At 66.8% G+C, this 224,530-nt stretch carries 210 protein-coding genes, 2 tRNA genes, 2 pseudogenes and 1 riboswitch (1 of these 215 cut by a window edge); of the genes and pseudogenes, 107 read left to right on the top strand and 107 right to left on the bottom strand.

What is annotated here, in order from left to right; translation table 11 throughout:
- From DES47_RS12385 to DES47_RS12325, 12 genes are all read left to right on the top strand, one after another.
- On the top strand, positions 1–414 hold the end of the coding sequence (locus DES47_RS12385) for a NosR/NirI family protein (RefSeq protein ID WP_133701022.1). It extends 2,208 nt beyond the left edge of the window; the window shows 414 of its 2,622 coding nt (coding positions 2,209–2,622); the start codon falls outside the window, past its left edge; its stop codon occupies positions 412–414.
- Entirely contained in the window at positions 411–1,688 is a 1,278-nt protein-coding gene (locus DES47_RS12380; RefSeq protein WP_133701021.1) for a nitrous oxide reductase family maturation protein NosD, read from the top strand. Before DES47_RS12385 ends, DES47_RS12380 begins: the two co-directional genes overlap by 4 nt.
- The gene (locus DES47_RS12375; protein WP_133701020.1) at positions 1,663–2,616 is read left to right on the top strand and encodes an ABC transporter ATP-binding protein; all 954 of its coding nucleotides are present in this window, start codon (positions 1,663–1,665) and stop codon (positions 2,614–2,616) included. The genes DES47_RS12380 and DES47_RS12375 overlap by 26 nt, the downstream gene beginning before the upstream one ends.
- Complete coding sequence (locus DES47_RS12370) at positions 2,609–3,433, top strand: ABC transporter permease (RefSeq protein ID WP_208114980.1); 825 nt, start codon at positions 2,609–2,611, stop codon at positions 3,431–3,433. Before DES47_RS12375 ends, DES47_RS12370 begins: the two co-directional genes overlap by 8 nt.
- Entirely contained in the window at positions 3,430–3,954 is a 525-nt protein-coding gene (locus tag DES47_RS12365) for a nitrous oxide reductase accessory protein NosL (protein ID WP_133701019.1), read from the top strand. The genes DES47_RS12370 and DES47_RS12365 overlap by 4 nt, the downstream gene beginning before the upstream one ends.
- Positions 3,955–4,247: 293 nt before the next feature.
- The gene (locus tag DES47_RS12355; RefSeq protein WP_133701017.1) at positions 4,248–4,673 is read left to right on the top strand and encodes a c-type cytochrome; all 426 of its coding nucleotides are present in this window, start codon (positions 4,248–4,250) and stop codon (positions 4,671–4,673) included.
- A 12-nt stretch (positions 4,674–4,685) separates the two neighbouring features.
- Positions 4,686–6,110, top strand: coding sequence for a cbb3-type cytochrome c oxidase subunit I (locus DES47_RS12350; protein ID WP_133701016.1), 1,425 nt, complete (start codon positions 4,686–4,688; stop codon positions 6,108–6,110).
- Positions 6,110–6,919 carry a CbbQ/NirQ/NorQ/GpvN family protein gene (locus DES47_RS12345; protein WP_208114979.1) on the top strand — a complete coding sequence of 270 codons (810 nt, stop codon included), beginning with the start codon at positions 6,110–6,112 and terminating at the stop codon, positions 6,917–6,919. The genes DES47_RS12350 and DES47_RS12345 overlap by 1 nt, the downstream gene beginning before the upstream one ends.
- 251 nt (positions 6,920–7,170) lie before the next feature.
- Positions 7,171–8,181: a 4Fe-4S binding protein gene (locus tag DES47_RS12340; RefSeq protein ID WP_243748285.1), complete on the top strand. Its 1,011-nt coding sequence runs from the start codon at positions 7,171–7,173 to the stop codon at positions 8,179–8,181.
- Positions 8,182–8,482: 301 nt separating this feature from the next.
- Positions 8,483–10,321 (top strand): nitric oxide reductase activation protein NorD, encoded by a 1,839-nt coding sequence (locus tag DES47_RS12335; RefSeq protein ID WP_133701015.1) that lies wholly within the window; start codon positions 8,483–8,485, stop codon positions 10,319–10,321.
- A gap of 62 nt (positions 10,322–10,383) precedes the next feature.
- On the top strand, positions 10,384–11,088 hold the full coding sequence (locus tag DES47_RS12330) for a Crp/Fnr family transcriptional regulator (RefSeq protein ID WP_133701014.1): 705 nt from the start codon (positions 10,384–10,386) through the stop codon (positions 11,086–11,088).
- A gap of 121 nt (positions 11,089–11,209) precedes the next feature.
- Positions 11,210–11,953 (top strand): Crp/Fnr family transcriptional regulator, encoded by a 744-nt coding sequence (locus DES47_RS12325; protein ID WP_243748284.1) that lies wholly within the window; start codon positions 11,210–11,212, stop codon positions 11,951–11,953.
- Here the strand turns inward: DES47_RS12325 and DES47_RS12320 are convergent.
- From DES47_RS12320 to DES47_RS12310, 3 genes are read right to left on the bottom strand one after another with little or no spacing between them, the layout of a single operon-like run.
- A complete protein-coding gene (locus DES47_RS12320; RefSeq protein ID WP_133701013.1) occupies positions 11,947–12,567 on the bottom strand; it encodes a hypothetical protein in 621 nt (206 codons plus the stop codon). The two genes, DES47_RS12325 and DES47_RS12320, sit on opposite strands and share 7 nt — an antisense overlap.
- A gap of 4 nt (positions 12,568–12,571) precedes the next feature.
- Positions 12,572–12,886 carry a c-type cytochrome gene (locus tag DES47_RS12315; protein WP_133701012.1) on the bottom strand — a complete coding sequence of 105 codons (315 nt, stop codon included), beginning with the start codon at positions 12,884–12,886 and terminating at the stop codon, positions 12,572–12,574.
- Positions 12,887–12,899: 13 nt separating this feature from the next.
- Complete coding sequence (locus DES47_RS12310) at positions 12,900–14,618, bottom strand: nitrite reductase (protein ID WP_133701011.1); 1,719 nt, start codon at positions 14,616–14,618, stop codon at positions 12,900–12,902.
- Positions 14,619–14,825: 207 nt separating this feature from the next.
- Here DES47_RS12310 and DES47_RS12305 point away from each other — a divergent pair, with 207 nt between their 5' ends.
- Positions 14,826–16,763: a TonB-dependent receptor plug domain-containing protein gene (locus DES47_RS12305; protein WP_133701010.1), complete on the top strand. Its 1,938-nt coding sequence runs from the start codon at positions 14,826–14,828 to the stop codon at positions 16,761–16,763.
- Here DES47_RS12305 and DES47_RS12300 read toward each other — a convergent pair.
- Positions 16,698–17,654, bottom strand: coding sequence for a LysR substrate-binding domain-containing protein (locus DES47_RS12300; RefSeq protein ID WP_133701009.1), 957 nt, complete (start codon positions 17,652–17,654; stop codon positions 16,698–16,700). The genes DES47_RS12305 and DES47_RS12300 overlap by 66 nt on opposite strands.
- A 195-nt stretch (positions 17,655–17,849) precedes the next feature.
- Between DES47_RS12300 and DES47_RS12295 the strand changes: the two genes are divergently transcribed.
- Genes DES47_RS12295 through DES47_RS12285 form a run of 4 tightly spaced genes read left to right on the top strand, consistent with a single transcriptional unit; the run spans position 17,850 to position 20,435 of the window.
- The gene (locus DES47_RS12295; protein ID WP_133701548.1) at positions 17,850–19,010 is read left to right on the top strand and encodes an MFS transporter; all 1,161 of its coding nucleotides are present in this window, start codon (positions 17,850–17,852) and stop codon (positions 19,008–19,010) included.
- Positions 19,007–19,129 (top strand): hypothetical protein, encoded by a 123-nt coding sequence (locus DES47_RS29580; RefSeq protein WP_279537332.1) that lies wholly within the window; start codon positions 19,007–19,009, stop codon positions 19,127–19,129. Before DES47_RS12295 ends, DES47_RS29580 begins: the two co-directional genes overlap by 4 nt.
- A 22-nt stretch (positions 19,130–19,151) precedes the next feature.
- The gene (locus tag DES47_RS12290) at positions 19,152–19,574 is read left to right on the top strand and encodes a GFA family protein (protein WP_133701008.1); all 423 of its coding nucleotides are present in this window, start codon (positions 19,152–19,154) and stop codon (positions 19,572–19,574) included.
- 30 nt (positions 19,575–19,604) lie between these two features.
- On the top strand, positions 19,605–20,435 hold the full coding sequence (locus DES47_RS12285; protein WP_133701007.1) for a dienelactone hydrolase family protein: 831 nt from the start codon (positions 19,605–19,607) through the stop codon (positions 20,433–20,435).
- Positions 20,436–20,533: 98 nt separating this feature from the next.
- On the opposite strand, the gene DES47_RS12280 is transcribed toward DES47_RS12285, so the two are convergent.
- Positions 20,534–20,610 (bottom strand) — tRNA-Ile (locus DES47_RS12280).
- Between the two features lie 71 nt (positions 20,611–20,681).
- Complete coding sequence (hrcA, locus tag DES47_RS12275; RefSeq protein WP_133701547.1) at positions 20,682–21,701, bottom strand: heat-inducible transcriptional repressor HrcA; 1,020 nt, start codon at positions 21,699–21,701, stop codon at positions 20,682–20,684.
- Positions 21,702–21,772: 71 nt separating this feature from the next.
- Here hrcA and DES47_RS12270 point away from each other — a divergent pair, with 71 nt between their 5' ends.
- From DES47_RS12270 to DES47_RS12255, 4 genes are all read left to right on the top strand, one after another.
- Complete coding sequence (locus DES47_RS12270) at positions 21,773–22,648, top strand: NAD kinase (RefSeq protein WP_133701006.1); 876 nt, start codon at positions 21,773–21,775, stop codon at positions 22,646–22,648.
- Positions 22,649–22,772: 124 nt separating this feature from the next.
- Complete coding sequence (gene recN / locus DES47_RS12265; RefSeq protein ID WP_133701005.1) at positions 22,773–24,491, top strand: DNA repair protein RecN; 1,719 nt, start codon at positions 22,773–22,775, stop codon at positions 24,489–24,491.
- Positions 24,488–25,414 carry an RNase adapter RapZ gene (rapZ, locus tag DES47_RS12260; protein WP_133701004.1) on the top strand — a complete coding sequence of 309 codons (927 nt, stop codon included), beginning with the start codon at positions 24,488–24,490 and terminating at the stop codon, positions 25,412–25,414. The genes recN and rapZ overlap by 4 nt, the downstream gene beginning before the upstream one ends.
- A 19-nt stretch (positions 25,415–25,433) precedes the next feature.
- Entirely contained in the window at positions 25,434–26,042 is a 609-nt protein-coding gene (locus tag DES47_RS12255) for an LON peptidase substrate-binding domain-containing protein (RefSeq protein WP_243748283.1), read from the top strand.
- A 1-nt stretch (position 26,043) separates the two neighbouring features.
- Here the strand turns inward: DES47_RS12255 and DES47_RS12250 are convergent, their stop codons facing one another.
- The 4 genes from DES47_RS12250 to mutM all read right to left on the bottom strand — a co-directional run bounded on the left by DES47_RS12250 (position 26,044) and on the right by mutM (position 30,477).
- Positions 26,044–26,358: a hypothetical protein gene (locus DES47_RS12250; RefSeq protein ID WP_133701002.1), complete on the bottom strand. Its 315-nt coding sequence runs from the start codon at positions 26,356–26,358 to the stop codon at positions 26,044–26,046.
- 70 nt (positions 26,359–26,428) lie between these two features.
- Complete coding sequence (mutY, locus tag DES47_RS12245; protein WP_243748282.1) at positions 26,429–27,484, bottom strand: A/G-specific adenine glycosylase; 1,056 nt, start codon at positions 27,482–27,484, stop codon at positions 26,429–26,431.
- Between the two features lie 16 nt (positions 27,485–27,500).
- Positions 27,501–29,540, bottom strand: a complete 2,040-nt coding sequence (locus DES47_RS12240) for a dynamin family protein (protein WP_133701000.1) — start codon at positions 29,538–29,540, stop codon at positions 27,501–27,503.
- Between the two features lie 121 nt (positions 29,541–29,661).
- Complete coding sequence (mutM, locus tag DES47_RS12235) at positions 29,662–30,477, bottom strand: bifunctional DNA-formamidopyrimidine glycosylase/DNA-(apurinic or apyrimidinic site) lyase (RefSeq protein WP_133700999.1); 816 nt, start codon at positions 30,475–30,477, stop codon at positions 29,662–29,664.
- Positions 30,478–30,535: 58 nt separating this feature from the next.
- Here mutM and DES47_RS12230 point away from each other — a divergent pair, with 58 nt between their 5' ends.
- From DES47_RS12230 to DES47_RS12205, 6 genes are all read left to right on the top strand, one after another.
- A complete protein-coding gene (locus DES47_RS12230) occupies positions 30,536–32,332 on the top strand; it encodes a tetratricopeptide repeat protein (protein WP_133700998.1) in 1,797 nt (598 codons plus the stop codon).
- Positions 32,333–32,334: 2 nt separating this feature from the next.
- On the top strand, positions 32,335–32,883 hold the full coding sequence (locus tag DES47_RS12225) for an outer membrane lipoprotein LolB (RefSeq protein ID WP_133700997.1): 549 nt from the start codon (positions 32,335–32,337) through the stop codon (positions 32,881–32,883).
- A complete protein-coding gene (gene ispE, locus DES47_RS12220; protein ID WP_133700996.1) occupies positions 32,883–33,797 on the top strand; it encodes a 4-(cytidine 5'-diphospho)-2-C-methyl-D-erythritol kinase in 915 nt (304 codons plus the stop codon). The genes DES47_RS12225 and ispE overlap by 1 nt, the downstream gene beginning before the upstream one ends.
- A gap of 36 nt (positions 33,798–33,833) precedes the next feature.
- A tRNA-Gln gene (locus DES47_RS12215) sits at positions 33,834–33,910 on the top strand.
- 78 nt (positions 33,911–33,988) lie between these two features.
- A complete protein-coding gene (locus DES47_RS12210) occupies positions 33,989–34,951 on the top strand; it encodes a ribose-phosphate pyrophosphokinase (protein WP_133700995.1) in 963 nt (320 codons plus the stop codon).
- A gap of 106 nt (positions 34,952–35,057) precedes the next feature.
- Positions 35,058–35,678, top strand: coding sequence for a 50S ribosomal protein L25/general stress protein Ctc (locus DES47_RS12205; RefSeq protein WP_133700994.1), 621 nt, complete (start codon positions 35,058–35,060; stop codon positions 35,676–35,678).
- 75 nt (positions 35,679–35,753) lie between these two features.
- On the opposite strand, the gene DES47_RS12200 is transcribed toward DES47_RS12205, so the two are convergent.
- On the bottom strand, positions 35,754–37,139 hold the full coding sequence (locus DES47_RS12200; RefSeq protein WP_133700993.1) for a M20 family metallopeptidase: 1,386 nt from the start codon (positions 37,137–37,139) through the stop codon (positions 35,754–35,756).
- Between the two features lie 69 nt (positions 37,140–37,208).
- Here DES47_RS12200 and pth point away from each other — a divergent pair, with 69 nt between their 5' ends.
- From pth to DES47_RS12120, 16 genes are all read left to right on the top strand, one after another.
- Complete coding sequence (pth, locus tag DES47_RS12195) at positions 37,209–37,835, top strand: aminoacyl-tRNA hydrolase (RefSeq protein ID WP_133700992.1); 627 nt, start codon at positions 37,209–37,211, stop codon at positions 37,833–37,835.
- Positions 37,832–38,272 (top strand): hypothetical protein, encoded by a 441-nt coding sequence (locus tag DES47_RS12190; RefSeq protein ID WP_133700991.1) that lies wholly within the window; start codon positions 37,832–37,834, stop codon positions 38,270–38,272. The genes pth and DES47_RS12190 overlap by 4 nt, the downstream gene beginning before the upstream one ends.
- A 29-nt stretch (positions 38,273–38,301) precedes the next feature.
- Positions 38,302–38,544: riboswitch (cobalamin riboswitch) on the top strand.
- Between the two features lie 68 nt (positions 38,545–38,612).
- The gene (locus DES47_RS12185; protein ID WP_133700990.1) at positions 38,613–40,520 is read left to right on the top strand and encodes a TonB-dependent receptor domain-containing protein; all 1,908 of its coding nucleotides are present in this window, start codon (positions 38,613–38,615) and stop codon (positions 40,518–40,520) included.
- Positions 40,521–40,533: 13 nt separating this feature from the next.
- Positions 40,534–41,097, top strand: a complete 564-nt coding sequence (gene cobU / locus DES47_RS12180; RefSeq protein WP_133700989.1) for a bifunctional adenosylcobinamide kinase/adenosylcobinamide-phosphate guanylyltransferase — start codon at positions 40,534–40,536, stop codon at positions 41,095–41,097.
- Positions 41,094–41,963, top strand: coding sequence for an ABC transporter substrate-binding protein (locus tag DES47_RS12175; protein WP_133700988.1), 870 nt, complete (start codon positions 41,094–41,096; stop codon positions 41,961–41,963). The genes cobU and DES47_RS12175 overlap by 4 nt, the downstream gene beginning before the upstream one ends.
- Positions 41,960–42,955, top strand: coding sequence for a FecCD family ABC transporter permease (locus tag DES47_RS12170; protein ID WP_133700987.1), 996 nt, complete (start codon positions 41,960–41,962; stop codon positions 42,953–42,955). The genes DES47_RS12175 and DES47_RS12170 overlap by 4 nt, the downstream gene beginning before the upstream one ends.
- A gap of 70 nt (positions 42,956–43,025) precedes the next feature.
- On the top strand, positions 43,026–43,793 hold the full coding sequence (locus DES47_RS12165) for an ABC transporter ATP-binding protein (RefSeq protein WP_133700986.1): 768 nt from the start codon (positions 43,026–43,028) through the stop codon (positions 43,791–43,793).
- Entirely contained in the window at positions 43,790–45,115 is a 1,326-nt protein-coding gene (locus DES47_RS12160) for a cobyrinic acid a,c-diamide synthase CobB (protein ID WP_133700985.1), read from the top strand. The genes DES47_RS12165 and DES47_RS12160 overlap by 4 nt, the downstream gene beginning before the upstream one ends.
- Positions 45,105–45,674, top strand: a complete 570-nt coding sequence (cobO, locus tag DES47_RS12155) for a cob(I)yrinic acid a,c-diamide adenosyltransferase (RefSeq protein WP_133700984.1) — start codon at positions 45,105–45,107, stop codon at positions 45,672–45,674. Before DES47_RS12160 ends, cobO begins: the two co-directional genes overlap by 11 nt.
- Positions 45,675–45,682: 8 nt before the next feature.
- Complete coding sequence (gene cbiB / locus DES47_RS12150; protein WP_133700983.1) at positions 45,683–46,618, top strand: adenosylcobinamide-phosphate synthase CbiB; 936 nt, start codon at positions 45,683–45,685, stop codon at positions 46,616–46,618.
- Complete coding sequence (locus tag DES47_RS12145) at positions 46,615–47,586, top strand: aminotransferase class I/II-fold pyridoxal phosphate-dependent enzyme (RefSeq protein WP_133700982.1); 972 nt, start codon at positions 46,615–46,617, stop codon at positions 47,584–47,586. The genes cbiB and DES47_RS12145 overlap by 4 nt, the downstream gene beginning before the upstream one ends.
- Positions 47,583–49,079: a cobyric acid synthase gene (locus DES47_RS12140; protein ID WP_133700981.1), complete on the top strand. Its 1,497-nt coding sequence runs from the start codon at positions 47,583–47,585 to the stop codon at positions 49,077–49,079. Before DES47_RS12145 ends, DES47_RS12140 begins: the two co-directional genes overlap by 4 nt.
- Before the next feature lie 9 nt (positions 49,080–49,088).
- On the top strand, positions 49,089–50,129 hold the full coding sequence (cobT, locus tag DES47_RS12135; protein ID WP_133700980.1) for a nicotinate-nucleotide--dimethylbenzimidazole phosphoribosyltransferase: 1,041 nt from the start codon (positions 49,089–49,091) through the stop codon (positions 50,127–50,129).
- Positions 50,130–50,143: 14 nt separating this feature from the next.
- Positions 50,144–50,929 (top strand): adenosylcobinamide-GDP ribazoletransferase, encoded by a 786-nt coding sequence (locus DES47_RS12130; RefSeq protein WP_133700979.1) that lies wholly within the window; start codon positions 50,144–50,146, stop codon positions 50,927–50,929.
- Positions 50,922–51,461 (top strand): histidine phosphatase family protein, encoded by a 540-nt coding sequence (locus tag DES47_RS12125; RefSeq protein ID WP_133700978.1) that lies wholly within the window; start codon positions 50,922–50,924, stop codon positions 51,459–51,461. The genes DES47_RS12130 and DES47_RS12125 overlap by 8 nt, the downstream gene beginning before the upstream one ends.
- 135 nt (positions 51,462–51,596) lie before the next feature.
- The gene (locus DES47_RS12120; protein WP_133700977.1) at positions 51,597–52,403 is read left to right on the top strand and encodes a beta/gamma crystallin-related protein; all 807 of its coding nucleotides are present in this window, start codon (positions 51,597–51,599) and stop codon (positions 52,401–52,403) included.
- 31 nt (positions 52,404–52,434) lie between these two features.
- Here the strand turns inward: DES47_RS12120 and DES47_RS12115 are convergent, their stop codons facing one another.
- The 17 genes from DES47_RS12115 to DES47_RS12035 form a co-directional block, all read right to left on the bottom strand.
- Entirely contained in the window at positions 52,435–53,451 is a 1,017-nt protein-coding gene (locus tag DES47_RS12115; RefSeq protein ID WP_133700976.1) for a Gfo/Idh/MocA family protein, read from the bottom strand.
- A gap of 1 nt (position 53,452) precedes the next feature.
- On the bottom strand, positions 53,453–53,707 hold the full coding sequence (locus tag DES47_RS12110) for a YfhL family 4Fe-4S dicluster ferredoxin (RefSeq protein ID WP_133700975.1): 255 nt from the start codon (positions 53,705–53,707) through the stop codon (positions 53,453–53,455).
- Positions 53,708–53,733: 26 nt separating this feature from the next.
- Positions 53,734–54,231: a pantetheine-phosphate adenylyltransferase gene (coaD, locus tag DES47_RS12105; RefSeq protein WP_243748281.1), complete on the bottom strand. Its 498-nt coding sequence runs from the start codon at positions 54,229–54,231 to the stop codon at positions 53,734–53,736.
- A gap of 34 nt (positions 54,232–54,265) precedes the next feature.
- Positions 54,266–54,826 (bottom strand): 16S rRNA (guanine(966)-N(2))-methyltransferase RsmD, encoded by a 561-nt coding sequence (rsmD, locus tag DES47_RS12100; RefSeq protein ID WP_133700973.1) that lies wholly within the window; start codon positions 54,824–54,826, stop codon positions 54,266–54,268.
- Positions 54,823–55,602, bottom strand: a complete 780-nt coding sequence (gene hisF, locus DES47_RS12095; protein WP_133700972.1) for an imidazole glycerol phosphate synthase subunit HisF — start codon at positions 55,600–55,602, stop codon at positions 54,823–54,825. Before hisF ends, rsmD begins: the two co-directional genes overlap by 4 nt.
- Positions 55,603–55,687: 85 nt before the next feature.
- Positions 55,688–57,931, bottom strand: a complete 2,244-nt coding sequence (locus tag DES47_RS12090) for a two-component system response regulator (protein ID WP_133700971.1) — start codon at positions 57,929–57,931, stop codon at positions 55,688–55,690.
- Between the two features lie 120 nt (positions 57,932–58,051).
- Positions 58,052–58,792 carry a 1-(5-phosphoribosyl)-5-[(5-phosphoribosylamino)methylideneamino]imidazole-4-carboxamide isomerase gene (hisA, locus tag DES47_RS12085; RefSeq protein WP_133700970.1) on the bottom strand — a complete coding sequence of 247 codons (741 nt, stop codon included), beginning with the start codon at positions 58,790–58,792 and terminating at the stop codon, positions 58,052–58,054.
- A gap of 75 nt (positions 58,793–58,867) precedes the next feature.
- Positions 58,868–59,542 (bottom strand): imidazole glycerol phosphate synthase subunit HisH, encoded by a 675-nt coding sequence (gene hisH, locus DES47_RS12080; protein ID WP_133700969.1) that lies wholly within the window; start codon positions 59,540–59,542, stop codon positions 58,868–58,870.
- Positions 59,542–60,144 carry an imidazoleglycerol-phosphate dehydratase HisB gene (hisB, locus tag DES47_RS12075; RefSeq protein WP_133700968.1) on the bottom strand — a complete coding sequence of 201 codons (603 nt, stop codon included), beginning with the start codon at positions 60,142–60,144 and terminating at the stop codon, positions 59,542–59,544. The genes hisH and hisB overlap by 1 nt, the downstream gene beginning before the upstream one ends.
- Entirely contained in the window at positions 60,144–61,229 is a 1,086-nt protein-coding gene (gene hisC, locus DES47_RS12070) for a histidinol-phosphate transaminase (RefSeq protein WP_133700967.1), read from the bottom strand. Before hisC ends, hisB begins: the two co-directional genes overlap by 1 nt.
- Positions 61,226–61,672: a PIN domain-containing protein gene (locus DES47_RS12065; protein WP_133700966.1), complete on the bottom strand. Its 447-nt coding sequence runs from the start codon at positions 61,670–61,672 to the stop codon at positions 61,226–61,228. The genes hisC and DES47_RS12065 overlap by 4 nt, the downstream gene beginning before the upstream one ends.
- Positions 61,672–61,905, bottom strand: coding sequence for a CopG family transcriptional regulator (locus DES47_RS12060; RefSeq protein WP_133700965.1), 234 nt, complete (start codon positions 61,903–61,905; stop codon positions 61,672–61,674). The genes DES47_RS12065 and DES47_RS12060 overlap by 1 nt, the downstream gene beginning before the upstream one ends.
- Before the next feature lie 54 nt (positions 61,906–61,959).
- Complete coding sequence (gene hisD, locus DES47_RS12055) at positions 61,960–63,267, bottom strand: histidinol dehydrogenase (RefSeq protein WP_133700964.1); 1,308 nt, start codon at positions 63,265–63,267, stop codon at positions 61,960–61,962.
- Positions 63,268–63,285: 18 nt separating this feature from the next.
- Positions 63,286–63,924 (bottom strand): ATP phosphoribosyltransferase, encoded by a 639-nt coding sequence (gene hisG / locus DES47_RS12050; RefSeq protein WP_133700963.1) that lies wholly within the window; start codon positions 63,922–63,924, stop codon positions 63,286–63,288.
- Between the two features lie 48 nt (positions 63,925–63,972).
- Positions 63,973–64,233 (bottom strand): BolA family protein, encoded by a 261-nt coding sequence (locus tag DES47_RS12045; protein WP_133700962.1) that lies wholly within the window; start codon positions 64,231–64,233, stop codon positions 63,973–63,975.
- Positions 64,234–64,258: 25 nt separating this feature from the next.
- On the bottom strand, positions 64,259–65,053 hold the full coding sequence (locus DES47_RS12040) for an ABC transporter permease (RefSeq protein ID WP_133700961.1): 795 nt from the start codon (positions 65,051–65,053) through the stop codon (positions 64,259–64,261).
- The gene (locus DES47_RS12035; protein ID WP_133700960.1) at positions 65,050–65,997 is read right to left on the bottom strand and encodes an ABC transporter ATP-binding protein; all 948 of its coding nucleotides are present in this window, start codon (positions 65,995–65,997) and stop codon (positions 65,050–65,052) included. The genes DES47_RS12040 and DES47_RS12035 overlap by 4 nt, the downstream gene beginning before the upstream one ends.
- Before the next feature lie 138 nt (positions 65,998–66,135).
- Here DES47_RS12035 and DES47_RS29290 point away from each other — a divergent pair, with 138 nt between their 5' ends.
- The 3 genes from DES47_RS29290 to DES47_RS12020 all read left to right on the top strand — a co-directional run bounded on the left by DES47_RS29290 (position 66,136) and on the right by DES47_RS12020 (position 68,283).
- Positions 66,136–66,678 (top strand): PEP-CTERM sorting domain-containing protein, encoded by a 543-nt coding sequence (locus DES47_RS29290; RefSeq protein ID WP_133700959.1) that lies wholly within the window; start codon positions 66,136–66,138, stop codon positions 66,676–66,678.
- Between the two features lie 108 nt (positions 66,679–66,786).
- Complete coding sequence (locus DES47_RS12025; protein ID WP_133700958.1) at positions 66,787–67,488, top strand: TetR/AcrR family transcriptional regulator; 702 nt, start codon at positions 66,787–66,789, stop codon at positions 67,486–67,488.
- A 21-nt stretch (positions 67,489–67,509) separates the two neighbouring features.
- Entirely contained in the window at positions 67,510–68,283 is a 774-nt protein-coding gene (locus DES47_RS12020) for a hypothetical protein (RefSeq protein ID WP_133700957.1), read from the top strand.
- A gap of 45 nt (positions 68,284–68,328) precedes the next feature.
- Here DES47_RS12020 and DES47_RS12015 read toward each other — a convergent pair whose 3' ends face one another.
- On the bottom strand, positions 68,329–69,744 hold the full coding sequence (locus tag DES47_RS12015) for a wax ester/triacylglycerol synthase family O-acyltransferase (RefSeq protein ID WP_425057433.1): 1,416 nt from the start codon (positions 69,742–69,744) through the stop codon (positions 68,329–68,331).
- 106 nt (positions 69,745–69,850) lie between these two features.
- On the opposite strand from DES47_RS12015, the gene DES47_RS12010 reads away from it, so the two are divergent.
- On the top strand, positions 69,851–70,102 hold the full coding sequence (locus DES47_RS12010; RefSeq protein ID WP_133700956.1) for an acyl-CoA-binding protein: 252 nt from the start codon (positions 69,851–69,853) through the stop codon (positions 70,100–70,102).
- Between the two features lie 48 nt (positions 70,103–70,150).
- On the opposite strand, the gene DES47_RS12005 is transcribed toward DES47_RS12010, so the two are convergent.
- Genes DES47_RS12005 through DES47_RS11995 form a run of 3 tightly spaced genes read right to left on the bottom strand, consistent with a single transcriptional unit; the run spans position 70,151 to position 73,670 of the window.
- The gene (locus DES47_RS12005) at positions 70,151–70,483 is read right to left on the bottom strand and encodes a polyhydroxyalkanoic acid system family protein (RefSeq protein ID WP_133700955.1); all 333 of its coding nucleotides are present in this window, start codon (positions 70,481–70,483) and stop codon (positions 70,151–70,153) included.
- Positions 70,483–71,535 carry an aminopeptidase gene (locus tag DES47_RS12000; RefSeq protein WP_243748280.1) on the bottom strand — a complete coding sequence of 351 codons (1,053 nt, stop codon included), beginning with the start codon at positions 71,533–71,535 and terminating at the stop codon, positions 70,483–70,485. Before DES47_RS12000 ends, DES47_RS12005 begins: the two co-directional genes overlap by 1 nt.
- A 41-nt stretch (positions 71,536–71,576) precedes the next feature.
- Positions 71,577–73,670, bottom strand: coding sequence for a molybdopterin-containing oxidoreductase family protein (locus DES47_RS11995; RefSeq protein ID WP_133700953.1), 2,094 nt, complete (start codon positions 73,668–73,670; stop codon positions 71,577–71,579).
- A 128-nt stretch (positions 73,671–73,798) separates the two neighbouring features.
- On the opposite strand from DES47_RS11995, the gene DES47_RS11990 reads away from it, so the two are divergent.
- The 11 genes and pseudogenes from DES47_RS11990 to DES47_RS11950 all read left to right on the top strand — a co-directional run bounded on the left by DES47_RS11990 (position 73,799) and on the right by DES47_RS11950 (position 82,172).
- Positions 73,799–74,935, top strand: coding sequence for an ABC transporter substrate-binding protein (locus DES47_RS11990; RefSeq protein WP_243748278.1), 1,137 nt, complete (start codon positions 73,799–73,801; stop codon positions 74,933–74,935).
- Positions 74,936–75,074: 139 nt separating this feature from the next.
- A complete protein-coding gene (locus DES47_RS11985) occupies positions 75,075–76,271 on the top strand; it encodes a M20 aminoacylase family protein (RefSeq protein WP_133700951.1) in 1,197 nt (398 codons plus the stop codon).
- A gap of 4 nt (positions 76,272–76,275) precedes the next feature.
- Complete coding sequence (locus DES47_RS11980) at positions 76,276–77,361, top strand: M14 family metallopeptidase (RefSeq protein ID WP_133700950.1); 1,086 nt, start codon at positions 76,276–76,278, stop codon at positions 77,359–77,361.
- A gap of 109 nt (positions 77,362–77,470) precedes the next feature.
- The gene (locus DES47_RS28720) at positions 77,471–77,629 is read left to right on the top strand and encodes a hypothetical protein (protein ID WP_166651970.1); all 159 of its coding nucleotides are present in this window, start codon (positions 77,471–77,473) and stop codon (positions 77,627–77,629) included.
- A gap of 23 nt (positions 77,630–77,652) precedes the next feature.
- The gene (locus DES47_RS11975) at positions 77,653–78,591 is read left to right on the top strand and encodes a diacylglycerol/lipid kinase family protein (RefSeq protein ID WP_133700949.1); all 939 of its coding nucleotides are present in this window, start codon (positions 77,653–77,655) and stop codon (positions 78,589–78,591) included.
- Positions 78,588–79,415, top strand: coding sequence for a metallophosphoesterase family protein (locus tag DES47_RS11970; protein ID WP_133700948.1), 828 nt, complete (start codon positions 78,588–78,590; stop codon positions 79,413–79,415). Before DES47_RS11975 ends, DES47_RS11970 begins: the two co-directional genes overlap by 4 nt.
- Positions 79,348–80,037 (top strand): annotated as a pseudogene (locus tag DES47_RS29675) (phosphatase PAP2 family protein); the annotation flags it as partial. The gene DES47_RS11970 and the pseudogene DES47_RS29675, both read left to right, overlap by 68 nt.
- Before the next feature lie 45 nt (positions 80,038–80,082).
- Positions 80,083–81,009: a YihY/virulence factor BrkB family protein gene (locus DES47_RS28965; protein WP_208115015.1), complete on the top strand. Its 927-nt coding sequence runs from the start codon at positions 80,083–80,085 to the stop codon at positions 81,007–81,009.
- A 33-nt stretch (positions 81,010–81,042) separates the two neighbouring features.
- Complete coding sequence (locus tag DES47_RS11960) at positions 81,043–81,591, top strand: DUF1415 domain-containing protein (RefSeq protein ID WP_133700946.1); 549 nt, start codon at positions 81,043–81,045, stop codon at positions 81,589–81,591.
- A 50-nt stretch (positions 81,592–81,641) separates the two neighbouring features.
- Positions 81,642–81,875: an addiction module protein gene (locus DES47_RS11955; protein ID WP_133700945.1), complete on the top strand. Its 234-nt coding sequence runs from the start codon at positions 81,642–81,644 to the stop codon at positions 81,873–81,875.
- 3 nt (positions 81,876–81,878) lie between these two features.
- Entirely contained in the window at positions 81,879–82,172 is a 294-nt protein-coding gene (locus tag DES47_RS11950) for a type II toxin-antitoxin system RelE/ParE family toxin (RefSeq protein WP_133700944.1), read from the top strand.
- A 21-nt stretch (positions 82,173–82,193) separates the two neighbouring features.
- Here the strand turns inward: DES47_RS11950 and DES47_RS11945 are convergent, their stop codons facing one another.
- The 13 genes and pseudogenes from DES47_RS11945 to DES47_RS11890 all read right to left on the bottom strand — a co-directional run bounded on the left by DES47_RS11945 (position 82,194) and on the right by DES47_RS11890 (position 95,144).
- Positions 82,194–83,273: an HNH endonuclease signature motif containing protein gene (locus DES47_RS11945; protein ID WP_133700943.1), complete on the bottom strand. Its 1,080-nt coding sequence runs from the start codon at positions 83,271–83,273 to the stop codon at positions 82,194–82,196.
- Positions 83,274–83,281: 8 nt separating this feature from the next.
- On the bottom strand, positions 83,282–85,774 hold the full coding sequence (locus DES47_RS11940; protein WP_133700942.1) for an N-6 DNA methylase: 2,493 nt from the start codon (positions 85,772–85,774) through the stop codon (positions 83,282–83,284).
- 70 nt (positions 85,775–85,844) lie between these two features.
- Complete coding sequence (locus DES47_RS11935; RefSeq protein ID WP_481884208.1) at positions 85,845–87,989, bottom strand: DEAD/DEAH box helicase family protein; 2,145 nt, start codon at positions 87,987–87,989, stop codon at positions 85,845–85,847.
- A gap of 111 nt (positions 87,990–88,100) precedes the next feature.
- A pseudogene (locus DES47_RS29755) lies at positions 88,101–88,298 on the bottom strand (type I restriction enzyme HsdR N-terminal domain-containing protein); the annotation flags it as partial.
- A 164-nt stretch (positions 88,299–88,462) separates the two neighbouring features.
- Entirely contained in the window at positions 88,463–89,029 is a 567-nt protein-coding gene (locus DES47_RS11930) for a TVP38/TMEM64 family protein (RefSeq protein ID WP_133700940.1), read from the bottom strand.
- A 27-nt stretch (positions 89,030–89,056) separates the two neighbouring features.
- Positions 89,057–89,311 carry a hypothetical protein gene (locus tag DES47_RS11925; RefSeq protein ID WP_133700939.1) on the bottom strand — a complete coding sequence of 85 codons (255 nt, stop codon included), beginning with the start codon at positions 89,309–89,311 and terminating at the stop codon, positions 89,057–89,059.
- Positions 89,312–89,713: 402 nt separating this feature from the next.
- Entirely contained in the window at positions 89,714–91,603 is a 1,890-nt protein-coding gene (feoB, locus tag DES47_RS11920) for a ferrous iron transporter B (protein WP_133700938.1), read from the bottom strand.
- Entirely contained in the window at positions 91,600–91,857 is a 258-nt protein-coding gene (locus tag DES47_RS11915) for a FeoA family protein (RefSeq protein ID WP_133700937.1), read from the bottom strand. The genes feoB and DES47_RS11915 overlap by 4 nt, the downstream gene beginning before the upstream one ends.
- Positions 91,858–91,976: 119 nt before the next feature.
- Complete coding sequence (locus DES47_RS11910; protein WP_133700936.1) at positions 91,977–92,585, bottom strand: DUF1134 domain-containing protein; 609 nt, start codon at positions 92,583–92,585, stop codon at positions 91,977–91,979.
- A 35-nt stretch (positions 92,586–92,620) separates the two neighbouring features.
- Positions 92,621–93,040, bottom strand: a complete 420-nt coding sequence (locus DES47_RS11905; protein ID WP_133700935.1) for a hypothetical protein — start codon at positions 93,038–93,040, stop codon at positions 92,621–92,623.
- Between the two features lie 24 nt (positions 93,041–93,064).
- Positions 93,065–93,379 carry a BON domain-containing protein gene (locus DES47_RS11900; protein WP_133700934.1) on the bottom strand — a complete coding sequence of 105 codons (315 nt, stop codon included), beginning with the start codon at positions 93,377–93,379 and terminating at the stop codon, positions 93,065–93,067.
- Between the two features lie 55 nt (positions 93,380–93,434).
- On the bottom strand, positions 93,435–93,599 hold the full coding sequence (locus tag DES47_RS11895; RefSeq protein WP_133700933.1) for a DUF1328 domain-containing protein: 165 nt from the start codon (positions 93,597–93,599) through the stop codon (positions 93,435–93,437).
- A gap of 183 nt (positions 93,600–93,782) precedes the next feature.
- On the bottom strand, positions 93,783–95,144 hold the full coding sequence (locus DES47_RS11890; RefSeq protein WP_133700932.1) for a CHASE3 domain-containing protein: 1,362 nt from the start codon (positions 95,142–95,144) through the stop codon (positions 93,783–93,785).
- A 70-nt stretch (positions 95,145–95,214) separates the two neighbouring features.
- Between DES47_RS11890 and DES47_RS11885 the strand changes: the two genes are divergently transcribed.
- Complete coding sequence (locus DES47_RS11885) at positions 95,215–95,847, top strand: response regulator (RefSeq protein WP_133700931.1); 633 nt, start codon at positions 95,215–95,217, stop codon at positions 95,845–95,847.
- 1 nt (position 95,848) lies between these two features.
- On the opposite strand, the gene DES47_RS11880 is transcribed toward DES47_RS11885, so the two are convergent.
- A complete protein-coding gene (locus DES47_RS11880) occupies positions 95,849–96,331 on the bottom strand; it encodes a response regulator transcription factor (RefSeq protein WP_341800598.1) in 483 nt (160 codons plus the stop codon).
- A gap of 63 nt (positions 96,332–96,394) precedes the next feature.
- Positions 96,395–96,553, bottom strand: a complete 159-nt coding sequence (locus DES47_RS28715) for a hypothetical protein (RefSeq protein ID WP_166651968.1) — start codon at positions 96,551–96,553, stop codon at positions 96,395–96,397.
- Between the two features lie 168 nt (positions 96,554–96,721).
- Here DES47_RS28715 and DES47_RS11875 point away from each other — a divergent pair, with 168 nt between their 5' ends.
- From DES47_RS11875 to DES47_RS11855, 5 genes are all read left to right on the top strand, one after another.
- Complete coding sequence (locus tag DES47_RS11875; RefSeq protein WP_133700930.1) at positions 96,722–97,135, top strand: PaaI family thioesterase; 414 nt, start codon at positions 96,722–96,724, stop codon at positions 97,133–97,135.
- A gap of 62 nt (positions 97,136–97,197) precedes the next feature.
- Entirely contained in the window at positions 97,198–97,887 is a 690-nt protein-coding gene (aqpZ, locus tag DES47_RS11870) for an aquaporin Z (RefSeq protein WP_133700929.1), read from the top strand.
- Positions 97,888–97,894: 7 nt separating this feature from the next.
- Positions 97,895–98,371, top strand: coding sequence for an FKBP-type peptidyl-prolyl cis-trans isomerase (locus DES47_RS11865; RefSeq protein ID WP_133700928.1), 477 nt, complete (start codon positions 97,895–97,897; stop codon positions 98,369–98,371).
- A gap of 105 nt (positions 98,372–98,476) precedes the next feature.
- A complete protein-coding gene (locus tag DES47_RS11860) occupies positions 98,477–99,034 on the top strand; it encodes a cysteine hydrolase family protein (protein WP_133700927.1) in 558 nt (185 codons plus the stop codon).
- Positions 99,035–99,062: 28 nt separating this feature from the next.
- A complete protein-coding gene (locus tag DES47_RS11855) occupies positions 99,063–100,025 on the top strand; it encodes a GlxA family transcriptional regulator (protein ID WP_133700926.1) in 963 nt (320 codons plus the stop codon).
- On the opposite strand, the gene ypfJ is transcribed toward DES47_RS11855, so the two are convergent.
- Together ypfJ and DES47_RS11845 are read right to left on the bottom strand one after the other, a co-directional pair.
- The gene (gene ypfJ, locus DES47_RS11850) at positions 100,022–100,915 is read right to left on the bottom strand and encodes a KPN_02809 family neutral zinc metallopeptidase (protein ID WP_133700925.1); all 894 of its coding nucleotides are present in this window, start codon (positions 100,913–100,915) and stop codon (positions 100,022–100,024) included. The two genes, DES47_RS11855 and ypfJ, sit on opposite strands and share 4 nt — an antisense overlap.
- A 30-nt stretch (positions 100,916–100,945) precedes the next feature.
- Positions 100,946–102,133 carry a PQQ-dependent sugar dehydrogenase gene (locus DES47_RS11845; RefSeq protein WP_133700924.1) on the bottom strand — a complete coding sequence of 396 codons (1,188 nt, stop codon included), beginning with the start codon at positions 102,131–102,133 and terminating at the stop codon, positions 100,946–100,948.
- Between the two features lie 151 nt (positions 102,134–102,284).
- On the opposite strand from DES47_RS11845, the gene DES47_RS11840 reads away from it, so the two are divergent.
- Together DES47_RS11840 and DES47_RS11835 are read left to right on the top strand one after the other, a co-directional pair.
- Positions 102,285–103,496, top strand: coding sequence for a GGDEF domain-containing protein (locus DES47_RS11840; protein ID WP_166651967.1), 1,212 nt, complete (start codon positions 102,285–102,287; stop codon positions 103,494–103,496).
- 10 nt (positions 103,497–103,506) lie between these two features.
- A complete protein-coding gene (locus DES47_RS11835) occupies positions 103,507–104,019 on the top strand; it encodes a DUF1569 domain-containing protein (protein ID WP_243748277.1) in 513 nt (170 codons plus the stop codon).
- Positions 104,020–104,026: 7 nt separating this feature from the next.
- On the opposite strand, the gene DES47_RS11830 is transcribed toward DES47_RS11835, so the two are convergent.
- Positions 104,027–106,906, bottom strand: a complete 2,880-nt coding sequence (locus DES47_RS11830) for a peroxidase family protein (RefSeq protein ID WP_133700922.1) — start codon at positions 106,904–106,906, stop codon at positions 104,027–104,029.
- Between the two features lie 158 nt (positions 106,907–107,064).
- Between DES47_RS11830 and DES47_RS11825 the strand changes: the two genes are divergently transcribed.
- Both DES47_RS11825 and DES47_RS11820 read left to right on the top strand, forming a co-directional pair.
- The gene (locus DES47_RS11825) at positions 107,065–107,268 is read left to right on the top strand and encodes a hypothetical protein (RefSeq protein WP_133700921.1); all 204 of its coding nucleotides are present in this window, start codon (positions 107,065–107,067) and stop codon (positions 107,266–107,268) included.
- A complete protein-coding gene (locus DES47_RS11820) occupies positions 107,268–108,014 on the top strand; it encodes a sulfite exporter TauE/SafE family protein (RefSeq protein ID WP_133700920.1) in 747 nt (248 codons plus the stop codon). Before DES47_RS11825 ends, DES47_RS11820 begins: the two co-directional genes overlap by 1 nt.
- Positions 108,015–108,016: 2 nt before the next feature.
- On the opposite strand, the gene DES47_RS11815 is transcribed toward DES47_RS11820, so the two are convergent.
- The 10 genes from DES47_RS11815 to DES47_RS29280 form a co-directional block, all read right to left on the bottom strand.
- Positions 108,017–108,922: a c-type cytochrome gene (locus tag DES47_RS11815; RefSeq protein WP_133700919.1), complete on the bottom strand. Its 906-nt coding sequence runs from the start codon at positions 108,920–108,922 to the stop codon at positions 108,017–108,019.
- Between the two features lie 11 nt (positions 108,923–108,933).
- Positions 108,934–109,647, bottom strand: coding sequence for a hemerythrin domain-containing protein (locus tag DES47_RS11810; protein WP_133700918.1), 714 nt, complete (start codon positions 109,645–109,647; stop codon positions 108,934–108,936).
- Positions 109,648–109,751: 104 nt separating this feature from the next.
- A complete protein-coding gene (locus DES47_RS11805) occupies positions 109,752–110,723 on the bottom strand; it encodes a hypothetical protein (RefSeq protein WP_133700917.1) in 972 nt (323 codons plus the stop codon).
- Positions 110,720–111,709, bottom strand: a complete 990-nt coding sequence (locus DES47_RS11800; protein WP_133700916.1) for a hypothetical protein — start codon at positions 111,707–111,709, stop codon at positions 110,720–110,722. The genes DES47_RS11805 and DES47_RS11800 overlap by 4 nt, the downstream gene beginning before the upstream one ends.
- Positions 111,706–112,695 carry a hypothetical protein gene (locus DES47_RS11795; protein ID WP_133700915.1) on the bottom strand — a complete coding sequence of 330 codons (990 nt, stop codon included), beginning with the start codon at positions 112,693–112,695 and terminating at the stop codon, positions 111,706–111,708. The genes DES47_RS11800 and DES47_RS11795 overlap by 4 nt, the downstream gene beginning before the upstream one ends.
- Positions 112,695–113,672 (bottom strand): hypothetical protein, encoded by a 978-nt coding sequence (locus tag DES47_RS11790; protein ID WP_133700914.1) that lies wholly within the window; start codon positions 113,670–113,672, stop codon positions 112,695–112,697. Before DES47_RS11790 ends, DES47_RS11795 begins: the two co-directional genes overlap by 1 nt.
- A gap of 6 nt (positions 113,673–113,678) precedes the next feature.
- The gene (locus tag DES47_RS11785; RefSeq protein ID WP_133700913.1) at positions 113,679–114,659 is read right to left on the bottom strand and encodes a hypothetical protein; all 981 of its coding nucleotides are present in this window, start codon (positions 114,657–114,659) and stop codon (positions 113,679–113,681) included.
- A 16-nt stretch (positions 114,660–114,675) separates the two neighbouring features.
- Positions 114,676–115,662 carry a hypothetical protein gene (locus DES47_RS11780; RefSeq protein ID WP_133700912.1) on the bottom strand — a complete coding sequence of 329 codons (987 nt, stop codon included), beginning with the start codon at positions 115,660–115,662 and terminating at the stop codon, positions 114,676–114,678.
- A gap of 126 nt (positions 115,663–115,788) precedes the next feature.
- A complete protein-coding gene (locus DES47_RS11775; RefSeq protein WP_133700911.1) occupies positions 115,789–116,784 on the bottom strand; it encodes a methyltransferase in 996 nt (331 codons plus the stop codon).
- 5 nt (positions 116,785–116,789) lie between these two features.
- Positions 116,790–117,341 carry a response regulator transcription factor gene (locus DES47_RS29280; protein WP_243748276.1) on the bottom strand — a complete coding sequence of 184 codons (552 nt, stop codon included), beginning with the start codon at positions 117,339–117,341 and terminating at the stop codon, positions 116,790–116,792.
- A 455-nt stretch (positions 117,342–117,796) separates the two neighbouring features.
- On the opposite strand from DES47_RS29280, the gene DES47_RS11765 reads away from it, so the two are divergent.
- The 4 genes from DES47_RS11765 (at position 117,797) to DES47_RS11750 (ending at position 123,684) form a co-directional block, all read left to right on the top strand.
- Positions 117,797–120,058 carry a bifunctional diguanylate cyclase/phosphodiesterase gene (locus tag DES47_RS11765; RefSeq protein ID WP_133700910.1) on the top strand — a complete coding sequence of 754 codons (2,262 nt, stop codon included), beginning with the start codon at positions 117,797–117,799 and terminating at the stop codon, positions 120,056–120,058.
- Between the two features lie 95 nt (positions 120,059–120,153).
- A complete protein-coding gene (locus tag DES47_RS11760) occupies positions 120,154–120,558 on the top strand; it encodes a hypothetical protein (protein WP_133700909.1) in 405 nt (134 codons plus the stop codon).
- 76 nt (positions 120,559–120,634) lie between these two features.
- Positions 120,635–121,438 carry a hypothetical protein gene (locus DES47_RS11755; RefSeq protein ID WP_133700908.1) on the top strand — a complete coding sequence of 268 codons (804 nt, stop codon included), beginning with the start codon at positions 120,635–120,637 and terminating at the stop codon, positions 121,436–121,438.
- Positions 121,435–123,684, top strand: coding sequence for an ATP-dependent DNA helicase (locus DES47_RS11750; protein WP_133700907.1), 2,250 nt, complete (start codon positions 121,435–121,437; stop codon positions 123,682–123,684). The genes DES47_RS11755 and DES47_RS11750 overlap by 4 nt, the downstream gene beginning before the upstream one ends.
- Here DES47_RS11750 and DES47_RS11745 read toward each other — a convergent pair.
- On the bottom strand, positions 123,681–125,357 hold the full coding sequence (locus DES47_RS11745) for a sensor domain-containing diguanylate cyclase (protein ID WP_133700906.1): 1,677 nt from the start codon (positions 125,355–125,357) through the stop codon (positions 123,681–123,683). The genes DES47_RS11750 and DES47_RS11745 overlap by 4 nt on opposite strands.
- Positions 125,358–125,464: 107 nt before the next feature.
- Here DES47_RS11745 and DES47_RS11740 point away from each other — a divergent pair, with 107 nt between their 5' ends.
- Positions 125,465–126,025 (top strand): NADPH-dependent FMN reductase, encoded by a 561-nt coding sequence (locus tag DES47_RS11740; RefSeq protein WP_133700905.1) that lies wholly within the window; start codon positions 125,465–125,467, stop codon positions 126,023–126,025.
- Positions 126,026–126,081: 56 nt separating this feature from the next.
- Here the strand turns inward: DES47_RS11740 and DES47_RS11735 are convergent, their stop codons facing one another.
- From DES47_RS11735 to DES47_RS11725, 3 genes are all read right to left on the bottom strand, one after another.
- Entirely contained in the window at positions 126,082–126,987 is a 906-nt protein-coding gene (locus DES47_RS11735) for an OmpA family protein (protein ID WP_133700904.1), read from the bottom strand.
- Positions 126,988–127,046: 59 nt separating this feature from the next.
- A complete protein-coding gene (locus tag DES47_RS11730; protein WP_133700903.1) occupies positions 127,047–127,445 on the bottom strand; it encodes a DUF4398 domain-containing protein in 399 nt (132 codons plus the stop codon).
- Between the two features lie 88 nt (positions 127,446–127,533).
- Entirely contained in the window at positions 127,534–128,250 is a 717-nt protein-coding gene (locus tag DES47_RS11725) for a Crp/Fnr family transcriptional regulator (protein ID WP_243748275.1), read from the bottom strand.
- A gap of 324 nt (positions 128,251–128,574) precedes the next feature.
- On the opposite strand from DES47_RS11725, the gene DES47_RS11720 reads away from it, so the two are divergent.
- Together DES47_RS11720 and DES47_RS11715 are read left to right on the top strand one after the other, a co-directional pair.
- Complete coding sequence (locus DES47_RS11720) at positions 128,575–128,760, top strand: CsbD family protein (protein ID WP_133700901.1); 186 nt, start codon at positions 128,575–128,577, stop codon at positions 128,758–128,760.
- An 85-nt stretch (positions 128,761–128,845) separates the two neighbouring features.
- Positions 128,846–129,103 carry a DUF1488 family protein gene (locus tag DES47_RS11715; RefSeq protein WP_133700900.1) on the top strand — a complete coding sequence of 86 codons (258 nt, stop codon included), beginning with the start codon at positions 128,846–128,848 and terminating at the stop codon, positions 129,101–129,103.
- Here the strand turns inward: DES47_RS11715 and arcC are convergent.
- The 8 genes from arcC to DES47_RS11675 form a co-directional block, all read right to left on the bottom strand.
- Positions 129,100–130,023, bottom strand: a complete 924-nt coding sequence (gene arcC / locus DES47_RS11710) for a carbamate kinase (RefSeq protein WP_133700899.1) — start codon at positions 130,021–130,023, stop codon at positions 129,100–129,102. The two genes, DES47_RS11715 and arcC, sit on opposite strands and share 4 nt — an antisense overlap.
- The gene (argF, locus tag DES47_RS11705; RefSeq protein WP_133700898.1) at positions 130,020–131,018 is read right to left on the bottom strand and encodes an ornithine carbamoyltransferase; all 999 of its coding nucleotides are present in this window, start codon (positions 131,016–131,018) and stop codon (positions 130,020–130,022) included. Before argF ends, arcC begins: the two co-directional genes overlap by 4 nt.
- 21 nt (positions 131,019–131,039) lie before the next feature.
- On the bottom strand, positions 131,040–132,257 hold the full coding sequence (gene arcA, locus DES47_RS11700) for an arginine deiminase (protein WP_133700897.1): 1,218 nt from the start codon (positions 132,255–132,257) through the stop codon (positions 131,040–131,042).
- Between the two features lie 17 nt (positions 132,258–132,274).
- Positions 132,275–133,747, bottom strand: coding sequence for an arginine-ornithine antiporter (gene arcD, locus DES47_RS11695; protein WP_133700896.1), 1,473 nt, complete (start codon positions 133,745–133,747; stop codon positions 132,275–132,277).
- 461 nt (positions 133,748–134,208) lie between these two features.
- Positions 134,209–135,414, bottom strand: a complete 1,206-nt coding sequence (locus DES47_RS11690; RefSeq protein ID WP_133700895.1) for an ABC transporter permease — start codon at positions 135,412–135,414, stop codon at positions 134,209–134,211.
- 10 nt (positions 135,415–135,424) lie between these two features.
- A complete protein-coding gene (locus DES47_RS11685; RefSeq protein WP_243748274.1) occupies positions 135,425–136,177 on the bottom strand; it encodes an ABC transporter ATP-binding protein in 753 nt (250 codons plus the stop codon).
- Positions 136,174–137,514: an efflux RND transporter periplasmic adaptor subunit gene (locus tag DES47_RS11680; protein ID WP_133700894.1), complete on the bottom strand. Its 1,341-nt coding sequence runs from the start codon at positions 137,512–137,514 to the stop codon at positions 136,174–136,176. Before DES47_RS11680 ends, DES47_RS11685 begins: the two co-directional genes overlap by 4 nt.
- A gap of 2 nt (positions 137,515–137,516) precedes the next feature.
- Positions 137,517–138,935, bottom strand: a complete 1,419-nt coding sequence (locus tag DES47_RS11675; protein ID WP_133700893.1) for an efflux transporter outer membrane subunit — start codon at positions 138,933–138,935, stop codon at positions 137,517–137,519.
- A 287-nt stretch (positions 138,936–139,222) separates the two neighbouring features.
- Here DES47_RS11675 and DES47_RS11670 point away from each other — a divergent pair, with 287 nt between their 5' ends.
- From DES47_RS11670 to DES47_RS11655, 4 genes are all read left to right on the top strand, one after another.
- A complete protein-coding gene (locus DES47_RS11670) occupies positions 139,223–139,954 on the top strand; it encodes a Crp/Fnr family transcriptional regulator (RefSeq protein WP_133700892.1) in 732 nt (243 codons plus the stop codon).
- Positions 139,955–140,040: 86 nt separating this feature from the next.
- The gene (locus tag DES47_RS11665) at positions 140,041–142,104 is read left to right on the top strand and encodes a PAS domain-containing hybrid sensor histidine kinase/response regulator (protein WP_133701542.1); all 2,064 of its coding nucleotides are present in this window, start codon (positions 140,041–140,043) and stop codon (positions 142,102–142,104) included.
- An 8-nt stretch (positions 142,105–142,112) separates the two neighbouring features.
- The gene (locus DES47_RS11660) at positions 142,113–142,958 is read left to right on the top strand and encodes a response regulator (RefSeq protein ID WP_133700891.1); all 846 of its coding nucleotides are present in this window, start codon (positions 142,113–142,115) and stop codon (positions 142,956–142,958) included.
- A gap of 19 nt (positions 142,959–142,977) precedes the next feature.
- A complete protein-coding gene (locus DES47_RS11655) occupies positions 142,978–143,475 on the top strand; it encodes a hypothetical protein (protein ID WP_133700890.1) in 498 nt (165 codons plus the stop codon).
- A 14-nt stretch (positions 143,476–143,489) separates the two neighbouring features.
- On the opposite strand, the gene ppk2 is transcribed toward DES47_RS11655, so the two are convergent.
- The 7 genes from ppk2 to DES47_RS11620 form a co-directional block, all read right to left on the bottom strand.
- Positions 143,490–144,311 carry a polyphosphate kinase 2 gene (gene ppk2 / locus DES47_RS11650; RefSeq protein ID WP_133700889.1) on the bottom strand — a complete coding sequence of 274 codons (822 nt, stop codon included), beginning with the start codon at positions 144,309–144,311 and terminating at the stop codon, positions 143,490–143,492.
- Between the two features lie 58 nt (positions 144,312–144,369).
- Complete coding sequence (locus tag DES47_RS11645; protein WP_133701541.1) at positions 144,370–145,056, bottom strand: ABC transporter ATP-binding protein; 687 nt, start codon at positions 145,054–145,056, stop codon at positions 144,370–144,372.
- 58 nt (positions 145,057–145,114) lie between these two features.
- Positions 145,115–146,410, bottom strand: a complete 1,296-nt coding sequence (locus tag DES47_RS11640) for an ABC transporter permease (protein ID WP_208114976.1) — start codon at positions 146,408–146,410, stop codon at positions 145,115–145,117.
- Positions 146,407–147,648 carry an efflux RND transporter periplasmic adaptor subunit gene (locus DES47_RS11635; protein WP_243748273.1) on the bottom strand — a complete coding sequence of 414 codons (1,242 nt, stop codon included), beginning with the start codon at positions 147,646–147,648 and terminating at the stop codon, positions 146,407–146,409. The genes DES47_RS11640 and DES47_RS11635 overlap by 4 nt, the downstream gene beginning before the upstream one ends.
- A 106-nt stretch (positions 147,649–147,754) precedes the next feature.
- Positions 147,755–148,312 carry a sterol desaturase family protein gene (locus tag DES47_RS11630; protein ID WP_208114975.1) on the bottom strand — a complete coding sequence of 186 codons (558 nt, stop codon included), beginning with the start codon at positions 148,310–148,312 and terminating at the stop codon, positions 147,755–147,757.
- A gap of 45 nt (positions 148,313–148,357) precedes the next feature.
- On the bottom strand, positions 148,358–148,516 hold the full coding sequence (locus DES47_RS11625) for a DUF3309 family protein (protein ID WP_133700886.1): 159 nt from the start codon (positions 148,514–148,516) through the stop codon (positions 148,358–148,360).
- A 19-nt stretch (positions 148,517–148,535) separates the two neighbouring features.
- Positions 148,536–148,841 (bottom strand): hypothetical protein, encoded by a 306-nt coding sequence (locus DES47_RS11620; protein ID WP_133700885.1) that lies wholly within the window; start codon positions 148,839–148,841, stop codon positions 148,536–148,538.
- A 104-nt stretch (positions 148,842–148,945) separates the two neighbouring features.
- On the opposite strand from DES47_RS11620, the gene DES47_RS11615 reads away from it, so the two are divergent.
- From DES47_RS11615 to DES47_RS11605, 3 genes are all read left to right on the top strand, one after another.
- On the top strand, positions 148,946–149,248 hold the full coding sequence (locus tag DES47_RS11615; RefSeq protein ID WP_133700884.1) for a c-type cytochrome: 303 nt from the start codon (positions 148,946–148,948) through the stop codon (positions 149,246–149,248).
- Positions 149,249–149,334: 86 nt separating this feature from the next.
- Positions 149,335–149,853: a hypothetical protein gene (locus tag DES47_RS11610; RefSeq protein WP_133700883.1), complete on the top strand. Its 519-nt coding sequence runs from the start codon at positions 149,335–149,337 to the stop codon at positions 149,851–149,853.
- Complete coding sequence (locus DES47_RS11605) at positions 149,850–150,713, top strand: hypothetical protein (protein WP_133700882.1); 864 nt, start codon at positions 149,850–149,852, stop codon at positions 150,711–150,713. The genes DES47_RS11610 and DES47_RS11605 overlap by 4 nt, the downstream gene beginning before the upstream one ends.
- A gap of 11 nt (positions 150,714–150,724) precedes the next feature.
- Here the strand turns inward: DES47_RS11605 and DES47_RS11600 are convergent, their stop codons facing one another.
- Positions 150,725–151,564, bottom strand: a complete 840-nt coding sequence (locus DES47_RS11600) for a hypothetical protein (RefSeq protein ID WP_208114974.1) — start codon at positions 151,562–151,564, stop codon at positions 150,725–150,727.
- Between the two features lie 144 nt (positions 151,565–151,708).
- On the opposite strand from DES47_RS11600, the gene DES47_RS11595 reads away from it, so the two are divergent.
- The 5 genes from DES47_RS11595 (at position 151,709) to DES47_RS11575 (ending at position 155,724) form a co-directional block, all read left to right on the top strand.
- The gene (locus DES47_RS11595; RefSeq protein ID WP_133700881.1) at positions 151,709–151,942 is read left to right on the top strand and encodes a DUF2630 family protein; all 234 of its coding nucleotides are present in this window, start codon (positions 151,709–151,711) and stop codon (positions 151,940–151,942) included.
- Positions 151,942–153,036 carry an ABC transporter permease gene (locus tag DES47_RS11590; RefSeq protein ID WP_133700880.1) on the top strand — a complete coding sequence of 365 codons (1,095 nt, stop codon included), beginning with the start codon at positions 151,942–151,944 and terminating at the stop codon, positions 153,034–153,036. Before DES47_RS11595 ends, DES47_RS11590 begins: the two co-directional genes overlap by 1 nt.
- A 344-nt stretch (positions 153,037–153,380) precedes the next feature.
- Positions 153,381–154,175 carry an ABC transporter ATP-binding protein gene (locus DES47_RS11585; protein WP_133700879.1) on the top strand — a complete coding sequence of 265 codons (795 nt, stop codon included), beginning with the start codon at positions 153,381–153,383 and terminating at the stop codon, positions 154,173–154,175.
- Positions 154,160–155,098, top strand: coding sequence for an MlaD family protein (locus DES47_RS11580; RefSeq protein ID WP_133700878.1), 939 nt, complete (start codon positions 154,160–154,162; stop codon positions 155,096–155,098). Before DES47_RS11585 ends, DES47_RS11580 begins: the two co-directional genes overlap by 16 nt.
- The gene (locus DES47_RS11575; RefSeq protein ID WP_133700877.1) at positions 155,095–155,724 is read left to right on the top strand and encodes an ABC-type transport auxiliary lipoprotein family protein; all 630 of its coding nucleotides are present in this window, start codon (positions 155,095–155,097) and stop codon (positions 155,722–155,724) included. Before DES47_RS11580 ends, DES47_RS11575 begins: the two co-directional genes overlap by 4 nt.
- Before the next feature lie 11 nt (positions 155,725–155,735).
- Here DES47_RS11575 and DES47_RS11570 read toward each other — a convergent pair whose 3' ends face one another.
- The 6 genes from DES47_RS11570 to DES47_RS11545 form a co-directional block, all read right to left on the bottom strand.
- Positions 155,736–156,110 (bottom strand): hypothetical protein, encoded by a 375-nt coding sequence (locus DES47_RS11570; protein WP_133700876.1) that lies wholly within the window; start codon positions 156,108–156,110, stop codon positions 155,736–155,738.
- Between the two features lie 110 nt (positions 156,111–156,220).
- On the bottom strand, positions 156,221–157,234 hold the full coding sequence (locus DES47_RS11565; RefSeq protein WP_133700875.1) for a transglutaminase family protein: 1,014 nt from the start codon (positions 157,232–157,234) through the stop codon (positions 156,221–156,223).
- Complete coding sequence (locus DES47_RS11560; protein WP_133700874.1) at positions 157,231–159,852, bottom strand: circularly permuted type 2 ATP-grasp protein; 2,622 nt, start codon at positions 159,850–159,852, stop codon at positions 157,231–157,233. The genes DES47_RS11565 and DES47_RS11560 overlap by 4 nt, the downstream gene beginning before the upstream one ends.
- A 723-nt stretch (positions 159,853–160,575) precedes the next feature.
- On the bottom strand, positions 160,576–164,061 hold the full coding sequence (locus DES47_RS11555; protein WP_133700873.1) for a transglutaminase family protein: 3,486 nt from the start codon (positions 164,059–164,061) through the stop codon (positions 160,576–160,578).
- A 42-nt stretch (positions 164,062–164,103) separates the two neighbouring features.
- Complete coding sequence (locus DES47_RS11550) at positions 164,104–165,054, bottom strand: alpha-E domain-containing protein (RefSeq protein WP_133700872.1); 951 nt, start codon at positions 165,052–165,054, stop codon at positions 164,104–164,106.
- Positions 165,055–165,074: 20 nt separating this feature from the next.
- On the bottom strand, positions 165,075–166,508 hold the full coding sequence (locus DES47_RS11545; protein ID WP_133700871.1) for a circularly permuted type 2 ATP-grasp protein: 1,434 nt from the start codon (positions 166,506–166,508) through the stop codon (positions 165,075–165,077).
- A 228-nt stretch (positions 166,509–166,736) separates the two neighbouring features.
- Between DES47_RS11545 and DES47_RS11540 the strand changes: the two genes are divergently transcribed.
- Positions 166,737–169,943: an EAL domain-containing protein gene (locus tag DES47_RS11540; RefSeq protein WP_133700870.1), complete on the top strand. Its 3,207-nt coding sequence runs from the start codon at positions 166,737–166,739 to the stop codon at positions 169,941–169,943.
- Positions 169,944–169,946: 3 nt separating this feature from the next.
- Here DES47_RS11540 and DES47_RS11535 read toward each other — a convergent pair whose 3' ends face one another.
- Together DES47_RS11535 and DES47_RS11530 are read right to left on the bottom strand one after the other, a co-directional pair.
- The gene (locus DES47_RS11535; RefSeq protein WP_133700869.1) at positions 169,947–170,405 is read right to left on the bottom strand and encodes a hypothetical protein; all 459 of its coding nucleotides are present in this window, start codon (positions 170,403–170,405) and stop codon (positions 169,947–169,949) included.
- Between the two features lie 11 nt (positions 170,406–170,416).
- On the bottom strand, positions 170,417–186,247 hold the full coding sequence (locus DES47_RS11530; RefSeq protein WP_133700868.1) for a LysM peptidoglycan-binding domain-containing protein: 15,831 nt from the start codon (positions 186,245–186,247) through the stop codon (positions 170,417–170,419).
- Positions 186,248–186,447: 200 nt separating this feature from the next.
- Here DES47_RS11530 and DES47_RS11525 point away from each other — a divergent pair, with 200 nt between their 5' ends.
- The 6 genes from DES47_RS11525 (at position 186,448) to DES47_RS11500 (ending at position 192,871) form a co-directional block, all read left to right on the top strand.
- Positions 186,448–187,020 (top strand): tetratricopeptide repeat protein, encoded by a 573-nt coding sequence (locus tag DES47_RS11525; protein WP_133700867.1) that lies wholly within the window; start codon positions 186,448–186,450, stop codon positions 187,018–187,020.
- A gap of 25 nt (positions 187,021–187,045) precedes the next feature.
- Positions 187,046–187,429, top strand: a complete 384-nt coding sequence (locus DES47_RS11520; protein WP_133700866.1) for a hypothetical protein — start codon at positions 187,046–187,048, stop codon at positions 187,427–187,429.
- A 187-nt stretch (positions 187,430–187,616) separates the two neighbouring features.
- Positions 187,617–187,907: a co-chaperone GroES gene (groES, locus tag DES47_RS11515; RefSeq protein ID WP_133700865.1), complete on the top strand. Its 291-nt coding sequence runs from the start codon at positions 187,617–187,619 to the stop codon at positions 187,905–187,907.
- A gap of 183 nt (positions 187,908–188,090) precedes the next feature.
- Entirely contained in the window at positions 188,091–189,740 is a 1,650-nt protein-coding gene (groL, locus tag DES47_RS11510; protein WP_133700864.1) for a chaperonin GroEL, read from the top strand.
- 156 nt (positions 189,741–189,896) lie between these two features.
- A complete protein-coding gene (locus tag DES47_RS11505) occupies positions 189,897–192,020 on the top strand; it encodes a DUF1631 family protein (protein ID WP_133700863.1) in 2,124 nt (707 codons plus the stop codon).
- Complete coding sequence (locus DES47_RS11500; protein ID WP_133701538.1) at positions 192,020–192,871, top strand: urease accessory protein UreD; 852 nt, start codon at positions 192,020–192,022, stop codon at positions 192,869–192,871. Before DES47_RS11505 ends, DES47_RS11500 begins: the two co-directional genes overlap by 1 nt.
- 7 nt (positions 192,872–192,878) lie before the next feature.
- Here the strand turns inward: DES47_RS11500 and DES47_RS29275 are convergent, their stop codons facing one another.
- From DES47_RS29275 to DES47_RS11445, 11 genes are all read right to left on the bottom strand, one after another.
- Entirely contained in the window at positions 192,879–193,604 is a 726-nt protein-coding gene (locus tag DES47_RS29275) for a PEP-CTERM sorting domain-containing protein (protein ID WP_243748271.1), read from the bottom strand.
- Positions 193,605–193,684: 80 nt separating this feature from the next.
- Positions 193,685–194,377 carry an urea ABC transporter ATP-binding subunit UrtE gene (urtE, locus tag DES47_RS11490; protein ID WP_133700862.1) on the bottom strand — a complete coding sequence of 231 codons (693 nt, stop codon included), beginning with the start codon at positions 194,375–194,377 and terminating at the stop codon, positions 193,685–193,687.
- Between the two features lie 14 nt (positions 194,378–194,391).
- Entirely contained in the window at positions 194,392–195,258 is an 867-nt protein-coding gene (gene urtD / locus DES47_RS11485; RefSeq protein WP_133700861.1) for an urea ABC transporter ATP-binding protein UrtD, read from the bottom strand.
- Complete coding sequence (gene urtC / locus DES47_RS11480; protein WP_133700860.1) at positions 195,255–196,370, bottom strand: urea ABC transporter permease subunit UrtC; 1,116 nt, start codon at positions 196,368–196,370, stop codon at positions 195,255–195,257. Before urtC ends, urtD begins: the two co-directional genes overlap by 4 nt.
- Positions 196,371–196,443: 73 nt before the next feature.
- On the bottom strand, positions 196,444–198,021 hold the full coding sequence (gene urtB, locus DES47_RS11475; protein ID WP_133700859.1) for an urea ABC transporter permease subunit UrtB: 1,578 nt from the start codon (positions 198,019–198,021) through the stop codon (positions 196,444–196,446).
- A 115-nt stretch (positions 198,022–198,136) separates the two neighbouring features.
- Positions 198,137–199,414 carry an urea ABC transporter substrate-binding protein gene (gene urtA / locus DES47_RS11470; protein WP_133700858.1) on the bottom strand — a complete coding sequence of 426 codons (1,278 nt, stop codon included), beginning with the start codon at positions 199,412–199,414 and terminating at the stop codon, positions 198,137–198,139.
- A 135-nt stretch (positions 199,415–199,549) separates the two neighbouring features.
- Positions 199,550–200,176, bottom strand: coding sequence for a protein-methionine-sulfoxide reductase heme-binding subunit MsrQ (locus tag DES47_RS11465; RefSeq protein ID WP_133700857.1), 627 nt, complete (start codon positions 200,174–200,176; stop codon positions 199,550–199,552).
- 19 nt (positions 200,177–200,195) lie between these two features.
- Positions 200,196–201,191 (bottom strand): protein-methionine-sulfoxide reductase catalytic subunit MsrP, encoded by a 996-nt coding sequence (msrP, locus tag DES47_RS11460; RefSeq protein WP_133700856.1) that lies wholly within the window; start codon positions 201,189–201,191, stop codon positions 200,196–200,198.
- 53 nt (positions 201,192–201,244) lie between these two features.
- Entirely contained in the window at positions 201,245–202,603 is a 1,359-nt protein-coding gene (gene ccsB, locus DES47_RS11455) for a c-type cytochrome biogenesis protein CcsB (RefSeq protein WP_133700855.1), read from the bottom strand.
- Positions 202,600–204,705 (bottom strand): cytochrome c biogenesis protein ResB, encoded by a 2,106-nt coding sequence (locus DES47_RS11450; RefSeq protein WP_133700854.1) that lies wholly within the window; start codon positions 204,703–204,705, stop codon positions 202,600–202,602. The genes ccsB and DES47_RS11450 overlap by 4 nt, the downstream gene beginning before the upstream one ends.
- Positions 204,706–204,799: 94 nt before the next feature.
- The gene (locus DES47_RS11445) at positions 204,800–205,426 is read right to left on the bottom strand and encodes a c-type cytochrome (RefSeq protein ID WP_133700853.1); all 627 of its coding nucleotides are present in this window, start codon (positions 205,424–205,426) and stop codon (positions 204,800–204,802) included.
- Between the two features lie 71 nt (positions 205,427–205,497).
- On the opposite strand from DES47_RS11445, the gene yihA reads away from it, so the two are divergent.
- Genes yihA through DES47_RS11430 form a run of 3 tightly spaced genes read left to right on the top strand, consistent with a single transcriptional unit; the run spans position 205,498 to position 208,005 of the window.
- Positions 205,498–206,238: a ribosome biogenesis GTP-binding protein YihA/YsxC gene (gene yihA / locus DES47_RS11440; RefSeq protein WP_133700852.1), complete on the top strand. Its 741-nt coding sequence runs from the start codon at positions 205,498–205,500 to the stop codon at positions 206,236–206,238.
- A 54-nt stretch (positions 206,239–206,292) separates the two neighbouring features.
- Positions 206,293–207,183, top strand: coding sequence for an alpha/beta fold hydrolase (locus DES47_RS11435; protein WP_133700851.1), 891 nt, complete (start codon positions 206,293–206,295; stop codon positions 207,181–207,183).
- A gap of 60 nt (positions 207,184–207,243) precedes the next feature.
- Positions 207,244–208,005, top strand: a complete 762-nt coding sequence (locus tag DES47_RS11430) for a hypothetical protein (protein WP_133700850.1) — start codon at positions 207,244–207,246, stop codon at positions 208,003–208,005.
- Here the strand turns inward: DES47_RS11430 and DES47_RS11425 are convergent.
- Positions 208,002–210,245, bottom strand: a complete 2,244-nt coding sequence (locus DES47_RS11425) for a patatin-like phospholipase family protein (protein ID WP_133700849.1) — start codon at positions 210,243–210,245, stop codon at positions 208,002–208,004. The two genes, DES47_RS11430 and DES47_RS11425, sit on opposite strands and share 4 nt — an antisense overlap.
- A 65-nt stretch (positions 210,246–210,310) precedes the next feature.
- Here DES47_RS11425 and DES47_RS11420 point away from each other — a divergent pair, with 65 nt between their 5' ends.
- The 4 genes from DES47_RS11420 to DES47_RS11405 are packed head-to-tail and all read left to right on the top strand — an operon-like array spanning position 210,311 to position 213,813.
- The gene (locus DES47_RS11420; RefSeq protein ID WP_133700848.1) at positions 210,311–211,093 is read left to right on the top strand and encodes an ABC transporter ATP-binding protein; all 783 of its coding nucleotides are present in this window, start codon (positions 210,311–210,313) and stop codon (positions 211,091–211,093) included.
- Positions 211,090–211,866, top strand: a complete 777-nt coding sequence (locus DES47_RS11415) for an ABC transporter permease (protein ID WP_133700847.1) — start codon at positions 211,090–211,092, stop codon at positions 211,864–211,866. The genes DES47_RS11420 and DES47_RS11415 overlap by 4 nt, the downstream gene beginning before the upstream one ends.
- A gap of 22 nt (positions 211,867–211,888) precedes the next feature.
- Entirely contained in the window at positions 211,889–212,899 is a 1,011-nt protein-coding gene (locus tag DES47_RS11410) for an ABC transporter substrate-binding protein (protein ID WP_133700846.1), read from the top strand.
- Between the two features lie 2 nt (positions 212,900–212,901).
- Positions 212,902–213,813 carry an SDR family oxidoreductase gene (locus tag DES47_RS11405; protein ID WP_133700845.1) on the top strand — a complete coding sequence of 304 codons (912 nt, stop codon included), beginning with the start codon at positions 212,902–212,904 and terminating at the stop codon, positions 213,811–213,813.
- On the opposite strand, the gene ureG is transcribed toward DES47_RS11405, so the two are convergent.
- Genes ureG through DES47_RS11370 form a run of 7 tightly spaced genes read right to left on the bottom strand, consistent with a single transcriptional unit; the run spans position 213,810 to position 218,615 of the window.
- Positions 213,810–214,457, bottom strand: a complete 648-nt coding sequence (ureG, locus tag DES47_RS11400; protein WP_133700844.1) for an urease accessory protein UreG — start codon at positions 214,455–214,457, stop codon at positions 213,810–213,812. The two genes, DES47_RS11405 and ureG, sit on opposite strands and share 4 nt — an antisense overlap.
- An 11-nt stretch (positions 214,458–214,468) precedes the next feature.
- Positions 214,469–215,167: an urease accessory protein UreF gene (locus DES47_RS11395; protein WP_133700843.1), complete on the bottom strand. Its 699-nt coding sequence runs from the start codon at positions 215,165–215,167 to the stop codon at positions 214,469–214,471.
- A gap of 6 nt (positions 215,168–215,173) precedes the next feature.
- Positions 215,174–215,677, bottom strand: a complete 504-nt coding sequence (ureE, locus tag DES47_RS11390; RefSeq protein WP_243748270.1) for an urease accessory protein UreE — start codon at positions 215,675–215,677, stop codon at positions 215,174–215,176.
- Between the two features lie 11 nt (positions 215,678–215,688).
- On the bottom strand, positions 215,689–217,416 hold the full coding sequence (ureC, locus tag DES47_RS11385; protein WP_133700842.1) for an urease subunit alpha: 1,728 nt from the start codon (positions 217,414–217,416) through the stop codon (positions 215,689–215,691).
- Positions 217,416–217,721 (bottom strand): urease subunit beta, encoded by a 306-nt coding sequence (locus tag DES47_RS11380; RefSeq protein ID WP_133701535.1) that lies wholly within the window; start codon positions 217,719–217,721, stop codon positions 217,416–217,418. The genes ureC and DES47_RS11380 overlap by 1 nt, the downstream gene beginning before the upstream one ends.
- A 5-nt stretch (positions 217,722–217,726) precedes the next feature.
- A complete protein-coding gene (locus DES47_RS11375) occupies positions 217,727–218,296 on the bottom strand; it encodes a HupE/UreJ family protein (protein ID WP_133700841.1) in 570 nt (189 codons plus the stop codon).
- Positions 218,297–218,312: 16 nt separating this feature from the next.
- Positions 218,313–218,615 carry an urease subunit gamma gene (locus tag DES47_RS11370; protein ID WP_133700840.1) on the bottom strand — a complete coding sequence of 101 codons (303 nt, stop codon included), beginning with the start codon at positions 218,613–218,615 and terminating at the stop codon, positions 218,313–218,315.
- A gap of 128 nt (positions 218,616–218,743) precedes the next feature.
- Between DES47_RS11370 and DES47_RS11365 the strand changes: the two genes are divergently transcribed.
- The 6 genes from DES47_RS11365 to glmU all read left to right on the top strand — a co-directional run bounded on the left by DES47_RS11365 (position 218,744) and on the right by glmU (position 224,415).
- A complete protein-coding gene (locus DES47_RS11365; protein WP_133700839.1) occupies positions 218,744–219,748 on the top strand; it encodes a response regulator transcription factor in 1,005 nt (334 codons plus the stop codon).
- Positions 219,749–219,819: 71 nt separating this feature from the next.
- Positions 219,820–220,605 carry an SDR family oxidoreductase gene (locus tag DES47_RS11360; protein WP_243748269.1) on the top strand — a complete coding sequence of 262 codons (786 nt, stop codon included), beginning with the start codon at positions 219,820–219,822 and terminating at the stop codon, positions 220,603–220,605.
- Between the two features lie 381 nt (positions 220,606–220,986).
- Positions 220,987–221,379, top strand: a complete 393-nt coding sequence (locus tag DES47_RS11355) for a dihydroneopterin aldolase (protein WP_133700837.1) — start codon at positions 220,987–220,989, stop codon at positions 221,377–221,379.
- A complete protein-coding gene (gene ttcA, locus DES47_RS11350; RefSeq protein ID WP_133700836.1) occupies positions 221,376–222,308 on the top strand; it encodes a tRNA 2-thiocytidine(32) synthetase TtcA in 933 nt (310 codons plus the stop codon). The genes DES47_RS11355 and ttcA overlap by 4 nt, the downstream gene beginning before the upstream one ends.
- 34 nt (positions 222,309–222,342) lie before the next feature.
- Positions 222,343–222,948, top strand: coding sequence for a DUF4136 domain-containing protein (locus DES47_RS11345; protein ID WP_243748268.1), 606 nt, complete (start codon positions 222,343–222,345; stop codon positions 222,946–222,948).
- An 84-nt stretch (positions 222,949–223,032) separates the two neighbouring features.
- On the top strand, positions 223,033–224,415 hold the full coding sequence (gene glmU, locus DES47_RS11340; protein ID WP_133700835.1) for a bifunctional UDP-N-acetylglucosamine diphosphorylase/glucosamine-1-phosphate N-acetyltransferase GlmU: 1,383 nt from the start codon (positions 223,033–223,035) through the stop codon (positions 224,413–224,415).
- Positions 224,416–224,530: the final 115 nt, after the last annotated feature.

Below are 224,530 nucleotides of genomic sequence, written 5' to 3'. Positions count from 1 at the left end.
ATGCCCACCGATCCGGCAACGCCGCCGCACAAGGCCGATGCCACCGGCATCAGGTGGCTGTGGCTGGAACTGGTCGACCACCTCTGGCCCTGGAGTGCCGAAGGCTGGAAGACGCAGCGCGGCCTGCAGATCGCCGGCTTCTCGCTGGCCATCGCGGCCAGCCTGGCCTGGGTGCTGGCCGGCACCGGCAGGCTGTCCGCCAGCGCCATCATCGGCTGGTGGTTCGGCTGGAGCGTCTATGAGGTGCTGATACGCCTGGCCGGCAAGCGCTACGTCAAGGACGGCCCCTGGTGGCAAGGCAACTACCGCCGCGCCAGCGTGATGGACATGCTCAGCTATGTCGGCTTCAAGAACCTGCTGATCGGCGCGGCGCTGTTCCTGACGCTGAAGGCCCTGGGGCTGGTGCCGGCATGAGGCAAGTCCTGGCCCTCGTTGCGCTGTGCATGACCCTGCTGGGTGCGCAGGCGGCGACGTTGCGCGTCAAGCCCGGCGAGGCCCTGCAGCCGGTGCTGGACGCGGCCAAGGCCGGCGATGTGGTCGAGGTCGAGCGCGGCTTCTATACCGGCAACTTCCTGATCACCAAGCCGCTGACCCTGCGCGGCCTCCAGCGCCCCACGCTCAGCGGCGGCCAGCGCGGCGACACGATACGGGTGACGGCGCCCGATGTGGTGATCGAGGGCCTGATCGTGCGCGACTCGGGCGACAGCCTGAAGGACCAGAACGCCGGCATCTACATCCGCCCCGGCGCCCACCGCGCCGTGGTGCAGCGCTGCGACCTGACCTACAACCTGTTCGGCCTGTGGATAGAGAAGGCCAACGACGTGCGCATTGAGGGCAATCTGATCACCGGCAAGCGCGAGTACAACTCCTCGCAGCGCGGCAACGGCGTGCAGCTCTACAACACCACCGGTGCACGCATCATCGGCAACAACATCGGCTTCGTGCGCGATGCGCTGTATGTCGATGTGTCGCACCAGGCGATCTTCCGCGGCAACAAGCTGCACCACAGCCGCTACGGCAGCCACTATATGAACTCCTACTACAACCTGTGGGAGGACAACGACAGCTACTACAACCGCGGCGGCCTGGCCCTGATGGAGGTGCGCAACCAGGTGGTGCGCAACAACCGCACCTGGGGCAACTCCGACCACGGCATCATGCTGCGCACCTTGCAGGACTCGGTGGTCGAGAACAATGTGGTCGCCGGCAACAACCGCGGCCTGTTCATCTACGACGTCGAGTACGCCACCCTGCGCGGCAACCTGGTCGTCGACAACCATGTCGGCGTGCATCTGTCGGCCGGCTCGACGCGCAACGTCGTCCAGGGCAACGACTTCATCGCCAACCGCGAGCAGGTGCGCTATGTCGGCGCGCGAGACGAACCCTGGGGTGCCAAACCAGGCGCTATCGCAGGCGGAAACCATTGGAGCAACTACCTCGGCTGGGACCGCAACGGCGACGGCGTCGGCGACCTGCCCTATGAGGCCAATGACATGGTGGACCGGCTGAGCTTCCGGCACCCGAGCATGAAGCTGCTGCTGGCCAGCCCGGCCGTGCAGGCGCTGCGCCTGGTCGGTCAGCAATTCCCTGTGCTGCGCGTGCCCAGCGTCGTTGACGCCCACCCGCAAATGCAGCCGACCCACAAGAACTGGAGCCTCTGGCGTGACAAGCACTACCCCGGTCAATGAGGTGCCCGCGGCCATCGCGCTGCGTGACGTGACCAAGCATTTCGGCGCCGTGCACGCGGTCGACGGCGTCTCTTTGAGCGTGCGTCGCGGCGAGCTGTTCGGCCTGATCGGCCATAACGGCGCCGGCAAGAGCACCCTGTTCAAGATGATGCTGGGCCTGCTGCCGGTCAGCAGCGGCGAGATCGCGATCGCTGGCGCCTCGGTGCGCGGCCGCGACTTCCGCGCCGCCCGCCGGCAGATCGGCTACCTGCCAGAGCACCTGGCGCTGTACGACAACCTCAGCGGCATCGAGACGCTGCGCTTCTTCGCCAGGCTCAAGGGCGCCGACCTCGCGGGCTGCGCGCCACTGCTGGAGCGCCTGGGCCTGGCCGCCGCGGCCAGGCGTCCGGTGCGCGAATACTCCAAGGGCATGCGCCAGCGCCTGGGCTTTGCCCAGGCCCTGCTCGGCGCGCCGCAGGTGCTGTTCCTGGACGAACCCAGCAACGGCCTGGACCCAGCGGCGATACGCGAGTTCTACGCCATCCTGCACGAGCTGCGCGACCAGGGCGTGACGGTGCTGATCACCTCGCACATCCTGGCCGAGCTGCAGGAGCGGGTGGACCGGCTGGCCATCATGGTGAGCGGCCGGGTGCAGGCGCTCGGCAGCGTGCCGGAGCTGCGCGAGCAGCAGGACATGCCGCTGCACATCGTGCTGCGCCTGCCGCCGTCGGCGCTGGAGCTGCTGCGCAGCTGCCTGGGCGTAGTGCCCGGACTGAGCCTGAGCGCCGTGGCGGGCCAACCGGGGCAGCAGCTGATCAGCTGCCCGCGCACGGCCAAGATGTCCGTGCTGGCCGCACTCGCACCGCTGGGCGACCTGCTGCTCGATCTGCAGATTCAGGAGCCCTCGCTGGAGGACGTATTTTTCGGACTGAGGGGCCCACATGCCTGACATCGAATGGCGCCAGCTCGCCACCCTGGCGGGCAAGGAGTTCCGCGACCGCATGCGCAACCGCTGGGTGCTGGCCGTCGCGCTGGTGTTCACCGTGTTCTCGCTGGTCATCACCTATTTCGGCGCGGCCCAGCAGGGGCAGCTCGGGCCGCGCTCGATCGAATTCACCATCGCCAGCCTGGTCAGCCTGGTGATCTATCTGATCCCGCTGATCGCCCTGCTCTTGGGCTTCGACGCCATCGTCGGCGAACGTGAGCGCGGCTCGCTGGACCTGCTGCTGGCCCTGCCCATCACCCGGCTGGAACTGCTATTGGGCAAGTACCTGGGCCTGGCTGCGGCGCTGACGCTGTCCACCGTGATCGGCTTTGCGCTGGACGGCCTGCTCTTGTTCCGCCAGTTCGGCTGGCCCGGTCTCTACCACTACCTCGGCTTCGTGTTCAGCTCGGTGCTGCTGGGCCTGGCCTTCCTGAGCCTGGCCCTCTTGATCTCGGTGCTGACGCGCGAGCGCACCAAGGCCTCGGGCCTGGCGATCGCGCTGTGGTTCGGCCTGGTGCTGGTGTTCGATCTGCTGATGCTGGGCCTGCTGGTGGCCAGCGGCGGTGAATTTGGCGGCCAGGCCCTGGCCTATCTGCTGCTGCTCAACCCGACCGACATCTTCCGCATCCTCAATGTCTTTTCACTGGACCAGGTGCGCAGCCTCTACGGCCTGGCCAGCATCGTGCCCCCCGCCCTCGCCAATCCCTGGCTGATGGGCTGCGCCATGCTGGCCTGGATCGGTGCGCCCCTGGCCCTCGCCACCTGGAGATTCCGCTCATGAACATCCTCACCCGTCGTCAGTGGCTGTTCGCCGCCCTGGCCGGCAGCGCTGTGCTTGCCGCCTGCGGCGACAAGACCAGCACCCAGCTCGCCGCCGTCGAGATAGACCCGAGCAGCACCTGCGACCTGGACGGCATGCTGCTGGCCGACTACCCCGGCCCCAAGGCGCAGATCCACTTCAGCGGCGCGCCAAAGCCGACCTGGTACTGCGACACGGTCGAGATGTTCAACACCCTGCTCAGACCCGAGCAGGTCAGGCCCATCCTGGCCGTCTTTGTGCAGGACATGGGCCAGGCCGACTGGGAGCAGCCGCGCGGCCACTGGTTCGACGCCAAGACCGGCTTCTACGTGCTGGGCAGCAAGCGCCATGGCTCGATGGGTCCCACCGTGGCCAGCTTCAAGCAGGAGGCCGATGCGCAGAAGTTCATCGCCCGCTACGGCGGGCGAATGCTGCGCTATGCCGAGGTCAAGCCCGAGATGGTGGACCTCAGCGGTGGCGCACTGCACGACAGCCGCATGTAGCCAGCGCTCATGTTCAAGGCACTACCGATGGCGGCGCTGCTGGCGCTGGCCTGCGCCGCCGCCAGCCCGCTGCTGTTCAGCGCCCGTGCCAGCTCGCCGGTGGTGGACCTGCCGCCCAGCGAGATCTGCCGCGTCGCCCGAAGCCAACCGGACCAGGACGAGCAGGCCGTTCAGCACAGGCGCGGACACCGACCCGCGGCGGACCCAAGCTCCCGCTTCCTTGTTCCTGTTCAAGGAAATTCCCTAGCAAATCACTAGGCTACTGACATCTCATCCCACATCGGAGCAAAACCATGAGCCGAGGCTTCACCAGCCAGATGGCACGGAACATCTTCTATGGCGGCACCCTGTTCTTCGTGCTGCTGTTCGCCGTGCTGATCTTTGATACCGAGCAACGCATACCCGAGCGATCGAACGCCGCCGCCATCACCCCGGCCGTGGTGCGCGGCAAGCACATCTGGGAAACGCGCAACTGCATCGGCTGCCACACCTTGCTGGGCGAGGGCGCCTATTTCGCGCCCGAGCTGGGCAATGTCTACAAGCGCCGGGGGCCCGAGTTCATCAAGGCCTGGATCAAGTCCCAGCCCACCGGTGCGCCGGGCCGCCGCCAGATGCCCAACTTCAATCTGACCGACGCGCAGCTCGACGACATGGTCGAGTTCCTCAAATGGACCAATGGCGTGAACACTGAGAAGTGGCCGCCGAACATTGAAGGTTGAGGAGAGAACAACATGAAAACCGCCACCCTCAAATTCCAGTCGCAGTCCGTCTCCAAGCTCTACTTCATCGGCGCGCTCGCACTCTTCGTCGGCCAGATCGTCTTCGGCCTGACCCTGGGCCTGCAGTATGTGATCGGGGACCTGATGTTCCCGGCCATACCGTTCAACATCGCCCGCATGGTGCACACGAATCTGCTGATCGTGTGGCTACTGATGGGTTTCATGGGCTCGGCCTACTACCTGGTGCCCGAAGAGGCCGAGACCGAGCTCTTCAGCCCGCTGCTGGCCAAGATCCTGTTCTGGGTCTTCCTGGCCGCCGGTGCCGCCACCATACTGGGCTATCTGCTGGTGCCTTACGCCACCCTGGCCCAGATGACCGGCAATGACTTCCTGGCCACCATGGGCCGCGAGTTCCTGGAGCAGCCGCTGCCGACCAAGGTCGGCATCGTCATCGTCGCGCTGGCCTTTCTGTTCAACATCAGCATGACGGTGCTGAAGGGCCGCAAGACCGCCATCACCCTGGTGCTGCTGATGGGCCTGTGGGGCCTGGCGCTGATGTTCCTGTTCAGCTTCGTCAACCCCAGCAATCTGGTGCGCGACAAGATGTACTGGTGGTTCGTCGTCCACCTCTGGGTGGAGGGCACCTGGGAGCTGATACTGGGCGCGCTGCTGGCCTTTGTGCTGATCAAGACCACCGGCGTGGACCGCGAGGTGATCGACAAGTGGCTGTACCTGATCGTCACCATGGCCCTGGTCACCGGCATCCTGGGCACCGGCCACCACTTCTTCTTCATCGGCCTGCCGGGCTACTGGCACTGGGTGGGCAGCGTGTTCAGTGCACTGGAGCCCGTGCCCTTCTTCATGATGACCCTGTTCGCCTTCAATATGGTGCAGCGTCGCAAGCGCGAGCATCCGAACCAGGCCGCCGTGCTGTGGGCCGTCGGCTGCTCGGTGATGGGCTTCCTGGGTGCCGGCCTGTGGGGCTTTCTGCACACGCTCAGCCCGGTGAACTACTACACCCACGGCAGCCAGATCACCGCGGCCCACGGCCACCTGGCCTTCTATGGCGCCTACGTGCTGGTGGTGATCGCGATGATCAGCTACGCGATGCCGATACTGCGCGGCCGCGAGGCCAACTCGCGCCGTGCCCAGGGCTACGAGATGTGGAGCTTCTGGATCATGACCATAGGCATGGCGGTGATGGTGCTGGCCCTGACCGGCGCCGGCGTGCTGCAGATCTGGTTGCAACGCATGCCCACCGAGGGCGCGATGAGCTTCATGGCCACGCAGGACCAGCTGCGCTTCTTCTACTGGATACGCGTTGGCGGCGGGGTGATGTTCCTGGCCGGCCTGCTGGTCTACCTGGCAAGCTTCTTCGTCGGCCCCGGAGTCGAAGAGGATGAAGTGCCGGCCAATGCCCGGCTGAGGACCGCGTGATGGAAATGAGCAGCGCGCGGCTCCTGAGCGAACTGCCCTACTATGCAGAACAGGCCGGTGAGTGCCGGCTGTTCGAGCGGACCCATGCGAGCCGCCTGCCCCTGCTGATCAAGGGCCCCACCGGCTGCGGCAAGACGCGGCTGGTCGAGCACATGGCGGCACGGCTGGGCCGTCCGCTGGTGACGGTCAGCTGCCACGACGACCTCAGCGCCGCCGACCTGGTGGGCCGCCATCTGATCGAAGGTGGCGACACCCGCTGGTGCGACGGCCCGTTGACAAGGGCGGTGCGATCGGGCGCGATTCTCTACCTCGACGAGGTGGTCGAGGCGCGCAAGGACACCACCGTGGTCCTGCACCCGCTGGCCGACGACCGGCGCCAGCTGCCGATCGAGCGCACCGGCGAGCTGCTCGACGCCGCACCTGGCTTCATGCTGGTGATCAGCTACAACCCCGGCTACCAGAACCTGCTCAAGGGGCTCAAGCCCAGCACCCGCCAGCGCTTCGTCGCGCTGGGCCTGGGCTATCCCAAGCCGGAGGTGGAGCAGTCCATCGTCCAGGCCGAGAGCGGCTGCACGGCCGAGCAGGCAAGCCGGCTGGTGCGCCTGGCGCAGGCACTGCGGCGGCTGACCGAACACGATCTGGAAGAAACCGCCAGCACACGCCTGCTGGTGATGGCTGCACGGCTGACCGTTGCCGGCCTGAGCGTGGAGCAGGCCTGCCAGGCAGCCATCGTCGATGCGCTGACCGATGATGCCGAAACTGCCGTCGCGCTCGCCGAGGTGGTGGCAGCGGTGGTTGGTGGTGCCTGAAGTGCACGGGATCGATTCGCCGCCACTTGCCGGTCCATGGCGCCTCGCTTTGTTGGTGCGGCAGAGGGGGCGGGGGGCCGGCCACTGCGGGCTGAAGCTTGGGCCGGTCCCTTCGGCCCGACCTCCAGCTTCTTTATGCCCGCAGTGGCCGGTCCCCCGCCCCCTCTGCGGATACGATGGTGGCCGCCGCCCCCGCGTGCTTTGCGGATTGGCGCGCCCTCGTCCCTGCCGCCTCAAAATTCGAACGCGTCATGTGTAGCGCCAAGCGCCGCGAAGCTGCGGAGATGGTGTTGGCCGCGCCGCCTTTGACGCAGGTGGGCCGCATGGCGCGCCTGCAGCGCCTGCGCCGCGCCACCCAGCTGGGTTTTTTCGCGCTGTTCCTGCTCGCTCCGGCGCTGAACCTGCTGCGCTTCGACCTGGGCGAGACCCAGCTCTGGTTCCTGGGCTTTCGCTGGTCGCTTGGCATTGATGCCTTTGTGCGCGGCGAAATCAGCGCCAATGAGGCGGCGGCCTCGATACTGTTGCGCGGCATCCTGCCGGCCCTGCTGTTCGTGGCCGGCTTCATGACGGTGGCATGGCGCCATGGCCGCATCTACTGCGGCTGGCTGTGCCCGCACTTCTCGCTGGTCGAGACGCTCAACGACCTGCTGCACCGCGCCACCGGCAGGTTCAGCCTCTGGGACAGACAGGCCACGGCCAAGACCGGCCGCAGCCCGCAGCGCCGCTGGTGGCCCCTGTTCCTGATCAGCTGCCTGTTCTTCGGCTTTCTGTGGTCCATCACGCTGCTGACCTATCTGCTGCCGCCGGCACTGATCTGGGGCAACCTTTTCGGCGGCACCTTGACGCCCAACCAGGCTCGCTTCATCGTCATCGCCGGAGCGGTGTTCAGCGCCGAGCTGCTGCTGGCCCGTCATCTGTTCTGCCGCTTCGGCTGCGCCGTCGGTCTGTTCCAGAGCCTGGCCTGGATGGCCAATCCGCGCGCCCTGGTGGTGGCCTTCGCCCGCGAACGCGCCCGCGACTGCCGCGACTGCAGCACCGCAAAGTCTCCCGAGGGCGCAGCCTGCGACACGGCCTGCCCGATGCGGCTCAAGCCGCGCAATGTCAAGCGCCTGATGTTCTCCTGCGTGCAGTGCGGCCAGTGCGTGACCGAGTGCGAGACCTCGCATGCCCCACGCGGCGCCAACCCCAATCTTGAGTGGACGGTGGGCGTCGATGCGCTGCGCGAGACGCTGCGCCAGCGCCGCGCCGACAACGGACGCTGAAGTGAAACTGATCGGATCGCTACTGGGTGTCGGTGCTTGCCACCTCGCGTTGTTGGCGCGGCAGAGGGGGCGGGTGGCCGCCGACTCCGCGTGGTGCGCGTGCTTTGCGGATTGGCGAGCCTGCACACCCGTTGCAGCAGGGGCGAGGGCGTGCCGGTCGCAGCGGGCATAAAGAAGCCGGAGTTCGACCCGTTCAGGGACAGACAAGGCTTCAGCCCGCAGCGGCCGGCGCGCCCTCGTCCCTGCCGCCTGGCATTTCAAATGTGTCGTGTGTGGCGCCAAGCGCTGTGGAGTAGCTGAGATGGAAGAGTGGGTCGGCGAGCGGTGGCACCGCTTCATCAACCGGGCGGCGCAGAGCGGCTTTCCGGACCAAGCCGTGCGCCTGCCCGAGGTGCAGCGCGCAGCCGCCCTGCTCTACCGGGCCGCCGGTGGCGCCAGCGCGGTGCGCGTCGTGCCGGCCAGCCAGGAGCGCATTGCCGGGCCACGCGGCTGGTTGCAGCGCCTGGCCGGCTCCGGCCAACGCGCCGCACGACCGCGCCTGGACGCCGAAACGCTCGCCCTGCCGCCACAGATCGATGTCTTCAATGACACCGGCCTGAACCGCGATCTCTATCTGTGGCTGGCCGCGCTGGCCGCCTCGTTCGAGCCGGGCCTCGGCTGGGCCGGCGCCAACCTCGCCGCCAGCGCCCGTGCACTGCAGCGCTGCCCGGGCCTGCGTCCGCGCTACGAACGCCTGCTCGCCGCCCACCTGCAGCATCGCCCGGACCCGGCCGGCCTGGGCGCGGAAGCGGCGCAGGCCGAGCGGCAGCTGCAGGCCCTCTTGCGTGGCGAAACAGGTGGCGAAAGCCTCGATGAACCGCTAGCCGGCGCGCAGCTGGCCCCCGTCTGGCTCTGGCTGGAGCCCTGGACGGATGCGCCCGCCGCCGCCGCCCGCAGCCAGCCCGACGACGCCACGGCCCATGACGCGGCCAAGCCCCGCCTCGGCAACAGCACCCGCCGCCGCACGCGCACCCAGGCCCAGCCGCAGGGCCGCGCGCCGCTGCTGCTGCCCTCCAAGGTCGAGTCCATACTGACCTGGAGCGAGCATGTGCCGCTGGACCGCGGCACCGACGACGAGGACGATGGCCAGGCCGAGGCCGCCGCCGACGACATGGACAGGCTGACCTTGAGCCGCGATGGCAAGGCCTCGGCCTCGCGAGTCAAATTCGACCTCGACCTGCCCAGCGCCAGTGCCGACGACCAGCCGCTGGGCCCCGGCGAGGCCCTGCCCGAGTGGGACTGGAAGCAGCAACGGCTGCTGGCCGATCATTGCCGCGTCCAGACGCTGGCGGCCTGCCCGGCCCAGGGCTTTGTGCCGCCGCCGAGCCTGCGTGCCACGGCGCGCCGCGTACGCCGCGGCCTGGAGCTGCTGCGCGCCGCACCGCACTGGCAGCGCGGCTGCAGCGACGGCGAGGCCATCGATCTGGACGCCTGGGTGCGCCATGCCACCTCGGCCGGTGCCGGCCCGCAGTGGGGCGAGCCGGCCGTCTATGCCCGCCGACAGCGCGGGGAGCGCAGCCTGGCCACTCTGCTGCTGGCCGATCTGTCGCTGTCCACCGACGCCCACATCAGCAACGAGGCGCGCGTGATCGACGTGATACGCGACAGCCTCTATGTCTTTGGCGAGGCACTGCAAGGCCTGGGCGACGCCTATGCGATGCTGGGCTTCAGCTCGGTGCGCCGCAACCATGTGCGCATCCAGCATCTGAAGGGCTTCGACGAGACCTGGAACACCGGCGTGCAGGCCCGCGTGGGCGCCATCAAGCCCGGCTACTACACCCGCATGGGCGCGGCCATACGGCTGGCCACGCGCCGCCTGGCCGAGCGCCCCGAGCGCCAGCGCCTGCTGCTGATACTGACCGACGGCAAACCCAATGACCTTGACGTCTACGAGGGCCGCTGGGGCATCGAGGACACCCGCCATGCCGTGCAGCAGGCGCGCGACGCCGGTCTGCTGCCCTTCTGCCTGAGCATCGACGAGGAGGCCCATGACTACCTGCCCCATCTGTTCGGCCAACAGGGCTGGGCCCATGTGCGCCAGCCGTCCGAACTGCCGCTGCGCCTGGCAGCGGTCTATGCCCGGCTGACGCGCGCCGTTTGACGAAGGTCAAGCCAATCCGCCGGCCCCGGTGACCAAAATGCGCTGCCTTGTGGAGACCTGCCATGGACATGCGCGCCTTCGATCTGCCGCGTTATCTTTCAAACCTGCCGCTGTTCTCCGATCTCAGCCCGCCCGAGTTGCTGCGCCTGGCCGGCGGTTGCCAGCTGCGGCGCTATCTGCGCGGCGAATCGATCTTCCATGTGGGCCAGCCCTGCGAGGAATTTCATGTCACGGTGACCGGCCAGGTCAAGCTGTTTGCCCTCTCGCCCGCGGGCCAGGAGAAGGTGATCGAGCTGGTCGCCCCCGGCCACAGCTTTGCCGAGGCGCTGATGTTCACCGGCAAGCCCTACATCATCAACGCCCAGGCGCTGACCGACTGCCTGCTGCTCAGCGTCGCCAAGGCGGCGGTGATCAAGGAGATCGAGCAGGACTCGCGCTTTGCCCTGCGCATGCTGGCCGGCATCTCGCGCCGCCTGCACGGCCTGGTGCATGACGTCGAGGCCTATGCGCTGCACAGCGGCGTGCAGCGCGTGATCGGCTATCTGCTGCGCGACCATGAGGCCGAGGACTGCGTCAGCGGCGACATCATCACCGTCTCGCTGCCGGTCAGCAAGGCCACCGTGGCCTCGCGCCTGAGCCTGACGCCGGAGTACTTCTCGCGCGTGCTGCACGAGCTGGAGTCGGCCCGGCTGATCGAGGTGGACAAGCGCGACATCCGCATCCTCGACGCGCGTCGCCTGGCCTGCTATCCGGCCGTGGCGGCCTGAAGGTAGCCCTACTCCTTTGGAACTAGGCGCCCTCGTTCTGTGGACCTAGCGGCGAGCCGCGCTTGACCTTGATCAACTGCCGGACAGCGAGGCTGAACAAAATCGCCCCGCAGAGCAGGCAATGCTGCTCATCAGCGAGGTAACACCCATGTTCGTCAGCAAGCACCCGGCCAGCTTCGATCTGCCACGCTATCTGTCCCTGCAGCCGCTGTTCAGCGGCCTGGGCGAGGCCGATCTGCAGCGCATCGCCGCCGATGGCTGCGCCCTGCTGCGCCTGGTGCGCGGCGAGCCGCTGCCGCAGGGCTGCCCGCAGGGCAGCGAATGCTTCCACATCGTTGTCACCGGTCAGCTCAAGCTGTTTGCGCTGGCCAGCAACGGCGGCGAGAAGGTGATGGAGCTGGTGGGGCCCGGGCAGAGCGTGGGCGAGACCCTGATGTTCAACGAGCAGGCCCATCAGGTGAACGGCCAGGCATTGACCGATGTGCTGCTGCTGCGCATACCCAAGGCCGCGATCACGGCGCAGATCAGCCGCGACCCGGCTTTTGCGCTGCGCCTGCTGGACCACGCCTCGCAGCGCATCCAGAGCCTGCAGCGAGATGTCGAGTCCTACTGCCTGCACAGCGGCGTGCAGCGCGTGGCCGGCTTCCTGCTGGGCCGGCATGCGCCGCCGCAGCCCGGTGCTGGCCTGCCGCACACGGTGTCGCTGCCGGTCAGCAAGGCGACCATCGCCTCGCGCCTGTCTTTGACGCCGGAGTACTTCTCGCGCGTGCTGCGCGAGCTGGAGGACGAGGGACTGATCGCGATCTCGCGCCGCGACATCCGCATCCTGCGCCCGCAAAGCCTGGCCAGCTACACGCTTCAGTAGGCAGGCGCGGCCTGCACCGGCCGCCAGCGCCGGGTGTCGAACATGACCTGGCCCTCGCCATGGTCCAGGCTCAGCAGCCATTGCCCCTCACGCTGCAGCAGCCTGGCACTGCCAATATCGGCCGACCCCAGGCTGGCGATGCGACGCCGCACATCGAGATGCAGCACCACCAGTTGGCCGCCCTGCTCGGCCAGCAGCCAGGGCATGCGCGGGTCGAAGAAGATGGCGCCGATGGGCGCATCCAGCGGCATGCGCCGTGGCGTCAGATAGCCCGGGCTGGCAATGCCCTCGCCCATCCGGTAGTCATGCACCAGGCCCTCGTAGACCGGTGCGGCGGCGGGGTCGTAGGCAATCTCCCAGAGTTCGGCCAGACCGCTGAGCACGACGATGAAGCTGCGCCGCGCACTGGCGTCTCGCAGCGCCTGCACGGTGCCGCGGCGGCCGCGCGCATCGGCCGCCTGCCAGCGGCGCAGCTCGGTGCCATCGGCTCCGCTCAAGATCAGCTGCTGGCCCTGCGCGAAAAGGCGCAGGCCCTCGGCATTGCTGACGAGGGCCTGTGCGCGGGCCAGTGCCGGGGCGGCCAGGAACAGGGCCAGCGCCAGACGCCTGTTCACCTTCTCACTGCCTCAGTATCCAGCCCACCGAGGCCTGCAGATCGGCGTCGCTGATCTTGTCGGCACCGCTGGGCGGCATCGGGATCGGGCCGAACACGCCCTTGCCACCGGCCCGCACCTTGGCCACCAGGCTCGCCGAAGCGTCCTGGCCCTTGTACTTGGCCGCGATGTCCTTGAACGCAGGCCCCACCAGCTTCTTGTCCTTGGTGTGGCAGGCCATGCAGCCGCCCTTGGTGAGCAGGGCCTCATCGGCCCGGGCGGCGGGGACTGCGGCCAGCAGGGCCGCCGCGACGGCGCATAGGAGTTTGCTTGTCGTCATCGTGCAGCCCTTCTTAATACACGTCGTGTTGGGTGTTGTAGACATTGAACTTGCCCGTGGGCGTGATCAGGCGCGGGTCCTTGATCACGGCCTTGAGCTTGAGAGTCTTGTCGTCCACCACGACGATGGCGCTCTGCTTGTCCTTGGCCGACCAGACCGAGAACCAGACCTCGTCACCGGCCTTGTTGAACTCGGGCTGCACAACGCGCTTGGCACCGTCGTCCTTCAGGCCGGCCCATTCGGCGATCGGCAGCACCTTGAAGCCCTTGTCCAGCGCGTTGATGTCGAACACGGCCACCGACTGCGAGATCGCGGCATCCGGGTTCAGCGGCGTGTCCGAGTACAGGTGCTTGGACTTCGGATGGGTCTTGATGAACAGCGCGCCGCCGCCCTGGCCCTTGATCTGCGCCACTTCGGTGAACGCATATTGCTTGTGCTTGATCGGGTCGGTGGCGATCAGCGAGATCGCCTCGTCACCGAGGTGGCCGGTGCTCCAGACCGGGCCGAACTTCGGATGGATGAAGTTGGCGCCGCGGCCCGGGTGCGGGATCTTGCTGACCTCGACCAGCTTGACCAGCTTGTCTTCCTTGGCATCGACCACGGCAATCTTGTTGCTCTGGTTGGCCGCCACCATGAAGTAGCGCTTGGTGCTGTCCCAGCCGCCGTCATGCAGGAAGCGGGCGGTGCCAATGCTGGTGATCTTGAGCGCGTCGAGGTTGGTGTAGTCCACCATCAGCGTCTGGCCGGTCTCCTTGACGTTGACCACGAACTCGGGCCGGAAGTGGCTGGCGACGATGCTGGCCACGCGCGGCTCGGGGTGGTACTCCTGCTTGTCCACGGTGTTGCCGCGGGTGGAGACGATCTTCAGCGGCTCCAGCGTGTCTCCCTTCATGATGACGAACTGCGGCGGCCAGTAGGCGCCGGCGATGACCAGCTTGTCCTCGAAGCCCTTGTACTTGCTGGCGTCCACCGAGCGCGCCTCCAGGCCCATGCGGATCTCGGCCACGTTGTCGGGCTTCTCCATCCACAGATCGATCATATTGATCTTGGCGTCGCGGCCGATCACGAACAGATAGCGCCCCGAGGCCGAGGTGCGCGAGATGTGCACCGCGTAGCCGGTCTTGACGATGTTGATGATCTGCTTGGTGTCACCGTCGATCAGGGCCACCTCGCCGGTGTCGCGCAGGGTCGTCGAGAAGATGTTCTCGATGTTGTACTTGTTCATCTTCTTCTTCGGCCGCTGGTCCGGCGGCACGATCACCTTCCAGGTCGCCTTCATGTCGGCCATGCCGAACTCGGGCGGCACCGGCGCGTCATGCTGGATGTAGCGGGCCATGATGTCCACTTCTTTCTCGGACATCTCGCCCGAGGTCTGCCAGTTGGGCATGCCGGCCGGCGAGCCGTAGGCAATGAAGACCTTCAGATAGTCGGTGCCCTTGCCCAGCGTGATGTCGGGTGTCAGCGGCTTGCCGGTGGCGCCCTTGCGCAGCACGCCGTGGCAGCCGGCGCAGCGCTCGAAATAGATCTTGCGCGCGACGTCGAACTCGGCCTGCGTCATCGCCGGGGCCTTGGGGTTGGTGCTCTGCACCATCGGTACGTCGCTCAGGGCGGACGGTGCGGCGTGGTACTTCACATCGCCGGGGCTGACGTCCTTCTTCTCCTGTGCCTGGGCCGGCAATACGGCAAAGGCCGCGGCGAGCATCAGCAGCTTGGCGGTGGGCAGCTTCTTCATGGTGACTCCTAGGGGTTTGGTATCCAGTTTGTGAGGACATCGTCCCGCGCACGGCGCCCTGCGTCCTTGAACTGGTTCAAGTCCTGCTCGCTTGTTGCTCGCCTGTTGCTGGCTTGCTGCGTACCGCGGGGCAAACCCGAACTGGGTCAAGGCGCGGCAAGACCTTTGTCTGCATGCTGGCGCCAACACTGGTCAACGGACACCGCCATGAGATCCCCGAAGTACACCCACAGCCTGCTGGCCCTCGCCGCACTCGCCTGCCTCGGCACGGCCAGGGCCGAGCCAGAGCAACTGCCCATCGTGCTGGTCTCGGCCACGCGCCATGCGATGGCGCTGGTCGACGCGCCGGCCGCAGTGACCGTGATCACCGCCGAGCAGATTGCGCAGCGCGGCGCCGACAATGTGCTGGAGGCGGTGCGCGGCGAGACCGGCATCAGCGTCTTCGGCCGCACGATCAGCGGCCGCAAGACCGTGAGCCTGCGCGGCATGGATGCGCGCCACACGCTGTTCCTCGTCAATGGCAAACGCATAGGCGCCAGCGACGGCGTGATCGGCCACTCCGACTTCCAGCTCGACTGGGTGGCCGCCGACGAGATCGAACGCATCGAGATCGTGCGTGGCCCGCTGTCGGTGCTCTACGGCGCCGAGGCCATGGGCGGCGTGGTCAACATCATCACCCGCCAGCCCGGCGAGCAGTGGCAGGGCAGCGCAAGGCTGGAAGGCTCATGGGCCGATGGCGGCCGCGGTGGCGACGGGCATCGCGTTTCCGCCCGCCTGGCCGGCCCGCTGGCCGCGGGCCTCGCCGCCTCGCTGACCGTTGCCGACAGCCGGCGCGATGCAGTGTCATCGAGCCTGGACCCGCGCATCTCCGACATCGAGGGCCGCCACAAGCAGGATGCCGGCCTGGCACTGCAATGGACGCTCAGCCCCGGCCAGCAGCTGGAGCTGGAAGGCCGCGGCGGCCGCGAGGAGCGCGATGCGCTGGCCGTCGAGCGCAGCGGCAAGAAGCGCGTGTATGCAAGCGACACCCTGCTGGAACGCAGCCATGCGATGCTGGGCTGGACGGCGAACTGGGGCGCCGCCCGCGAATGGAACAGCGTGCTGCGCGCCTACGCCAGCCGTGTCGCGATGAGCAATCTGCGCAGCAACGGCGTGGCCTCGCTGCGCCCCAACACGCTGAACGACCATGTGCTGGAGGCGAACCTGAACGGCCGCCTCAGCGCCGCCCACTGGCTCACCACCGGCCTGGAGCTGCGCGAGGAGAAGTTGCGCAACGAGGGCCTGGTCGGCGGCGAGGCCGGTGCCTCGCACCGCTCGGTGTTCGTGCAGGATGAATGGACGCTGAGCCCCGCGCTCACCGTCACCGCCGGCCTGCGCCGCGATCACCATGAGCGCTTCGGCGGCGAATGGAGCCCGCGCCTCTACGCCGTCTGGCATCTGGCCCCGCACTGGACGCTCAAGGGCGGCACCAGCCATGGCTACAAGCCGCCGACGCTCAAGCAGATCAGCCCTGGCTATCAGGAGGACGAGGGCCCCTACACCTACCAGTCAGAGCCGACCCTGCGCCCCGAGAGCAACCGCGCCGTCGAGCTTGGCATGGGTTGGGACACGCAGGACGCGGGGGCCCAGCTGATGGTGTTCAACAACCGCGTGCGCGACCTGATCGTGCCGGTGCTGGTCAGCACCACCGGCCCGCGCAGCCTGTTCCGCTTCGCCAATGTCGACCGCGCCCGCCTGCGCGGCCTCGAGGCCTCCGCCCGCTGGCGCCTCGCCAGCGGCTTCAGCCTGGCCGCCAACTACCAGTACCTCGACGCGCTGGACGGCCAAGGCGCCCGCCTCGAAAAGCGCCCCCGCCACACCCTCGGCGCTGGCCTCGACTGGGCCGTTGGCCCCTGGCGCGCCAGCCTGCGCGCCGAGCACAGCGCCGGCCAGCTTCTGGCCTCCACCGTGGTCGGCCAGCCGCCCCAGCCGGTGCCCGCGCTGACGCTGTGCAATGCCAGCCTGGGCTGGAACTTCAGCCCGCGGCTGGCGCTGGACCTGGGCGTCACCAATCTGGGCAATACCCAGCTGGCCGAGCGCTCAAGCCTGTTCACCTGGGCCGAGGCGCCACGGACCTGGCGGCTGAGCCTGCGCGGCAACTGGTAGCGCCGCCTCGCTCTCGATCCACGCGGCCACGCGCTGCACATCGGGGCGTGGCGGCTCGCTGGCGCGAATCAGCCAGTAGGCATGGCTCGTTGCGATGCTCAGCTCCGGCGGCGTGAGCCGTTGCAGGCGGCCGGCATCGAGCAGCGGCTGTATCAGCTCCAGCCGCCCCAGGGCCACGCCCTGCCCGTCCAGGGCCGCCTGTATCACCTGGTCGTACTGATTGAATCGCAGAAAGCCCCTGGGCCGTGCCTCGCCCAGGCCCTGGGCCTGCAGCCAATCGCCCCATTGCAGGAAGGGATGCAGCGGGTTGTCGAACTCCAGCAGCGACACCTGCCCCAGCGCCTCGGCCATGGACCGCAGGCCCAGCGCGGGATGGACCACCGGCGCCAGCGACTCGCCGAACAAGCGGCTGGCACCCGCCGGCGCCAGCGCAGGCGTCGTGTAGCGAATGGCCAGGTCGATGCCGTCGTGGCGGAGATCGACGATGCGGTTGTTGGCGGAGACGCGCAGGTCCACACCCGGATGCAGGGTCTGCAGCCGGCTCAGGCGCGGCAGCAGCCACAGGCCGGTGAAGCCTATGCTGGCGCTGAGCATCACCGGGCGCTGCACGCCGTCTGCTCGCAGCTCGCCCAGCACATCCTGCAACTGCTGCACGGCACCATCGGCACTGCGGAACAGCCGCTCGCCCTCGGCCGTGAATGCGATGGAGCGATGGCCACGCATCAGCAGCTTGAGGCCCAGCTGCTCCTCCAACGCATGGATCTGCCGGCTCACCGCAGACTGGGTCAGGCACAGATCCTGGGCCGCGAGCGTGATGCTCATGCGACGCCCGACCGCGACAAAGCCTCGAATCAGATCGAGAGACGACAGGCGAACCAGCGGAAGTGACATTACCGTTGCTCATGTGAAGCGGCCGAAGAATCGATTGAAGCACAGCGCCTGAAAGCCTCAAATCGACACTTAGCCAGCCAAGGACGAGACACCGTGACAACAGCCCCCTTACCCCGACCCGACGGCGCCGCCTCCGACCCGTCCACCGCCTGGTGGCAGCAGGCCTGGGTACTCGTCCTGGCCGGCGGCATCGTCATGGGCCTGGCCCTGGGCGTGCGCCACGTGCAGGGCCTGTTCTTTCTGCCCATCACGATGGACCGGGGCTGGTCCCGCGAGACCTTCGGCCTGGCCATGGCCATACAGAACCTGACCTGGGGCATTGCGCAACCGTTCACCGGCATGCTGGCCGACCGCTACGGGTCGGCCAAGGTGGTGGCGGCAGGCCTTGCCTGCTATGCCGCTGGCCTGTACCTCATGATCCAGGCCGACACCACCACCAGCTTCATGCTCAGCGCCGGCGTGTGCATAGGCATAGGCCTGTCGGGCACCACCTTCGGGGCGGTGTACGGCGCACTCAGCCGGCTGGTCGCGCCGGAGCGGCGCAGCTGGGCCCTGGGCCTGGCGGGCGCGATCGGCGGGCTCGCGCAATTCGTGATGGTGCCGGCGACGCAGGAACTTCTTGGCCGGTGGGCCTGGAGCGGCGCCCTGATGACACTGGCCCTCGTGATGCTGATGGCGCTGCCGCTGGCGCGGGCACTACAGGAAAAACCGCAGGCCGCCACGCGCAGCGATGCCGACCTGCCCCTGGCAACTGCCCTGCGCGAGGCCTTCGCCCATCGCGGCTTCTGGCTGTTGAACCTGGGCTTCCTGGCCTGCGGGTTCCAGCTTGCCTTCATCGCCACGCATCTGCCGGCCTATCTGCTGGACAGGGGTATGCGGCCGTCCGAGGGCGTCACCGCCCTGGCCATCATTGCCCTGACCAATATCTTCGGCACCTACTACAGCGGCCAGCTCGGTGCGCGCTATCGCCGCAAGCATCTGCTGGCCGGCATCTATCTGGTGCGCACGGCGGCCATGGCGCTGTTTCTGCTGCTGCCGCCAAGCCCGCTGGGCCTCTACGCCTTTGCTGCGGTGATGGGTTTTGTCTGGCTCGGTACGGCGCCGCTGACCAATGGCCTGGTATCGCAGGTATTCGGGGTGCGCTACATCACCACCCTGTTCGGCTTTGTATTCCTGGGCCACCAGCTGGGCGCATTTCTGGGCGTCTGGCTGGGCAGCCGGCTGTTCGAGATCACCAAATCCTACGACCTGATCTGGCTGTGCGCGCTGGGCCTGGGCCTGCTGGCGGCACTGCTGCACTGGCCGATCGACGACCGCGAGTTGGTGCGTCTGCCCAAGGCCGGGGCGGTGGCATGAGCTGGCGCACCACCGCCGGCTGGGCACTGCTGACCGCGCTGTGTCTGCTGGTGTTCTGTGCGTGGCTGAATCCCGCCAACGTCGCATCCTGGCTGCTGCTCGCTGCGTTCTGCACCTGAATCCACCCTCACAGGAGAACCCATGACCGAAGTCCATACCGGCGGCTGCGTTTGCGGCGCCGTCCGCTACCGCGTCAGCGGCCGCCCCACGGCCGGAGGCGTTTGCCATTGCACCTTCTGCCAGCGGCGGTTGGCGAGCGCCTTTGCCATCTTCGCGACCTTTCCCGAAGCCGCCGTCGAGCTCACCCAGGGCCAGCCACTCGAGTACGAGCATCGCTCCGACGAGAGCGGCCGGTGGCTGAGAATGAGTTTCTGCGGCAGCTGCGGCACCACCGTCTCTCACTGCAGCGAGCTGCGGGCCGGCATGCGCACCATCGCCGCCGGCACCTTCGACGAGCCGGGCTGGTTCAACATTGACAGGCATGTCTGGGTGCGGTCCAAATGCGCCTGGGTCACCATCCCCGACGGCGTGGCCGTCTTTCAGCAGGGCTTTGTTGCTAGCTGAACCCGCAGACCGGCCCAGGAGCGCCCGCACATGACCCATCGCAATATGAACGAGCACGATGCGCTCGAAGACTTCGAGGCTCGCGAGATCAGTCTGGACGGTGCATCGAAAGTCGTGCACGTGGCCGGCACCGGCCCAGCCGTGATCGTGATGACCGAGATGCCCGGCATCAGCCCCCAGGTCGCCCGCTTCAGCCGCTGGGTCCGGGATGCCGGCTTCACGGTCTATATGCCCTCGCTGTTCGGTCGCGACGGCGCGGTGCCGGCTGCCGCCGAGGGCATGGCCATCATGCAAAAGGCCTGCGTCAGTGCCGAGTTCCGCGCCTTTGCCAACAAGAAAGGGGCCAACAAGGCCAGCCCGGTGACGCTGTGGCTGCGCGCACTGGCGAGGCTGGCACACGCCGAGTGCGGAGGCCCCGGCGTGGGGGCAATCGGCATGTGCTTCACCGGCAACTTTGCGCTGACGATGATGCTGGAGCCCGCCCTGCTGGCACCGGTGCTGTGCCAGCCCTCGCTGCCGTTCGACGACCCGGCCGGGCTGGAAATAGCACCCGAGGAACTCGCCGCCGTGCGAAGCCGCCTGGAGCGGGACGATCTGACCGCCCTGGCCTATCGCTTCGACGGCGACCACTACTGCAAGGCCGAGCGCTTTGCCGCCTATGCCGAGGCCCTCGGCGACCGATTCGTCGCGCGGATACTGCCCGACAGCGCGGCGAATCGCACAAACCTGCCGCCCTTCTTCGAGCAGGTGGTGGCCAGCCCGCACAGCGTTGTGACGACCCATCTGATCGATGAAGCGGGCCAGCCCACATTGGCGGCCCGAGACGAGATTCTGTCGTTCTTCAGGATGAGACTGCAATGACGGAAGCTTAGTCCCAACACCCTGTCCCAGCGGCAGACTCGGAACCGAAAAATCAAGGGCCTGCGAACGCAAGCCCTTGATTTTTCTCACATAAATTTTGGTAGGCCGTGTAGGACTTGAACCTACGACCAAAGGATTATGAGTCCTCTGCTCTAACCAACTGAGCTAACGGCCCCCCGGGAACTGCGGTCCGGCTGTGCGCCGAAGGCGTGGATTGTAGGGGCAAGTGGCGGGGTTCTCCGGGCGCTACTTCTGCGACAAGGCATTCGTCACCAGCCGCGAGGTGATGTCGACGATCTGGATCATGCGGTCATAGGCCATCCGCGTGGGGCCGATCACGCCCAGGGTGCCGACGATCTGGCCGTCGACTTCATAGGGGGCGGAGACGATGGACAGCTCTTCGTAGGGCACGACCTGGCTTTCGCCGCCGATATAGATGCGCACGCCCTCGGCGCGGCTGGAGACATCGAGCAGGCGCATCAGTTGCGTCTTCTGCTCGAACAGGTCGAACAGGCGGCGCAGGCTGCCCATATCGTGGCTGAAGTCCTGCACGGTGAGCAGATTGCGCTCGCCGGAGATGACCATCTGCTCCTGGTTGCCCTCCATCACCTCGGTGCCGGCCTGCACCGCCGCCTGCATCAGCATGGCGATCTCGCCGCGCAGGGCATCGACCTCATGCTTGAGCCGTTCGCGCACCGCCTCTATGGTCAGACCGGCGTAATGGGCGTTGATGTAGTTGCTGGCCTCCAGCAACTGGCCCTGGTTGATGTCCTGCGCGGTGAAGATGACGCGGTTCTGCACATCGCCGTCGGGTGCCACCAAGATCACCAGCACACGCCGCTCGCCCAGGCGCAGGAATTCGATGTGGTGGAAGACGGAAGCCTTGCGCGGCGTGGTAACCACGCCGACAAAGCTGGACAGATTGGACAGGATTTGCGCCGCATTGGCAATCACGCGCTGCGGCTGGTCGGGCTGCAGATGGGGCTCCAGCGCGCCGCCGCCCATGCCAGAGCCGGCGGGCTTGGCGGTGAGCATGGTGTCGACGAACAGGCGGTAGCCCTTCGGCGTGGGTATGCGCCCGGCGCTGGTGTGCGGGCTGGCGATCAGGCCCAGTTCTTCCAGATCGGCCATCACATTGCGTATCGTGGCCGGCGACAGCTCCAGGCCCGAGGCCTTGGACAGCGTGCGCGAGCCCACCGGCTGACCGTCCGCGATATAGCGTTCAACCAGGGTTTTCAGCAGTGATTTGGAGCGCTCGTCGAGCATGGTCTTCATTGTACGGAGTGTGAGGCTTTTACGGCCCGGTTTGGCCCCGGCGCTGTGGTGTAATCCCGCCCATGGCGAAGCGCTTCCGTCATGCGGCGATTGTGGGCAAGTTCCAGGCCCGGGGCATTCGCCCCGTGCTGGAGGACATCGCCCATTTTCTGGCGCAGCAAGGTCTTGATGTTTCCCTGGAGCGTGAGACGGCGCTCAACACGGGCATCACCGAATTCCCAAGCCTCTCGACCGACGAGCTGGGCGCGCAATGCGACCTGGCCGTGGTGGTGGGTGGCGACGGCACGATGCTGGGCTTTGCCCGCGAAATGGCACGCTTCGGTGTGCCGCTGGTGGGCATCAACCAGGGCCGCCTGGGCTTTGTGACCGACATCGCCATCGACCAGTACCGCGAGACGCTGATGCCGATGCTGGCCGGCGACTTCGAGCGCGAGCACCGCTCGATGCTGGAGGGCTGCGTCTGGCGCGACGAGCACTGCATCTTCGAGGCGCTGGCCATGAACGATGTGGTCGTCAGCCGCGGCGGTACCTCGGGCATGGTGGAGCTGAAGGTCGACGTGGGCGACGAGTTCGTCGCCAACTTCCGCGCCGACGGCTTGATCATCGGCTCGCCGACCGGCTCCACCGCCTATGCACTGTCGGCCGGCGGGCCCATCCTGCACCCCAGCATCGCCGGCTGGGTGGTCGTGCCGATTGCCTCGCACACGCTCAGCAATCGGCCCATCGTGCTGCCGGACACCGGCACGGTCAGCGTCGAGATCGTGGCCGGGCGGGACGTGAGCGTCAATTTCGATATGCAAAGCCTGGCCAGCCTGCTGCACGGCGACCGCATCACCGTGCGTCGCTCGGAGCATCAAGTGTGCTTTCTGCACCCGCGCGGCTGGAGCTACTACGCCACGCTGCGCCGCAAGCTGCGCTGGAACGAAGGGGTCAGTTGATGCCCCTGGTGTCTGAAAGTATGAAGATGAACCCGGAGATTTGGATGACGCCCCCACGCTCGCTTCGCTCACTGCCCCCCAAGGGGGCGCTCATTGCCCTTCGGGCGGCCGGGCGGGCAATGCCATGTTGAGGCGCTTGTCGCTGCGCGATTTTGTGATCGTCACCGCGCTGGAGGTCGATTTCGACGGCGGCTTCTCGGTGCTCACCGGCGAGACCGGTGCCGGCAAGTCCATCCTGATCGATGCCTTGCAGCTGGCCCTCGGAAGCCGGGGCGATGCCGGCGTCGTGCGCGAGGGCGCGGCAAGGGCCGAGATCAGCGCCGAGTTCGATGCACCGGCGGCGATCTCGCCCTGGCTGGAGGAGGCCGGCTTCGACGTGCAGGAGAGCCTGCTGCTCAAGCGCGTGATCGACGCCCAGGGCAAGAGCCGCGCCTGGATCAATGGCAGCGCCGCCACCGTGGCCCAGTTGCGCGAGCTGGCCGACCACCTGGTGGACATCCACGGCCAGCATGCCTGGCAAGGCCTGACCCGCGCCCCCTCGGTGCGCGCCCTGCTCGATGCCTATGCCCAGCTCGACGCCAGCGCCGTGGCCAGCGCCTGGCAGCACTGGAAGGCCGCCAGCGAGCAGCTGGCCGAAGCCAGCAAGAGCCAGGACAAGTTGGCGACCGAACGCGAACGCCTGGCCTGGCAGATTGCCGAGATCGACCGCCTGGCGCCCGGCGCCGACGAGTGGGAAACGCTCAGCGCCGAACACCAGCGCCTGGCCCATGCGCAAAGCCTGATGGATGCCGCCCGAGTGGCGCTGGGCGCCGCCAGCGAAGCTGATACCAGCGCCGAGAGCCTGACCGGCCAGGCGATCGACGCCTTGAATTCGGTGTCCGACTACGACCCGCGCCTTGGCCCCGTGATCGAGGCGCTGGCCGGCGCCCAGTCGCAGCTGCAGGACGCCGCCCACACCCTGGCCAGCTATCTGTCGGATGCCGATCTGGAGCCCGAGCGGCTGCAGGAGCTGGACGAACGGATGTCGGCCTGGATGGGCCTGGCCCGACGCTACCGCCGCACGCCGGCCGACCTGCCGGCCCTGCATGCGCAATGGCGCGCCGAGCTGGCCGCGCTTGATGCGGCCAGCGATCTGGAGGGCCTGGAGCGCGCGCTGAAGGCCGCGCTGAGCGCCTACACGGCCGAGGCCAGAAAGATCAGCCAGGCCCGCGCCAAGGCCGCCCCGAAGCTGTCGGATGCCGTATCGATTGCGATGCAGCAGTTGGGCATGGCCGGCGGCCGCTTCGAGGTGGCCCTGCTGCCTCAAGCCGAGCCGCAGAGTTTCGGCCTGGAGTCGGCCGAGTTCCTGGTCGCCGGCCACGCCGGCAGCACACCGCGGCCGCTGGGCAAGGTGGCCTCGGGCGGCGAGCTGTCGCGCATCGCGCTGGCGATTGCCGTTACCACCTGCCAGCTTGAGGGCAAGGACGGGGGCGAGGCCGGTGCCGGCACCTTGATCTTCGACGAGATCGATTCCGGCGTCGGTGGCGCGGTGGCAGAGACCGTGGGCCGACTGATGAAGCAGCTGGGCCGCGACCGCCAGGTGCTGGCCGTCACCCACCTGCCCCAGGTGGCGGCCTGTGCCGACCATCATTTCGTCGTCGCCAAGAAGGCCTCGGGCGGCAGCACCTCCAGCGACGTACAGGCGGTGGCCGGCGAGGCCCGCGTGGCGGAAATCGCGCGTATGCTGGGTGGCGAGCGCCTGTCGTCCACCAGCCTTGCCCATGCGCAGGAGATGCTGGACCTGTCCAAGCAGGCTGCCGTGAGTCCCGCAAAACCTGTCCCCGCAAAGAAGGCCAAATCATGACCGGCGCCGTTGAATCCGACACCGCTTTTGGCGGCCTGGCCGAGGCACTGGCGCCACGCGACGTGGTGCTGGTCACCGGCATCTCGGGCTCGGGCAAGTCGGTGGCCATGCATGCGCTGGAGGACGCCGGCTATTTCTGTGTGGACAATCTGCCGCCCGAGTTGCTGACCTCCTTCCTGAAGCTGGAATCACAACGCGAGCAGCGCCATGTGGCGATTGCGATGGACGCCCGCAGCGCCGGCTCCCTGCCCCATCTGCTGCCTACCCTGAAGAAGCTGCGAGCGCGCGGTGTGCGGGTGCGGTCGATCTTTCTCGACGCCAGTACCGACGCGCTGGTGCGCCGATTCTCCGAGACGCGCCGCGCCCACCCGCTGAGCAAGAGCGAACAGGAGTCGGGCGATGCACGGCGCATCCTGATCGATGCGATCGAGCTGGAGCGCGAGCTGCTGGCCAGCATGCGCGTCGAGTCCACTGTGCTGGACACCAGCGCGCTGCGCCCGGCCCAGCTGCGCTCCTGGGTGCGTGACCTGGTGCAGGTCAGCGGCACCTCGCTGACCCTGGTGTTCGAGTCTTTCGCCTTCAAGCACGGCGTGCCGCTGGACGCCGACTTCGTATTCGACGTGCGTGTGCTGCCCAACCCCTATTACATCCGCGAGCTGCGCCCGCAGAATGGCCGCGATGCACCAGTGGCCGCCTATCTGGAGGCCCAGCCCGAGGTAGCGATCATGATGTCGCAGATCAGCGCCTTCTTCACCCAGTGGCTGCCGGCCTTCGAGGCCGACCACCGCAGCTATCTGACGGTGGCCATAGGCTGCACCGGCGGCCAGCACCGGTCGGTCTATATGGTCGAGACGCTGGCCCGCCAGTTCGCCCATCATGGCGCCACCTTGATACGCCACCGCGAGCTCGATGCCCGGGATTGAAACCGCACAGGGAGCCACGGTGCCAACGCAAGCCCTGCCCCTGTTCCCGTTGCAGACGGTGCTGTTCCCCGGCGGCCAGCTGCGGCTGAAGATCTTCGAGGCCCGCTATCTCGATCTGATGGCCGACTGCCTGCGCCAGCAGTCCGCCTTTGGCGTGATCGCGCTGCGTCAGGGCAGCGAGGTGGGCCGCGACGAGGCCGGCGTGAAATTCGAACCGGTGGGCGTGGCGGCCGAGCTGCTGGAGGTCGATGGCGAGCAGGCCGGCATCCTCCATGTGCGCTGCAGCGGCAGGCGGCGCTTCGAGTTGCAGTCCTGTGCTCAGGCGGCCGATGGGCTGTGGATGGGCCAGGTGCAGTGGCTGGACGACGACGCGCCGCAGGCCATTCCGCCCGAACTCAAGCCAGCGGCCGAGGGCCTGGCCAAGGCCATACACAGCCTGGCCGAGCAGGGCAACAAACCATTCCTGGAGCCCTATGGCCTTGACGACGCGGCGTGGGTGGCGAACCGCTGGTGCGAGATCCTGCCAATACCGCTGGCGGCCAAGCAAAAGCTGATGGAGCTGGACAGCCCGCTGATGCGGCTGCAGATCGTCGATGAATTCCTGCGCGGCAAGGGCGTGCTGGAGTAGATCAGGTCAGCGAACGCTCGCGCTCGGCCGACAGCCAGCCGATCAGCACCATCGTGATGATGGACCCCACCGGACACAGCAGGATGGACAGGGCCATCCAGCCAGCCAGGGGCCGGCCGTCGCGCTGCACGGCCAGGCCGACGAAGATCAGATGCAGGATCAACGAGGCTGCCAAGGTGATGGCCACCAACGTGATCTTGGCCGCGGTGTGCTCGACCTCGGACTCGTTCATCGAGATCAGGAACCACAGGCTGCAGGCGGCCACCAGCAGGGCCAGGGCGGCGGATTCGATGGCGCTTTTGACGGCTGGCTTCATTGATTTGGTCTTGTTCTGGGTCACGGTGCGAGGCCAGCAAGCCTAGCAGGCCTGGGGCCGCCCTGTCCAATCAAGTGAGCAGCTTTTTCAGCGGCGCCGGCACGGCATAGCTGGCCAAGGCCTCCCGGGCCACCCAGACGCCGGGGCCGGGCAGCGCCTCGCCGGGTGCCTGGCTCAGGCTGGCCTGGCGGGGATGCAGCACCCAGTCGAAGTGCGTCAAGCTGTGTTCTATCGTCGGCAGACGGGAGAGCTTGGCATCGAGCGCATCCGCCTGGGCCTGCAGCGCGGCCTCGTCGTCGAAAAGCGGCAGGGTCCAGAGACCCGCCCAGACACCGGTGTCGGGCCGCTGGGTCAGCCAGACTCGGCCCTCGTGCTCCAGCCACAGCCACCAGTTCTCGCGCCGGCTGCGCTTGAGCTTGCGGATGCGCACCGGGTAGTCCTCAGGCTGGCCGGTCTTGCGGCCCAGGCACAGCTCGGCCACGGGGCACAGCAGGCATTGCGGCGAACTGCGGCTGCACAGCGTGGCGCCCAGATCCATCAGGCCCTGGGTGTAGGACGGCATGTCCTGGTCGGGCAAGAGCTCGGTGGCCAGTGCCCACAGCTGGCGTTCGTTGGCCTGCTTGGCCAGATCGGCATCGAAGGCCAGCACGCGACCCAGCACGCGCTTGACATTGCCGTCCAGTATCGCCACCCGTTCGCCAAAGCAGAACGAGGCGATCGCGGCGGCCGTCGAGCGGCCTATGCCTGGCAGTGTCGTCAGCTGCTCGGCCGTGGGCGGGAAGCGGCCGCCAAACTGCGCCACCACGGCCTGGGCACAGCGGTGCAGATTGCGTGCGCGGCTGTAGTAACCCAGGCCCGCCCACAGCGCCAGCACCTCGTCCAGATGGGCTGCGGCCAGCGCCGTCACATCGGGAAAGCGCTCAAGAAAGCGCTCGTAATAGCCCAGCACCGTGCTGACCTGGGTCTGCTGCAGCATGATCTCTGACAGCCAGACGCGATAGGGGTCGTCCGTGTTCTGCCAGGGCAGCTGGTGGCGGCCATGGACCTTCTGCCAGGCGATCAGCGCCGGGGCAAAACCCTGGATCAAAGAAGGAGCAAGCGGCGCGGGCCGCAAAACGTCGGTCACAACGGGAACCGGCGGCTTACTCGGCCGCGACCTGGGCCCAGCTGGCGTCGAACTCGCCAGCGGCCACCGTTGGCAACTCGAACTCGCCATCATCACCGCGGGTGGGCATGGACTGCGCAGCGGCCAGCACCATATTGACCACCGGCTGTATGCGCACCTGGGCCAGGCTCAGGCGCTGCTCCAGCGCCACCAGCTGGGCCAGGCGGGCTTCGAGCTCGCCGGCCTCGGCCTCGATGCGAGTCAAAGCCTCGCGGCGGCGCACAAAGGTGTCGCGGCGCTCGCGCAGCTGCGCATCGATCTGCACCGTGGCCGTCTTGCTCCAGCGCTCGACCTCGACGCGGGCGGCATCGAAAACCGCGCGCAGCTTGGCCAGCAACATGCGGCGGAACTGCTCCATGAAATCGGGCTGCAGCAGGCGCAGCGCCGAGCGTATGCCCAGGTACTGGCTGTAGCTGCGCTCCAGCATCTCCAGCTCTCGCGAGCAGCGCGAGAAGTCCGGCGCCTGCTGCACCGCCAGCGCAAAGCCATAGTCGGTGTTGAGCATCTGGATGCTGGAGACCAGCATGCCCTGCATCTCGTCGACCCGCACCTGGGCCTGGTTCAACAGCTGGTGCAGCTCGCGGCACATGGCCACAAAGACCTTGCGCGCGCCGACATGGAAGAACGAGGCGTCCATGCCAAGCTGCATCTGACGCACCTGCTCGCGCACCCGCTCGCCGGCCAGGCCGTCGAGCAGCTCCTTGAGCGAGCGGCTATGGATGGCCTTCAGCGCCTGCATGCGCTGCGAGCACAGCTCAAAGCGCTGGCCCTCGAGATCGACGCGATCGCGCATCGCGCGCAGGCTGGTCGCGTTCTTGCCGCGGGCACCGCGCAGCTCCAGCGCCTGCTCGGTGTTGTGGCGGCGACGCAGGGTCAGCTGACGCTGCACATGGTTCTGGACGCCCTGCACCGTCTCCTGCACGGCCTTGGCCAGCAACTCGCCGCGCTGCGGCAATAGAGCCTTGGCCAGCATCGTCTCCAGTGCAGGCAGACGGCTGGCCTCCAGGCCCTTGGTATCGCCGCGCAGGCGGGCGGTCAGTGCCTGGCGTGCCGACAGCGGGAACACGCGGTCCGGCTCCACACCCAGGGTGCGGGCGGTATTGGCACATTGCTTGCGGATCTGCGCCTGCACCACATCGACCGGCAGCAGCGGATCGTTCAGCGTGTCAATCTTGTTCAGCACGACAAAGCGCGCCATCGCCCCCTCGTTCAGGTGCTCGCGCCAGACGTTCATGTCCGAGCGGGTCACGCCGGTGTCGGCGCCGAGGATATAGACCACGGCATGGGCGGCCGGAATCACGCTCAGGGTCAGCTCGGGCTCGGCACCGACCGCGTTGAGACCCGGCGTGTCCAGCACGACCAGGCCCTGGGCCAGCAGCGGGTGCGGGTATTTGATCAGCGCATGGCGCCAGGCCGGCACATCGACCAGACCATCCTCGCGCAGCGGCGGGTTGTCGGGCGACGGCGAGGTCTTGTCATTGGCGTCGGGCTCGTCGCTCCACAGACCCAGCTTGCGCGCCTCCTCGACGCTGACCGCGCGGGTTCGCGTCACCTCCATCAAGGTCAGCGCCAGCTCTTCATGGCTCAGGTCGTCCAAAGGCACATGGGTCCAGATGCTGCGGCGCAGACGCAGATCGGACAGCGAACGGCCTTCGATGCGGGTCTCGATGGGCAGCAGCGACAGCATCGCCGGCTCGCCCTGGTCATAGGACATCTCCACCGGGCACATCGTGGTGCGCCCCGGCGTGGCCGGCAGCACGCGCCGGCCGGTGTCGCTGAAGAACATGGCATTGATCAGCTCGGACTTGCCGCGCGAGAACTCGGCGACAAAGGCTACGACCAGCTTGTCGCCCCCGACGCGCAGGCGCAGACGGTCGAGCTGCTCGCTGGCGGTCTCGTCCAGCAGGCCTTGGCCAGCCAAGTGCTGGACAAGCTCTGCCAGCGCCGCATCCAGGGATGCGCGCCAGGCATTCAAGCCATCCAAGCGTTGCGCCAGTGAGCGTGGGCTGCCATTCATGTGCGCGCATGCTAGCGCAATCCCATGACGATTCTGTGCGGGGTTCACCTTAGGGATAGACCAATCAGCGGGTTTGTGCGGGGCCACGGCGGCGTGTTTGAGGTTCGACAGGGGTGTTAAATCAGCGAATCTGGCATTTTGGGCAAAAGTACGTAGATCGCTGGGCCTGAACAATACGCCGTATGGCGGTGCCGCAATGACTGCAGGGCTCACCCTCCCGGCCGTAGACCTGGGCCTGCATCTGGAAGCTGCCGGCCACGCCGTGCGAGTCCTTGAAGTCGCGCAGGGTCGTGCCGCCGGCCGCCAGTGCCTCGCCCAGCACCTGACGCACCGCCCTGGCCAGACGCTCGCTGCGCGGCTTGCTGAGCTTGTGTGCCGCCAGGCGCGGATCGATGCCGGCCATGAACAGGGCCTCGCAAGCGTAGATATTGCCGGCGCCAACGACGATATCCCCCGCCAGCAGCGCCTGCTTGATGGCAACACGGCGGCCGCGCAACGCCGAATACAGGTAGGCACCGCCAAAAAGCGGGTCAAAAGGCTCGAAACCAAGCTTAGATAACAGCTTGACAGCCGGCTCCTGGTCCAGCCCTGCGGACCAGACCACCGCGCCAAATCGCCTGGGGTCGGTCAATCTGAGGGTGCCCTGGGTCGTCACCAGATCGAAGTGATCATGCGCAGCGGGTGCCCCCATGCCATCACCAAAGGCCAGCGAGCCGGACATGCCCAGGTGCAAGAGCAGGCCGCCGGGCGCCAAGGGCAGCCACAGGTATTTGCCCCGGCGCGTCACCTCACCCACCGTCAACCCGACCAGATCGCAAGGTGAGCGGCCCATAGGCCAGCGCAGCGGCTTGCCCAGCCGGACGGCGGTGACGCGCGCGCCAGCGATGCGCTGGGCAAAGCTGCGGCGGGTGACTTCAACTTCGGGGAGTTCGGGCATGGCGGAATTATCCCGTGATGGCCAACTCCTAGAATGAGCCATTCGCTCAGGAGCATGCATGCCCGACTTTCTTCGCCGTACAACCCTTGCCCGTTTGCTGTCCCAAGGGTTGACCGTCGCCGTGATGTGCTCGGCACTTGCCGCTGCCAGCAGCCATGCCCAGGAGCAGCCCGCGGCCGAAACGCCGGCCGCGGCAGCGCCGATCTACAACTCGGAACTGGACGCACCGCTGTTCTATCAGCTGCTGATCGGCGAAATGGAGCTGCGCGCGGGCGAGCCCGGCAATGCCTTCCAGGTCTTGCTGGACGCCGCCCGGCGCACCGGAGACGAGGCGCTGTTCCGCCGCGTCATCGGCATCGCACTGCAGGCACGCGCCGGTGATCAGGCCCTGATCGCGGCCCGGGCCTGGCGCCAGATCGCGCCCGAATCCACCGAGGCGCTGCAGACCACGGTGCAACTGCTGCTGGGCCTGAATCGGCTGCCCGAGCTCAGCGAGCCGCTGGGCGCGCTGCTCAAGCTCACCGCCCCCGACCAGCGCGCCGGCGCGATTGCCGCGCTGCCGCGCCTGCTGCAGCGCCTGCCAGAGCCAAAGCGTGTGCTGTCGGCTCTCGAACCGGTGCTACAGCCCTATCTGCTCCAGCCCGAAACCTCGACGGCCGCCCATGTCAGCCTGGCCCGGCTGAACCTGGTGGCCGGCGAGGCCACGGCCGCGCTGGGCCTGCTCAAGGCCGCGTCAAGCCAGGAGCCAGGTGCCGAGGGGCCGGCGCTGGTTGCGCTGGAGATGCTGTCCAGCGAACCCGAGGCCGAGGCGCTGGTGCAGGCACACCTGAAAGCCAAGCCGGCCAGCGACTTCGTTCGGCTGGCCTATGGCCGCGCGCTGGCGCGGGCGCAGCGGCATGGCGACGCGATACGCGAACTGAGCGCGGTGACCCAATCAGACCCCGACATGCTGGGCGCCTGGATGAGCCTTGGTGCCTTGCAGCTGGACCTGCGTCACCCCAAGGAGGCCGAAACCGCCCTCAACGCCTACCTCGAACGCGCCGAGGCCGCTACCCGGGACGGCAAGACCAATCCCGAGGCCGGTCCCGAGGCACGCCAGCAGGCCTATCTGCTGCTGGCCCAGGTGGCGGAGCAAAAGGGTGACCTGAAGGCCGCCGAGGCCTGGCTGGCCAAGGTCGGCGACACCAAGGAGCTGCTGCAGGTGCAATACCGCCGGGCCTCGGTGCTGGCGCGTCAGGGAAAGCTGGAGCAGGGCCGCAAGCTGCTGCAGAGCCTGCCCGAGCAGAACGACGACGACATCAAATCCAAGCTCACCGCCGAGGCACAGCTGCTGCGCGACGCCAAGCAGTGGCGAGCGGCCTACGAGGTGCTGGGGGCGGCGAACAAGCGCTTCGAGAACGACGCCAACCTGCTCTACGAGCAATCGATGCTGGCCGAGAAGCTCGACCGCATGGACGAGATGGAGCGCCTGCTGCGCAAGGTCATCGCGCTCAAGCCCGATTACCACCATGCCTACAACGCGCTGGGCTACTCGCTGGCCGAGCGCAACACGCGCCTGGACGAAGCCAAGCGCCTGATACAGAAGGCGCTGGAGCTGGCGCCCAACGAACCCTTCCTGCTCGACAGCCTGGGCTGGGTCGAGTACCGGATGGGCCAGAAGGATGAAGCGCTGCGTCTGCTCCAGCAGGCCTACAAGTCAAGACCCGACACCGAGATCGCCGCCCACCTGGGCGAGGTGCTGTGGGTGATGGGCAAGCAGGAAGAGGCCAAGCGCGTCTGGCGCGAGGGCGCCGGCCGCGACCGCACGAACGAGGTGCTCAAAGAGACGCTGGCGCGCCTGCGTGTGTCGCTGTGAGCATGACCTCGCTCACCCGGCCACTGAGTCTGCTGCTGCTCTGCACCTCGCTCTGGGGCTGCGCCACTGCGCCCAAGCCCGCCGCCTTTGCCGGCGATCGCCTGAGCGGCCGGCTGTCGGTGCAGGTGGCGCACAACAGCGCGGGCACCGCCCAGGGCGGCGCCGCTGCATTCGAGCTGCAGGGCACACCGGAGGCCGGCCAGCTGGAGCTGAGCACGCCACTGGGCACGCTCGCCGCGCGGGCCAGCTGGCAGCCTGGACAGGCGCTGCTGCAGCGCTCGGACACCGAGACACGCTATGCGGACCTAGATGCCCTTACCCGCGACCTGCTTGGAGAGTCGGTACCGGTTGCCGCCCTGTTCGACTGGCTCAAGGGCCGGCCCTGGGCGGGCGCTGTCAGCCGCCCGCGACTGGACGGCAAGCCGGGCTTCCGGCAACTGGGCTGGACGGTGGACCTCGAACGCCATGACGAGGGCCTGATCAATGCCCATCGCAAGGAGCCGACCGAGGTGCAGTTGCGGGCGCGACTGGATCCACCGGAAGCCCGTTGATGCTGGCCCTCTATGACGTGGCCGCGCCGGCCAAGCTGAATCTGTTCCTGCACGTCATCGGCCGCCGTGCCGACGGCTACCACCTGCTGCAATCGGTGTTCGTGCTGATCGACTGGTGCGACACCCTGCACTTTGAGCGCCGTGGCGATGGCCGCTTGGCCCGCCACGACCTGACCGAGGCCCTGCCTGCCGACGATCTGTGCCTGCGCGCCGCACATGCCTTGCAAGCGGCCAGCGGCTGCAGCTTCGGCGCCGACATCCACATTGCCAAGCAGGTGCCCTCTGGGGCCGGCATGGGCGGAGGCTCGTCCGATGCGGCCAGCACGCTGTTGGCGCTGAACCGCCTGTGGGGTCTGCACTGGCCGCTGTCGCGCTTGCTGCCCATAGGCCTGAGCCTCGGCGCCGACGTGCCTTTTTTTCTCGGCGGCCGACCCGCTTTCGTCGAAGGCATTGGCGAAATCCTCACGCCCCTGCAACTGCCCCCGCAGCGGTTCGCAGTGCTCAAACCCCAGGCCTCGCTGCCCACTGCTCAAATTTTTTCTAGTCCCCTCTTGGCACGTGACACACCTGCTGTTATAGTAGCGGGCTTTCCTGCAGACACTTCTTCGAACCAGTTGAAGAAAATCACCGCGGAGATGATCGCCGAAGGCTTTGGTCACAACGACCTTCAGCCGCCGGCAGAGAGTCGATGTGTTGAGGTGGCTCAAGCGCTGGAACTGCTGAAGGCCCGGTTTGGCAATAGCCGAATGACGGGCTCGGGCAGTGCAGTGTTTGCCAGAGTGGGTGCTGGAATTGATAGGATTCAGGGCATGTCTGAATCGCCTAAAATGCCGGAGGAACTTCCTCCAGGATGGGCGGGCCGGATGTGCCAAAGTCTGGAGCTTCACCCGCTGGTCGGTTGGGCTGCAGACTGAAAGTTACGGGGTTTCGCAACAGCGGAATTCCAGTGTAGGGGCGTCGCCAAGCTGGTTAAGGCATCGGATTTTGATTCCGACATGCGCAGGTTCGAATCCTTCCGCCCCTGCCAAATTTTTTCTCTGATCCCGGCCCAGTCGGTTTCACGCCATGTGAAGCCAGCGGCCCTTAGCCTAAAGCCGGAGGGCGCGTGCTGTTCAACACCGTTCTGTTCACCGGGAACGCCAATCCAGTTCTCTCCCAGGAAATTGCCACCCACCTCGGTGTGGAACTCGGCAAGGCCGTGGTCGGCCGTTTCTCCGATGGTGAAGTCACCGTCGAGATCCAGCAAAACGTGCGGGCTCGCGATGTCTTCGTGATCCAGCCGACCTGCGCGCCGACCAACGAAAACCTGATGGAACTGCTGATCATGGTCGATGCCCTGAAGCGCGCCAGCGCTCGCCGCATCACCGCCGTGATCCCCTACTACGGCTATGCCCGCCAGGACCGCCGCCCGCGCTCGACGCGCGTGCCGATCTCGGCCAAGGTGGTCGCCAACCTGCTGGAAACCGTCGGCGTCGAACGCGTGCTGACGATGGACCTCCATGCCGACCAGATCCAGGGCTTCTTCGACATTCCCGTCGACAATATCTACGCCTCGCCGGTGCTGCTGTCCGACCTGAAGAGCCGCAACTACCAGGACCTGGTGGTGGTGAGCCCCGACGTCGGCGGCGTGGTCCGCGCCCGGGCCCTTGCCAAGCAGCTGGGCTGCGACCTGGCCATCATCGACAAGCGCCGTCCGGCCGCCAATGTGTCCGAAGTGATGCACGTGATCGGCGAGATCGACGGCCGCAACTGCGTGATCATGGACGACATGATCGACACAGCCGGCACCCTGGTGAAGGCCGCCGAGGTGCTGAAGGACCGTGGCGCCAAGAGCGTGTTTGCCTATTGCACCCACCCCATCTTGTCGGGTCCGGCGATCGAGCGCATCCAGGGTTCGCAGCTGGACGAGGTGGTGATCAGCAACACCATTCCGCTGAATGATGCGGCCAAGGCCTGCGGCAAGATCCGCCAGCTGTCGGTGGCCTTCCTGTTTGCCGAGACGATTCGCCGTATTTCCGATGGCGAGTCGGTGACCTCGCTGTTCTCTGACCAGAACAACAATTTCTGATTCTTGACCGCCCTGCGCAAGTGGGGCGGTTGATAAAGCCGCGGCCGCAAGGCCGTTTTTTCTGGGCGACCTGGTCGCGGGCGCCCTTCCATACTTGGAGTCAATCATGAAATTTGCCGCTTTTGAGCGCACATTGCAGGGGACCGGAGCGAGCCGCCGCCTGCGCATCGCAGGCAAGGTGCCTGGTATCGTTTTTGGTGCCGGCGAGCCCGCGATGATCGAACTCGATCACAACGCGCTGTACCACGCCATCAAGAAGGAAGCCTTCCACAGCACCATCCTGGAAATGGAACTGGCCGGCAAGACGGAACAAGTGCTGCTGCGCGACTTCCAGATGCACCCGTACCGCCAGCTGATCCTGCACGTGGACTTCCAGCGCGTCGACGCGACGACCAAGATCACCAAGAAGATCCCGCTGCACTTCATCAACGAAGAGACCTCGCCGGCCGTCAAGACCGAGAACTGCCTGGTCAACCACGTCGTCACCGAACTGCTGATCACCTGCCTGGCCAAGGAACTGCCCGAGTTCCTGACCGTGGACCTGGGTCAACTGACCAAGGGTACGACCCTGCACGTCAACGACATCCAGCTGCCCGCCGGCACCAAGGTCGTGACCCACGGCAAGCCCAACCCGGTGATCGTCTCCGTGACCGCCAAGGTCGAGGAAGAAGTGATCGTGGCTGCCGCTCCGGCACCAGCTCCTGCCAAGGGCAAGGGCAAGAAGTAATACCGAAGCGTTCCAGTTCGACGGGACTGGAACTGCTTAAAGCCCCACCTCGGTGGGGCTTTTTCGTTTCCGGGCCTAGGCCCTGGTTCCTGCCGGCCAGCCCTCGCCCAGATCGGCCAGCAGGCCCACCATGATGGCCAGGCCCTGCTCGCCGGAGTAGGCGGGCAGATGCTCGTCGGGCGCATGTTGCGAGCAGGTCGGCGCCGAATGGGGCACCCAGATCGTCGGCAGGCCCAGGGTGCCGGCAAAGCAGTCATTGGGCAGCGAGCCGCCCAGATTGGGCAGCAGCACCGGCGCCTGGCCCGTGGTCTCGGTCAGCGAGCGCACGGCAAAGCGCACCCAGGCGCTGTCGGGATCGGTCCGCGTGGCCAGCATGATCTCGGAGCCCTCCTGCGACAGTTCAATCTGGCCGAAGCCCTTGGCATCCAGATGCGCGCGCAAGGCCGGGATGAAGCCCTGCGGGTCCCTGCCGACGACGAAACGTATCTGCATGAAGGCCACGGCACGCGGCGGTATCGCATTGACCGGCCGGTCCGGATTGCCGGCGCGGAAGGCCAGCACCTCGACCGAGTTCCAGCCGAACACCCGCTCGGCCGGACTCAGGCCCGGCTCGCCCCATTGCGTGTCAATCACCGGCCCGCCGGGCTCGCCGGGCTGCACCGTGCTCAGCGCCTTGCGCACCGAGTCGGGAAGAGGCGGCGGGCGCAGGCCTTCGACCTGGATCACGCCATGGGCGTCGACGATGCTGGCAATCGCGCTGGCGAGAATCACGCCCGGATTGGCCAGCAGGCCGCCCCAGTTGCCCGAGTGATGGGCGCCCTCACGGGCGATCAGCTCCAGCTTGAAATTCATCACCCCGCGCGAACCGAGAAACAGGGTCGGCGCCTCGGTGCGCAGGCGGGGGCCATCGGAGGCGATGAAGACATCGGCCGCCAGCGCCGGCTTGCGCTGCTCGCAGATCTGCTGCAGACCCGGCGAGCCGACCTCCTCGCCCATCTCCAGCAGCCATTTGACGTTGAAGCCCAGGCGGCCCTGATGCTTGAGCAGATGGCCAATGGCGGCCAGATTGATGCTGTGCTGGCCCTTGTTGTCGGCGCTGCCGCGGCCATACCAGCGGCCGTCCTTGACCTCCAGCGTCCAGGGCGAGGCGGCCTTGCGCCAGCGGGCCTCGTCGCCGGGCACGACGTCGCCGTGGCCATACATCAGCACCGTCGGCAGCGCCGCATCCTCATGCCGGCTGGCGAACATGAAGGGCGGGCCGCCGGCCACCGGGTTCTCCCAGATCTCGGTCTGGAAACCCAGGGCGGCGAAGCTGGGCGCCATCTCCTCGGTGAGATAGCGACGCAGCTCCGGCGCCGACTCGGGCAGCTGGCTCTCGGTGCGGTAGGCAATGCGCCGGGCCAGCGCCGCTTGCAGGCCGGCGAAGTCCAGGCTTTCGATCAGGGCAGCGTGTTTACTCATCAATCCATACTAGCGCCGGCACGCCGGGCGCCCATACGGGGAACCCGCAGCAGCGCCGATAATCGCCCCATGATTCGACTCTTTGTTGGCCTGGGCAACCCCGGCCCTGAATACGAGGACACCCGCCACAACGCCGGTTTCTGGTGGGTGGACGAGGTGGCGCGCAAGCTCGGCGGCCATCTCGTGCCCGAGCGCAACTACTTCGGCCGCGTTGCGCGCATCAATCTGCCCGCCGGCCCGATCTGGCTGCTGCAGCCGATGACCTATATGAACCTGTCGGGCAAGGCGGTGGCACCGCTGGCGCGCTTCTTCAAGATCGCACCCGAGGAGATACTGGCCGTGCACGACGAGCTGGACATCGAGCCGGGCCAGATGAAGTTCAAGCAGGGCGGCGGCAACGGCGGCCACAACGGCCTGAAGGACATGCAGGCCCAGCTGGGCTCGCCCAACTTCTGGCGCCTGCGCCTGGGCATCGGCCACCCCGGCGACAAGGCCGAAGTCGCCAGCTATGTGCTGCGCAAGCCGCCGGCGGCCGAGCGCGAGGCCATCCACGACTGCATCAACAAATCGATCGCCGATGCGCTGGACCTGCTGATCGCCGGTGACATGGATCGTGCCTTGATGAAGATACACGCCAAGCCGCCGCGCCCCAAGCCGCCCCGCCCCGAGCCGCCACCAACACCCGTCATGCCATGAACACCCTGCCCGCCCTGCTTGTTGCCTGCACGCTGATCGTGTTGTCCGGCTCAGGGCTGGCCCAGAACACCAAGGTCTATCGCTGCGGCCCCGAGGGCCGCGAGCTGAGCCAGAAGCCCTGCGACGATGGGGGCCAGGCCTTGACGCCCAAGATAGATCAACCGGATGCCGAGCAGCGCCGCCAGGCCGCAGAGACGGCCAAGCGTGATGCGCAGCTGGCCAAGCAGTTGGAGCGCGACCGGCGTCAGCGCGAGGCCGAGAACGCTCGCCAGGCACAGGGCGCCGCCGGCATCCATGGCCGAGGCAATGCGGCCGCCGAGGAACCCGAAAAGAAACCCGCCAAGAAGGCCAAGGCCCCGGCCAAGCCCGAGGGTTTCACGGTCACTACACCCAAGCCGAGCAAGGAACGCAAGGCCGCGCCCGCAACCAAACCTTGAGGCCGGTCAGTTCGGCTTATGCGACAACGCATAGAATGCGCGCTGTTGGTGCTCGCACAGGCATTGCGCCTGAGCAGTTAAACGGGAATCAGAATGGATCGCGGCAAGCCTGCTGCAACCTAACCTGAGCTGTCCCCGCAACGGTAAGCGGACGAAGGCCTGATAAAAGCCTTCCGCTCGTGTGCACAGTCCACTGGAGGCCCCAAGGCCGCTGGGAAGGATGCACGGGTCGTTCCGCCAGCCCGGATACCGGCCAACAAGCGATGGCGCCTCACCGCGCCCTCACACCACGGAAGCCTGCGGGAGAGCTGGCGACCGTACTCACTTGTTGCGGTATCTCATGACTTCGAAGTTCCACACCACTGGCCTGCGCTGCTGCATGGCCCTGTCCACAATCGCCCTGGCCACCTCCGCGCTGGCGGCCCCCAAAGACAACTCCTTGCCCACCGTGATGGTCACGGCCACGCGCAGTGCCATGAGCCTGAGCCAGGTGCTGGCCGACGTGACGGTGCTGACCCGCGCCGACATCGAACGCCAGGCGCTCGGCGGCCTGGCCGATCTGTTGCGCACCCAGGCCTGCTTCGAGATGGTGCGCAATGGCGGCCCCGGCGCCAACACGTCGATGTTCGTGCGCGGAGCCGACACCCGCCACACCCTGGTGCTGGTGGATGGCGTGCGGGTGGACTCGCAGGCCACCGGCGGCGCCAGCTGGCAGTCGATTCCGCTGGCCCAGATCGAGCGCGTGGAGATCGTGCGCGGCGCAGCCAGCGCCATCTACGGCTCGGACGCCATCGGCGGCGTGGTGCAGATCTTCACCCGCAAGGGCGACGGCGCGCCGCAGTTCGAGTTCGGCGCCGGCATCGGCAATCTGGGCCTGGCCAAGCTGGATGCTTCGCTGACCGGCAAGAGCGGCCTGTTCGACTATGCCCTGTCGTTGGCCAGCGAGCGCGGCACCGGCTTCAACTCGCGCCCGGTGCTCAATGACCCGGCCTATACGCCCGACATCGACGGCCATCGCAGCCACAGCGCCACCGCCCGCCTGGGTGCCCAGGTGACGGCCGAGCACCGCTTCGAGGTGGTGGCGATGAAGAGTTTCATCTGGTCGCAGTACGACGGTGCCGCCAAGCCCAAGGTGGATGACCAGAATTTCAACGAGATGCAGGCGCTGCGCGGCAGCTGGTCGGCCCAGTTCACGCCCGGCTGGCAGAGCGAGCTCAGCGCCGGTGAGTCGCGCGACCGCTATGAAACATCGCCCTCGGTCTATCTGACCGAGACCCGCATCCGCAACTTTGCCTGGAACAACTCGTTCAAGATCGGCCCCGGCCAGCTGAACACGCTGCTGGAGCGCCGCGAAGACCGGCTGCTCAACACCGGACTGACGCAGACGCCGACGGCCGGTGAGGCGGACCGACATCAGAACGCCGTCGCTGCCGGCTACATCCTGGAGGCGGGGCAGAACAAGGAATGGGGCCTGCAAGCCCATCTGCGCCATGACCGTGACAGCCAGTTCGGCGGCGCCACGACCGGCACCGTGGCGGCCGGCTACACCCTGTCGCCGGCCTGGCGGGTGATAGCCTCGGCCGGCACCGCCTTCCGGGCGCCCACGTTGTACCAGAGCTTCAGCCCCTACGGCCCCGACGCCACCAAGGGCGGCAAGCCGCTGCTGGCCGAGCGAGGCCGCAACACCGAGCTTGGCCTGCAGTACAAGGCTGGCAGCAATGAATTCGGCCTGACGGCCTACCGCAACCTGATCAACAACCTGATCATCTTCGGCTCGGCCGGCACTTGCAACAGCCAGTTCGGCTGCTACCAGAACGTCGGCCAGGCCCGCCTGCAAGGCCTGACCCTCAGGGCCGGCACCCGCGTGGCCGAGGTACGCCTTTCGGGCACCCTGGACCTGCAAGCGCCCAAGGACGTGACCGACACGCCCAACTATGCCAGCTACGGCAAGCTCCTGGCGCGGCGCAGCAACAAGCACGCCTCGCTGCGCGCCGACACCGAGCTGTGGGGTTGGAGCCTGGGTGCGCAGACCCTGATCAGCGGCCGGCGCTTCGACAACGCGGCCAACACGGTCAAGCTCGGCGGCTACGCGCTGCTGAACCTCGACGCGCAGTACAACCTGACGCCGACCTTGCGCCTGCAACTGCAGCTGGACAATGTGTTCGACCGCGCCTACCAGACGGCCAACACCTATGCCAGCTCGCCGCGCGCGGTGTTCGCCGGCCTGCGCTACACACCCAAGCTCTAAGCAGGGTCTCACCATGGCGGACCACCACCTGATCGTCGGCGGGCAGCGCAGCGGCAAGTCACGCCAGGCCGAGCGCCTGGCCCTGGCCTGGCAGCGCGCGGATGCCGCTCACCGCGTGACGGTGGTGGCCACCGCCATGGCTCATGACGAGGAGATGCGGGAGCGCATCGCCAGGCACCGGCAGGACAGGCCCGCAGGCTTTGACACCCTCGAAGCCCCGCTGGACCTGGCCGCTGCGCTGGCGCAAGCCGCCGCACCGGAGCGCCTGCTGATCGTCGATTGCCTGACCCTGTGGCTGACCAACTGGCTGATGCCGATCAGCGGCCAGGCTGACGAGGCCGGCTGGAATCAGGCCCGGCAGGCGCTGCTGGACACGCTGCCGGCGCTGGCCTCGACGGTGATCTTTGTCTCCAACGAAGTGGGCTGGGGCATCAGCCCGATGTCGCGCGAGGTGCGCGAATTCGTCGACGAGCTGGGCCGGCTGAATCAACAGCTGGCAGCGCGCTGCGCGAAGCTGACCCTGATGGTGGCCGGTCAGGCCTGGACCCGCGAAGTCGAAACAAAGGAATTGCCATGAAGCCACTGTTCGTGCTGCTCGCCGCGCTGCTGTCGCAGGGCGGCGCGGTGGCCGCCGATGTCGTCATCAAAGACGATGTGGGTCAGACCACACGCTGGGCCGCCCCGCCGCAGCGCATCGTCAGCCTGCTGCCATCGCTGACGGAGACCGTCTGCGAACTGGGCGCCTGCGCCCGGCTGATCGGCGTCGATCGCTATTCCAACCACCCGGCCTCTGTGAACGCCCTGCCCAAGCTCGGCGGACTGGATGACACCAATGTCGAGATGATCGTGGCGCTCAAGCCCGACGTGGTGCTCGTCGCGCCGTCGTCGCGCGTCACCGAGCGGCTGCAGGGGCTGGGGCTCAAGGTGGTGACGCTCGAAGCCAAGTCCTATGCCGATGTGCAGCGTGTGCTCGGCAAGGTCGGCGAGCTGCTGGCCGTGCCCGATGCGCCGCGCCTGTGGCGCCAGATCGAAGCCGGCGTCGCAGCCGCCGCACAGGCCATGCCGCCCGCGGCCAAGGGCACCCTGGTCTATTACGAGGTCGCCAGCGGGCCCTACGCGGCCGGCGAGACCTCCTTCATGGGCGAGACCCTGATCAAGCTGGGGGCACGCAACATCATCCCGGCCAGCCTGGGGCCCTTTCCCAAGATCAACCCCGAGTTCGTCGTGCGCGCCAATCCGCAGCTGATCATGATGGGCCAGCGCGATGCCGGCGGCATCTATCAGCGTCCCGGCTGGGACAGGATCGCCGCGATCCGCGACAAAAAGGTCTGCATCTTCACCCGCGAGCAGAGCGATATGCTGGGCCGGCCCGGCCCACGCATTGCCGAGGCGGCGCAGATCATGGCCCGCTGTCTGCGCGAAATGAGTGAGAAGAAGCCGTGATCAGCAGACCTGGCCCCCTGCTTGCCCTGTTGTTGCTGCTGACTGCAAGTCTGGCCGTGCTCGGTGTGGCCGTGGGCAGCACCGGCTTTGCCTTCAACTGGATCCATGACGACCAGGGTATGGCGCGGCAGATCCTCTGGCAGATCCGCCTGCCTCGCTCGCTGGGCGCCTGGACGGCCGGTGCGCTGCTGGGCTTGGCCGGGGCCATCGCACAAGGGCTGTTCCGCAATCCGCTGGCCGATCCCTATCTGCTGGGCAGTGCCTCGGGTGCGGGCCTGGGCGTGGCCCTGGCACTGGCCTTCATCGGCATGTCGCCGGCCAGCAGCCTGTGGCTGGACCGCCTGGGCCTGACCGGCGTGGCCTTCGTGGGCACCGTCGCTGGCGTGCTGGCCACCCTGCTGCTGGCACGTGGCGTCGAGCACACGCTGCGCCTGCTGCTGGCCGGCGTCGTGGTCGGCGTGGTGCTCACCGCCGCCACCAATCTGATCATGCTCAACTCGCCCGAGATCATGCGTTCGATGCAGGCCTTCATGCTGGGCACGACCGGCCTGCTGGGCTGGAACAGCGTCATCCTGATGGCCATTGCGCTGGCCTTGTGCCTGCTGGTCGCGCTGGGCGGCAGCCGCGCGCTCGATGCGCTGACCCTGGGCGAGGCCACCGCACACTCGCTGGGCGTGCGTCTGGGCCTGGTGCGCGTGGTGATGATTGGCGCCTTCGCGCTGGGCACCGGCACCGCCGTGGCCCAGGCCGGCATGATTGCCTTCGTCGGCCTGGTCGCGCCCCATCTGGTGCGCAACCACTGCCCCACCACCCACGGCAAGCTGCTGCTGTTGTCGGCCTGCGCCGGCGGCGTGCTGCTCTTGGCCGCCGACATCCTGGCGCGCTGGATGTTCGCGCCGCAGGAGTTGCCGGTGGGCATCATCACCGCCATCCTGGGCGGCAGCTATCTGTTGTGGCTGATGCACCGGCGCACCGGTCGGAGGCCCGCATGAGCGCCGCACGGCCGCCCGAAGGCGCGAATTCCCGCTTGGCGGGACAGCGCGCAGCGCGAAAGGTGCACCAATGAGCGCCGCAATTTCGGGCAGGCTGCAAAGCGTGCGCCTGCAGGGCCATGAGGTGCTGGGCCCGATCGCGCTCGAGCTGCCGCTGGGCCGCTGGACGGCCATCGTCGGCCCCAACGGCGCCGGCAAATCGACGCTGCTGCGGGCGCTGACCGGCTTGATACCGTCCAGCGGCGAAATCCGCCTGCTGGACCGGCCACTGCAGGGCTGGCCGGCCAAGGAGCGCGCGCGCACGCTGTCCTGGTTGGGTCAGAACGAGGCCAGCGCCGATGACCTGACCGCCCACGATGTCGTGATGCTGGGCCGCCTGCCCCACCAGGCCTGGCTGGCACCGCCCAGTGAGGCCGACCGCGAGGCCGTCAGGGCCGCGATGCTGCAGACACAGAGCTGGGACTGGCGCGAGCGGGCCCTGGGCACCCTCTCCGGCGGTGAGCGCCAACGCGTGCTGCTGGCCCGCGCACTGGCCGTGCAGGCACCCGTCCTGATGATGGACGAACCGCTGGCCCATCTGGACCCACCGCACCAGGCCGACTGGATGAATATCGTGCGCCAACTGGTCGCCCGCGGCCAGACGGTGATCAGCGTGCTGCACGAGCTGAACATGGCGCTGCAGGCCGATGCGCTGGTGGTGATGGCCAAGGGTCGTATCGCGCACCAGGGCCTGCCGGCTGACGTCGCTACGCATGCGGCGCTGCAGGACGTGTTCGACCGGCGACTGAAGCTCTTGCAAGTCGAAGGGCAGTGGTTGGCGCTGCCGCATACCCCATGAGCCAAGCCTTGATGATCAGTGCCCCGGCCTCGGGTCAGGGCAAGACCAGCATCACCGCGGCGATCGCCCGCTGGCATGCCCGCCAGGGCCAGCGTGTGCGGGTGTTCAAGACCGGTCCCGACTTCATAGACCCGATGATTCTGGCCCGCGCCAGCGGCCAGGCCGTCTATCAGCTGGACCTGTTCATGGGTGGGCTGGAGCACTGCCGCCGGCTGCTGCATCAGGCCTCGCTGGAGGCCGATCTGATCCTGGTCGAGGGCGTGATGGGCCTGTTCGACGGCGTACCCAGCAGCGCCGACCTGGCCGCCGCCTTTGGCCTGCCGGTGCTGACGGTGATAGATGCCAGCGCGATGGCGCAGACCTTCGCCGCGCTGGCCACCGGGCTGGCGCGCTTCCGGCCCGATGTGCGGGTCTGCGGTGTGGTCGCCAACCGCGTCGGCAGCGACGGGCATGCACGGATGGTCGGCGAAGCCTTGCCCGCCGATCTGCCCCTGGTCGCCGCGCTGAAGCGCCAGCCGGAGCTGAGCCTGCCCGAGCGCCATCTGGGCCTGGTGCAGGCGATGGAGCTGCCCGGACTCGACGCCCAGCTCGATGCCTGGGCCGACATCTGGGGTCAGGCCTTGAGTACGGGGGCCAACCCAGGTTTCGAGTTCGAAACGGTGGCGCTGCAGGCGGTGGACATGCCGCCGCCGAAGCCGCTGCTGCAGGGCCGGCGCATCGCCATCGCGCAAGACGCCGCCTTCTCCTTCATCTACCCGGCCAATCTGGACTGCCTGCGCGCGCTGGGGGCCGAGTTGCTCTTCTTCTCGCCGCTGGCGGGCGAGGCCCTTCCCGACTGCGACGCCGTCTGGCTGCCCGGCGGCTACCCCGAGCTGCATGCGGCCACGCTGGCCGCCAACGACGGCTTGAAGGCCGCACTGCGCACGCACCACAGCCAGGGCCGCCCGCTGCTGGCCGAGTGCGGCGGCCTCCTGAGCCTGCTCGACGGCCTGCAGGACGTGCAGGGCCGGCGCCATGCGATGTGGGCGCTGCTGCCCGGCGAAGCGCAGATGCAAAAACGCGTTGCCGCGCTGGGCCTGCAGGCCGTGAGCTACCCCGACGGCGAGCTGCGCGGCCACAGTTTCCACTATTCGACCCTGCAGACCCCGCTGGCGCCCATCGCCCGCGGCAGCAACCCGAATGGCGGCAGCACGCAGGAGGCCGTCTATCGCGTCGGCTCGCTGACGGCCAGCTACATCCACCACTACTTTCCGTCCCAACCAGAGGCCGCTGCGGCCTTGTTTTCTTCGCCTCAGTCTGGAGCGTCCACTCATGGAAATTGAAGCCCCCCCGGTCGATCGCGTGCGCGTCGAGCCCACGGCCGAACGCCGCGGCCTGATACTGGTCAACACTGGTGACGGCAAGGGCAAGTCCACCTCGGCCTTCGGCCTCGCCCTGCGCGCCCATGGCCGCGGCAAAAAGGTCAAGATCTACCAGTTCATGAAGGTGCCCAGCGCCCGCTTCGGCGAACACCGCATGTTCGAGCAGCTGGGCGTGCCCATCGAGGGCCTGGGCGACGGCTTCAGCTGGAAGAGCAAGGATCTCGAGCACTCGGGCCAGCTGGCCCGCGACGGCTGGGTGCGGGCTGAGGGCGCGATTCGCAGCGGAGAGTTCTTCCTGGTCGTGCTGGACGAGATCATGTACCCGCTGCGCTATGGCTGGCTGCCCCTGGACCCGGTGCTGCAGGCGCTGCGCGAAAGGCCCAGCCATGTGCATGTGATGCTGACCGGCCGCAACTGCCCGCAGGAGCTGATCGACCTGGCCGATACCGTGACCGAGATGGCCCTGGTCAAGCACCACTACCGCGCGGGCGTGCCGGCGCAGCGGGGCATAGAGGATTGAGTTCGCTGATGCCATGGCTGTTGCCCGCCGCGATGGGGGTGGCCTTGGCCGTGGACAGGCTGCTGGGTGAGCCGCCGACCTGGGCGCATCCGGTTGTCGCCATGGGCCGCTGGCTGAGCCTGTTCGGCGAGCGCCTGTGCGCCTGGCCACCGCGGCAGGCCTTCATCGGCGGTGCGCTGGCCTGGTGTGCCGGCGCGCTCCTCAGCGCAGGACTGGCCCTGGGCTTGGAAGCGCTGCTGTTCCAGTGGCTGCAGCCCTGGCAGTCCGGTGGCCGGGCCCTGGTGATGGCGCTCGCGCTGGGCCTGCTGCTCAAGCCGCTGCTGGCCTGGCGAATGCTCGGCGACGAGGTCAACGCGGTCGAGGCCGCGCAGGCCCAGGGTATCGCGGTCGCACGGCTGCAGCTGGCCCGCCTGGTCAGCCGCGACACTTCGGCGCTCGACGCGACCGCCGTGCGCGAGGCTGCGATCGAGACGCTGGCCGAGAACCTCAACGACTCGGTCGTCGCACCGCTGTTCTGGTTCGCCATCGCGGGCCTGCCCGGTGCGGCGCTGTATCGCTTCGCCAACACCGCCGATGCGATGTGGGGCTACCGCGATCACCGCGAATGGTCGGGCAAGGTCGCGGCGCGGGCCGATGATGTGCTGTCATGGATTCCCGCACGCATCACCGCGCTGGCGCTGCTAGGCCTGCGTCCGGCATTATTGATGAAGCTGCAGGCCGAGGCGATCCGCACTCCCTCGCCCAATAGCGGCTGGCCGATGGCCGCCATGGCGCTGCGCCTGGGCCTGCGTCTGGCCAAGCCGGGGGTCTACAGCCTCAACGACGGCGGCCGCCCGCCCGGCAGTGCCGATCTGCCGCAGGCCCTGCGCCTGGCCCGGCGCGCCATGCTCGGCTGCGCGCTGCTGCTGGCCTTCATGGCGCTGATCGCGAGGTTGCCCACATGAACATCCATGGCGGCAACGACAGCGGCCCGCCCCCGCTGCATGACTTCTCGACCAACGCGAATCCGCGGCTGCCGCCCGCATCGCTGAGCCTGGCACTGCAGCAGGCCGACCGGCGCCACTATCCCGATCCTCAATACTTGAGCCTGCGCCAGCACCTGGGCGCGGCCCATGGTGTGGCGCCCGAGCTGATACTGCCGGCCTCTGGCGGCGCCGAAGCAATCCGCCGCCTCAGCCTGGCCGCCCTGCTGCAGGGTCTGCGCGAGGCCTGGGTGCCAGCACCCGGCTTTGGCGACTATGCTGCCGCCGCCTCGGCCCTGGGGCTGCGCCTGCGTCCCTATGCCGACAGCGCCCAGCTGCTGCGCGAACTGACTGCCGAGGCCCTGGTGTGGATCTGCGAGCCCTGCAATCCGACCGGCACGAGTCTTTCCAGTGCCGAGATTGCCGCCATTGCGGCGCGTGCCGGCCTGTGCGTGATCGACCGCGCCTACGAGCCGCTGCGCCTGCACGGCGAGGCACCCGCCATCCCCGGCAACTGCTGGCAGCTGCTCTGCCCCAACAAGGCGCTGGGCCACACCGGGGTGCGCGCAGCGTACCTGATCGCACCTGACGGCGGCGCACTGACCCGGCGCGTCCAACTGCTGGCCGCCAGCTGGGTGCTGTCGGCCGAGGGCCAGGCCTTGCTGATGCAGCTGCACCGGCCCGAGATCCAGACCTGGCTGGCGGAATCGCGTGCCCAGCTGCGCGTATGGACGGCCGAGCAACGCGCGCTGTTGGCGGCCTTGAACTGGCTGCAGCGCGACAGCTGCACGCCGTTCTGGCTGGCCAGACCCAACCACCCCCTGCCCGATCTGCGCCGCGCTGGCATCAAGCTGCGCGATGCCTCATCCTTCGGTCTGCCGGGCTGGGTGCGCATCGCCACCCTGCCCCCACCCTCCCAACAAGCCTTGCTGAAAGAACTTCAACAATGACCGCCAAAGCCGTGATGGTGCTGGGCACCACCAGCAATGCCGGCAAGAGCTGGCTGGCCACCGCCCTGTGCCGCTGGTATGCACGCCAAGGGCTGAAGGTCGCGCCGTTCAAGGCGCAGAACATGAGCAATAACGCCCGCGTGGTGCCGGGCCTGAACGGTCGCATGGGCGAGATCGGCAGCGCCCAGTACTTCCAGGCCCTGGCCGCGCGCTGCACGCCCGAGGTGCGGCAGAACCCGGTGCTCTTGAAACCCGAGCGCGACACGGCCAGCCAGGTCGTCGTGCTGGGCGAGGTCAACGCGGCCTACACGGCCATGCCCTGGCGCGAGCGCAGCGAGCTGCTGTGGCCCCACGCGCAGGCGGCGCTGCATGAGTTGATGGCCGAGAACGATGTGGTCGTGATCGAGGGGGCGGGTTCGCCGGCCGAGATCAATCTGCACAGCAGCGACTATGTGAATATGCGCACCGCCTTGGCCGCCGATGCCGCCTGCCTGCTAGTCGCCGACATCGACCGCGGCGGCGCCTTCGCCCATCTCTTTGGCACCCACCAGCTGCTGCCGGCGAACGAGCGCGCGCTGCTGCGCGGCTTTGTGCTGAATCGCTTTCGTGGCGATGCCTCGCTGCTCGCCCCAGGCCCCGAGCAGCTGCAGGCGCTGACCGGCGTGCCGACGCTGGCCGTGCTGCCGATGTGGCGCGGCCATGGCCTGCCCGAGGAGGACGGGGTCTATGACGATGCGCCGACCGGCGCCAGCACCGGCCTGAAGATTGCCGTGGTCGCCTACCCTCGCATCAGCAATCTGGACGAGTTCCAGCCCTTGCGCAGCCTGCCCCAGGTTCGGCTGACCTGGGCACGCGACGTGGCCGCGCTGGAGGCCGCCGACTGGATCATCCTGCCCGGTTCCAAGCACACCAGCAGCGACCTGGCCTGGCTGCGCGAGCACCGACTCGATGCCGCGATCTCCCGCCATGCGGCTTTGGCGAAGCCGGTGCTGGGCCTGTGCGGCGGCCTGCAGATGCTGGGCGAGGCACTGACCGATCCCGAGGGCGTCGAGGCCACCGACATGAGCCTGGGCGCCAACGCGCCGGGCCTGGGGCTGTTGCCGCTGGTAACTCAGTTCGATCGCCACAAGCTGCTGCGCCCCAGCCGCAGCCGCTTTGCCGCGCTGCAAGGGCCCTGGCAGGCGCTCAGCGGCGTGGCCTGGAGCGGCTACGAGATCCACCACGGCCGCACGGTCCAGCATCCGGCGCTGCCACCCGCCGCCGAGGCCTTGGTCAGCGACAGCGGCGAGGTCACCGGCTGGGCCCAGGGTTCGGTGCTGGGCGTCTATGCCCACGGCCTGTTCGAGTCACCCGAGGTGATGCGCGCATTGTTCGGCGCCGGCGTGCCGACCCTGGACAGCGTGTTCGACGGCCTGGCCGATTTCGCTGACCGCCACTTCGCGCCCGGCGCCCTGATGGCGTTGCTGCGGCCCCACCACCAGCACTCCTTCTGAACCCAGACCATGCACGATCTGATTCCGACGATTCCCCCTCTTGACCAGCCCGGCCTCGGCGAAGCGCTGCAGCGGCGCATAGACAACAAGACCAAGCCTTTGGGCTCACTGGGCCGGCTGGAGGCGCTGATGCTGCGTCTGGGTCTGATACTGGGCAGCGAGACGCCCGAGCTGCAGGCGCCACAGATGATGGTCTTCGCCGGCGACCATGGCCTGGCGGCGCGCGGCGTGTCGGCCTATCCCAGCGATGTGACCTGGCAGATGGTCGAGAACTTCCTGGCCGGCGGCGCGGCCGTCAGCGTGCTGGCCCGCCAGCATGGCCTGACCCTGACGGTGGTGGATGCCGGCGTGCGCCATGACTTCGCCCCGCGCGAGGGCCTGGCCCTGTGCAAGATAGCCCCCGGCACGGCCGACAGCCTGGAGCAGCCGGCGATGAGCGAGGCGCAATGCGCGCAGGCGATTTCCGTCGGCCGCCAGCTGCTGGCAAAGACCCCCGGCAATGCGCTGCTGCTCGGCGAGATGGGCATTGGCAACACCTCCAGCGCGGCCCTGCTCCTGGCCCGGCTGACGCGCGCGCCGATCGAGCAGTGCACCGGCCGCGGCACCGGGCTCGATGACGCCGGCGTGCAGCGCAAGACCGCCCTCTTGCGCCAGGTGCTGGCCGCCCATCCACAGGCTAAAGAACCGCTGCAGGCGCTGGCCGCCTTCGGTGGCTTCGAGATCGCGATGATGCTGGGCGCGATGCTGCAGGCGGCACTCGAAGGCAGGGTCATCGTCGTCGATGGCTTCATCGCCAGCAGCGCCGTGCTGGTGGCCGCCCAGCTGCAGCCGGCCGTGCTGGAGCGCTGCGTGTTCGGCCACCAGTCCGACGAATCGGGCCATGCCTTGATGCTGCAGGCGATGAACGCCGAGCCGCTGCTGCAGCTGGGCCTGCGCCTCGGTGAGGGCTCGGGCGCCGCGCTGGCCTGGCCGCTGCTGGAGTCGGCCTGCCGCATCCTGCGCGAGATGGCCAGCTTCGAGTCGGCCGGCGTCAGCTCCTCTTCTTCCTGACGTCGTTCTTCCCAATGATTCACGAACTGCGCCTGTTCTTCACTGCCCTGCAGTTCTTCACCCGCGTGCCCATCCCGGCCTGGGTGGGTTACGAGCCGGCCTGGTTGCAGGACTGCGCCCGCCACTACCCGCTGGTCGGTGCCTGCGTCGGCGCCTTCGGCGCGCTGGTGCTGTGGCTGGCGCTGCTGGTGTTTCCGCCATCTGTGGCCGTGGGCCTGAGCATGGCGGCCACCGTCTGGATGACCGGCGGCTTTCACGAGGATGGCTGGGCCGACAGCTGCGACGCTTTAGGCGGCGCGGTCAGCCGCGAGCGCGCGCTGCAGATCATGAAGGACTCGCGCATCGGCGCCTATGGCGCGATCGGCCTGGTGCTGATGCTGGGGCTGAAGGCCGCCACCTTGACGGCCCTGGTGCAGGCCCAGCCGCTGGCGGCCCTGCTGTGCCTGGTCTGGGCTCACGCCGCCTCGCGCGCCGCGCCGGTGTGGCTGCTGCACGCGCTGGCCTATGCCGGCGATGCGGAACACGCCAAGGCCAAGCCGCTGGCGATGCAGATCGGCGGCACGGGGCTGGGCGTGGCCCTGCTGTGGGTTTTGTCGATCGGCGCGCTGTTTGTCTGGCTTGAAGCGGCGCTGCTGCTGCCCTTGGCCCTGGCATCGGTCGCGGCCCTGCTGGCCACCTGGCAGATGCGGCGCTGGCTGAATCAACGGCTGGGCGGTTTCACCGGCGACACGCTGGGCGCAACGCAGCAACTGGTCGAACTGGTCTGCCTGCTTGCGCTGCTGGCCCTGCTGCATGGCTGAGGCCATTCTGGCCTGGCGCCATCCGCGCCCCGAGTGCGCCACCGGCCGCTGCATCGGCGCAGGCACTGATCTGCCGGTGCACCGGCGCCGCGCCAAACGGCTGGCGCGGCGCATCCAGCAGCAGGCCCGCCGCGAGCGCCTGCCGCACTGCGTCCACACCTCGCCGCTGCGGCGCTGCGCCGACGTGGGCCGCTGGCTGCGCCGCTGGGGCTGGCGGCATGTGCTGGACGCCGCGCTGCTGGAGCTGGACTTCGGGGCATGGGATGGCCTGCCCTGGAGCGACATTGCCAAGGCCGAGGTCGATGCCTGGGTGGCTGACTTTGCCGCCCACCGGCCGGGCGGCGGCGAGAGTCTGCAGCAACTGCTGCAGCGCGCCGCCGACTGGCTGCCCCAGCGGTCAACCGGTGTGATCGTCGTCACCCATGGCGGCTGGATGCTGGCACGGCGCTGGGGCATCAACCGGCCCGTGCCGGTGGCGGCCGAATGGCCCAAGCCACCGGCCTACGGCGAACGGTGGCGGCTTCCCGCGTAGGACAGTTACTACGCGATCAAGCGGTCACGTCTGCTGTGCGGCAGGCCGGGAATTTTCCATAGTTGAGGCATCGGCTGAAGACCTGCGCGCCTGACAAGGCACCGCAGCTTCGGACGCTCAAGCAAAGGAAAAATCATGCACGCGAACTTGAAGACATTGCTGGCCGCGGCCGGCCTGGCACTGGCCACCCAGACCATGGCCCAGGTCACCTTCTACGAGCACGAACGCTTCGAGGGGCAGTCCTACACCGCCCAGAGGCAGACACGCAACTTCGAGCGCGCCGGCTTCAACGACAACGCCTCGTCGGCGATCGTGCGCAGCGGCCGTTGGGAGGTCTGCGAACACCAGAATTTCGAAGGCCGCTGCGTCGTGCTGCGCCCGGGCCGCTACATCTCGCTGGCCGCCATGGGCATGGATGACGCCGTGTCCTCGGTGCGCATGGTGGGCACCGCAACCAATGTCAGTGACGATCGCTACGCCCCGGCTGCGCCGCCCTATGTCGACTACAGCCGCCGCAAGAACGAGCGCCTCTACCAGGCCCAGGTGACCTCGGTACGCGCCGTGGTCGGCTCGCCCGAGCAGCGCTGCTGGACCGAGCGTGAACAGGTCACCCAGGAGCGCAGCAAGCCCAATGTTGGCGGCGCACTGGCCGGTGCCTTGATCGGCGGCATCCTGGGCCACCAGGTCGGCGGTGGCACGGGCAAGGACATTGCCACCGTCGGCGGCGTCGTCGCCGGTGCGGCCATCGGCTCCAATGTCGGCCGCGACCGCGACCAGCAGGTCAGCCAGAACGTGCAGCGGTGCACCAGCGTGCCCAGCCAGGCCAAACCCGAGTTCTGGGACGTGACCTACAACCACCGCGGCCAGGAACACCGGGTGCAGATGACCTCGGCACCGGGCGCCACCATCACCGTCAACAAGGACGGCGTACCGCGCGGCTGATTCTCCATCCAGCCATGCAGGTCAGCCCGCGCTAAACGCGCTGGCTGACCTGCCGTCTGAATGAGCTGAGCATCTGGTCCATCACCCAGGAGGCCTGCAGCGCATCGCGGCCGAGGGACGGGTGCACGATCTCGCCGTTCAGATGGCGCACCATGTTCTGGATGTGGAAGAACTGGATGTTCTCCGGGTGCGCGATCTCCAGGCGTTGCACGCCCTCGGTCCTGCGCAACACCAGCGGATGGGCATCGAACACCGAGCATTCGATGCGACCCATGCTGCCGTGAATCACCAGCTGGTCTTCACGTACCTGGCAACCGAAGTTCCAGAAGCCCGAACCGGTCACGCCGCTGGCGAACTGCCAGCTACCGGTGACCGCATCCTCGGCCGCATAAAGCCCCTGCTGATTCGCCGCCATGCCCGCCACGCGGCTGATGCTGCCCAGCAGATGGATCATCAGGTCCAGCCCATGGCAGGCCAGATCGACGAAATGCCCGCCTCCCGAGACCGCCGGGTCGGTGTGCCAGTTGTAGTCACCGGCCAGGTCCTGCGCCAGCGGCGCTCGGCTGAATGTCCAGTGCACATGGCGCACTTGGCCGATCGCACCCTCGTCCAGCCATTGGCGGATCTGATTGAAGCGCGGCAGCGAGCGGCGGTAGTAGGCAACGAAGAGCTCACGGCCGGCCGATTCGAAGGCCTGGATCATCGCCATGCACTGCGGTGCATTCAGCGCCATCGGCTTCTCGACACAGCAGTGCTTGCCAGCCCGGGCCACGCGTAGCGCGTAGTCGAGGTGGCTGCCCGGCGGGGTGGCCACATAGACAGCGTCCACCTCCGGGTCATTGATCAGTGCATCGGCATCCCCATACCAGCGCGGCACGCCATGGCGCCGCGCATAGTCTTCGGCCTTGGCCGCATCGCGGCGCATCACCGCCACCAGGCGCGAGCCCTCGGCCTTGTTGAAGGCTGGCCCGCTCTTCAGCTCGGTGACATTGCCGCAGCCGATGATGCCCCAGCGCAGCGGGCGCTCGGCCGAGTAGGTTTGAGTCACCTCAGGCCTTCAGGGCCTGCAAGCGGTTGAATTTGGCCATTAACATCTCGCGGCTTTCCACATGCTGCGGATGGATGGGGATGCAGGCCACCGGGCACAGTTGCACACATTGCGGCTCATCGAAATGGCCCACGCACTCGGTGCACTTGTTCGTATCAATCTGGTAGAACTCGTCGCCCATCGAAATCGCATCGTTCGGGCACTCGGGCTCGCATACATCGCAGTTGATGCATTCGTCGGTGATCATCAGGGCCATGGCTAGCTACCTACTTCATCGCAAACTCAGGACTGCTTGATGCGCTCTTGCAGGCGTTCGCGCACCGAGGGTGACACGAACTTGGAAACATCACCGCCCAAGGTGGCAATCTCGCGCACAAAGGTGCCGGAGATGAACTGGTACTGGTCCGAGGGCGTCAGAAAAACGGTCTCGACATCGGGCATCAGCTGGCGGTTCATGCCGGCCATCTGGAACTCGTATTCGAAGTCGCTGACCGCGCGCAGGCCGCGCACCACCACCTTGGCGCCATGGGCGACGACGAAGTCGCGCAGCAGGCCGCGAAACGGTATCACCTCGACATTCGGATACTTCTGCGACAGCTCGGAAGCAATCTCCAGCCGCTCCTCGATCGTGAACATGGTGCGCTTGTGGTGGCCGGCGGCCACGGCAACGATCAGCCGCTCGAACAATCGGCTGGCACGGCGCATCAGATCCTCATGGCCCAAGGTCATCGGGTCGAAGGTGCCGGGATAGACGGCGGTCAGTACGGTCACGGAGGTCAAGCGGCGCTCCTTGCGGTGGTGAGGCAGTACCGGATCATTCCGGGCGACGGAACAGATGGTAGTGCACCGCCCCGGCCTTGTCCTGACGCCACAGCTCCAGGCTGCCGTCCTCGGGCGCGGCAACCGCCTCGGGGCCTTCGACATACAGGTAGCCACCGGGCACCAGCAGCCGTGTCGCGGCCTTGATCGCCGGATGGCCCAGGCCGGCATCGAACGGGGGGTCGATGAAGACCAGTTCATAGCGCGCCGCGGCACTGCGACCCATGAAGGACAGGCCGTCGCCGAATTCGACGCGCACGCCCTCGGCCTTCAGCCGCTCCTTGGAGGCCTGCAGCGCCCGGGCCTGATGGCTGTCGCGTTCGACCAGTTGCACCTCGGCGGCGCCGCGCGAGGCGGCCTCGAAGCCCAGGGCACCGCTGCCGGCAAAGGCGTCCAGCACGCGCCAGCCGCTCAGGTCCTGGCCCAGCCAGTTGAACAGGGTTTCGCGCACCCGGTCCGGCGTCGGGCGCAGGCCTGGGCGGTCGGCCACCGGCAGCTTGCTGCGCTTCCAGATGCCGCCAATGATGCGGACTTCATTCGGTTTGGGCTGTTTCATGTTCTGACCGTGATGCCACGCGACGCCATCAGCGCCTTGGCCTCGCCAACCGTGTGCTGGCCGTAGTGGAAGATGCTGGCGGCCAGCACCGCGTCGGCGCCGCCCAGCTGTATGCCCTCGACCAGATGCTCGAGCGAGCCGACGCCGCCGGAGGCGATCACCGGCACCGGAATGGCATCGCTGACGGCGCGGGTCAGTTCCAGGTCGAAACCGATCTTGGTGCCGTCGCGGTCCATGCTGGTGAGCAGGATCTCGCCGGCACCCTGGGCGGCCATCTGCGTCGCCCAGGCCACGGCATCCATGCCGGTGTTCTTGCGCCCGCCATGGGTGTAGACATCCCAGCCGGGGCCGCGGACGGCCAGATCGTCGCCCTGGCGCCGCTTGGCGTCGATGGCGACGACGATGCACTGGGCGCCGTACTTGTCGGACGCGTCGCGTATCACCTGCGGGTTGGCCACGGCCGCCGAGTTGAAGCTGACCTTGTCGGCGCCGGCGTTGAGCAGGCGGCGCACGTCCTCGACCACGCGCACGCCGCCCCCGACGGTCAGAGGAATGAAGACCTGCGAGGCCACCGCCTCGATGATGTGCAGTATCAGGTCGCGCCCGTCGCTGGTGGCGGTGATGTCCAGGAAGGTCAGCTCGTCGGCGCCCTGGTCGTTGTAGCGGGCGGCAATCTCGACCGGATCGCCGGCATCGCGCAGCTCCAGGAAATTGACGCCCTTGACGACGCGGCCGCCGGTCACGTCCAGGCAGGGAATGATGCGTTTGGCGAGCATGCGGATCAGCTTTCGGCGCAGGGCGTGCAGGAGTGCGCGGCGAGTATAGCCCCGGGTAAACCAGGGGCGCCTGGCCCGGGACTCGTCAGCCCCTGTGTTCGGCCAGCCAGGTGACCAGTTGCGCCGGCTCCATCGGCCGGGCGAACAGATAGCCCTGTCCCTCGTGGCAGCCGAGCTCACGCAGCACAGCGGCCTGCTGCTCGGTCTCTATGCCCTCGGCCAGCACCTCCAGATGCAGGCTGCGCGCCAGCTCGACCACCATGCGGGCGATGTCGCAGCCCTTGTCGATGGCGACAATCTCGTTGACGAAGGCGCGGTCTATCTTCAGCCGGTCAACCCGCAGATGGCGCAGCTGGCTGAGTGACGAGAAACCGGTGCCGAAGTCATCGATGGCAATCGTCACCCCGGTCTGCTTGATCTGATCGACGATCTGGACGATGAAGTTGACATCCTCCATGGCCATCGATTCGGTGATCTCCAGCTCCACCTGGGCCGGGTTGACGCCGGTGTCGGCCAGCGCGCTCTGCAGCATGGCGATGAAGTCGGGGTGGCGCAACTGGGCCACCGAAACATTGACCGCCATGCGGAAATCCGGGTAGCCCAGATCAATCAGGCGGTTCAGCTCGCGGCAGGCGGTGCGCAGCACCCATTCGCCAATGGCGACAATCAGCCCGGAATACTCGGCCACCGGTATGAAGCGGTCGGGCGGCACGAACTTGCCGTCCTCGGTCTTCCAGCGTATCAAGGCCTCGGCACCCAGCACCCGGTTGCCCATCAGCTGCAGCTGCGGCTGGTACATCACGAACAGTCGCTCGCTCTCGAAGGCCGAGCGCAGGCCGCGCAGCAGCTTGACGCGCTCGCGGATGTCGGCGCCCATGTCCTGGGTGTAGTAGCCATGGCCGCCGCGCTGGCGGGTCTTGGAGCGCTTCAGCGCAATATTGGCGTCCTTCAGCACCTCGGTGCCCTTGCCGGACGAATCGGCCAGGCGCACAAAGCCGATCGTGGCGGTGATCTGCAGAGATTCCTGCTGGCTGTCTTTCTGATTGCCCTGCTGGCACTCGAACGGCAGCAGGAACTGCGCCGCCAGCAGTGCCGGCGTGACATGGCCATCGGGACCGAGCACGCCGAACACATCGCCCGAGACCCGGGCCACCACCACCGGCGCCTTCAGTGCACGGGTCAGGCGGTCGGCAACGGCCTGCAGCAGGCTGTCGCCCAGTTCATGGCCCAGCGCGTCGTTGATGTCGGCAAAGTCGTCGATGTCCACCAGGGCCAGCGTCGTGCTGGCGGCCGCGTTCTGGCAGCGCTCGTCAAGCAGGGCGATCAGCCGGTTGCGGTTGGGCAGGCGGGTCAGCGAGTCAACGAAGACCGATTCGTTGAGCCTTGCAAACAGCTGCACATTGTCCAGACCGACGGCCACATTGGCGCAAAACACCTCCAGCAGCTGGTGGTCGATGTCGCTGAGCACATGCTCGGTGTCGATATAGGCCGCCAGCGCCTTGCCGCTGGAGCCCTTGATATAGAGGGCCGTGCCCTGATCGAAGAAGCTGCGCTGCGTTGAAAGGCAGCGGGTCAAGGCACTGCGCACCACGTCCTGGTCGATATTGTCCAGGGTCGAATTGATCAGCCCCCGGTAGCGCCCGGCGGCGGCGACGATGCGCGGCGCCTGGGCTTCATTGGTGGACTGCACGCAGACCAGGCCGTCGGGCGGCAGCTCCAGCAGGGCGCAGATCTGCGTCACGACGCCAGCCGAGAAGCGGTGCAGGCCCTGCACTGCCATCAGCTCGGTGCTGGCGCGGACAATCATCTCCAGGCCGCGCCGGCTGCTGGCCAGCGCGCGGATCTGCTTGTAGGAGCGTATCGCCGAGGTCAGCGCCGTATAGAGCTTGGTCTGCGTCAGCTCGGACTTGGTCTTGTAGTCGTTGATGTCATAGAGCCGAATCACGTCCAGCTCGGGCGCATAACCCGGCTGGCCGGTGCGCAGGATGATGCGGGGCTCGCTCAGGCCCAACTCGTCGCGAATCACCTTGACCAGGGACAGGCCGGCGTCCTCGCGCTCCATCACCACATCGAGCAGGACGACGGCGACATCGTCCTCGCGGGTCAGCAGCTCGCGGGCTTCCTTGGCCGAGTGTGCATGCAGCAATTCGAGCGGACGCCCAAGTATCTGCACGCCACGCAGCGAGAACTCGGTCGTGCTGTGCACGCCGGGATCGTCGTCAACCACGAGCACACGCCAGACCTTGCTGCTGGGTGCCGGCAGCTCGAGGTCTGTTTCGTCCAGCAGGCTGACCAGGTCGTCAGCGGGGTCGCCCGAGGCGTATTCCATTTTTCCGTTTGTGATGCGGTGATTGCAAATGGATTACACCATGTCACTTACACCACCATGGCCGGAGATGGTCGCCCGGTCGTGTGTAAATCACAGGCGGCGGGCGGAAAATGCAAAAACCTAGCCATTCAGCTCGTCCGCCCTGGCCTGGGCGGCGCTGAAGTCCAGATCGCCGGTGTAGATGGCCCGGCCACAGATCACGCCCTCTATGCCTTCGCTCTCGACCTCGCACAGGCGCTCGATGTCGGCCATATCGGACAGGCCGCCCGAGGCAATGACCGGAATCTTCAGTGCCTGGGCCAGCTTCACCGTAGCCTCGATATTGATGCCGGAGAGCATGCCGTCGCGGCCGATATCGGTGTAGATCACACCCTCGACGCCATAGCCCTCGAACTTCTTGGCCAAGTCTATGACCTCGTGGCCGGTCAGCTTGCTCCAGCCGTCGGTGGCCACCTTGCCGTCCTTGGCGTCCAGGCCGACGATGATGTGGCCGCCGAAGGCGCTGCAGGCGTCGAGCAGGAAACCGGGGTTCTTCACCGCGGCCGTGCCGACGATGATGTAGCTCAGGCCGCCGTCCAGATAGCGCTCGATCGTGTCCAGGTCGCGGATACCGCCGCCCAGCTGCACCGGCACCTCATTGCCGACCTCGCGAAGAATCGCCCGTATCGCCGCCTCGTTGACCGGCTTGCCGGCGAACGCGCCGTTCAGGTCCACCAGATGCAGGCGTCGGGCGCCGGCATCGACCCAGCGTCTGGCCATTTCGGCCGGATCCTCACCAAAGGTGGTGGAGTCATTCATGTCGCCCTGCTTGAGGCGCACGCACTTGCCATCTTTCAGGTCTATCGCAGGAATCAGCAGCATGGCCGATGGAGTCGTAGTGAGGAAAGGGGGCCCGCCTGGCGGGAGGGGCATTCGGTCGAGCGTTGGGGCATGGCCTCAGGGTGTCCAGTGCAGGAAATTGCGGTACAGGGCAAGCCCATGGGCGGCGCTCTTTTCGGGGTGAAACTGGGTGGCGAAAATATTATCCCTAGCCACGGCAGAGGTAAAGCGTTGGCCATAAACGGTCTCGCCCGCGCTGTGGCGCGGGTCAGACGGAAGGGCGTAGAAGCTGTGCACGAAGTAGAACCATGCCTGATCGGGCACATCCTGCCACAGTGGGTGCCGCTGCGCCTGACCTTCTGCTTGCGCATTTGTCTGGAAGACCTGGTTCCAGCCCATCTGCGGCACCTTGTAACGGCTGCCGTCGGGTTGCAATTGGCCGTCCAGCTGGAAGCGGTGCACCCGGCCCGGTATCAGCCCCAGGCCCGGCGTGTCCTGCTCCTCGCTGCTGTCCAGCAGCATCTGCATGCCCACGCAGACACCCATCAGCGGCTTGTTGGCGGCGGCATGCAGCACCGCCTCCTGCAGGCCCGACTCGCGCAGCTCGCGCATGCACTCGCGCATCGCGCCCTGGCCGGGCAGCACGATGCGCTCGGCGGCAAACACCTCGTCGGGCCTGGACGTGACGATGACCTCGACACCTTCGCCGGCCGCCACGTGCATCACCGCCTGCGATACCGAGCGCAGATTGCCCATGCCGTAATCCACCACGGCGACAGTGCGCTGACCCATCACAGGCTTCCCTTCGTGGACGGGATCACATCCAAGGAACGCTGGTCCAAGGTCATCGCCATGCGCAGCGCGCGACCGAAGGCCTTGAACACGGTCTCGGCCTGGTGGTGAGCGTTCTCGCCCTTCAGGTTGTCGATATGCAGGCTGACCAGCGCGTGGTTGACAAAGCCCTGGAAGAACTCATAGGTCAGCTGGGTGTCGAAGGCGCCGACCATGCCGCTCTTGAACGGCACATGCATGTGCAGGCCCGGCCGGCCGGAGAAATCGACCACCACCCGCGACAGCGCCTCGTCCAGCGGCACATAGGCATGGCCGTAACGGGTCAGGCCCTTCTTGTCGCCAATCGCCTGGGCCACGGCCAGGCCCAGCGTGATGCCGACGTCTTCCACCGTGTGGTGGCCGTCGATATGCAGGTCGCCCTTGGCATCGATGTCCAGATCGATCAGGCCGTGGCGGGCGATCTGGTCCAGCATATGGTCGAAGAAGCCGATGCCGGTGTGCAGCCTGGCCTCACCGGTGCCGTCCAGATTGACGCGCACACGTATCTGCGTTTCCTTGGTATTGCGCTCGACTTCGGCAACGCGTTGCACAACGCTACTCATCACAGACTCGCTTTCAGGGCAGACAGCATCATGGCATTTTCCTGGGCATTGCTGACCGTGATGCGCAGGCAGTTGGCCAGCAGCGGGTGCATGGCCGAGACGTTCTTGATCAGCACACCGCGCGCCTTCATGCCCTCGAAGGTGGCGGCCGCGTCGGGCACCCGGGCCAGAATCATATTGCCCTGGCTGGGGAACGGGTGCACGCCGGGCAGGGCCTGCAGCTCGGCAAACAGCAGCTCGCGCTGCGCGCGCAGGATGGCCGCCTGGCGCGAATACTCGCCCACATGCTCCAGCGCGAACAGCGCCGCCTCGGTGTTCAGCACGCCCACATTGAAGGGCGGGCGCAGCTTGTCGATCTCGGTGATCAGCGCCTTGCGGGCGATCAGGTAGCCGATGCGCACGCCGGCCAGGCCGAACTTGCTCATCGTGCGCATGATCAGCACATGCTCGTGGCGTATCAGGCGCGGCATCGAGTCGCGCTCGGCAAAGGGCTGGTAGGCCTCGTCCATCACGACCAGGGCGCCGATCTCGCCGGCGGCGGCGATGATCTGCTCGATGACCGCGTCATCCCACAGGCTGCCGGTCGGGTTGTTCGGGTAGGCCAGGTAGATCAGATTGGGCTTCTCGGCCGCAATGGCCGCCAGCATCGCCGGGCCGTCCAGCTCGAAATCGGCCGTCAGCGGCACGCCGACGAACCTCGCGCCCTGCAGCTGGGCGGACATGGCGTACATCACGAAGCTGGGCAGCGGCGACAGATAGACCGCGCCGGGCACATTGCAGGCCATGCTGAGCATGGTGATGATCTCGTCCGAGCCATTGCCCAGGGTGATGTCGCAGCCCTCGGGCATCTGGGCATGGGCGGCCAGCGCGGCGCGCAAATCGTTCAGGCGCTCGGCCGGATAGCGGTTCAGCGCGACCTTGCCGAGGCGCTCGCCCAGCGCCTGCTGCAGGGCCTCAGGCAGGCGGAACGGGTTTTCCATCGTGTCCAGCTTGACCAGGCCGGCCGAGGACTGGATCGGATAGGCCTTCATCGTCTGCACATCGGCGCGGAGGCTGCGCGCCATCAGCTGCTTGAGGTTTGTCATGCGGGGCTTTGATCGAGCCGTTCGGGCCCGACGGTGAATGGGTTGATGACCTGCACGCTTTCATAGCGCTGCTCGTGGGGCAGGGCCTCGCTCAGCAGCAGCTCGCAGCCCTGTTGCTGCGCGGCGGCGACGATCAGCGCGTCCCAGTAGTTGACGCCGTAGCGGCTCTCCACCGCCCAGGCCGTCTCGACGGTCGGATGGTCGATGGACCAGGGCTTCCAGTGCTGGTAGCGGCGCACCTCGGCACGGGCATCGCCGGCCGTGATGGCCTGCGGAAAGTGGCGCCGCGCGCTGCTGTAGAACTCGTTCAGCACCTGGGTGCTGAGCCGGCCGCAGCGGCGCTGCCAGCACTGGCCGACCCAGTCGCGTGCGCGGTCGCGGCGTGCCGTGTCTTCGTCATCGAAGCAGCTCAGGAGCAGGCCGGTATCCACGAAAACCAGCATCAGCGCGGCCTCGGCGTGTAGCTGTCGGCCCGCTGCTCGGGCTTGACGCCGGAGGAACCCCAGCTCTTGAACTCCAGCGCCTCGCGCATTGCGCGCTCGTAGGCGTCGTCGTGGCGCATCTTTTCGGCCAGCAGCTCGCCGACCAGGCGCGACACGCTGGTGTTGCGGCGCGCCGCTTCCATGCGGGCCCAGTCGGCCACGCCATCTTCCATCGTGACGGTGACGTTCTTCATGGCGCAAAGAGTAACACGAACTTCGTGCAACACGAAGTTCGTGTGATTTACATCCTAACGTTTCAAACGCATTTCCGCGGCACGTGCATGGCCCTGCAGGCCCTCGCCATAGGCGAGCTCGGCGGCAATCGGACCCAGCTTCTGTGCGCCGGCCTCGCTGACCTCGATCAGGCTTGAGCGCTTCTGGAAGTCGTAGACGCCCAGCGGCGACGAAAAGCGCGCCGTGCCCGAGGTGGGCAGCACATGGTTCGGGCCGGCGCAGTAGTCACCCAGGCTCTCGCTGGTGTAGGCGCCCAAGAAGATGGCGCCCGCATGGCGCAAGAGGGGCTCCCAGCGGTGTGGGTCGGAACTCGACACCTCCAGATGCTCCGGCGCGATGCGGTTGCTGATCTCGCAGGCCTCTTCCATCGAGCGGGTGTGTATCAAGGCGCCGCGGCCTTCCAGCGAAGCGCGGATCACGGCCTGGCGCGGCATCGTCGGCAGCAGTCGCTCAATCGCCTCGCGCACCTGGGCGATATAGGCCGCATCGGGGCTCAGCAGAATGCTTTGCGCCAGCTCGTCATGCTCGGCCTGGCTGAACAGGTCCATGGCCACCCAGTCGGGCGGGGTCGTGCCGTCCGCCAGCACCAGGATCTCGCTGGGGCCGGCAATCATGTCGATGCCGACCAGGCCGAACACATGCTTCTTGGCGCTGGCCACATAGGCGTTGCCCGGACCTGTGATCTTGTCGACTTTCGGAACTGTGGCCGTGCCATGGGCCAGCGCACCGACGGCCTGGGCACCGCCCAGGGTGAAGGCGCGGTGCACGCCGGCCACATAGGCCGCCGCCAGCACCAGTGCGTTCTTCTCTCCGCGCGGCGTGGGCACCACCATGATGATCTCGGGCACACCGGCCACCTGGGCCGGAATGGCGTTCATCAGCACACTGCTCGGATAGGCCGCCTTGCCACCGGGCACATAGATGCCGACGCGGTCCAGCGGCGTGACCTTCTGGCCGAGCAGGGTGCCATCTTCGTCGCGATAGCTCCAGCTCAGGCCGCAGGCCTGCTTCTGGCGCTCGTGATAGCTGCGCACCCGCTCGGCGGCGGCCTGCAGGGCATGGCGCTGTGCCGGGGTGATGGCCTCGAAGGCGGCCTTCAATTCTTCACGGGTCAGCTCCAGCGCGGCCACGCTATCGGCCTGCACCAGATCGAAGCGGGCCGTGTACTCCAGCACCGCCGCGTCGCCGCGCGCCTTCACATCGGCCAGTATCTCGGCCACACGCTGCTCGATCGCGTCATCGGTCTCGGCCGACCAATGCAGCACCCGCTGAAACTCGGCTTCGAAATCGGCTTGGGCGGTGCTGAGTTGACGCAGGTTCATGGCGGCGGGGTCGGAGATTCAGGTGGGTATGGCGGAGGCGAAGGCGTCGATCAGCCGGCGCAACGGCTCGCGCTTCAATTTGAGCGCGGCCTGATTGACGACCAGGCGCGACGAGATGTCCATGATCTGTTCGACCTCGACCAGATGGTTGGCACGCAGCGTGTTGCCGGTGGAGACCAGGTCAACGATGGCGTCGGCCAGGCCGGTCAACGGCGCCAGCTCCATCGAGCCGTAGAGCTTGATCAGGTCGATGTGCACGCCCTTGTCGGCGAAATGGTCGCGAGCGATGGTCGTGAACTTGGTGGCCACACGCAGGCGCGAACCCTGCTTGACGGCCGCCTGGTAGTCGAAGTCGGCGCGCACCGCCACGCTCATGCGGCAGGCGGCGATCTTCAGGTCCAGCGGCTGGTACAGGCCCTCGCCGCCGTGCTCGATCAGCACGTCCTTGCCGGCAACACCCAGATCGGCGCCGCCGTACTGCACGTAGGTGGGCACATCGGTGGCCCGCACCAGCACGACGCGCACATCGGGCTGGTTGGTGTCGAGAATCAGCTTGCGAGAGGTCTCGGGGTCGTCCAGCACCTCGATGCCGGCCGCGCGCAGCAGCGGCAAGGTGTCATCGAAGATGCGGCCTTTGGAAAGTGCCAGGGTGATCATGTGGTGATCCTGTTGGTGGCCGTCAAGCCGAAGCGCCCGCAGGCGCTGTCAGTGCTGCTGCGTGGCAGGTGCGGCGGCCCATTCGGCCGGCGTCAGCGTTTTCATCGACAGCGCATGGATCTGCTCGCGCATGCGGTCACCGAGGGCGGTATAGACGCGCTGATGTCGCTTGATGCGGCTCAGGCCCTCGAATTCGGGCGAGACGATGGTGGCAAAGAAATGCCGGCCGTCACCCTCGACCTGCAGGGTGTCGCAGGCAAGGCCTTGGGAGATGTAGTGCTGAACTTCAGCTGCGGTGGGATCGGCCATGATGGGGAGATTCTAGTGGCTGACCTCAGCTACGGATCTTGTAGCCCGACTTCAGCAGCTGCAACGCAATCCCTGCAACAAGCGCAAAGCTGACTCCGACCACGGAAAGACTCAACCAAGGCGACACGTCGCTGACGCCAAAGAAGCCGCGGCGAAAACCGTCGATCATGTAGAAAAACGGGTTCAGATGGCTGACGCCCTGCCAGAACGGGGGGAGCGAATGCACGGAATAGAACACGCCGGAGAGGAAGGTCATCGGCATGATGATGAAGTTCTGGAAGGCGGCCAGCTGGTCGAACTTCTCGGCCCACAGGCCGGCGATCAGGCCCAGCGTGCCCATCATCGCCGCGCCCAGCACGGCGAACACCAGCACCCACAGCGGCTGGGCCATGCCCGGCGGCGCGAACCAGACGGTGACCACCATCACGCCCAGGCCCACAGCCACGCCGCGAACGATGGAGGCGCCGACATAGGCGCTGTACCAGGCCCAGTGCGACAGCGGCGTGAGCAGCAGAAACACCAGATTGCCGGTGATCTTGCTCTGTATCAGGCTGGACGATGAATTGGCAAAGCTGTTCTGCAGCACGCTCATCATCACCAGGCCGGGAATCAGAAAGCTGGTGTAGCCGACCGAGTCATAGACCTTGACGTGGTCCTCCAGCACATGGCCGAAGATCAGCAGATACATCACGGCGGTGAGCACCGGCGCGGCGACGGTCTGGAAGGCGACCTTCCAGAAGCGCAGCACCTCCTTGTAGAACAGCGTGCGGGCGCCGGCCAGCGGGTGGCGGCTCTGGCTGACGATATGGGTATTGCTCATGAGCGGGCCTCCGCGGCCGCAGGCTCGCTTTGCATGATTTCCAGAAACACATCCTCGAGGTCGGCGCGGCCTATCTCCAGGTCTTCGATCTGGCAGCCGGCGGCACGCAAGGCCGCCAGGATCTGCTCGACCTCGGCCGCGTCATGGGCCTTGACCTGGACGATGCGGCCTGTCACCCGGGCGCGCTCGGCCAGGCCGGCCGGCAGCGCTTGGTCCAGCTTGAAGCGCAGCATCGTGCTGGCGGTGCCGGCGAGCAGCGCCGAGGTGCGGTCCAGTGCCACGATGCGGCCCTGTTTGAGCATTGCAATGCGACCGCACAGCGCCTCGGCCTCTTCCAGATAGTGGGTGGTCAGCAGCACCGTGTGGCCTTCCTTGTTCAGGCGGGCGACAAATTGCCACAGCGTCTGGCGCAGCTCGACGTCAACCCCGGCGGTCGGTTCATCCAGCACGATCACCGGCGGGCGGTGCACCAGGGCCTGGGCCACCAGCACGCGGCGCTTCATGCCGCCGGACAGCTGGCGCATATTGGCGTTGGCCTTGTCGGCGAGGCCCAGGTTTTCCAGCAACTCGTCGATCCAGGCCTCGTTATTGCGCACACCGAAGTAGCCGCTCTGGATGCGCAGCGTCTCGCGCACGCTGAAAAAGGGGTCGAACACCAGCTCCTGCGGCACCACGCCCAGGGCGCGGCGGGCGGCGGCATAGTCGCCCACGACATCATGGCCGTGGACGGACACGGAGCCGCTCGTCGCCTTGGCCAGACCGGCCAGGATGCTGATCAGCGTCGTTTTGCCCGCGCCATTGGGCCCCAGCAGACCAAAGAACTCGCCCTGTGCAATCTCGAAGCTGACGCCGCCCAAGGCCCGGACCTGACCGCCGCGGTAGGTTTTGGTGACATTGTCAAAGCGCAGGGCGGGAAGGGATACAGCCGGGGGGGATGAACTCATGGTGCGAGCGATTGTAGGCAGGGCAAGCCCTTGGCGCTGGCGTGCGGTCTTCGCCCCCCAATACAAGGGGTTGCGGGCGGCATGGCACCCGGTCAATATCAGCGAGCAAAGTGATAGAACCCGGCACCGAGGTCCACCATGAATGTTTGCAAGCTTTCCGGCATTGCTGCCGCCTTGACCTTGTTGGTCAGCGGCGCCCAGGCCAATCAGGTCTGGAACTGGTCGTTCGGCTCGGAGGCAGGGCAATTCGTCACCGACGGCAGCAGCCCGGTGGCGGGCCAGTACCAGGTGCTGGACTTCTCGGTCACCGCGAGCGCCTTTGCGGCGCTGGGCAGCCTGTCCGGCGGCCAGTACACGATGGGGGCCTTCGCCAACTCCGTGGCAGCACCCTACTTCCTGACCTGGGACGGCTCGGCCGTCACCGACTGGCAGCACTCCGGCTTGAACAGCTTTCACTGGCTGGTCTATTCACAGAAGAACTCAAACAACAAATACTTCTTCGGCTGGAACACCGGCAACGTCAACCAGATCGACGCCGCCGGGCTGTGGAACGGCAGCAATGCCAATCCGCTGGCCGCCGGGGCACTCAACGTCAGCGCCGTGCCCGAACCCGCCAGCTATGCGCTCTTGTTGGCCGGCCTGCTGGCCGTGGGCCGCATCGCCCGCCGCCGCAGCGCCTGAGCGCTGTCACGCATCACACCAAGGCCGGCATTGCCGGCCTTTTTTCTTGTCGCGGGCAGGTCTCAGCAGCCTTGATGCCAGAATGCAGGCGCACAGGAGACAAGCTGAATGCAAGCCAAGAAGCCGCGCCGCACGGCCGAACGCATCCTTGAGGTCACATTGGACCTCTTCAACCGCTTTGGCGAGCCCAATGTCTCCACCACGCTGATTTCTGCCGAGCTGAAGATCAGCCCCGGCAATCTCTACTACCACTACCCGGCCAAGGACGAGCTGATCAACGCGCTGTTCGATCGCTACGAGATGGCGCTGAACGAGTTGCTGCGGGCCGCCGACAGCGTGCGCAATGTCGAGGACGCGTGGCTGTTCTTCCACATGCTGTTCGAGCTGATCTGGCAATACCGCTTTCTGTACCGCGACCTCAACGACCTCTTGAGCAAGAACCGCCGCCTGGAAACCCATTTTCAGACCGTGCTGAAAGACAAGTCGCTGGCCGTGCGCGCCGTGCTGCAGGGCATGCAGCGGGCCGGAGCCATACGGCTGAGCGATCAGGAGGCCGAACCGGTGGCCACCGCGATGGTCGTGCTGCTCAGCTACTGGCTGAGTTTCGAGTATGTGCGCGACCCGCGCCATGCGCTGGAGCCCAGCCGCGCCGGTGCAGCCCTGATGCGTGGCGCCTACCACTTGCTGAGCCTGCTCACGCCCTATCTGGACAGCGCCTCCCGCGCCCATTTGCTGACGCTCGCGGCCAACTACACCGAGCATGCCAACGAGGCCGCCAAGACCTCGCAATCGTCACTTTCATCCCCCTGACCACCGCCCACGGAGACACCCATGGCCAAATGGACCGCCTTCCCCCACGACAACGCCGACTATGTCTATGACGCCGCCGCGCTGAAGAAGAAATGGGCCCGGCTGCATGCCGGCGATACCGAGCCCTTCCCCAAGGACGAGAAGGTGCTGGCGGCCTGGGCACTGTTCCATGCCGGCGAATTCCAGAAGGCCTGCGAGGCCGGCCTGAAGGCGGGCGGCGCCGGCATCACGGTGGCCAACAAGGCCCAGGCGATCTACGCCAACTACCTGGAAAAGAGCGAGAAGACCAAGCTGGAGATGTTCCTGGAGGTCGCCCAGCGGGCCGAGGCCCAGCAAGCCGCCGAACCGAAGAATGCCAATGCCTACTACTGGCAGGCCTATGCGATCGGCCGTTACGGGCAGGGCATCAGCGTCGCCAAGGCGCTGGCCCAGGGCCTTGGCTCCAAGTGCAAGAACGCGCTCGAAACAGCCATCTCGCTGGCCCCCAAGCATGCCGACGCGCACATCGCGCTGGGCGCCTTCCACGCCGAGGTGATAGACAAGGTCGGCAAGCTCCTGGCCCGCACCCAGGGCGCCGACACCGCCACCGGCCTGAAGATGTTCAAGGAGGCCTTGAAGCTGAACCCCACCTCGGCCATCGCGATGATCGAATACGCCAACGGCCTGGTGATGCTCGAAGGCGACAAGCGGATGAAGGAGGCCGAGCAGCTCTATGCCGACGCGGCCGCCAGCGACCCGCTGGACGCAATGGAGCGGTTGGATGTGGAGATGGCGCGGGAGGAATTGGAGGAGTAGCCCGAGTGGAATCCGGGGCCCCGGATTGCATCCGGGCTACAAGACCTAAGCTTCCCAAGGCAGCATCAGCGCCAGCACCAGCAGCTTGTTGAACTCCGGCTGGAAGCGGTCGATGATCAGCTGCGGGTGGGGACACAGGGCGTCGTCGGTGATCAGGCCGAACTGCACATTGCCGGCATAGGTCAGGATGCTGACGCCTATGCCGACGTCGCCGGACTGCGGCACCCAGAACATCAGGCGCTCGACCGAGGCGCCGCAGAACTTCAGCGCGTTTGACGGCCCCGGCACATTGGTCATCACCGCCGTGGTCTTCTTGGCGAACAGGTTCAGCATCGCGTTCTGCACCGGCTTGATGAACAGGCCGGCCAGTGACAGCAGCCCGAAGGCCAGCAGTGGCTGGTAGCTGCCCTTCAACTCGCTCATGCGCTTGCGCACCTCGTACAGGCGCTCGATCGGGTTGGCGATGCCCACCGGCAGCACCAGGGGCACCAGGCCGAAGCGATTGCCCAGCTGGTAGGCCTTCTCCAGCGGCCGCAGATTGACCGGCACCATGGCGCGGATTTCCTTGCCCGCCGGGTCGTCGCCCTGGGCCTGCAGATAGCTGCCGATGGCGCCGGCGGCGCAGCTCAGAAGCACATCGTTGATCGAGCAACCCAGCGCCTTGCCGGCGGCCTTGACGGCGTCCAGTGGCAGCGGCTCGCCCCAGGCCACATGCTTCCTGCCATTGGGCTTGCCCTTCAGGCTGGTGCGCGAGTCGTCGGGCATCATGGCAAAGGCGGTCACGTCGCTGAGCGCCTGGTAGCCCATGCGCAGCACGTCGGCCGAGGCCTGGGCCGGTGCGGCCGGGCGGGCCAGGGTCTCCATCGACTTGGCGGCGGCCGTGCCGGTCATGCCTATGGCCTTGACCATCAGGTCGGTCAGGGGCTTGAGCAGCGCATCGGACAGGAAGTCGTGCTCGGCCTCCGGGCGCTGCGCCTTTTCCGGCGGCGCCTTGCCGCCATCGGTGATCGAAAACAGCACCGACATCAGCGCGATGCCGTCGGCGATGCAGTGGTGGATGCGGGCGATCAGCACGCTCTGGCCATCCATCTCCTCGACCACGCGGAACTGCCACAGCGGGCGGTCCGGGTCCAGCGGCTCGGCGGCGAGCTCGCCGACGCGCTGCTTGAGCGCCTCCTCGGCCGGCTGACCGCGGCGGGGCTTGAGCACCTCCTTGACCACATGGCGGGAGATGTCGAAGTCCTCGTCCTCCACCCAGCTGGCACCCATCGTGTCGTGCACCACCTTCTGGCGAAAGCGTGTGTACTGCAGCAAGCGCTCCTGCACGCGGGCCGAGACCTGCTCTACCGTCAGCCGCGGGCGCAGCAGCCAGATGCCGACGATCATCATCAGGTTGGCGTCGCAATCCATGCGCAGCCAGGCGGTGTCCACACGCGACATGCGTTCAGGCGTTGGGCTCAATTCCGTCTCCTTGTTTTTCTGGAGCAACAATGCTGGTTAATATCCGAGTCGTCCATAGCGATAGATACCAAGCTTTGCACCGACCCAACGTCCTGAAGGAGACACGATGAGCCTGAAAGAACAATTCGAAGCCGCCGTTGCCGGCTCCAAGTCGCTCCCGGAGCGCCCCGACAATATGACGCTGCTGAAGCTGTATGCGCTGTACAAGCAGGGCAGCAGTGGCGACGTCGAGGGCTCGCGCCCCGGTTTCACCGACATGGTGGGCCGTGCCAAGTACGACGCCTGGAAGGAGCTGAAGGGCAAGTCCAGCGAAGAAGCGATGCAGGAGTACATTGACCTGATTGAATCGCTGAAGTGACGGGCCGAGCCGGGCAGCGCGCCCGGCCTGATGCCCGAAACCGGCCGCTCAGGCCGGTTTTTTCTTGGCCGCCGCCTTCTTGGGCTTCACCTCGGCGGCCAGCAGGGCGTCCAGCTCCTTCTGGATCTCCTGCTCTATCGTGCCCTTGAATGCACCCAGCAAGAGGCCCAGCTTGGCGCTGAGATCGAAGTGATCGGCGGCAACGATCATCTGGCCTTTGACGCCCGATCGGGTGAACTGCACGGTGTCGCTGGTCTCGCCCTCGAGCACGGTGCAGTCCATGTCGAACTTGCGCTCGACCTCCTCGGCCCAGGCCCAGGCCACCTCACGGGCGCGTACCAGCCCCAGATTGTGGTCGCGGTGTATGCGTATATCGGACATCAGTGCGTCTCCGGTGGCAGGTTTTGTTTCAGTGTGGCGCGGCGCTCGTCGCGCGGCAAGCTGGCCATTGCGCGCACGGCCGCATAGAAGCGCTCGAAGTCACGGCCCTCGCGCTCGAACAGTGCCTCGAACTGCGGCGTCAGCTCGTTGTAGGCCGCCAGCACGCCAAAGGAGGCATTGTTGGCGCGGGCAAACCAGCCGTCGTAACCGGCATAGCCGCCCCAGGTGCCGGCCTTGAGCGCGGCGTAGTCGGCCCGCAGCTCGGCCATCAGGGCGGCCTTTCCGGCGCGTTTGGCCTCTGCACTGGCATCGCTGCGGTAGAGCCGGTCCAGGCGCTGGCGGTAGCGCATCGTCAGCGCGCGAAAATCCTCGCGGCGTCGTTCCAGCGCCACAAACTCGTCGCGGGCCGCGGCCGAGCCCTGGGTGGCCAGCCAGCGCTGCGCACCGAGGCGCTCCACCGCGGTGGCAAAGGACTCGTTGAACATGGTGTCGTCCTTCACATAGACGACCTGATGCGTCAGCTCGTGGAAGATCAGCCGGGCCAGCTCGCCCTCCGGGTAGCGGATGAAGGTGTTGAGCAGCGGGTCGCCGCCCAGCCAGTTGGTCAGACCCAAGGTCGAGTAGGCGGGCACGCCGTAGACAGAGACCTCGAGGCCCGGCTCCTGCTGCAGGCCCTGAGCAAAGGCGTCGGCCCGCTCGCGCTGGAAGTAGCCGCGGTAGCCGACGCAGCCCATCACCGGGAAGCACCAGGTTTTCAGGCTCAGGCTCAGCTCCGGTGCGGCGACCACATTCCAGACGGCCGCCGGGCGCTTCAGATCGGCATAGGCGCGATAGCTGCGGTTGTCGGGCAGCTTCAGTTCCTGAACAGCGAAGTCACGCATGCGCTGGCTCAGGGCCAGGCGCTGACGCAACTCAGCCGGCTGGGATGGGTCATCCAGCCACTGCTGCACCGGCTTGGCCGCGCTGACCAGCTGCATATGGCCGGACACCGACTGGGCCAGATAGCTGACATTGGCGCAGCCTGTACTCAGCAGCACGGCGCCGACGGCCATCAGACTTGCCAACCCTGCCCAAGCCATCCAGCGCTTCCGCTTCACGCCGCCCGGAGACTGTCGGCCTGCACCTCGACCAGGCAGTCGTAGAAGCTGGGCGCCTCGCCCATATCGGTCAGGCGCTGATGCGTCAGCTCATTGACATTCGTGCCGTCCAGCCCCAGCTTGCGCCACCAGACGCCCAGGCCGTTGACGACGCCGGGCCGCGCGCGCGGGTTCAGCGCCACGCGGCAGCGGTAGGTGCCGCGTTCGTTGAACACCCGCACCACCTGCCCGTCCTGGATGCCCCGGGCGGCGGCATCATCGCCATGCATCTCCAGCAGGGGCTCGCCCTCGATGTCGCGCAGGCTCTTCACATTGACGAAGCTGGAGTTCAGGAAGTTGCGCGCCGGCGGCGAGATCATCGCCAGCGGATAGCGCCGCGCCAGCTCGGGCGAGGACTGCCGGCTTTCGTAATTCGGCACGTAGTCCGGCAGGCCCAGGCCCGGCGCATCGGCCTGCACCTTGCCGTTGGGCGTAGGGAAGCCACCATGGGCGAAAGGCGCGTCGGCGATCGGCAGCTGCAGCCAGCCGGTGGCACGCAGCTCGTCGAAGCTGAGGCCGTCCACCAGGGCCTGGCGAGCCAGGGTCTCGTCGCTGTCGGCAAAGCAGGGTTCGGTGAAGCCCATGCGTGCGGCCAGTTCGCGGAATATCTGCGTATTGGGCAAGGCCTGGCCCTGCGGGCAAATAGCCGGCTCGTTGATCAGGACCGTGGTGTGGCCGTAGCTGGTGTGCACATCCAGATGCTCCAGCTGAGTGGTCGCCGGCAGCACATAGTCGGCCTGGTCGGCGGTGTCGGTCAGGAAGTGCTCCAGCACGACGGTGAACAGATCCTCCCGCTGGAAGCCGGCCACCACCTTGCCCGACTCGGGCGCCACGGCCACCGGGTTGCTGTTGTAGACGATCACCGCTTCGATCTTGGGACCGAACTCGGGTGAGGCCTCGCGCAGCAGATCGTCGCCAATGGTGCTCATATTGATGGTGCGCGGCGTGCGGCCGGCCAGCAGATCGGGCCGTTCCAGCTGGGCCGTGTTCTTGTACGGCGCGAAAAAGCCCGAGCTGGACAGCAGCATGCCGCCGGCCGCCTGACGCCAGGCACCAGTCAGGCAGGGCAGCAGGGCCACCAGCCTCACTGCATTGCCGCCGCCGCGCACACGCTGCATGCCGTAGTTCAGGCGGATGGCCGCCGGCTTCGTCGTGCCGTAGTCGCGCGCCAGCTGGCGCACCTCATCGGCGCTGATGCCGCAGACCTCGGCCACGCGCTCGGGCGGCCATTGCAGCGCGCGTTCGCGCAGGCCGTCCCAGCCATCGACATGGCGATCGATGTAGTCCTGGTCCAGCCAGTGGTTGACGATCAGCTCATGCATCAGGCCCAGGGCCAGCGCACCGTCGGTGCCGGGCAGCAGGGCGATGTGCTGGTGGCATTTGTCGGCCGTCTCGGTCTTGCGCGGGTCTATGCAGATCAGCTTGGCGCCCTGGCGCTTGGCCTGATTGGCCAGGGTCCAGAAATGCAGGTTCGAGGCAATCGAATTGCTGCCCCAGATGATGATCAGCCGGCTGAAGGCAAACTGCTCGACCCGCATGCCCACCTTGTGGCCATAGGTCGCCGCCAGCGCCGCACCACCGGCCGAGGCGCAGATCGTGCGCAGCAGCTGCGAGGCACCCAGCTTGTTGAAGAAGCGTGCGGCGATCGACTCGCCCTGCAGCAGGCCCATCGTGCCGGCATAGCTGTAGGGCAGGATGGCCTCGGGGTCGCGGGCCGCGATTGCCTTCAGGCGGCCGGCGATATCGCTCAGCGCCTCGTCCCAACTCACCGGCACGAACTGACCCCGGCCCTTGGGGCCAACGCGCTTGAGCGGCGTCAACACCCGCTCCGGGTGGTAGCTGCGCTCGGCATAGCGCGACACCTTGGTGCACAGGGCGCCCTGGGTGGTGGCGTGATCGGGGTCGCCCTGGATCTTGATCACCCGGCCGTCCTGCACCGTGATGCGCATCGCGCAGGTGTCGGGGCAATCGTGCGGACAGGCCCCGTGGACCGTTTTGGGCGTGCTATTCGACACAGAAGCGTCGGCGGAAGGCGTAACTGCGGAATTCATGCGCGCACTATTGCACACAGCGGCCGGCCTTGCCGCGCCGCCGCCGTCAAAGCCGCATCCCCGCGAGGAAAATGCCGCTGAACTGGGCTTCGCCGACGCAAGCCCTTGAGCCACGACAGGGAGTCAGCTTGCAACGAAGACATTGCCTGAAACGCTTGGCGGGCCTTGGTGGCTTGGCGGCAGGAGCCCTGCCTCTGTGGGCCCAGGCCCAGGAGCGCCGGCGCATCGTGCTGGGTCAATCTGTACCATTGACCGGCCCGGCCGCCCAGCTGGGCCTGCAGATGCAGGCCGGCGCCAAGCTGTACTTCGATACGGTCAATGCCGCCGGCGGCGTCAATGGATTGCCTATCGAGCTGAAGACGCTGGACGATGGCTACGAGCCCGAGCGCTGCAAGGCCAATACCGAGAAATTCATCGAGGACGATGTATTCGCCCTGTTCGGCTATGTGGGCACGCCCACCTCGCTGGCCGCCCTGCCCCTGGTGAACCAGCACAAGATCCCCTTCTTCGCCCCGTTCACCGGCGCCGAGGCGCTGCGCGAGCCATTCAGCCGCTGGGTCTTCCACCTGCGCGCATCCTATTTCGACGAAACGGCGCTGATCGTGCGCCAGCTGACCCAGCTGGGCCTGAACAAGATTTCGGTCTTCCATCAGAACGACGCCTATGGCCGCGCCGGGCTGGACGGTGTGCAGCGCGCGTTGAAGGCGCTGAGCCTGACGCCGCTGGCCACGTCCACCGTCGAGCGCAACAGCGTCGATGTGGCCAAGGCGGTCAAGGATCTGGTACCCGGCCTGCCCGAGGCCATCGTGCTGATCAGCGCCTACAAGAGCTGCGCGGCCTTCATCCGCGAGGCGCGCAAGGCCGGCTACGGCGGCCTGTTCTACAACGTGTCCTTTGTCGGCACCCAGGCGCTGTCGGACGAGCTGGGCAAGGAGGCGCGCGGCGTCGTCGTCAGCCAGGTCATGCCCTACCCCTTTGGCGTGGCCACCGGCGTGGTCGCCGAGTACCAGATGGCGCTGCAAAAGACCGGCGGCGACCAGCGGCCCAACTACACCGCCACCGAGGGCTATCTGGCCGCCAAGGTCATGACCGAGGGCCTGCGCCGCATGGGCAAGGTCAGCCGCGACAGCCTTGTGGCCGCGCTGGAGACGCTGAGCAACTACAACGCCGGCGGCTTCCAGGTGAAGTTCAGCCCGCAAAAGCATGTGGCCTCGAATTTCGTCGAGCTGTCGCTGCTGACCGGCGACGGACGGGTGAAGCGCTGAAGCCGGCTGTCAAAGCGCGCTGACCGCACAAGCCCCGCCAGCCCCGGTGCCGCCCCTAAACGGCCGGAGTACACTCATTTTCACCAGGCGCGCGCTGCCCAGGTGAGCCCGCGCGCCGTCAAACTTTGGAGTGCGCGCGATGAAGCTGATTGACTCGATTCTTGCGGATGCGGCCAGCATCCAGGCCCTGCGACGGGACATCCATGCCCACCCCGAGCTGTGCTTCCAGGAGGAACGCACCGCCGACGTGATTGCCAAGGCGCTGACCGACTGGGGCATTCCGGTGCACCGCGGCCTAGGCAAGACCGGCGTCGTCGGCATCGTCAAGAATGGCACGAGCAACCGCGCCGTCGGCCTGCGCGCCGACATCGACGCGCTGCCGATGACCGAGCACAACACCTTCGAGCACGCCAGCAAGCATGCGGGCAAGATGCACGCCTGCGGCCATGACGGCCACACGGCCATGCTGCTGGCGGCGGCCAAGCATCTGTCCAAGCACCGCAATTTCGACGGCACCATCTATCTGGTGTTCCAGCCCGCCGAAGAAGGCGGCGGCGGCGCCCGCGAGATGATCAAGGACGGCCTGTTCGAGAAATTCCCGATGGAGGCGATGTTCGGCGCCCACAACTGGCCCGGCATGGCAGCCGGCGAGTTCGCGCTGCGCTCGGGTCCCGTGTTTGCGTCGAGCAACGAATTCAAGGTCGTGATACGCGGCAAGGGCGCCCATGCGGCGATGCCGCATAACGGCATCGACCCGGTGCCGGTGGCCTGCCAGATGGTGCAGGCCTTCCAGACCATCATCACCCGGAACAAGCGGCCGATCGACGCCGGCGTGATCTCGGTGACGATGATCCACACCGGCGAGGCGACGAACGTGGTGCCGGACAGCTGCGTGATCGAAGGCACGGTGCGCACCTTCACCCTGGAGGTGCTGGACCTGATCGAGCGCCGCATGAAGTCAATAGCCGAGAACACCTGCGCTGCCTTCGAGACCACCTGCGAGTTCAGCTTCAAGCGCAACTACCCGCCGACGATCAACCATGCCAACGAGACCGAGTTCGTGCGCAAGCAGCTCGGCGCGATGGTCGGCGCCGACAAGGTGCAGGAGTTCGAGCCGACGATGGGCGCCGAGGACTTCAGCTTCTTCCTGCTGGAGAAGCCCGGCTGCTACTTCCTGATCGGCAATGGCGACGGCTCGCACCGCATTGGCGGCCACGGCATGGGCCCCTGCATGCTGCACAACCCCAGCTACGACTTCAACGACGACCTGATACCGCTGGGCGGCTCGATGTGGGTGCGCCTGGCCGAAGCCTGGTTGGCCGAACCGCAGAAGTGACACCATGAGCGCAATCGAACAGGCTTTCTCCCAGCGCTACGCAGAGGCGCGCGGCAAGTTCCTGGCCGCCGCCGAGGCGGCCGGTCTGGACGTGCACAGCCATATCCACCCGCTGCTGGGCCAGGACGGTGAGCAACTGGCCATGGACGTGGTGCGCGACGGCCCGGCCGATGCCGGCAGGCTGCTGATCATCAGCAGCGCCTGCCATGGCGTCGAGGGCTTTTGCGGCTCGGGCGTGCAGGTCAGCCTGCTGCAGGATGCGCAATGGCGCGCCGCGGCCCATGCAGCCGGCGTGGCAGTGCTCTATATCCATGCGTTGAACCCTTACGGCTTCTCCTGGTGGCGCCGCGTCACCCAGGAGAACGTCGACCTGAACCGCAACTTCCACGACTTCCACCAGGAACTGCCACACAACGCCGGCTATGCCGAGCTGGCCGGGGCCCTGGTGCCCAGCCAGTGGCCGCCCTCGGCCGAGAACGAGGCGGTGCTGGCCGCCTATGCCGCGAAGCACGGTGCGTTCGCGCTGCAGGGCGCCATCTCCGGCGGGCAGTACGAATTCCCGGAAGGCCTGTTCTATGGCGGGCGCAACCCGACCTGGAGCCATATCACCCTGCGCCATGTGCTGCAGGAACATGGCCGCCAGGCCGCCAAGCTCGCCTGGATAGACCTGCACACGGGCCTGGGCCCCAGCGGCCATGGCGAGAAGATCTTTGCCGGCAGAAACGATCCGGTGGCGGTGACCCGCTCGCGCGCCTGGTGGGGCCCCGAGGTGACGTCCACCTACGACGGCAGCTCCAGCTCCGCCCCGCTCAGCGGCCTGATGTGGAACGTGATCTACGACGAATGTGCCCAGGCCGAGTTCACCGGCATCGCGCTGGAGTACGGCACCCTGCCCATCGATCAGATGATTGGTGCGCTGCGCTGCGACCAGTGGGTGGAGAACCATCCCGAGCTGGACGAGGCCACGCGCACACGACTGAAGCGCCAGGTGCGGGACGCGTTCTACACCGATACGCCGGAGTGGAAACGGCAGATTGTCGAGCAGGCAGTCGCTGCCGCCCACCAGGCGGTGCTTGGATTGAAGGGCTGACAGGGCGGAGTTGCATGTCAGCGTTGGCTGACAACAGGACGCGCCCCAGTCCGAGCGACGCCACGTTCACGCCCGCCGATGATGGACTCCCTTACCGGAGTTCATCATCATGAGCAGCCAGACCCCGCACAAGCGCCACAGCGACACTATCGAAACCCCCGAGGAAGACGAGCCGGACACGCTGCCGGTGGAGCCCGACGAGGGCCTCGTGCCTGATCACATTCCGGCCGACGAGGAACACGACCGCATGGTCGATCCCGAGGAGTGACCGGGCGCGGCAACAATGGCGACGTGAAGCCGCTGTTCATCGTTTTCAATATCGGATCGGGTCATGGCGACGCGGCTCTTGCGCGTGCAACCATCGAGAACGCCTGCGCGGAGGCCGGCCGTCGGTGCTTTGTGATGCTGGTCGACGCGCCCGGGCGCCTGGCCCAGGTGGCCCATCAGGCCGTGCGCGGTGCACAGCAGGCCGGCGGCATCGTCGTTGCGGCCGGCGGCGATGGCACGATCAGCGCCGTGGCGCAGGTTGTGCTCGGCAGCGGTGTGCCCTTTGGCGTGCTGCCACAGGGCACCTTCAACTACTTCAGCCGCACGCACGGCATTCCCGCCGACATTGCACAGGCGATGCAGGTCCTGCTGCACGAATCGCCGCAGGCGGTTCAGGTCGGTCTGGTCAACCAGCGGGTGTTTCTGGTCAACGCCAGCCTGGGCCTGTATCCGAAACTGCTGGAAGACCGCGAAACCTGGAAGAAGCAGTTCGGTCGCCACCGGCTGGTGGCCTTCGGCGCCGGGCTGCTGACCCTGCTGCGCGGCCATCGCAATCTGCGCCTTCGCGTCGAGCTCGACAACAGCACGCGGGAGTTGCGCACCCCGACGTTGTTCATCGGTAACAACGCCTTGCAAATGGAGCAACTGGGCTTCCCGGAAGCGCAGGCCATAGACTCCGGCCGGCTGGCGGGGGTGATGCTGCATCCGGTGGGCCGGCTGGCCATGCTGTGGTTGCTGTTGCGCGGTGCGCTCGGTCAGCTGGGCGATGCCGACAAGGTGCGCAACTTCTCGTTCAAGCAGCTGACGGTGAGCCGGTCGCGGGCCTGGGGCATGCAACACATCAAGGTCGGCATCGACGGTGAAGTCTCGCGGCTGAGGCTGCCGCTGCGCTTCAGCGTGTCGCCGCAGCCGCTGCTGCTGATACGGCCCGCCGCGCCGGCGCCGGAACGGGCCGAAACATGACCGTGCTGCTGCAGGTCTCCGACCCGCACTTCGGCACCGAACGCGCCGAGGTCGTCGAGGCGTTGGTGGCGCTGGCGCTGGCCCAGCGGCCCGATGTGCTGCTGCTGTCCGGTGACATCACCCAGCGCGCCACGCACGCCCAGTTCAAAGCCGCGCGGGCCTTTGTCGACCGTCTGCAAGTGCCCGTGGTGCTGGCGATTCCGGGCAATCACGACATCCCGCTGTTCAATCCGCTGGCGCGCCTGCTGGCGCCCTACGCGCACTACGCGCGCGCCTTTGGCGACGGGCTGGAGCCGCAGTTCGAGAACGACGAGGTACTGGTGCTGGCCCTGAACACGACCCGCCGCTACCGGCACACCGATGGCGAAGTTTCGGCCGCGCAGATTGAATCGGTTGCGCAGCGCCTGATGGCGGCGCGGCCAGGCCAGTGGCGCATTGTCATGACCCACCAGCCGGTGGCCGTGACGCGTGAGCAGGACCGCCACAATCTGCTGCACGGCCATGAGGCCGCCCTGCGCCGCTGGGCCGAGGCCGGTGCCGATATGGTCGTCGGCGGGCATATCCACCTGCCGTTCGTGCTGCCTCTGCGGGAGCGGTGGCCCGGCCTGGCCCACCCGATGTGGGCCGTGCAGGCGGGCACGGCGCTGAGCACCCGCATTCGCGCCGATGCGGGCAACTCGGTCAACATCCTGCGCATCGACGCCGCCCATCTCGACGACGGCACCCGGCGCGGCTGCAGCGTCGAGCGCTGGGACCATGACGACACCCGACGCTGCTTCGAGCTCGTGCGCGCGCACCCGATGTCGCGGTCGCATGACGACTGATACCCAGGGTGCGGCCAAACCGCTGGCGCGCGCCGGTGCGCTCGCAGCCGCCGGCTTCGCGATCGTGATCATCGCCGCGGCCCTGTTCGCCGAGATCAGTGCGCAGCTCGCGCCCGGGCGCCCGCTGTCTGCGGTCGACGCGGCGCTGAGCGCGTTTGTCACCGAGCATATTGGTGCCGGCACGCGCCAGGTGTTCGCGGCGCTGACCCATCTCGGCGACCCGATCACGCTGACGCTGCTGGGCATCGTGGTGGCCTGGCGCTTGTGGCTTGCAGCTCAGACCATGCTGCTGCTCGGCTGGGGGCTCGCGCTGAGCGGCAATGCGCTGCTGAATCCGCTGCTGAAAGACATCTTCGCCCGCACCAGGCCCTTGCTGGCGCCGGAGCACGGCATCGAGCCAGGATGGAGCTTCCCGAGCGGCCACACGTCCGGCGCCATCGTGGCCTACGGCATGCTGGCCTATGTGCTGGTGCGTACCCTGCCCGCCCGCTGGCATCTGCCGGCGGTGCTGGGCGCGGCTGCGACGGCGCTGACCGTGGGCGCCAGCCGGGTCGTCCTGCAGGTACATTTCGCCAGCGACGTGGCCGCCGGCCTGGCCTCGGGCATTGCCTGGCTGACGGTGTGCATCGTCAGCGTCGAGCTCGGCCGTTTCGTGCAAACTGCGCCGATGGCACTGCACTCGCACAAGCAAAAATCCGCCCGCGTCCTGAGGCATCCCTGGGCCTTCGCGCTGCGCGTGCTCAAGGCCTTTCGCGCCAACCAGGGCCTGCTGCTGGCCGGGGCGGTGGCCTATTACGCGCTGCTGTCCATCGTGCCGCTGCTGATACTGACGGTGATCGCCCTGTCGCATTTCGTCGATCAGGCCGAGCTGCTGATGACGCTGGGCCGCTACCTCGAGTGGCTGGTGCCCGGGCAGTCGGCCGCCATCATTGCCGAGCTGGCCCACTTCCTGCTGCACCGCGATGTGATGGGCTGGGTGCTGCTGGTCAGCATGCTGTTCTTCAGCTCGCTGGCCTTCACCGTGCTCGAGAACGCGATGTCGGTGGTCTTCCACCACCGCGTGGCGATACGGCGGCGTCACTTCCTGGTGTCGGCGGTGATTCCCTATGCCTACATCCTCTGCCTGGGTGCCGGGCTGCTGCTCGTCACCCTGGTGGCGGGCAGCCTGCAGGCGATGGGCGAGCATCAGGTCACTTTTCTGTGGCGGGACTGGTCGCTGACCGGCGTGTCCGGCCTGCTGCTCTACCTGCTGGGCTTTGCCGGCGAGGTGTTCGTGCTGACCTCGATCTATCTGGTGATGCCGGTGGGCCGGCCCTCGCTGGCCCATGCCTTGGTCGGCGCCCTTGTCGCGGCGCTGCTGTGGGAGCTGTCGCGGCGGCTGCTGGTCTGGTACTTCTCGACGCTGTCGCAGATCGGCACCGTCTATGGCTCACTGACCACGGCGATTGCCGTGTTGCTGAGTCTCGAGCTGGCGGCCACGCTGCTGCTGCTCGGCGCCCAGGTGATCAGCGAGTACGAACGGCTCGAGGTTGGCGGCGCCAACAAGCCGCCGCAGGAGTTCAGCACCGAACCGGTGCCCGGTGCCCGTCGATAATGGCAGCCCCGCCAAGCCAACCGCCAGACCCCCATGGACATCAACGCCGATCAAGTCATAGCCGACACCCGCCTGTGGATGGAGCGCGCCGTGATCGGCCTGAACCTCTGCCCCTTCGCCAAGAGCGTGCATGTCAACAACCGGGTGCGCTATGTCGTCAGCGAGGCCACCGACGAGGACGCCCTGCTGCAGCAACTCGCCAATGAGCTGCTGTTCCTGCAGGCCGCGCCGCCCGACAAGGTGGAGACCACGCTGCTGATACACCCGCTGGTGCTGACCGATTTCCTGGACTTCAACGACTTCCTGGAAGCCGCCGACGGCACCATAGAGGCGCTGGAGATGCAGGGCGATCTGCAGGTGGCGAGCTTTCACCCCCAATACCAGTTCGACGGCGTGCCCCCCGACGACATCACCAACTACAGCAACCGCTCGCCCTACCCCACGCTGCATCTGCTGCGCGAGTCCAGCATCGAGAACGCCGTGGCGACGATGAAGGACACCGACGCGATCTACGAGGCGAATATGGAGACCTTGGAGAAGCTGGGGCTGGAGGGCTGGCGGGCGTTGGGGCTGAAGGGCTGAACGCGCAGCTGCCAGCGGCGATAAACTCAGCCAATTGCAAGGAGCCGGTCATGCCCAACCCTGTTGATCTCGTCGAAGCCCAGGCCATGAAGCTCACACCTGACGAGCGCGCCGAGTTGGCCGAACGGCTGTGGCTCAGCGTCCAGGCCGACACGGATGCCGCTCCGCTGGACCCGGCCTGGGAGGCCGAGATCGCACGCCGCATGCAGCAGATCGACAGCGGCGAAGTGGTCTGCCGGCCCTGGGCCGAGGTAATGACAGAGCTACGCGCCAAGCATGGCTGAGCGATGGAATTGCGCATCCACCCAGCCGCCGAGCACGAGCTGGATGAGGCGCTGAACTGGTGCAAAGCGCACTACGGCCAGCGTGCGAGTACCCGGCTGCGGCTTCAGTTTGAACGCGCGGGCGAGTTGCTGATGACTCATCCCGAGCTCGGCAGCCCTGCGCCGACACAGGCTAGGCAGCTGCCGCTGCGACGCTACCCGTTCACCCTGATCTATCGCATCGACGGCGCTGTCATTCACGTACTGGCCGTGATGCACCAGCGTCGAAAACCCGGGTACTGGGACGAGCGCAAATAGCCAACAGCCCGCCGCAAGTTTTCAGCCCATTGCCGAATCACTGCTGCCTGTCGCAGGCATCAAGCCGCTGTGCCGTGCCCTGAGTTGGTCCAATGCCTCCTCCACTGCTGGATAGTGCTGAACCAGCAGCGCTTGCAGCTGCGTCTGAATGGCGTCGCGGTTTTCATCGAAATGGGCGCGGCGGTGGTCGTTTGGGCAAACGGCCACCACGTTCCAGACCTCGTCGGGGCCCTCGTCCGACAAGGCAACGACGTGATGTGTCTCAAGAAAGATGGCCCCCGACGCTGTGACAAAGCCGGGCTCATTGCACAGCTCGCATGCGCCCTGCGCTCGCTCCAAGACTTCGCGGCGTACTTTCGCAGATCGATCAAAGGCCGTGCCGACAGTCGCATGGCGCTGGGGCAGTGAAAACTGATCCACAAACACAGGCGGCTGAGGTGGTGTAGTCGCCGGCTCAAAGGGCTCCGCAGCTTCCGGCGCGGGAGTAGGCGTCGGCACGATGGCCGGATGAGCCAATGCTGGCTCTGCCTCTCCGCCAACCGAAGCACCCCCACGCACCAATGACAGGTCACCTGTGGAGTCGCTGTATTCCTCCACCTTCCAAGTCTCACCGTCGAGTTCGCGAAACCGGACTTCCGATCGTTCCCAGCCGAGTTCTTCGCTGGCTCGCGCATTGCCGTCCAACAGCACTACATGCACGCGGGCCCCAGTCCGATAGGCTCGCTGCAACAGCATGTCAAAGCTCCGTGCGCGTCGTGCCTGGTCGCGTGCCCTCGACTTCACATGCGGCGGGCTGCGCGTCTCGGTGGCAATACGGTCAAGCTGCAGCGCGTGACTGCGCAGGTTGTCTTCATAGACGATCTCCTCGCCGCGCACCGAGAGAGACCGGTGCCACACGCAGACCACCGCTGGCTGGCCTCCGCCGCCGAATGCCCATTCGTAGCAATAGCGCGGATTGGCAGCCGCGTTATTGACCGCAGTGCCATCCTGGCGCACACCCCAAGGTTTGATATCAACGCCGGCGGCACCCACCAAATCCATGATCTTCTGCTCGCGCCGCGGCTTCAGTGCATCCAGCTGGCTTTGCAACGATGGATTCATTCTTCTGCTCACTGGGCATTGCCCCAAACACGATCGATCACGGCCTTGATCTTGGCTTCCATGCGGCGGATCAACTCTCCGTTGGTGTTGACCAGGGCTTGCTCGGCTTTGATCTCGGCGACGATGGCGCGCTGCGTATCGATGTTGGGATGCGGGACTTTGATCTCTTTGAGCATGCCCTGCGATAAGTTGCGAATACTCGCACCTCGTCCGGCATCTTTCAAAAGACCGCGATGTAACGCAGACTTGAAGAGGCAGGCATAAAAATACGGATCGACTTCGGCAGTGAAACGGCAGCGAATCGTGAATCCAGAGAAAGTGATCGACTCGTCAGTCGCGGGAACAAGGACGCTGCGACCCACCAGGGCCGGATTGCCGTTTGAGCGAACGAATAGGATGTCGCCCTGCTTGAGCAGATAGGATTCATCCACCATGTCACTGACTTGCGTTTCCGGTAGCTCAGCTAGCGGCGCAAGCAAGTGGTCTTGGAAGTGACTCACGCCGAAGATCTTGATCCTCGGTCCAGCGCCATCGGCCTCGTAGTTCAGTCCGTTCTTGAATTCTGCCAGTGCAGATAGCTCAGTGACAGGCCACGCTGGGTCGATGGGAAAGCCTGGCTGGTAGTTGTCCAGCACCAGCCGCGCACCGTCGATTACCTTTTGGTAGCCCTCGATTTCGGCCACGAGTTGCTGTTGGACTTCGAGAGGCGGGAGAGGAACTTTTACCCTCTTGACCAGACCGATATTGAGATTATTGACAACCCCTCCAGTTGCAGATCGAACGAACTGCTCGTAGACCTTTGCTGACCCCAAAACTAGGTACAAGTAGTCCTTCAAGAGATTGTCATTGCGCGCGCGAAGCAGCAGCCATCCGTCGTGTATGCAACCTTCTACTGCCAAGATGTATGGACGGCCAAAGCTCATCGAATTCGAGAGAATGAAGTCGCCCGGCTGGACGTATCTCGACTTCTTGGCACCGGCCTGTGTGATCCGTTCTTTCGTTGAGGTGATGTACTTTGCGTCGATGGGCGCGTCACCGATCTTTATCCAATTGACGCCGGCTGGGTCATCGGTCATGTAGTCTTGAATCGGTCGTGGTGAACCTCCACGCTCAATCCAGCAGACATCATCCAATGTCACAAGCGGAAAGACCGAGTCCGTAGCCTCTACGGCTATATAGCGTTCACCGCTCAGATTGAAGTCGCCACTCTCGCCGATCTTCTCCCGCCCGACGGCCTGCGCCATCGAGCCATCACCCTCGAACCGCTGCGGCGCCGTCATCCAAGCACGCAGCAGCCGGGTCGCCTCGGGCAGGTCGCTGTTCACCACCGCCCGTCGCTGGGCGCCGAGGTTGAAGCCGTCGTTGGCAATCTTGACGAACAGCACGCTGTCGAGCTGCTTGTGCAGGCGTTTGTCCAGAATCAGGATGCTGGTTTTCACACCGCTGTAGGGGTTGAACACACCGGCCGGCAGGCTCACCACGGCTACCAGCGAGCTCTCGACCAGCATCTTGCGCAGCGCCTTGTAGGCGGTGCCGCTCTGGAAGATCACGCCCTCGGGCACGACGATGGCCGCGCGGCCGGTGGCCGTCAGGTGCTCGGCCATGTAGTCCACGAACAGCACTTCGCTGCGCGTGGCTTGCACGCTGAAGCGTTTGTGGGGCTTGATGCCGCCCTTGGGCGACATGAACGGCGGGTTGGCGAGTATCACGTCGGCCACCTCGCCCCACTTTTCGTCGCTGGTGAGGGTGTCGTATTCCTCGACACGCGGGTTGGTGAAGCCGTGCAGATAGAGGTTGACCAGGCTCAGCCGCACCATGTCGGGCGAGATATCGTAGCCGTGGATGTTGGCGGCCAGGCGGGCACGCTCATCGGGTGTCAGTTTGCTGCTGCCGTTGGCGCGGGTGTTGGCCTTGAGGATGTGCTTCCAGGCCGAGATCAAAAAGCCGGCCGTGCCGCAGGCCGGGTCCAGAATGGTTTCGTTCTTCTGCGGGTCCAGCACCTCGACCATGAAGTCAATGATGTGGCGCGGCGTGCGAAATTGCCCGGCGTCACCCTGGCTGCCCAGCACCGAGAGCAGGTACTCGAAGGCGTCACCCAGGCGCTCGGAATGGTCATAGCTGAAGTAGTTGATTTCCTTCAGAAAGCTCTTCAGCGTTTCAGGGTCGCGGTAAGGCAGGTAGGCGTTCTTGAAGATGTCACGGAACAGCGGCGGAACGCCGGGGTTCTGGTTCATCTGCTGCAGCGCTTCGCTGTACAGCGCCAGCGTCTCGTAGCCACCGAGGCTGGGCGCCATCAGCTTGGCCCAGCCGAAGCGGGCGTGCTCGCCGGCAAAGAAGCTGCGCGCACCGCCGAGTTCCTCGGCCTCGGCGTCCATGTCGTCCATGAACTTGTAGATCAGGGCGATGGTGATTTGCTCGACCTGCGATTTGGGGTCGGGCACCTTGCCGACCAGGATGTCTCTGCAGGAGTCGATACGGCGCTTGGTTTCAGCGTCGAGCATGGGAAGGATCTCTCTCGGAACAAAACGGGGGCCGGCCGCGGAGTGCGGCCGGCGCAATGAAAAGTCGTGCTTACATGAACTGGTTCAGCGGCACATAGTCTTTCACATACTCGGGAATACGTTCGCGCCAAGCCGGCGGCACGGCCTTGAAGTCACTCATGCCGAAGGCCGGATAGACGTTCAGCTCGGTGAGGCGCTTGGCCTCGATGATGTCGCGCAGGCGGCTGTCGGTGGCATAGGCCTTGAAGTAGTACTTCATGGCCACGATGGCCGTGGCGGCCGAATCGGCGCTGAAGCCGGTGGCGTTTTGCTGGTCGAGCAGGAACTTGTCGAACTCCTCCTCCAGCAAATCGTCCTTGCTCTTGAAGCCGGTGATGAAGCCAAAGGCCTTTTCCAGGATTTCGCGCAGGCCCAGGCGGCGGTCCACCCCGGCGGCGCGGCGCAGTTTATCGAGGTTGAAGTACTCGCTGGGTTTGTCGAACAGCTCGGTGGTGATGTAGTCGATGGCCTGGTCCCATTGGGCATTGCTGACCTGGGCGGCGACTGTCGGATCGGCCTTGACCTTGTCCTCGAATTTCTCGAAGAACATGCGGTCGATCTTCATGCCCTGGAAGCCGACTTGCTGCTCAACATGGCTGGCAATGGCGTCGGGGGCTGTATGGACGTAATGGCCGTCTTGCAGCGTGCCGCCGGATTCACCCTCTCCAGCTTCGCCTGTTGAACCAGCGTCACCGCTATTGCGGGGACTCGATCCTCGGGCGGGAAGCTTCAACACCTCGTCGTACTTGAAAGTCTGCTCGAAATACTCGCAGGTGGCGAAGAAGTCGAACAGCTTGTAGGCGACCTTCTCGGGAGCGGTAACTTCGGCCTTGAGGCCTTCGTCCTGCAACTGCTCGCGAAAGTCATGCTTGCGTGTGCCGCGGCCCTTGATCTGCACGAATTCCGACGGTGAGAACACGGGGCGCATCAGGGCCAGATTCAGCAAATCCGGGCAGTCATAGCCGGTGGTCATCATGCCCACGGTCACGCAGACGCGGGCTTTGGCGCTCTTGTAGGCCGGCAGGACATTGGCCGAACCCAGCAGATTGTTATTGGTGAAGTTGATGGTGAACTGCTGCGCGTCGGCCACCTGCGATGTCACCTGAACGGCAAAGTCGGACTGGTATAGGCCGGGGAACAGCTTGTCGGCCTGCTCGTTGAGGATTTGCGTCAGCTTGGCGGCATGGTGCTGGCTGACGGCAAAGACGATGGCCTTGCCAAATTCGCCGCTGATGGGGTCGCGCAAGCCATGCTTGAGCAAGGTGTCGCAGAACAACTCGTTGGTGGGCTTGGAAAAGAAGCTCTTCTCGAAGCTGCGCTGCTTGAAGTGCTGCTGGCTGGCCTTTTCACCATCGGGCTTCTCGTCAATGACCATCGCCGTGTAGCCCTGCTCGGAGAGCAACTGGGTCGTGACCTCGGTGCGCGCATCCACCACCACCGGGTTGATCAGGAAGCCATCGCGCACGCCGTCCAGCAGCGAGTAGCGATAGGTGGGCTCGCCGGTCTCGCAACCAAAGGTGCGATAGGTATCCAGCAGCAGGCGGCGCTCTTGCTCGCGCGGGTCCCGGGTGGTCGGCTTGGTGGCGTCGTACTTCTTCAGGTAGTCCTTGGGCGTGGCGGTGAGGCCCAGCTTGTAGCCGACGAAATACTCGAACACGGCGCGGGCATTACCCCCGATGGAGCGATGCGCTTCGTCGGAGATCACCAAATCGAAATCGGTTGGCGCGAACAGTTGCTGGTACTTGTTGTTGTGCAGCAGCGATTGCACCGTGGTGACCACGACTTCGGCCTTGCGCCAGTCGTCGCGATTCTCTTTGTAGACCGATGAGCGGTAGTCGTTCTTGAGCAGGAAGGTGAAGGCCTTGTTGGCCTGGTCTTCCAGTTCGAGTCGGTCCACCAGGAACAGCACGCGCCGGGCATTGCCGGTGCGCAGAAACAGCTTGATGACCGCCGCTGCGGTGAGCGTCTTGCCAGTCCCGGTGGCCATTTCGAACAGGAATCGGGTCTTGCCCTCCTTCACCGCCAGCTGGATGGCTTTCGCCGCACGCTGCTGGTACAGGCGCATGAAGCGCAACCGGTTCTTTGCGATGAAGGCGTCGCGCTCAGTGGGGTTCTTCCAACCGGCCTCGGCGTCGTAGTTGGGCAGCTGGGTGCGGGCGATGTAGTCCAGCGACACATCTTCGGCCACCAGGCGCGCAGGATCGGGCTGGAACGAGGCATAGCCCTTGATGGCCTGCGGCGCGGGCAAACGCGTAATGACATGCGGGTTGCCAAGGCTCAGATCCCAGAAGTAGTGCAGATTGCCGTTGGACAGGATCACAAAGCGGCAGTTCTGTGCCCGGGCGTACTTGCGCGCTTGCTCCTTGCCAACAAGGGGGTTCTTGCTCTCGGCCTTGGCTTCCAGCACCAGCAGCGGGAAGCCCTTGTCGTCGGTCAGCAGGAAGTCAACAAAGCCGTTGCTGGTGGTTTCGAAGTCCTTGCCCATCGCGTCCACCTGCGCCTGGGTGAGCTTGACTTTGGGTTCCAGCACGATGTTGGCCGGACCGTGCTCATCATCAAAAAAGCGCCATCCGGCGCTTTCCAGAAGTTTGTTGAGCTTGATCCGAGCGGTGGCTTCTTTGGGCATGGGCTGCATTGTGGCCGATGCTTCTAGGACAGAGGCAAATGCAACCAATGCGCCAGATAGTCGAAGAACACCGTGTACAGCAAGATAGGCAGGGGCAGCCCGATCAAAGTGCCCAGCAGATAGCTGCGAAAGCGCACCCCCGACAGCGCGAGCGCGTAGTTCAGCGCCGGCACGGTCTGGAACAGCAGGCGCAGCAGGGCCACGCTCTGGACCGGGTGGGCATCCAGCCGGGCGAACAGCCGGGTCGCGATGCGGCCGCCGAGCTGGCGCAGCGAGTCGCCGCCCAGCAGCCGTATCAGCCAGAAGGTGAACAGGCAGGAAATGCAGGCCGCGACATAGGTGGCCAGGCCACCCCACCACTGGCCCAGGGCCAGCACAGCGGCGGCGAGAAAGACCCAGCCCGGGATCTGTATCAGATTGCCCAGCGCGAACAGCACGGTGAAGAGCAGCAGGCCTCCGAGCTTGTGCTGCTCGAAGCTGTCATGCAGGAACTGCAGATTGAAGTGGGCGCGCAGGCCATTGAACTGGAACAGCGCCCATAGCAGGGCGAGGAACAGGACGACGGCAATCAGGCGCTGGTAGCGGAGCATGGGCGCATTCTCGCGCCTGGCGGTCGCTCAGCGCTTGGCGCGCGGATGGAAGTGCAGCGTCTGCGCTTGGGCCTTGGGCGGCGCACGGTCGCAGCCGCTGCAACCGCAGGCCGAGCCCGGCATGGCTGCCTTGCGCAGCGCCGCAGATCCGACGCCATCGGGCTTGATGCGCAACAGCAGCAGGGCCAGCGCTCGGCGTGCGGCGGCCGGCATCAGGGTCCAGGCTGCGTAGAGGCCGCAAGCCGGCACCAACAAGGCCACCACCATCCACTGAACGCTCATCTCAGCTCTCCACCGCGCTGGGCGCCTCCGATACATGAAACATGAGGCGGCAGGCCCGAGGGCGCGCCGGCCGCTGCGGGCTGAAGCCTTGTCCGGCCTTGAACAGGCCGAACTCCGGCTTCTTTATGCCCACTGCGACCGGCACGCCCTCGTCCCTGCTGCAACGGGTGCGCAGGCTCGCCAATCCGCAAAGCACGCGCACCACGCGGGGTCGGCGGCCACCAGCGCATCCGCAGAGGGGGTGGGGGGCTGGCCACGGCGGGCATAAAGAAGCTGGAGGTCGGGCCGAAGGGACCGGCCCAAGCTTCAGCCCGCAGTGGCCGGCCCCCCCGCCCCCTCTGCCACCCCGAAGCAGCGAGGCGCCAAGCACCGACACCCCGTGGCGACGCTATCCGTTTCACTTCAGCCCCCCAGCCACAGCGTCACCCGGTAGGTGACAAAAGCCGCCGCATAGGCCAGCACGAACAGATAGGCGGCCATCAGCAGCGGATAGCGCCAGGAGTTGGTCTCGCGCTTGACCACGGCCAGGGTCGAGATGCATTGCGGCGCGAACACATACCAGGCCAGCAGCGAGTAGGCGGTGGCCAGCGACCAGCCCTGGGCAATCACCGGCGTCAGACTGTCGGCCAGGCCCTCGCCGGCGGCCGACAGGGCGTAGACCGTGCCCAGGGCGCCCACCGCCACCTCGCGTGCAGCAAGACCCGGCACCAGGGCAATCGAGATCTGCCAGTTGAAGCCTATGGGCGCAAACACATGCTGCAGCGCCTGGCCCAGCCAGCCGGCAATGCTGTACTGGATCGCCGGGCCGGTGGCGCCCTCGGGCGGCGCCGGATAGCTGGACAGGAACCACAGCACCACCATCAGCGCGAAGATGATGCCGCCCACGCGGCGCAGAAAGATGCGCGCCCGCTCGGCCAGACCCAGCACCAGATTGCGCAGGCCCGGCACGCGGTAGGGCGGCAGCTCCAGCATCAGCGGCTGGTAGCGGCTCTTCATCCAGAGGCGCTTGAACAGCCAGGCCACGGCCATCGCCGAGACCACGCCAGCGACATAAAGGCCGAACAGGGTCAGCCCGCGCAGATTGAACCAGCCGACGCTGCGCTCCGGCACGAAGGCGCCGATCAGCAGCGCATAGACCGGCAGGCGCGCCGAGCAGGTCATCAGCGGCGCCACCATGATGGTGGCCAGACGGTCGCGCCAGTTGGCGATGGTGCGCGTGGCCATGATGCCGGGAATCGCGCAGGCAAAGCTGGACAGCAGCGGGATGAAGGCGCGGCCCGACAGGCCCACCGTGCCCATCAGCCTGTCGAGCAGGAAGGCGGCGCGAGGCAGATAGCCCGAGTCCTCGAGCAAGAGGATGAAGAAGAACAGGATCAGGATCTGCGGCAGGAACACCAGCACGCCGCCGGCTCCGGCCAGCACGCCATCGACCAGCAGACTGCGTAGCGGCCCTTCGGCCATGTGCGCGGTGACCCACTCGCCCAGGCCCGCCATGCCGGCCTTGATCGCATCCATCGGCAGATTGGCCCAGGAGAACACCGCCTGGAAGATCAGGAACAGCACCGCCGCCAGTATCGCCAGGCCCCAGACCGGGTGCATCACCCAGGTGTCGATGCGGTGGTGAAAGCGCTGAAAGCGAGCCGGCTGCACGACGGCGGCGGCCAGGATGCGCCGTACCTCCTGCTGCAGCTGGGCCGGCGCGGCCGACACCGCATGCAACTCGGCCGCGGGCGTCGATGAAGCGGTGGCCAGCTGCGTCTCCAGCTGTGCCAGCAGGCGCAGATGGCCATCGTGCTTGACGGCCACCGTCTCGACCACCGCGCAGCCCAGTTCAGCGGAGAGTTTGGCCACGTCGATGACCAGGCCCTGCTCGCGGGCCACGTCGGCCATGTTCAGCGCCACCAGCATCGGTCGGCCCAGGCGCTTGAGTTCCAGCACCAGGCGCAGATTCATGCGCAGATTGGTGGCGTCGACGACGGCAACGATGGCGTCCGGTGCGGCCTCGCCGGCGCGGCGGCCTTCGATGAACTCCAGCGTGACCTGTTCGTCCGGCGTGGCCGGCGTCAGGCTGTAGGCGCCCGGCAGATCGATCACAGAGACCAGCCGGCCGTCGCGCAGCCGCGCCTGGCCGGCCTTGCGCTCGACCGTCACGCCGGCGTAGTTGGCCACCTTCTGGCGCGCACCGGTGAGCAGATTGAACAGGGCCGTCTTGCCGCAGTTCGGGTTGCCGACCAGGGCCACACTCCACAACGGGGGGGCATAGGACTTCAGGTTTTGCTCAGCGCTGCTCATGATGGCTGCGCACAGATCGGCAGCACATGGATGCACTGCGCTTCGAGCAGGCGCAAGGCGAACAGGGTGTCGCCGATCAGCACCGCCAGCGGCTCGCGGCCACCGGGGCCGCGGCGCAGCAGTTGCAGCGGTTCGCCAGGAATGAAACCCAGCTCGCCCAGACGCCTCAAGCCGGCCTCGCCGAGTTCAGGTGAGGCGGCGCTCAGGTGATCGACGGTGGCATGGGCACCGTTGGCCAGTTCGTTCAGCATCATGGGGAAGAATGGCGGAGGCCGGAGTCGCAATCTAATTGCGAATGAGAGTCTATCTCATCAAGCCTCGCAAATCCCTGACCACGATCAAGCGGCGGCGTGCGAACGCCGCGACACCTGGCTCAGAAGGGGTTGTAGCTCTTCTCGCGCCGGTAGTGGACATAGCCCACGCTGGCGCCTGTGCGGAGCCCTACACCGAGGCGTATCGGCGCCAGCGTGATGCCGTTCAGGCGCTGGTAGTTGATGCCCGCACCACCGATGTAATACAGGCTGCCTTCGACGCCGGGGAAGCGCTGGTAGATGGCCGAAACCTTGGGCAGCTTGTAGACCAGGGTGAAGACCTTGGAGGCATTGGCGCCCACGTCCAGCCCGATGGACGGCCCGGCCCAGTAGACGCGTGCCGTGCTGCCGCCCTTCATGGTCAGTTGCCCGTCGCCATAGCGCACACCGACGGTCAGGGCGGCCGAGGCCTCCTCGCCCTTGATGTAGCCATTGGGCCGGCCCTGTTCCTTGAAGGCCTTCTCGATCACCTTGGCCAGGCCTTCGGTGGTATTGCCGAAGAAATCGGTGGCGGCGGTGAGGATGGAGTCCTGGTCATAGGTGTTGTCGTCGGCCGCGAGGGCCGGCAACCAGGGACTGGCCAGCACCAGGCCTGCGCCCCATTGACCGAGGCGCAGCAAGGCGTCACGCCGGGACTGCGCACCGGCGGCTGGCTGATCAAACTCTTGCATGCTGATACCTCTTGATGACCAGCCTCTAGACTAGCTCAATCCCGGCCCCTGTGGCCACGGCCGCGATTGTCATCATCGCCATGGCCCCGACCCCTGTCACCACGGCCGTGGCCGCGTCCACGGTCGTCGCGAGCCTGGCGGGCGTGCTCCTGCACCCAGCGCTCCTGCACGAAGTAGACCGGCTGGCCGCAGGCCGAGTAGCGGCCGCAGTAGCGACCCCATTCACGCTGATGGCCTGAAGGAACATAGAGGTAGATCGGGCGCTGATGCACGGCCACCGGCGTCGGCGCGTAGATCACCGGCTGCGGATAAACCACCATCGGCGGCGGTGCATCACCGAAGTTGATGCGACCATAGACACCGGGCTGGTTGATCTGCACGGAGACCCCGACCTGAGCCAGCACGGGGGTGGCCATCGCCGAGACGGCGAGAAAGAGGGCAATGCTGCGCTTCATGTGGAGGTCTCCTGCTTCAATGGATCAAGGACGAACGACGACCTGGTTCTTCACCGCCATCACGCCCTTGACACCGCGGGTGATGTTCTCGGCAATGACGCGCTCCTTCTCGCTCTTGGCGAAGCCGGACAGCATGACGGTGCCCTTCATCGTCTCGACGCTGATGGCCGAGGCGTCAACGTCCTTGTTGTCGACAAAACGGGCCTTGACCGCGGTGGTCAGGGCCGAGTCGTCGATGTAGGCGCCGACCGTTTCCTGGCCGCGCGTCACGGCGCAACCGGAGAAGGCAGCCAGAGCGGCAACGGTGAACAGGACGGTCAAAGTGGAACGAGCATTCATGATGAAAATCTCCTGGTGATGGATGAAAAGGAACTGAGGCCCCGGCGAGGCAAGGTCAGCCGCGCCGGAACAGGCTGGCCACGAAGCTGAGCACGGCCAGCACGACGAACACGAAGAACAGAATCTTGGCAATGCCCACGGCGCTGGCGGCAATGCCACCGAAGCCGAACACGGCGGCGATCAAGGCGATGACAAAGAAGACGATGGCGTAATGCAGCATGACGAAACTCCTGGGCAAGAGGCGCCTGGGCGCCCGGTATTCACGGCTCGCATCCGGTGTCTTCGACGAGGCCGAAGAAGGTAGATGCGATGGAGTGACTTTGCGCCGAGGGCCGGGAGCAAGCCATCGTCCGAGGGCGCGAGGCCCTGTCGGCCAGCGCAGACGATGCTTGTAGGACGAGAACTACGCCTGCGACTGCGGCAGCAGGGCACTGATGCAGGTGCCTTCGCCCTGCACCGAAGTCACCGTCAGCCGCCCGCCGTCGGCCACGACGCGAAAGCGCATGCCCAGCAGACCGTGGGCGGAGCGCGTCGCCTGGGCGGTGTCAAAGCCGACGCCGTCGTCGCGCACCTCGACCAGCACCTCCTGCTGCTGCGGCGCCAGGCGGATATGCACCTGAGCGGCCTGCGCGTACTTGGCGATATTGGTCAGTGCCTCCTGCACGAGGCGGAATACCGTCAGCTCGGCAGAGGCGTTCAGGGCCACCGCCTGCAGCTCGCAATGCAGATCCAGGCCCGAGCTCTGGGCAAACTCCTGCGCCAGTATCTCCAGCGCCGCCACCAGTCCCAGATTGCTCAACGACGAGGGCCGCAGGTCTTCGGTAATGCGTCGCTTCAGTGCGATGCCCAGGTTCAGCGTCTCGTTGAGGTGCTGCAGCCGTTCGCTGGCCTCCGGGCTGCCCTGGCCCAGCCGCGCCTTGATGCGCGCGGCGTCGAGCTTGGCGGTGGTCAGCAGGGCGCCGAGTTCGTCATGCAGCTCGCGCGCCAGGCGGCTGCGCTCATCCTCGCGGGCGGTGAACAGATGGCGTGTCAACTCGGTCAGCTCGCCGGTGCGGCGGCCGACCTCGATCTCGAGCTGGTCGCGTTCGGCCTGCACCGCGCGCTGCAGGGCCGCGCGCTGGGCCTGCAGGGCAGCACTCTGGCGCAGATACAGAAACAGCGCCAGCAGGCTGATCAGGGTCGTCAGGGCCACCCCGATGCGGTTGAACAGCAGGGTGTCATAGACGTCCTTGCGGCCGGCCTCGACCTTCACCGTCTCCAGCGCCAGCAGCTCCTGTGCGGCGTCGCGCAGCGCCTGCATCTGCTCCTTGCCGATATCGGTCAGCAGGATGTTGCGCCAGGCCTCTTCCTTGCCCTGGTCGAACAGCTCGATGATCAGGTCCAGCTCGGACAGGCGGCGCTGCGCCATCGTCTCCAGCTGCAGCATGGGCGCGGCCGCCGGCTTGTTGCCCTCGTAGTAGTGCTTGAGCGCCGCCAAGGCGCGCTGCACATCCTGCGAGGCCTCGCGATAGGGCTCCAGATAGGCCTTGCGCGCACTGAGCAAATAGCCCCGCTGGCCGGTCTCGGCGTCTATCATGCGGCGCAGGACCTGCTGGATGTCCAGGCGCGCCACGGCCATCGTGCCCAGTTTGTCCATCGAACCGGTGGAGCGCCAGAACGCCAGTTCGCTGATAAGTATCAAGGCCACCGCCATCACCAGGGCAAGCGGAAACACCAGCGCGCGGCGCCGGTGCGGTGACAGCAGATCCAGGGCGGGTGCTTGCATCTAAACTCCTAGCTCAATCAGTTGGGGACCGCGCACAGCGAGGTCCTTCCCCAAAGCAAAAAGGCAGCTCATGATTCGCGTCGCCATCGTTGACGATCACGCCATTGTGCGGGCCGGACTGCGCCAGTACTTCTCCGAGCAGGTGGATCTGCGCGTCACCGGCGAGGCGGCCTCGGGCCGGGAGGCCATGGAGCTGGTGCGCCAGGGCGACCTGGACGTGATGGTGATGGACCTGTCCATGCCCGACCAGAGCGGTGTCGATGCGCTGCTGGCCATCAAGGCCCGTGCGCCTGAGCTGCCGGTGCTGATACTCAGCGGCTTTTCGGAGGCGCATTACGCGGTGACCCTGCTTCGCCAGGGCGCCAGCGGCTATCTGAACAAGGAGTGCGACCCGGAGGAGATCGTCAAGGCGATTCGCACGGTGGCCCGCGGGCGCAAGTACATCAGCCCCACGGTGGCCGAGCTGCTGGCCGACGGTCTTGGCGCCGACAGCGAGCAACTGCCCCATGAGCAGTTGTCCGAGCGTGAGTTCCAGGTGTTTCTGCGCCTGGCCAAGGGCGAAACCATAGGCCATATGGCCGAAGGCATGTCGCTGAGCGTGAAGACCGTCAGTACCTACCGCTCGCGGGTGATGGAGAAGATGAAGCTCGCCTCGAACAGCGATCTGACCTACTACGCGCTGAAGAACGGGCTGATTCAATGAGTCAGCGCGCGGCAGAGGCCAAGCCGCTGCAGTAGTCCAGCAATGCGTCGATCTCGTGCGACTTGTCGAACACGCGGTCGGCTCCCAGGGCCAGGCAGCGTGATCGCATATCGGGCGTGGCGTAGTTGGTCAGCACGACCAGGCTGGCCTCGGGGCGCAGGGGGCGCAGCTGCTTGAGCACGCCCAGGCCGGAGCCCTGTCGCAGGAAGATGTCAATGATGACGAGGTCATAGGCCGCCTCGCCGGGGCACAGCCAGGCCAGCGCCGAGGCCTCGTCCACGGCGCTGCCGACCACGGTGACGGGAGCCATTTCCTCCAGGGTCGCGATCAGATTGTCTCGGATCACCACACTGTCTTCGACGATATAGATCTTCAGCAGCGGCATCGTGGGCTTGGAGCGGTTCAAGGGCTGGGCCAGCACAGGGGCGTCGACCGCCGGCGCCGTACGGCCCGGCATCACCAGGCTCGCATTTTGGGCCTTCACCGCGCTCCGCCACGAAGAAAATTCATCATCGTGTCGCCATCGGGAAAGGTTGACTCATTGTCTTCACCGGCCAGCCTCGTTCGCGGTGCCCTTGGCCTGCTGGGCATTCTGACCAAGGTCGGGGACCGTCTGCTCGTCCAAGTCCGCCATCGGCTGGCAGGCGGCAATGGCCAGGACGTTCATCAGGACGAACAGCAGCAGGGTGGTTTTGATTGCGTTCATGGCGATATCGCAGCAACAGGGTGGCGGCCTTGGGTTTATCGATCGACTGCTGTGCACGATATGCCCATCGACGCGCCTTGCACATCGGCGGCGGGCGCTAGGCCTTGTACGCCTTGTCCTACACGGTGGCCTGACAATGCCGACACCTCAGTCACATCGGAGCCCACCATGTCCACCCCCGAGCATTTCAACCAACGCGGCGCCCAGGCCCTGCCCGGTCATCTGGGCATCGTCGTCACCGATGTGAAGCCTGGCCGTGTCAGTGCCACGCTGGACGTCAAGCAGCACCTGATGGCACCCAATGGCTATCTGCACGCCGGCAGCGTCGTCACCCTGGCCGACACCGCCTCGGGCTATGGCTGCCTGGCCAGCCTGCCCGAGGGCGCCAGCGGCTTCACCACCATCGAGCTGAAGTCCAACCATCTGGGCACGGCACTCGACGGCCAAATCGAATGCCTGGCCACCCTGGCACATGGGGGCCGGACCACCCAGGTCTGGGACGCCGTCGTCAGCCACAGGGGCAAGACGATCGCGCTGTTCCGCTGCACTCAGATGATTCTCTATCCCAGGGCCGGCGCTTGATCGGTGACACAGGCCTTGGTTAGACTCCCCCACTTCAAATCCACGTTATGGTTGAGGGGCACATGAAACAATACGGCGCAGAGTTCCTGGGCACTTTCTGGTTGGTGCTGGGCGGCTGCGGCAGCGCCGTGCTGGCCGCCGCCTTTCCCGGCGTAGGCATAGGCCTGCATGGGGTATCTCTGGCCTTTGGCCTGACCGTGCTGACGATGGCCTTTGCCATCGGCCATATCTCCGGCTGCCACCTGAACCCGGCCGTGTCCATCGGTCTGTGGGCCGGTGGCCGTTTCCCGGGAGCCAAGCTGCTGCCCTATATCGTCGCCCAGGTGGCGGGGGCAGTTGTTGCCGGCGCCGTGCTGTACACCATCGCCAGCGGCAAGGCCGGCTTTGACGTCTCGGCCGGCTTCGCCTCCAACGGTTTCGGCGAGCATTCGCCCGGCGGCTATTCGATGGTCGCGGCCCTGGTCTGCGAAATCGTGATGACGGCCTTCTTCCTGATCATCATCATGGGCGCCACCGACAAGCGCGCACCGGCCGGCTTTGCACCGATCGCCATCGGCCTGGCCCTGACCCTGATCCACCTGATCAGCATCCCGGTCACCAACACCTCGGTCAACCCGGCGCGCAGCACCGGCGTGGCGGTGTTCGTCGGCGGCTGGGCGGTCGAGCAGCTGTGGCTGTTCTGGGTCGCGCCCATCGTCGGCGCGGTGCTGGGCGCTACCATCTACCGCTCCATTGCCAGCGAAGAAAGCTGATCACTCGATGAACCAACTCTGCATCGCCACCCTGCTGGCCGCCGTTTTGTCATTTGCCAGCGCCGGCAGCCGCGCCCAGGCCAGCGCGCCTGCGGCCACCACACCTGCGCCGTCCGCGGCCGCCCTGGCGGCGGCCAAGGAGCCCGGCGCCCTGGTCAGCGAGACCGGCATGGTCTACCGCTCGCTGCGCGAGGGCACGGGCGCCAGCCCGCTGGCCACCGACAACGTCAAGGTGCACTACCGGGGCACCCTGCCCGACGGCACCGAGTTCGACAGTTCCTACAAGCGTGGCGAACCTGCCAGCTTTCCGCTGAACCGCGTCATCAAGTGCTGGACCGAAGGCGTGCAGCGCATCAAGGTCGGCGGCAAGGCCAAGCTGACCTGCCCGCCGCACATCGCCTATGGCGAACGCGCCAGGGGCAATGTGATCCCGGCCAATGCGACACTGTTGTTCGAGGTCGAACTGCTGGAAATACAGCGCTAGGAGGCTGTCTGGCATGTCCGGATTTGCCTGCAAGCTGTCCCTGACCGAGGCGACCGGGGCGGCCTGATTGCCCATGATCGAGGCTTCTCTCAACAGGAGTCCGATATGCGTACCGCCCTAGTCCTGATCGACGTTCAGCAATCCTTCGCCCAGCGCCCCTACTGGTCGCCCACCGACGTGCCGGCGTTTCTGGAGCGCAGCAATGCGCTGGTGAAGGGCTTCGAGGCCCGCGGCCTGCCCATCGTCCGCGTGATGCATGTGGACCCGCTGCCGGCCGGCAATGCCTTCTCGCTGGAGTCTGGTTTCGTGCGTCCCCTGGACGGCCTGGTCGATTTCACCCCGGCCCTGGAGATCGAAAAGCACCGCCACAGCGCCCTGGTCGGCTCGGGCCTGAGCATCTGGCTGCACCAGCAGGGCATCACCCGCCTGGTGGTCGCCGGCATACGCACCGAGCAGTGCTGCGAAACCACCACGCGGCACGCCAGCGACGAAGGCTGGGAGGTGGACTATGTGACCGAGGCCACACTGACCTTCGACATGGTGCAGCCCGATGGCCAGCCGCTGACGGCGGCGCAGATCAAGGCCCGCACCGAGACGGTGTTGGCGGGCAGGTTTGCGACGATCTGCACCGTCGAGCAGGCACTGGAGCGGGCCACGGCTTGAATCTGGCCTGAAGCACAATGCCGACACCATGATCGATCTGCTGTTCCTCGTGCTGCCCGGCAGCCTGCTGCTGGACCTGGCAGGCCCGGCCGAGGCCTTTCGCCTGGCCAATCGGCACCTGGAGCAGCGCGGCAAGCCGGCCGCCTTCAGGCTGCGCTATCTGAGCCCTGCGCCGGAGGCCATCTCGTCGGTGGGCTTGATGCTCAGCGGCCTGGAGCCGCTGCCCGAGCAGTTGCCCAAGGCAAGCTGGACGGTGCTGCTGGGCCAGCGGGGCCAGTTGCTGCAGGATCGGCAGATGCTGCGCAGCCCGGCCTGGCAGGCGGTGCGCCTGTGGCTGGGCCGCCTGATCGCGCCCCGGTTGCTGGAGGCCGACTCGCCGCACCGCCTGCTCAGCGTCTGCGCCGGCGCCCTGCTCGCCGCCGATGCCGGCCTGCTGGCGCGGCGCCACTGCACCACCCACCATGAGATGCTGGCCACCCTGCAAGACCTGGCCCCGACGGCCGAGGTGGTCAACAACCGTGTGTTCGTGATCGACGGTCCGGTGGCCAGCAGCGCCGGCGTCACCGCAGGCATAGATCTGGCCCTGCACCTGATCGCCGGGGAATGCGGCGAGGACATCACCGCCGCGGTGGCCCAGGACATGGTGGTCTACCTGCGCCGCGGCCCGCGCGACCCCGAGCTGTCGCCGCTGCTGCAGCACCGCAACCATCTGCACCCGGCGGTACACAGGGTGCAGGACGCCATCACCCGCCAGCCGGCCGAGGACTGGTCACTGCAGCGCATGGCCGCGCAGGGGGCGGTCACACCCCGCCATCTGAGCCGCTTGTTCGCCACCCATGCCCAGGTCACGCCACTGCACTATCTGCAGAACATCCGGCTGGAGCATGCGCGCCAGGCGCTGGCCCGAGGCGCCTCGGTCACCCAGGCGGCACTGGACGCCGGCTTCAGCTCGGACCAGCAGATGCGGCGGGCTGCCGCGCGACTCAGCTAGAGCTGCTTCGCTTCAAACGTATTGCACTGCGCGATCGCCCCGGTCTGCAGCCCGCGCTTGAACCAGGTCACACGCTGGGCGCTGCTGCCGTGGGTGAAACTCTCCGGCACCACCGTGCCCTGTGACTTGCGCTGCAGGGTGTCGTCGCCGATCTGGCTGGCGGCGTTCAGCGCCTCCTCGACATCGCCCTGCTCCAGGATCTGCCGCGCCGCCTGGGCGTGGTGGGCCCAGACGCCGGCAAAGCAGTCGGCCTGCAGCTCCAGCCTCACGCTCAGCGCGTTCTGCTTGGCCTCGCTGATGCGGCCACGCATCGCGTCCACCTTGCCCGAGATGCCCATCAGGTTTTGCACATGGTGGCCCACCTCGTGGGCGATCACATAGGCCTGGGCGAAATCGCCGGGCGCGCCCATACGGGTCTTCATGACCTCATAGAAGCCCAGATCGATATAGACCTTCTGGTCGCCCGGACAGTAGAACGGCCCCATCGCCGACTGGCCCTGGCCGCAGGCGGTGGGCACGCTGCCGCGGAACAGGGTCAGCTTGGGATCCTTGTACGTGCCGCCGGCTCGGGCGAACTGCTCGCGCCAGACGTCCTCGGTGTCTGCCAGCACGGTGCGCACAAACTGGGTCATCGTGTCATTGGCCGTGACCCGCGGCGCCGGCCGCTCCACCTCGGTCGAGACCCCGCCCTCTGCGCCGCCTTCCACGCCACCGAGAATGTTCAGCAGCGTCATCGGGTTGATGCCGAACATCCAGCTGCCCAGCAGGGCGATGACGATGGTGCCCACGCCCAGACCGCGCCCGCCGATGCTGATGCCCCGGCCGGTGGAGCCTCCGCCCTCACGCACATCCTCGACGTTGTCGCTCTGGCGATTGCCTTCCCATTTCATGCTGTGCTCCCGGGGGTGTATCGCCGCATGTTAGCGCGCCAGGCGCAGCAGCTTGCCGCTGTCGGTGAGCAGGAGCAGTGCGCCGTCCGGCGCCTGGCGCACATCGCGGAAACGCTCGCCCATGCTGCCGAACATCGCCTCGCGGCCCACCACGGTGTTGCCACTCAGCTGCAGACGCCACAGCGCCTGGCCGGCCAGCGCACCCATGAACAGCTGGCCCTGCCACTCCGGGAACATGCTGCCGGTGTAGAAGGCCAGGTTGCTGGGCGCGATCGAGGTCGGCACCCAGAAGCTCAGCGGCTCGACATAGGCCGGGGCATGGACGCCACCGCCAATGCGGCAGGCCTCTCCGACAGGGCTTCCGTAGTCGCAGCCATAGCTGCGCAGCGGCCAGCCATGGTTGGCACCGGCGCGGGCGATATTGATCTCGTCGCCCCCCTGCGGGCCATGCTCGCTGACCCACAGCTCGCCGGTCATCGGATGCAGGGCCGCGCCCTGCGGGTTGCGGTGGCCATAGCTCCACAGGCCAGGCGCGGCGGCTGCGCCGAGCTGAGGGTTGTCGGTCGGCACAGAGCCATCGCGCTGGATGCGCACCACCTTGCCGAGGTGCGAGGCCAGGTCTTGCGCCGGGCTGCCCTGCTGGCGCTCGCCCAGGGTCACGAACAGGCTCTTGTCGCGGCCGAACACCAGGCGCGAACCATAGTGGCCGCCGCCCGACACCTTGGGCGATTGCCGGAAGATCACCGTCAGCTCGCTCAGGCCGGCGCCGGTCCAGCGGCCGCGGGCCACCGCCGTACCCGAGCGGCCGGCCTGGGCGCCACTGCCGGGCTCGGCATAGGAAAGATAGACCCAGGGCGTGCTGGCAAAGTCCGGGTCCAGCGCAATGTCCAGCAGGCCACCCTGGCCGCTGGCATCAACAACGGGCAGGCCGCTGCTCAAGGTGGCCTGGGTCTTGCCATCGGCGCCCAGCAGCGCCAGCCGGCCTGCCTTCAATGTCACCAGCATGCGCCCGTCCGGCAGCAGGGCCAGCGCCCAGGGGCTGGCAAGGCTTGAGTTCAGGCTGCTGAGCTGAGGAGCGGGAGCGGGCGATGCTGCTTGTGAATCGCCACCGCCGCAGGCCGCCATCGCCAGACCGGCCACGATCAGGGCCAGGCCTCGACAGGCCGCCGCCACACTCGACCTCCCCTGACGGGCAATCGCTGGGGCTGGACAGTTCATGACGGTTCCTCCACGGATGGCCGAATGCCAAGTGTCCAAAATGATAGTCTTGGCAAGATCCGGCAGGCCGGCAGCATGCAAGTAGATGTATGCATGCGAAGATAGACGCCGACCTGCTCCTTGCCATCAAGGATGGGCGGACCGACCACTCATGCAATCGATCACCAACACCCTCGCCTTCGTCATGGTGCAGCAGGGCATTTTTGCGCTGGGGTGGTTTGCTGCGGGCATGGGGCTGAACCTGGCGCGCAAGGCCAGTCTGTACTGGTCGGTCGCGACCCTGATCACGGCCGCTGGCCTGGGGCTGATCTCGATGCGGGGTCAGGTGCCGGACTGGCTGAGCTACCCGCTCGCCGACTGGTTGACCGTGCTGGGCATGGCCCTGATACAGCGGGGTGTGCAGATCTTCAACCGCACACGCTCGGCCCCCTGGGAGATGCTGACCCTGCTGCTGGTCACCGCCCTGGCGATGGCCTGGATCGCCGCCACCGACGGCCACCATGCCACCGGCCTGGTGCTGGCCACCTCCGCCGCCGTGGCCTGGGCGCTGCTGCGCACTGCACAGACGCTGTTCTTCTCGCTGCGCCTGGAGTTCGGCGTCGGTCGCGCCACCGGCATGAGCCTGCCCTTCGCGCTGATGGGTCTGGCCTTCCTCACCCGCTTCATCGGCGGCATGCTGCGGCCCGACGTCGTGGGCCAACCGGTCAATGTGGCCGGTGCCTTCAACGAGGCCCTGGTGCTGGGCTTCCTGATGATGGGCCTGGTGACGAATCTGAGCCTGTCCTACCTGGTCGTGTCGCGCATCCTCAGCCAGTTGCAGCGCCTGTCCCTGCATGACAGCCTGACCGGACTGCTGAACCGGCGTGCGCTGCAGCAGCGGCTGGAGCTGGAGTCGCGCCGCATGATGCGCACTCAAGCGGGCTTTGCCGTGATCATGCTGGACATCGACTACTTCAAGCAGCTCAACGACAGCCATGGCCATGCCGCCGGGGACTTTGCGCTGGCCGGCCTGGCCGAGGAGCTTCGCGCCGTGTCGCGTGAGATCGACCATGCCGCGCGCATGGGTGGTGAGGAATTCTGCCTGGTGCTGCCGCAGTGCGATCTGGACGGCGCGCTGCTGGTGGCCGAACGGCTGCGCGCACGCATTGCCGCGATGAGCCTGCCCTGGGAGGGCGAGCAGCTGCGGCTGACAGTGAGTCTGGGGGTGGCGGCCGCTTCGCCGGCCGAGGCCAGGCCGGGCGTCGATGCCGCCGAGGCGGTGCTGCGCCAGGCCGACCGGGCGCTCTACCGCGCCAAGGCTGCCGGCCGCAACCGGGTCGAAGCCCAGGCACAGGCCGACATGAAACCCAGCCGCGTCGCCTGAAGGAGGACCCGTGAAACGCCGCACCCTGTTGATGACATCGCTGGCCCTGCTGCCCGCCTGGACCCTGGCCGACAGCCCCAAGGTGCAGAGCCTGGATCAGGCCCTGGCCTGGCTGGACGGTCTGGACAAGGCCGACAGCGCCAAGACCACCGGTGCCTGGCCGCTGGGCGCCGTGCTGGACCACCTGGCCCAGAGCATAGAAATGAGTCTGACTGGCTATCCCCAGCCGAACAGCGCGCTGTTCCAGCACACCGCCGGCGCGGCGGCCTTTGCCGTCTTCAAGTGGCGCGGCAAGATGAGCCACAAACTCGACGAACCTATCCCCGGCGCGGCACCGCTGCACATGCAGGGCGACTGGAAGATCGGCGCCCGGCGCCTGCGCCAGGCGATTCAGCGCTTCCAGGCCCACAACGGCGCGCTGAAGCCGCACTTTGCCTATGGCGCCTTGAGCAAGAGCGACTTCGCCGCCGCCCACAGCATGCACATCGCCAATCACCAGGACGAAGTCGTCGTGCAGGCCTAGCGGGCCGCTAAGGCTTGAAAGCGGGGTCGGCCTCGGCGCCGGGCCGCGGTTTCCACTCCAGCGAGTAATAGGCGCCGCGATCGCGCGCCCAGGGGTCGAAGGCATTGATCACAGGCTCCAGTTCGGCCTGCAGCTCGGGCATCGCACGCAACAGCACCCGTTTCAGCGGCGATACCGGCACCTCGTGGCCGTTCGACTTCACCTTCTCGATCTGCGGGCCGGTCGGGCCGTTGTCGGTGACCCAGCGCACACCGAGGCTGGTATAGAACTCGGGTCGGAAGCTGGAGGTAAAGAAGCGGTCGCTGAACAGCCGCCGCGAGGCATTCAGGATGAAGACCTGGAACTGCGTCTCCGAGATCGCAAAGCCATGGGGCCGGGTGTACTCCGACAGCCAGCCGACCACGTTGTCGACGTCTTCGATATTGTCCACCAGGCTACCGTCCGGATGGCCCAGGCAGTCGTTGATGGCCGAACCGTCGGCATTGCGCTGGGCCGTGGTGATGATCTTGGACGCGTCGCAGCGATGCTGGCCATAGACGTCGCGCAGCAGCGCCACCGAGCGCTCCTGCTGCTGCCGTGCCGGCGAACCTGCGGCCAGGCGCTGATCGATGAAGTCGTCAAAGCGGGTCAGCTGGCGCAGGCCGTACTGGCGGCGGAACTCGTTGAAGCGGGGCACGCCGCGCTCGCGGTCGCGTATCAGGTCCAGCGCCGCGACATCAATCTTGTTGGTAGCGCTTTGCAGCCGTGGCAGGTCCAGGTTCTGCAGAAACTGCGGCAGGTTGTTCAGGGTCAGCAGGCCCAGGCGCTGACGGCCCATTGACAGCGCCCAGTTGGCCACGCCCTTGCCCTGCATGGCCTGGGTGGCCTTGCCACGGAAGGTACTGACCACCGGCACCTTGGCGCGCACCCGGTTCGGGTTGGCGTCCCACTCGCGGTACTCGATCAGGTCCGGCACCAGCGCATGCAGGCGATAGACGCTGACGAACTCCTCCGGAAAATTGAACGGCGAGCCGAAGTGGTTGATGCCGCCGTTGACATGCTGCGGATTGGCCAGGCTCCACATATCGCCGGGATTGGGCGCCGTCCTGGCCATCTCGGCGTTGTCGGGTGCGATACGGTTGCCCAGGCCGAAGATGCCCGGCCCCGAGGCGAACACCGAGTACCACTGGGTGGCCTTCTTGGCGTCATCAGAGGTGCCGAAGTTGTTGACGACGATGCGCTCCAGCGCTGCCGATACCAGCTTGGCATCGGCGAACAGGCCGTTCCAGTTCGAGTTCATGCCCAGGTACAGCGGTTCGTCGTAGAGCAGCTGCGGCGTCCATTCGATGGTGTGTATCTTGGCAATCATGGCCGCCACCACCAGCCGCGCGGCCTCGAACAGTTCGTCCGGCGCGACGTCGGCATAGGCAATGGGCTGCGTCGGCTGCGCCGGGTTGCGCAGGCCCGAGTCGGCACGCGGAGTCAGCGCCGCCTGGGCGCGGAAGGCGTTCACAAAGCTGTTGTGCTCGCGCGCAAACAGGTTGTGATAGAAGCTCATGCCAATGGTCCAGTTGTCCGGGAAGGCAGTGGCCTCCTGGCCGGCCCATTGCGGCGCGATCGGGTCACCGGGCGCGAAGGCGGGCAGATAGCCTTGCTGCTCGCCGGCCCCGGCCCGCGAGCCGGGCGCCAGCAGCAGCCTGGCTGCGTCGCGCGGGTCGCGCTTGACGCGCTGGCGCGAGCGGGCGTCGTAGCCGTAGAGCTGAGAGGCGTCCCACCAGGCGGTGTTGTTATTGGCCATGGTCTTGTAGGCGCGCGTCAGCTGCGGGCCGCTGTTCGTCATCACGGTGGCCGGCTCGCCATCCTGTGCGACCAGGGTCCTGTCGATGCGGTCATCCGGCCGGCAGCCCAGGCGCGCGATCTCGGCCGCGCTCAGTGGCTGGCCCTGGCTGTCGATCGCACAGCCCACCGGCATCTGCGCGGCGGCGTTGTGACCCTCGTCCAGATGGGTGAACCAGTCATGGGTCATGAACTGGATCCAGAACGCGGCCAGCACATTGAAGAACGGCGCCTTCTGGTAGTCGCACTGCGCGTCGGCGTCGTCGCCGGGCAAGCCCTGGCCCTCGCGGCATTTGTCGGGCGCGGTCTGCGCACGGGTGAATAGCTTGCGGCTGATGACCTGAGGGTCGGGCTTGAGCAGGCCCAGCCGGTCGCCATGGCGGTTGAGCGCCAGCTGGTTCCTGCCCAGATCGGGAAAGGTGGCCTCGAATGGCACATTGCGTGCGAACGGTGTGCCGCTGGAACCCATCAGCGGATTGCGCAGGTCATTGCAGATGCCGCTGACCGTGCGCCCGCGTATCAGCTCGCCCTGGCACAGCTGCTCGCCAGCACCGCCGACCGCGGCATAGTCCGGCGAGGTGGCGGGCAGGCGCATCACCGGCCAGACCTTCAACGCCGGGCCGGCCACGCCGTCGCGGCCCAGCACGTAGTCGGCATAGCTGCCGGCGTTGTCGAACAGATTGAACTTGACCAGCTCGATGCGCTGGTACTCCAGGTCCATCAGCGCGCCATCGATGCCGCGACCGTTGCGTGACAGGTGCAAACCCACGGAAGTGGTGCCCGGTGCCAGCGTGGAGGTGTCGCCGGCGGCCCAGTAATTGGCCCAGTCCACATAGGGCGTGCTGCGGAAGGCCAGCGGCTTGTCACCGCCCCGGCAGCGGGCCACGTCCTCGCCGACCTTGCCCTGGAAGCGCTGGTCGCGCTCGGCCGCCACCGGCCTGAAACCGCCAGCCACCATGTCCACACAGCTGGCGAAGTCGCTCTTGCCGCCATCGCTGCTGGCACAGCCGCCCAGCAGGGCGACCGAGATGCACAGCAGACAGGTCCAGATACGGGCCGGAATTCGATTCATCGCGGTTCTCCCTGTCCGTGCCCTGGCCGGACACGCCCGCGAGTATCGGAGCGGTCCGAGGTCGCTGCAACACCTAAGACTAGGCACCGGGACGTCAAGCATTGGTCGAAGCAGGACCGTGGGTGCAACAATCAACAGTCTCTTCCTGAGGGTCTGCCATGAGTTCGCTGTTCACCCTGGTCTTCTGGTGCCTGCTGTTCGTGCTGTGCTGGCCGCTGGCCCTGCTGGCGCTGGTGCTGTGGCCGCTGTTCTGGCTGCTGTCGCTGCCCTTCCGACTGATCGGCATCACCTTCGACGCCCTGTTCGCACTGCTGCGCGCGATGCTGTTCCTGCCGGCGAGGCTCTTGGGTCACAAAGGCTGATGGATCAGCTGCTGGTGATTCTGGCCGTCGGTGCGGCCTTGGCCGGCTTCGTCCAGGGCTTGTCGGGCTTTGCCTTCGGCATGGTGTCGATGTCGATCTGGGCCTGGACCGTCGATCCGCGCCTGGCCGCCGTGATGGCGGTGTTCGGCGGCCTGACCGGCCAGCTGCTGGCCGCGCTGACGGTGCGCCGCGGCTTCGACTGGCGGCGCCTGCTGCCCTTCCTGCTCGGGGGCCTGGTCGGCGTGCCGCTGGGCACGGCACTGCTGCCCCAGGTCAATGCCCAGGTCTTCAAGGCGGGCCTTGGCGCGCTGCTGGTGATCTGGTGCCCGCTGATGCTGATGGCCAGGCAGCTGCCGCGCATCAGCATCGGAGGCCGCGTGGCCGACGCGGTGGTCGGCACCATCGGCGGCGTGATGGGCGGCCTGGGCGGCTTCACCGGCGCGATACCGACGCTGTGGTGCACGCTGCGCGGCATGGACAAGGACGCCCAGCGCGCCATCATCCAGAACTTCAACCTTGGCGCCCTGGCGCTGACCATGGTCACCTACGTGGCCCAGGGCATGGTCACGCGCGAGATGCTGCCGCTGTTCGGCGTGGTCGCCCCCGCCATGCTGGTGCCCACCCTGATCGGCACCCGCGTCTACATCGGCATCAGCGAGGCCCGCTTTCGCCAGATCGTGCTGAGCCTGCTGACCGCCTCGGGGGCGGCACTGCTGGCTTCATCGGTACCCAGGCTCTTGGCCTGAACTCAGCGCCCGCCAGCAGGCAGCGGCGCCAGGCTCTGCAAATACAGATGCAGCGCCGCCGCGTCCGTATCGTTCAACTCCTTCAGCGCACCGAATGGCATCACCGGGCTGACGGCCGAGCCATCAGGGCGCTTGCCATCGCGCAGCATCTGCGTGAACTGCTGGGCGGTGGCGTAGCGGGTCATGCCACTGCCGGCACCAGGGGTCAGATTGGCTGCTTCGGGCCAGTCGGGCGGGCCGCCGGGGATCTTGCCGCCCGACAGCCTGGCGCCGTGGCAGCCTATGCACATGCTGGCCACATAGGCGCCATGGGCCAGCGTCACCGACTCGGGCACCGGCTGCGGGGGTGGCAGGCTGTGGTCTATCTTCTCGTAGGCATCGGGAATCAGGCCGGCCGCATACAGGGCCTTGGGCACCAGGGGCAGCTTGACGACGGCGGCCTCGCCGGCCACCGGCGGCAGCTGGCGCACATAGGCGACCAGGGCGGCCAGATCGGTATCGGTGAAGCGGGCATAGTCCTCGCTGGGCATGATCAGGGCCGGCCGACCATCGGGCTTGACGCCATGGCGCAGCGTGCGCACCCAGTCCTCGGGCTTGTAGCCGGCCACCACATTGCCCGGGCCGGGGCTGATGTTGGGCCCCTTCAGCTTCAGGCCGTCCGGCGCCTCGACGAAGACCCTGCCGGCACCGTCGGCGCCATGGCATTCGGCGCAGCCGCGCGAGTTGTAGAGATAGCGGCCCCGCTCGACTGCAGGCAAGTCATCGCGGTAGGCCAGCGGCTGCACCTTGACGTCCAGCACGCGCTGCATGCGCCGCTCGGCCAAGGGCTGGGCCGCCAGCAGGGCCAGGGCGATCGTGCCCACCACACCGGCCAAGGTCAAGGCGCCGCGCTTCACCCATTTGTTCATGCTGGCGCTCCTCAGACACAGTGCGCGGCGCGCTGCTGCGCCGGCAGACCCAGGGCGCCGGCCAGCTTGCGCCAGGCACCATCGTTCAAGCGCGGGCGCAGCATGTCCAGCACGGCGCGGAAGGCCTCGGGCGGCATGCCCTGCTGCATATCGCCGAGCATGCCGGCGCGCTCCTGCGGGCTCAGCGCGGGCAGCATCCAGCGCAGCGTCTGCATCATTTCGGTCGGCGGGATGCTGGAGACCAGCGCGTGGTGGATCTGCATCAACTCAGCATCGCTGTAGTGCTGCCACAGCGCCGTATTGTTGGCCGTTTCCTCGATATGCATGTGCTGGAAATTCTCGGCCACGAACAGCGCCAGGTGGCGGTACAGGCGCAGCGCCAGCGCGCCGCGGCGCTCGGGCGCGGCCTCGCGCAGGGCCTGCGTTTCGGCCTGCAGGGCGGCGATGCTCTGCTCATGCTCCAGATGTTCGCCGGCGGTGCGGTGGGCGCCGCCGGGCTGGCGCGCATTGATGGCGGCGTGGACGAAATCGTTCTCGTGCTTCAGATGGCTCAGACAGGCCGTCAGCAGCTCGTCAAGCTGGGCCAGTCCGGCTTGAAGGTCGGCGGCGTCATGCACATCCATCTCGCCGACACGGCACATCGTGTGGCACATCTGGCTGCGCAGGGCCTTGTGGATGGGGGCGTAGAGATCGGCGCGGACGGCGCTGGGGCTGGCTTGGTGCATGGCGGGCTCGCAAAGGGTGTTGGTAGAGCAGTCCAGTGTCCCAACTCATCCGTCTCGAGGCATCCGCCAAAGGAGCCACCGCAGCCGCCCATGGCGGGCCATGCTCAGGCCCAGGGCCGCAGTTCCTCGGGCCGCTGCCGCACATAGGCCAGCACCTGGCGGCGTTTCTCGGGGCCGCGGCGGCCTTCGTTGTCGCCGGCCGCATCGCCGAAGAACTCGGGCGCTGCGTCCTCGATGCGCTCGTAGAGACCGCGCCAGAGCTTCTTCAACCCATGGACGGAGACGTCCAGGCGTTGCATCAGCAACTCATCGGGCGCATCGAACAGCGACAGCCACAGCAGCTGGCGCTGCGTGGCCGAGAAGCCGAACAGGGGCGCATGGTGGTCGAAGATGTCGCGCACGGTGCTGCCGGGTGCCGCACCCAGGGCCTCGGCGCGGGTCAGCCGGTAGAAGGCCAGCGGCTCGCCGCCCGGGGCTTGCTGCCCGCCCGGCTGGTAGGGCCGGCGCAGAAACCCGTTCATCTGCATCCAGCCCGCGCTGGCCACCGTGTTCTCGAAATACATGGCCTGGCTGCGATAGCCCGAGAAGCCGGCGCGGAAGGTCTCGGCGCCCATGATCATCAGGCTGCGTGCCATCGGGTCGTCGAGGTCGCGCACGCGCATGTCGAAGTGCAGGGTCAGCAGATGCAGCTCGCCGCGGGCATTGGCGCGGCCGATGTCCTTGTCACCGAGCGGCTGCCAGCGGCCCGCGAGCAGTCCGGTATAGAGGCGGCGGGCAATGCCGGGCTCGGGCTCGGCGTCCAGCCGCAACTCGCGCACCAGCGCCTGCGGCAGCACCATGCCCACCCCCAGGGCCTGCGCGCGCTCGCCGGCAGGCCGGCTCAGGTCCTCGGTCAGGCCTGCGATCAGGGCGGGCTCGTCGACCAGTCGCTCCCACAGTGCCGGCAAGGCCTGACGGGTGGCCGGGTCCAGGCCCAGCCAGGCGGGCAGCAGCGACATCAGCTCCGCAACGTCGTCGCGGCCGGGCGGGCGATGGCGCAGCCGCGGCAGCTGCATTCGGGCAGGGCCGAGACTCACCGCGCGTCGTCCCAGGGCCGCAGTTCCTCAAGACGCTGGCGCACATAGGCCAGGACCTGGCGGCGTTTCTCGGGGCCGCGCTTGCCGTCGTCCGCGCCGCCACCGTCGCCGAAGAAGTCGGGCATCTGGTCCTCGATGCGTTCGTAGATGCCGCGCCACAGCTTCTTCAGGCCGTGGATGGAGACCTGCAGGCGCTGCATCAAGGTCTCGTCATGGTCGTCGAACAGCGACAGCCAGAGCAGGCGGCGCTGCGTCGGCGACAGCCGGAACAGCGGCGGATGGTGGTCGAAGATCTGGCGCAGGGTGCTGGTCGCGGCGCTGTGCCGTGACTCCTCGCGGGTCAGCCGGAAGTAGAGCAGCGGCTCGCCACCGGGCCAGCCGTTCTCACCCTCGCCCGCCCCCGGCGCATAGGGCCGGCGCAGATAGCCGGTGTTGAGCATCCAGGGCTCCGCGCCCGGGTGGTTCTCGAAGTACATGGCACGCAGGTTGTAGCCCGACAGGCCGGCGCGATAGCTCTCCACACCCATGACGAGCAGGCTCTGCACATAGGGACTGGCGAGATCGCGCTCGCGCATGTCGTAATGCATAGACAGCATGCGCAGCTCGCCGCGCGCGTTGTCTCGCCCGATCTCGCGCTCGGCCATCGGCCGCCAGCTCCCGTCCAGCAGGGCGGCGTAGGCGCGCTTGACGAGGCCGGGCCGCGGCTCGCCATCCAGCCCCCACGCTTCAGCCTGCGCGGCCGGCACGATCATCGCCACGCCCCAGGATTGCAGACGCTCCCCGGCCGGACGGGTCAGATCCTCGGTGATGCTGGACAGCACCGAGGGCTCGTCGCAGAGCCGCTCCCACAGCGCCGGCAGCGCGGCCCGCGTCGCGGCATCCAGGCCGGCCCAGGCAGGCAGCAGCGGCATGCATTCGGCAATGTCCTCGCGCAGCGAGGGCCGATGGCGCAGGCGCGGTATCGGTGGGCGCAGCGTTGAGTTCATGTCCCCTGCTCCACCCAGGGCCGCAACTCCTCGGGCCGCTGGCGCACATAGGCCAGCACCTGGCGGCGCTTCTCGGGACCGCGCCGGCCCTCGTTGTCACCGGCGGCTTCGCCGAAGAAGTCGGGCGCCACATCCTCGATGCGCTCGTAGACGCCGCGCCACAGCTTCTTCAGGCCGTGGATGGAAACGTCCAGCGCCTGCATCAGGTGTTCGTCACTGTCATCGAACAGGCTCAGCCACAGCAGGCGCCGCTGCGAGGCCGAGAAGCGGAACATCGGCGGCTGGTGCTCGAAGGTGTTGCGCGCCGGCGAGCCGGGCAGGCGTGAGCGGGCTTCCTCGCGCGTCAGCCCCATCAGGCTCGGGCGCAGCGCGGGCGGTAGGGCCTGCAGCGCCGTCTGATCGGCATAGCGGCGTGGCAGGAAACCCGAGGCGGCAGCGATCGGCTCGACCTCGGCGCTGGTCTCGTAGAAGAAAGCGCGCAGCTGGTAGCCGTCATGAAAGGCGCGGAAGGTGTCATTGGCAATGGCAATGACGCTGCTCACATAGGGATCGCTGAGATCCGTGTGCCGCTGCGAGAAGTGCAGAATCATCAGCACCAGCTCGCCGCGCGCGTTGAGCAGCCCGATCTCGCGGTCGCTCATCGGCGGCTGGCTGCCATCGAGCAGGCTGGCGTAGATGCGCCGCGTGACATGGGCATGCGGGCCCGAGTCCAGCGCCAGGGCCTGCACCTGGGCCGGCCGCAAGGCCATCGTCACGCCCCAGGCCTGGATGCGCTGGCCCGGCGGCAGGGCCATGTCCTCCATCACCCCGGTGAGCACTGCCGGCTGATCGACCAGGCTGTCCCAGAGGCGGCGCAGCTCATGGCTGAGCGCTGCGTCCAGTCCCAGCCAGGCGGGCATCAGCTCGAAACATTCGTCCAGATCCTGCAGCGCCGTCGGGCGGTAGCGCAGGCGTGGCACGCGGCGGGCGACGGGTGGAGTCATCATCAGCCCTCGATCCAGGGCCGCAGCTCTTCGGAACGCTGGCGCACATGAGCCAGCACCTGGCGGCGCTTTTCGGGGCCGCGCTTGCCCTCATCCTCGCCGACCGACGCACCGAAGAAGTCAGGCATCCGGCTCTCGACGCGCTCATAGATGCCGCGCCAGAGCTTCTTCAGGCCATGCACCGACACCTCGAGACGCTGCAGCAGGTGTTCGTCGCTGTCATCGAACAACGCCAGCCACAGCAGGCGCCGTTGCGAGGTCGAGAAGCGGAACAACGGTGGCTGGTGCTCAAAGATATGGCGCGCCGTGCTGCCCGGCAGGCTGGCACGCGCCTCCTCGCGCGTGAGGCCGAAGAACAGGGTGCGGTGCTCCGGCGGCAGACCGTCCTGCGCGGCGGGATCGGCGTAGGGGCGGACCGGAAAGCCGGCCGCCGTCACATAGGGTTCGTCACGCACGCCCCCTTCGTAGTACATCGCCCTCAGGTTGAAGCCGCGATGGCCGAAGCGGAACACCTCGTGCGCCATGTTCAACACGCCCAGCACGTAGGCGTCACTCAGATCGTCGTTGCGCATCGAGAAGTGCAGGTTGAACAGCACCAGCTCGCCGCGCGCATTCGCCACACCAAGTTCGCGGTCCGTCATGACCGGCAGGCGCCCGTCCAGCATGGCGCGATAGATGCGCCGGCTCAGGTGCGGATCGGGGCGGCCGTCGAGCCGGAACGCCTCCACGGTGGCCGTGGCGACGGGCATGCTGATGCCCCAGGCCTGGATGCGCTGATGCGCGGGCAGTGCCGCGTCCTCCATGCTCATCATCGACAGGTTGCCGGCCTGTATCAGGCGCTCCCAGAGCATGGGCAGCGCGGCCCGCAGATCGGGCTCCAGGTCCAGCCAGGCCGGCAGCAGTTCCAGGCCCTGGGCCAGGTCGGCCACCGTGGTGGGGCGGTAGCGAAAGCGCGGCAAATGCGTGGGCGGTCTTTGCATGGCCGCTCAGCTGCTCGCCCAGGGCCGCAGCTCTTCGGGCCGCTGGCGCACATAGGCCAGCACCTGACGCCGCTTCTCGGGGCCGCGCTTGCCCTCGTCCTCGGCTGCGGCGTCGCCGAAGAAGCCGGGCATACGGTCTTCGATGCGCTCGTAGATGCCGCGCCAGAGCTTCTTCAGACCATGCACCGAGACCTCCAGCAAGGGCATCAGGTGCTCGTCGCTGTCATCGAACAGGGCCAGCCAGAGCAGTCGGCGCTGGGTGGCCGAGAAGTGGAACAGCGGCGGATGGTGCTCGAACACATGGCGCACCGAGGTGCCCGGCAGGCTCGCGCGGGCATCGGACCGGCTCATCGCGAACAGCATCGGGCAGCGCTCGGGCGGCAGGCCGGCGAGACTGGAGGCATCGGCAAAGGGCCGCGCTCGAAAGCCCGCTGCCAGCATCACCGGCCCACCCTGCACGCTGGTCTCGAAATACATCGCCTGGGTGTTGTAGCCACCGGCCGCGGCGCGGAAGGCCTCGTTGGCGATATTGATCACGCTGTGCACATAGGGATCGTCCAGGTCGTTGTGCCGCTGCGAATAGTGCATATTGAAGAAGCAGAATTCTCCCCGGGCATTGGCCTGTCCCAGCTCGCGGTCAGTCATCGGTGCCCAGTCGACGCGCTGCAGCCGGGCATAGATCTGGCGCGCCATGAAGGCCCTGGGCGCCGTGTCGAGCTCAAGCTCGCGCGCCCTGGCGCTGGACAGTGCGATGCCACATCCCCAGCCCTGGATGCGTTGGCCCGGCGGCAGGGCCAGGTCTTCCATCACCGTCGAGGTGATGCCCGGCTCGCCGAGCAATCGCCACCACAGGCCCCGGAATGCGCTCGACAGCGCCTCGTCGAGCCCCAGCCAGGGCGGCAGCAAGGGCCCCAGACATTCGTCGAGGTCGTGGCGTGTGGTGGGCCGGTAGCGCAGGCGGGGAATATGGGTCGGGGCCGGACACATGGCGAATGCAGCTGCCTCAGGCCTCATGCCAGGGGCGCAGCTCCTCCGGACGCTGGCGCACATAGCCGAGCACCTGGCGACGCTTCTCGGGGCCGCGCTTGCCGTCGTCGCTGGCGCCGGTGTCGCCAAAGAACTCGGGGGCCACATCCTCGATGCGCTCGTAGATGCCGCGCCACAGCTTCTTCAGGCCGTGCACCGACACGTCCAGCGCCTGCATCAGATAGTCGTCGCTGTCGTCGAACAGGCTCAACCACAGCAGGCGGCGCTGCGAGGCCGAGAAGCGGAACAGCGGCGGCTGGTACTCGAACACATGGCGGGCCGAGGTACCGGGCAGCTGCTGCAGGGCGTCCTCGCGGCGCATGCAGAACAGCACCGGGCGCAGATGCTCGGGCAGATGCTCCAGCGGCGGGGCATCGTCGGCATAGCGCGTCGACGGGAAGCCCGCGGCCGCCACGCCGGGCGCCAGCGCCGCGCTGGTCTCGAAATAGATGGCCTTCAGGTTGTAGCCGCCGTGATGCCCCCGGAACGCCTCATTGGCCGAGTTCAGCACGGCACCCAGATAGGACTCGCCGAAGCTGTTGGGCCGGATCGAGTGGTGCAACACCATCATCGTCAGGCCGGCACCGGCATTGGCCAGGCCGATCTCGCGGTCGCTCATGGGCTGCAGGCTGCCCTCCGCCAAGGCGGCATAGAGCCGGCGTGACAGATAGGGCTGCGGCGCAGTCTCCAGCTGGATACGCTCGACCCACTGCGGCTGCAGGATCAGGGTGACACCCCAGCTCTGGATGCGTCGGCCCGCCGGCAGCGCCATGTCCTCGTTGACACCGGTGACCATGGCCGGCGATTCGACCAGACGTTCCCACAGCGCCGGCAGGGCCTGGCGCAGACCGGTGTCAAGCGCCAGCCAGTCGGGCAGCAGCTCCATGCATTCGACCAGATCGTGCCGACTCAGCGTGCGCACTCGCATACGCGGAATGTGTCGGCTGGCTGGAGCAACAGGCATGGCTCTCCTCAACGCATCGGCCAAGTTCGTGACCGGCCGGACGGCCGATTTGGACGCCGATTATAGGGAGGGCCAGGGCCCGCAAACAGCTGCCGAAGACCCTGCCACCGGCCCTGCGGACCGGCCCTACTTGCGGGCCAGAACGGCGCCGAGACCGGCGCCCCAGGCTGCGGCGGGCAGCAGGGTTTCGGCGCTGGCGAAGCCGGCGTCCAGGCACCACCGCTTGCAATCGGCGGCACTGAAGGCCTGCGCCTCGCCGAACTCGACCAGCATGTTCAGCGAGGCCAGCAGGCCGGCGGCATTGCGCCGCCGTTCGTCGTCGATCAGATGATCCAGCACCAGCAGGCTGCCCCCCGCCGGCAGCAGCTCGTGCAGATGGGCCAGCAGTGCCTGCTTCTCGCTGCAGGCATGCAGCAGGCTGACGATGAGCAGATCGGCCGCGGGCCAGCCCTGGGAGGCCAGCTGCAGCGGCAGCTGCAGCGGCAGCACGCTGACCCGCCCGCCCAGACCGGCCGCCGCGATCTGCTCACGGGCGGCCTCGCAGGGGCCCGGCAGGTCCAGGCTGCAGCAATGCAGCTGCGGATGCAGCGCCGCCAGCTGCAGGCACAGGCCCGCCTTGCCACCGCCCAAGTGGGCGAGGCGGCGCGGCGCGGAAAAGTCCACCCGTTCGCTCAAGGCTTGCGCCAGCTGCGCCGGATCATCCCAGCAGGGGGCCAGGGCGAGCTCGGCCGCGACTTCGGGCTCGCCCTGGGCGCGGCCGGTGCGCAGCGCGTCACCGAGGCGGCCCCACAGCATCTGCGCGCGGGCATGGGCAAGGCTCAGGTCCTGCCCGATATAGGCGGCGCTGCGGCGGTCAAGGAAATGGCTGCTCTCCCGGGTGTTGATATAGACCGCGTCGGCGTCGTCGCCCTCGCGCTCCAGCAGGCCCAGGGCCACCAGGGTGTCGGGAAGATCGGGCATGGCGCGTTCGCTCAGGCCCAGGGCCCGGCGCAGCTGGCGCGCCGAGCGCGGCCCCTTGCCCAGCTCGGTGAACAGGCCCAGGTCGATGGCCGATACCAGGGCCTGGGCCGCACAGAAGCCCTGCTCCAGCTGAAGAATGCGCTCGGGGGATAGCGTGTACATCGGATTCAAGGCAGGGCCCGCAGCCAGGCGGCGGCCTGGCCACGCGAAGTCGCGCCCAGCTTGTTGAGGATGTTGGCGACATGGCGCTTGACCGTATGCGGGCTCAGGTCAAACGCGCGTGCAATCAGCTTGTTGCTCTCGCCGGCGGCCAGGCGCTGCAGCACCTCGAGCTCGCGCGGGCTCAAGGAATCCAGCGGATTGCAGGGCGGTGGCGGGGCCGCAACCGTTTGCGGTTGGCTGGACAACGGGCTTGCGGTGGGCAGCTGCCCCCCCTGCTGCGCCGCCTGGTTGCGCAGGGTCTGGGCCAGCATGGCGTCCAGCGTCTCGGGCTGGGCCACACGGGCCAGGGTTTCGGAGAACACCTGGAGCAGCGCGCGCTGGATCTCCTCGTACAGATCTGCCTGCTGGAGGAAGGTCGTGGCCGACACGCCCACCTTGGCGACGCTCATCTGCGGCGTCTGCAGACCATGCTGGTACTGGGCCCAGCTGATGCGGTGGCGCGCGGGAGCGCCCTGGCCGGGGGACAGCTCTAGCACCGGATCGAGTAGTTCGTTCATGGCATCACTCCTGAAAGCGGCGGATGGGCAGCTCTACCGATGTGCGATGACTCGCTCGCCTGCTGTCCACTTCAACCTGGGGCGCATCGTAAAAACCCGTAGAAGATCTGGAAATACTCAAAAAGATACCCCCCCTGAAAATGCAGCCCCCGCCGTGCGACGAACTGTCTTGCCTGCCACGCGTCCGCCGCGCCAATGGCAGGCGCTCTTCATAGGGAGAAACAGTCGGGCGCAGCCATCGGGCCGGAGCGCCGCCACGCGACAAACGGGGGTTTCTACCGAGGGTCATGACATTTCGTTCATCGGCCATAACCAAGATTTTTGCTTGACGATTCGGAGCGTCCATGCGCCCAGGGGGTGTCAAGCAGGCATCACATGGCCTATGCTGGGCTGGCTCCTGACGTGTACCAGCGTCGCGGAGGAGGAGCGCCGAACCCTCGATCGAAGGTGGCTCCATGTCCGCTGTGCAATCCCGGCGCCTGCGTCGCAGCTTCTTGTGGCTGGGTTGGATATCGCCGGTACTGGGTCTGCTGGTGGTGCTGGTCGGTTGGGCCTTGCTGCTCAGTGCGCTGCAGACCGAGCGCAAGCTGGTGGAGTCCGAGGCCTTCACGCGGGTGCGCGGCCTGACCCAGGCATTCGAAGAGCAGATCCTGGGCACCCTGCAGCAGGTCGACCAGATCACCCGATTCGTGGCGCATGGGGTGGCCGCCGGCAACGACCGCAGCGAGCTCGTTGCCCTGATGCGTCTGGCACTGGAGGGTCAGCCCCAACTGACCGGTATCGCGGTCACCGACGCCCAGGGCCGGGTGATCGCGTCCAGCGGCACGATGGCCCGTCAGGAGTGGCAGCAGCACGAGGCCTTTCGAGTCCATGCCCAGCGGGTGGCGTCGGGTCTCTTCATCGCAAAACCCAACCCCGGGCCGACCGCCAACGGCTGGACCCTGCAGATGAGCCGCCGCTTGGGCGATGAACGCTTCGATGGCGTGGTACTGGTGGCCACCGACCCGAGCTACTTCACCAGTTTCTACAACCGCGACCAGCTCGGCGAGCAGGGCCTGGTCACCTTTGTCGGCCTGGACTGGGTGGTCCGCGCGCGCCGCTCCGGCGACCGCGTCTGGCACGGCAGTCCGGCCGGAGCGGCCAGCCTGGCCAATCAGATCGCCAGAGCCCCCTCGGGCACCTACCAGGGCAGCAGCAACGTCGATGGGGTGCAGCGCCTGCTGGCCTACAAGACCGTGACCGGCCACCCGTTTGCCGTTGTCACCGGCCTGGCGGAGGCCGAAGTATTCGCCGCCCATGACAGAAGGCGCACCCGCCTGATGCAGGTGTTCGGCCTGGCCAGCCTGGCCCTGGTGCTGGCCTTTGCCGGCCTGCATCTGATGACGCGCCATGTGCGCCAGAGTCAGCTGGCCGCGCAACGCGCCCGCGTGCAGTTCGAGGCCGCCTCCGATGCCAGCCTCGACGCCTTCTGGATCATGGATGCGGTGCGCGATGACCAGGGCCGTGTCAGTGACTTCCGCTTCGCCCATTGCAATGAGCGGGGCGCCCGGCTGCTGCGCCGTCCGAAGAGCCGCATCGTCGGGCGCCTGCGCAGCGAGGTGCTGGGCAGCTTCGTCGAGCCCGGCTTCTTCGAGTTGTTCTGCCGGGTGATGGACAGCCGTGAACCGGCCGAGACCGAGTCGCGGATCACTACCCCCGAGGGCCCACAGCTTGAGCTGATGCACCAGATAGTGCCGGTCGGCGATGGCGTGGCCCTGACCACCCGTGACATCAGCGCCGCGCGGGCCCGCGAGCGCGAGATGCTGGCCTCGCAGCAGGCCCTGCGCGAGGCCGATCAGCGCGTACGCCTGCTGACCGACAACATCCCGGCGCTGATCAGCCAGTTCGACGCCGAGGGGCGCATCATCTTCGCCAACCGCCAGTGCGCCGAGCGCTACGGACGCAGCCAGGCCGAGCTGATCGGCAAGACCGTGCTGGAGGTTCGCGGCGAGGAGGGCTGGGCTCAGCTGCGGCCCCAGGTCCAGCGGGTGCTGGCCGGCGAGGCGGTCAGCTTCGAGAGCCATGCCTGGCTGGACGGCGAGCTGCAGTTCTTCCAGCAGCACTATGTGCCCGACCTGTCGGCACAGGGCCAGGTGCAGGGCTTCTACTCGGTGTCGATGGATGTCAGCGCCCTGAAAAGGGTCGAGCGCCAACTGCTCGCCCTGGCCCGCACCGACACCCTGACCGGCCTGGCGAATCGCCGCCTGTTCGATGAGAGGCTCGCCGAAGCGCTGCTGCGCCAGCATCGCAACCGCCAGGCGCTGGCCCTGCTGTTCCTGGACATCGACCGCTTCAAGGGCATCAACGACCGGCTGGGCCATGCCAGCGGCGACGCCGTGCTGGTCGAGTTCGCCCAGCGCCTGAAGCAGGCGGTGCGGGCCTGCGACACGGTGGCACGGCTGGCCGGGGACGAGTTCGTGGTCCTGCTCGAGGGGCTGCACGGCGAGGGCGAGGCCCAGGTCATCGCGGCCAAGATCGTGGCGGCGATGCAGCGCCCGTTCGAGCTGCCGACCTGCACCCTGGAGGTCACGACCAGCATCGGCGTCGGCTTCCATGGCGGGGCCGATCTGGCCCCGGCGGCACTGCTGCAGCTGGCCGACCAGGCGCTGTACGAGGCCAAGCATGCCGGCCGCAACACCTTCAGGGTCGCCAGCGCACCGGCGCCACTCGCGGAGTAGGCCTTGTCCGACCCGCGATGGCGTGGACGTCCGATGGTGCGCTGCCGCGTTCAGGCATGCAATGAAAGGGTCCCCACATCACTGGAGCGCCCCTCATGAATCACTCACGTACCGCCTTTGCCCTGCCCCTGTGCGCAGCCCTGCTCACCACCCTGCTGGCATTCGATGCCCAGGCGGCGACCGCCCAGGAGCGCTACCGCGCCGAACGTGCGGCCTGCCTGAACGGCAGCTCCAGCCAGGACCGCGCCACCTGCCTGAAGGAGGCCGGGGCTGCGCTGGCCGAGGCTCGCAAGCCGGGCCATCAGCCGCAGACCGAACCCGACTACCGTGCCAACGCGCTGCTGCGTTGTGATCGCCAGCCCGAGGCCGACCGGCCCGACTGCCGACGCCTGGTGACGGGCGCCGGCAGCAGCAGCGGCAGCGTGGCCGAAGGCGCGATCGTGCGCGAGATGGTGACCCGCACGGTGGGCAAGCCAGGCAGCGCCGCCTCAGCCCCGTAAGTGGGGCGGGCGGGCCGCGCCCGCGGCGGAATACTGTATTTATAATCAGGCCCCGTCGCGCATCCGCAGGCCTGCCATGGCTGAGCCCCCAGCAACAAAACTGCCCCGCACCCACCGCACCCGCCTGATGCAGATCTGGCGCTCGGCGGGCTGGCCCTGCAAGGACGCGGTCGAGATCGATCTGCTGGCCGCGGGCATGATCACCCTGCACGGCTCGGCCGAGGGCCGCGAAACGCTGAAGCTCAGCGAGGCCGGCATCCAGTGGCTGGCGGCCGAGCGCCAGCGCAATCAGCGCGCGCTGAGCGCCCATGACCGCCTGGCACTGAAGATGGCCGAGCAGCTGATGGGCGCGGGCCGCATCGTCTGGCGCGAGCTGTCGCTGCGGGCGCAGATCGAGCCCACGGCAGCGCTGCAGGTCGAGGAGGCCTCGCCGCTATGGCCCGAGGCCGGCGCGGCCGAAGCCCGCACCAAGGCGCCCTGGCGCATCGCCCGGCCCGACCTGTTCTCGGTGCGCAACACCAGCGTCGAGGCCTATCTGCAGCCGCTGGTGCACGAGATCAAGGTCAGCCGAGCCGACCTGCTGTCCGACCTGCGCCACGATGCCAAGCGCCAGTCCTACCAATGGCTGAGCTGTGAGTGCCACTACGTGTTCCCGGCCGGCATCGCCGAGCCCGAAGAGATACCGGAGGCCTTCGGCATCTGGCTGCTGCATGGCGACATCGACGGCGGCCGGCTGGAGCCGCTGCGCCCGGCCCGCCACGCCAGCTGCACCCTGCCCTTTGCCGTCTGGCTGGCGCTGGCCAAGGCCACGCCGCTGCAGGCCGAGGGCCTGGGCGCGCAGGCCCAGCTGGGCGCCGGCGACGGCGCGGAGCCGCCTTGAGCTACGTCGTCGCGGTGCGCGCGCTGTGCGAGTTCACCGCCAAGCAGGGTGATCTGGACCTGCGCTTCACACCCGCGCCCTCGTCCCAGGAAGGTATCGAGGGCCATCAGCTGGTGGCGGCAAGACGTGGCCCCGGCTATGAGGCGGAGCTGAGCCTGCAGGGCGCGCACAAAGGCCTGTCCGTGCGCGGCCGCGCCGATGGCTATGACCCGGTCACCAAGCGCCTGGAGGAGGTCAAGACCTTCAAGGGCCGGCTGGACACGCAGCCCGATTCGCATCGCCAGCTGCACTGGGCGCAGCTGAAGGTCTATGGCGCGCTGCTGTGCCAGCGCAGCGGTCTGGCCGAGCTCGAGTTGGCCCTGGTGTACTTCAATGTCGGCAGTCAGCAGGAGACGGTACTGACCCAGCGCTGCGGCGCTGTCGAGCTGCAGCAGCATTTCGAGCTGCTGTGCGAGCGCTTCCTGGCCTGGGCCGGGCAGGAGCTGGAGCACCGCGCGGCGCGGGACGCAGCGCTGACCGCGCTTCAGTTCCCGTTCGACGGCTTTCGGGAGGGCCAGCGGGTGCTGGCCGAGGCGGTGTACCGCGCCGCCGCCAGCGGCCAGTGCCTGCTGGCCCAGGCGCCCACCGGCATCGGCAAGACGGTGGGCACGTTGTTCCCGCTGCTGAAGGCCGCGCCGGCGCAGCAGCTGGACAAGATCTTCTTCCTCGCCGCCAAGACCTCGGGCCGGCAGCTGGCGCTGGATGCGCTGCAACGCATCGCTGCGCGGCCGCTGCGCGTGCTGGAGCTGGTGGCCCGCGACAAGGCCTGCGAGCACCCGGACAAGGCCTGCCACGGTCAATCCTGCCCCCTGGCTGCGGGCTTCTACGACCGCCTGCCGGCCGCACGCCGGGCCGCCGTCGCGCAGGCCGCTCCCTTGAACCAGGCCCGGCTGCGAGAGCTGGCGCTTGAACATCAGGTCTGCCCCTACTACCTGAGCCAGGAGATGGTGCGCTGGAGCGATGTGGTGGTGGGCGACTACAACTACTACTTCGACGTCACCGCCCTGCTGCACGGCTTCACCAGCGTCAACCAGTGGAAGGTCGGCCTGCTGGTCGACGAGGCCCACAACCTGGTCGAGCGCGGCCGCAAGATGTACTCCGCCGAACTGCAGCCGGCCGGTCTGGCAGCGGCGCGCAAGAGCCCGGCCGCCGGCACCAGCACGGCCTTGAAGAAGGCGCTGGACAAGGTGCACCGAGCCTGGAACGCCCTGAACAAGGCCCAGCAGCCCGACTACCAGGTCTATGACAGCTTCCCCGACAAGCTGCTGCTGGCCCTGCAGCAATGCTGCAGCGCCATCACCGAGCATCTGGCCGAGCACCCGACGCAGGTCGATGCCGCACTGCAGGGCTTCTACTTCGAGGCCCTGCACCTGGTGCGCATGGCCGAACTGCTGGACCGCCATTCGATGGTGGACATGGGCCGCCAGCCGGGCATCAAGGGCGCGGTGCTGAGCGTGCGCAATCTGGTGCCTGCGCCCTTTCTGCGGCCCCGCTTCGAGGCCTGCGGCACCAGCACGCTGTTCTCGGCCACCTTGCAGCCGCCCCACTACTTCAGCGATCTGCTGGGCCTGCCCGCATCGCACCGGGGCCTCGAAGTGGCCTCGCCCTTCAGCGCCGAGCAGCTGCGCGTGCGCGTGGCCGGCCATATCTCGACCCGCTACCAGCGCCGCGCGGCCTCGTTGGCACCCATCACCGCCCTGATGGCCGAACAATTCAAGCAGCAGCCGGGCAACTACCTGGCCTTCTTCAGCAGCTACGACTATCTGCAGCAGGTGGCCCTGCAGTTCATGCAGGACCACCCCGAGATCCCGCTGTGGCAGCAGTCACGCCGCATGGCCGAGGCCGAACAGCAGCAGTTCCTGGCCCGCTTCACCGACCACAGCCGAGGCATAGGCTTTGCCGTGCTCGGGGGCTCGTTTGCCGAGGGCATAGACCTGCCCGGGCGGCGGTTGATCGGCGCCTTCGTGGCCACGCTGGGCCTGCCGCAGATCAACCCGGTCAACGAGCAGATCCGGCTGCGCATGCAGGCACTGTTCGGCGCCGGCTACGACTACACCTACCTCTACCCCGGCCTGCAGAAGGTGGTGCAGGCCGCCGGCAGGGTGATACGGGGGAGCAGCGACCGGGGCGTGGTGCACCTGATCGACGACCGCTTCGCACGAGCCGAGGTACAGGCGCTGCTGCCGGGCTGGTGGAAACTGTCCTAACCGGCACAGACCCGGTTGCGCCCCTGGGCCTTGGCCCGGTACAGCGCCTGGTCGGCGCGCCTCAGCGCCGAGACCATATCGTCATGGGCCGGATCGAGCAGCGTGAAGCCGCAGCTGATGGTGATCTGGCCCACCTCGGCGATAGGCGTGCCGGCCACCAGCTCGCGCAGCTCATTGGCCAAGGCGAGTGCGTGCTCGGCGTCGGTGTCGGGCAGCAGGGCCATGAACTCCTCGCCGCCCAGGCGGCCCAGCACATCGGAGGCTCGCAGGCGTCGGCGCATGGTGTCCGCAATCACCTTCAGCGCCTGATCGCCGGCCTCATGGCCGAAGCTGTCGTTGACGCGCTTGAAGTGATCGACATCGATGGTGACCAGGCTCAGCGGCTGCTGGCTGCGGCGCGCGTGGGCGATCAGCAGACGCGACTGCTCGTCGAAGCCGCGGCGATTCAGCAGCAGGGTCAGCGGATCGACCAGCGCCAGCCGCGACAGCTCCTCATTGGCACGTTCCAGCTCGGCGGTGCGTTGCTGCACGCGCTCCTCCAGCTGATGGTTCAGATCCAGCAGGCGCCGCGTCATGCCCGACAGCGCCCCCGACAGCTGGGCCACCTCGGCACTGCCTCTCAGCACCGGCATGGCTGCCCCTGGCGCCCCCTGCTCCAGTGCACGCGCGGCCCCGGCAATGCTGGACAGCGGCCGCGTCAGCCGTCCGGCCAACCACCAGACCAGCAGGGCCGCCAGGGCCGCCGCCAGCAGGCCCATGCCGAACACCGTCCAGGCCTGGGCGCGGGCCCGGGCAAAGGCGGTGAGCACGGGCTCGCGGGACACCACGGTCCAGCCCAGGTCGCTGGCCGCGCTGCGCGGCAGCACCGCCACCACCGAGGTCAGATACTGCTGCCCATCGTTCCAGCGCGTCACGCCGGCCGGCTCGGCCCTGCCGTCGGCCGCGACCAGCGGCAGCGTCTGTTGCCGGGCCAGCTGCTGCGCCAAGGTGCCCGCCGGGGCATAGATCATCTTGCCCAGGCGATCGAAGATGAAGGTCTCCAGCCGGCGCTCGGCGGCGTTGCCGGGTGCCAGGCTCTCCACCACCTGATCGGCCCACTGCCAGCTCCCGTGGGTGACCAGCACCCCCAGCCATTTGCCATCGACCCGGATCGGCGCGGCAAAGTCGACAAAGCGCAGCGGCTCGCCGCTGGGCAGCGGCGGGAACGAGGCGGCCAGCATCTTCGCCGGGTGCACGTCACCGACATAGATGCCCCTGCTGCCGGGCTCGAACCAGGGTCGCTCGCTGGCATTGCGGCCCACCATCAGACCGCCGGTGGCGGCGAGAATTTGGCCGCTGCCATCGGCAACGCCGATCCAGGTGTTCCAGGGATTGCTGGCCTGGCTGCGCGCCAGGGCGGCTTTCGCGATCTCGGAATCCAGCCCCTGCAGCCATAGCTCCCGGGCATCAGCGATGACCTGCACCTCACGGCTGCGCCGGGACAGCTCCTCGGCCAGCACGTGGGCGGCGCTTTGCGCCACCACCTGCAAGGCCTGGCCCTCGTCGCGCCGGATCTGCTGTGTCAGCATCGCCGACAGGCCCCATGACAGAGACACCGACAGAGCCACCACCAGCAGGCCGAACACGCCGGCGGTCTGGGTTCTGAGGCTGAGCGTGGGCGAGGTGCGGATCATGGGGCCGAGATTACGTCCAAATCCCAGGGGCGACAGCGCAACAAACCCCAGGGCGACGCCGGAGGGAGTACAAGAGGGGTCCGTCAGCCACATTGCAAGGAGCACCCATGAGCACACCCTATCGCGTTGCCGTCGTCGTCGGCAGCCTGCGCAAGGATTCGATCAACCGCAAGCTGGCCCTGGCACTGGCGGCCATGGCACCGCCCGGCCTGAAGCTGGAGATGGCCGAGATCGGCGCGCTGCCGCTGTACAACCAGGATGACGACGCCAGCCCGCCACCACCCTCGGTGGCCTTCAAGCAGCAGATCCAGGCCGCCGACGCTGTGCTCTTCGTCACCCCCGAGTACAACCGCTCGGTACCGGGCGTGCTGAAGAACGCCATCGACATCGCCTCCCGCCCCTATGGCCAAAGCGCCTGGAGCGGCAAGCCCGCCGCGGTGGTGAGCCTGTCGCCCGGCGCCATCGGCGGTTTCGGCGCCAATCACCATCTGCGCCAATCGCTGGTGTTCCTGGACATGCCGACCCTGCAGCAGCCCGAGGCCTATCTCGGTGGCGGTGGCGATCTGTTCGATGACGCCGGCGCGATCAAGAAGCCCGACACCCAGGCCTTCCTGGAGAAGTTCATGGCGGCGTTCGAGCAGTGGGTGGAACAGAACAAGACCGCCTGAATGAAAGAAGCCGCGCCGGGCGTTAGCCCAGGCGCGGCCGCTGGCAAACGGGGGCTTTACTTCACGGCCACATCGTCAGCCGTCTGTGCGAACACGATCTCGACGCGGCGGTTCATCTGGCGGCCCGAGGCGGTGTCATTGCTGGCCACCGGCATGGCCTCGCCATGGGCCTGGGTGGTCAGGCGATCGGATGACACACCCAGGCTCACCAGGGCCATCTTCACCGCACCGGCGCGGCGCTCCGACAGGGCCTGGTTGGCGGCATCACCGCCCATGCTGTCGGTATAGCCCTCGATCGAGGCCGAGCGCTGCGGATTGCGCTTGAAGAAGTCGGCCAGCTTGCCCAGATTGCCGCTGCTGGCAGGCAGCAGCTGCGACTTGCCGCTGTCGAACAGCACATCGCCCAGGGTCACGACCATGCCCTTGTCGGTCTTCTTGGCATTCAGCGCCTGCAGCTGCATTTCCAGATCGCTGACGCGGGCGTCACGCCGGGCCACGCGGGCCTGGTCGCGCTGCGCGGCGGCATCGGCGGCGGCCAGCTCGGCGGTCTTCTGCACATTTGCCTGCTGCGCCGTGGCCAGCTTCTGCTGCGCGGCATCCACCTCATTGGTGCGCGCCTCGAGGCGCAGCTTGTCGCGCTCGGCGGCGGCACCGGCGGTGACGGCCTGGGCGGCCTTGGACATCGCGGTCTGCTGCGCAATCACGGCACGCTGGTTCGCCAGATAGGCCAGGTGATCGACGCGGTAGCTCTTGTCGCCCGCGGTCCAGGCCTGGTCGGCCATGCGCAGGGAGTCGTTGGCACGCTTCAGTTCGTCGGGGGCCAGGGCCGTCACCTGCGGGTTACTGCCGGCCGCGGTGACGCGGCTGCGCGCCGACTCCAGTTCGCCGTTGCGAGCAGGCACGGAACTGCAGGCAGCCAGGGCGGCGGCCAAGGTGGAAAGTACGATCAAGCGGGTCTTCATGGGGAACTCCTGATTCGCCGCACGCAGGGGCGCGGCGAACAATGTGGATGGTGGATGGATCAGCGCGGGGTCTTGCGGCTGATTTCCTCGCGCAGCACGCGGGCGGCGTCTTGCGACTCCTGCGCGGCCTTGCGCGAGCGTGTCGACTGAGCATGCAGCTCGGCCACCTGGGCATCGACCTGGGCCTGCTCGGCCAGCCGGGTGGCACGGTCGTAGTCCTTGGCGGCGACCGCCTCGCGGGCGCTGGCCAGCTTGGCAATCGCCACCTGCAACTCGCCCGGTGCGCCCTCGGCGGTGCTGCTGCTATTGGCCTGCTGCACGGCGGCCTCGGCCACTGCCATCTGGGCCGTGGGCATGGGGGCGTTGCTGGCGCAACCGCCCAGCATCAGCACGGCGGACGCGGCGAGCGTCAGACCCAGCGCGGTGGCACGGGCGGGAATCAGGTGATGGAGTGTCATGTCGGTTCCTTGGACTTTGGTTCAAGTCCAAGTCTTGCCGGTTTGCATCGGCCCGTCTGTCTGGCAGCGCACACTGGCGCCAACAAACTCAGCTCGCCACGGTGGCCGGCAGCAGCCGGTCGTATTCCTTTTTGACCACCGCATAGCACTCGCAGGCACGGCGCTCCAGGCCGGGACGGTCCAGGGCGGTGATGTGGCCGCGCCGGTAGCTGATCAGCCCGGCCTCCTGCAGACGGCCGGCCGCCTCGGTCACGCCCTCACGGCGCACACCCAGCATATTGGCGATCAGCTCCTGCGTCATCACCAGCTCATTGGTCGGCAGGCGGTCCAGGCTCAGCAGCAGCCAGCGGCACAGCTGCTGGTCCAGCGAATGGTGGCGGTTGCACACCGCCGTCTGCGACATCTGGGTGATCAGCGCCTGGGTGTAGCGCAGCAGCAGGTGCAGCACCGGGCCGGCACGGTTGAACTCCTGCAGCATCAGGTGGGCCTTGAGCCGGAAGCCCTGGCCCGCGCTCTGCACCACCGCGCGGCTGGGCGTTGACTCGCCGCCCATGAACAGCGACACGCCGACCAGCCCCTCGTGGCCCACCACGGCAATCTCGGCCGAGGCACCGTCTTCCATCACATAGAGCAGCGAGACGATGGCGGTGGTCGGGAAATAGACATGGCTCAGATGGCCGCCCGACTCGTACAGCACCTGACCCAGAGGCATCTCCACCGCTTCGAGCTGCGGCAACCAGCGCGCCCATTCCTCCGGCGGCAGCGCGGCGAGCAGCTGGTTGCGGCGGGGATTCGGCACATTCACCAGAGTGAGCCTCCGTGGACGGGAACCGGAAGAAGCGTCGTCGCGATTGTCGTTGACCAAGGCCATAGTGATCTCTCGATGAGTGGGCTGGCGCACAGACGCCCGACCTCGCCCAGACGCACGATCCTGGCAGCTGTGCATGTCCCCACCCTAACACCATCACCAAGACGCAGGCCTCAGCGGCGCGGAGTTGACGGGGTAGGACAACACCGACATTGACTTGCGGCGCGTGCCGATGTCAGCCGATCGATGCCGGCCCTAATCTTGACTCCACGGGGCGCAACAGCGCGCTCCGCCTTGCAACATCAACCGAAAGGAAACACCATGAACAAAGACCAAGTGAAGGGCACCGCCAAAGAGACCCTGGGCAAGGTGCAGGAAAAGCTCGGTGAAGTCATAGGCAACACCGATCAGCAAGTCAAGGGCATTGCCAAGCAGGTCGAGGGCAAGACCCAGAAAGTTGTGGGCGACGCCAAAGAAATGCTGAAAGACGCCAAGCACAAGGCCTGAGCGTGTTCTGATCCGGGAGCCCTGCGGGGCTTTCATGGGCCGCGACCAGCGTCGCGGCCTTTTCCATTGCCGCCAAGGGAGCGCCATGTCACACCCCCCTCACTACCACGCTGACTCCGGAGCGATACGCTTCTGGGTCATGGTCGATGAACAACTGGTGGGCGCCAGCATCAGCAGCGCCACACTGCACTACCGCTACCGCCCCACCGAGCAGGGCGACGACCCGCTGGAAACCTATCACAAGCATGAGCAGGACCTCGCCGCCGCCGTGCGCCGCCGCGTGGCCGGTGGCTCGATCGAGCCGGTGATGCTGCGCGAGTACGACCTGCGCAGCCCGGCCTAAATCAGCGTACGGGCGCCTGTGGGGCTGACCTGCGTGCCGGCCTCGCCGCGCAGCATCGCCTCGATACGGTCCAGCGAGCCGATTACCGCGCGTTGGCCGGTGGCGCGCACAAAGTCACAGGCGGCTTCCACCTTGGGGCCCATCGATCCCGCCGGGAAGCGCACTGAAGCCAAGGCCTCGGGAGCCACATGGCCCACGGCCCGCTGCGTGGGCAATCCGAAGTCCAGATAGACGGTGTCGACATCGGTGGCGATGACCAGGCAGTCGGCGCCCAGATCGCGGGCCAGCAAGCTGGAGCAGGCGTCCTTGTCAATCACCGCCTCGACGCCCTGCAGCCTGCCCTGCGCATCGGCCGCCACCGGAATGCCACCCCCGCCGGCCGCCACCACCAGCGCGCCCTGCGCCAGCAACCAGCGGATCGGCTGCAGGCCCAGCACGGACTTTGGCGCCGGTGAGGGCACGACGCGGCGGAAGGCCTTGCCGTCGGGCGCCATCGTCCAGCCCTGCTCGGCCGCGATGCGCTCCGACTCGGCCTGCGTGTAGACCGGGCCGATCGGCTTGGTCGGCGAGGCAAAGGCCGGGTCGGACAGATCAACGGCGATGCGCGTCATCAAGGTTGCCACCACCCGTTCGGGCAGCAGATTGCTCAGCTCCTGCTCCAGCAAATAGCCAATCATGCCGTCGGTCTGCGCGCCCAGCACGTCGAGCGGATAGGTCTGAACCGTCGCATAGGCGGCCGACTGCAGGGCCAGCAGGCCGACCTGAGGGCCATTGCCGTGGGTCAGCACGAGGTCGTTGCCCGGTGCCACCAGAGCAATCTGCGCTGCGGCGCGACGAATATTGGCCAGCTGGTTGCCGGCACTCAAGTCCTGGCCCCGGCGCAGCAGCGCATTGCCGCCCAACGCAATGACCAGCTTCATGCCAGCGTGGCGACCAGCACCGCCTTGATCGTGTGCACGCGGTTCTCGGCCTGGGTGAAGACGATGGAGGCCTCTGACTCGAACACCTCGTCGGTGACCTCCAGCGCCGTCAGGCCGAACTGCTCGTGCAGCTGGCGGCCCAGCTCGGTGTCGAGGTTGTGCAGCGCCGGCAGGCAGTGCATGAACTTGGTGCGCGGCTTGCCGGTGGCGAGCATCAGTGCGGGCGTCACCTGGTAGGGCAGCAGCTGTTCGATGCGCTGTGCCCAAACCTCCTTGGGTTCGCCCATGGACACCCAGACATCGGTGTAGATGAAATCGGCACCTGCCACGGCCTTCAGCGGGTCGGCCACGATGGTGATCCTGGCGCCGGTGCGCTCGGCCAAGACGTGCATGGACGCCACCAGCTCGGCCGGCGGCTGCAGGCCGGGCGGCGCGGCAATGCGCACATCCATGCCCATCTGCACACCGCCGATCAGCAGCGAGCAACCCATATTGAAGCGCGCGTCGCCGATGTAGCAGAACGACATCTCGTGCAGCGGCTTCTCGCCGAACTCCTCCATCGTCAGCAGGTCGGCCAGGATCTGGGTCGGGTGCGACTCGTCGGTCAGCCCGTTCCAGACCGGCACATGCGAGAAGCGCGCCAGCTCCTCGACCACGCTCTGGTGGAAGCCCCGGTACTCGATGCCGTCATACATGCGGCCCAGCACGCGGGCAGTGTCCTTCAGCGACTCCTTGTGGCCGATCTGCGAGCTGGCCGGGTCGATATAGGTGACATGGGCGCCCTGGTCGTGGGCCGCCACTTCGAAGGCGCAGCGCGTGCGTGTCGAGGCCTTCTCGAACACCAGGGCGATATTCTTGCGCTGCAGGCGCTGCATCTCGTTGCCAGCATATTTGGAGCGCTTCAGCTCGGCCGCCAGGTCAAGCAGATAGCGGATGTCGCGCGGCTCGAAATCGGCCAGGTCCAGCAGCGAACGGTTGCGCAGATTGAAGCTCATGGTGTGGCCTTGGTGAGGGTGTCAGAGAGGATCGCGCTGCACCGGGCAGCTCATGCAGTGGCTGCCACCGCGACCGCGGCCCAGTTCGCTGCTGGGTATCGTGATGACCTCGACGCCGGCCTTGCGCAGCAGCGTGTTGGTGTAGACATTGCGGTTGTAGGCCATCACCACGCCCGGGGCCAGGGCCAGCAGATTGTTGCCGTCGTCCCACTGCTCGCGTTCGGCCTCGAAGCCGTCGCCGCCGGTCTGCACGACGCGCAGGGCCTTCAGGCCCATGGCCTCGGCGACCACATCGAGGAAGGGCTGGGTTTCGGCGCGCACATCCAGCGCGCCGCTCGCCTCGCCCGGCCGCAGACTGAACGCGCGTATCTCGGCCACGACCTCGGGGAAGACGGTGACCAGATCGCGGTCGCAGAAGGTGAACACCGTGTCCAGGTGCATCGCCCCACGCGATTTTGGCAGCTGCGCGGCAATCACCCGGCTGGCAGCTCCTTGCGCGAACAGTCGTCGCGCCAGCTGGCTGACCGCCTGCGGCGAGCTGCGCTCGCCCATGCCTATCAGCACCAGGCCATTGCCCAGCGGCATCACATCGCCGCCCTCGATCGAGGCCTGGCCGTGGCCACGGTCGGGGTCGCCCCACCATTCGGTGATCTGGCCCTTGAAGGCCGGGTGGAAGCGATAGACGGCCGTCATCAAGAGCGTCTCGTGGCGGCGTGCCGGCCAGTACATCGCGCCCAGCACCGCGCCATCGCCTATCCAGCAGCTGGAGTCGCGGGTGAACAGGGTGTTGGGCAGTGGCGGCAATAGAAAGTCCGCCGCGCCCAGGCATTGGGCGCTCAGGCCCGGCACCGCGAACGGCAGCTCGCCGCGCAGCAGGCCGCCGATCAGATGCTCGGCCAGCTTTTGCGGTGTCAGCGCCTCCAGCCAGGGGCGCAGCTCGGCCGCGGCCTCGGGATCGATGAAGTCAGGGCCGAGCTTGCGGTCCAGCAGCCAGGCGCGGGGCTCGGGCAGTGCCACGACCTCGGCCAGCAGCTGGTGCAACTCCAGCACCTCGACGCCGCGCTCGCCCATCGCATTGGTGAACACATGGTGGTCGTTGCGCGCCTGCGAGACCCATAGCACATCGTCGAACAGCAGTTCCTTGCAATTGGCCGGCGTCAGCCGCGCCTGGGCCAGGCCCGGCCGGCAGACCAGCACCTTGCGCAGAACGCCGACTTCGGAATGCACGCCATAGCTCATCTTTTCTCTCCCAGGAATCAAAGGGCCAGCTTGCCGGCACTCAACCAGTAGCCCGACAGCAGCGCCAACGCCACCAGCGCCGCAAACAGCGCCCACTCGAATGAACGGAACAGCGGCCTGCCCTGCTCACGCTTGGCCAGCATGAAGACCAGTGCGCCCGGTGCGTAGAGCAAGGCGCTGAGCAGCAGGTACTTCGGGCCCGCGGCATACAGCAGCCAGACGCAGTAGACGGTGGCAAGCCCGGTGATCGGCAGATCGATGCCGCGCAGCGTGCCGGCTTCGCCTTCACGGCGCAGTGCCAGCACCAACCCATAGACGGCGCTGAACAGATAGGGCAGCAGGATCATCGCGGTGGACAGCGAGATCAGCGCCAGGTACGAGGCCTTGGAGAACAGGGTCACGAGCAGGAACAGCTGCACCATGCCGCTGGTCAACCACATCGCGTTGGCGGGCACGCCCTGCCCGTTCTGCTTCGCCAGCGCCTTGGGCATCACGCCATCGCCGGCCGGGGTGAACAGCGACTCGGCCGCCAGCAGCGTCCAGGCCAGAAAGCCGCCACCGACCGAGACGATCACACCGATATAGATCAGCACCGCGCCCCAGGTGCCGACCGCCTTTTCGAGCACGCCGGCCATCGAAGGGTTCTTCAGCCCGGCCAGGTCCGGCTGGCTCAGGATGCCCAGCGACAGCAGCGATACCGCCATCAGCAGCGCCAGCGTGATCAGGAAACCGGCGATCGTCGCCTTGCCCACATCGGCACGGTTGCGCGCCCGGGCCGAATAGACGCTGGCGCCCTCGATGCCGATGAACACCCAGACCGTGACGAGCATCGTGCTCTTGACCTGGTCCAGCACCGAACCGAGCTTGGCGTCGCCCCACAGACTGAGCGTGAACACATCGACCTGAAAGGCCAGCGCCACCAGCACGATGAACAGCAGCAGCGGCAGCACCTTGGCCACGGTGACCACGGCATTCAGCACCGCCGCGCCCTTGATGCCCTTGAGCACCAGCCCGTGCACGACCCACAGCACGACCGAGGCACCGATCACGGCGGCGGTCGTATTGCCCTCGCCGAAGGCCGGGAAGAAGTAGCCCAGGGCGCCAAAGGCCGCGACCAGATAGCCGACGTTGCCCAGCCAGGCGCTGACCCAGTAGCCCCAGGCCGAGTTGAAGCCGACATAGTCGCCGGCAATCGCCCGGGCATAGGCATAGACGCCGTTGTTCAGCGCCGGCTTGCGCAGCGCAATCATCTGGTACAGCAGGGCCAGGCTCAGCATGCCAGCGCCGGTGATCAACCAGCCAATCAGCACCGCCCCGGCCCCCGCGCCGGCCGCCATGTTCTGCGGCAGACCGAAGATGCCGCTGCCGATGATGGAACCCACGACAAGGGCGGTCAGCAGGCCCAGCGAGAGCCTGGCCGGAGCGGCGGCGACCGCCGCGGACTTTTCCGGTAATGCCTTGGGTGTGGCTTGGGATGTCAGCGTACTCATCGTGATCCTTTCATGGCCTCGGGCGCTGATGATCGCGACGCACGCAGCGACTTGCATTGATCTACATCATTCGACGCAATCCACGATCAATAGTGATAAAAGTGGCGGCGAATGTCTGTCTGCCAGCGCACGGCTCTAGCCATGCCTTCGCTGCCGGTGGCGCATTGCGAGCCGGCGTCGCCCAGCTTTTGCCACGCCACGGTGCATCAGCGCAGGCGCAGCCCCGCCGGTCGACGGGCGCCTGTGCGGGGCTGAGGAGCGCAGCGGCTTGGGCCAGCACGCGCCAGCGTGCGGATCAATAAACTGACTGGGCGCGTTTGTCCGAGCTTAGTGAGCGAAGCGAACGGGGCGAGTTGCGCGACCGGCCCAAGGTACGAGCACCGCAAGGTAGTCGAAGACCCCCGCACTGAAGCCCGGCGGCTGGCGGGGCTGCGGCTGCGCCGCCACCCAACGCCGACCTATCACTCATGCCGCAACGCCTCAATCGGATTCAGCTGCGCCGCCCGCCGCGCCGGCACAAAGCCGAAGACCACGCCAATCGCCGCCGAGAAAGCGAACGACAGCAGGTTGATCGCCGGATCGAAGAGGTAGGGCAGCCCCATCAGTTGGGCCAGCGCAATCGAGGCCACGGTGGCCAGCGCGATACCCATCAGCCCGCCCAGCGCGGCCAGCACCACCGCCTCGATCAGGAACTGCAGCAGCACCTCACGCTCCAGCGCACCTATGGCCAGGCGCACGCCGATCTCGCGGGTACGTTCGCTGACGCTGACCAGCATGATGTTCATGATGCCGATGCCGCCCACCAGCAGGCTCACCGCCGCCACGGCACCCAGCAGCGTGGTCATGATCTGCGTCGTGCCCGACAGCGTGTCGGCGATCTGCTTGGTGTCGAGGATGTTGAAGTTGCTCTCATCGCCGGCGCTGAGCTTGCGGCGCTCGCGCAGCAGATCCGTCAGGCTGGCCTTCAGGCGCTCGCTGTCGGTGTCGTCCTGCATTGAGACCAGCAGGGTCGAGATGCGCTGGTTGCCGGTGACGCGGCGTTGCAAGGTGTGCAGCGGCACCAGCACCATATCGTCCTGGTCATTGCCCATCGCGCCCTGGCCCTTGGAGGCCAGCACACCGATGATCTCGCAGCTGAACTGCTTGACGCGCAGCTGCGCACCCAGGGACGGCAGGCTGCCGAACAGCTCGCGGCGCGGCGTCTCGCCGATCAGGCAGACGGCGGCGCCGGCGCGCAGCTCGGCCTCGCTGAAGATGCGGCCGCTGGCCAGCTTCCAGTTGCTGGTGTCGAAATAGGCATTGCTGCTGCCGGTCACGCTGCTGGCCCAGTTGCGGCCGTTGGCCACCACCGTCACACCGGTGCGCACCTCGGGTGCCACCGCCCTGACGCCGCCGATCTGCGTGGCGATGGCGTCGATGTCGGTCTCCTTGAAGCTGGGCGCGCCGCCGCCGCCGCCGGGGCCCTGGCGCTGGCCCGGCCGCACCATCAGCAGATTGCTGCCCAGGCCGGCGATCTGGTCCTGCACCGACTGGGTCGCGCCCTTGCCCAGTGTGACCATGGTGATCACGGCGCTGACGCCGATGACGATGCCCAGGATGGTCAGAAACGAGCGCAGCAGGTTGCGGCGGATCTCGCGCAGGGCCAGCAGCAGTGAATTGAGCAGCATCGTGGGTTCCTCAGGCCGGCAGGGCCACGCTCGTGTCGGCGCCTTCGCCGACCGGATGCGGGTTGGGCTCGTCGCTGGCGATCTCGCCATCGACGAAGCGCACCAGGCGGCGCGCATAGGCCGCCATATCGGGCTCGTGGGTGACCATCACCACGGTGATGCCGCGTTGCACATTGAGCATCCGTATCAGGTCCATGATCTCGCGGCTGCGCGCCGTGTCCAGATTGCCGGTCGGCTCGTCGGCCAGCAACACGGCGGGCTGGGTGACGATGGCGCGCGCGATCGCCACGCGCTGCTGCTGCCCCCCGGACAGCTCGGCCGGCGTGTGCGTCTCCCAGCCGGCCAGGCCGACCGAAGCCAGCGCCTCCTGGGCCGCCTGTCGGCGCATCGCCGCGCTCTCGCCGCGGTAGAGCAGCGGCAGCTCGACGTTCTCCTGCGCCGAGGTGCGGGCCAGCAGGTTATAGCCCTGGAACACGAAGCCCAGGAAGCGCCGCCGCAGCCGCGCCCGCTGGTCGCGCGACAGCCGCTCGACATGCACGCCCTGGAACAGATACTCGCCCGCGCTCGGCGTATCCAGGCAGCCGAGGGTGTTCATCGCCGTCGACTTGCCCGAGCCGCTGGGGCCCATCACGGCAATGAACTCGCCGGCGTGGATGTCCAGATCAATGCCCTTCAGCGCCATCAGCTGCGCCTGGCCCTCGCCATAGACCTTGGTGATGCCGCGCAGGCGTATCAGCGGCAGCTTGTCGACCGCCTCGCTCACCTCAAAGCCCCACTGCGCTGGTCGGTGATCACCGCCATGCCGACCTTCAACTCCGGGCTCGTGACCTCGGTCAGGCGGCCGTCGCTGATGCCGGCAGTGACGGCGACCGCCACCGCCTGGCCGTCGCGCAAGACCCAGACCTGGCGCTTGGCCGAGCCGCCCTGCCCTCCACCATTGCCACCGGCGCGGCGCTGGCCCTGGCCACCGGGCCGTTGCGGCATCAGCTTGGAAACCAGGCTGCCGCTGTTGCTGGCGGCCGCCGCCTGCTTGGCCGCCGCAGCAGCCGGGTTGAAGCGCAGGGCGCTGCTGGGCACCAGCAGCACATCGCTGGCCTGCCGGGCGGCAATCGTGGCGGTGGCCGTCATGCCCGGGCGCAAGCTGAGGTCGGTGTTGTCGACCTCCAGATAGGTGATGTAGGTCACCACGTTGTCGGTGGTGGTGGACCCGAAGGCGACGCGCGTCACCTTGGCCGGGTATTGGCGGCTGGGGTAGGCGCTGACGGTGAAGCTGGCCTTCTGGCCGACCTGCACCGAGCCGACATCGGCCTCGTCCACATTCACCTGCAGCCTGAGCTTGGCCAGGTCCTCGGCGATAGCGAACAGGGTCACGGCCTGCAGCGAAGCGGCCACCGCGTTGCCCGGTTCCACCGAGCGGGTCAGCACCACGCCGTCGATCGGCGACTGGATCGAGGCCTTGGACAGATTGATCTCGTCGGTGCCCAGTGCCGCCTGCGCGTCGGCGACACCGGCGCGGGCACTGGTTTCATCGGCGACGGCCCGGTCCAGGCCGGCGCGGCCGCTGTCCAGCTCGGCCTTGGACGGCACCTTGCCGCCCGACAGGCGCGCCACCTCCTCCAGCCGGGCCAGATTGCTGCGCGCCTCCTTCACGGTCGCGGCGGCCTGCAGCACCCTGGCCTGGGCGGCGGCCAGCGAGGCGCGCGAGCGGGCGATCTGGCCGGACAGCTTGGCCGTGTCCAGCCGCACCAGGACCTGACCCTTCTTGACGCGGTCGTTCACATCCACCAGCACGCTGCTGATCGTGCCCGACAGCTCGCTGCCGATGTTCACCGCCCGCGTGGGCTGCAAGGTGCCGTTGGCGGTGACCGACAGGGTCAGGTCACCACGGGTCACCGCTTCGGTGGTGTAGGCGGGCGCGGCATCGCTGGCCTGCTGCCGCTGCCAGAAGTACCAGCCGGCTCCCGCCGCCATCAGCAGCGCGAGGCCCAGCCAGAGGGTCCAGCGCCGCCACCAGGGCTGCCGCCCGGGATCGTCCAGCAGGGTGGCAATATCGCCAGCGGCCGGCGGGGTGACGGGCTTGGGTGGGGTCGACGAGGGCATGTTCATGGCTTGGCGGGCGATACGCGGATCGTGTTGTCTTGGTCGGGCACCCAGCCACCACCCAGCGCCTTGTACAGACGCACATGGTCGGTGTTGAGGGTGGCCAGCAGGTTGGCGACGCTGTCTTGGGTGCCGAGCGCATTGCGCTGCGTCTCCAGCACGACCTGGAAGTCCACCAGGCCGCTGCTGTAGCGCTGGCGGGCCAGCAGGGCGGCGCTCTGCGCCGACTCGGCGGCGGCGCGCAGGTATTGCAGGCGCTCGCGGTCATGGCGCAGGGCGACCAGCGCGTCCTCCACCTCCTGCAGCGCCGCCAGCACGGTGGCCTCATAGGTCGACTGCACCTGGTCGAACCCGGCCTCCTGGGCCCGCACCCGGGCCCGCGCCGCGCCGCCGTCGAACAGCGAGGCCGAGACACTGCCCAGCAGGCCGGCCGCCACCGAGGACCCGCTGGTCAGCGAGCCCAGGGCCAGCGAACTCAGGCCCAGCGAGCCGCTCAGCTGGAAGCTCGGATAGCGCGCCGCATCGGCTTGCCGCATCCGGGCCCAGGCGGCGGCAACGCGAGCCTCGGCGGCACGCACATCGGGGCGCTGGCGCAGCGTCTCGGCCGGGAAGGCCAGCACCAGGTCATCGCTGGCCTGTGGCGTGCGCTCGACCGCCACCAGGCGCCCGTGCAGCGCGGCCGGTGCCTGGCCGGTCAGCACCGCAATCGCATGCTCGGTCTGCAGTGCCGCCGCCTGCAGGGCCGGCAGTTGCGCCTGGGTCTGCGCCACGGCGGCACGGGCCTGCTCCAGCTCAAGCGAACCCACCAGGCCGGCCTCGGCGCGCCAATCGGTCAGCTGCAAGGTCTCCTGCTGGCTGGCCAGGCTGGCCTGGGCAATCAGCAGGCGCGCCTGCAGCCCGCGCAGTTGCAGATAGTTCAGGGCCAGCTCGGCTGCCACCGACACCTGCACGTCGCCGAGGCTGGCCAGGCTGGCCGCCGTGTCGGCGTCGGCCGCACTGACGCCCGCGCGCTGGCCGCCAAACAGGTCGGGCTCCCAGCCGGCATCCAGCCCGGCACGAAAGCCATTGCTGCTGCTGCGGCTGGCGCCAGAGTAATTGCGCTGGGCCGAGGCGCTGAGGCCCAGCGACGGACCGAGGCCGGCCGTCTGCACATCGCCCAAAGCGCGGGCCTGGCGCAGTGCGGCCACCGCGCTTTTCACCGAGCGGTTGGCGTCCAGGGCCTCGGCTATCAGCGCGGCCAGCAGCGGATCATTGAAACGCAGCCACCACCGGGCCAGCGGCGTGGAGCGGGCCGACGCGGCTGATTCAACCCAGGCCGTGGGCACTTGCACGCCACCGCCGGCCGGTAGGCCGCTCGGCAGGCTGGAGCAGGCCCCCAGGCCCAGCAGCAGCAGGCCGGTCACCATACCGTGCAGTGTCATGGATGTCCTCTCAGAGTGCCGACGCTTCAAGTCTGCCAGCCGGGGGCCAACCGGTCTGTGCGCCAACGCATATTTCATCATGGGGCTCAGCATGGGCCGGCCTCATTGCTGCTTCGTTGCCGGAATGTGTCCGGCTGCTGTGTACGCCAGCGTACAGACAGGTCCAAGCCTGGGCCCTAGGGTGAGCTCAGGCACAGAGCCATGCCCCTCCCGAGGCGCGGCGCTGCCGCCATGCCCAGGCCCTGCTGCTGGCGCCCGACTCCTACGCCAGCCACGCCACGCAAGCCATGACCCCTGACCTGTCCGGCACCCACAATCCGAACCAGAATCATCTGCTGGCCGCCCTGCTGGATGCCGAGTTCGACCGTCTGGCCCCGCAGCTGGAGTTGATCACCATGCCGCTGGGCGAGGTGCTCTATGAGTCGGGCGGCAAGCAGCGTCACGTCTATTTCCCGACCACGGCCATCGTCTCGCTGCACTATGTGCTGGAGAACGGCGGCTCGTCGGAGATCGCCGGCGTCGGCAACGAGGGCATGCTGGGCATATCGCTGTTCATGGGTGGCAACTCCACGCCCAGCCGCGCGGTGGTGCAGACGGGTGGCCATGGCTACCGGCTGGGTTCGGCCCTGCTGATGGACGAGTTCAAGCGCACCGGGCCGGTGCTGCGCCTGCTGCTGCGCTACACCCAGGCCCTGATCACGCAGATGGCGCAGACGGCCGCCTGCAACCGCCACCACTCCTTGTCGCAGCAGCTGTGCCGCTGGCTGCTATTCACCCTGGACCGCCTGCCCGGCAACGAGCTGACCATCACCCACGACCTGATCGCCAGCACCCTGGGCGTGCGCCGCGAGGGGGTGTCCGAGGCGGCCAGCCACTTGCAGACCCAGGGTTTCATCCGCTACCGCCGCGGCCATATCACCGTGGTGGACCGGGCCGGCCTGGAGGGTCGGGTCTGCGAATGCTACGGCGTCGTCAAGAAGGAACTGGCGCGCCTGCTGTGCGACGTCAGGCAACGCTAGAAACACTGAACATGCCCCTGATCGAGTCACTGACACGCTGGTACACGCGCCTGCTGCTGGCCCTGGGCCAGACGCCCTCGCCCGCCATGGCCGTGGCCCCGACCGCGCAACCCTTTGTGATTGCCGGCGCGCTGCAGGACGCGATCTTCAACAGCGCCAACTTCTCCAGCATCGCCACCGATGCGCAGGGCGTGATCCAGATCTTCAACGTCGGTGCCGAACGCATGCTGGGCTACCAGGCGGCCGATGTGGTCAACAAGGTCACCCCGGCCGACATCTCCGACGCCCAGGAGTTGATCGCCCGTGCCGCCACCCTGAGCCAGGAACTGGACGCCGCCATTACCCCCGGCTTCGAGGCGCTGGTGTTCAAGGCCTCGCGCGGCATCGAAGACATCTACGAGCTGACCTATATCCGCAAGGACGGCAGCCGGCTGCCGGCCCTGGTGTCGGTGACGGCGTTGCGTGACGCGCAGGACGCCATCATCGGCTACCTGCTGATAGGCACCGACAACACCGCGCGCAAGCAGGTCGAGGCCGAGCAGGCCCTGCTCGACCAGCGCCTGCGCGACCAGCAGTTCTACACCCGCTCGCTGATCGAATCGAATATCGATGCGCTGATGACCACCGACCTGCGCGGCATCATCAGCGACGTCAACCAGCAGATGGCCACCTTGACCGGCTGCAGCCGCGACGAGCTGATCGGCGCCCCGTTCAAGAACTACTTCACCGACCCGCAGCGTGCCGAGGAGGCCATCACCCGTGTGCTGCGCGAGGGCAAGGTCACCAACTATGAGTTGACTGCCCAGGCCGTCGATGGCCGCGAGACCGTGGTGTCCTACAACGCCACCACTTTCCACGACCGCGAGCGCAAGGTGCAGGGCGTGTTCGCGGCGGCCCGCGACATCACCGAGCGCAAGCAGTTCGAGGCGATGTTGCAGCAGGGCAATGCCGAGCTTGAGCTGGCCAAGGCAGTGGCCGAGAAGGCCAATCTGGCCAAGTCGGACTTCCTGTCCAGCATGAGCCACGAGCTGCGCTCGCCGCTGAATGCGGTGCTCGGTTTTGCCCAGCTGATGGCCTCGGAGCAGCCGCCACCGAGTGCATCGCAGAAGCTGTCGATCGACCAGATCCTGCAATCGGGCTGGTATCTGCTGCGGCTGATCAACGAGATCCTGGACCTGGCGATGATCGAGTCGGGCAAGGTCTCGATCTCGCAGGAGTCGATGTCGCTGACCGAGGTGCTGCAGGACTGCCAGGCGATGGTGGAGCCGCAGGCCCGCAAGCGCGGCATCCAGGTCATGCTGCCGCGCATCGACGGCCGCTTCTATGTGCATGCCGACCGCACCCGGCTCAAGCAGGTGGTGATCAATCTGCTGTCCAACGCGATCAAGTACAACCGCGATGGCGGCGCCGTGATCGTGCAATGCGGCATGAGCGCCGAAACGCGGGTGCGGCTGAGCATCCAGGACACCGGCATCGGCCTCAGTACGGACCAGCTGGCGCAGATGTTCCAGCCCTTCAACCGCCTCGGCCAGGAAACCGGCAGCGAGGAAGGCACCGGCATCGGCCTGGTGGTGACGCGCCAGCTGGTCGAGCTGATGGGCGGCACGATGGGCGTGGAAAGCCAGGTCGGCGTGGGCAGCGTGTTCTGGGTCGAGCTGGGGCTGGCCGGCGCACCGGAGCTGTTGCTGGACGAGCCTTTCCGCGAAGCCCTGCATACCGATGAGGCGGTGGTCCAGTTGCCGCCCTCGTCGCAGCGCACGCTCTTGTACGTCGAGGACAACCCGGCCAATCTGTCCCTGGTCGAGCGCCTGATCGCCCGACGCAGCGACCTGCGCCTATTGACGGCCATCGATGGCCACAGCGGCGTGCAGATGGCGCGCAGCTTCGCGCCCGACCTGATCTTGATGGACATCAATCTGCCCGGCCTCAGCGGCTTTGGCGCGCTGGCCATGCTGCAGAACGACCGCGCCACCGCGCACATTCCGGTGCTGGCCCTGTCGGCCAATGCCATGCTGCGCGATGTCGAGAAGGGGCTGGCGGCCGGCTTCTTCCGCTACCTGACCAAGCCGATCAAGGTCGATGAGTTCATGGAGGCGCTCGATCTCGCCCTGGCCCAGACCACCCCACCCGAACTGCTGCCCACCGACTGAGGCCCCCCATGCTAGACCCCGCCGAAATCCTCAATGCCAGCATCCTGATCGTCGATGACCAAGCGGCCAATGTGCTGCTGCTGGAGCGCATGCTGCGCGACGCCGGCTACGGCAACTGCAGCTCGACGATGGACCCCAAGGCGGTCTGCGGCCTGCATCTGCGGCACCGCTACGACCTGATACTGCTGGACCTGCAGATGCCCGAGATGGATGGCTTCGAGGTCATGGAGGCGCTCACCGGCATCGAGACCGGCGGCTATCTGCCGGTGCTGGTGATCACCGCCCAGCCCGGCCACAAGCTGCGCGCGCTGCAGGCCGGCGCCAAAGACTTCGTCAGCAAGCCGTTTGAGTTGGTGGAGGTGCAGACCCGCATCCGCAATATGCTGGAGGTGCGCCTGCTCTACCGCCAGCTCGCTCTGCACAATATGTTGCTGGAGCAGAAGGTGCTGGAGCGCACCGCCGCGCTGCGCGACAGCGAGGCCCGCTTCAAGAGCCTGGCCGAGCTGTCGTCCGACTGGTACTGGGAGCAGGACGCCGCCGGCGTGTTCACCAAGACCTCGGGCCCGGTGTTCGAGATGCTGGGTATGGAGACTCCCGCCGATGCGAGCGTGGATCAGCCCGCGCCGCGCTGGAACTCGGACGAGCGCGCCCAGCTCGACGCCAATATCGCCGCCCGTCGCCCCTTCCTGGACCATATCTACAGCCGCACACTGACCAACGGCACGGTGCAATACCTGCAGGTCAGCGGCGAACCGATGTTCGACGCCGGCAGCGCCTTCATCGGCTACCGCGGCGTGGGCTCGGACATCAGTGAGCGTGTGAAGGTGCACGCCCTGGCCACTCCAACCATCTGAGGTCATCATGGAATCAAGCATGCACAAGATTTCCGCGCTCTACCCGACCAAGTCTGAGGCGCAGGGCGTGCGCCAGCACCTGCTCGGCGCCGGCATCGCCGACGGCGACATCTTCCTGCACTCCGAGCATGCGGCACAGGCTGCCGAGGAAGGCAGCGACGAGGTGCTCAAACACGTGCTCATGGACGGCGCCATCGGCACCGCCGTGGGCACCGGCGTCGGCGTGCTGGGCACCGTGGCACTGGTCGCCGCCAACGTGACCCTGTTCGTGGCCAGCCCGCTGATTGCGCCGCTGGCGATGCTGGGCTGGTTCGCCAGCCTGGGCGGTGTCGTCGGCGCCGTGGCCGGTGCGGGCAGCAAGCAGGGCAAGTTCTCGGACTTGCTGCGCGACGCGATCCAGGTCGGCAACACGGTGCTGGTGGTGCGCACGCACGACGAGGCTCAGCGAGAACTCGTCAAGGGCCTGGTCACGGCGTCTCTGCAAGGGCGCGACATGGTCGCAACGGAATCGGATTGAGTGACTGAGAACCTTCAGCGCGCCAGGCGACCGTTCACCAGACAGTCCGGAGTGAACTCGAAGGCGATCGCCGGATCGGGCCGCACCAGCTTGGCTCGCCTGCCGTCATAGTCCAGCCGCGACAGGATGTCGCGGATCAGATTCAGCCTGGCCAGACGCTTGTCATTGGCGCGCACCACATGCCAGGGCGCTGCCTCGGTGTGGGTGCGCAGCAGCATCGTGTCGCGTGCATGGGAATAGGCCTTCCAGTGCTTAAGTGCCACCGCATCGACCGGGCTGCTCTTCCACTGGGTGAGCGGGTCGCGCAGGCGGGCGGCGAGGCGACGCTTCTGCTCGTCCCTGTCGATATCGAGGTAGTACTTCAGCAGCTTGATGCCGGAGTGAACCAGCAGCGCCTCGAAGCTGGGCACAGACAGCATGAAGTCTTCGTACTCTGTTTCACTGCAGAAGCCCATCACGCGCTCGACGCCGGCGCGGTTGTACCAGCTTCGGTTGAAGAACACCAGCTCCTGGGCCACCGGCAGCTGGGCCACATAGCGCTGGAAGTACCAGGCATGGCGTTCACGGTCCGAGGGTGCGCCCAGGGCCACCACACGGGTCTCGCGGGGGCTGAGGTGCTCGATGACGCGCTTGATGCTGCCGTCCTTGCCCGCCCCGTCGCGCCCCTCCACGATGACCAGTATCTGCTGCCCGCAGCGAATGAAGTGCCGCTGCAGCTTGACCAGCTCGATCTGCAGCAGGCGCAACTGGGCTTCGTACTCCTCACGCGCGGGCCGGGCCGGCGCCGGCTCAGCTTCGGCTTCGCCCTGTGTCTTGTTCACGGCCTTCTTGCTCATCGTCATTGCCTCCGGTTTCGAACGGCTTGCGTCTGCTGGCCGGCACACCGGGCCGGCTTCAGCCACCGGCCTGTGCCACCACTCTGCCATCGACGACCTCGATGGTCTTGTCGCAGCGCAGGGCCAGCTCCGGATTGTGAGTGACGAACAGCACGCTGGTGCCCTGCTCCCGGTTCACCCGCCGCAGCAGGTCGAACACCGCATCGGCGCTCTGCGTGTCGAGATTGCCGGTGGGCTCGTCGGCCAGCAGCAGCGCCGGGTTCATGGCCAGTGCCCGGGCCAGCGCGACCCGCTGCTGCTGCCCGCCCGAGAGCAGGCCCGCAGGCTGGTTGCGCCAGGGCGACAGGCCCACACTGTCGAGCAGCTCGGCCGCGCGCTCGGCCATGGCCGCGTTCGGGAAGCCCGCGTCGCCGAGCAGGGGCATCAGCACATTTTCCAGCGCGGTGAAGGCGCCTAGCAGGTTGTGAAACTGGAACACAAAGCCGATGCTGTGGCCACGCAGCCGCGTCAGCGCATGATCGGCCAGCGCCGTGGTCTCCTCGCCACAGACCTTCAGCAGACCCTGCGTGGGCCGGTCCAGCAGCCCGACGATGTTCAGCAGGGTGCTCTTGCCCGAGCCCGACGGCCCCATCACCGCACAGAACTCGCCACGCCGCAGCGTCAGGTCGATGCCGTGCAGCACCTCGGTCTCGTTGGGCAGACCCACGTTGAAGGACTTGCGCACGCCCTTGAGCTCGACGACCACCGGCTGATCGGCCGGTTTTGCGGTCTGTTTTGCGGCCTGCTTTGTGGCCTGCCCCGGCTCAGCCACGGATTGCCACCACCGGGTCCAGCCTAGCCGCACGCAGCGCCGGGGCGAAGGCCGACACCAGGCCGGTCAGCGTGGCCAGCACCAGCGCCGCCACGAACAGGCCGGGCTCGAAGGTCAGCGGGAACAGCGGCGTGCCGTCGGCGTTGCGCTGCACGCGCTGCCACACCAGCAGGGCCATGCCGCCCAGGGCCGAGCCGACCAGGGCGCCGCCCAGACCCAACAGGCCGCCCTGCAGCAGGAACACCCGCAACACCTGTCCCCGGGAGATGCCCATCGCGCGCAGGATGCCGATCTCGCGCGACTTCTGCACCACCGACACCACCAGCACGCTGGCAATACCCAGGGCCACAGACAGGGCCACGAACAGGCGTATCAGCGTGTTCGAGCTCTGCTGCGCATTGACGGCGGTGAAGAACTGCGCATTGGTGCGGATCCAGCTGTCGGCCTGCACGCCGGTGGCGGCGGTGATGCGCTGGGCCACGGCCTCGGCGGCATAGACATCGCGCACCGTCACGTCCAGCACCGACACGCCGCCGGGCAGGCCCAGCAGGCTTTGCGCGTTGCGCAGTGCCATGAAGGTGCTGCGTTCGTTGGCGGCCTTGTTGCCGAGATCGAAGATGCCGGAGATGGTCAGCGTGCTGGCCGCGCCGCTGGCAGCGGTGATGCGCAGCTTGTCGCCCAGATCGACGCCCAGGTCGGCGGCCAGCTCGGTGCCGATCAGGATGTCGCTGCTGCCCAGTCGCGACCTGCCGCGCACGATCTTGTCGTCCATGGAGACGATGCGGAAATAGAGCTCGGGCTGCATACCGACGACCGAGATCGCGCGGCTGGCGTCACCGCGCACGACCAGCGCCGAGCCGGTGGCCGCCGGAGAGACCACCAGCACCTCGGGCATGGCGCGGATCTGCGCGGCCACGCCCTGCCATTGGTCCAGGCTCTTGAGCCTCTGCAACGGCGCCTGCAGCACGGCACCCTCGACCAATCCGGGCTTCTGGCCGGAGGTGTCGGCGCGCAGCGGTCGCACCGTCTCCTTGGGCGGCAGCAGCTGGATATGGGCCTGGCCCGTCAGCACCCGCCGCATGAAGTTGGCCTGCAGCCCGCTGAGCAGGGCCGACATGAATACGATCACCGCCACGCCTATGGCCACGCCACCGATGATGAAGGCGGTCTGCATGCGACCCTCGCGCAGGAAGCGCAGTGCCACGATCCATTCGAACGGCTGCCAGCGCGGCAGCTGCGCCAGCGCGGGCACGGGCGCAGGCACGGCGGCGCCGGCCTCCCCACTCATGGCGGCAGGGCCGCGGGCAGCGGCCGGATACGCGCGCCATCGACGATGGTCAAGGCCCCCACCGGCGCCACCTGGTCGCCGGCCCGCAGGCCCTCGAGCACCTCGGACAGGCCGCTGCTGCGCAGGCCCAGCCTGACCGGCTGGCGCCGCACATGTCGCCCGTCCAGCTTCAGCACCCAGGGCGCAGCGCCATCGGCCTCGTGCAGCGCATCGTTCGAGACCAGCACCGCCATGGGCCGCCTGGCAACCTCGATGTCCACCGACACCGTCATGTCCTGCTTCAGATAGGCCGGCGGCTGCGGCACGCCCAGCCTGACCTCGACCGCGCCGCGCTGCGCGTCGACGGCCGGGTTGATGAAGTCGAGCCTCGCTTCAAAGCGCTGCTGCGGATAGGCATCCGCCGAGGCCAGGGCGGACAGGCCCAGGCGCAGCAGTCGCAGATTCCGCTCGTCGATCTGCACCACCAGCTCGGTACGACCGGCAGGCGACAGCAGCAGCAGCACCTTGCCGGGCTGCACGACATCGCCGGGCTCGACATTGCGGGTGATGACGGTGCCGGCCGACGGCGCGCTGACGGTGGCATAGGCCAGGCGCGCGCGGGCCGCATCCGCTCCGGCCTGGGCCTGGGCCAGGGCCGCCTCGGCAATCGCCGCATCACTGCCGGCCGGCCTCGCACTGTCGAGTTGCTGCCTGGCGCTGGTCAGCTGGGCCTGGGCCACCTGGTCGGCGCGCAGCGCCTCGTCGAGCGCGGCCTGGCCGATGAAGCCCTGCGCCTTCAGGTCATGGCTGCGCAGCAGCGCATGGGCGGCCGCCTGTCGATTCGCCTGGGCCTGGCGCAGGCCCTGCTCGGCCATCGGTGCCTGCAACTCGTGCAGTTGGCGCAACCGGGCACGGGCCTGCTGGACGGCCAGCTCGGCCTGTTTGAGCTGGGCCCGCAACTCGGTCGATTCCAGCTCGATCAGCGGCATGCCGGCCGCCACCTCCTGGCCTTCGATGACCGGCACCGCGCGCACGGTGCCGGTGATCTGCACGCCGATATCGGCCCGATGCGGCGTGGCCACGCGCCCACTGGCGACAACGGTCTGCACGAAGTCTCGTTGCAGCACGGGCTGCATCGCGACCTCGGGCCCGAGCAGCAAGCGCGGCCCGGCCAGCGCCGCAAGCGCCAGCAAGGCCAGCAGGAGGGCAAGCTTGAGCGCATGGCGCCGCAGCGAGTCGGAGAAAGAGGCGATCGTCAAGATGGCGGAGTTCTAGGCAATTGGCGCACCGCAGGCGAGCCACGGGACATGCGTCGAGCATGCCGACAGAGGCGATCCGGCGGATTGACTTGCGTCAAGTCGCGTGTCAGCGGGACAGGCCGGACCCCGCCGTGCGGAACACCCGATCCCAGAAGCCACTGGTCACGCCGTAGCGACCACGCTCCAGGATCGGCTCCTGCGGACTGCCGTGGTGCAGCGCATGCCAGCGCTTGCGGCGCACTATCCATGCACGCTCGCTGCGACCATGGTGCATCACATGATGGGTGATGGTGTAGACCAGATAGCCGGTCAGCAGCCCCCAGGTCACGGCGCAGGCCCGCCACACATCACCCAGCAACAGCGCGGGCATGAAGACCAGGGCGGCGATCAGGCTGCCGCTCAGCACCGTCGGCGTGCAGATCAGCGCCGTCGGTCGGCGGTGGTGTTCAGCATGCCAGGTGCTGAAGGGCCGCAAGCCATGCAGCACGAAGCGGTGCAGCACATACTCGACCAAGCTCCAGCCGGCCAGGCCCAAAAGCGCCAGTGCCAGCAGTGGCAGGCGCTGTGCCGGCGGACCGGCCAGCATCAAGAAGCCGGCCAGGGCCGCCGACGCACCGCCATACAGGGCGAAGTCGGCACGGTAGGCGGTACTTCCGTGTTCCATCGAAAACCAGCCCATGCGGTCCCTTGATGATTCAAGCTGCGTGGGTCAGATCCGGCCCAAAAGCAGCAACACGAGCAGGATCACGACGATCAGCCCCAGCCCCCCGGTGGGGCCGTAGCCCCAGCCGCGGCTGTGCGGCCAGGCCGGAAAAGACCCGATCAGCATCAGGACCAGAACAATCAGCAGGATGGTGGCAAGACTCATGATGTCTCCTTGTTGACGATCAGTTCGACGGCGACGATGCCGGCGGCACCACGATCACGGTCGTGCCACCGGTTCTGCCGGTATCACCCTTGTTGCCGTCATAGCCCTGAGTCCCTTGTGCGCCCTGTGTGCCTTGAGTGCCCTGGGTACCTTGGGTGCCTTGTGTACCCTGTTCGCCCTGGGTGCCCGGAACGCCGGGAGGGCCTGCCGGGCCGGGGACAGGAGTTGCCACCGGTGCCGGCGGCACATTGACGACAGTCGGCTTGTCGCAGGCGGCAAGGCCCAGCGACAGCAGCAGTGCGGAAACAAGCATCGAATGATTCATCGCAAATCCTTGGTGGTTGAGGTTTGGTACAAGATGGTCACAGCCTATGCCGACTGGGGAAATAGTTCCGTGCGTTGGCGAACACAGGCGCAAACGGAGCCACCATGTCAATTCGGCCGATTGCCTCACTGATGCTTGGCACCCTGCTGAGCCTGCCCGCTGGCGCCAGCGATGGCGGGCAGCTCGCCGCCGACCATGGCTGCATGAACTGCCACGGCCCGGCAGCCAAGTCGGCCCCGGGCCTGCAGGGCCTGAGCGCCAAGTTGCAGCGCAAGGGCGACAGCCCCGAGGCGCTGCAGCACCTGCTCAAGGAAATGCGCGAAGGCAAGACCATCCACGGGCACCAGATGGTGTCGGACGAATCGGCCATCGCCATCCTGGCCTGGATGGCACGAGGGTCACGCTAGGGCCTCAAGGCTTTGTTGGCGAGCGCACAGACCGTTGCCGGCGATGGCTTTACAAAGGCACATCGATAGCCTGCGGAGGTCTGAAGATGCGCACCACGACAACGGGTTTGAAGGCGGTGGCTTGGGGCGCGGCTCCGTCTGAGGCGCCACCCGGGCGCTGGTTCACACCGGGCCTGGCGGCGCCGGAGGAGCAGATCAGCGATCTGCCCTCGAGCCTGGGCTTCATCGGGCTGCAGGCGGCCTTCCGGGCCACCGGCGGAACGGCACGCGCCGATGACCTGGCGCGCCTGTTGGAGTACCGGCGCAGCGCCGACGGCGCCACCTTGCCGGAGCTGATGGCCGAGGGCGCGGTGTTCGGCTTCCGCTGGCGCCATTGTCTGTGGATACCGATGTTCCAGTTCGACCTCGCCGACCTGTCGATCAAGCGCGGGCCGCACGCCGTGCTGGAGGAGCTCTCCAACGATTTCGACGGCTGGACGCGTGCGGCCTGGTTCGCCCGCCCCACGGCCTGGCTGCAAGGTCGCCGGCCGGTGGATCTGCTGGAGTCGAACCTGAACGCGGTACTCGGCGCGGCGCGGGCCGACCGCTTCATCGCGGCCGGGTGAGGGGTCACCTCGCGCTGCTGCTGGCGGCACTGCTGAGCGCCGGGGGAGCGGCTGCCTCCGAGGCGGCGGGCGGCGATGCCGCACAGGCGCTACACCGAAGCCAGCGCACCCTGGCAGAGGCGCTTCGCCACAATGACTTTCAGCAGCCGTTGTGGCTGGAGTCGCAGGAGCGCGAAGGCGAACTCAGCGGCGATGTGCATGCGCTGCTGCCCTACCCCTTTGCCGCGTTGCGCGCTTCACTGACCCAGGCCGCGCAATGGTGTGAGTTGCTGATGCTGCAGATCAATATCAAGCACTGCGAGCCCGCACCCGGGGTGCTGGCGCTGCACTTCGGCCCGCGCTATGCCCTGCCCCTGGCCAGCACCCTGCGCCTGAATCTGGACTATCAGGTGCCCAGCGACAGCCCCGACTACCTGCGCATCGAGATGAAGGCCGCCAACGGCCCGCTGGGCACACGCCAGTACCGCATCCTGCTGGAAGCGGTGCCGACGGAGGACGGGCAGTCCTTTGTGCACTTCAGCTATGCCTATGGCTACGGCCTGCCGGCACGGCTGGCAATGCAGACCTATCTGAGCCTGGCCGGCCGCGGCAAGATCGGCTTCAGCCGGGCCCCCGCGCGAGCCGGTGCGCCGCCCCGGCCTATCGACGGCCTGCGCGCGGCGATCGAGCGCAACACGATGCGGCACTACCTGGCCCTGGGCGCCTATATGGACAGCCTGTCCGCTCCGGCGGCGACGCGCACCGGGCAGCGCCTGGCAGCCTGGTTCGACGCCACCGAGCGCTATGCGCTGCAGCTGCATGAGATGGAGCGCGACGACTACCTGAGCATGAAGCGCAAGGAGCTGCGGCTTCAGCCCTGAGACGGCCGGACCTACTTGCCGCGTCCGCCCTTCTCGTCATCCTTGTCCCGGCCACGGTTCTGCGCACCGCCCTTGTCGTCGCGATCACGGTCCCGGCCACGCTCTGCGGCGGGCGTATGGGCCTGCGGAGGCCGGGTTGCTGCTTCAGGCCGGACTTGCCTTTCCGGCTGCGCATTGCCACGCCGGGTCGGCTCGCCCGGTTGGCTGCGCGGCATGTCCACAGGTCTCGTCACGCTGGGCTGGGGCGCGCGCTCATGGCGCGAGCGGATGTTCTCCTGCTGCTCGGCCGCACGGGGGTAGCGCTCGCCCGAGTAGGGGCGCTGATAGACCGGCAGCGGCGTGGCGCGCGGCGGCGTGCGATGGTTCCACTGGTCCCAGCCGCGCCGCTGCTGCGCCCAGTCCGGGCCCCAGTGATCGCCCCAGCGCGGCGGCGCGTCGGCACGCCAGCCGCGGAAGTACGGCGGGGGCTGGCGGTAGTAGCGCACCGGCACGCGCAGCACGAATACCGGCACCACATCCCGGTCCACGCGGCGCCAGGGGCCGTCATACCAGACGCTCTCGTACCAGTCGTCGTTCTGATAGACCCAGTACTGCCCCTCGTAGAAGAAATAGTTCGAGTTCGCCCCCGGCGCGTAATAGACCGGATAGCCGGGCACGGCCATCATGCGGGGGTAGCTGGGCATATTGATGCCGATGTCCACGCCGGGCAGCTGTATGCCGATGCCGACATTGACCTGGGCCTGCGCGGCGGGCGCCTGGCCCAGCAGCAGCGCCAGCCCAAGGGCCCAAGCCAGCTTGGCCAGTGGGTGGGACGCCAAGCCCCGCTTGCGAGTGAGAGCGCTGAGTGGCATGGAGGCTCCTGCGAAATGTGCTTGATTGAGGCGAGTCACGCCCGAATGTCACAGCCTGCGCGCCAGAACTTCATCCGTCGGTGCGCTGGCATACAGACAGTCCATCCGCAGTCGGCCAAGCTGCAGCTTTGCAGGGGCCCCACCATGAGCGACAAGAAGATCCTTGAACACATCACCGCCCTGGTGGACGAGGAACACCGGCTGCGCGACGATCACGCCGCACGCGACCAGCATGCCGAGCGCCTGCGCCACTTGGCCGAACAGCTGGACCAGTGCTGGGACCTGCTGCGCCAGCGCCGCGCCAAGCGCGAGTTCGGCGACGACCCGGCCGAAGCCGCGATCCGCGATGTGCTGACGGTCGAAACCTACAAGGGCTGATGCAGCCGGCAGAACTCAAGGCGGCAAGCGACGGCGCCTGGGCGCTGTCGGGCAGCTGGACCGTGCACGGCCTGGGCAGTTGGCCAACTCAGCTGCAGACCCTGGCCTGCAACAGCGGCCCCCAGGTGCTGGACGGCGAGAAGCTGGAGGCAATGGACAGCGCTGGCGCCTGGGTCCTGCAGCGCTGGCTGAGCAGCCACGACGCCAGTGCCAAACCGGAGCACTGGCCGCCGCGCCTGCTGGCCCTGCTGGAGCGGGTGGCCGGCCATGCCGTCGAGCCCCTGTCTCAGCCGCCCCGCCATGGCCTGCTGGAGCGCACCGGCCGCAGCGCTGCGGCGGCCGGCGAGCAGGCCTGGGCGCTGCTGCATTTCGTCGGCGAGGCGGCCGTGGCAGGTCTGGGGCTGCTGCGGCATCCCCGCCGGATGCGCTGGCGTGCGCTGCTGCGCCAGATCGAGATCGACGGCTTCAATGCACTGCCCATCATCGGGCTGACCTCCTTCCTGATCGGCGTCGTGGTGGCCTACCAGGGCGCCAATCAGTTGCGCCACTATGGCGCCAACATCTTTGTCGTCGATCTTGTCGGTTACGCGATGCTGCGCGAGTTCGCGCCGCTGATCAGCGCCATCATCATCGCCGGCCGCTCCGGCTCGGCCTATGCGGCGCAGATCGGCACGATGGTGGTGACCGAGGAGATCGATGCGATGCGCACCCTGGACATCGCCCCGATCGAGCTGCTGGTGCTGCCCAAGCTGCTGGCCCTGGCCATCGCCCTGCCGCTGCTGACCGTGTTTGCCGACATCGCCGGCGTGTTTGGCGGCATGGTGATGGCGCGCTCGCAGCTGGGCATCGGCTTTCACGAGTTCCTGGCCCGCTTCGGCACCGAGATGCAGGGGCCAACACTGTTGATCGGCATCGGCAAGTCGCTGGTATTTGCCTTGATCATCGCGCTGATCGGCTGCTTCCAGGGCTTTCGCACCCGCGGCAGCGCCGACAGCGTCGGGCGCCAGACCACGCTCAGCGTGGTGCAGGGCATCTTCCTGGTGATCGTCGCCGACGCACTGTTCTCGGTCGTCTTCAATCTGCTGGGGATATGAGATGAAACGGCTCGGCTGTGCTTTGCTTGTCGCCGCATTGGGGTGGCAGAGAGGACGGGGGGCCGCCCACTGCGGGCTGAAGCTTGGGCCCGTCCTCGCGGACGGACCTTCAGCTTCTTTATGCCCGCCGTGGCCGGCCCCCCATCCCCTCTGCGGATGCGTTGGTGGCCGCCACCCCAGAGCAGGGCGCACGGGGCATACCGGTTGCAGCAGCGGCGAGGGCGTGCCGGCCGCAGCGGGCATGAAGAAGCCGGAGTCCGGTCCGTCCAGGGCCGGACAAGGCTTCAGCCCGCAGCGGCCGGCACGCCCTCGCCGCTGCCGCTCACCGCAGTGGAATTGCTGAGATGGCCACCGACGACAACGTCATCGAGCTGCGCAAGGTCGGCACGCGCTTCGGCAACCATGTCGTCCATGCCGATCTGGACCTGGACGTGAGGCGTGGCGAGATCCTTGCGATTGCCGGCGGCAGCGGCTCGGGCAAGTCGGTGCTGCTGCGCGAGATGATTTTGCTGCACCAACCCAGCTCGGGCAGCATCCGGCTGTTCGGCGACGACCTGGCCACGCTGAGCGAGACACAGACCCATGCACTGCGCCAGCGCTGGGGGGTGATGTTCCAGAAGGGCGGCTTGTTTGGCGCACTGACGGTTCGCGCCAATGTCAGCCTGCCGCTGCGCGAGCACAGTGAGCTGGATGACACCACCATCGACGAGATCGCCGAGTGGAAGCTCGCGCTGACCGGTCTGCCGCCCGATGCCAGCCTGAAGCTGCCCGGCGAGCTGAGCGGCGGCATGATCAAGCGCGCGGCGCTGGCCCGCGCGCTGGCGCTGGACCCGGAGCTGCTGTTCCTCGACGAGCCGACCGCGGGGCTGGATCCGGCCAGCTCGGCCGGTGTCGATGAGCTGATCCTGAGCACCCATGCGCTGTATGGCTTGACGGTGGTGATGATCACCCACGACCTGGGCCTGCTGTGGGGCGTCAGCCACCGCGTGGCGGTGCTGGGCGAGGGCCGGGTGCTGGCGATCGGCACGATGGAGGAGCTGTCGCACCACGAGCACCCGATCGTGCAGGCCTATTTCGTTGACACGCGCGCGGGCAGGCCCGGCGCCAAAGAGGAGGTGCCGGCGTGGAAGACAAGGTGAACTACGGCGTGGTCGGTGCCTTTGTGCTGGCCCTGGGCGCGGCGCTGATCGGCGGCGTGCTGTGGCTGGCATCGGGCCTGGGCGGGAAGCAGAACACGGTGCCCTACCAGTCCATCGTGCAGGAGTCGGTGGCCGGACTGAACCTCGACGCACCGGTCAAGTACCTGGGCGTCAATGTCGGCAAGGTCACGAGCATTGCCATCGACCCGGCCAATCCGCGCCAGGTGCGACTGCTGTTCCAGATCGAGACCGGCACGCCGATCAAGCGCGACACCGAGGCGGTGCTGAAGACTCAAGGGTTGACCGGCATCGCCTATGTCGAGCTCAACGGCGGCAGCGAAGGCTCGCCGCCGCTGCTGCCCACCGAGCAGGACCCGGTGCCGACGATTGTCTCCAAGCCCTCGCTGAGCGCCCGGCTGGAGAATGTGGCGACCAGCGTGCTGGCCAATGTGGACCGCATGTCCACCAATCTGAATGCTGTGTTCGATGCCGACAACCGAGCGGCACTGAAAGGCACACTGGCCGATGTGGCATCGCTCACGCATGCGCTGGCCGCGCAGCAGGGCGCCATCAGTGCGGGCATCGCCGACGCCGCCCGCACCGCTGCCCGCACGGCGAGCGCCAGCGAGCAGCTGGCACCGACACTGGCCCAGATCAGCAGCAGCGCTGAGGCGGTGCGCAAGATGGCCGATGCCGCGGCGCTGGCCAGCGCCGGCGCCGGCCGTGCCGCAGACGCCGCCGCCAGCGGCGTGCAGCGCCTCAGCAACGAAACCATGCCCGAGGTCGAGCGCCTGTTGCTGGAGCTGAACCAGCTCGCCAGCGCGATGCGACGCTTCAGCGAACAGACCGAACGCACACCGAGCAGCCTGATACTGGGCGGCCCGGCCCGGCCACCCGGCCCCGGAGAGAAGGTCACGCCATGAATATCAATCAACTCGGAGTGGCTATTGCGCTGAGCGGCCTGGCCCTGCTCACCGGCTGCGGCTCGCTGCTGCCCAAGCCGGCCGCACCGCCCACGCTGTATTCGCTGGATGACGTCACCACCGTGGCGGCTGCGCCGCCAGCTGCCTCGGCACCGACCCTGATCATCAGCACACCCCGCGCGGCGGCCGGCTTCGACACCCGCCACATCGTCTATCAGCGCCAGGCCCATCAGCTGGATTACTTTGCTCAAAGCCAGTGGGCCGATACACCTTCGCAGATGCTGGCGCCCATGCTGCTGCGCGCGCTGGAGCGCGGCGGAGCCTTCCGCGCGGTGCTGGCCGCGCCGGCTGCCGCCGCCGGCGACTTTCGACTGGACACCGAGCTGCTACGGCTGCAGCAGGACTTCGCCACCACGCCCAGCCAGGTGCGGCTGACCCTGCGCGCGGTGCTGGTCAACACGGCGACGCGCCGCGCCGTCGCGGCGCGCGAGTTCGATCTGAGCCTGCCCGCGCCCAGCGAAGATGCCTATGGTGGCGTGTGGGCGGCCAATCGGGCGGCACAGCAGTTGCTGGGCGAGCTGGCGGCATTCTGTGCGCAGGCGGTAAGGGCGATGCCCTCACCCTGAGCGTCTGCGTATCAGGTGACCGGAACCGCCCGCCCATCACGCTGCGCAAAGAACTGCCGCGCGCGAGCCACAAGTTGCGCATCGCTCGGGTGATCCACCGTCTCCCAGCCGACGATCAGATTGCCGATGGCCGGGCGGTGCTTGTCGACATAGCGGCGGAAGTCGCTTTGCGCGGTGTGACCCGCAGTGACCAGCACCTCGCCAATGTCGCTCAACGCGTCACACACGGCGGCGAAGAACTCATGCTCGGTGCGCACGCCACTGCCATGCTGGTGGGTGTCGTGCTCCTGCTCCTTCAACCTGTGGGAGCGCACCTGCTCGGCGTCGAAATGCAGGATCTGGGCGTTGTGATGGTCGAGCCAGACCACGGCATGGGCAAGCGACATGGGGAGTACTCCTGGGCAACGCGAAAGCGCGATGGCCCACGATGCGTCGGCCCGACCCGGCCGTCTGTGCGCTGTCGCACGCAGGGCAGCTCAGCCTTGTCCGTCCCGGCTCAGCCGTCGATCGGCGCCACCGTCACCGCCACCCGCGGCTGGGCCTTGCCGCCACCGCGTATCACGCCGCGCAGCGGAGCCACATCGGCATAGTCGCGGCCCCAGGCCAGGGTCACATGGTCATGACCGGCGACGACGTCGTTGGTCGGGTCCAGAGCCAGCCATCCCAGGGCCGGGCACCAGACGGCGACCCAGGCATGGGAGGCATCGGCGCCGACCAGGCGCGGCTGGCCGGCGGCCGGGTGCGTCAGCAGATAGCCGCTGACATAGCGTGCAGCCAGGCCCAGCGAGCGGCACGCGCCAATCATCACGTGGGCAAAGTCCTGGCACACACCGCTGCGCAGGGCCAGCACCTCGGGGGCACGCGTGTCCACCTGCGTGCTCAGCGGCTTGTAGGCAAACTGTTCGTTGATCAAGCTCATCAGCGCGTACGCGCCCTCGGCCAGCGGCCGGCCCGGCGTGAAGGCCTCGCGGCCGAAGGCGGCCAGGGCCGCATCGCGCGGCGCAAAGTGCGAGGCCAGGGTGAACTCCACCGCCTCACTGCGCACCGCACCGGCGTGGTAGCGCAGCGATTCGGCCACCTCCTCCCACGGCGGGCTGAGCTGCAGATGCAGTTCGGGCGCAGCAGCCAGGCCGGCCTCGAACACACTGGTCACCGACAGCCGCTCGTGCACATGCTCGTGGCTGAAGACCAGGCGCATATTGCCCCACGGGTCCAGGCTCAAGGGATTGCGCGTGCCGTCGCCATCCAGATCTTTGTCGTCGAGCTCGACCGTGCAGTCGGGCAGCGGATCTATCGTCAGCCGCCAGTTGCGCACCTGCTGCCAGGGCGTGACGCGCGGGCTCAGGCAGGCCAGGTGATGGGCCAGTTCGACCGGCACGTCATAGTCGTAGACGGTCTCGTGCTCGACGCGCAGCCAGCGCAGCGGCAGCGCTTCGTCGGGCACGCCCTGCGTCTGGCTTTGCGATTGACCTTCGCCTTGAGACTGTGACTGCGACTGTCCGGCGTTCATTGCCACACCATCCGGTCCATCGTCTCGACGTGAGTGAACAGGCGTCGGCCGATCGCCACCGACAGCGCCAGCGCCTGCTGGCTGCAGTCATGCAGATGGCCGACCAGCAGCGCATGACCGCCATCGGCGTCGGCGGCGCTGATTGCCTCCAGCGGCCAGTCCTCGGGGCGCGGCAAGGGCGCGGCGACCTCGGCCGCCCATTCGGCCTCGTGGCGGGCGAGCTTCAGGAAGCGATCGTGCATGGTCCGTGCCACCCAGGCCAGCGAGCGGGGGTTGTCCTTGTCATGGACCAGCAGATGCAGCAAGGGCGGCAGCTCGCGCCGGCCCTGGAACTGGGAGCGGTAGGTGATGGTCGAGTCGAACAGGCCCAGCAGCAGCGCAAAGCCGTCTTCGCTCTTGTGCAGGCCCTGCTCGAATCCCTCGGCCAGCGCATTCGACAAGAAGTCCAGCCGCTCGATCTGCCGGCCCACGCTCAGCAGGCGCCAGCCATCGTCGCGCGTCATGCGGTCGGTCTGCGCGCCGGTGATGGCCGCCAGATGGGTGCCGGCGCGTGACAGCACGCCCAGCACATCGGGCAGCGGCGCCACCGTGCCGGCATCGAGCACCGCCTGCAGATGCTGCTGGAAGTGCTCGCCGACCTCGTGTATCAGCTTCCAGTGCTCGGACGACAGGCGCTCGCGCAGTGCCTGCGAGCAGCCGGCCAGGGCCTGCAGATTCCAGGCCACGCTGCTGCTCTTGCGCGTGTCGGCCAGCGCATGCACCAGCGAGCGCTCGAACACGCGGGCGGAGGCCTCGGCCTTGGGCACGGTGGCGCCGATCAGCCCATGCCGGCGGGCCAGCGAGTCGAGCACGCGCAGTACCTCGACCGAGCTGCCGCCACGCTGTGCACCCGACAGTGCCTCCAGCGTGAGCCGCGCCAGGCGCACGCTGTTCTCGGCCCGCTCGGTGTAGCGGCCCAGCCAGAACAGGTTCTCGGCCGAGCGGCTGGTGACGGTGCGGTGCGCGCCGGTCAGATCGGCGGCGGTGAGCGGTTTGGGCAGCAGGCTGGTGCGGTCCACCTCGCCCTTGGTCTGCACCCAGGTGTCGGCACTGGCGCTGCCATGGCGCATCGACAGCCAGGGGTCGGCACCGCCGTCACGCCGGTTGGCCACCCGCGTCAGGCCCCCGGGCAACACGCGCCAGCTGCCCATGCCATCGGCCAGCGCAAACACGCGCAGCACGGCGGCGCGCGGCTCCAGCGCATTGTTGTGCCAGACCGGCAGCTCGGAAGGCCGCAGCCGCTCCTGCAGCGTGTGGGCCGCCGGGTCTTCCTTGATGCGCGCCAGCAGCGCCGCCCGCGCCTTGAGCGACAGGCCGGCCACGACACTGGGCGAGAAGGCCTGGGTGGTGTCGCTGGCGGCAAAGGTCGGCGCGACCACGTAGTCGTTCAGGTCCGCCTGATGCTTGCGCCAGGCGCTGTCTTCGCCGCACCACCAGGAGGTGGTGGCCGGCAGCAGCAATTCCTCGCCCAGCAGCTCGCGCGCCACCGCCGGCCAGAAGGCGGACAGGCCCGGGCTCTCCAGCCAGCCGGCGCCGGGCGCATTGGCCACGACCACCTCGCCGGCGCGCATCGCCTGCAGCAGGCCGGGCACGCCCAGGGCCGAATCGGAGCGCAGCTCCAGCGGGTCCAGATAGTCGTCATCGACGCGGCGCAGCAGCACGTGGACGCGCTCCAGGCCATGCAGGGTCTTCAGGAACACGCGGTTGGAGCGCACCGTCAGGTCACCGCCCTCGACCAGGGTGATGCCCAGATAGCGGGCCAGAAAGGCATGCTCGAAATAGGTTTCGCTGTGCGGGCCGGGAGTCAGCAGGGCCACGCGCGAGCGCTCGCCCTCGGGCGACAGCCGCATCAGCCCCTGCAGCAGGCCCTGGAAGCTGGCGCCCAGGCGCTGGATCGACATCTCGCGAAAGGCCTCCGGGAACTGCTGGCCCAGTATCAGCCGGTTTTCCAGCATATAGCCCAGGCCCGAGGGTGCCTGGGTGCGCTGGCCGACCACCCACCACAGGCCGTCGGCGCAACGGGCCAGATCGAAGGCCACGACGTGCAGATGCACGCCGCCCAGCGGCACGCAGCCATGCATCGGCCGCAGATACTGCGGATGGGCAAACACCAGGGAGGCCGGCAGCAGGCCGCCGTCCAGCAGCTTGCGCGGGCCATAGACATCGGCCAGGGTCGCATTCAGGAGCTTGGCGCGCTGGATCACGCCGCGCTCGATGCCCGGCCACTCGTCGGCGCCCACCAGCATCGGCAGCAGCTCCAGCGGCCAGACGCGGGCCGACTGGCCGCCATCGTCATAGACGTTGTAGGTCGCGCCATCGTCCTGCACGCGGCGGTGGATGCGCGCGGCGCGGCTGCTCAGGTCCTGCCAGCCGGCGGCGCCACTGGCCTCGAAGAACTGCTGCCACAGCGGTGCCAGCTCGCGGTCGGTGGCGCCGGCCTTGTTCAGCCGGCCCTGCAGCTCGCTGTAGTGTCCGTCCTGCCCGCGCAGGGCCGCCTCCGCCGCCAGGGCGACCGGGTCAACGGATTCATCGGCAAGCAGGCTGGACTGCTGCGGCAGGGCATTCAGGGGGCTGGACATATCGATATCATGCCCGGCCCTGCAGCCATGCGGAATTGGCAGCAGTCAGTAGGCCCAGGTTCGGCTTGTCGCGGCACAGGCCCAGCCCCGCCAGCCGCCGGGCTTCAGTGCGGGGGTCTTGATGATTGCCTTGCAGCCATGGCGCAAGCATGCGCCATGTCCCTCGCCAGGCAGAAGACAGCCCGCAGGGGCTGCCTTCTGTCCGGGCTCGGTGCTCGCGCCTTGGGCCGGGCGCAAAACTCACGCCGTTCGCTTCGCTCACTATGTTCGGACAATCGCGCCCAGTCAGATGTGGAATCGCGCGCCGAGGCGCGCTGGCCCAAGCCACTGTGCTCCTCAGCCCCGCACAGGCGCCCGTCGGCCGGCGGAGCTGCGCCTGTGCTGATGCACCGTGGCGTGCTGCGAGTCGAGTGCCCCCAACGCTGCCAGCATTGCGAGCCGGTGCTGACGGCACCCCTTTTGCGGCGCCGAGCAGCGCAGCGGCATGAGGTTGCCCATCGCTCCAGGCGATGGGTCGAGCGCCCTTTGTTTGAGCACCGAGCACAGGCAGCTGCCAACGGCAGATGCCGGCCCCGCAGGGGGTGCGAGGGCGAGTTGGGCGCGTAGCCTCAGGGCGCGAGCAGCGCAGGGGACTTGGCCCGCAGGGCCAAGCGCCGCATTCGGGGTGTCGGCGGCGCCGGCTCGCAATGCGCTCCATCGTTGAAGGCCCGAGGCGGCTTCGCGTCACCTCCCCACCCGCCGCAAATCCAGAGAGAACGGGAACTCCAGGCTGCGCTCGGGCGGGCGGGTTTCCAGCTTGCCAGGCGTGTGGCCCAGCGGCGAGAAACGGGCCAGGCGGCGGCTCTCGGCCTCGTAGGCATTGACCGGCAGGGTCTCGTAGCTGCGGCCGCCCGGGTGGGCGACGTAGTACTTGCCGCCGCCCAGAGACCGCTGCATCCAGGTGTCCACCAGGTCAAAGGTCAGGGGCACATGCACGCCAATGGTCGGGTGCAGGGCCGAGGGCGGATGCCAGGCGCGGTAGCGCACGCCGGCCACATATTCGCCGACGCGGCCGGTGGGCTGCAGCGGTACGGTCACGCCATTGACGGTAACGCGATGGCGCGGATCGATCAGGCCGGTGACCTTGACCTCAATGCGCTCCAGCGACGAGTCCACATAGCGCACCGTGGTGCCGGCCGAGCCCTCCTCACCCATCACATGCCAGGGCTCCAGCGCATTGCGCAGCGTCAGCTGCACGCCGGCCACCGTGATCTCGCCGGCCTTGGGGAAGCGGAACTCGAAATGCGGCGCGAACCAGCCCGGATCGACGGCATAGCCCGCGCGGGCCATGTCCTCCATCACGTCGTCGAAGTCCATCTGCACAAAGGTCGGCAGCAGGAAGCGGTCGTGCAGCTCGGTGCCCCAACGCACCAGGCTCTCGCGGTAGGGCGTCTTCCAGAAACGGGCCACCAGCGCGCGCAGCAGCAATTGCTGGACGATGCTCATCCGCGCGTGCGGCGGCATCTCGAAGGCGCGCAGCTCCAGCAAGCCCAGGCGCCCGGTGGAGGAGTCGGGCGAGTAGAGCTTGTCGATGCAGAACTCGCTGCGGTGTGTGTTGCCGGTCACATCGACCAGCACATTGCGCAGCGAGCGGTCCACCAACCAGGGCGGCATCTGCTCGCCGCGCTCCTCGGTGGCACGGGCGATTTCGGCCAGTGCGATTTCCAGCTCGCGCAGCTGGTCGTTGCGCGCCTCATCAACGCGCGGCGCCTGGCTGGTCGGGCCGATGAACATGCCCGAGAACAGATAGCTCAAGGAGGGATGGTTGTGCCAGTAGGCGAGCAGCGAGGCCAGCAGGTCGGGCCGGCGCAGAAACGGCGAATCGGCCGGCGTGGCGCCGCCCAGCACAAAGTGGTTGCCGCCGCCGGTGCCGGTGTGGCGGCCGTCGATCATGAACTTCTCGCTGGACAGACGCGTCTGCCAGGCAGCGTCGTACAGGAACTCGGTGTGCTGCACCAGCTCGCGCCAGTTGTGCGCCGGGTGGATATTGACCTCGATCACGCCGGGGTCGGGTGTGACCTGCAGCATCTTCAGGCGCGGATCGCGCGGCGGCGGATAGCCCTCCAGCACGATCTTCACGCCCTGGGCAACGGCCGTGGCTTCCACCGCCGCCAGCAGCTCCAGATAGTCCTCCAGCTTCTTGATCGGCGGCATGAAGACATAGAGCACGCCGCTGGCCTTGCCGACCTTCTCGGCCTTGGGGCCGCTGGCACGGCGCGGGTCGCGCACCTCGACGCACAGCGCGCTGCGGGTGATCCAGTGCGCGCTCTCGAAGCGATCGGGGCGTTGGCTCAGCGGCAGAGAGCTGCCTTCGGTTGGACCGGTGCCATTGACGGGCACGCCGGCCTGTATGCCGACCGTGCCGCCCTCGGCCAGGCCGCCACCGGCCACGTGAGAGGAATAGGTCGCCGCCGGGCCACCGACGGTGGATTGCGCACGCAGCTGCGCCGCCCCCGGCAGCATGCCGCGCGGGGCGAACGGGTCCTGCTCGATATGGAAGGGGAAATCGGCCTCGGCCACCCAGGGCAGCGAATCGAGCGGCAGGCGGTAGCCCATCGGCGAATCGCCGGGGAACAGATACATGCGCTCGTCGCGGAAGAACCAGGGGCCGCTGATCCAGGGCTTGCTGCTCAGTGCCGGGTTCTTGACCACGTCCTCGTCGTCGGCCCGCTTGATCGGCAGCACATAGCCGACCACATGCTCCAGCCCCTGCTGGAACACGCGGCGCAGGCGGCTGCGCTCCATCTCATCTTCCAGCTTGGACTCGAACGGATCGACGTTGACCGGCAGGCGGCGCTCGCGCCACAGGTAGTAGAAGGTGTCTTCGTGGCCGGCCTGGATGTGCTGGGTGTTCAGCCCCAGGCGGGTGGTCAGCGCGGTGATGAAGGCCTGGGCGTCGGCGCTGGTGTAGGCGTGCGGTTCACGCTCGTCGGCGAACAGGGTCGGGTCTTGCCAGCAGGGTTGGCCGTCGGCGCGCCAGAAGATCGACAGCGCCCAGCGCGGAAGTTGTTCGCCCGGGTACCACTTGCCCTGGCCGAAATGCAGAAACCCGCCCTGGCCGTACTCGGCGCGCAGGCGCTGCACCAGTTGCTGGGCTAGGGTGCGCTTGGTCGGGCCCAGGGCATCGGTGTTCCATTCGGCGCCGTCGCGGTCGTCGACCGAGACAAAGGTCGGCTCGCCGCCCATCGTCAGCCGCACATCGCCGGCCTTCAGATCGGCATCGACCCGTTCGCCCAGCTTCAGCACCTCGGCCCATTGCTCCTCGGTGTAGGGCTTGGTGACGCGCGGCGACTCCCAGATGCGGGTCACGCCCATCTCGTGGCCGAACTCGACCTCGGCCTTGTCGACCGCGCCGCTGATCGGCGCCGCGCTCGAGGGCTGCGGCGTGCAGGCCAGCGGGATATGGCCCTCGCCGGCGAGCAGGCCCGAGGTCGGGTCCAGGCCGAGCCAGCCGGCGCCGGGCAGATAGACCTCGCACCAGGCGTGCAGATCGGTGAAGTCGACCTCGGTGCCGCTGGGGCCGTCGAGTGCCTTCTGGTCGGGGGCGAGCTGGATCAGATAGCCGGAGACGAAGCGCGCGGCCAGGCCCAGATGGCGCAGCATCTGCACCAGCAGCCAACCGGAGTCTCGGCAGGAGCCTGAGCGCGAGGTCAACGTCTCCTCGGGCGTCTGCACGCCAGGCTCCATGCGTATCAGATAGGACACATCGCCCTGCACGCGCTGGTTCAGCGCCACCAGGAAGTCGATCGTCACCTGGGGCTTGAGGTCCACTTCGGCCAGGTAGGCGGCCAGCAGCGGCGTCGCCTCATCGACCACCAGATAGGGTGCCAGCTCGGCGCGCTGCGCGTCGTCGTAGGCAAACGGGAACTGCTGCGCCTGCGGCTCGAGGAAGAAGTCGAAGGGGTTGTAGACCGACATCTCGGCCACCAGATCGACGGTGACCTTGAACTCGGTCGTCTTCTCCGGGAACACCAGACGCGCCAGGTAGTTGGCGAAGGCGTCCTGCTGCCAGTTGATGAAGTGGCCCTCGGGCTCGACCGTCAGCGAGTACGACAGGATGGGCGTGCGGCAGTGCGGCGCCGGACGCAGCCGCACCACCTGGGGCGAGAGCTCGACCAGGCGGTCGTACCGGTAGCGGGTGACATGCTTGAGTGCAACGTGGATGGACAAAATGCTTCCTTCAAGGTTGCAGGAATGGGGAGTAGGGAAGCATCAGCTCGACGGCATCAGGAAATCGCGGCTGATGCCCGCGCCCAGCTCGCCCACCCGCTCCAGGAACTGCGTCAGATAGGCATGCAGTCCGGTGTCGAGAATCTCGTCGATTCGCGCGTACTCCAGGTCGGCGGCCAGGCGGCCGGCGCGGCGCAGCGTGTCGTCCGACTGCTTGTTGGCCACCTGCTTCAGGTTGCTGACCAGCCGCGCCATGCAATAGGCCAGCGAGCGCGGCATATTGGGCCGCAGCAGCAGCAGCTCGGCCACCTTGTCGGGCTGAATCACATTGCTGTAGACCTTGCGGTAGATCTCGAAGCCCGACACCGAGCGCAGCAGGGCCGACCAGTGATAGAAGTCGTGCGAGTTGTCGCGCTCCGTGCCATGGAACTCGCCGTCCAGCGCATGAAACTTCACGTCCAGCAGGCGAGCGGTGTTGTCGGCCCGCTCCAGGAAGGAGCCGATGCGGATGAAGCTGAAGGCCTCGTCCTGCAGCATCGTGCCCACCGTCACGCCGTGCGACAGATGGGAGCGGAACTTCACCCACTCCAGCAGGGCCGAGGGGTCGCGCTCCAGCAGGCCATCGGCGAGCAGGCGCCTGAACTCCAGCCAGGTCTGGTTGGTGGTCTCCCAGACCTCGGTGGTCAAGGTGCCGCGCACCGCGCGGGCGTTCTCGCGCGCCGCACGCAGACAGCTGATGATTGACGAGGGGTTGCCCTCATCGGCCACCATGAAGTGCTTGACCTTGCGCGGCGTGACGTCGCCGTGGCGCTCCTGGTAGGACCCGATCAACTCCGAGATCGACAGAATGCCCCGCCAACCCTGCTCGGCCGCCGCGGCGGACTGCGGCAGCAGCGAGGTCTGGTAGTTGACGTCCAGCATCCGAGCGGTGTTCTCGGCTCTTTCCATATAGCGCGAAAGCCAGAACAAGTGGTCTGCGGTTCTTGACAGCATGTTGATGTTTCCGTTCCGGTTCAGTCTTCCAGCACCCAGGTGTCCTTGGTGCCGCCGCCCTGGCTGCTGTTGACCACCAGCGAGCCCTCCTTCAGTGCCACCCGGGTCAGGCCGCCGGGCACCATCTGCACGGTGGCGCCGGAGAGCACGAAGGGCCGCAGGTCGATATGCCGCGGCGCGATGCCGGACTCGACAAAGGTCGGGCAGGTGGACAGGCTCAGGGTCGGCTGAGCGATGTAGTTGCTGGGGTTGGCGATCAGGTGGGCGCGGAAGTCCTCGATCTCCTGATGCGTGGCCGCCGGGCCGACCAGCATGCCGTAGCCGCCGGCGCCGTGCACCTCCTTGACCACCAGCTCGCCCAGATGGGCCAGCACATGCTGCAGGTCATCGGCCTTGCGGCACTGGTAGGTCGGCACATTGTTCAGGATGGGCCGCTCGCCCAGGTAGAACTCGATCATCTGCGGCACATAGGGGTAGATGGACTTGTCGTCCGCGATGCCGGTGCCCACCGCATTGCTGAGGCAGACGTTGCCGGCCTTGTAGGCCTCGATCAGGCCCGGGCAGCCCAAGGTCGAGTCCTTGCGGAACACCTGCGGGTCGAGGAAATCGTCGTCCAGGCGCCGGTAGATCACGTCGATGCGCTTGGGGCCCCGGGTGGTGCGCATGTAGACGACCTTGTCCTGCACGAACAAGTCCTGGCCCTCGACCAGCTCCACGCCCATCTGCTGGGCCAGGAAGGCATGTTCGAAGTAGGCCGAGTTGTACATGCCCGGCGTCAGCACCACCACCATGGGCTCGCTGACGCCATGCGGCGCCACGCTGCGCAGGGTTTCGAGCAGCAGGTCCGGGTAGTGGGCCACCGGCGCGATGCGGTGCTGGGCGAACAGGTCCGGGAACAGCCGCATCATCATCTTGCGGTTTTCCAGCATGTAGCTGACGCCACTGGGCACGCGCAGATTGTCTTCCAGCACGTAGTAGCTGCCGCTGCCGTCCGGGTTGGCGGCGCGCACGATGTCAACGCCGGCAATGTGCGAATAGATGTTCTTGGGCACATCCACGCCCATCATCTCGGGCCGGAACTGCGCGTTGTGCAGGATCTGCTCTCGCGGCACGATGCCGGCCTTGAGAATCTCCTGCCCGTGATAGATGTCGTGGATGAAGCGGTTCAGCGCCGTGACGCGCTGCACCAGGCCGGCCTCCATCTCGCGCCATTCATGGGCCGGTATCACGCGCGGTATCTGATCGAAGGGGATCAGGCGCTCGGTGCCCTCGCCGGTGTCCTTGTCGCCATAGACGGCGAAGGTGATGCCAACACGGCGGAAGATGACCTCGGCTTCCTCGCGCCTGGCGCGCATCAGCTCGACCGGCTGCACCGCCAGCCAGCGCTCGAAGGTCTTGTAGTGCTCTCGCGCCAGCGCATTGCCGGCATGCATTTCATCGAAGCTCGGTCTCATGGAGTCCCTCCTGCATTCTTGCTAGAGCAATAAGCGCACCAGGCATTCCGGCCTCTGCGGCCCGCAGCCGGCCCGGCGCCTGCCCAGTGTGCACCGTGCACCAGGGTCACCGCCAGCCCGCGCACCAATTGTTGGCGTGCGCACCACAAACGGGCGCTATGCGGCGGGTACGCCCTCATCGCTGGTGGCATAGATGTTGCGTCGCACCAGGGTCAACCCTCGCACCCCATGCTGACCTTGCTCTCCCGTTTTCTCGGCCGCCTGAGCGTGGGCCGCAAGCTGCTGCTGATCTTCCTGCTCGACATGAGTGCGGTGATCTATATCAGCGGCATTCTGGTGAACGAGAAATACCTGGCGATCGACTTTGCCCGCAAGGAGCTGGCCGGCAACAGCTACATCGCCGCGCTGCACGGCGGCCTGCTGGCCAGCAGCGCCGCCTCACACATCGATGCCGGCACGGCGGACCAGGCGCTGCAGTCCGTCCGAATGGCCGAGCAGAAGCTGGGCGAGGGCATGGACAGCCAGGCGCTGAGCCAGGCCTTCGAGCAGGCGCTGCAGCGCCTGCAGGCCCGGCCGGGCGATCTGGCGCTGGCCCAGGCGGCGCTGAACAGCGGCCGAGAGCTCGTCACCCGCGTCGGCAACCAGTCGAACCTGATACTCGACCCCGACCTGGACAGCTACTACACGATGTCCATCATCCTGCTGCGCATGCCCGAGCTGCTGGAGGCGGTGGCGGGGCTGAGCGGCCATGTGTTGCCCCATACGGTGGCCAGCAATATCAGCGAGAGTGATGCCCGCGCCCGCTTCCTGCTGCTGGAGGGGCGCCTCGACACCAGCCGCCAGGCCCTGGCCTCCGACTACGCCGAGGCCTTTGCCGCCGGCGGGCCGACGATGCGCCAGGCGCTGAACCCGGGCCTGCAGGCCCTGCTGGCCGCCATCGACAGCTACCGAAAGGCCGCCCGCGAGGCGATCGACGCCGGCAGCAGCCATGCCGCAGCCCAGCAGACGCTGGTGCAGGCCCATGCCCATCTGCTGGACAGCACCCAGCAGGCCTGGCAGACCGCCGGCACGCAGATGGAGCAGCTGCTGCGCCAGCGCATTGACGGCTTCTTCACCCGCATGTGGTTGCATCTGGGCACCGCGCTGGCCCTGCTCAGCGTCATCCTGACGGCGGTATTCTTCGTCGCCCGGCAGATCGCCCTGCCGCTGCAGCACCTGGCCCGCGTCACCGACGAGGTCAAGCGCACCGGCGACCATTCGCTGCGCGGCCACTGGAACAGCAGCGACGAAATCGGCCGCCTGGTGCTGGGCTTCAACGACATGCTGGCCCAACTCGACCGCGAACGCCTGGCCCAGCAGGAGCTGGCCGCCAGCGCCCGCGCCGCCGAGGCCCAGCAGCAGCTGGTCGAGGCGATGCCGATCCCGATGATGGTCACCGCCGTGCCCGGCCACCAGGTCCTGCACGCCAACAAGCCAGCCCTGGCCTGGCTGGGCACAGGCACCGACGACCCCTGGCGCAGTGGCCTGGACGCGGCGGTGCGGGCGCGCTTCTTCCAGCAGCTGGCCGATCGCGATGCCGTGGATGAGTTCGAGGTGCGCTGGAAGAGCGGCGCCGAACCGACCTGGGCCGTGCTCTCCGCCCGGCGGCTGGAGTTCCAGGGCCAGAGCGCGGTGCTCACCGCCTTCACGCCGATCAACCACCTGAAATTCATGGAGCGCCGGCTGGAGCTGTGGGCCAAGGTCTTCGAGGCCTCCAACGAAGGCATCCTGATCATCGATGCCGAGCACCGCATCCTCACCGCCAACAGCGCCTTCTGCCGCAATACCGGCTACGAGCTGTACGAGCTGATCGGCGAGCCGGTGCGCGGCCAGGGCGAGGCGGGCACCGGTGCCTTCATGGCCGCGCTGGAGCCGCTGCTGGCCCACCACTCCAACTGGCAGGGCGAGATCGTCATCCAGCGCCGTGACGGCAGCTGCTACCCGGCCTGGCTGATGCTCAGCGTGATGCGCGAGGGCCAGCAGGGCAATGTCTCGCACACCATCGCCACCACCATAGACATCAGCGACCGCAAGCGCAACGAGGAGCGCATCCGCTTCCTGGCCCAGCACGATGTGCTGACCGAGCTGCCCAACCGCTCGCTGTGCATCGAGCGCCTGCGCATGGCCATGCAGCAGGCGCAGCGCCGCGGCGACAAGGTGGCCGTGCTCTTCATCGACCTCGACCGCTTCAAGAACATCAACGACACCCTGGGCCACCACATCGGCGACGGCCTCCTGCGCTCGGTCGCCAAGCGCCTGCTGCAGGCCGTGCGCGCCGGCGACACCGTCAGCCGCCTCGGTGGCGACGAATTCGTCGTCGTGCTGACCGGCGTGACCGAGGTGCATGAGGTCGCGTCCATCGTCGATGAGCGGCTGGTGCCGCTGGTGCGCCAGGCGCATGACATCGACGGCGCGGAGCTGCAGATCTCCTGCAGCGTGGGTGTGGCCGTCTATCCGGACGACTCGGACGACCTCGACTCCTTGATGCGCCACGCCGATGTGGCCATGTACCAGGCCAAGGCCCAGGGCCGCGACAGCGCGCACTTCTTCACCCCGGAGCTGAACGAGCGCGCCCAGCGCCGCATGCGGCTGGAGTCGAACCTGCGCCTGGCGCTGGAGCGCCAGGAGCTGAGCCTGCACTACCAGCCGCGCGTGTGCGCCCAGACCGGCCACACCCTGGGCGCCGAGGCCCTGCTGCGCTGGCACAGCGCCGAGCTGGGCCCCGTCACCCCGGCCCAGTTCATCCCGATCGCCGAGGACACGAAACTGATCGCGCCCATCGGCGCCTGGGTCATCGAAGAGGCCTGCCGGCAGATGGCCGAATGGCGGGCGCAAGACCTGGACCTGCCCCAGGTCTCGGTCAATGTCTCGGCCCTGCAGCTGGTGGACGACGGCCTGCTGGAGACCTTGCAGGCCGCCCTCGCCCGCCACGCCCTGCCCCCCGGCACCATCGAGCTGGAGCTGACCGAGTCGGCCCTGATGGACAAGGCCGAGCAGACCCTCGCCCGCCTGCACGCGATCAAGGCCCTGGGCGTGGACCTGGCCATCGACGACTTCGGCACCGGCTACTCCAGCCTCAACTACCTGAACCGCTTCCCGATCGAGCGGCTGAAGATTGACCGCTCCTTCATCCGCGATATGTTCGAAGACCCGACCGACCTGGCCATCACCCACGCCATCATCGGCCTGGGCCACACCCTGGGCCTGAAGGTAGTGGCCGAGGGCGTGGAAACCGAACGCGAGGCGCAAACACTGCGCCTCGCCGGCTGCGATGAGCTGCAGGGCTACTGGGTGGCGCGGCCGATGGCGGCGGAGGCGCTGGCGGGGTGGTTGGGGTTGCGGCGCGCGGCAGCGGATGGTAGGGGGCGGGAGGTGAGGGCTGTGGTGGAGGTGTGAGGGTTACGAGACAGCAACTTCCAGCAGGACCTCAGTGAAATTCGTTCCACCGTCTCGCGCGGGCTGCTTCTTAAGTTTGTCCAAGGCGTAAGCGAGTGCAACTGTGGCCCCTTCACGATACAGCCCGAGGTCTACATGGTCATTCGCGACGCAGCTTTCGCGCCTCACACTGCCATCGTCACAGAGATACTCGAAGTCTTTGCCATCGTCTTCCTCGGCATCCTGGCCCGCAACATACAAGCGTTGAATGGTCCCCTTGTACACGCGCACTTCAATCCTCCCTTCTTTGATGCTAAGCCACCATTCCCTGGAACCGAAGAGGCCGTGGTCACCGAGCAATCCGAGTAGCGGCTTGTCGGCGTTTAGCGTCAACGCTTGGGTTTTAGCAATGCGTGCGGGGTTGTCGGCCAACTCCTTCGAGAGCTCGTAGACCCGCTTTCCTAGGGGGTTGTTGATATACATCGCTTCCACCTTCAATTCAGACGCTCGAAGTCCAGTAGGTTGGCGTTAAAAATGTCTAGCGCACGGCCTTTACCGAGTTGGGTGTTCATGATACCGAGCCCATCGTTTATGTTCCTGACGCCTACGGCCTCGACCTTGAAGCGCGCGTTCGTTTGGTTCCAAGGGCCGGTTCCGGTAGACATGCCAGGAAACTCGGCCGCAGCAGGATTGTTGGCAGCGATACCGATGTCCTGAAGTTGCGAGGATGTGCCAGGTTTGACCGTGAGACGTACCAGCGCGCCGTCGTATCCGGCTGAATACGCTTTGAGCGGAGCTAACGAGGTTTCACCCGTCCCAATGAGTCGACCGTCCTCGGCCAACCTCTTGTAGTGCGACTCCTTCATGGCTCGGTAATAGATCTCGTTGCCGTAGATGTCGTACTCAAGGACAGGGCTGAGGCGGTTTGCTGAGCGCGTGGCCGGCACCCCTATCCGCATCGCACCTTCGACACTGCCAACAGCCTCCTCAACCCGTCCAAGCGGAATCCCTATTGTTCCTGCCGCGAAAAGGACTGATCCCAAGGCACGTCCGTCGCCATTCACGACGCGGCTAAATCCCCCCCGCACCCCATCGGCCGCGGTGGCCATCGTGTTGCTGACGGTTCCAAGTGGGTTATCCCACAGCCTCGATGCAAAGTCCGCCGTGCCAGTGGCAAGACGCCCCACTATCGATGGGAACGCACTCGCCACGCTCGGAAGATTCGCTAGTACTTCGCCGCCTGCCAGCCATCCGTCAAGCACACCAGTCAGCACATTGCCAGCGCGGCTGCTGCCTACCATCGAGCTGAACCAGCTTGTGGCCTGCTCGCGTGCTGAATGCGGCACTGGCCGCACTTCTTGATACCTGTCCGTCGCAAGTGCCCTATAGGCCGCAATGCTGCTCGACTCCACAGACAACCGCGACTGGTACCCAAAGCCCATGCGAATGTCGCGCGTATCGCGACCATCACCGAAGTTAAACAGCTCGCGAGTCCGTGCAGTGTCTAACTCCTTGCCATATGCGTCAGCCCGTACGTTCTCCGCCCGCCACACAGCCCTGGCAGTCAACGCCGTCTGCGTTTCCTGTGCCGCCCAGACACCACTGGCCACAACTTCAAAGTTCTGCAGGCCCAGCGCCGTGTCCCGGATGCCTTGATCGACCTGCCGGCTCCAGTTTGCGGCAGAGTTTCCATTGAGGCTGCCAAGCTTTGCACCTGTACCGCCAAAGCCATACCGAGCATCGCGCTGTGCCACCCAGCGATCGTCTTGGATGTCCGAGCCGTTGCGATAGTCTCCATCGGGCCAAAGACCATGGCCTTGCTTGGGGTCTGCCAGCGCGTCCGCCATCCCATTGGCCAGCCCGCTGATGAACGCCTGCCCCACACGGGTCCGGGTCTCTCGGCTGCTGAGTCCCAGCACTTGGCTGCTAGCCCAGCCCCCAGCAACGGCCGCAGCCGTGCTCGCGGCGACGCGGCCGATGGACCCCGTATTGCTCAATGCCCTACCCACCGCGTCTCCCGCCGCATAGCCCGCCGCCGCACCGACCGTGGACGCCGCCACTTCGCGCCAGCTCCATTGACCTTGCAGTGCGAGGCTGACCGCGGAACCTGCTCCTGCCTTGATGGCCGCGGCGGCAGTGCCCCCGTCTCGTATCAGGGCTCCCGCTGCGGTATTGCCCAGCGTGCTTCCGATTTGCGCCGCTGAGCTGAGCACATTGCCCACACCCGCGGTAGTGCCGCCCGAGAACGCTGACCTCCCGACTGCCTTCCAGCTGAACTGTTCGACGTTGCCTATGGCCATGCCGATCAACTGACTCGCCACTGAACCCGCTGCACCGGCGACCGCACCAACGGCCAGGCTTCCCGCCAATGACAGCCCTCCGCCACCGGTCAAGGCAGCGCCCCCAAGCTGCATCGTGGCTGCAAATCCAGATGTTCCCGCTGTAGCTGGGCCGGGAGCCGCCAATGCAGTGCTCAGCGCCCCAGCCGTATAGACCGTCACCACCACCGCCACCACAATCATCAGAATGGTGCCCAGACCACCGCACCCACCATCGGCGCGAGGCGGTGGCGGCGGTGCCGGTATCGTCGGGTCGATGTGCCCGATCACCTCGCCCGGGTTGTAGGGGCGGAAGGTGTTGGCGTTGTTGTGGATGTTGGTGACCTTGTTGGGGATCACCAGCACCTGGCCGGCCGTCAAGGCGCTGTTGGCCCGTAGCCCGTTGGCCTCCGCGATCAGGTACCACATCTCAGCGTCGCCCCATACGCTTTGAGCGATGGAGCTGAGCGTGTCTCCAGTGCGGGCCGTGTAGGACGTGCTGGCGCCGCCTGGGTAGCTTGCGTTGATGGGCTCGTAGTTCTGGTCGAAGTCTGCGCTGGTCACCGGCCTGAAGTTCTTGAACTTTTCCATCAGGTCGCGCGGCTTGCTGATGTCCTGGGCCAGTTGCTCGGCGTAGGACATGCGGTACTGGTATGCCTCGGGGTCCGTGCTCACGTCGCCCACCCGCCGCCCGGTCGCGTAGTAGTAGCTCGTCACGTACTTCTTCAGATTGCTTTGCTGGTACTCCGGCACCCACTCCTCCCGCCTGAGCACCAAGCCTTGCGCGTTGGTCAGGTAGCTCAGCGTGCGGCTCTTGCTCGCGTCATACGCGCTCATCAGGTGTCCGTTGGCGTTGTACGTGAGCGAGGTCAGCCCCGACATGCCGTTGGCCTGCCCCTGTATGGAGGTTTGCTTGGCGCTGTCCCAGTATTCGTAGCTGTAGGTGGTGGTCTGCTGACCGCCACCGGCTTCTCCCTGGTAGACGGTCTTGCCCAATACCCCGCCGCCCGTGACGCTCACGCTCGTGCCGTTCTTGCTGTCCAGGTAGTAGTAGCTCGTGGCGCCATTGGCCGCCGTGCTGCCAGTCACCGTCTCCTGCAGAAGACGGTTGTCTCGATCGTATTGCGTGGTTCTTACCTGCCGGGTGGCCCCGCCGGTCTCCCACTCCAGGTACTGCAGCGTGCGCCCCTCGGCGTCCACCCGTCGCCTGGCTCGCAGCAAGCCATTGATCTTGGTGTCCTCCAGATAGCCATCTTCGCTGTAGCTGTACTCCTCGACCGTTCCGTCGGCGGCCGTGGCCTTGGTGCGTTGCCCGGCCAGGTCGTACCCGATGCTGATGCCGCGCTCGCCCCGCTGGATGCTGCCCCCCGCGACTCGGTCCCCCGCGAAAGACCCCTTGGTCGTCAAGAACCGGTTGGCACCGTCGTAGGTGTACCAGTGGTCGTCTCGCTGCAAGGTGTTGTACGTCTGAGGATCCCAGTACACCGCGATGGCCGCTCGCCGGTTCCCCACGGCGTCGTACTCGTAGCGCAGGTCGTGGGTCTTTTCGTTGTCCCTGACCCGGCTGATGCGGTTGAGCTCGTCGTATTCGATATTGCTGCTTTGGAGGGTGAGATCCTCTTGGTCTGACACGCTCAAGTGCCCGTAGTGCTCGAAGGTGCGGTTGCCTGCATTGTCATAGCCGTAGCTCGAGATGCTCTTTCCCGCCCCGTTGCCTGTGTCGATGACTTCGGACACATACCCATTAAGCAGGTACTTGTAGTTGATGTTCTGCTTATCGACTCCCTGTGCGTCCTTGCTCGATTGCCTGACCAATTGGCCGCCGAGGTTGTACTCGTAGGTGTACTTTCGGCCTCCCATGTCCTGGTGCCAGGTCGTGCGGCCGAAGTAGTCGATCTCGTCGACAAGGCTGCTCTGGTCGGCAAAGGTCGTTGTCTTGATGTGCCCACCGACGCTGAGCCCGCCCACGCCGAGGACCGGGTTGCCCGTGTCATCCTTGGCAACTTGCTGGTATGTGTAGGTGGTGGCCAAGCCCCCGGCCGTGCGCGTCTTGGTGATACGCCCGAGGCTGTCGTACCAGGTCTTGTCGGTGTTGTTCTGCATCGCGAGCGTGTTGCCCAGCTCGCTTTGCGCCAAGGTGCCGGTGTGCCAGATTCTTCGGCCCAGCGCGTCGTAGCCGTACAGGTCCGTCAGCACACCCGTCGTCCGCGCGACACCCGAGAACTCATTGGACGCGAAGTCCTGCCGGCGGCTCACATGCCGCTCGGCCTTGACCAACTGGCCCAGCTTGTCGAAGGTGTGCTGTGTCGCCACACCCACCTCGTTGACGAGCTTCACCGCGTCGCCCAGCCGGTCGTACTCGGTCTGCTGCAGTCCCCCGTCGCCCGCCCAGCGCCGGCTCAAGCGCTCCCCGGAGCCCGCGAACGCCTGCCTGCCCACCTTGCCGTTGGCATCCGTGCTCACTGTGAGGCGGCCTACCAGGTCGTAGCCGTACTCGGTGATGGGCCGCTGGCGCGCCACGCGGCCATCCTCCCCGGTGACGAAGGTCTCGGCCTCGGTCTTCCTGATCAGCCGGCCGAGATTGTTGTAGACGGACTCGGTCTGCAACGCAGACGGGTTGACGACGAACTGCTGCCCCCCCAGCTCTCTGATGGAGTTGTACTGCGCCACCATCGCGTCGGCGCGCTCCCGGACGCGCTGATCGGATTCCGAGATCACTTCGCCGAAGGCGTTGTGCTGCTGCGTGAACACCACCTGGGCCGACTTGTTCAAGGAGTAGGCGTACTGCGACAGCGGGAAACGCGTCGCGATCGTGTCGGCGTAGGTATTGAACGACATCTCGCCGTCCAGTACGACCGGGTCTCCGACTTCGTCCAGCAGGGCCTGCCCCTGGTTGCCCAGGGCCGCCAGGCTGTAGACAAACCGGTCCGTGGGCTCGGGCGGGCGCCCGTCCAGCGGCTTTTGCCACACGTACCGTGTCTCCTTCTTCACGGGGTCCCAGACCCCGTCCAGCAGCACCTCGGTGCGGTTGGTCGGGTCGGTGAGGGGCGCATAGCTCAGTCTCAGCTTGGGGGCGTTGGGCCGCGCCAGCGTGAACGTGATCGGCTCCAGCGGTTTGCGGTCCTCGGCAGAGCTGGTCACCACCACCTGCCCCGCGGATGAGATGGTGAACTGGCCGTGGCCACGGCCCTTGACCGTGGGGCCACTGGTGGCCTCGAACTTGTACTCGAGCAACTTGATGTCTTGCCCGGCACCTGGCACCAGATCTTTCACCTGATAGACCCATGGATGCGGCACCTCGATGGGCGCACCCCACTCACCCCCCGGGCTGCGGATCTGAACCATCAAGCGCTCCGTGCCAGAGGGTGGCGCGAACTCGAGTTGTGGGGGCTTCGGGTCTGCGACGAGCAAGGAGAAGGTCACCTTCCCGTCGGCGCCCACCTTGTAGGTCCCGTGGCCGACACTCACCGATTGGGTGTCCCATCCGATCGCCTCATAGTAGAAATCCCAGTCCCCTGCGTCAGCCGGTGTCACGGCCCAACCCCAGGTGGGTGGACCATTCTGAGTCGTGTAGGACGCCCGGTTGGGCACGCCATCGGCTTTGGGGTCATCGCCCTTCTTCACATAGCGCAGCACGGTCAATGCAAGGGCATTGGGGATGGTCAGCTGCACAGTGCCGGGGGTGTCCGAGGTGGACGTCATGCTCACCTGGACACGGCCATCCGATTGAATCGTGATCGTGCCGCTGAACCTGCTGCCGGGCGTGGTGCATGCGACGGTCAGCTGCACCGGACCGAGTGGCCGCGCCGGTACCCATTGACTCACGTCGACGAACAGCACGCCAGACCTTGCAGGGTTGGTCCAGCGGCGGATGTCCCCGTTGGACAGCGTGACCGTTGCGCCTCCGCCCACCGGGGTCAAGGTGATGTCGCCGGTCAGCGGGACGGCCGACGCCAGCTTCACATAGGGCGCGTAGTCATCATTTCTGGGAGGCGTGGCACTGAAGGACGCGCCCACGGTCACACCGCCGGTCGCTTGGCCGACCTGCCGTCGCGCACCGCCCGACTCGATGTAGATCTTGTAGCTGTACTTCAGATTCTTTGACTGAAGTGCCGTGACCGCATGGTTGGCGACGAGCTCGTTCCAGGTGATGACGTTTCGGCCCTCATACGTGTGCTTCAGGCCGCCGCTTTCATCTTCCAGTACCAACCCACCGAAGTAATAGCTCTGGCCTGGCGGCAACGGCGGCAGGCTGCCGATGCCAAAGCTCAGGTCCGGCTGCCCGAGAGAAGTGACCTGACTGAGCATCTGACTGTCCAGGGCTGGCGCCTGACCCGTCCGTCCGGTCATGGTGCCGTAGTACCGGGCTCCAGCGCGATCCGGGGCGATCAGGAACTCCCACGGCGCCCCGCCGTTCATGGTCTGCCCTTGCACGCGGGCTGTACCTGCGGGGGTGATGGCAATAGATGTCCAGCTCCCCGCGCCCATGAGTCGCATGTGCAAGGTGTAGGTGGAGCCAGCATCAAGCAAGGACGGAGCCAGCCGGATCACGAAGTCTTTGTCGGTCCCGGTCACCGAAGCTTCGGCGGTGTTGATGGCGCCCAACGATGACACTTGCTCGCCATCGACGCTGGTCGTGACCATGGCCGTAGAGCCCGCGAGCAGGCGGCCGGACTGGTCGTAGGACTTGACTGCGACCCGCGTCTCGCCGGCCGGCAGGCTCGATACATCGAGCCGCCAGAAGCCCTTCGCCACCTTCGTTGCACTCACCGCAACTGGCGTTTCAATGCCGTCGAGCACAGTGAGCACTCGGAAGCTGGAAGTCGCCGAGTCATCCCCCTGAACCAGCAGGCCACGCACGCCCGAGATCGAGCCTGAGGTCGAAATGTCATGGGTGCCATTGGTATTTGGCTCCCATGTGTCGATCTTGATGTAGGCCTCGGCAACATCGACCCATTCGTCCACCCCTGCAGAGGTCGTCGGCGGACTCCATCGGATCTTGTAGTGGGTCGAAACGTCGCCAAGGGTCATCGGCACCGGGACAACGAATTGCAGCAGCGCTCGGTCCTTGGTCAGAATCGGGATTTCCGCAGGATCGCCACCTGCCCGAATCACCTGGTACTTTCCGGGCAGGAAGCTCTCTGGGAGTTCCAACACCCGCTTCACGGCTCCCGGCTGGCCAGGACTGCGCACTGACTGCCGCTGAGTGGGCAGCAGCGTGAACATCCGCGTGGCACCCACATTGAGGCCTGGTACTGACACCGCCGTGCGAGGTGTCGCCGAGATCGTGACACTGCCCATCGACGGCAGGGAGTCTGCCTTGAACTTGGTATCGTCGCCGTTGCCGATGACGCTGGTCGACGCGCCGCTGCCCGCATATCCGCCTGTGGCCCCCCCATACTGCCCCGCGTTCTCGGACTCCACCCTGAATGCACCCGTCAGCTCCGCGAGCTTGCGCTCGAACGCGGTTCGCATCGAATCAAATGCCTGCAGATACCTGATGTCGATCTCCACCGTCTTCACCAGCAGGTTGCGACGGTCGTAGGCGCTGAAGGTCTGGTTGAGTTCGGTGCTCTGGGCTGCATCCGAGATCGACATGGCTTGCAGGTTCTGCGTGGAGCCCTTGATCTCGCGCGTGGTGTTGCCATTGCGGTCATACAGATAGATCTTGCTTGTACCGTCCCCGCTGTTGTTGCGAAGCACCTTGCCCAAGGTGTTGTACTCGGCGAACTCCTGCCAGCCATCGCCCAGGCCCTTGCCCGAGACCTCGCCGAAGCTGTTGTAGCGGGTCTGTCGGATCTCGGACGTTGCGACGTCCTGCTGCCAGGTCACACGGCCTGCCTCGTCATAGCGATACAGCGTTTCCGCCGTGACGCTCTGGCCGTCGGCATCCTTCACCCCCCAGGCGATGGTCCTGCCGACTCGGCCGCTCTTGTCGAGGATAAAAACGGTGATGTTGTCTCCGGCATCCACCTGACCCACGCGGTCGCCATTGGCGTTGTAGTCGTAGCGGGTGATGCGGTCCTGCGCGGCAATGCCGCCCAGCCGCACCACCTTCGCCACGGCTCCCAGCCCGGTGTACTCGGTCAGCACCTCCGGCCGCACCCAGGCGCCATCGACCGCCGTGAAGCCGGCATCGCGCCTGCGCGTCTCGCGCCCGAGCTTGTCGTACTCGACGTCCGTTTCGTTGTAGATCTCCTTGGCCGCCGTGTCCAGGCCGACGCGCTCGCGGATGTAGGTGATGTTGCCCAATCCGTCGTAGACGTAGCTGGTGGTCGCATCCAGCGTGCGGCTGCTGACGAAGCCCGAGGCTTCTACATACTGCGTCTGCACATCCTTGACGGTCTTGAGTTCCACCCGCCCGAGCTTGTCCAGCTGGTACTGCGTGGTGCGCGCCCCCGCCACGGACAGGACCTGGCGCAAGGTGCGCGCGGTCCCGCCGTCTGGGTCGTCTTGCCGCGTGTAGGGCTGGGCCACCTTCTGGGCGTATTTGATCTCGGTGGAGACGGCCGCATGGAAGCTGTCGTAGTCCCAGCCGATGGCATAACCCTCCTGGTCGATGCGCAGGATCTTTCGGCCCAGCTTGTCGTAATAGTTGAAGACGGAGTTGCCCCGCCCATCAATTTCCTCAATCAGATTGCCGGCCGCGTCATAGTGCAGCTGCTGCAGCACCACCGGGCGCGGGGAGACGCTCAGCAGCTCCACCTTGTCGGCATTGGGCGCGGACTCCCACCAGATGACGGCCAACCGTGTCTTGGACAGCAGGCGTCCAAGACGGTCGTAGTCCATCTGCGTGATGCGATCGATGGCCGGGCTTGACGCAGGCGCCGCCGGCGTCGTGCCGGCCGCGGGCATCGGCACAATCCGGGTGGCCCAGGCGCTCTCCAGGATCACTTGCCCGGCTGGGTCGTGGCTGTAGCTGATCATGGCCCCATCGGCTGCGATCTGCGCCAGCTTGTTGCCTGCGGCATCAAAGTAGCTGAGCGTGCGTGCCCCACCCGCCACGGCGCTGTCGACCAAAATGGCGCCGGAGATGCTTTCGATCACGCGACCCAGCGCGTCGTAGCGGGTGAACTCCAGCGGCGTCACATCGCTGGTCGCTCCCGCGGGCACATCGATCGACGTATACGGGGTGCCAATGCGATGCGTGACTCGCCCGGCCTTGTCATGGCGATAGCTGGTGGTGCGCTGCTCGGCCAGACCCTGGGCCTCGATCGTCAGGATGCGGTTGCCAAACGCATCGTAGGTATAGACGTTGACGACGGCTGCCCCGCTGACGGCCACCGGCAGCGTCTCGGTGACCTGCCGTCCCAGCGTGTCGTAGCGATAGGTCGCCACACCGCCCAGCTTGTTGGTGACGCGTTTGTCGAAGCGGTTGCCATCCACTCCGAACTCGATGCGCTCGCTTGCGCTAGCCGCATCGGTACTGCTGACCAGCCGATCCAGGCGGTCATACAGATTGATCGTCAGCGCATCCCTGGCATGCGGCGTCAGGACCGGGGGCAGCGCCTCGGTGGTATTACTTGGCACCTTGATGCAGAAGCGCCTGACGCTGCCGATCTGATTGCTGGCCGCATTCCAATAGGCGGTCTGTGTGGCGAAACCCTCAGGGTCCACCTGCACGGTGACTCGATTGAGCTTGTCGAAGTAGAAGTAGCCCGTATTGCCCCGCGGGTCGGTGACCTTGACGGCATTGCCAAAGGTGTCGTACCGGGTGAGCGTTGTGGCGCCCAGGGCATTGGTGGTCTGAGTCCGGCGGCCGAGGTTGTCGTATTCATGCTTGGTGGCGTAGGCGGCCTGCAGGTCGAGCTTCTGCTGCTGGGTCAGGCCAGCCGCATCTTCAGGCAGACCGAGCTTGAGCCGCTCGCCGCGCGCCCAATCACTGTTGCCCTGCGCCAGCGCGACGCCACGGGCCTCGATCTCGCGCGTGAGCTGACCCAGGGCGTTGTACTCGTAGATCGTGGTCGCGGCGGCCAGGGTGCCGTAGGCAACGGTCTTGCTTTGGACCCGGCCGACGGCGTCGTAGCTGTAGCGGGTCGTGCTGGCCTCGGGCAGGCCATAGGCGTGTGTTTGGTCCAGCGTGCGCGCCACATCGTCGTAGTGGTTTTGCGTCTCGACGCCCATGGCGTCAATGCTGCGCCAGGCGCGGCCGGCGGCGTCAAGAATCTGTGTGGTCACCAGATCTTCGCCCGGCGTGGGAGCCGGAGTAGCCGATGGCACAGCCACCGGATTTTTGTAGCGGATCGACGTGGTCTCCAAACCGTTGTAGCGGGTCTCGGTGACATAGCCCAGCGCATCCACTTCAAAGCGCAGCCGGTTGGCTGAGTCGTAGCGATAGCTGGTCCTGCGATCCATAGGCCCTGCCGCCACCACCGACAGGCTGGCCGTCGTCGCCGGGGTGGGCAGGGCCGCCACCTGGGCAGAAGTCAGGGCGCGGGCATATTGGAGCCGCTCGATCACATTGCCATTGCCGTCGTACTTCAGCCGGGTCACACCGCCCTCTGCATCGATCGCATAGTTCTTGCGGCCATCGGCATCGAAGACGGCGAGCTCAACGCGATCTTGTCCAGGCGTAGCCACCAAGGCGGCACGCAGCGTGGCGTCACTGGGATTGGTACGCGCGGCGGCCAGCTTGGCGGCCTCGGCACTGACCGCTGCGTATGCCATCCGCTTGACAACGTTACCTTCGAGGTCATACACCTGCTCGACGATCCCGCCCAAGGCATCCATGCTCAGGGTCTGGCGGCCCAGTGCGTCGTAGGCATGGACGGTCACGCGGTCGAAGCTCGGGTCACCATTGCCCTGGATTACGGCAATCAGATTGCCCTTGAGGTCGTAGCGGTAGCTGCGCTTCAGGCTCAGGCCGCCATCATCGGCCACTTCGGAGATGCGCCGGCCCAATGTGTCGTATGTGTAGCTGGTCTTGACCTTCTTGGCGTTAGTGACAGTCAGTTGATGGCCCGCGAAGTCGTAGCTGTAGCCGGTTACAAGCTTGAGCCCGTCTGCGTCGTCGATATGGCGCAGCAGCTGGCCCTTCAGGTCAAAGTCATCGCGGGACTTGATGCCCGTGGAGTCGGTCGTGATGACGCTGCTGCCAAACTCGGTGTTCAGGTAGTCGAAGCTGGTCTTGCGATTCAGTCCTGACGGATCCAGTGTGCTGCTCTTGACACGGTTGATTTCGTCATACTCGTAGCGGGTCTTGATGCCGTTGGCATCGGTGCTCTCGATCAGGCGTTGCAGCTCGTCATAGTGGCTGCCGGTGCTCAGATCCTCGCCGCTCACGGCGGTGAGCTTGCCATCGCGGTTGTAGTCGTAGCGGGTGAGCTTCGAAGTGCCATCCAGGACCGACTCGGTCTCGCCAAAGCGGTTGCGGGTCGTGGTGGTGGTGACACCGGCCGCTGTCAGCACGCTGACACTGCGCGTGGCGTCGTTGTAGCCGTAGGTCGTGGTGCGGTTGTAGGCATCCACCTGCGTGAGCACGCGTGCAAAAGCATCGTAGCCGGTGCGCCTCAGCGTCGTCAGGCCATCGCGATGCTCGACGACGCGGCCGAGGCGGTCGTGGCTCCAGCGTTGGCCGATGCCATTGGCGTCTATGCTGCTCTCAAGGCGGCCGAAGGCGTCGTAGCGGTAGGTCATGACCGGACTGCCGGCGCCTCCTTGCTGAGTTACCTTGACTTGAAGACCCCGGCGGTCATACTCAAACATCGACGCCTCGAACACGCTTGATGTCTGCATCCTGGCATTGATCCACACCTCACCGAACGCGTTGTAGGTGTTGAACGAGGCAGAGCCTTGCGGCCCAGCCTCAATGATCAAATCGCCTCGGACGTTGCGGTAAAAGTCAGTCACCGCGTTGGCAAACACCTCATCGGAGCCCTCCTGCTTTTGCGCCAGCAAGTCCTGCACCGCGCCAGTAATCGCAGTTGTCACGAGCCCCCCACTCAGCTGCCCCAAAGTGCCCGCAGCAATCCGCCCGCCATAGCGGATCGTGCGCACGAGCTGATTCAGTCCGTCGTACTGGCGTTCCTCGACCTCGCCCAGGGCGTTCACGGTGTGGGTGAGCTGCCTGTCTTCGTTGTAGAAATAGAGCGTGCGTGCATGGCTCCCGGGCGCAACCATGCTGGTGCGGTTGCCCACCAGGTCATAGCTGTAGTGCGTGCCGTACTGCGCCCAGATGGCTTCGACCTGTTCGGAGGTCTGGCTACCTGTCAGCAGCGCACCGCCCTTGGCACTCAGTTCGCCGGTCAATCGGCCCAGCAGGTCGTAGCGCACGTTCAAGGTGCGCACTTCGGGCCGGCCGAAGGCCCTGTTGGTTTTGATCAGCTGCCCCGCACTGTTGTACTCGTAGGTTGTGACGGTACCCTCGGCGTTGGTTTCCGAGTCCAGGCGGCCGAGCGCGTCGTGGTGCCAGCTCTGGCTGCGGTCACGCGCCGTGCTGCCCGGGCGCAGCGACTGAATCGGGCTGCTGCTGGTGACTGAGGCCGAGGCCGCGGCCGTCAGGGCCGTGGCATACCGGATCTCGCGCACGAGATGACCGCCAGCGTCATAGACCCGCTCCGTCAGGTAGCCCTCGGCATCGACCTCGCCGGCCACCTGGCCCAGGCCGTTGAGCAGATAGTGCGTCGCGCTGGCGCCGGTGATCTTGGCCTGGTTGAAGCTCCAGCCCGAGAGGCTGCCGTCGAATCGCAGAACCTCCGGTCGTTTGACGCTGCTGACCACCATGCCGTCGTAGTCAACAAAGTTGCCCATCTTTCGGTAGGCACCATCACGGTCACCATAGATGAAGAGCCACAGCTGATCGTCGTGCGACAGTGTCAGGCTGACGGTGATCGTCTTCCAGCCGTCATTGCCATAGGTCACCGCCGAATAGACGGCGTTGTCGTAGGGATCTGGCCCGCCGGAGTCGCCCAGGAACACCCGCCCCGATGTCAGGCTGTCCGACTTGAACCGAACCGTGGCGGTCACCACATCGCCCGCCTGGAAGGATCCCAGGCTGCGCACCGCGCTGCTGTTATTGCCGGGCTGGTAGTACACCCGGAGCGTCGGCCTGGGCCGCATGGCATCCAGGTCGCCGGTTGCACGCAGGGCGGCGTCCACACTGCTCTCATAGGCCAGCTTCTTGACGAGTCGGCCGGCGCTGTCATACAGGTACTCGACCAGGAAGCCCTCGCCGTCGAGGCTGCCACGCAGCAGGCCATCGGCATCGTAGATGTTGCGGGTGACACGATCCGCAAGGGGATTGAGGCCCGACGGTACTGCATTGGCAACCACCGGATTCGCTTTGAATCGCGCCATATCCGCAGCCTTGGCATACCTGACGGTGGACAGCACGCGCGAGGCGCCGTCGTACTTCGCTTCCGTCACATAGCCCAGTGCATCAACGGTTTTGAACAGTCGGCCTGCAGCGTCGTAGAAGTTCCAGGTATCGACGTCAGCTTGCGGATCCCTGACAAGACCCAGTTCGTTGAACTTGAGGCTTTTGGGAATGATGCCCGACCAACGGATATCGCGCCCCGGCACGACTTGACCCGCCTGCAGCGGCTCCGCTCCACGGATATTCATGAATACCCTGGCGGCGCCTGGGCCAGCGCCATCCTTGTCCAGCACCAGTTGATATGTCGGCGGGGTATGGACCAGTCGAACAATGCCATCGGCAAATGGGTCGCTGCCTAGATACCCAATGGACTGCAGCAGCCCGCCAATATCAATGTAGTCCTCACCTGGAGAAAAAAAGTAAAGGGTGTCTGCCCGCCCATGATCGACTGAAACAATATACGAATCTCGACCGGAGGACCCGATGATTACATTGAGAATTCCCGCACCTGTGACGATGACGTCGTCGGCGTTTGTTCCGAATATTGGTGTTATTCCCGCAGGGTTCCTCCAACCCGTTATTTGATTTTTGTACAGGACATCCAAGACAGCCCGATCGAGAGGCGTCTTGTACTTTGTAGTGCGCACCACCTCATTGCTATTGTTGTACCGATACTCCGTCACGCTGCCATTTGAGTCGACGGCCGCGATCTGGCGCCCCGCCTCGTCGTACATCAGCCAGGCACGCTGACCGGAAGGATCCTCCGTCATGGCCAGGCGGCCGTTGAGGTCGTAGAAGTAGTGCGTGGTACCCAGATCCACCGCACCGGCAGATCCCGATTGCCACACCCAGGCAAGCTGCCCAACACGGTCGTAGTACCGGCTCGTCGTTAGCCCGTTGGCAAAGGTTGTGTTGACCTTCGATCCGCTTGCATCGTCCTGATAGGCCGTGATCGTCGTCTGCAGCAGCGCATCTGTGACAGTCAACACCCGGCCCATGCCATCGTAGGTGTAGGAGGTGACGCTGTCGTTCGCGGTCCCGTTGCCCTCGATGGTGGTCAGCAACAAGCCAGCCGGGACGTAGATATAGTCCTTGACCGATTGCCTGGAGTCCCACAGCCCGGCACCGGTGCTGGCATCGACGTTGGCAAAGCTGACTGATTTCTTGAGCTGACCTCGTGCGTCATAGCTCATGTCGGTGCGCGTGATCTGGCCTTGCGGCTGAGCAGCCGCCCAGATGGCCACCGTGGTGTCGGTGGGCACGCCACTGACGGGCAGCCCCGACAGGTTGTACCTGGCCGCCACATACTGGATCGTGCTCCCGCGCTCGCCAAACGAGTTGTACTGGTGCTCGGTCACGCGCCCCTCGGCGCTGATCACGAAGCGCAGCCGGTTCTTGTTGGCCAGGTCGTAGACATAGCGCTCGGTAACCGGCTCGCGGGGCAGCGCGCTGCCGCTGCCGTCAGGGTCCGGCACCAGGTATCTGGTCTCCGTGAGCAATTGATTGTTCGCGTTGAACGTGCGCTCGATGGTGTTGCCTGCCGCGTCGCGCTGAAGAATCTGGTTGCCACTGAGGTCGTAACGCATGGTCAGCGCCCGCCCCTCCCCATCGATGATGGATTCGAGGTCGCCGCTGGCGTTGTACTGATAGCGGGTGACTGCGGCAACGCCTGCCACGGCAGGGGTCGTCACCTGGGTCAGCTGCCCGGCAGCATCGTACTCATAGACGGTGGCATGACCGAGCGGGTTGGTCACCGTGGTGCGCCGATTGGCTGGGTCGTAGGCAAACTTGGTCGCAGGATTCAAACCATCCATCACGGATTCAACGCGCCACTCGGCGCCCACCTGCACGTAGCTGAAGTTCAGGCTGTAGGACCCGTAGTTGCCCGCGACGCTGGCCACACGCTTGCTCGCGCCGTCATAGGTGTAGGTCGTGGTGTAGGTCTTGCCATCGGCAACGCTGCCATCAGCCGGCGTCAGGTCCACCGAGACGGTGGACAGACGATTGCTGCCGTCGTAGCCGTAGCGCACGCGGGTGGTCGTGATGGCGTCGGCCGTGACGGTGCGAAGCTGCGTCAGCTTATTGCCGCTGTAGTCGTAGAAGAGCGTCTCGCCATTGGCGGTCTTCATGCTGGCGATGTTGCCGTCACCGTGGTAGGTGAAGACCACCGTATTGCCCTGCGCGTCAGTGTGCGAACTCAGGCGCCCGCTGGTGATGTCATAGCGCTCCTTTTCACTGGTGTCGCCATCGGTCCACACATACTCAATACCCTCGGGTCGAATGGTGTCGTACGCGCCGAATCCGTTCGAGCTGACGTAGCGGGCCCCGGCTGCATTCCAGGAATAGACCTCCTCGGCGCCGTCACGACCGGTACGCGTCAGCGTTGTGGCAGCCAGTTCTGGAGCGTCGTTGCACTTGATCTGCTGCCGATAGATCCCCACGCTCCAGTTGTCGCCGTTATCGTCATTCAGCCTGCCCTGGCTGTTGTAGGTACGAAGCGCGGCGACATCAAGGCCCCGGCCCATCAGGCCTTCATCCTGACCCTGCAATACCAGATTGCCGGTGGCCACGTTCACATAGCCGTTGCCGCCCGTGCGCCCCAGACTGGCGTCGCCGAAGACTCCGCGCTGACCCAGAGTGGCCCAGGAACTCAAGCCAAGGCCCAGGCTGTTGCCGCTGACGATCGCTACCATGTGCTGCTCCCTTGCTAGACGCTTGACCCCGCCGGGCGCTGCGGTCCTTCGCTGAATTCATCCTCAGCTGCGGGCACTTGTTTAGCGAAGAGCACAAAGAAAGTGGCTTCCAAGCAAATCGCGATCGGCGCCAGTCATCGCACTAAACTTCTGGCTAGAGCCTTCGATACACTGGCTTTACCCCCTTCGCGAGGCCAACCATGGACAGCTCATTTGATGCCTTGATCGCGCAAGGCTTGGCCGCGAGCCTTGCCAATCAGTCCGACACGGCGCTGGACTGTTTTTCACAAGCCATTGACTGCGAACCCGCGTCGGGTCTGCCGTACTTTCTGATCGGCGCCGAACACGCGCAGCTGGGTCGCGTTCAAGATGCCGAGGCCGCGTTCTCCAGCGCTGTATTGCTGTCACCCGAGATGTCGCTCGCGCGCTATCAGCTGGGCCTGCTGCAGTTCGCGTCAGACAGGCTGCCCATGGCCCTGGTGACGTGGCAACCCTTGCTGGCGCTGCCTGAATCCGATCCGCTGCGCTACTTCGTCGCCGGATTTGTGGAGATGCAGCGCAACGAGCCCGCCTTGGCCATCCAGCACTTCAAGCGCGGCATCGAGCTGAACAGCGAGAATCCACCGATGAATCGGGATGTGGAGATGGTCATTCAGCAGCTTTCGGCTTTGTGTCTTGTTGGCTCTGTTGCGCACGATGGCAAGACCCCCGACGCATCTGCCCAGATGCACGTACTGCTGGCCAACTATCGACCCAACGGTTCGCCGCACTGAAGCCGGCGGCATTGGGTTCAGCTGCATGTCCCACATCGACCCGGCCGGTGCGCTCGCCAGCCTGCTACGAAGCCAGGTACGCCGGCTCAACCGTGCCCCTGGTCAGAAAACCGACAAGAAGGCCGGAGCAGGCATCGGAAGCGCAGCGGGACTGGCGGCGCCGGAACCCGACCTGGCAGCCCTGCTGGCAAGCCGCGTCAAGGCCCTGGATCCGGATGATCCGAACCGACGCAGCAAGGCCCTGAGGCTATTCATCGAGCACACGCTGCTGGCCGAGTTCGGCAGCAACTTGCTCGGCGACCCCGGGTTCTTCCGGATGGTCGACCAGGTGGTCGCGCAGATGGCCTCGGCCGCCGACCTGAGCCTGCACATCGACCAGGCCGTCGAACTTCTGCTCGACGCTCGCTAGCTAGAAAGCGAAGCACCCCTCTTGAATCCCCGACACCCGCCCCTATAATGCTTTCTGCTAGCACTCACACATCGCGAGTGCTAACGACCCAGGCAGACGGTTCTGCCGCGGGTTTCAAGCATGTGAACGAGCGCTGACTTCCTCAGCGCTCTTTGTTAATGCTCACTGAATCTATTTAGGAGATGCAATGAAACTTCGTCCTCTGCACGATCGCGTGATCGTCAAGCGCCTGGAACAAGAAACCAAGACGGCCTCCGGCATCGTGATCCCCGACGCAGCTGCTGAAAAGCCTGACCAGGGTGAAGTGCTGGCCGTTGGCGCCGGCAAGCGCAACGACCGCGGCGACCTGATCGCCCTGAACGTCAAGGTCGGTGACCGCGTTCTGTTCGGCAAGTACTCGGGCCAGACCGTCAAGGTCGACGGCGACGAACTGCTGGTGATGCGCGAAGAAGACCTCTTCGCTGTGGTTGAGAAGTAAAGCTACTGCGCGACCGTGATGCGTCGTTGGCCGGATGCTCGGAATCCTCACGTACAGGAAGTACGTTCCGGTTCCTGCGCTCCGTCCGCCTAGCCTGACGGTCGCTCGCTGCGCTTTCCTTCCCAACCACTGTGGCGTGATCGAAGGCGTGGACCCCCAAATACTGAATTCGGAGAATTTCACATGGCAGCTAAAGACGTAATTTTCGGCGGCGAGGCACGTGCCCGCATGGTCGAAGGCGTGAACATCCTGGCCAACGCGGTCAAGGTCACGCTGGGCCCCAAGGGTCGCAACGTGGTGCTGGAGCGCTCGTTCGGCGCCCCCACCGTGACCAAGGACGGTGTGTCCGTGGCCAAGGAAATCGAGCTGAAGGACAAGCTGCAGAACATGGGCGCGCAGATGGTCAAGGAAGTTGCTTCCAAGACGTCTGACAACGCCGGTGACGGCACGACGACCGCTACGGTTCTGGCTCAAGCCATCGTGCACGAAGGCATGAAGTACGTGGCCGCCGGCATGAACCCGATGGACCTGAAGCGCGGCATCGACAAGGCAGTGACTGCCCTGGTCGCCGAGCTGAAGAAGGCCTCCAAGGCCACCACCACCTCGAAGGAAATCGCTCAAGTCGGCTCGATCTCGGCCAATAGCGATGAATCCATCGGCAAGATCATCGCCTCGGCGATGGACAAGGTCGGCAAGGAAGGCGTGATCACCGTTGAAGACGGCAAGAGCCTGGACAACGAGCTGGACGTCGTCGAAGGCATGCAGTTCGACCGCGGCTACCTGTCGCCCTACTTCATCAACAACCCCGAAAAGCAAGCCGCGCTGCTGGACAACCCGTTCGTGCTGCTGTTCGACAAGAAGATCAGCAACATCCGTGACCTGCTGCCGACGCTGGAAGCCGTCGCCAAGGCCGGCCGTCCGCTGCTGATCATTGCCGAAGAAGTTGAAGGCGAGGCACTGGCCACGCTGGTGGTCAACACCATCCGCGGCATCCTGAAGGTTGTGGCCGTCAAGGCGCCTGGCTTCGGCGACCGCCGCAAGGCCATGCTGGAAGACATCGCCATCCTGACGGGCGGCAAGGTCATCGCCGAAGAAGTCGGCCTGACGCTGGAGAAGGTCACTTTGGCCGATCTGGGCCAGGCCAAGCGCGTCGAAGTGGGCAAGGAAAACACCACCATCATCGATGGCAACGGTGCCGCTGCCGACATCGAAGCCCGCGTCAAGCAAATCCGCATCCAGATCGAAGAAGCGACCAGCGACTACGACCGTGAAAAGCTGCAAGAGCGCGTGGCCAAGCTGGCCGGCGGTGTTGCACTGATCAAGGTCGGCGCTGCGACCGAAGTCGAAATGAAGGAAAAGAAGGCCCGCGTCGAAGACGCGCTGCACGCAACCCGCGCAGCCGTTGAAGAAGGCATCGTGGCCGGTGGTGGCGTGGCTCTGCTGCGTGCCAAGCAAGCTGCAGGCAAGATCGTCGGCGACAACGCCGATCAAGACGCCGGCATCAAGCTGGTGCTCAAGGCCATCGAAGCCCCGCTGCGCGAGATCGTTTACAACGCTGGCGGCGAAGCCTCCGTCGTGGTGAACGCCGTTCTGGCCGGCACCGGCAACTTCGGCTTCAATGCCGCCAACGACACCTATGGCGACATGATCGAAATGGGCATCCTGGACCCGACCAAGGTGACGCGCACTGCTCTGCAGAACGCTGCCTCCGTCGCGTCGCTGATGCTGACGACCGAAGCCATGGTCGCCGAATCGCCCAAGGACGAATCGTCCGGCGGCGGCATGCCTGGTGGCATGGGCGGCATGGGTGGCATGGGCGGTATGGACATGTAAGTCCTTGGGGATGGACCATGCGACCTGGCCTTCGGCCAGCCGCATGCTCCGACCCCAACTGTTCGTCTCCCTAGATCTGGGCCGCAGCAATGCGGCCCTTTTCTTTTTTGGGCAAACAGTGCCGCCATAATCCCTGCTGCACCACCCAAACGCGAAATGCCCCCCATCACCCCCCAGTCCCTCGTCGAGTCGGTGCTGAGCCAAGCCCCGCAGCTGGCCCGCGATGTGTTGGATGGCACGCTGGCGCGGCTGGAGGGGCGGCATCAGGTCAAGCCCCGCGATACCGAACTGGCCCTGTACTTCAATCTGGCCGAGGCCCTGAGGCGTTTACGCGAGCCCTTTGTGCTGGCCTTGCAGGAACGCATGGTGCTGGAGCTGCCTGCCGCGCTGCAGGCGCCGCCCACCGGCCTGGCCCACAGGCCCAAGCCGATGGTCATGCTGGACGAGTTGAGCCTGGTGGATGAACAGCAGGCGCTGGAAGACGTGGCTGTGGCCGCCGCCATACGCACCATCCAGGAGGCCGCCCGCCTGTCGCTGCAGCAGCTGGACACCATGTTCGAGGCGATGCGCGCCGGCACGGCCTTCAGCAAGCGCGATGCCAACCCTTTGCGCCCGGCCGTGTTCGCCCGGTTGCTGTGTCATTCGCTGCATGCGCTGACGCTGGCCCCGGCCGCCCGCGTGGCGCTGTTGCGGGTGGCCGCAGAAGCGATGGCCGAGGTGCTTGAACCGATCTATGCCGGGCTGTGCGCGCAGGTCAACGAGACCGACTTCACATCGCTGCCTGCCGCACCAGCCGCAGAGCCCTCCATGCCGATTCGTGATGAGGTGCCCACGGTGCCGCACACGCTGGACAATCTGCTGCGCCGCATGCAGCAGCGCGCGGCCGAGGAAAGCACCCACCCCACGCCCTTGTCGGCCGATGCCCTGCCCAGCCTGGACACCCTGCTGGCCTCAATGGGCATTGCGGCCGACGACAAGGCGGCCGAACCCAGGCCACCGCCCGAGCTCAATCGCGACTTCCCGCCCATCACCCCGGACGCGGCCACCGACGATCCGGTGCCCAGCACCGGCGCGGTGGAGCTGCTGTCACGGGTCTACGACAAGATACTCGACGACCCCATCCTGCTGCCCGAGGTGCGCAATCTGCTGAGTCGGCTGCAGGTCTCGGTGCTGCGCGTGGCGGTGGAAGACCCGCAACTGCTCAGCCAGCAGGAGCATCCGACCTGGCAGTTCATCAACTGCGTGGCCTCGCACAGCACCGGCTTCAACCAGGGCGACCGTGATCGCCTGCAGGCCTTCCTCGCCTTTGTCGAGGGGCTGGTGCAGCGGGTCGCCGCCGAGCACCACCCCCACGCCAGCCTGTACTGGGAGGCCCTGCAGGAGACACAGCAGTTCATCGAAACCAGCGCCCGCCAGACGGTGGCCCGCACCCAGAACACGATCGAGATGCTGGAGCGTGCCCAGCAGCGCGAGAAATGGCACGGCATCCTGCGCCAGCAGGTGCGTGAGCAACTGTCGCAGGCGGTGGTCAGCACCACGGTGCGCGGCTTTCTCGAGGGCCCCTGGGTGAATGCGATGGCCGAGGCCATGGTGCGCTTCGGCCCGCAGGCGGCGCAGGTGCAGCCGATGATCGATCTGGTGGACGATCTGTTGTGGAGCGTGCAGCCGCTGCGCCATGCCGAAGAGCGCGAGCAGCTGCGCGAGATGCTGCCCACGCTGACCGCGCGCCTGCAGTTCGGCTTCGACCTGATCAACTGGCCCGACTCGCGCCGCGCTGAGTTGCTCGACGAGCTAATGGATCGCCACTCCAAGCTGCTGCGACTGCCGCCCGACCCGCGCCCCGCGCCCAGCAAGATGGGCAGCCTGGCCGACGAAGACACCACGCCCAGCGTGCATGACACAATGGACTCGCTGGGCGCGAGCAGCAGCTTCTGGAGCGACAGCATGGTGGACCGCGGCACCCTGCCCACCGTGCCCGTGCCTCTGGCCACGCAGGACGAGGCCCAGCTGCAGGCAACGCTGGAGGCCTGGCAGCGCTCGCTCAAGCCCGGCAGCTGGTGCCATATGTTTGTGCAAAGCCAGTGGACCACCGCCCAGCTGACCTGGATCAGCGACAGCCGCAACTACTTCGTCTTCTCCGGCGAGCATGGCGCACCGCCGCAGTCACTGACACGGGGTGCCCTGCTGCAGCTGCGCGCCGCCGGCCTGCTGACCGAACTCGAAGACCGCAACCTGGTGCAGCGCGCCGTGGACACGATGATGCAAGACCTGAATCAGTGATTGACGCGCCTAGAACCCAGGCGGCCTGGGCCGCGCATCTGCAATTGACCTACCGAGCCGAGGCCGAACGCACGCTGGCCCATGATCTGCACAGCGGCCCATTGCGCGTGCTGCAGGCGCTCTACCCGGAAGGCCCCGGCATTTGCCACCATGTGCTGGTGCACCCGCCGGGCGGCGTGGTCGGTGGCGACGAGTTGCGCGTCACGGTCGAGGCCGGCGCGGGCAGCCGCGCGCTGATCACCACCCCCGGCGCCACGCGCTTCTACCGCAGCGCCGGCCCCTGGGCCGAACAGCGCACCGAATTGCACCTGGCCGCAGGCGCGATGCTCGAATGGCTGCCGCTGGAGACGCTGGCCTACGACCAATGCCTGGCTCGCAACACCCTGAGCATGCAGCTGGAGCCTGGCTCGCTGCTGATGGGCTGGGACCTGCTGGCCCTGGGCCTGCCGGCGGCCGAGCGGCCCTTCGCCCAGGGCGAGTTCGCCACCCGCATCCACTGGCCCGGCGTGTGGCTGGAGCAATCGCTGCTGCGCGCCGACGATGTGCAACTGCGCCAAAGCCCGCTGGGTCTGGCCGGCAGAAGCTGCGTGGGCACGATGTGGCTGGCCAGCGGCACGGCGCTGGACCGCGCGCTGCTGGAGCAGCTGCTGGACGAAGCGCGCGAAGAAATCGGCCAGGCCGGCGCCGACATCACCGCCGGTGTCAGCTCCACCGACCCGCGCCTGCTGGTGCTGCGCCTGCTCGCCTCCCACACCGAAACCGCCTTTGCGCTGCTGCGTGCCGTGCGCGCCCGCTGGCGGCCGCTGGCCCTGGGCCTGCCGGCCCATGAGCCGCGGATCTGGCGGCAGTGACGACGGTTCAGCCGCGGCGGCGGCGGGCCAGGGCCAAGCCCAGCAGGCCAAGGCCCATCAGCGCATAGCTACCAGGCTCGGGCACTGCCAGCGTCACGGTGGCGTCCATGGAACCGGGGTTGTCGAAGTAATAGGCCGAAGTGCCGCTGAAGTTGCCGGCATCGACAAAGCCGATGTACAGGCGCGTGGCATTGGTCGGTGCGGTGAAGGTCAGCAGCGCGCCAGCGGCGTTGTTGAAGCCGGCACGGCCGTCACCGACGAAGAACACCTGGTACAGGCCGGGGGCCTGGCTGAGCGGGTTGTTCGCGTCCCAGGCCGGCAAGGCCGCCGGAGCGGCATTGCCGAACGGGTCGCTCTCGGAGCCGAACATCGCCACCAGCGGCAGCTGGGTGTTGCCGAAGGCATCCGAGATGCCGTTGATGCCGCCTATCGTGGAGGCCGGGCCCAGCCAGTTGCCGCCTTCCGGCGTGGCCAGGTCGCCCGGATTGCCGCAGCAGTTCAGGCCGCCGGTGACCGAGGTGAAGGTGAAGACATTGCCGGCCCCGGCGCTGAAGGTGACGTAAGGCGCGTCGGACGACGCCCCCACCACCGAGCCCGAATGGCCGAACACCTGGTAGAGGCTGACCAGGCCGGGGATGTTGAACGAGGCGCTGCCGCCCGGGGCGATGGCGGTCTGTGCAAACGCAGGGGAAATGGCAAGCGCCGCAGCGGCGGCGAGAACGGCTGATTTCATTGGAGCTCCTCGGGTTCAAAGCGGACCCGAAGACCATAGCCAAGCCCGCCCCGCCTTGTCACTCCCTAGCTTGCCAGCTGTTACACCGACACCAGCGCCCGTACGCCGTTGGCCTCCATCAGCCTCCCCGGCCCGCGGGCGATGATCTCGCCCCGCTCCATCGCCAGGTACTGGTCGGCCAGCTCCTCGGCGAAGTCGTAGAACTGCTCGACCAGGATGATGGCCATGTCGCCCCGCCTGGCCAGCATGCGGATGACGCGGCCGATGTCCTTGATCACGCTGGGCTGTATGCCCTCGGTCGGCTCGTCGAGTATCAAGACCTTGGGGCCGGCCGCCAGCGCGCGGGCAATCGCCAGCTGCTGCTGCTGCCCGCCGGACAGATCGCCACCGCGCCTGTGCAGCATCTGCTTGAGCACCGGAAACAAGTCGTACAGCTCGGCCGGCAGCTCGGTGTTCGCGGGCTTGGAGGCCAGGCCCATCAACAGGTTGTCGAGCACGGTCAGCCGGCCGAAGATCTCACGCCCCTGCGGCACATAGGCCATGCCGACGCGCACGCGCTCGTAGGGCGCCTTGCCGGTCAGGTCATGCTCGCCGAGCTTGATCGTTCCGGCGCGCAGCGGCACCAGGCCCATCAGGCTTTTCAGCAGCGTGGTCTTGCCCACGCCGTTGCGGCCCAGCACCACGGTGACCTCGCCGGCCTTGGCCTCGAAGCCGACATTGCGCAGGATGTGCGAGCCGCCGTAGTACTGCTGGATTCCATCGACCTTCAGCATGTTTGCGCGCCCCGTCATCGTCCGAGATAGACCTCAAGCACCTGCGGATTCGCCTGCACCTGGTTCAGTGTTCCTTCGGCCAGCACGCTGCCCTCGTGCAGCACGGTGACCTTCTTTCGCACATCGTCAGCCGTCAGCGCGGCGATGAACTTCATGTCGTGCTCCACCACCATCAGCGAGTGCTGGCCCTGCAGCGACAGCAGCAGCTCGGCCGTGCGCTCGGTTTCAAAGTCGGTCATGCCGGCCACCGGCTCGTCGAGCAGCAGCAGCTTGGGTTCCAGCATCAGCAGCATGCCTATTTCCAGCCATTGCTTCTGGCCGTGCGACAGCAGGCCCGCCTGACGTCCGGCCTCGCCCAACAGACGGATCTGCGTCAGCACAGCGTCCATGCGGTCCAGCTGAGTGGCCGTGGGCTTGAAGCGCAGGCAGGCCAGCACGCGCGGATCGGCCTGCAGCGACAGCTCGAGGTTCTGCAGCACCGTCAGCTGCTCGAACACCGTCGGCTTCTGGAACTTGCGCCCAATCCCTAAGCGCACGATCTCGCTCTCGCGGTGGCGCAGCAGATTGATGGTGCTGCCGAAGAAGGCCTGGCCGGCGTCGGGCCGGGTCTTGCCGGTGATGACGTCCATCATCGTCGTCTTGCCGGCGCCATTGGGGCCGATGATGCAGCGCAGCTCGCCGGCGGCAATGTCCAGGCTCAGCTTGTTCAAGGCCTTGAAGCCATCGAAGCTGACGCTGATGTCTTCCAGGTACAGCACCGTGCCATGGCTCAGGTCCAGCTCGCCCTCGCGCAGCACCCGGCCATAGGCGGCGCTGCGGCCACCGCTTTGCGTCGCATGCTGCAGGCGCTCGGCGCCCTGCTCCATCAAGTCCGGGCTCATGGCTTCACCTTGCGCTTCAAGGACTTCAAGAGGCCCAGCAAACCATTCGGAAGGAACAGCGTCACGACGATGAACAGGCCGCCCAGCACGAACAGCCAGGCCTCGGGCCACAGCACCGTGAACACGCTCTTGGTGCCATTGACGAAGAAGGCACCGAGGATGGGCCCGACCAGCGTCGCGCGCCCGCCGACCGCCACCCAGACCGCCATCTCGATGCTGGCCGCGGTCGACATCTCGCTCGGGTTGATGATGCCCACCTGCAGCACATACAGCGCGCCGGCCACGCCGCACATCAGCGCCGACAGCACCCAGATCGCGAGCTTGTAGCGCAGCGGGTCGTAGCCGGTGAACATGACCCGGCTCTCGGCATCGCGTATGGCCTGCAGCAGGCGACCGAACTTGCTGCCCACGATCCACCGTGCCAGCAGGTAAAAGGCAATCAGCACGCAGCCGCTGATGACGAACAGCCACAGCCTGGTGGTCGGCTCGGCCAGCGGCACGCCAGCCAGCGACTTGAAGTCGGTGAATCCGTTGTTGCCGCCGAAGCCGGTCTCGTTGCGGAAGAACAGCAGCATCGCCGCGTAGGTCAGCGCCTGCGTGATGATGGAAAAGTACACGCCCTTGATGCGCGAACGGAAGGCGAAGTAGCCGAACACCCAGGCCAGCAGACCCGGCGCCACCAGCACCAGCAGCAGCTGCACCACCAGCGAGTCGCTCAAGGCCCAGTGCCAGGGCAAGGCCTTCCAGTCCAGGAACACCATGAAGGCCGGCAGCGCGCCGGGCCCGGCGGCTTCGCGCATCAGGTACATGCCCACGCAATAGCCGCCCAGCGCGAAGAACAGGCCATGGCCCAGGGACAGAATGCCGGTGTAGCCCCAGATCAGGTCCAGCGCCAGCGCGCACATCGCATAGCAAAGCATCTTGCCCAGCAGGCTGACCAGGTAGTCAGATACATGCAGCCAGTGGCCCTCGGGCACCCAGAGGTTCAGGAAGGGCACCAGCAGGGTCACCACCCACAGCGCCAGCAAGACCTGCCACCAGCGCAGCAGGCGCGAGGCCGAGATGGGTGAGTTCGACTTTTCGATCGCAACAGATGGCAACACCGCGCTCATGTTTGCACCCTGGCGCTACGCGCCTTCCCGCCAAGCGGGAGCAAGCCCAATTCCGGACGGCCGTTCATTGGACTCATGCCTCCGCACTCCGGCCCTTCAGGGCGAACAGGCCGGATGGCCGCTTCTGGATGAAGGCCACCACCGCCACCAGTACGATGATCTTGGCCAGCACCGCACCGGTATAACCCTCCAGCCCCTTGTTGATCAGGCCCAGGCCCATCGCAGCCCAGACGGTGCCGGCCAGCTGGCCGACGCCGCCGGTGACGACGACCAGAAAGCTGTCGACGATGTAGGACTGACCCAGATCCGGGCCGACATTGCCGATCTGAGACAAGGCGCAACCGGCCAGCCCGGCAATGCCCGAGCCCAGTGCAAACGCGAGCGTATCGATACGCGCGGTGTTGACGCCGGTGCAGGAGGCCATCGCGCGGTTCTGCGTCACGCCGCGCACGAACAGGCCCAGCCGCGTGCGTGACAACGCCCAGGCCACCGCACCCAATACCAAGGCTGCGAACACGATGATGGCCAGGCGGTTGAACGGCAGCGTCAGATTGCTCATCACCGCCCAGCCGCCCGACAACCAGGCCGGGTTCTCGACCGCCACGTTCTGCGCGCCGAACAGGCTGCGCACCGCCTGCATCAGCACCAGGCTGATGCCGAAGGTGGCGAGAAGTGTTTCCAGCGGCCGGCCATACAACCAGCGCACGACGGTGCGTTCCAGCAGCGCGCCCACGGCGGCCGTGACCAGAAAAGCCATGGGCACGGCCAGCAGCAGGTAGTAGTCGAACAGCCCGGGCAGCCAGGCCTTGAAGCCCTGCTGTACCAGATAGGTGGCATAGGCGCCAACCATCATCAGCTCGCCGTGGGCCATATTGATCACGCCCATCAGCCCGTAGGTGATGGCCAGGCCCAGGGCGGCCAGCAGCAGGATGGAGCCCAGGCTCAGGCCCGCGAACAGCAGACCCAGGCGCTCACCCCAGTCCAGCTGCGACTTGACCTGGCCGATGGCCAGAGACAGCTGGGCGCGCACGGCCGGGTCGGTCTCGGCCGCAAGGCGTGCCTCCAGCAAGGCACTGACCTTGGGGCTGCCCTGGGCGGCCAGCCATTTGGCGGCGAGCACACGGTCGGCCGCCGCGGGTGCATCGAGCAGCAGGCTGGCCCTCAAGGTCTGCAGCTGCTCCTTCAGGGGTTCGTTGATCTCGTGCAACCAGGCCTGTTCGATCATCGCCTGGTGCTTGATGTCGGCCTGCTCCTGCAGCACCTGCACCGCCTGTTCGCGCTGCGCCAGCTTGGGCGAGCGCAGCTGCAACACGGCAAGCGCCACGCCGAGCTCGCGGCGCATGCGATTGTTGTTGCTGACCTCCTCGGCGTCGGCCGGCAGCACCGCCACCTGGTCGGCGGCGAAGTCGCGCACCGCCTCGCCCTCGACGATCCACACGCCGGCCGGGCTAACGCGCACCTTGTCGTCCAGCAGGGCCTGTACAAAGGTCTGCAGCCGCGGGTTGGACTCCAGCAAGGCATTGCGTAGCGCGGTGACGCGGTCGTCGGTTTCGCCCGCGGCGATGTCTCGCCAGCTCACCGCTGCCTGGGCCTGCAGCCCGAACAGACAAAGCACGGCCAGAAGAAGATGCCTGAGGTGACGTTGGAACATGGGCCTGAACATTGCGATGCCTGAAAAAAGAGAGCGCCCTGCCGATCCCCCGAACGACAGGGCGCACCCCGGGGTGGGCACATGCCTACCCCCGCGCTTGCTAACTACTGCTCAATCACATCTTTTCGGGCGAATCCTTCTTCTTGTCGTTACCCGCGATGAACGGGCTCCAAGGATTGGCGCGCACCGGGCCCGGGGTCTTCCAGACCACATTGAACTGGCCGTCGGCCTTGATTTCGCCAATGAACACCGGCTTGTGCAGGTGGTGGTTCTTCTCGTCCATCTTGGACATGAAGCCGCCCGGCGCCGGGAAGGTCTGGCCGGCCATCGCGGCGATGACCTTGTCGACATCGGTGCTCTTGGCCTTCTCGACCGCCTGCTTCCACATATTGATGCCGATGTAGGTGGCCTCCATCGGGTCGTTGGTCAGCGGCTTGTCCTTGTGGCCGGCGATGCCCTTGGCCTTGGCATAGGCGGCCCACTTCTTGGTGAACTCGGTATTGGCCGGGTTCTTCAGGCTCATGAAGTAGTTCCAGGCGGCCAGGTGGCCGACCAGCGGCTTGGTGTCCACGCCGCGCAGCTCTTCCTCGCCGACCGAGAAGGCCACCACCGGCACATCGGTCGCCTTCAGGCCCTGGTTGCCCAGTTCCTTGTAGAAGGGCACGTTGGAGTCGCCGTTGATAGTGGAGATCACCGCCGTCTTCTTGCCCTCGGCGGCGAACTTCTTGATCTTGGCGATGATGGTCTGGTAGTCGCTGTGGCCGAAGGGGGTGTACTCCTCCATGATGTCGGCCTCGGCAATCCCCTTGGACTTGAGGAAGCTGCGCAAGATCTTGTTGGTGGTACGCGGATAGACATAGTCGGTACCCAGCAACACGAAGCGCTTGGCGCCGCCGCCGTCCTTGCTCATCAGGTACTCCACCGCGGGGATGGCCTGCTGATTGGGCGCCGCGCCGGTGTAGAACACATTCTTCGACAGCTCTTCACCCTCGTACTGCACCGGGTAGAACAGCAGGCCGTTGAGCTCCTCGAACACCGGCAGCACCGACTTGCGCGACACCGAGGTCCAGCAGCCGAAGGTCACGGCCACCTTGTCCTGCGTCAGCAGCTGGCGGCCTTTCTCGGCGAACAGCGGCCAGTTCGACGCCGGGTCCACCACCACCGCTTCCAGCTTCTTGCCCAGCACGCCGCCCTTGGCATTGATCTCGTCGATGGCCATCAGGGTGACGTCCTTCAGCACCGTCTCGGAGATGGCCATCGTGCCCGACAGCGAGTGCAGCACACCGACCTTGATGGTGTCGGCAGCGAGAGCCTGTGCGCTCAGACCCAGGGCGGCGATAGCGCCGGCCATGGCGGTGATGGAGGCACTGAAACTGCGACGCGATAGTGACATGCTGTGAGTCCTCATTCGTTGTGAAACGTCTGGCGGCTGCTTTCTGGATGAAAGCCGGCTGCCTTGAGGGACAGTGTTGCGACTATGCCGCGCGGGGCAAATACGCCGGATGGCGTATGCGGATGGTGTTGCGGCTCAGCCGATGGCGGCGACCCGGCTCACGCGCCGGCCGCCCCAGGCCTTGAAGAGGCGCCAGCCCAGCAGCAGGGCGACGATGGCGGCATAGATGCCCACCTCGGCAAAATTGTTCTTGCCGGCACGCATCCAGAAGAAGTGCAAGAGGCCCAGGAGCACCACCGCATACACCAGCCGGTGCAGCAACTGCCAGCGTTTGGCACCCAGGGCCTTGATCGCGCGGTTGAACGAGGTCAGGGCCAGCGGCAGCATCAGCAGCAGCGCCGTGAAGCCGACCAGGATGAAGGGGCGCTTGGCGATGTCTCTGGCGATGTCGCCGAACTCGAGGCCCATGTCCAACCAGGCATAACTGAGCAGATGCATGCAGCCATAGAAGAAGGTGAACAGGCCCAGCATGCGGCGAAAGCGCGCCAGCGCCGGTTGCTTGAACCACTGGCGCAGCGGCGTGATGGCCAGCGTCAAACACAGCATGCGCAGCGTCCAGTCGCCGAGGCCCCGTATCAGCGCCTCGGCCGGATTGGCGCCCAGCGTGTCGAACACCACGCCATAGGCCAGCGAGGCCAGGGGCAGCAGGGCCAGCACAAAAAGCAGCGGCTTGGCTGCGGGGTGCAGCAGCAGATTCTTCATGGTGGCGAGGTGAAGCTCTTCAGTAGAACTTCTTCAGGTCCATGCCGGCGTACAGCGAGGCGACCTGGGCCTCATAGCCGTTGAACATCAAGGTCGGCCGCTTCTTGGCAAACACGCCGCCCTCGCCGATGCGGCGCTCGCTGGCCTGGCTCCAGCGCGGGTGATCGACGCTCGGATTGACGTTCGAATAGAAGCCGTACTCCTGCTCTGCCGCCCGCGTCCAGCTCGACACGGGCTGTTTCTCGACCAGGCGGATCTTGACGATGGACTTGGCCGACTTGAAGCCATACTTCCAGGGCACGATCAGGCGCACCGGCGCACCGTTCTGATTCGGCAGCACCTCGCCGTAGAGGCCCAGGGTCAGCAGGGTCAGCGGGTGCATGGCCTCGTCGATGCGCAGGCCCTCGGTGTAGGGCCAGTCCAGCACGCCGGAGCGCAGGCCGGGCATTTGCGACTTGTCGGCCAGGGTGATGAACTCGACGAACTTGGCCTTGCTGGTGGGCTCCACCCTCTTGATCAGCTCGGACAGCGAGTAGCCCATCCAGGGCACGACCATGGACCAGCCTTCGACGCAGCGCAGCCGGTAGATGCGCTCCTCGATTGGCGCCAACTTCAGCAGCATGTCCAGATCGAAGGTGCCGGGCTTGCCGACCTCACCCTCGACGCTGACGGTCCAGGGCCGGGGCTTCAGGGTGCCCGCCGTGCGGGCCGGGTCGGCCTTGTCTGTGCCGAACTCGTAGAAATTGTTGTAGCTGGTGACGTCCTGGTAGGGCGTGGGCTTGTCCATCACCATGCCGCCGGCCACCGCGCTGCGGCTACCCGCCAGCTTGGCCAGCTTGCCCGGGCCTGCCGTGGTCTGTGCCAGCGCATCGCGGGCGGCCCAGGAAGCCAGGCCGACACCGGCCACGCCGGTGGCGAGGTGGCGCAACAGTTCACGGCGTCGCTCGAACTGCTCGCGCGGGGTGATCTCCGAGCTGTGCGGATGGGTGAAGCCGTGGTCTTTGATCAAGTGCATCTGGGGTCTCCGGGGTACATCGTCATCACTTGGTCGAAAGAGCCCCGAGAACCTTACAAGGTTCCGTAGGAATGCAGCCCCGACAGAAACATATTCACCCCCAGGAAGGCAAAGGTCGTGACGACCAGGCCCACCAGCGCCCACCAGGCGGCAACCACGCCGCGCAGCCCCTTGATCAGCCGCATATGCAGCCAGGCCGCGTAATTAAGCCAGACGATAAGCGCCCAGGTCTCCTTCGGGTCCCAACTCCAGTAGCCGCCCCAGGCCTCGGCGGCCCAGAAGGCGCCCAGGATGGTGGCGATGGTGAAGAAGGCAAAGCCCAGGGCAATGGCCTTGTACATCAGGTCATCGAGCAGCTCCAGCGAGGGCAGGCGCGCCGTCAGCGGCTTGCGCGCGAGCACGCACAGGGCGAAGAAGACCAGCAGGCCCGCCATCTTGCCGGCCCAGCTGTCCAGCCCGGCGATCGAGGCTTCGGGCAGGCCGGCGCCGAAGCGCACCGCCAGGATCACGGCAATCAGCGCGGCCGGCACGCCCAGCAGGCCGATCACCAGCGCGCGCGGCGTGGCCGTCTTCAGCAGATAGGCCATGGCCACCATGGCCGACATCGCGAAGGTGCCGTAGCCGACGAAGTTGGCCGGCACATGGATCTTCATCCACCAGCTCTGCAGGGCCGGCACCAGCGGCTGGATCTCATGGGCCTCGCGGGCCACCGTGTACCAGAGCAGGAAGCTGACCGCCGCGCTGATCACCAGCAGCACATAGGCGCCCAGCGCCCGGGTCTTGAAGCGGCTTTCGTAGTACAGATAGAACAGCGCCGTCATCCAGCAGAACAGCACGAACACCTCGTACAGATTGCTGACCGGGATGTGACCGATATCGGGGCCGATCTGGTGGCTCTCGAACCAGCGCACCATGGTGCCGGTCAGGGCCATGAAGACAGCACCCCAGGCCAGGCGCGAGCCTATCGCCTCGGCCGCGCTGGCCTCACCCCGCTTGGTGAAGAAGCCGCCCCAGAAGAACAACGTGCTCATGAAGAACAGCAGGCTCATCCACAGGATGGCGCTCTGGCTGGACAGCATGTACTTGAGCAGGAACACCCGGTCGGCCGCGCCGAGGTCGGCGCCGAAGCCGTCCGGCGTGCGGTTGTACAGGCTGATGGCCAGCAGGCTGGCCGCGCCGACCAGCAGCATCAGCACCCGCAGCGGCTTCCAGAACCAGCCCAGGGCGATCAGCGAGGGCGTGGCGAACAGGAGGATGCCCTGCTCGTAGCCGTCCATCGAGTGACCGTAGCGCATGAAGGCATAGGCGGCGCCACCCAGCACCAGGGCGGCAAACGCCCAGTCAAACAGGTTCAGGCCGCCGAGGCGCGCGCCCAAGGACGGGCGGCCCATGGTCATCGTCGTCGTGTTCATGTGGCTTTATCTTTCAATACCGCCTGTTGCAGGCGATCAAACTCGGTGTCGGTGTCAAGGGTGCGGCGCGTGGTGGACAGGGCCATGGTCACGCGCGTGCCCTCGGGCACGGCTTGGAGCCAGATCCACATCCGGCGTTCCCTTATGTACAACATCGTGAACACACCCACAATCAATAGCACTGCGCCCAGGTAGACCAGCTTCTGGCCCGGCGCCCGCGCAACCTGGAACACGCTGGCCTGCACCTGCTTGAAGTCGCTGAGCTGCAGTATCACCGGCGCCGGGTAGAACATGCTGTCCGACAGCGCCAGCACCGATTGGGTCATGAAGCGTTGCGCCGCCTCGTCGGTCTTGGGCTCGCCCAGGCCGGCCTGCTCGCGCACCATCTTGTGCAACTCGAACAGGCTGCCGTTGAGGATGCGTAGCAGGACCTCGGAAATGCGCGAGCGGTCGCTCTCCGGCACCTCGCGCTCGATGAACTGCGACAGGCCCGGCAGGCCGCCCACCGGCGTCTCGCCCGGCTTCACCCCTTCGGCACCGGCAAACAGCGACAGCGCACGCCGCGCCGTGCCCTGCAGCTGCGGGGTCATCTCGGGCTTGTCCTGAGGGGTGGCCAGGCGGGCATAGCGCAGCGCCGCCTGTTCGCGCAGGGCCGGGTCGCTCAAGGCCTGACGCAACTGCAGCCAGCCATCGATGTTGCCCTGCTCATCGACCGGAATGCGCAGGTAGCGGAAGCTCTCGGCCGGCGTGTCGCGCACGCCGACCAGGAAGGAACGCTGGCCGTCCAGCTCCACCGGCACCATATAGTTGTTGTATTCGCGGGCCTGGCCGCTGGCGTCGCGCAGCTTGTAGCTGACCGAGGGGCCGACGTTCTGCAAGGTCTTCTCGGTCTTCACCTTGGCGCCCGAGCCCAGATGCTTGTCCAGCGAGCTGGCCAGATCCACCTTGCGCACATCGGCGCCCGAACCACCATCGGCAATGGTGTTCTCGACATTGATGACGCGCAGGCCGGTGAACTCCAGCATCAGCTTGTCATTGCCATTGCTCAACGAGGTGCTGCTGCCTATCGTGCCCTGGATCTTGAAGGTCTTGCCGCCCGCCACCAGCGGTTGAGCCTGCAAAGTGACCTCGGAGCCGCCGTCATCAAAGCTGCTCTGGTAGATGGCCACGCCGCGGTGATGGGCGGGCTCGTTGACCTTGACGGTGGCCGGCGTGGTCTTGCCGGTATCGCGGTCATGAATCAGCACCTCGCTGGCGAACAGCTTGGGCATGCCGGTGTCGTAGTACTCGACGATGAACTTCTTCAGCTCCACGTCGAAGGGCAGGTCCTGCAGCACCACACCGTCGGGCATGCTCAGGATCGCCGTGCCGGCGCGGCCGCCCTCGGGCACCATCAGGTTGCCGCGGAAGGTTGGCGTGGCTTCCCCCAGCCGGTGCGCGGCCGGCACATCGCGTATCAGGCCGGCACCGGAATACACCGACTTGCCCTGCAGCAGCATCATGCCCTTGACGATCAGGTCGCCGTCCAGCAGGCCACCCAGGCAGACCAGCACGATGGCGGAGTGCGCAGCGATATAGCCGATCTTGTTGCTGGTGCCGGCGCGGGCCGCCACCATCTGGCCGCCGTCTCGCTGCTGCAGCTTGGCCTGCCAGCCGGCCTTGGCCAGCAGGGTGTTGATGCGCTCGAGGGTCTGCGCCGGGCTCAGGCTCAGCTGGCCCTCGGCCCGGTGGTGGAAGGACTTCAGCGACTGCTCGCGCAGATCTTCCTTGTAGCTCTTCAGGTCGACCAGGATCTTGGGCGTGTTGCGCGCGATGCACAGGCTGGTGGACAGCACCAGAAAGGCCAGAATCAGCAGGAACCACCAGGCGCTGTAGACCGTGTAGAGATCGATCTTCTGGTAGACCTCGGCCCAGAACGGGCCGAACTGGTTCACATAGTTGTTCAGCGGCTCGCGCTGCTTGACCACGGTGCCTATCACCGAGGCGATGCAGATCACCGTCAGCAGCGAGATCGAAAACCGCATCGAGGCCAGCAGGTCGAACAGCTCGCGGGCGGTGCTGGAGGACGGAACGGCCCGAGGGGCGGGAGTGGAGTCAGGCATGGCGAGATTGTCGGGCCTAAGGCTTAAGAGGGTGCGGCACCATAGAAAAAGGCCGGATCAAGCCGGCCTTTTGTCCTTCCACGGGGGGAGCGGGTCAGCGCAGACCGGCGATGTAGTCGGACACCGCCTTGATCTCGCGATCATTCATCTTGGCGGTGATGCCCTTCATCATCGGGCTGTTGCCGCGGGTGCCGGCGCGCAGGGCCAGCAACTGGGCTTCGGTGTAGTCGGAGTGCTGACCGGCCAGGCGCGGGTACTGGGCGGGCAGGCCGGCGCCGTTGGGGCTGTGGCAGGCCGCGCAGGCCGGGATACTGCGGTCGGCGATGCCACCGCGGTAGATCTTCTCGCCCAGCACGACCAGGTCCTTGTCCTTGGAGAAGCCGGGCTTGGCCTGCTTGGACGCATAGAAGGCCGCGACGTTCTTCATGTCCTCCTCGGTCAGTGCGGCCGACATGCCGGCCATGATCGGGTTGGCGCGCTTGCCGGACTTGAACTCGGTCAGCTGCTTGACCAGGTATTCGGCGTGCTGGCCCTGGATGATGGGGTTGGCGGGGCTCCCGCGCGAGCCGTCGGCCGTGTGGCAGGCTGCGCAGACCTGCGTGGCCGTGGCTTGGCCCTTGGCCAAATCGGGCTTGGCCGGGGCCTTCGTTTCCGCAGCATTTGCCGCAAGGGCAAACACGAGGCCAGATATCAGGGTCAACAAATTGGCGGCTGTTTTCATGAGAGGATGGGTATCACCAAAAGCGCAACCGTCGGATTTTACAATGCTCGGCCACCCAGCCCGAGAATTTCATGACAACTACAACTCCAAAACCGCAAGAATCCGGCGCTGCATCGGCCCAGGCCGGCCCCCAAAGCGGCCCCGTCAGCGAGAAGGTAGCCCTGGGCTGGACGCATACCGCACGCTTCCTGACGACGGCCAGCAAGGTTGTCGAGGTGCCGATCTCCGAACTGCCCGAAATTGCCTTTGTCGGCCGCTCGAATGCCGGCAAATCGACGGCCATCAACACGCTGGCCCAGCAAAAACGCCTGGCTTTTGCCTCCAAGACGCCGGGCCGCACCCAGCACATCAACCTGTTCGAGCTGGGCCCCAAGGACGCTGCCGACGCCTGGTTCTCCGACCTGCCCGGCTACGGCTATGCCGCCGTGGCCCGCGCCGCCAAGCTGCGCTGGCAGCAGGTGATGGCCGAGTATCTGGAAATCCGCCGCAGCCTGTCGGGGGTGGTGCTGATGGTCGATTCGCGCCTGGGTCTGACCGATCTGGACAAGCAGCTGCTTTCATTCGTCGCCCCCCGCGTGGGCACCGGCGAGGTCAAGCTGCTGGTGCTCCTGACCAAGGCCGACAAGCTCAACCGCAAGGAGCAGGCCGCCATACTGGCCAGCACCCAGACCGAACTGGCCGATCTGGCCACCGATGACTCCGACATCGCCATCACCCTGTTCTCGGCGCTGAAGAAGATGGGCGTCGGCGATGTGGCCTGCATCCTGCATGAGTGGGTGCATCCGCAAGCGCAGGACGTGTCACCCGATTGACACCCGGGCCCCCGGCGGCGCGGGATACTGCGCCGACCCCAACGGGAGCCTCCAATGATTGAAACCTTTGAAGCGTTGTTGCCGCACGGCATCACGCTGTCCTGCCGCGCCTTCGGCCCGAAAGACGCGCCCGTCCTGCTGTTCCTGCACGGCTTCCCGGAGGCCGCCTTCGTCTGGGATGAGCTGATCATGGCGCTCGGCAGCGACTACCGCTGCATCGCCCCGAATCTGCGCGGCTACGAACGGTCCTCGCGGCCGTCCGAGGTCGAGGCCTATCGCGCCAAGCATCTGATGGCCGATCTGGAGGCCCTGCTCAAGCACCAGGGGGTGACGCAGCTGGAGGCGCTGGTGGCCCACGACTGGGGTGGTGCCGTGGCCTGGAATATGGCGGTGCAGCGGCCGCAGCTGATGAAGCGGCTGATCATCATCAACTCGCCGCACCCAGCCACCTTTCTGCGCGAGCTGCAGTCCAATTCGGTCCAGCAGGCGTCCAGCGCCTACATGACGTTTCTATGCCGGCCGGACGCCGAATCGCTGCTGCGCGAGAACGACTACGCCAGGCTGTGGCCCTTCTTCAGCCACGATATGGGCGAAAGCGGCGACCCCGCCTGGCTGACCGAGGCCGTCAAGCAGCAATACCGCGAGGTCTGGAACCTGGGCCTGCAGGGCGCGCTGAACTACTACCGCGCCTCGCCGCTGCGCCCGCCGACGGTCGACGACCAGACGGTGATGAGCCTGCAGTTCCCGCCCGAGTTCGTCACCGTCAAGCTGCCCACCCATGTGATCTGGGCCGAGGCCGACATCGCCCTGCCCCTGGTCTTGATCGACGGGCTGGAGGCCTTTGTGCCGCAGCTGACGCTGACCCGCGTGCCCGGCGCCTCGCACTGGATCGTGCACGAGCAACCGGCACTGGTGGAGGCGGAGATCCGGCGAGCCCTGGACTAGCGCGAATCCGCTCCCGAGCTGCTACCCTAGCTACCACACCCGGACCGGGGGAGTCAGACCGTGAACACGCATCCCAGTTGGCAGACGACCCTGTCGAAGGCTGAGGGCCATCTCGCCGCCCAGCAATGGCCCGCGGCACGTGAGGCGGCACAGGCCATGACTGCCATCTGCAAAGAGCCTGTCTGGCTGGGGCGCGCCTGGCTGCTGAGTGCTCGGGCCGCCTGGCATCTGTCCGACCTGGACGCCTGCCTGGCCGACGCGATGCTGGCGCTGGCCCAGGCCCGCCAGGCCGCACAGCAGGACACCCAGATCTCGGCACTCACCCTGGCAGCCTTTGCCCTGGCCGAACTGAACCGCGCCGAGCAGGCATTGCCGCTGGCCGACGAGGCGCTGGCGCTGAGCGAGGTCGGCCCCCACTTCATGCTTCGGCCAGTGGCCCTGTCCTGCGCGGCCCATCTCCAGGCGCGTCTGGGCCACTTGCAGGAATCCGAATCGCTGCATATGCAGGCCCTGTCACTGGCGCGAGAAAGCGGTAGTCCGGAGCGCCTGCAAATGGCCTATGACAATCTGACGCTGTCACTGGCCCACACGCACCGGGCCGCGCGTCGGGCCCAGGACGATGGGCTGGCCGAGGTGGCGACGCGCTACGCCGAGAAGCATATGCCCCAGATCCGCAACCTGATGCGCGACGAGAGGTTGGAAGACTGGCGGCGCCGCAGCTTGATGGACAATCTGGCGGCGCTGCTGGAACTGCGCGGCTCGGCACAGGAGGCGCAGGAGGCAAAGACCCTGCGGCAGTTGGCGAAGCCGGCCAAGCCCTAGGGTCGCCCGATGAACAGATAGATCGCCGAGCCGGCCTTGGGCGCGTAGCCCAGACCCACATACAGCGGCCCCACCGTGGTGTCGGTGCCCAGAAACAGGCTGCTGGCCCAGCGCAGGCCCTTCAGGCTCATCTGGCGATGGTTCTCCCAGGTGTTGCCGGCCTCCAGCGAGCCGCCGACGAAGAAGCCGCGGGTCAGCACCGGCGTGTCCTTCAGCCTCATGTAGTAGCTGGCACGGCCGAACAGCAGGGCCGGGCCTATCAGTTGGCCCTGCTTGTAGCCCGACAGCTGCTGGAACCCGCCCAGCGAATAGGGCCCCTGGATCGAGTCCTCGGGTTCGCGCGCCACCAGGCCGCGCAGATGCAGATTCAGCGTGTGCCGCCCCCAGCTCTGCACGCCGGTGGCCTGCAGCTCCAGGCGGGCAAAGCTGCCGCTGGTGTGCTCCTTGTTGACCTGGCGGCCGTACAGCGCTTCGAGCGTATAGCGGTAGCCGCGCTGAGGGAAGTTGGCGAAGTCGAGCTGGTCGACCACGGCCTTCAGGCGCAGCGCCGTCTCGCTGGCGTCACGCTTGAGCTCGTCGAGCGGCAGATCGATGGTCAGCAAGCTGGGCCGCAGGCGCCAGGTCTCGTGCACCACGCCCAGTCGGACCTCGCCCCATTTGCCCCAGGGCTGGCCCAGATCCACCCCCAGCGTGGCGCCGGTGCGCAGAAAGCGCGCGCGGCCGTTGCCGGCATCGTCATACAGATTCAGCTGCCGGCGCTCGACCTTGCCCCAGCCGGAGACGAACCAGTCGCGCGAGGTGCCCAGCTTGACGCCCAGCGGGTGGTACAGCTCGGAGTAGATCCTCGGCGTCTGCCCCAGGGTCAGCTGGTTGCGCCATTCGGTGCCGCCGGGTGTCAGCCAATGACGGTTGTGCGAGATGCGCAGATTGAAGGAGCTGTCACCGCTGAGGTCGGTGCTGAGGTCCAGGCCGACGCGGAAGTAGTTAGGACCCCAGGACTTGTCTTCCATGCTGAACACCAGCGTGTCGCCGACCTCACGCTGCGCGACGTGATAGTCCACCCGCTCGAAGTCGCCCGACGAGGCCAGAAAGCGCGTGTCACGCTCGGCCTTGGCAAGATCGAAGCGCTCGCCGGGTTTGGACTCCAGCTGTTCGGCGAAGCGCTGGGGCTGGGCGATGTCGCTGCCCTCCATGCGCACCTCCACCAGCACCGGCTTGTCGAGCTGCGAGCCCTTGCGCGCCTCGCGCCAGCGCTGGTAGCCGGCCTCGTCCACGGCGTAGGCGCGCAGCTGCGGCAGCGCTGCCTCGGCCGCCTGTTCGCCGAGCTTGACGAAATCCACTCCGCGCTCGAAGTCGCTGGAGCTGAGCTTGCCCAGCTGCGGCTTGATCAGCACATCGCCGTCCGACAGGGTGGCCAGGCTGCGCTTGACGTTCTGTTCGGTGAGGATGTTGATCATCTGCGCCGTCACGCCAAGCAGCGAGCCCAGCGACTCCCGGCCGCCAATCGGCGTGCCCACGTTCACCGCGATCAGCCGCTGCGCGCCCATGCCTCGGGCGATGTCCAGCGGCAGGTTGTTGACCAGGCCGCCATCGCCGAGGATGCGGCCCTCCCACTCCAGCGGCGCGAACACGCCGGGCACGCTCATGCTGGAGCGCATCGCCAGCGCCAGATCGCCCTCGCCAATCACCTGCTGCTCGCCCGTCTCCAGGTCGGTGGAGACGGCGCGAAAGGGCGTGGGCAGCGCGTCGAAGCTGCGGATCTTGCGCACCGGCAGCGTGAAGCGGCGCAGCAGCGTCTCCAGGCCGCGGCTGGACAGCGTGCCCTGGGGCGCCCGGAACTCGCCATCGCGCATGCCGAATTCGAGCACCGCGGAGAACTCGAAATCCTCCTCCTTGCGGCGCTGCGACAGGTTCTGCCGGTCCACCCGGCTGGCGAACACATCGCCCCAGGAGAGCTGGATCAGCTCGCGCTCCAGCTGCTCGGCATTCATGCCGCTGGCATACAGGCCGCCGATGATGGCTCCCATCGAGGTGCCGGTGATCAGATCGACCGGGATGCGCTCGCGCTCCAACACCTTGAGCACGCCCACATGGGCCAGGCCCCGCGCGCCGCCGCCCGACAGCACCAGCCCGATGCGGGGGCGGGTCTTGTCCTGAGGAACCGCATCCTGCGCCTGCGCAGCGGTGCCCAGCAGCAGGATGGAGACAGAGATGATTCGGAGCAAACGGTTCGCGTGCATGGGCGAATTGTCTCGCAAGGCCCCACCCGCCAGGGCGAGCCGGAATTGCGGGCACACTCGCGGCAATGAACAAAACGCCACTTGTTTCGCTGCAGCAGGTGCACAAGCGCTTCCCCGGCGGCCTGCAGGCCTTGCAGGACGTCAGCCTGGATCTGAGCCCGGGCGAATTCGTCTCGCTGCTGGGCCCCTCGGGCTGCGGCAAGAGCACGGTGCTGCGCCTGATCGCAGGGCTGGACCAGGCCAGCAGCGGCCAGGTCGATGCACCGGCGCTGCACGGCACGGCTGCCGCCGAGACCGCCTTCGTATTCCAGGAGCCGACCCTGATGCCCTGGGCGAGTGTGTTCGACAACGTCTGGCTGCCGCTGCGCCTGCAGAGTGTGTCGCGCCAGGCGGCGGCCGAGCGGGTGCGCCAGGTGCTGGCCCGCGTCGGCCTGGCCGAGTTCGAGCGGGCCTTTCCGGCCGAGCTGTCGGGCGGCATGAAGATGCGCGCCTCGATCGCCCGGGCCCTGGTCACCAGCCCCCAGCTGCTGCTGATGGACGAACCCTTTGCCGCGCTGGACGAGATCACACGCCAGAAGCTCAACACCGATCTGCTGGACTGGTGGCAGCGCCAGCGGCTGGCGGCGCTGTTCGTCACCCACAGCGTGTTCGAGGCCGTGTTCCTGAGCCAGCGCGTGCTGGTGATGGCGGCCCGCCCGGGCCGCGTGGTGGCCGAGGTGCGGATCGATGAACCCTATCCGCGCACGGCGGCCTTTCGCACCTCGGCGGGCTATGCGGCGATCTGCCGCGAGCTGACTCTGGCGCTGGAAGCGGCCCATGCCTTCGACGCTCCGGGGGCCGTGTCTTGAGCCGCTCGTGGGTATGGCCGGCCCTGGTGCTGGGCGGGCTGCTGCTGGGCTGGGAGCTGCTGGTACGGCTGGCGCAGATTCCGGCCTATACCCTGCCCGCGCCCTCGCTGGTGGCGACCACGCTGTATGCCAACTTCGGGTCCCTGGCCGGCAGCTGGTGGTACACCTTGAAGATCACCTTCGGCGCGCTGGCCCTGGCCTGCCTCGGCGGCGTGCTGATCGCCTCGGTGTTCGCGCTCTCCAGGCCGCTGGAGCGGGCGCTGTTCCCGGTGGCCGTGGTGCTGCAGGTCACGCCCATCGTCGCGGTGGCGCCCTTGATACTGATCTATGTCGAGAGCACCACGGCCGCTCTGCTGCTGTGCGCCTGGATCGTGGCCTTCTTCCCGATTCTGTCGAACACGGTGATAGGTCTGCGCGCGGCCGAGAACAATCTGCGCGATCTGTTCCGCCTCTACCGCGCCACCCGCTGGCAGCGCCTGCGCCTGCTGCTGGCGCCGACCGCCCTGCCCTATTTCATCGCCGGGCTGAAGATCTCCGGTGGGCTGAGCCTGATCGGCGCCGTCACCGCCGAGATGGTGGCCGGTGCCGCCGGCCGCGAGACCGGCCTGGCCTCGCGCATCCTCGAGGCCAGCTTTCGCACCGAGACGCCGAAGATGTTTGCCGCATTGACCTTGCTGGTGGCCACCGGTGTGCTGATCTTCTGGCTGTTCAACAGCCTCTCGCGCCGTTTGCTCGGGCGCTGGCATGCGTCAGAATCTGCCCGCCCTGATTGATGTTTCTTCGACGGAAAACACCATGCGCAACACCTTCAGCCTCATCGCCTTGACCCTGCTCGCCGCCACCGGCGCCCAGGCCCAGGACAAGATCACCTTCGCCACCAACTGGAAGGCCCAGGCCGCCCACGGCGGCTTCTACCAGGCCGTGGCCGACGGCACCTACAAGAAGTACGGCCTGGACGTGACCATCCAGCAGGGCGGGCCCTCGGTCAACAACCGGCCCCTGCTGCCGGCCGGCCGGATTGACTTTCTGATGACCGGCAATCTGCTGCACAGCTTCGACAATGTGAAGAACGGCGTGCCCACCGTCGTGGTGGCGGCCATGTTCCAGAAAGACCCGCAGGCGCTGATCGCCCACCCGGGCCAGGGCTACGAGAAGTTCGACACCTTGAAGAACGCCCCGCTGGCGCTGATCGCCAAGGATGGCCAGTTCAGCTGGTGGCAGTGGCTGAAGGTCACCCACGGCTTCAAGGACGAGGCGCTGAAGCCCTACAACTACAACCTGGGCCCCTTCCTGGCCAACAAGAAGGCGATCCAGCAGGGCTATTCGGTGGCCGAGCCCATCTATGTCGAGAACCAGGGCAAGTTCAAGCCGGTCGTGCACCTGCTGGCCGACCATGGCTTCTCGACCTACTCGACGGTGATCGAGGCGCGCACCGACACGGTCAGGAACAAGCCCGACCTGGTGCAGCGCTTCGTCGATGCCTCGGCCCTGGGCTGGGTCAACTACCTGTACGGCGACCGCAAGGCCGCCAGCGCGCTGATGATCAAGGACAACCCCGAGATGAGCGAGGCCGAGATGGAGGCCTCGGTGGCGCTGATGAAGAGCCAGGGGATCGTCGACTCCGGCGAGGCGCTGAAGGGCGGCATCGGTGCGATGAGCGCGCCGCGCATCAAGGACTTCTACGAGCAGATGGTCAAGGCGGGGCTGTACAAGGCCGGCGAGGTGGACCTGGCCAAGGTGGCCAGCTTCCAGTTCGTCAACAAGGGCGTGGGTCTGGATGTGAAGACCAAGCTGGGTGGCAAATAGCCATGGACAGCCGAGCCATCCTCGTCACCGGCGCCAGCTCGGGCATAGGCCTGGCCATCACCCGGCATCTGGCCGGCCAGGGTCATCGCGTCTATGCCGGGGCGCGCAAGCCGGCTGATCTGGCCGCGCTGGCCGAGATCGCCAACGTCGTGCCGCTGCGGCTGGACGTGCGCTCGGCCGACGAGGTTCGGGCCGCGGTGGAGCTCGTCACCGCCCAGGGCCAGGGCCTCTACGGCCTGGTAAACAACGCCGGGGTTGGCGAGCTGGGGCCGCTGGTCAGCTGGAGCGACGCCCAGCTGCAGCAGCTGTTCGACATCAATGTGTTCGGCCCTCATCGGGTGACCAACGCCATGCTGCCGCTGCTGCTGCAGTCGCGCGGGCGCATCGTCAACATCGGCTCGCAGGGCGGCAGCATCACCAGCAAGTTCTACGGCCCGTACACGATGACCAAGCACGCGCTGGAGGCCTACTCCCAGGCCCTGCAGCTGGAGCTCGCGCCCCATGGCGTGGCGGTCAGCATCGTGCAGCCGGGTGGAATTGTCAGCAAGGTGGGCGAGAACGCACAGACCGCCACGCGGGCGCATTTCGAGCAGGCGCCGGAGCCCTTCCGCGCCGAGGCCTTGCAGGTGCTGACGGCGATGAACAAGCCGCCTCCACCGCAGCCCGACGAGCCGGAATCGTCCACGAACCGCAAGCTGTCCGATCCGGCCATCGTCTGCACGGCTGTGGAGCAGGCCTTGTTCAGCGCCGCGCCTAAGCTGCGCTATATGGTCGGCACCGAGTGGGAAGGCAATCGCGTGCTGCATGCGCTGATCGACAAGTTGCTCGATGCCAACGACGGCTCCTCGCTGCACTACCCGCGCGAGCGGCTGGTCGCCCTGCTCGACGAGCACCTGGCGACGCGCAAGCCTTAGGCCAGCATCAAACCCTTCTGCTCGATGAAGCGGATCACCTCGTCGAGCCCGGCCTGGGTCTTCAGGTTGGTCATCACGAAGGGCCGGGCGCCGCGCATGCGGTGCGTGTCCGCGCGCATCACGTCAAGGTTGGCGCCGACGTAGGGGGCCAGGTCGATCTTGTTGATGACCAGCAGGTCGCTCTTGGTGATGCCGGGCCCGCCCTTGCGCGGGATCTTCTCGCCGCCGGCCACGTCGATGACGTAAATCGTCAGGTCGGACAGCTCGGGGCTGAAGGTGGCGGCCAGGTTGTCGCCACCGCTTTCGATGAAGACGATATCGGCCTGCGGGAAGGCCTTCAGCATCTGGTCCACCGCCTCCAGATTGATGGACGCGTCTTCGCGGATGGCGGTGTGCGGGCAGCCACCGGTTTCCACGCCGATGATGCGTTCGGGCTCCAGTGCGCCGGAGACGGTCAGCAGGCGCTGGTCTTCCTTGGTGTAGATGTCGTTGGTGACAACCACCAGGTCGTAGCGCTCGCGCATCGCCTTGCAGAGCATTTCCAGCAGCGTGGTCTTGCCCGAACCGACCGGGCCGCCGATGCCGACGCGCAGCGGGGGCAGCTTCTTGCTGCGGCCGGGGATGTTGTGGAGCGAGGAGTTCATGGCGAAGCTTTCTAGGATCGAAAGATACGGCTGTACTGCGCTTCATGTTGAGCGCTCAGTATCGCCAGCATCGGGGTGAAGGCCTGCATCTGTTCGGGTGGCAGCGTCAGCGCGCGCTCGACGGCATCGGTGATGGCCAGGCTGAGGCTCATCAGGATGCGCTGGCCGGCACTCTGGCCCAGGGGCACGGCCTTGATCGCCGCCTGCACCTGATTCTCGGCCCAGCTGAAGGCCAGGGCCAGCAGCGCCTCGCGCGGCGGCGCGCCGACGACGCTGGCGGCCAGGCCGAAGGCCAGCGGCCAGGTCGGTGCCGGCTGCAGCGCCTGCAGCATCAGCAGCCTTGCGTCGTCCGCGTCCAGCCGCAGCTTCAGCCACTCGGCCAAGGAGCGGCCGGTCTGCTCGGTCTGGCGGCGGAACTCGGCGCTCTCGCGGGTGTGCAGCATCCAGTCGTTCAGTTCCTGCAGCCGCGCAGCATCGGGCATTGCCCAGGCCTCGACCGCCATCGCCGTCAGCGGCAGATCGAAGCGCGCCAGCGACAGCTGCAGCTGGTCTGTCAGCCAGGCCCGCGCCTCCACCTCGTTGGTCACCAAGCGCGACTCGCAGGCCGCCTCCAGGCCCTCGGAATAGCTGAAGCCGCCGACGGGCAGGGCCGGCGAGGCCAGCCACATCAGCTGCAGCAAGCGGGCCGGGGGCAGGGTGAGCGGTAGCATGCTGCCTCAGTGCTGATGGCTGTGTTCGCCGTGCGAGTGATCGTGGCCATCATGGCCATGCCCACCGCCGCTGTAAGCCCCGCCCTCGGGCTCGAAGCCCAGCATCGCCTCGGTGACAACCAGGCCCATCTGCCGCAGCATGTCGGCCAGCACGGCGTCGGGCTCCAGCAACAAGCGATCCGGCTGAAGTTCCAGCGGCACGTGGCGGTTGCCCAGGTGATAGGCGGCGCGCAGCAGCTCAAACCCGGGAGCGCCCTCCTTCAAGGTGACCACCATCACCGGCTGCGGCGCCGCGACCACGCGCAGCAGGCTGCCGTCCTCGGCCACCAGCACGTCGCCGCCGCGCACGACCTGGCCCCGCGGCAGCACCACGCCCCAGTCGCGGCCCTGCTCGTCGCTGGCCTGAAAGCGGCTGCGCTGGCGCAGGTCCCAGTCCAGCGCGAACACGGCCGCCCGACTGAGCAGCGGCGCGGCCAAGCCAGCGCCTTGCGGCAGGCATTTATGGATCATCTGCAGCGCCATCAGAACAGGAAGTACCGTTGGGCCATAGGCAGCTCGGTGGCCGGCTCGCAATGCAGATGCTGGCCGTCGGCGCGTACCTCATAGGTCTGCGGGTCAATGCTCATCGTCGGCGTGTAGTCGTTGTGCGCCATGTCCTGCTTCTTGACGCTGCGGCAGCCCTTCACAGCCACCGTGCGGCGCTTCAGGCCAAGTTGCTCGGCGACGCCGCCGTCCTGCGCGGCTTTGCTCAGAAAGGTCAGCGAGGTCTGCGCGATGGCGCCGCCAAAGCTGGCGAACATCGGTCGGTAGTGAACCGGCTGCGGCGTCGGGATCGAGGCATTCGCATCGCCCATCAGCGCCGCGGCGATATAGCCGCCCTTGATCACCAACGAGGGCTTGACGCCGAAGAAGGCCGGCCGCCACAGCACCAGATCGGCCCACTTGCCCGGCTCCACCGAGCCCACCTCGTGCGCGATGCCGTGGGCCCGCGCAGGGTTGATGCTCAGCTTGGCGACATAGCGCTTGACGCGAGCGTTGTCGTTGCGAGCACTGTCACCGGGCAGGCCTCCGCGCTGCGCCTTCATCTTGTGCGCCGTCTGCCAGCAACGGATCAAGGTCTCGCCGACGCGGCCCATCGCCTGGCTGTCGCTGGAGAACATGCTGATCGCGCCGAGGTCGTGCAGGATGTCCTCGGCGGCAATCGTCTCGCGCCGGATGCGGCTTTCGGCAAAGGCCAGGTCCTCGGCAATCGACGCATCGAGGTGGTGGCAGACCATCAGCATGTCCAGGTGTTCGTCGATGGTGTTGATCGTGAACGGCCGGGTCGGATTCGTCGATGAGGGCAGCACATTCGATTCACCGACCACGCGCAGGATGTCCGGCGCATGGCCGCCGCCGGCCCCCTCGGTGTGGAAGCAGTGGATGGTGCGGCCCTTGAAGGCGGCCATCGTGTCTTCGACGAAACCGGATTCGTTCAGCGTATCGCTGTGCAGCGCCACCTGCACGTCGTGCTCCTCGGCCACGCTCAGGCAATTGTCGATCGCCGCCGGCGTGCTGCCCCAGTCCTCGTGCAGCTTCAGGCCGATCGCGCCGGCCTCGACCTGCTGGCGCAGCGCCTCGGGCCGGCTGGCATTGCCCTTGCCCAGAAAGCCGAGATTCATCGGGAAGGCCTCCGCCGCGCGCAGCATCATCGCCATCGCGTCCGGGCCGGGTGTGCAGGTGGTGGCCAGGGTGCCGGTGGCCGGGCCGGTGCCGCCGCCAATCATCGTCGTCACGCCGCTCATCAGCGCCTCTTCGATCTGCTGCGGGCAGATGAAGTGGATGTGCGAATCGACACCGCCGGCGGTGACGATCAGCCCCTCGCCGGCAATGATCTCGGTGCCCGGCCCGATGACGATATCCACGCCCGGCATCACATCCGGATTGCCGGCCTTGCCGATATGGGCGATGCGGCCAGCGCGCAGGCCGATATCGGCCTTGACGATGCCCCAGTGGTCAAGAATCAGGGCATTGGTGATGACGCAGTCCATCGCGTCCAGCCGGCCCGGGCCGTTGACCCGCTGGCTCTGGCCCATGCCGTCGCGCACCGTCTTGCCGCCGCCGAACTTCACCTCCTCGCCATAGCCGCCAGCCAGCAGGGTCAGGTCTTTCTCGACCTCGATGATCAGATTGGTGTCGGCCAGGCGCACGCGGTCGCCCACCGTCGGGCCGAACATCTCGGCATAGGCACGTCGTCCGACTGTGGCCATTACAAACTCCCTTGAACCAGGCCGCGAAAGCCATGGACGATGCGGTCACCGGCGAAGTCGACCAGCTCGACACTGCGTTGCTGGCCCGGCTCGAAACGCACCGCCGTGCCAGCGATGATGTTCAGCCGCATGCCGCGGGCGGCCGTGCGGTCGAAGTCCAGCGCTCCATTGGTCTCGGCAAAGTGGTAGTGCGAACCGACCTGAATCGGCCGGTCGCCGCGGTTCGAGACCTGCAGGCTGATGCAGCGCCGGCCAGGGTTCAGCTCGTGCTCGCCCTCGTCGATCAACAGCTCGCCGGGGATCACGCCGCTCATGTCAGCAACAGGCCAGTGCCTGCCCCTGCCAAAGCCAGGCCCAGCAGGCGCCAGACCATGGCACCACGTCCGCCCAGGCGGCGGCCGAGTAGCAGGCCCAGGCCGTGGCCGACGGCGGTGGCTACCAACATGCCCACCAGCGCGCCGGTGCCCTGCAATTCCTGACCATGGGCGGCACCGTGCAGTAAGCCGGCCGCCGCGCACAGGCCACCGGCCAGCAGGGCCGGGCTGCGCCGTCGCAGGAACAACGCCAGGCCTATGCCCAGCAGCGACACGGCCAGCAGGGGCTCCAGCGCCAGCAGTTGCAGACCGGCCCGCGCCGCCAGCGCGCCCAGCAGCATCATGGCAATGAACAACAACGGCAGCCGCAGCGTCTGGCTGAAGGAGCCGCCGTGCCTGGCGCCCCACAGGCCCACGCCGACGATGGCCAGCAGGTGGTCGAGGCCGGTGAACGGGTGCATCAAGCCTGCGAGCAAGCTGGAGTCGGCATGGCCGGCATGGGCGAAGGCCAGGGCCGGCAGCAGCAGCATCGCGGCGGCAAGGGATTTCGGAATGGGATATCGCATGCGCAGGTCCTCGGGTTCAGATGATGGGCTGATGCACGGTCACCAGCTTGGTGCCGTCGGGGAAGGTGGCCTCGACCTGGATCTCCGGCACCAGCTCGGGCACGCCCTCCATCACGTCGGCGCGGCCGAGCACGGACTTGCCCTCGCTCATCAGCTGGGCGACCGATTTGCCGTCGCGGGCGCCCTCCATGATGGCGGCGCTGATCAGCGCGATCGCCTCGGGCACATTGAGCTTCAGGCCGCGGGCGCGGCGGCGCTCTGCCAGCAGGGCTGCGGTGAAGATCAGCAGCTTGTCTTTTTCTCTGGGGGTCAGATCCATGGGTCTTGTGCTCCTGATGCCGAAATGCCAGCAGATTCCGTGCCACTAGGAGGCGGGTGGTGGCACGGAATCTGCACTGTTGCAGCGGTACAAGCTTTGTGGCTTGGATTCAAGGCGCCCCCCACACAATGAAGACCTCAGAGTTCGTCACCCCCACCGCGCCCTGGCCCGACGGCAGAGCCGCGGCGGCGCCCCAACAGGGTGCATTTCCGGAGGCCTTGCAAAGCCCGGGCAACAGCGCCTGCGTCCTGATCGTCGACGAGCATGCGGCGAATCTGCAGGTGCTGCAAGACGTGCTGGAAGAATCGGGCTACAACGTGGCCGTGGCGCGCAGCGTGCCGCACGCACTGTTGATTGCACCAGGCTGGTGCCCCGACCTGGTGCTGCTGGACCAGGAGCTGTGCGCTCACGAGGGCATGGGCCAGATCACCCGCCTGCTGTCCATGCCCGGCCTTGCCCATGTACCGAGCATCCTGATGGGCCCCAAACCCGATAGCGAACAGGTGCTGGCGGCGCTGGAGGCCGGCTGCGTGGACACCATCCCCAAACCGGTGCGTGCCCGCGAGGTCCTGGCCCGGGTGGCCGTTCATGTGCGTGGCCGAAGAGAAGCAAGACAGGCGCGCCAGGCGCTGGATGCCTTTGGCCATGCCTCGCTGGTGCTGCGCTCGGTCGACGGCGCGCGCATCTGGCACACGCCCTTGGCCAGCCAGCTGATGCACTTCCACTTCGAGGTGCCCGAGATGGTGACGCCGCCCAGCGTGCTGCGCTGGCTGCGCCAATCGATTGCGTCCTCGCAGCCCGGCGCGATGATCAGCGCCCGGGGCGGCCGCCGGCTGGAGCTGAGCCTGCACGGCCAGACCGGCGACGACGAATGGCTGGTGATGATGCGCGAGTCGTCCGACGCGGTGCTGATCGACGGCATCTCCCAGGGCCTGCGCCTGACCCTGCGCGAGGCCGAGGTGCTGTACTGGGTGGTCAAGGGCAAGATCAACCGCGACATCGGCGCCATCCTGGGCATGAGCCCGCAGACGGTGAAAAAGCACCTTGAGCATGTGTTCGCCAAGCTGGGCGTGGAGACGCGCACGGCGGCGGCGGCGCAGGCTTTGGGAAGGGTCCGCGGGCTCTCCAACTAGGCTCCCGATACACTCTCGGCCTGTTCCGCCGTGCGTTCACGGCGCCACTTCCCTCAGCAAGGCCAGAGATTTTGCGTCCCGTTGCCCTCGTCACCGGCAGTGCCAAACGCCTGGGTCGCGCCATTGCGCTCGACCTGGCCGCGCATGGCCATGACATCGCCGTCCACTACCGCGGCTCGAAGACCGAGGCGCTGAGCGTCGTCGAGGAATTGCGCCAGCTCGGCGCCCGCGCCCAGGCCTTTGCCGCCGATCTGGGCGACGAGGCCGCCACCCTGGCCCTGCTGCCGGCCGTGATCCAGCACTTCGGCCGGGTCGATGCGGTGGTCAACAACGCCAGCCTGTTCGAATACGACGATCTGGCCAGCTTCAGCTACGCGGCGATGGACAGGCACTGGCGCGCCAACACCGGCCCGGCCATGCTGCTGGCCCGCGCGCTGCATGCTCATCTGGTGGCTGATGTCACCGCCGAACAACGCCGCGGCTGCGTAGTCAACCTGCTGGACCAGAAGCTCTGGAACCCGAATCCGGACTATCTCTCCTACACCCTGTCCAAGGCCGCGCTGGAAGCCGCCACCACGCTGCTGGCCCAGGCGCTGGCGCCCAGCGTGAGGGTCTGCGGCGTGGCGCCGGGCGTGACCCTGGCCTCCGGGCCCATGGACGACGCGGCCTTCCAGGCGGCGCACCGGCTGACACCCCTGCAGCGCTCCTCGACGCCGGACGACATCGCCCGCGCCGTGCGCTTTCTGATCGAATCACCGGCCATCACCGGCACCACCCTGCTGGTCGATGGCGGCCAGCACCTCAGCGCCCAACCGCGCGACGTGATGTTTCTGGCGCCTGGTTCCCAAAAGGACTGATGTGGACCTTTTCGACTGGCAACTGGGTGGTGGTGAATTGCGCCTCGCTGCTTCGGGGAGGCAGAGGGATCGGGGGGCCGGCCACCACGGGCGAAAGCTTGGGCCGTTCCTGAACGGACCGGCCTCCAGCTTCCTTATGCCCGCTGTGTCCGGCCCCCCGACCCCTCTGCGGATGCGCTGGTGGCTGCCAACCAAGAATTTGGTGCGCCGTGCACGCCGGTGCCAGCAGGGGCGAGGGCGTGCCGGTCGCAGCGGGCATAAAGAAGCCGGAGTCAGGCCTGTTCAGGGCCGGACAAGGCTTCAGCCCGCAGCGGCCGGCGCGCCCTCGTCCCTGCCGCTTAAAGTTCACATATGTCGCGCCAAGCGCGGTGGAGTAAAGATATGCACAGCCCCCTCTCCCACCCCTCGCTGATGGACTGCCGCCGGCTGTTCCTGCGCGACTACGAGGTCTGGATCAATATCGGCGTGCACGACTTCGAGAAGAAGGGCGAGCAGCGCGTGCTGATCAATGTCGATCTGTTCATCCCGCTGGCCCTGTCAACGCCGAAGGCCGACGAGCTGGACGAGGTGGTGGACTATGACTTCATGCGCCGCACCATCGCCGAACGGGTCAAGCTGGGCCATGTGCATCTGCAGGAAACCCTGTGCGACGACGTGCTGGCGCTGATGCTGGCCCATCCGCGCGTCAAGGCGGCGCGGGTGTCGACCGAAAAGCCGGATGTGTACCCTGACTGCGATGCGGTTGGGGTGGAAGTTTTTGGAATGAAATCATGATCGCGATCGAACAAGACCCTGCAGTTGCCGACGAAGCCACCAAGGCCAAGAAAGCCGCGCTCGAGATCAACAAGCTCAGCAAGCGCCTGCACCGCCAGGTCGGCCAGGCGATTGGCGACTACAACATGATCGAGGCCGGTGACAAGGTCATGGTCTGCATGTCCGGTGGCAAGGACAGCTATGCGATGCTGGACATCCTGATCAATCTGCGCGAACGCTCGCCGGCCAAGTTCGAGCTGATCGCCGTCAATCTGGATCAGAAGCAGCCCGGCTTCCCGGAGCATGTGCTGCCCGAGTACCTGAAGTCCCGCGGCGTGGCCTTCCACATTGAGGAGCAGGACACCTACAGCACGGTGACCCGCGTGATCCCCGAGGGCAAGACGCTGTGCAGCCTGTGCTCGCGGCTGCGCCGGGCGATCCTGTACCGCGTGGCCGGCGAACTGGGCGCGACCAAGATCGCGCTGGGCCACCACCGTGACGACATCGTCGTCACCCTGCTGCTGAACATGTTCTTCCAGGGCCGCATGAAGGGCATGCCACCCAAGCTGATGAGCGACAATGGCGAGCACATCGTGATACGCCCGCTGGCCTATGTGGCCGAGACCGATCTGGAGCGCTGGGCGCAGCACCGCGAGTTCCCCATCATCCCCTGCTCGCTGTGCGGCAGCCAGGAGAACCTGCAGCGCGTGCAGGTCAAGAAGATGATCCGCGAATGGGAACGTCAGTACCCGGGCCGGGTCGACAATATGTTCAATGCAATGGGCAAGCTGGTGCCCTCGCACATGATGGACCGGAACCTCTTCCCCTTCACCACGCTCCAAGCCACCGGCGTGGCCGATCCCAACGGGGATCGCGCCTTCGACGAAGACGACGAGGGCTGCGCCATGCCCGCGCCGCAGTCGGTGATACAACTGCGGCGAGAGAACTAGGCATCAGGCCTGGCTCGTTCACAGGAGAGGCAGCATGATGAAAAAGACTCGATTCGCGCTCTATGGTCTGCTGGTGGCTGCGGTGGTGGGCCTCAGTGGCTGCGCCGGCATGTACACCGTGCGCTCCGAGGTGTCCAGCTACGGCGCCTGGCCGGCCGAGCGCAAGCCCGCCAGCTTCGCCTTCGAGCGCCTGCCCTCGCAGGGCAAGGATGACGCCCGCCAGGCCCAGCTGGAAACGGCGGCCACGGCGGCCTTGCTGAAGGCAGGCTTCGGCCCGGCGACCGACACCAAGACCGCCGATGTGCTGGTCATGGTCGGCGCCCGGGTCAGCCTGCAGGAGCGCGGCCCCTGGGAGGACCCCTTCTGGTGGCAGTACCGCACCAGCTTCTGGCGCCACAGCCCCTTGCACCGCCCCTATGCCTACAACAATGCCTTGGGCAACCGCCGCTACGAGCGTGAGGTGGCCCTGGTGTTGCGTGACCGCAAGAGTGGCGAGGCAATCTATGAGACGCGGGCCAACTCGGATGGTTTGAGCGTCGGCGACGACGCTCTGCTGGGTGCGATGTTCGAGGCCGCCATCAAGGACTTTCCGCGCACCATCCCCGAGCCCCACGAGGTGGCCGTAAGCCTGCAGCGTTAATTGCGTCGCATCCGGGGCGCGCGGCGGCTGCGCGCCCTGTCACAGCCAGCCCCGATAATCTGACCTTCAACAAGAAAGGTCAGCATGGCTCTGAACGTCGTCATCATGGCTGCGGGCAAAGGTACCCGCATGAAGTCCAGCCTGCCCAAGGTACTGCACAAGCTGGCCGGGCAATCGCTGCTGCAGCACGTGCTGAACACCTGCGGCGGCCTGGGCGCGCAGCGCCTGATCGTCATCACCGGCCATGGTGCCGAGGCCGTGGAAGCAGCCGTCACCGGCCCGGACCTGCACTTCGTCCGCCAGATGCCCCAGCTGGGCACCGGCCATGCGGTGCAGCAGGCCGTGCCCGAGCTGCTGGAAGGCGGCACGGCCCTGATACTGAACGGCGATGTGCCGCTGATACGCACCGCCACCGCCGAGAAGCTGGTGCAAGCCTGCGCCGGCAAGAACCTCGCCCTCTTGACCGTCGAGCTGGCCGACGCCACCGGCTACGGCCGCATCCTGCGCAGCGGTGACGCCCGCGGCGGCCACGTGCTGGGCATCGTCGAGCACAAGGACGCCACCGAGCGCCAGCGCGAGATCCGCGAGGGCTATACCGGCATGATGGCCGCGCCGACGGCGCTGCTCAAGCGCTGGCTGGCCGCGCTGAAGAATGACAACGCCCAGGAAGAGTACTACCTGACCGACATCGTCGCCATGGCCGTGGCCGAGGGCGTGCCGGTGGTCGCCAGCCACGCGTCGAACGAGACCGAGGTGCTGGGCGTCAACAGCCCGCTGCAACTGGCCGATCTGGAGCGCCGCTTCCAGCGCCAGCAGGCCGAGACCCTGCTCGAATCCGGCGTGCGCATGGCCGATCCGGCGCGCTTCGATCTGCGTGGCACGCTGAGCTGCGGCAGCGATGTCGAGATCGACGTCGGCTGCGTGTTCGAGGGCCAGGTCTCGCTGGGCAACGAGGTGCGCATCGGCGCCCATTGCGTGATACGCAATGCGCAGATCGCCGATGGCGCGGTGATACATCCGTTCACGCACATCGACGGCGAGGCGCTGGGCGTGAAGGTCGGCGCCGGCGCGCTGATCGGCCCGTTCGCCCGGCTGCGCCCCGGCGCCGATCTAGGCCCCGAGGTGCACATCGGCAACTTCGTCGAGGTCAAGAACACCACGATGGCGCGTGGCGCCAAGGCCAATCACCTGGCCTATCTGGGCGACGCCACGGTGGGCGAGCGCGTCAACTACGGTGCCGGCAGCATCACCGCCAACTATGACGGCGCCAACAAGCACCGCACGGTGATCGAGGCCGACGTGCATGTGGGCTCGAACTGCGTGCTGATCGCGCCGGTGACGATAGGCGAAGGCGGCACCATAGGTGGCGGCTCGACGATCAGCAAGAGCACGCCGGCCGGCGAATTGACGGTGGCGCGGGGCAAGCAGGTGTCGATCAGCGGCTGGAAGCGTCCAAAGAAGAAGTAGTTGCGACTGGCTGGTGTTCGGTAGATTCTATGGAGCAGCGCAAGCCCCGCGAAGGCGTTGAGGATCAAAACTGCTCTTTGAAGTCCAGACGGCGAAAGCGATGCGCAGGAGTTTG

It is taken from the genome of Roseateles toxinivorans (assembly GCF_004362525.1).
Taxonomy (GTDB): Bacteria; Pseudomonadota; Gammaproteobacteria; order Burkholderiales; family Burkholderiaceae_C; genus Paucibacter; species Paucibacter toxinivorans.
Note: the sequence above shows the minus strand (reverse complement) of the source record. Positions and strands in the feature narration are given on the sequence as shown.

What these genes read in the sequence shown, in the direction of transcription:
- DES47_RS12380 (WP_133701021.1), top strand. Translation starts at nt 411, where the DNA reads ATGAGGCAAGTCCTGGCCCTCGTTGCGCTGTGCATGACCCTGCTGGGT.
- DES47_RS12370 (WP_208114980.1), top strand. Translation starts at nt 2,609, where the DNA reads ATGCCTGACATCGAATGGCGCCAGCTCGCCACCCTGGCGGGCAAGGAG.
- DES47_RS12365 (WP_133701019.1), top strand. Translation starts at nt 3,430, where the DNA reads ATGAACATCCTCACCCGTCGTCAGTGGCTGTTCGCCGCCCTGGCCGGC.
- DES47_RS12355 (WP_133701017.1), top strand. Translation starts at nt 4,248, where the DNA reads ATGAGCCGAGGCTTCACCAGCCAGATGGCACGGAACATCTTCTATGGC.
- DES47_RS12350 (WP_133701016.1), top strand. Translation starts at nt 4,686, where the DNA reads ATGAAAACCGCCACCCTCAAATTCCAGTCGCAGTCCGTCTCCAAGCTC.
- DES47_RS12345 (WP_208114979.1), top strand. Translation starts at nt 6,110, where the DNA reads ATGGAAATGAGCAGCGCGCGGCTCCTGAGCGAACTGCCCTACTATGCA.
- DES47_RS12340 (WP_243748285.1), top strand. Translation starts at nt 7,171, where the DNA reads ATGTGTAGCGCCAAGCGCCGCGAAGCTGCGGAGATGGTGTTGGCCGCG.
- DES47_RS12335 (WP_133701015.1), top strand. Translation starts at nt 8,483, where the DNA reads ATGGAAGAGTGGGTCGGCGAGCGGTGGCACCGCTTCATCAACCGGGCG.
- DES47_RS12330 (WP_133701014.1), top strand. Translation starts at nt 10,384, where the DNA reads ATGGACATGCGCGCCTTCGATCTGCCGCGTTATCTTTCAAACCTGCCG.
- DES47_RS12325 (WP_243748284.1), top strand. Translation starts at nt 11,210, where the DNA reads ATGCTGCTCATCAGCGAGGTAACACCCATGTTCGTCAGCAAGCACCCG.
- DES47_RS12315 (WP_133701012.1), bottom strand. Translation starts at nt 12,886, where the DNA reads ATGACGACAAGCAAACTCCTATGCGCCGTCGCGGCGGCCCTGCTGGCC.
- DES47_RS12310 (WP_133701011.1), bottom strand. Translation starts at nt 14,618, where the DNA reads ATGAAGAAGCTGCCCACCGCCAAGCTGCTGATGCTCGCCGCGGCCTTT.
- DES47_RS12305 (WP_133701010.1), top strand. Translation starts at nt 14,826, where the DNA reads ATGAGATCCCCGAAGTACACCCACAGCCTGCTGGCCCTCGCCGCACTC.
- DES47_RS12300 (WP_133701009.1), bottom strand. Translation starts at nt 17,654, where the DNA reads ATGTCACTTCCGCTGGTTCGCCTGTCGTCTCTCGATCTGATTCGAGGC.
- DES47_RS12295 (WP_133701548.1), top strand. Translation starts at nt 17,850, where the DNA reads ATGGGCCTGGCCCTGGGCGTGCGCCACGTGCAGGGCCTGTTCTTTCTG.
- DES47_RS29580 (WP_279537332.1), top strand. Translation starts at nt 19,007, where the DNA reads ATGAGCTGGCGCACCACCGCCGGCTGGGCACTGCTGACCGCGCTGTGT.
- DES47_RS12290 (WP_133701008.1), top strand. Translation starts at nt 19,152, where the DNA reads ATGACCGAAGTCCATACCGGCGGCTGCGTTTGCGGCGCCGTCCGCTAC.
- DES47_RS12285 (WP_133701007.1), top strand. Translation starts at nt 19,605, where the DNA reads ATGACCCATCGCAATATGAACGAGCACGATGCGCTCGAAGACTTCGAG.
- hrcA (WP_133701547.1), bottom strand. Translation starts at nt 21,701, where the DNA reads ATGCTCGACGAGCGCTCCAAATCACTGCTGAAAACCCTGGTTGAACGC.
- DES47_RS12270 (WP_133701006.1), top strand. Translation starts at nt 21,773, where the DNA reads ATGGCGAAGCGCTTCCGTCATGCGGCGATTGTGGGCAAGTTCCAGGCC.
- recN (WP_133701005.1), top strand. Translation starts at nt 22,773, where the DNA reads ATGTTGAGGCGCTTGTCGCTGCGCGATTTTGTGATCGTCACCGCGCTG.
- rapZ (WP_133701004.1), top strand. Translation starts at nt 24,488, where the DNA reads ATGACCGGCGCCGTTGAATCCGACACCGCTTTTGGCGGCCTGGCCGAG.
- DES47_RS12250 (WP_133701002.1), bottom strand. Translation starts at nt 26,358, where the DNA reads ATGAAGCCAGCCGTCAAAAGCGCCATCGAATCCGCCGCCCTGGCCCTG.
- DES47_RS12240 (WP_133701000.1), bottom strand. Translation starts at nt 29,540, where the DNA reads ATGAATGGCAGCCCACGCTCACTGGCGCAACGCTTGGATGGCTTGAAT.
- mutM (WP_133700999.1), bottom strand. Translation starts at nt 30,477, where the DNA reads ATGCCCGAACTCCCCGAAGTTGAAGTCACCCGCCGCAGCTTTGCCCAG.
- DES47_RS12230 (WP_133700998.1), top strand. Translation starts at nt 30,536, where the DNA reads ATGCCCGACTTTCTTCGCCGTACAACCCTTGCCCGTTTGCTGTCCCAA.
- DES47_RS12225 (WP_133700997.1), top strand. Translation starts at nt 32,335, where the DNA reads ATGACCTCGCTCACCCGGCCACTGAGTCTGCTGCTGCTCTGCACCTCG.
- ispE (WP_133700996.1), top strand. Translation starts at nt 32,883, where the DNA reads ATGCTGGCCCTCTATGACGTGGCCGCGCCGGCCAAGCTGAATCTGTTC.
- DES47_RS12205 (WP_133700994.1), top strand. Translation starts at nt 35,058, where the DNA reads ATGAAATTTGCCGCTTTTGAGCGCACATTGCAGGGGACCGGAGCGAGC.
- DES47_RS12200 (WP_133700993.1), bottom strand. Translation starts at nt 37,139, where the DNA reads ATGAGTAAACACGCTGCCCTGATCGAAAGCCTGGACTTCGCCGGCCTG.
- pth (WP_133700992.1), top strand. Translation starts at nt 37,209, where the DNA reads ATGATTCGACTCTTTGTTGGCCTGGGCAACCCCGGCCCTGAATACGAG.
- DES47_RS12190 (WP_133700991.1), top strand. Translation starts at nt 37,832, where the DNA reads ATGAACACCCTGCCCGCCCTGCTTGTTGCCTGCACGCTGATCGTGTTG.
- DES47_RS12185 (WP_133700990.1), top strand. Translation starts at nt 38,613, where the DNA reads ATGACTTCGAAGTTCCACACCACTGGCCTGCGCTGCTGCATGGCCCTG.
- cobU (WP_133700989.1), top strand. Translation starts at nt 40,534, where the DNA reads ATGGCGGACCACCACCTGATCGTCGGCGGGCAGCGCAGCGGCAAGTCA.
- DES47_RS12175 (WP_133700988.1), top strand. Translation starts at nt 41,094, where the DNA reads ATGAAGCCACTGTTCGTGCTGCTCGCCGCGCTGCTGTCGCAGGGCGGC.
- DES47_RS12165 (WP_133700986.1), top strand. Translation starts at nt 43,026, where the DNA reads ATGAGCGCCGCAATTTCGGGCAGGCTGCAAAGCGTGCGCCTGCAGGGC.
- DES47_RS12160 (WP_133700985.1), top strand. Translation starts at nt 43,790, where the DNA reads ATGAGCCAAGCCTTGATGATCAGTGCCCCGGCCTCGGGTCAGGGCAAG.
- cobO (WP_133700984.1), top strand. Translation starts at nt 45,105, where the DNA reads ATGGAAATTGAAGCCCCCCCGGTCGATCGCGTGCGCGTCGAGCCCACG.
- cbiB (WP_133700983.1), top strand. Translation starts at nt 45,683, where the DNA reads ATGCCATGGCTGTTGCCCGCCGCGATGGGGGTGGCCTTGGCCGTGGAC.
- DES47_RS12145 (WP_133700982.1), top strand. Translation starts at nt 46,615, where the DNA reads ATGAACATCCATGGCGGCAACGACAGCGGCCCGCCCCCGCTGCATGAC.
- DES47_RS12140 (WP_133700981.1), top strand. Translation starts at nt 47,583, where the DNA reads ATGACCGCCAAAGCCGTGATGGTGCTGGGCACCACCAGCAATGCCGGC.
- cobT (WP_133700980.1), top strand. Translation starts at nt 49,089, where the DNA reads ATGCACGATCTGATTCCGACGATTCCCCCTCTTGACCAGCCCGGCCTC.
- DES47_RS12130 (WP_133700979.1), top strand. Translation starts at nt 50,144, where the DNA reads ATGATTCACGAACTGCGCCTGTTCTTCACTGCCCTGCAGTTCTTCACC.
- DES47_RS12125 (WP_133700978.1), top strand. Translation starts at nt 50,922, where the DNA reads ATGGCTGAGGCCATTCTGGCCTGGCGCCATCCGCGCCCCGAGTGCGCC.
- DES47_RS12120 (WP_133700977.1), top strand. Translation starts at nt 51,597, where the DNA reads ATGCACGCGAACTTGAAGACATTGCTGGCCGCGGCCGGCCTGGCACTG.
- DES47_RS12110 (WP_133700975.1), bottom strand. Translation starts at nt 53,707, where the DNA reads ATGGCCCTGATGATCACCGACGAATGCATCAACTGCGATGTATGCGAG.
- rsmD (WP_133700973.1), bottom strand. Translation starts at nt 54,826, where the DNA reads ATGAAACAGCCCAAACCGAATGAAGTCCGCATCATTGGCGGCATCTGG.
- hisF (WP_133700972.1), bottom strand. Translation starts at nt 55,602, where the DNA reads ATGCTCGCCAAACGCATCATTCCCTGCCTGGACGTGACCGGCGGCCGC.
- DES47_RS12090 (WP_133700971.1), bottom strand. Translation starts at nt 57,931, where the DNA reads ATGGAATACGCCTCGGGCGACCCCGCTGACGACCTGGTCAGCCTGCTG.
- hisA (WP_133700970.1), bottom strand. Translation starts at nt 58,792, where the DNA reads ATGCTGCTGATTCCTGCGATAGACCTGAAAGATGGCAAGTGCGTGCGC.
- hisH (WP_133700969.1), bottom strand. Translation starts at nt 59,542, where the DNA reads ATGGGTCAGCGCACTGTCGCCGTGGTGGATTACGGCATGGGCAATCTG.
- hisB (WP_133700968.1), bottom strand. Translation starts at nt 60,144, where the DNA reads ATGAGTAGCGTTGTGCAACGCGTTGCCGAAGTCGAGCGCAATACCAAG.
- hisC (WP_133700967.1), bottom strand. Translation starts at nt 61,229, where the DNA reads ATGACAAACCTCAAGCAGCTGATGGCGCGCAGCCTCCGCGCCGATGTG.
- DES47_RS12065 (WP_133700966.1), bottom strand. Translation starts at nt 61,672, where the DNA reads ATGCTGGTTTTCGTGGATACCGGCCTGCTCCTGAGCTGCTTCGATGAC.
- DES47_RS12060 (WP_133700965.1), bottom strand. Translation starts at nt 61,905, where the DNA reads ATGAAGAACGTCACCGTCACGATGGAAGATGGCGTGGCCGACTGGGCC.
- hisD (WP_133700964.1), bottom strand. Translation starts at nt 63,267, where the DNA reads ATGAACCTGCGTCAACTCAGCACCGCCCAAGCCGATTTCGAAGCCGAG.
- hisG (WP_133700963.1), bottom strand. Translation starts at nt 63,924, where the DNA reads ATGATCACCCTGGCACTTTCCAAAGGCCGCATCTTCGATGACACCTTG.
- DES47_RS12045 (WP_133700962.1), bottom strand. Translation starts at nt 64,233, where the DNA reads ATGGCCGATCCCACCGCAGCTGAAGTTCAGCACTACATCTCCCAAGGC.
- DES47_RS12040 (WP_133700961.1), bottom strand. Translation starts at nt 65,053, where the DNA reads ATGAGCAATACCCATATCGTCAGCCAGAGCCGCCACCCGCTGGCCGGC.
- DES47_RS12035 (WP_133700960.1), bottom strand. Translation starts at nt 65,997, where the DNA reads ATGAGTTCATCCCCCCCGGCTGTATCCCTTCCCGCCCTGCGCTTTGAC.
- DES47_RS29290 (WP_133700959.1), top strand. Translation starts at nt 66,136, where the DNA reads ATGAATGTTTGCAAGCTTTCCGGCATTGCTGCCGCCTTGACCTTGTTG.
- DES47_RS12025 (WP_133700958.1), top strand. Translation starts at nt 66,787, where the DNA reads ATGCAAGCCAAGAAGCCGCGCCGCACGGCCGAACGCATCCTTGAGGTC.
- DES47_RS12020 (WP_133700957.1), top strand. Translation starts at nt 67,510, where the DNA reads ATGGCCAAATGGACCGCCTTCCCCCACGACAACGCCGACTATGTCTAT.
- DES47_RS12010 (WP_133700956.1), top strand. Translation starts at nt 69,851, where the DNA reads ATGAGCCTGAAAGAACAATTCGAAGCCGCCGTTGCCGGCTCCAAGTCG.
- DES47_RS12005 (WP_133700955.1), bottom strand. Translation starts at nt 70,483, where the DNA reads ATGTCCGATATACGCATACACCGCGACCACAATCTGGGGCTGGTACGC.
- DES47_RS12000 (WP_243748280.1), bottom strand. Translation starts at nt 71,535, where the DNA reads ATGGCCGTCGGCGCCGTGCTGCTGAGTACAGGCTGCGCCAATGTCAGC.
- DES47_RS11995 (WP_133700953.1), bottom strand. Translation starts at nt 73,670, where the DNA reads ATGAATTCCGCAGTTACGCCTTCCGCCGACGCTTCTGTGTCGAATAGC.
- DES47_RS11985 (WP_133700951.1), top strand. Translation starts at nt 75,075, where the DNA reads ATGAAGCTGATTGACTCGATTCTTGCGGATGCGGCCAGCATCCAGGCC.
- DES47_RS11980 (WP_133700950.1), top strand. Translation starts at nt 76,276, where the DNA reads ATGAGCGCAATCGAACAGGCTTTCTCCCAGCGCTACGCAGAGGCGCGC.
- DES47_RS28720 (WP_166651970.1), top strand. Translation starts at nt 77,471, where the DNA reads ATGAGCAGCCAGACCCCGCACAAGCGCCACAGCGACACTATCGAAACC.
- DES47_RS11970 (WP_133700948.1), top strand. Translation starts at nt 78,588, where the DNA reads ATGACCGTGCTGCTGCAGGTCTCCGACCCGCACTTCGGCACCGAACGC.
- DES47_RS28965 (WP_208115015.1), top strand. Translation starts at nt 80,083, where the DNA reads ATGGCACTGCACTCGCACAAGCAAAAATCCGCCCGCGTCCTGAGGCAT.
- DES47_RS11960 (WP_133700946.1), top strand. Translation starts at nt 81,043, where the DNA reads ATGGACATCAACGCCGATCAAGTCATAGCCGACACCCGCCTGTGGATG.
- DES47_RS11955 (WP_133700945.1), top strand. Translation starts at nt 81,642, where the DNA reads ATGCCCAACCCTGTTGATCTCGTCGAAGCCCAGGCCATGAAGCTCACA.
- DES47_RS11950 (WP_133700944.1), top strand. Translation starts at nt 81,879, where the DNA reads ATGGAATTGCGCATCCACCCAGCCGCCGAGCACGAGCTGGATGAGGCG.
- DES47_RS11945 (WP_133700943.1), bottom strand. Translation starts at nt 83,273, where the DNA reads ATGAATCCATCGTTGCAAAGCCAGCTGGATGCACTGAAGCCGCGGCGC.
- DES47_RS11940 (WP_133700942.1), bottom strand. Translation starts at nt 85,774, where the DNA reads ATGCTCGACGCTGAAACCAAGCGCCGTATCGACTCCTGCAGAGACATC.
- DES47_RS11930 (WP_133700940.1), bottom strand. Translation starts at nt 89,029, where the DNA reads ATGCTCCGCTACCAGCGCCTGATTGCCGTCGTCCTGTTCCTCGCCCTG.
- DES47_RS11925 (WP_133700939.1), bottom strand. Translation starts at nt 89,311, where the DNA reads ATGAGCGTTCAGTGGATGGTGGTGGCCTTGTTGGTGCCGGCTTGCGGC.
- feoB (WP_133700938.1), bottom strand. Translation starts at nt 91,603, where the DNA reads ATGAGCAGCGCTGAGCAAAACCTGAAGTCCTATGCCCCCCCGTTGTGG.
- DES47_RS11915 (WP_133700937.1), bottom strand. Translation starts at nt 91,857, where the DNA reads ATGATGCTGAACGAACTGGCCAACGGTGCCCATGCCACCGTCGATCAC.
- DES47_RS11910 (WP_133700936.1), bottom strand. Translation starts at nt 92,585, where the DNA reads ATGCAAGAGTTTGATCAGCCAGCCGCCGGTGCGCAGTCCCGGCGTGAC.
- DES47_RS11905 (WP_133700935.1), bottom strand. Translation starts at nt 93,040, where the DNA reads ATGAAGCGCAGCATTGCCCTCTTTCTCGCCGTCTCGGCGATGGCCACC.
- DES47_RS11900 (WP_133700934.1), bottom strand. Translation starts at nt 93,379, where the DNA reads ATGAATGCTCGTTCCACTTTGACCGTCCTGTTCACCGTTGCCGCTCTG.
- DES47_RS11895 (WP_133700933.1), bottom strand. Translation starts at nt 93,599, where the DNA reads ATGCTGCATTACGCCATCGTCTTCTTTGTCATCGCCTTGATCGCCGCC.
- DES47_RS11890 (WP_133700932.1), bottom strand. Translation starts at nt 95,144, where the DNA reads ATGCAAGCACCCGCCCTGGATCTGCTGTCACCGCACCGGCGCCGCGCG.
- DES47_RS11885 (WP_133700931.1), top strand. Translation starts at nt 95,215, where the DNA reads ATGATTCGCGTCGCCATCGTTGACGATCACGCCATTGTGCGGGCCGGA.
- DES47_RS28715 (WP_166651968.1), bottom strand. Translation starts at nt 96,553, where the DNA reads ATGAACGCAATCAAAACCACCCTGCTGCTGTTCGTCCTGATGAACGTC.
- DES47_RS11875 (WP_133700930.1), top strand. Translation starts at nt 96,722, where the DNA reads ATGTCCACCCCCGAGCATTTCAACCAACGCGGCGCCCAGGCCCTGCCC.
- aqpZ (WP_133700929.1), top strand. Translation starts at nt 97,198, where the DNA reads ATGAAACAATACGGCGCAGAGTTCCTGGGCACTTTCTGGTTGGTGCTG.
- DES47_RS11865 (WP_133700928.1), top strand. Translation starts at nt 97,895, where the DNA reads ATGAACCAACTCTGCATCGCCACCCTGCTGGCCGCCGTTTTGTCATTT.
- DES47_RS11860 (WP_133700927.1), top strand. Translation starts at nt 98,477, where the DNA reads ATGCGTACCGCCCTAGTCCTGATCGACGTTCAGCAATCCTTCGCCCAG.
- DES47_RS11855 (WP_133700926.1), top strand. Translation starts at nt 99,063, where the DNA reads ATGATCGATCTGCTGTTCCTCGTGCTGCCCGGCAGCCTGCTGCTGGAC.
- ypfJ (WP_133700925.1), bottom strand. Translation starts at nt 100,915, where the DNA reads ATGAAATGGGAAGGCAATCGCCAGAGCGACAACGTCGAGGATGTGCGT.
- DES47_RS11845 (WP_133700924.1), bottom strand. Translation starts at nt 102,133, where the DNA reads ATGAACTGTCCAGCCCCAGCGATTGCCCGTCAGGGGAGGTCGAGTGTG.
- DES47_RS11840 (WP_166651967.1), top strand. Translation starts at nt 102,285, where the DNA reads ATGCAATCGATCACCAACACCCTCGCCTTCGTCATGGTGCAGCAGGGC.
- DES47_RS11830 (WP_133700922.1), bottom strand. Translation starts at nt 106,906, where the DNA reads ATGAATCGAATTCCGGCCCGTATCTGGACCTGTCTGCTGTGCATCTCG.
- DES47_RS11825 (WP_133700921.1), top strand. Translation starts at nt 107,065, where the DNA reads ATGAGTTCGCTGTTCACCCTGGTCTTCTGGTGCCTGCTGTTCGTGCTG.
- DES47_RS11820 (WP_133700920.1), top strand. Translation starts at nt 107,268, where the DNA reads ATGGATCAGCTGCTGGTGATTCTGGCCGTCGGTGCGGCCTTGGCCGGC.
- DES47_RS11815 (WP_133700919.1), bottom strand. Translation starts at nt 108,922, where the DNA reads ATGAACAAATGGGTGAAGCGCGGCGCCTTGACCTTGGCCGGTGTGGTG.
- DES47_RS11810 (WP_133700918.1), bottom strand. Translation starts at nt 109,647, where the DNA reads ATGCACCAAGCCAGCCCCAGCGCCGTCCGCGCCGATCTCTACGCCCCC.
- DES47_RS11800 (WP_133700916.1), bottom strand. Translation starts at nt 111,709, where the DNA reads ATGAACTCAACGCTGCGCCCACCGATACCGCGCCTGCGCCATCGGCCC.
- DES47_RS11795 (WP_133700915.1), bottom strand. Translation starts at nt 112,695, where the DNA reads ATGATGACTCCACCCGTCGCCCGCCGCGTGCCACGCCTGCGCTACCGC.
- DES47_RS11790 (WP_133700914.1), bottom strand. Translation starts at nt 113,672, where the DNA reads ATGCAAAGACCGCCCACGCATTTGCCGCGCTTTCGCTACCGCCCCACC.
- DES47_RS11785 (WP_133700913.1), bottom strand. Translation starts at nt 114,659, where the DNA reads ATGTGTCCGGCCCCGACCCATATTCCCCGCCTGCGCTACCGGCCCACC.
- DES47_RS11780 (WP_133700912.1), bottom strand. Translation starts at nt 115,662, where the DNA reads ATGCCTGTTGCTCCAGCCAGCCGACACATTCCGCGTATGCGAGTGCGC.
- DES47_RS11775 (WP_133700911.1), bottom strand. Translation starts at nt 116,784, where the DNA reads ATGTACACGCTATCCCCCGAGCGCATTCTTCAGCTGGAGCAGGGCTTC.
- DES47_RS29280 (WP_243748276.1), bottom strand. Translation starts at nt 117,341, where the DNA reads ATGAACGAACTACTCGATCCGGTGCTAGAGCTGTCCCCCGGCCAGGGC.
- DES47_RS11765 (WP_133700910.1), top strand. Translation starts at nt 117,797, where the DNA reads ATGTCCGCTGTGCAATCCCGGCGCCTGCGTCGCAGCTTCTTGTGGCTG.
- DES47_RS11760 (WP_133700909.1), top strand. Translation starts at nt 120,154, where the DNA reads ATGAATCACTCACGTACCGCCTTTGCCCTGCCCCTGTGCGCAGCCCTG.
- DES47_RS11755 (WP_133700908.1), top strand. Translation starts at nt 120,635, where the DNA reads ATGGCTGAGCCCCCAGCAACAAAACTGCCCCGCACCCACCGCACCCGC.
- DES47_RS11745 (WP_133700906.1), bottom strand. Translation starts at nt 125,357, where the DNA reads ATGATCCGCACCTCGCCCACGCTCAGCCTCAGAACCCAGACCGCCGGC.
- DES47_RS11740 (WP_133700905.1), top strand. Translation starts at nt 125,465, where the DNA reads ATGAGCACACCCTATCGCGTTGCCGTCGTCGTCGGCAGCCTGCGCAAG.
- DES47_RS11735 (WP_133700904.1), bottom strand. Translation starts at nt 126,987, where the DNA reads ATGAAGACCCGCTTGATCGTACTTTCCACCTTGGCCGCCGCCCTGGCT.
- DES47_RS11730 (WP_133700903.1), bottom strand. Translation starts at nt 127,445, where the DNA reads ATGACACTCCATCACCTGATTCCCGCCCGTGCCACCGCGCTGGGTCTG.
- DES47_RS11720 (WP_133700901.1), top strand. Translation starts at nt 128,575, where the DNA reads ATGAACAAAGACCAAGTGAAGGGCACCGCCAAAGAGACCCTGGGCAAG.
- DES47_RS11715 (WP_133700900.1), top strand. Translation starts at nt 128,846, where the DNA reads ATGTCACACCCCCCTCACTACCACGCTGACTCCGGAGCGATACGCTTC.
- arcC (WP_133700899.1), bottom strand. Translation starts at nt 130,023, where the DNA reads ATGAAGCTGGTCATTGCGTTGGGCGGCAATGCGCTGCTGCGCCGGGGC.
- argF (WP_133700898.1), bottom strand. Translation starts at nt 131,018, where the DNA reads ATGAGCTTCAATCTGCGCAACCGTTCGCTGCTGGACCTGGCCGATTTC.
- arcA (WP_133700897.1), bottom strand. Translation starts at nt 132,257, where the DNA reads ATGAGCTATGGCGTGCATTCCGAAGTCGGCGTTCTGCGCAAGGTGCTG.
- arcD (WP_133700896.1), bottom strand. Translation starts at nt 133,747, where the DNA reads ATGAGTACGCTGACATCCCAAGCCACACCCAAGGCATTACCGGAAAAG.
- DES47_RS11690 (WP_133700895.1), bottom strand. Translation starts at nt 135,414, where the DNA reads ATGCTGCTCAATTCACTGCTGCTGGCCCTGCGCGAGATCCGCCGCAAC.
- DES47_RS11680 (WP_133700894.1), bottom strand. Translation starts at nt 137,514, where the DNA reads ATGCCCTCGTCGACCCCACCCAAGCCCGTCACCCCGCCGGCCGCTGGC.
- DES47_RS11675 (WP_133700893.1), bottom strand. Translation starts at nt 138,935, where the DNA reads ATGACACTGCACGGTATGGTGACCGGCCTGCTGCTGCTGGGCCTGGGG.
- DES47_RS11670 (WP_133700892.1), top strand. Translation starts at nt 139,223, where the DNA reads ATGACCCCTGACCTGTCCGGCACCCACAATCCGAACCAGAATCATCTG.
- DES47_RS11665 (WP_133701542.1), top strand. Translation starts at nt 140,041, where the DNA reads ATGGCCGTGGCCCCGACCGCGCAACCCTTTGTGATTGCCGGCGCGCTG.
- DES47_RS11660 (WP_133700891.1), top strand. Translation starts at nt 142,113, where the DNA reads ATGCTAGACCCCGCCGAAATCCTCAATGCCAGCATCCTGATCGTCGAT.
- DES47_RS11655 (WP_133700890.1), top strand. Translation starts at nt 142,978, where the DNA reads ATGCACAAGATTTCCGCGCTCTACCCGACCAAGTCTGAGGCGCAGGGC.
- ppk2 (WP_133700889.1), bottom strand. Translation starts at nt 144,311, where the DNA reads ATGAGCAAGAAGGCCGTGAACAAGACACAGGGCGAAGCCGAAGCTGAG.
- DES47_RS11640 (WP_208114976.1), bottom strand. Translation starts at nt 146,410, where the DNA reads ATGAGTGGGGAGGCCGGCGCCGCCGTGCCTGCGCCCGTGCCCGCGCTG.
- DES47_RS11630 (WP_208114975.1), bottom strand. Translation starts at nt 148,312, where the DNA reads ATGGAACACGGAAGTACCGCCTACCGTGCCGACTTCGCCCTGTATGGC.
- DES47_RS11625 (WP_133700886.1), bottom strand. Translation starts at nt 148,516, where the DNA reads ATGAGTCTTGCCACCATCCTGCTGATTGTTCTGGTCCTGATGCTGATC.
- DES47_RS11620 (WP_133700885.1), bottom strand. Translation starts at nt 148,841, where the DNA reads ATGAATCATTCGATGCTTGTTTCCGCACTGCTGCTGTCGCTGGGCCTT.
- DES47_RS11615 (WP_133700884.1), top strand. Translation starts at nt 148,946, where the DNA reads ATGTCAATTCGGCCGATTGCCTCACTGATGCTTGGCACCCTGCTGAGC.
- DES47_RS11610 (WP_133700883.1), top strand. Translation starts at nt 149,335, where the DNA reads ATGCGCACCACGACAACGGGTTTGAAGGCGGTGGCTTGGGGCGCGGCT.
- DES47_RS11600 (WP_208114974.1), bottom strand. Translation starts at nt 151,564, where the DNA reads ATGCCACTCAGCGCTCTCACTCGCAAGCGGGGCTTGGCGTCCCACCCA.
- DES47_RS11595 (WP_133700881.1), top strand. Translation starts at nt 151,709, where the DNA reads ATGAGCGACAAGAAGATCCTTGAACACATCACCGCCCTGGTGGACGAG.
- DES47_RS11590 (WP_133700880.1), top strand. Translation starts at nt 151,942, where the DNA reads ATGCAGCCGGCAGAACTCAAGGCGGCAAGCGACGGCGCCTGGGCGCTG.
- DES47_RS11585 (WP_133700879.1), top strand. Translation starts at nt 153,381, where the DNA reads ATGGCCACCGACGACAACGTCATCGAGCTGCGCAAGGTCGGCACGCGC.
- DES47_RS11575 (WP_133700877.1), top strand. Translation starts at nt 155,095, where the DNA reads ATGAATATCAATCAACTCGGAGTGGCTATTGCGCTGAGCGGCCTGGCC.
- DES47_RS11570 (WP_133700876.1), bottom strand. Translation starts at nt 156,110, where the DNA reads ATGTCGCTTGCCCATGCCGTGGTCTGGCTCGACCATCACAACGCCCAG.
- DES47_RS11565 (WP_133700875.1), bottom strand. Translation starts at nt 157,234, where the DNA reads ATGAACGCCGGACAGTCGCAGTCACAGTCTCAAGGCGAAGGTCAATCG.
- DES47_RS11560 (WP_133700874.1), bottom strand. Translation starts at nt 159,852, where the DNA reads ATGTCCAGCCCCCTGAATGCCCTGCCGCAGCAGTCCAGCCTGCTTGCC.
- DES47_RS11550 (WP_133700872.1), bottom strand. Translation starts at nt 165,054, where the DNA reads ATGCTGTCAAGAACCGCAGACCACTTGTTCTGGCTTTCGCGCTATATG.
- DES47_RS11545 (WP_133700871.1), bottom strand. Translation starts at nt 166,508, where the DNA reads ATGAGACCGAGCTTCGATGAAATGCATGCCGGCAATGCGCTGGCGCGA.
- DES47_RS11540 (WP_133700870.1), top strand. Translation starts at nt 166,737, where the DNA reads ATGCTGACCTTGCTCTCCCGTTTTCTCGGCCGCCTGAGCGTGGGCCGC.
- DES47_RS11535 (WP_133700869.1), bottom strand. Translation starts at nt 170,405, where the DNA reads ATGTATATCAACAACCCCCTAGGAAAGCGGGTCTACGAGCTCTCGAAG.
- DES47_RS11530 (WP_133700868.1), bottom strand. Translation starts at nt 186,247, where the DNA reads ATGGTAGCGATCGTCAGCGGCAACAGCCTGGGCCTTGGCTTGAGTTCC.
- DES47_RS11525 (WP_133700867.1), top strand. Translation starts at nt 186,448, where the DNA reads ATGGACAGCTCATTTGATGCCTTGATCGCGCAAGGCTTGGCCGCGAGC.
- DES47_RS11520 (WP_133700866.1), top strand. Translation starts at nt 187,046, where the DNA reads ATGTCCCACATCGACCCGGCCGGTGCGCTCGCCAGCCTGCTACGAAGC.
- groES (WP_133700865.1), top strand. Translation starts at nt 187,617, where the DNA reads ATGAAACTTCGTCCTCTGCACGATCGCGTGATCGTCAAGCGCCTGGAA.
- groL (WP_133700864.1), top strand. Translation starts at nt 188,091, where the DNA reads ATGGCAGCTAAAGACGTAATTTTCGGCGGCGAGGCACGTGCCCGCATG.
- DES47_RS11505 (WP_133700863.1), top strand. Translation starts at nt 189,897, where the DNA reads ATGCCCCCCATCACCCCCCAGTCCCTCGTCGAGTCGGTGCTGAGCCAA.
- DES47_RS29275 (WP_243748271.1), bottom strand. Translation starts at nt 193,604, where the DNA reads ATGAAATCAGCCGTTCTCGCCGCCGCTGCGGCGCTTGCCATTTCCCCT.
- urtE (WP_133700862.1), bottom strand. Translation starts at nt 194,377, where the DNA reads ATGCTGAAGGTCGATGGAATCCAGCAGTACTACGGCGGCTCGCACATC.
- urtD (WP_133700861.1), bottom strand. Translation starts at nt 195,258, where the DNA reads ATGAGCCCGGACTTGATGGAGCAGGGCGCCGAGCGCCTGCAGCATGCG.
- urtC (WP_133700860.1), bottom strand. Translation starts at nt 196,370, where the DNA reads ATGAGCGCGGTGTTGCCATCTGTTGCGATCGAAAAGTCGAACTCACCC.
- urtB (WP_133700859.1), bottom strand. Translation starts at nt 198,021, where the DNA reads ATGTTCCAACGTCACCTCAGGCATCTTCTTCTGGCCGTGCTTTGTCTG.
- urtA (WP_133700858.1), bottom strand. Translation starts at nt 199,414, where the DNA reads ATGTCACTATCGCGTCGCAGTTTCAGTGCCTCCATCACCGCCATGGCC.
- DES47_RS11465 (WP_133700857.1), bottom strand. Translation starts at nt 200,176, where the DNA reads ATGAAGAATCTGCTGCTGCACCCCGCAGCCAAGCCGCTGCTTTTTGTG.
- msrP (WP_133700856.1), bottom strand. Translation starts at nt 201,191, where the DNA reads ATGCACTTGATCAAAGACCACGGCTTCACCCATCCGCACAGCTCGGAG.
- ccsB (WP_133700855.1), bottom strand. Translation starts at nt 202,603, where the DNA reads ATGAACACGACGACGATGACCATGGGCCGCCCGTCCTTGGGCGCGCGC.
- DES47_RS11450 (WP_133700854.1), bottom strand. Translation starts at nt 204,705, where the DNA reads ATGCCTGACTCCACTCCCGCCCCTCGGGCCGTTCCGTCCTCCAGCACC.
- DES47_RS11445 (WP_133700853.1), bottom strand. Translation starts at nt 205,426, where the DNA reads ATGAAAACAGCCGCCAATTTGTTGACCCTGATATCTGGCCTCGTGTTT.
- yihA (WP_133700852.1), top strand. Translation starts at nt 205,498, where the DNA reads ATGACAACTACAACTCCAAAACCGCAAGAATCCGGCGCTGCATCGGCC.
- DES47_RS11435 (WP_133700851.1), top strand. Translation starts at nt 206,293, where the DNA reads ATGATTGAAACCTTTGAAGCGTTGTTGCCGCACGGCATCACGCTGTCC.
- DES47_RS11425 (WP_133700849.1), bottom strand. Translation starts at nt 210,245, where the DNA reads ATGCACGCGAACCGTTTGCTCCGAATCATCTCTGTCTCCATCCTGCTG.
- DES47_RS11420 (WP_133700848.1), top strand. Translation starts at nt 210,311, where the DNA reads ATGAACAAAACGCCACTTGTTTCGCTGCAGCAGGTGCACAAGCGCTTC.
- DES47_RS11410 (WP_133700846.1), top strand. Translation starts at nt 211,889, where the DNA reads ATGCGCAACACCTTCAGCCTCATCGCCTTGACCCTGCTCGCCGCCACC.
- DES47_RS11405 (WP_133700845.1), top strand. Translation starts at nt 212,902, where the DNA reads ATGGACAGCCGAGCCATCCTCGTCACCGGCGCCAGCTCGGGCATAGGC.
- ureG (WP_133700844.1), bottom strand. Translation starts at nt 214,457, where the DNA reads ATGAACTCCTCGCTCCACAACATCCCCGGCCGCAGCAAGAAGCTGCCC.
- DES47_RS11395 (WP_133700843.1), bottom strand. Translation starts at nt 215,167, where the DNA reads ATGCTACCGCTCACCCTGCCCCCGGCCCGCTTGCTGCAGCTGATGTGG.
- ureE (WP_243748270.1), bottom strand. Translation starts at nt 215,677, where the DNA reads ATGATCCATAAATGCCTGCCGCAAGGCGCTGGCTTGGCCGCGCCGCTG.
- ureC (WP_133700842.1), bottom strand. Translation starts at nt 217,416, where the DNA reads ATGGCCACAGTCGGACGACGTGCCTATGCCGAGATGTTCGGCCCGACG.
- DES47_RS11375 (WP_133700841.1), bottom strand. Translation starts at nt 218,296, where the DNA reads ATGCGATATCCCATTCCGAAATCCCTTGCCGCCGCGATGCTGCTGCTG.
- DES47_RS11370 (WP_133700840.1), bottom strand. Translation starts at nt 218,615, where the DNA reads ATGGATCTGACCCCCAGAGAAAAAGACAAGCTGCTGATCTTCACCGCA.
- DES47_RS11365 (WP_133700839.1), top strand. Translation starts at nt 218,744, where the DNA reads ATGAAGACCTCAGAGTTCGTCACCCCCACCGCGCCCTGGCCCGACGGC.
- DES47_RS11355 (WP_133700837.1), top strand. Translation starts at nt 220,987, where the DNA reads ATGCACAGCCCCCTCTCCCACCCCTCGCTGATGGACTGCCGCCGGCTG.
- ttcA (WP_133700836.1), top strand. Translation starts at nt 221,376, where the DNA reads ATGATCGCGATCGAACAAGACCCTGCAGTTGCCGACGAAGCCACCAAG.
- DES47_RS11345 (WP_243748268.1), top strand. Translation starts at nt 222,343, where the DNA reads ATGATGAAAAAGACTCGATTCGCGCTCTATGGTCTGCTGGTGGCTGCG.
- glmU (WP_133700835.1), top strand. Translation starts at nt 223,033, where the DNA reads ATGGCTCTGAACGTCGTCATCATGGCTGCGGGCAAAGGTACCCGCATG.